This is a genomic window from Sphingomonas sp. KR3-1 (assembly GCF_040049295.1).
In the GTDB taxonomy this organism is placed as follows: domain Bacteria; phylum Pseudomonadota; class Alphaproteobacteria; order Sphingomonadales; family Sphingomonadaceae; genus Sphingomonas.
Map to the genome: position 1 here is coordinate 1,059,266 of NZ_JBDZDQ010000001.1, position 223,123 is coordinate 1,282,388.

A 223,123-nucleotide genomic window follows, 5' to 3' on the forward strand; every position below is an offset into this window, starting at 1 on the left:
GACACGGTGACGGGCGGCGCGCCCTGCTGGGGCGGCTGCGCCCCGCCACCGCCGCAGCCGGCGAGAGCAAGCGCGGCTGCGAGAGCCGGGATAAGCAGCTGGCGGTTCTTCGAGTGCATGTTCGATCCCTAAATCCGTGCCCCTGGCCGGACATCCTCCGCGGCGTCGTTGCTTGAAACGAACGACTTCCGATTTGGCCCCGCTAGGCCGCTTCCGGGAACTTGTCAACGACGGGTGACATATGTCCACATCGGTTGACTATGTTCACCGCCGTGTTAGGGAAATTGCCCATGATCCCACCGGTTCCGTCGCGGCACCGCAACGCCGTTGCGACGCGCCAGGCCATCTTGGCCTCGGCCCGCCGGCATTTCGCGCGCGAGAATTACGAGAATGTCGGCCTGCGCGAGATCGCGGGCGATGCCGGCGTCGACCCGGCGCTGGTCAGCCGCTATTTCGGCAGCAAGGAAGCCTTGTTCCGGGAGACGCTGCGCGACGACGACAAGGACATCATGGACGGTGCGACGCGCGACAATCTCGCCGCGCATTTCGCCCAGCTCTTCCTCGACAAGGGCGACGTGCCGCAGGACGAGCGCGACATCCATATCGAGCGCATCCTGACGCTGCTCCACTCGATCGGCTCGCCCAAGGCCGGGCAGATCATCCGCGAGACGATCGACGCCGACATCCTCGGCCCCGTCGCGCGCGAGATCGGCGGCGCGGATGCCGACATGCGCGCCGCCATGGCCTTTGCCGTGCTGATGGGCATGGGCATCATGCACAACACGCTCGCCGTCGATCCCAGCACGTGCAGCGACGCGGAAAGCGCGCGTTTCGAGAAGCGCCTCACCCGCATCTTCGCCGCCGCGCTGGACCCGCACGAAGACGGATGACCGCGCCGCCGGTCCGCAAGATCATCCATGTCGACATGGATGCCTTCTACGCGTCGGTGGAGCAGCGCGACGATCCCGCGCTGAAGGGCAGGCCAGTCGCGGTCGGCTATGCCGCGGCGCGCGGCGTGGTCGCGGCGGCGAGCTATGAGGCGCGCAAGTTCGGGGTGCGCTCCGCCTTGCCTTCGGTCACCGCGATGCGGCGCTGCCCTGAGCTCGTCTTCGTCAAGCCGCGGTTCGAGGTCTATCGCGCGGTCTCGAAGCAGATTCACGCGATCTTCGCCGACTACACCCCGATCATCCAGCCGCTCTCGCTCGACGAGGCCTATCTCGACGTCACCGCGAACCTGCGCGGGATCGAGACCGCCTGGGCCACCGCCAAGGAGATCCGGGCGCGCATCCTCGCGGAGACCGGGCTCACCGCCTCGGCCGGCATCTCGTACAACAAGTTCCTCGCCAAGCTCGCCTCGGACCAGCGCAAGCCCAACGGCCAGTTCGCGGTGACGCCCGACATGGGTGCCGCCTGGGTCGAGACGCTGCCGGTCAAGCGCTTCCACGGCGTCGGCCCGGTGACGGCGAAGAAGATGGAGGGCCTCGGCATCGAGACCGGCGCCGATCTGCGTGCCAAGCCGATCGAATTCCTCCGCGCCCATTTCGGCAGCTCGGCCGACTGGTATTACGCGATCGCCCGTGGCGAGGACGACCGCCCGGTCGATGCCGAGCGCATCCGCAAGTCCTCGGGCTCGGAGACCACCTTCGACCGCGACCTGACCGAGCCGGCCGAGATCGAGGCCGGCGTGCTCGAGATGGCCGAGGAAGTCTGGACCTGGTGCGAAAAGGCGCAGGAATTCGGCCGCACCGTCACGGTGAAGATCAAATATGGCGACTTCCAGATCATCACCCGAAGCCGCAGCCTCACCGCCGGGCTGGTGGACCGCCGCGAGGCGCTGCACGAGATGAGCCTGTCGCTGATCCGCTCGGTGCTGCCGACGCCCAAGGGGATAAGGCTGGTCGGAGTGACGGTGTCGAACTTCGAGGAGCGGCTGGGGGAGGAATTGCCGTTCTAGAAAAGACGGGAGCGTCCCGCCACGGCGGAACGCTCCCGAACGGGATTTACCGCACCGAGAGCTCGGTGAGGATCACGTCGCTGCCATTGGAGACATCGACCACCAGCTTGAAAGCTTCCGCTTCTGCCGGCGCCACGAACGGCAGCATGAGCGGCTGCCAGCTGGACCCGAACTCGCTTTCCGGCCCCGCGAAGACGTCGATCGAATCGAACGAACTGCTCTCGCCGAAGCGGAAGAATTCGACGCGAATGACGATCACCGCGGCGCTGTTTCCGGCCTTGATGAAGCCCCGGAGCAGGTTGAGGCTGTCGCGCTTGATCGATGCTGCCGCCGATCGCGCCAGCACTTCGCCGAAGCCGCTGCCGCCGGTGAGGCGAAGCGCGGAGCCGATGGCAAGACCGTCCACGCTCGGCAGGTCGCTCGCCTCCCGGCCGAACTGGCTGCCCGACCCGCTCACCGTGAAGCTCCAGCCGCCGCCGCTGCCGGAACTGGTCTGCGGATAGCTCGCCACGGTCCGTCCGCAACGGTCGATCCTGCCGGCCAACAGGTCGGCGCCGTCGTCAAGCAGCCAGGTGTCGACCGTCTCGCCTTCCGAATCCACGGTCCGCATCCGGCAGTTGCGGAAATGCGCCTGCACGCCGCGCACCAGCGGCACATAGCTCGCGCCCGAAAAGGCCACCGGCACTTCGACAAGGTCGCAATTGTCGAAGTCGCAGACGAACGACGGGTTCGGCTGATGGTCGCCCGCCGGCCCGTCCACCGCCGTCACCATCGAATCCGCCCCGCTTTGCGCATGATGGGTATAGGGGAACAGGATCGGACTGTTCGCGATCGAGAAGCCGCCGCGGGCATCCGGCCCGACCTCGAGATAGGCGCGGCTGGCGGTGTTGATGCCGTTGTTCGAAATCGCATCGAGGTGCAGATGCCCGTTGGTATCGACATAGCTCGGCACCGTCGTTTCGATCACCGCGCCGAGGATCGCGAGACGGCCGGCATGGACAGCGGCGAGGAACCCACCGCCCCCGCCCTGGACATGTTCGATCGTGCCGCCAATCAGCGTCAGTTCCGAACCCGGATCGGTCACTGCCACGGCATAGGTCTGGCTGGTATCATAGCCGGACCAGTCGTCGCTTTCGCTGTGGATGCGGCCGCCCAGCACCGTCACCTTGCCGTTCGGCTGGCGCATGTTGAGGCCCTTGGGGCAATAGACGATGCGCGGATTGGTATAGACCAGCTCGGAAAGCGGGGCGTTGATCGCCTCGTCGTCCGGCCGCGTCGCCGTCTGGCCGTAAATCTCTCCCTGGCTTGGCAGCGCGCCGATGCACAGGCCGAGATCGAAGCCGTGGATCATCAGGTCGTTGACGTCGAGATAGCCGGGATAGTGCTGGTCCTCGCCGCGCGGGTCGCCCGGCAACGCATTGGTGTAGTGATGGACGCCGGCCTCGTAATTGCCACGCGACTCGTTGGCACAGACCACCTTCATGCCATTGTACCAGCCGAGGCCGCCACGTAGATCGACACAGCTCGCCAGCGTCGTCGTGGACAGGCCGTAAAGGATCGAATGGGCGAACTCGTGATTGGCGCCCTCGACGTCGAACCGGATCTGGGTGACGCCATATCCGCCATAGGGCCAGCGCGTCTGGTACCTTCCGGTCAGGCCGCCACCGCCCAGGGCGCCCAGCACCGAATTCAGTGCAGCGGTGTCGTCCGAGCCGGTACCCGTCGCGCCGAACCATTTGACGCTGAGGCAGGAATTCTCATCCCGCGACCAGCGCCCCGCGCCGCCTTCGTCGGCCTCGAAGACGGTGCCGCCATCTTCGGTCGTCGTCGCGGCCGAATCCCAGCCGAACAAACCGCCACGCTCCGGCGCCAGCACCAGCGCGGCATCGCCGTCCGCTAGCGAGGCCTTGGTCAGGGCCTGCATGGCCCCGATCGTTTCCACCGTGAATACGCTCATACATGTTCTCCCAAATCCTCATTCCGCCGACTCGGCGACAATGAGAACATTTGGAGAACATTCGAAATCCTACATTGCAAGCGCGATCAGTTTCCCGGCCGATACACCCGCTCGACATGCCCCTTGAGATCCTCGGGGTAGAAATACACCGGCCGCAGATCGCCCGCCGCATAGCGCCCGGCCTGGTCGGCGAAGTGCTTCGCGTCCGGATGCCCGCTCTCGCCGCCGGCGGTGACCGCCCAGGCCTTCACCTTCGGCCCGAACTCCACCATCGCGACGAAGCTGTTGCCGCTGGTGCCGTAGTATCGCCGGGTCCCCGGCCAGCGCTTGGCGCCGAACGAGGCGAGCGAGCCCCATTGCGCCGAAGTGAAGGGCACCGCGATGCTCGGCTTGGCGTCGTCGAACTTCTGGACGATCCCGCCGTCGTTGCGCTGGAAGCGGTTGATCTCGCCCCAGGGCACCTGCCAGCTGCCGAAGTCCTGGGTGAGCCGGTCGATCGCTGAGGCAAGCGCGTCGATCCGCTGCGCGTCGCTGGCCCGCTCGGCCATATAGTCCCATACCGACAGCCCGGCATCCTTGGCCGGCTGGGCCGAAGGCGCCCAGAGCGCCTCGCCCCAGAACACCGCCAGCGACGTCGCGGTCGACTCCGCGCCCCAGCGGCGGTCCCAGCCCCTGAGCAGCGCCACCGGTTCGGCAAGCTTCGCCTTGCGCGCATCGCCTTCGGGCAGCTCCTCCCAAGTGCGCACCAAACCGGGCAGCAGCCGGTCGAAGGCGGGCAGGAAGCTGTCATAGGCCGCCTGCCGCAACGTCTCGGGCGTGAAGTCGGCGCGCGCGTTAAGCACCTTGAGCGCATGGATCCCGCGCGGGCTCTCGCCGGCTTGGTCGAAATAGCGGGGGAAGTCCGCCGCCTTGGGGCTGTCGGCGCCCGCCGCGGTCCAGGGCCAGTTGTTCGAATTGAACGCCCAGCCATTTTTCGGGTTCACCGCCTGGGGCAGGCTGGCGAGGCTGTGCAGCCCCTTCCAGTCAGTCGCCGGATCGCTGCCGTCCACGGGCTTGCGATAATCGAAGCGATCGTCGCGCACCGGCATGAACTGCGGCATCAGGAACGCGATCTCGCCCCTCGAGTCCGCGAACAGCGTGTTGTTAGAGCTGTTGGCCTTGAGCTCCGCCACCTTGAGGAAGCTCGCATAGTCGTGCGTCTTGGTGCGGAGAAAACTCTGCTGCAGTGCCTCGACCGGCTTGTTCATCAGCGCGACCGCGATCCACTTCCCGTCCGCTACGCGCACGATCGGGCCGTGATGCGTCGCATAGGTGCGGAAGCTGCGCTGTGCCTGGCTGCCATCCGCCGCGCGATAGGAGAGCGTGATCGGCCTGACCGTCACCGGCCGCGTCTCGCTGCCATAATGATAGCCGAAGACCGTGCCCTGCACGTTGCTGACGATGTCTTCCGCGAACTCGTCGACATTGTCGACGCCGCTCGAGGTGTGCATCCAGCCCGCCTGGGCGTTGAAGCCCTGGTAGATGAAGAACTGCCCCCAGGTCGCCGCGCCATAGGCGTCGAGCCCCTCGCCGCTCGTCACTTGCTGCTCGGCGCGGAAGAAGAAGCTGGTGTGCGGGTTGATCAGCAGCAGCGCATGGCCGTCACGGGTGTGGCTGGGGGCGATCGCGATGCCGTTCGAGCCCTTGGGCTCCTTGAAGACCAGACCCTTCTCGGCCTCGGTCATCGCCAGCTTCTGCTTGCCGTAGAACGCCTCGAGCTGGCTGAGCGGCACCCGCTCGATGTCGCCGCCGATGCTGCCTTCGGAGAAGCTCAGCGCCATCCACGGCTCGAACCGGGTGAGCACCCGCGGCTTTACCTCCGGATGCGTGGCGAGATAATAGTTCAGCCCGTCCGCCCAGGCGTCCATCAGCGTGCGCAGCCAGGCCGGGCTCTTCGCATAGTCGGCCTTCAGCACCTCGGGATCGACGAACAGCCGCTGGCGAAGATCCTGCCAGATCGCGCCCTCGCCCTCCGCCTCGGCAAGCCGGCCCAGACTCACCAGATAGTTGGTCTCGACGCGGTTGAAGTCGTCCTCTGCCTGGGCATAGATCATCCCGAACACCGCATCGGCATCGGTCGCGCCCCGGATATGCGCCACGCCCCAGTCGTCGCGCGTGATCGTCACCCGCGCCGCTTCCGCCTTCCACCGGGCAGCGTCGGGTTGCGCATGGGCGCCGGCAACGAGCGAGGGGGAGGCGAGCAGCGCGGCGGCGAGGAGCAGGCGAGTCATGCCCGCATCCTATCCGCAGTTTGGCTCAGTCCGGAATCGTTTCGATACCGAGTATCTCGATCGCCTGCGGCCTTCCGCCGAAATCGACCTTCTCGCCTTCCTCCGCGCCGATCAGCGCCTGGGCGAGCGGCGCCTGGAAGGCGAGCCGGTCCGCCGAAGGATCCGCCTCGTCATGGCCGACCAGGTCGATCACCCGCTCCCTGCCGTTCATGCGGATGCGCACGCGCGATCCGATGCCGACGACGCCGTCCTCGGGCACCGGCGCGATCTGCGCAGTGGTACGGCGGGTGTTCCAGTAGCGCAGCTCGCGCTTGAGGACTTCGCGCGGCTCGTCCTCGCCCTCGGCGGCGACCGCGGCCTCGAGTTCGACGACCTTCGCCTCGATCAGCGCCAGCCCGCGCCGCGTGACCAGATTGGCCCCGGCCGGCAACGGCAGCTCGAACTTGGGTTCCTTGTGTTCCTCGTCACTCTCGCGACGGAAGGCGACGCTCATTGTCCGGGCAGTTCCTGGATGCTCGACGAGACCTTCCAAAGATCGAGCGCGCCATCGGTTGCATGCCGATCGATCTCGGCCAGCTCCGCGGCGCTGAAATCGAGATTGTTCACCGCGTCCAGCGAGTTGTCGAGCTGCTCGACGGTGCGCGCGCCGATAAGCGCCGAGGTGACGCGCGGATCGCGCAGCACCCAGGCGATCGCCATCTGCGCCAGCGTCTGCCCGCGCGTCTGCGCGATCGCGTGGAGCGCGCGGATGCGTGCGATATTCTCGTCCGACAGCAGCCCTTGGTTCAGCGAGCCGCCCTTGGCGGCGCGCGCATCCCCGGGCACGCCGCCCAGATATTTGTTGGTCAGCATGCCCTGCGCCAGTGGCGAGAAGGCGATGCAGCCGGTGCCGAGCTCGCCCAGCGTGTCGAGCAGCTCGCCCTCCACCCAGCGGTTGAGCATCGAATAGCTCGGCTGGTGGATCAGTAGCGGCACCTTGTGCTCGGCCAGGATCGCGGCGGCCTGCCGCGTCAGCTCAGGCGAATAGCTGGAGATGCCGACATAGAGCGCCTTGCCTTGGCGGTGGAGCTGCGCGAGCGCGCCCATCGTCTCTTCGAGCGGAGTCCTGGGGTCGACGCGGTGCGAATAGAAGATGTCGACATAGTCGAGCCCCATACGCCTGAGGCTCTGGTCGCACGAGGCGACCAGATACTTTTTCGATCCGCCGACATCGCCATACGGGCCCGGCCACATGTCCCAGCCGGCCTTGGTCGAGATCACCAGCTCGTCGCGGTGCTGCGCGAAGTCGCTCGCCAGCACGCGGCCGAAATTCTCCTCGGCCGAGCCATAGGGCGGGCCGTAATTGTTCGCGAGGTCGAAGTGCGTCACGCCGCGGTCGAATGCCCGGCGCAGCATCGCGCGACCGGTCTCGAACACGTCCTCGCCGCCGAAATTCTGCCACAGCCCCAGCGAGATCGCCGGCAGGTCGAGTCCCGAGCGGGCGCAGCGGCGATAGGGCATGCGCCCGTCATAGCGGGCGGGGTCGGCGTGCCAGGGTCTGGGGATCGGCATTTGTCTCTCCTTGGGGGAGCCCTGCGCTCTATCGCGCGCCGGCGCCCGCGTCACCCTGGGAAGCGCACGGGCGATCGCCACCAGAACGGTTCCACTTGATTGACAGTCGTTACGGCCGATGAGACTTTCGAGGCAATGACTTTGGTAAGCATCGCCTTGCTGGCTAAATGGTCCATTCTCGGCTGGTTCGCCGCGCTGTTGTTACTTGTAGCTTACAGGATCATGACAGATAAAATCGTGATCGACTGCATTACCTGCAACCCCGGTAGCCGCAGCTTCAGCTTCCACCGGGGGCAATTGTTACTCATCACGATCTGCTTTGCAGCCATCTATGTGCTGATCGCGCTGAGCCAGCCCGTGGGCAAGGGGTTGCCGGACATTCCGACACCACTCCTCGCCGCACTGCTGGGCAGCCATATCGCATTCATCGGAGGGAAGCTGCTGAGCCGATAGAAACCGGGGGGAAGAGCCATGATAACTGGGTTCTGGGGATATATTTCGGCGGGCGTGGCCATCACCATCATGGTGTTGATCGCCGGCTTCGCGATCAAGATTCTGTGGGATCTCTTTAAAGGCAAAATCGATCTTGCCTATCTTCTGTCAGAGCCTGCCGATCCCCATGCGCAAATGACCGCGCAGGCGCTGGGCCAGAAGCCCGAGCCGCCTGAAAAACCCAAGGCGAGCATGGCGCGCCTTCAGCTGCTGATCTTCACCTTCGTGATCGCCGGCATCTATCTCGTGCTCTGCCTCGAATCGGGCAGCTTCGTGGAAATTCCCGAGCATGCCCTGTGGTTGCTCGGCATCAGCGGTGGCACCTACGCGGCCTCGAAGACGATCAAGGCGGCCGGCGACAGCAAGAGCGCGGATGCCGCGATCGAGGTGTCGAAGAATATCGGCACGACCGGCACGACCACGACCGTCACCTCCAATCCGAACACCACCACAAATCCAAGCACCACCACCGATCCGAATACCACCACCGGAACGCAGGACTGATCGATGGGCAAGGGACGCAGTGCCACGCTCTTTCTGGGCGCGGCCGCTCCGCTGGTGATCACAGCCGCAAGCGGAATCTCCACGTCGAAACCCTCGGCACCGCCGCCATCGAAGCGGATTGTCGTCGCGCAACCGACAGTGCCACCAACGGGCGCGAGCGTTCCGATGGTTAGCGACATGGACCTGAAGACCTGCCTTCAGCGCTATGCCATCGACCTGCCCTTCGTCCGCGGCGACGATGCCGCGACGACCCAGCGGATCGTCTGCCGGCGTGGCTATATCCTCTCCTACAACAGCGCCACCCACAGCCCGGACTGGGTGATGGAGCGCCTCTCCGCCGCCGAGCTGCGCGGCCCGGCCAAGCGCAAGGACAATTTCAAGGAAGACCCGCTGCTCGGCACGGTCGATGCGGACGACACCGACTATGTCCCCCGCCTCTACGACCGCGGCCACCAAGCCCCTGCGGCGGACGCCGCGTTCGACCAGAACGTCAACGACCAGAGCTTCTTCTTCTCCAACATGTCGCCCCAGGTCGGCATCGGCTTCAACCGCGGCATCTGGCGCGTGCTCGAGGACACGGTCCGCGGCTGGGTGCTGTGCGGTGGGCATGACGAGCTCTACGTCATCACCGGCCCGATCTACGAGAACCCCAAGGGCGTGATCGGCCATGACAAGGTCGTCGTGCCCGGCAGCTTCTACAAGATCGTCTACGATCCCAAGGCAGTGCGCGTCGTCGGCTTCGTGCTGCCCAACGTCAAGATCGGCTCGCGCTTCGACAATCCGCAGCAATATGTGAAGTCGATCGCCGACATCGAGACCGACACGGGCATCGACTTCTTCAAGAGCTGGCCGCTGCGCCAGCAACAACTCCTCGAGACCGGGCCGGGCACCGCCTGGGGCCGGGCGGAGAAATGCGACGGCGCAGCGGGGGCGGACTGAGCCAGGCCGTCACCCCGGCGAAAGCCGGGACCTCAGGCGATGGCGGCTCGCGGCATGCGATCCCGGCTTTCGCCGGCATGACGACTATATCGTCAGACCGTGAAGCTCTCGCCGCAGCCGCAGCTGCCCTTGGCATTGGGGTTCTGGAAGGTGAAGCCGGCGGTGAAGTCGTCCTCGACCCAGTCCATCGTCGAGCCGATCAGGTACAGAATCGAGCTGCCGTCGACATAGAAAGTGCCACCCGGCGTCTCGATCTTCTCGTCGAACGGCTTGGCCTCGGTGACGTAGTCGACCGAATAGGCCAGCCCCGAACAGCCGCGCCGCGGCGTCGACAGCTTGACTCCCACCGCGTCCGCGGGCGCCTTGGCCATCAGATCGGCGATGCGCTGCTCGGCGGCCGGCGTCAGGATCAGCGCGGCGGGGCGAATGCGGGTCGTGGCGTTCATCACAGCATCCCCAGTTCGAGCTTGGCCTCGTCGCTCATCTTCTGCGGGTCCCAGGGCGGATCCCAGACGAGATTGACTTCGGCATGGCCGATCCCCGGCACCGAGCCGACGCGCAGCTCGACTTCGCCGGGCATCGATTCCGCCACCGGACAATGCGGCGTGGTCAGCGTCATCTGCACCGCGGCATGGCCGTCGGCGGTGATGTCGACGCCGTAGATCAGGCCGAGATCGTAGATGTTCACCGGGATCTCGGGATCGTAGATCTCCTTGAGCGCGGTGATCACTGCCTCATAGAGCTCGCCGCCCGGCTCGGTGCCCGACAGCGCCTGCGGCTTTTGCGAGAGGAAACCCGAGAGATAGTCGCGCTTGCGCTCGAACGTCTCCGCCACCCCTTCAACCGCATCATCGACGCGCGCCTTGGGCGGGGCCGCCACGGCCTCCACTTCCTCGACTTCAATCTTACGCTCTTCGTTCATCCGAAGATCCTTGTGACCCGTTCTATTCCAGCGACCAGCGCAGCGATGTCGTCCGCGCCATTGTACACCCCGAAGCTCGCCCGCGCCGTCGCCGGCACGCCGAGCGCGTCCATCAGCGGCTGGGCGCAGTGGTGCCCGGCGCGGATCGCGACATTGCCTTCATCCAATATGGTGGCGACGTCGTGCGGGTGCACCCCCTCCACCGCGAAACTGACGATGCCGGCGCTGTCGGCGGGGCCGAACAGCCGGACCGAATTGAGCTGCGTCAGCGCCTCGCGTGCCTGGGTGACCAAGGCCGCCTCATGCGCGTGGATGCGCTCGAGCCCGATGCCGTCGACATAATCGATCGCCGCATGCAGTGCGACCACGCCGACGATGTGCGGCGTCCCCGCCTCGAACCGGCCCGGAGGCGGCGCAAAGGTGGTCTTCGCAAAGGTCACCCGGTCGATCATCGAGCCGCCGCCCTGATAGGGCGGCATCGCGTCGAGCAATTCGTAGCGGCCCCAGAGCACGCCGATCCCGGTCGGCCCGTAGAGCTTGTGCCCCGACATCACATAGAAGTCGCAGCCGATCTCGGCGACGTCGACGGGCATGCGCGGCACCGCCTGGCAGCCGTCGAGCAGGATCTTGGCGCCGACATTGTGCGCCAGCTCGGTCGCGCGCTTGGCGTCGAGCACCGAGCCGAGCACGTTCGAGACATGCGCAAGCGCGACCAGCTTGTGCCGCTCGGTGAGCATTGCCGCCATCGCGTCGAGGTCGATGCGCTGGTCGGCGGTGAGCGGCACCACGTCGATCTCGGCGCCGACCTTCTCCGCGATCATCTGCCAGGGCACGATGTTCGAATGATGCTCGAGCGTCGAGAGCAGGATGCGGTCGCCGGCCTTGAGCTGGGTCCCGGCCCAGCACTGCGCAACCAGGTTGATCCCCTCGGTCGCGCCGCGGACGAACACGACTTCCGCTTCCTTGCCGCCGAGGAACCGCGCCACCCGCTTGCGCGCCGCCTCATAGGCGAGCGTCATGTCGGCCGAGCGCTGGTACACGCCGCGATGCACGGTGGCATAGGTCTCGCCATAGGCGCGGTTGATCGCGTCGAGCACCGGCTGCGGCTTCTGCGAGGTCGCCGCGGTGTCGAGATAATGCCAGCCGGCCGGGATCGCCGGGAAATCGGCGAGCAGGTCGAGCGGACGGGTGTCGATTGCCACGCTCATCGCGCCACCTCCGCACGGCCAAAGTGAAGGGAGTCGTGGCAAATCATTTCACTTTGCCCGAGCCGCGCCCTGTTTGCGGAAGCGGGTGCGTGCAAGGGCGCTAAAAAGAACATATGCGGAACATTTGGGGTGCCGCCGTGCTTTTGCAAGAGGCTCATAGCGCAGTGTCCAGCCAGGCTTCGGCATCCGCCGCGAACGCTTCGCGCACCGCGTCCTCGCCGATCCGGGCGAGCGCATCGCCGACAAAGGCGCGGGTGAGCAGTGCCTGGGCGCGGGCGCGGTCGATGCCGCGGCTCTCCAGGTAGAAGAGCGCCATCTTGTCGAGCTCGCCCACCGTCGCGCCGTGCGCGCACTTCACGTCGTCGGCGAAGATCTCGAGCTCGGGCTTCAGGTTCACCGTCGCGCTGCGCTGGAGCAGCAGCCCGCGCAGTGACTGCTCGCCATCGGTCTGCTGCGCGCCGCGCGCCACTTCGACGCGGGCGGCGAGGCTGGCCACCGACTTGTCCGCCGCCACCGCCCGCCAGATCTGCCGCGAGGTGCCTTCGAGCGCGTCGTGGCGCACCGCGACCGCGGCTTCCTGGCGCTGCGTTCCGCTGGTGAGCAGCGCGCCGCCCATCTCGGCGAACCCGCCCTTGCCGTTGACCAGCAGCGAACCGTCGATCCGGCTGCCCATGCCGCCGGCGCCGAGGAAGATCGAGACCAGGCTCGCCGCCTCGCCCACTTCGGCCTCGTCGCGCAGCGAGACGAACCCCTCCGACTGGAGCAGCCGCACCGAGCGCATCAGCCGCGCGCCACGCTCGAGGCACAGGATCGTCAGCCGGTTCGCCCAGCCGCTGCCCGCATAGGTCTCGACCACGCTCGCCACCGCATCCTCGGCCAGCATCAACCGGGCGGGCACATGGCTCTCGCCGCCGGTGCCGAGATGGACGACCTGCACGGTCAGCGCGGCATGTTCCTTGCCCAGGTGCAGCGACCAGCCCTCGCCATCGGTGAGGCTGCCGAGCGGGTGATCGGTGGTCGCGACCTGCTGGGTGATCTGCACCGGGCCGGGGCGCGAATGCGCGGGCTCGAAGCGACCATCGACGAACAGCAGCCGCGGCCCCTCGATATCGAGGAACAGCGACGCGGCATCGATGCCGGTCTCGTGCTGCGGCGCCTCGGCCGCGGCCTTGAGCGCGCCCATATCGGCCCAGCGCCATTCCTCCTGGCGCGCGGTGGGGAGTGCGAGCAGCGTCACTGGCCGGCCCTTCGTGCGGCGACGCGCTTGTCGGCGAGCTCGCCGATCATCGCCTCGCGCTTCGCCATTACGCAGGCGCCGAGCGCCTTGTTGAGTTCCGCGGTCTTCGCCGCGCGGTCCGCGTCGCTAACGCCCTTGGCGCGGGTCGCTTCGAAGCCGGGCAGGAATTCCGGCCAGCATTGCTCCATCGCGGTGCAGCCGATCCGATCGATCTCGGCATCGCCGGTCGATTGCTTGATCTTGCAGCTGGCGCCGTTCCTGCCGAAATCGACCTTGGCACGCCACGTCTTGAGCTTCTGGCCGATCACGGTGATTTCCTCGCCCGTCTCGGGATTGGGCACCGTCTGCGCGGAGAGCGCGAGGCTGAGCAACAGCATCACTGTCCCGCCCTCCAGTTGCGCTTGAAGTCGGCGAGCAGCGCGGGCTTGCGCTTGTCGATGCAGGCTTTCACCGCGGCGGAATCGCGCGCGCCCTGGCGGACGCAGGCAGTGGCCGTGCGGCAGAGCTGTCCGTCGAGCTTGGCATAGCCGCTCGACTCGCTGAGCGCGCAGCCGAGCTTGCCGTCGGCGCCCTTGCTGACCGTCGCCGAGATCGCCGCGAGCTTGCGCCCGACAACCTCGATGTTGATCTCGTCCTGCGGCGCTTCCTGGAGCATGAGGAGCAGGGAAAGGATCACGCCGCCACGGCTCCATAGCCTTCGCGCTCGAGCTGCAGCGCCAGCTCCGGGCCGCCGGTGCGCGTGATCCGGCCCGCCTCGAGCACATGGACGAAATCGGGCTGCACATAGTCGAGCAGCCGCTGGTAGTGGGTGATCAGCAGCACGGCCTTGTCGGGCGCGCGCATGATCCGGTTGATCCCCTCGCCCACCGCCTTGAGCGCATCGATGTCGAGCCCGGAATCGGTCTCGTCGAGGATCGCGAGCTTGGGGCCGATGATCCCCATCTGGACCATCTCGTTGCGCTTCTTCTCGCCGCCCGAAAAGCCGACATTGACCGGGCGCTTGAGCATCTCGACGTCCATGCCCAGCGCATCGGCCTGGGCACGCGCGAGCTTGAGGAACTCGCCGCCCGAGAGCGGCGTCTCGCCCCGCGCACGGCGCTGGCTGTTGAGCGCCTCGCGCAGGAAATGCAGGTTGGAGATGCCGGGAATCTCGACCGGGTACTGGAAGCCGAGGAACAGCCCCGCCGCGGCGCGCTCGTGCGGCGCCAGCGCGAGCAGGTCCTCGCCGTCGAACTCGACGGTGCCGCCGGTCGGCTCATAGCCGGGGCGGCCGCCCAGCGTGTAGCCGAGCGTCGACTTGCCGGCGCCGTTCGGCCCCATGATCGCGTGGATCTCGCCCGCGTTCACGCCGAGGCTGAGCCCCTTGAGGATTTCCTTGCCGTCGATTTCGGCGCGGAGGTCGGTGATCTTCAACATCTTGGTCGTCATTCCTTGGGCGCGAAAATGGGGCCCTTGTCCGTATCGTCGCGGTGCTGGTCGTTGCCGGTGGTGAAGCGCACCACCGGACCGTCCGAAGCCGGGTTGCTGGGCGGCGCGATCTTCTTGACGCGCTGGCGCTCGGTCTCGCGGCTTTCCTCGCTATTCTCGTTCGGCCCGACGATGCTGGCGGACAGCACCGGCTTGGGCTGGACCAGCTTGGGCAGATCGAAGAGCGCCGGCTTGCCCGCTGCAGGCGCCACCGGCGCGGGCGCGCCGATCGTCGCAGCGGCGTCGAGCACGGTCATCTCGGTGCAGTCGGTCACTTCGTCGGCGGTCTTGGCATAGCAGACCGGCGTCGACTGGCAGGCATTGGTGTCGCGCCGCTGGCTGCCGCTCGAGATCATCACCCGGCAATTGCGCAGCTTGCCGTCCGCACCCTTGTCGAACAGCATCGTGGTGCGCCCGAAGGTGGCGCGCACGACGATGTTCGCCTCGTCGTCCGCCGGCGTGCCGACTGCCTGGGTGGCGGGCACGGTCTGGGCGAGCAGGAGAAGGGCGGTCAGCATCACCACCACAAGGCCTTATATGCGATGAAGAGCGACAGGATCATCGGCAGCGCGACGCCGAGCAGGAACTGGAAATAGGCGCCCGGATCCTGGTCTCGCGTGATCACGGCGCCCCAGTGCCAGGCTTTTCGCGTGGCAAGCGACCAGGCGATCAGCCCGGCCTCAAACAACGAGAAAAGCAGCCAGGGAACCGCGTTGATCACCCGACCGAACCTTCCAGCGAGATCCCCAGCAGCTTCTGCGCTTCCACCGCGAACTCCATCGGCAGCTGCTGCAGCACTTCCTTGGCGAAGCCGTTGACGATCAGCGCCACCGCGGCTTCCTGGTCGAGTCCGCGCTGCATCGCGTAGAACATCTGGTCCTCGCTGATCTTGGAGGTCGTCGCCTCATGCTCGATCTGCGCGCTGGGGTTCTTCACTTCGATGTAGGGCACGGTGTGCGCGCCGCACTGGTCGCCGAGCAGAAGCGAATCGCATTGGGTGAAGTTGCGGACATTCTCCGCCGCCGCGTTCACGAGGACACGCCCGCGGTACGTGTTGTTCGAGCGCCCGGCCGAAATGCCCTTGGAGACGATCGTCGAGCGGGTGTTCTTGCCGATGTGCAGCATCTTGGTGCCGGTATCGGCCTGCTGCATGCCGTTGGTGACCGCGACCGAATAGAATTCGCCGACCGAGCCGTCGCCCTGCAGGATGCAGCTCGGATATTTCCAGGTGATCGCGCTGCCGGTCTCGACCTGGGTCCAGCTCACCTTCGAATTCTTGCCGGCGCACAGCGCGCGCTTGGTGACGAAGTTGAAGATGCCCCCGACGCCATTCTCGTCGCCGGGATACCAGTTCTGCACGGTCGAATATTTGATCTCGGCATCGTCGAGCGCGACCAGCTCGACCACCGCGGCGTGGAGCTGGTTCTCGTCGCGCATCGGCGCGGTGCAGCCCTCGAGATACGAGACATAGGCACCCTTGTCGGCGACGATCAGCGTGCGCTCGAACTGGCCGGTATTCTCGGCATTGATGCGGAAATAGGTGCTCAGCTCCATCGGGCAGCGCACGCCCTCGGGAATGTAGACGAAGGTGCCGTCGCTGAAGACCGCCGCGTTCAGCGCCGAATAGAAATTGTCGCGCACCGGCACGACCTTGCCGAGCCACTTCTTCACCAGCTCGGGATATTCGCGGATCGCCTCGCTGATCGAGCGGAAGATGACGCCCGCCTCTTCCAGCTCCTTGCGGAAGGTGGTGGCGACCGAGACGCTGTCGAACACCGCATCGACCGCGATCTTGCGCGCGCCCTCGACGCCGGCGAGCACCTTCTGCTCCTCGATCGGGATGCCGAGCTTCTCGTACGTCCGCCGGATCTCGGGATCGAGATCGTCGAGGCTGTTGATCGTCTTCCTCTGCTTGGGCTCGGCGTAGTAATACGCGTCCTGATAGTCGATGTGCGGGATGCTCAGCTTCGCCCACTCCGGCAAAGTCATCTCCTGCCACATGCGGAACGCCTTCAGCCGCCAGTCGAGCATCCACTCGGGCTCGCCCTTCTTGGCCGAGATGTAGCGGACCGTGTCCTCGCTCAATCCCTTGGGCGCGAACTCCTGCTCGACGTTCGAGGCGAAGCCCCATTCATATTTCTTGTTGGCGGCTGCGAGCGCCTCGGCATTCTTGGTGGCCATCAGGCAATCTCACTCACATTTGCGCTCAGACTGGCGAGCGAAACGCCCGCAAGCGCGCCCTTTACCGCGCCGTTCACGACATTCCAGTGCGGCTTCACCCGGCAGGTCTCCTCGACGCAGCAATCATGCTTGCCGCCGTCGACACAGGCGGTGAGCGCGATCGGCCCCTCGACTGCCTCGACGATGTCGGCGAGCGTGATCGCCGCCGCCGGACGCGCCAGGCGGAAGCCGCCACCGGTGCCGCGCGCGCTTTCGAGCAGCCCGGCCGACGAGAGCTTGCTCACCAGCTTCTGCACCGTGGGGAGCGGCAGCCCGGTCTCCTCGGCAAGCGTGGTCGCGTTGAGCCGGCACGTCGCGCCGCAATGGCGCGCCGCGGCGGACATCATCACGACCGCATAGTCGGCAAGGCTCGAAAGGCGCATCAATTCCTTCGCTGGCCCTCCGCGCAAAAGCGCCGCGGACCCAATCGGACAAATCTGTTCCGATTGGGCAGATGGGCTCAACGGCGGCGAAGGTCAACCGATTCGGGAATCACGTCGGGCAGGAAATGGAAGGTCTCGTTGTCGAGCGTCACCGCCAGCACCGGATCGATCCCCGCGCGCAGCGAGGTCGGGGTGTGGCCGGTGAACTGCTTGATCTCGTTGATCATGTGCGACTGGTCGGAGAAGGGCTCGACCACCTCGTCGACACTCGCGCCCTGATAGATGCGCATCGCCGCGCCGATCGCACGGAACTTGCGCTTCAGATGCGCCGGGCTGCCGGCGAAATAGTCCTTGCACAGCCGCTGGACCTGGCGCTCGCCGATATTCGAGCTCTTGCGGATGCGCACATAGAGATCGTCGATCGTCGGATCGTTGGTCGCCGCCCATTCGCGCACCGCGCGCAGGAAGACGAGATGCGCGGTCGGCACCGGCTTCACCTCGAGCTGGCGCATCTTGAGCAGCGGCTCGATCGCCGCGACCATCTCGTCGAGCGTCTCCATCTTGTGGAGCTGCTGCCAGAGCAGCCCGGCCTGCTCGCAGAACAGCTTCTCGCCATCGACGATATGGTCGGCGACCTTATAGGCCGGCAGCCCGATCAGCGCCTTCCAGCCGATCGCGCGCAGCGACACGCCGAAGCAGTGGAACGGGCCGCGGATGCGATACTGGGCCGCGGCGGTGCCCGGGCCGTTGATCATCACGCGCCGCGTCTTCTCGGCGTGGCCGTCGGGGAAGATCACCTCGCCCTCGCCCTTGATGACGAAGCGCAGCTGGCCGAGATCGACGCGCTCGATCCCTTCGATCGCGTCGGCATCGTGGCGATAGAGATAATAGGATTCCACGTGCGGAATCAGCGCGCCCTCCGCCTTGCGGAAGTCGATCTGCGGCCCCGGATCGCGGTCGATCTCTTCGGCCGGCTGCGCCGGTTTCATATTGGTTGCGCCCCGCATGTTCTGCCCCGTTGATCCGAGTTGTTCCTCTCCTCGGATTCCTGTTCTGAGCGCAAATATACCGGATGGTCGCCAAATAGAAAAGTGGCCCGGTCAGCCGAAGCCAACCGGGCCAAAAGGAAAGGGTTCCCCCATAGAGCGGAAACCCCTCGGGTCGCAGTTCCCGTCTAGCCGGGGGCCGGGGGACGGTATTGGAAGGAATCGACATACGCAGCTTTACGGAGGCAAAATCCGATGCGAAGGCCATGCCCATGGCCTATACCTTCCGCTCCGCGCTGTTCTCGCTCGACGCCGAACGGGCGCACCGCGCCGCGATCCGCGCGCTCGCGATCTGGGGATCGCTCGGCAGCGTTTTTAGCTCCGATATGGTTGAATCGCCCATCCAATTGGGAGGATTGACCTTTCCCAACCGAATCGGGCTCGCCGCCGGGCTCGACAAGGATGCCGAGGCGATTCCCGGCCTGTTCGCGCTGGGCTTCGGCGCGGTCGAGGTCGGCACGCTCACCCCGCGCCCGCAACCGGGCAACCCGAGCCCGCGGCTGTTCCGCCTGGTCGAGGACGAGGCGGTGATCAACCGCATGGGCTTCAACAATGGCGGGATCGACGCCGCGCTTGCCCGCATCGCAAAGCTCGGGCCGCGCAAGGGCCTGCTCGGCATCAATGTCGGCGCCAACAAGGACAGCACCGACCGCGTCGCGGACTATGCGCTCGGCGTCGGCAAGGCGGCGGGCCATGCCGATTACATCACGATCAACGTCAGCTCGCCCAACACGCCGGGCCTGCGCGACCTGCAGAGCCGCCCGGCACTCGACGAGCTGCTCGCCGCCGCCGACGCCGCGCGCGCCGGCACACCGATTTTCCTCAAGGTCGCGCCCGATCTCGATCGCGCGGGGCTGGAAGGCGCGATCCGGGCGGCGCTCGACAACCGCATCGACGCGCTGATCGTCTCCAACACCACGATCTCGCGCCCGCCGCTCCGCTCGCCGCATGCCGGCGAGGCTGGCGGCCTGTCGGGCAAGCCGCTCACCGAACTGGCCCGCGAGAAGCTGATCGAGGCGGCGGAGATCGCCGCGGGCGCGCTGCCGCTGATCTCGGCGGGCGGGATCGACGGCCCGGACGAAGCCAGGCGCCGCATCGATGCCGGCGCCACGCTGGTCCAGGTCTATTCGGCGCTGGTCTACAAGGGCCCGGGCCTCCCCCGCGCGATCGCAAAGGCACTGGCAAGGTAAGGCCCTCTCCCATCTCCCCACTCGTCATCCCCCGCGCAGGCGGGGATGACGAAGAATGGGGTCGGGTGCCGGAGGAACCCCATACCAGCGCGGCATAGCCCCCATGCCCCTCCCCGCTTGTTGACCGGCGCGCCTGCCGCTACGGCTGGGGCCATGAAGAAGCTGTTCCTGCTGCTCGCGTTCCTGTTCACTCCGATCTTCGCCCAGGCCCAGGGCGTGGTGAGCGCCGCCGATCCGCGCGCCGCGGCCGCCGGAACCGAGATGCTGCGTGCCGGCGGCAGCGCCACCGATGCGGCGATCGCGACGATGCTCGCATTGAACGTCGTCGAGCCGCAGAGCTCGGGCATCGGCGGCGGCAGCTTCATCCTCCAGTACAATGCCAGGACCAACCGGATCACCACGGTCGACGGGCGCGAGGCGGCGCCGATGGCGGCAACCGACCGCTGGTTCTTCGATCTCGAGGGCAAGCCGCTCAGCCACGCGGCCGCGGTGCCCGGTGGGCGCAGCGTCGGCGTGCCGGGCGCGCTGCGGGCGATGGCGCTGGCGCACAAGCGCGGCGGCAAGCTGCCCTGGGCGCGGCTGTTCGCCCCGGCGATCCGGCTCGCCAGCCAGGGCTTCGACGTGTCTCCCCGGCTCAACAACGCGCTCATCCAGTTCAGCGGCCATGTCGATCCCGCCTATCGCGCGCTCTATTCCACGCCCGACGGCAAGCCGCTCGCGGTCGGCACCCACGTGACCAATCCCGAGCAGGCCGCGCTGCTCCGCCGCGTGGCAAAGCTCGGCCCCGACAGCTTCTATGTCGGCCCGCAGGCGCAGAAGCTGGTCGCCGCGGTCAACGGCGCCGCGCGCAACCCGTCGAAGATGACCACCGGCGATCTCGCCGCCTATGCCGCCAAGGACCGCCCGGTGCTGTGCGGCAGCTATCGCGGCTACAAGATCTGCTCGATGGGCCCGCCCTCCTCGGGCGGCGTCACCGTGCTGATGATCCTGGCACAGCTCGAGCGCTTCGACATGGCGAAGCTCGGCAAGGACAACCCCGTCGCGTGGCACCTTTTCGCCGAGAGCTCGCGCCTCGCCTATGCCGATCGCGACCTCTATGTCGGCGATCCGGACTATGTGAAGGTGCCGCTGGCCGGCCTGCTCGACCGCACCTATCTCGCCAGCCGCTCGGCGCTGATCAGCCCCGACAGCACGATGCCCAAGGTCGCCGCCGGCACTCCCGTAGGCGCCCCGGCCCGCGTCCGCGCGCAGAGCCAGGAAGTCCACGGCACCACCTCGCTCTCGGTGGTCGATACCGCGGGCAACATCGCCCAGGTCACCACCACGGTGGAGAGCCCGTTCGGCTCGGGCCTCGCCGTCGACGGCACGATCCTCAACAACGAGCTCACCGATTTCGACATCATGCCCGAGAAGGACGGCTGGCTCGCCGCCAACCGCGTGGAAGGCGGCAAGCGCCCGCGCAGCTCGATGGCACCGACGATCGTCTATGGCCCGGACGGCAAGGTCCGCATCGCGATCGGCGCGGCGGGCGGCTCGACGATCATCGCCCAGGTGGCGAAGGCGCTGGTCGGCGTGATCGACTGGAAGCTCTCGGCGCAGGACGCGATCGGCCTGGGGCTGCTCTACGCGCCCGGCCAGGTGGCGGTGGCCGAGAAGGGAACGCAGCTCGATGCGATGATCCCGGCGCTGCTGGGGCTGGGTGAAAAGGTCCAGTCCGCCCCGCTCGGCCTCAAGGCGAATGCCGTCGAGCGCGTGAAGGGCCGCTGGACCGGCGGCGCCGATCCGCGCAGCGAAGGCGTGGTAATGGACCAACAGGGCCGGACGACCGTTATCAAGCGCGTGGGCGCGCAGCCGAACCGGCCGTCGGAATAAGCGGGACGCTCCAAAAGGGGCGCCCGGACTAGGAGTGGGAATGCGCAAGCTCGAACGGTTCGACAATCTCGTGCAGATGTTCTTTGCACGCGCCAGGGAGAAGGGCGATGCGCCCTTCCTGTGGCACAAGGCGGACGGCAAGTGGCAGCCGACCAGCTGGGCGGAAACCGCGCGCCAGGTGGCGAGCCTGTCCGCCGCGCTCACCGCGCTCGGGCTGAAGCGCGGCGACCGGGTGATGCTCGTCTCCGAGAACCGCCCCGAATTCTGCATCAGCGACCTGGCGATCATGGCCGCCGGCTGCGTGACCGTGCCGACCTACACCACCAATACCGAGCGCGATCACCAGCATATCATCGAGAATTCGGGCGCCTGCGCGATCATCGTCTCGAACACCAAGCTGGCCAAGACCCTGCTCCCCGCCGCGATCCGCGCCTCCACCGCGCGGATGATCATCGGGCTCGAGGAGCTGCGCGTCGCCCAGCAGGGCAGCCTGGAATTCCATGACTGGAAGGCGCTGATCGAGAAGCACGACACCGATCCGCGCGGCGTCTCGTGCAACTATCGGCGCGAGGACCTGGCCTGCATCATCTACACCAGCGGCACCGGCGGAAGCCCGCGCGGCGTGATGCAGCATCACGGCGCGATCCTGAGCAACGTCGAGGGCTGCTGCACCGTCATCTCGGAAGATTTCGGCTGGGAGGACGAAGTGTTCCTCAGCTTCCTGCCGCTCAGCCACGCCTATGAGCATACCGGCGGCCAGTTCTTCCCGATCGCGCTCGGCGCCGAGATCTATTATTCCGAAGGCCTCGAAAAGCTCGCCTCGAACATCGAGGAAGTCCGCCCGACGCTGATGGTCGTCGTCCCCCGCCTGTTCGAGGTGCTGCGCACGCGCATCGTCAAGCAGGTCGAGAAGCAGGGCAATTTCGCCAATTTCCTGCTCGACAAGGCCGTGGCGATCGGCGGGCGCAAGGCTGCGGGCAAGTCGGGGCTGGGCGACCTGCCGATGAACCTGTTCCTCGGCGCCACGCTGCGCCCCAAGCTCGCCAAGCGTTTCGGCGGGCGGATCAAGGCGATGGTCTCGGGCGGCGCGCCGCTCAATCCGGAAGTCGGCATCTTCTTCCAGAGCCTCGGCCTCACTTTCTTGCAGGGATACGGCCAGACCGAGGCCGCCCCGGTGATCTCGTGCAACCGGCCCAAGGCCGGGCTCAAGATGGACACGGTCGGCCCGCCTCTGGACGGCGTCGAGGTCCGCATCGCCGAGGACGGCGAGATCCTGGTGCGCGGCGAGCTCGTCATGCACGGCTATTGGCGCAACGAGGAAGAGACCAAGCGCGTCCTCAAGAATGGCTGGCTGCACACCGGCGACATCGGCCTGATCGACGCCAAGGGCCGCATCCAGATCACCGATCGCAAGAAGGATATCATCGTCAACGACAAGGGCGACAATGTCGCGCCGCAAAAGGTCGAGGGCATGCTGACGCTGCAGCCCGAGATCGTCCAGGCGATGATCGCCGGCGACAAGAAGCCGTACATGTCCGCGGTGATCGTCCCCGATCCCGAATGGACCGCCGAATGGTGCGCGCACACCGCCACCAAATGCGACTTCCGCGAGCTGGCGCACGACCCCGACTACAAGGCGGCGTTGGCGCATGCGGTGGAGCGGGTGAACAAGGACCTCTCGGTGATCGAGCGCGTCCGCAAGTTCATCGTCGCCGACGAGCCCTTCACGATCGAGAACGAGCAGCTCACCCCCAGCCTCAAGATCCGCCGCCACGTGCTGAAGGGCGTGTACGGCGAGCGGCTGGACGGGCTGTATCGCGCATAAAAAACGCCCCTCCCGCGAGGGGGAGGGGCTGAAAAAAGCCTACTTCTTCTCCGGCACCACCTTCAGCGCCCAGTCCTTGTCCGGGCGGAGATACTTCATCGCCAGCCCCTGCACGTCGGCCGGGCTGACGCGCGAATAGTCCGCCGCCAGCGTCTCGACCGCGGCGATCCGCGCCGGATCGTAGGTGCCGCCCTCGACCAGGCGCATCCAGAACATGTTGCCCGAGGACATGCGCAGGATCTGCTGCTTGAGCGGCGTCAGCGCGCGGTTGAGCTCGTCGGCGTCAACCGGCTTGGCGACCAGGTCGGCGGCGATCTTGCGGGCAAGGTCGAAGAAGAAGTCGACCTTGTCGGGCGGCACCAGGCCGAGCGCGATGATCTTGCCGCCCGCCGGCAGGCCGAGCGGCCACTGGCTCGCCACCTGCGGCGAATAGCTCACGCCCGCCTGGCTGCGCAGCTGGTCGAGCAGCCGGTCGCGGAAGATCGCGGCGAGCACCTCGAGCTTGCGGCTCTCGCTGATCCCGCCATTGGCGGTGCCGCCGCCGGTCGGCCAGGCGATCACCGCCGCGGCCTGGTTGGGCTGGCCCTTATGGGTGAGCGTCACCGGCGTGGCGACATGCGCGGGGAACTCGACCGGGGCGAGCGGCGCCGTGCTCGCCAGGCGCGGCTTGAGCGCGCCGAAAGTCGCGGCGACCGCCTTGATCGTCGCCTCGGTATCCATGTCGCCGAACACTTCGACTTCGATCGGGCCGCCCGCAAGCAGCGGCTCCCAGAACTTGCGGAAGCTCGCCGGGGTGGTCGCGCGGATCGTGTCCTCGCTCGGCAGGCCCCAGCGCGGATCGCCATTGTGCGCGAGCCGCTCGAGATCGCGGTTGAGCACCTGGTCGGGCGAGGAGGACAGGCCGGCATAGCCCGACAGCGTCGCCACCTTGGCGCGGGTCACCGGATTGGGATCCCAGCCCGGCGCCGCGAGCTTGACCGCGAACAGCTTGAGCTGGTCGAGCAGGTCTTCCTTGGTGGTCTGCGCCTTGAGCGTGAAGGCATCGTCGCCGATGTCGAAATCGGCGCCGATCTGGCGGCGGCCGGTGAGCGCGTCGAGCTCCTCCTGGCCATATTTGCCGACGCCGCTGGCCACCAGCGCGCCTTCGCCCGCCCAGGCCGGGGTCTGGGCCTTGTTGGACAGCCCCGAAAGCCCGCGGCCGAAGCGCACATTGACATAGACCTTGCCGGTCTCGGACGGATCCTGGCGCAGCAGCAGCGTCACGCCATTGGCGAAGGCGAGCTTCTCGATGCCGGTGCCGGGCAGGATCTGCTCGCGGCTCGCCACCTTGCCGGCAAGGCCGAGCTTGGGCAGCGCATCGAAGCTGACATTGCCGACCAGCTTGCGCTTGGCATTGGCGGCGACATTCGCCTCCAGCGCCGAGGCGACCTTGGTCATGATCGCCGGATCGGGCGCGTGCAAATTGACGAGCGCGCGGGTCGCCGTGCCTTCGAACACCTTCTTCGACGAGGCGAGCACCGTGGCGGGGGTGAACATCTTGCCGTCCACCGCGCCCTTGAAGATCGCGTAGGAGAATTCGGGCGTCGTCACCGTCTCGTGGATGTCGACCGCCTCGGCCAGGTCATCGGCGAGCTTGGCGCCCGCGTCGACCGGCGCGGTGTTGATCCGCTGCTTCATCGAGGATTCGATCTCGGCGACCTCGCGGTCGATCTCGGCCTGGGTCGGCGGCGTCGCCTGCGCGTCGGCGATCACCGCGCGCACGTCGCGCAGTGCCGCTTCCCAGTCGTCGCCCACGGGCAGCACCTGCACCGTGGTGATATTGGCCGAACGGCCGATGTCGGAAAGGTCCGCGCCCGCCGCGATGAACGTCCCGCCGGTGCGCGCGCGCGTCTCCAGCCGGCGATTGATGATGCGGATCGCGACGAGGTCGATCATCCGCTTCTGGTTGAAGATCACCGTGTCGCCATCGACCGTCCAGGGGCGGACGATCGCCATCGTCGTCATCACCGGCAGCGCCGATTCGACGATGCTGGCGGCGACCGGCTTGCCTTCCACCGGCTTGCCGAAATCGGGCGTCGGCACGGCCGGGCCGGTGCCCTTCCAGTCGGAGAAATACTTGACGACCATCTGTTCGAGCAGCGCCGGATCGACGTCGCCGCTGACGATGACGGTCGCGCGCTCGGGGCGATACCAGCGGTCGTGGAAGGCCTGGACCGTCGCGGGCGTCGCGCCGGTCAGCGTCTCGACCGTGCCGATCGGCTCGCGCTGGGCGAGCGGCTGGCCGGCGAACATCAGGTCGAGCATCGCGTCCTGCAGCCGCACGCGGGGCCCGGGCTGCTCGCGCTGCTCGGCCATCACCACCGGCCGCTCGGAATCGAGGATCTTCTGGGTGATCTCGGGACCGGACATCATGCCCGCCAGGATCTTGAAGCTCTCGTCGAGCCCGGCCGGCGTCGCCATCGGCAGGTCGAGCTGATAGGTCGTCGCAGTGAAGGTGGTGCTGGCGTTCGAGTCCGAGCCGAAGGTCACGCCGAGGCGCTGCCAGATCCGCTTCGATTCGCCGTCCGGCACATAGACCGAGCCGCGGAACGAAAGATGCTCGAGCATGTGCGCGAAGCCGCGCTCGCTGTCGGTCTCCATCAGCGAGCCGACGTCCATCCGCACGCGCACCGAGACCTGGCCCGGCGGCACGCCGTTCTTGCGCACCGCATAGCGCAGGCCATTGGGAAGCCGCCCGAATTTCCACGCATCGTCATGGACGAGGTCGCTCTTCTCGTAGAGCCACGGGTCCTTGGCGGTCTGCACCGGCCGGCCGACCGTCTGCGTGTCGGGGACGTTCGGGGGATTGGTGTTGACCGTCTGGGCCTGCGCCACCGGCGCGAGGGTTGCGAAAGCGACGAGGGCAAGCGGAGCGCGCAGGAAGAAATGCATAGGTCGTCCATCTAGGGGCGAAGCGGCGGGCATGCCAGCGCGAACCTTTCCGCCACATGTACGGCTCGGCACACTTTCTCCTTCTCCCTTGTGGGAGAAGGAAGGGGTCCGCTCGCGAAGCGAGGGGGAAGGATGGGGGGACGTGAGTCTCACTCCCCCTCGCCCTTCCGCCGACTGCGTCGGCTCCCTCCCTCTCCCACAAGGGGAGAGGGAGAAATCGCCGCGACATTACCCACCCGTCACGAACCCGCCCTTTTGCGCCGCGGCAGGGCCATGATCTCGACCAATCCCGCAGCTAGTCAAAGGGCGCGCGGGCGCAGACTCGCCGAAACAGGGGCAAACTAACCAAGAAGGTCTGGTGTAGTGAAGGTCGAGCCGAGCGCTGGGGGCAGCGCAATGTGGCGGGACTCGGGCGAAGTCGATGCCGCGCAAGCACGGGAAATGATTCCCGATCTGACGGTCATGTCCGGTGCAGTGATGCCCGACATGCCGCTGCGCGCCGACCGGCATCGCCCCTTCCTGATCAAATATGGCAAGCATCTGCGCGGCGCGCTCGACCGGTTCATCGCGCGCTTCTCGCTCGTCTCCACCGATCCCGTGCTCGACGTGCGCGACTTTGCCTGGACCGAGGCGCTGCGCGCCAACTGGCAGGCGATCCGCGCCGAGGCGATCGCCGCCGCGTTCGAGCCGCACCTGGCGCCTTCGCTCGCGCTGATCTCGCCCGATCACCGCGCCATCGCGCCGGCGAACAAGTGGCGCAGCTTCTTCCTCTATGGCTATGGCTATCTGGTGCAGGAGAATCTCGATCGCTGCCCGGTAACCACCCGACTGGTCGAGGCAATCCCGGGGCTCAACAGCGCCTTCTTCTCGATCCTCGCGCCCGGCACGCACATCCCGGCGCACCGCGGCGTCACCAAGGGGCTGATCACCTGCCACCTTGGCCTGATCGTGCCGCGCGATGGCGATGCGCGCATGCGGATCGACGATCGCGTGCTGCGCTGGGCCGAGGGCGAGACGCTGGTGTTCGACGACACCTATGACCACGAGGTGTGGAACGACACCAGCGGCACGCGGGTCGTCCTGCTCATCCAGTTCCGCCGGCCGCTGCGCCAGCCGGGCCGCTGGTTCGTCGACAGGTTCCTTGCCTGGATCCGCGGCTCGGCATTCGTGCAGGATGCGCGGACGAACCTGATTCGGTGGAACGGGGTGGTCAATACGACCAATTGATTTGCGGGCGCGGCGGGCCCACATGCCGGCCCGAAGGAGCTGCCGAACATGGCTAGTGATCGCGCCAAGGCCTGGACCGAGTTTCGCCGGATGATCGTCTGGATCGCGCTTGCCGGCGTGGTGATGGTCGCGGGCTCGCTCTGGTATCTCTCGCTCTACGACGCGCTCTACCCCTCCGCGATCCTCGCGACGATCGGCGGCGTGTTCCTGTCCACCCTGCTCGGCTGCGGCCTGTTCGCCGCCGCCTTCTTCAGCGACAAGAGCGGCCACGACCAGAATGTGACCAACGCGACCACGCACGAGGCGGAGGACTGAGTTCAGTCCGTCACCCTGGCGGCGGAACCGCCCCTACCCCATCGGAAACCTTTCGTTTCCCCCTTCCAGCTTGATCCGCACCGCCCGAGCGCCCAAATGGCGGTCATGTTGATCGAGACCGAAGCCACGCCCAATCCGGCCACCCTCAAGTTTCTGCCGGGCCGCACCGTGATGGACGCGGGCACGCGCGACTTCGCGAGCCCCGAAGAGGCCGAGGCCTCGCCGCTCGCCACCGCGCTGTTCACCCTGGGCGACGTGACCGGCGTGTTCTTCGGTCGCGACTTCATTTCCGTGACGATCGCGCCCGGTGCCGAGTGGCGCGACGCCAAGCCCGATGTGCTCGGCATCCTGCTCGATCATTTCGCCGCGAACATGCCGCTGTTCTTCGCGCCCTCGGCCGGCTTCAGCGTTCCCGCCGAGAGCCAGGACTTCGGCGACAATCCCGAAGACGCCGAGATCATCGAGCAGATCAAGGAACTGATCGAGACGCGCGTGCGCCCCGCGGTCGCCAATGACGGCGGCGACATCGTCTATCGCGGCTTCGATGCCGGCAAGGTCTATCTCCAGATGCAGGGCGCCTGCGCGGGCTGCCCGAGCTCGACCGCGACGCTCAAGAACGGCATCGAGCAGCTGCTCAAGCATTACGTACCCGAAGTCACCGAAGTCCGGGCCGTCTGAGCCCAATCGCCTACGAAAGGACTGAATAATGGCCACTCCGCTCGATGACGCGGCGCTGGATACGATCTTCCGTACCGCGCGCTCGTATAACGGCTACACCGATGCCCCGGTGACCGAAGCCGACATCCGCAACATCTACGAGCTGCTGAAGTGGGGCCCGACCTCGGCGAACAACCAGGCCGCGCGCTTCGTCTGGCTGACCAGCGACGAGTCCAAGGAAAAGCTCGCCGCGCTCGCCAGCAGCACCAATGCCGACAAGATCCGCAAGGCGCCCGCCACCGTGATCATCGGCATGGACCTGGCCTTCAACGAACAGCTCCCCTGGCTCTTTCCGCACGCGCCGACCGCCAAGGACTGGTTCCCGAGCGAGGAGATCCGCTACACCCACGCCTTCCGCAACTCGTCGCTCCAGGGCGCGTACTTGCTGATCGCCGCCCGTGCGCTCGGCTTCGATACCGGCCCGATGTCGGGTTTCGACAACGCCAAGGTTGACGAAGCGTTCTTTGCGGACCAGCCCAATGTGAAGTCCAACTTCATCGCAACGCTGGGACATGGCGACCCCTCCACCATCTTCGATCGGCTCCCGCGTCCTGAATTCGAGCAGTTCAATCGCGTCCTCTGATCTTACCCTAGTCATCGAGACCGCGACCGCCGCCTGCTCGGTCGCGCTGCTCGCCGGGACCGAGGTGATCGGCGCCGCCCATGAAGTCGTGGGCCGCGGCCATGCCGAGCGCCTCGTGCCGATGATCGCGTCGCTGCCCGGCGAAGGCCGGGCGGCGCGCATCCTCGTCGATGTCGGCCCGGGCAGCTTCACCGGGGTGCGCGTCGGCCTTGCCGCTGCGCTCGGCCTGTCGATCGGCTGGGGCGTGCCCGTCCAGGGCTATTCCTCGCTCGCGCTGATCGCCGCGGCCGGCTTCGCCGCCGATCCGGGTAGCCCCCGGCTTGCCGTCGTCCTCGAAGGCGGGCACGGTGAGGTGTTCATGCAGGCGTTTCATTCCCAGCCGCTCGGCGAAGACGGGCCGTTCCGCTCGCTCGCCCCCGCCGCCGCGCTCGCCGCGCTCGAGGGCCGGCCGGCGATTGGCAGCGGCGTCCGCCACCTCGCCGCGCTCTCGACGACGCTCGACCTGCGCGAGACGCTGCCCAATGCCGCCGATGCGCGGCTGCTCGCCGCCGGCTTCACCGCGCTCCCCGCCCGCCCGGTCTACGGCCGCGCGCCCGATGCCAAGACGCTCGCCGAGCGGGGCCTGGCATGAGCGGCACGCTCCACCTGGTCGAGCTGCGCGAAGGCGGCGCGCAGGACCTCGCCAGCGTCAACACGATCATGCTCGACGCGTTCGACGCCAAGTACGGCGAGGCGTGGACCAGCGCCCAGTGCCTGGGGATGCTCTCGCTCCCGGGAGTCTGGCTGGTGATCGCCAGCGTCGACGGACAGGATGCGGGCTTCGCGCTCGCCCGCGTCGTCGCCGACGAGACCGAGCTGCTCCTCCTCGCCACTCGTCCGGCCGCGCGCCGCCGCGGCGTCGCCGGCGCGCTGCTCCGCGCGGTCATCGACGAAGCACGCGGCCGCGGCGTCGTCCGCGTGCACCTGGAGGTACGCTCAGGAAACGATGCGGTACGGCTCTACCGTCGTGAAGGCTTCGAAAAGGTCGGCGAGCGGCGGGAATATTATCGTGGACGTAGCGGACAGTTGTTTGACGCGCATACCTATGCGCGCAACATCGACTGACACTTACGAATAATTGCAAGGATTGGTCTTGCGTTCGATCCGAAATGGTCCGATAGGGTCTTGCGAGGGCACATTCTATAGTAGCCATTAAAGGGTCGAAAGGAAAAAGATGGAAACGCGAACCGAGATCGATGAAACGCTGGTAACGCTGACGGCGGATATTGTTGCAGCACATGTCAGCAATAATAGCGTGTCGGTTTCCGACCTTGCGACTCTCATCCAGAACGTCCACGGCGCCCTTTCGGGTCTTGGCCGTGCGGTCGCGGAGCCCGAAGTCAAGCAGGAGCCGGCGGTTTCGGTGCGTGCTTCGGTGAAGCCCGACTACATCGTTTGCCTGGAAGACGGCAAGAAGCTCAAGATGCTCAAGCGCCACCTGATGACGCACTATCAGATGACCCCCGAGCAGTACCGCGCCAAGTGGAACCTGCCGGCCGACTATCCGATGGTCGCCCCGAACTATGCCGAGCAGCGCCGCACCCTGGCGAAGAAGATCGGCCTGGGCACCAAGCGCCGCAAGCGCTGAGCCGCGCAACAAGACGAAACATGAAAGGTCGGCCCGGACAGCTCCGGGCCGGCCTTTTGCGTTTCGGCATCTTTTATCTTGCGCGCGTTGACGTTACATCGCGGCCATGGGCCGTAAGATCGATCTCGAAGCGCTGTGCCACGAAAAGGGCCTGCGCATCACTGAACAGCGCAAGGTGATTGCGCGCGTCCTCTCCGACGCCGAGGACCATCCCGACGTGGAAAAGGTCTATGAGCGCGCCTCGGCGATCGATCCGGGCATCTCGATCGCCACGGTCTACCGCACCGTGCGCCTGTTCGAGGAGGCCGGCATCCTCGATCGCCACGATTTCGGCGACGGCCGCGCCCGCTACGAGCCCGCGCCCGAGGCGCATCACGATCACCTGATCAACGTCGAGACCGGCGAAGTCATCGAGTTCGTCGATCCCGAGCTCGAGCTGCTCCAGAAGCAGATCGCCGAGCGGCTGGGCTTCCGCCTGGTCGACCACCGGATGGAGCTCTACGGCGTCACGCTCGACCGCAAGAGCTGAGGTGGCGCCCGCGGGCGAGACCCGGGCCGAGCGCGCGGCCCGTCGCCGCGAGGAGGCGACCCGGGGCATCGAGGCGCCGCTGAGCCTGCGCGGCAAATGCCGGCTCACCGCCCGCGTCGCGCTGCTCGTCCTCGCGCTGCTACTCTTCGTGCCGCTTCACTATCTCTTCCGCCTGTTCCGCCTGCCCTCGCCCTGGCCGCGCCATTTCCTCGCCAGCGCCGCGCGGATCTGCGGCGCCCGCGTCCGCCGCGTCGGCACGCACCTGAAGCGCGACGTCTTCTACATCTCCAACCATCTCAGCTGGATCGACATTCTCGCGCTCGGCGGGGCGAGCGGCACCGCCTTCATCGCCAAGGCCGAGATCGAGAGCGCGCCGGTGGTCGGCTGGCTCGCCGGGCTCAACCGCACCGTCTATGTGAAGCGCGAGAACCGCCTCGGCGTCGCCGAGCAGATCAACGAGCTGCGCGATGCGCTGGCCGAGACCTGGGCGGTCACCATCTTCCCCGAAGGCACCACCACCGACGGCAAGTCGCTGCTCCCGTTCAAGACGCCGATGCTGCGCGTGCTCGAGCCGCCGCCGCCCGGGGTGATGGTCCAGCCGGTGATGCTCGATTACGGCGCCGCCGCCGATGACATCGCCTGGATCGGCCAGGAGCGCGGGCTGAGCAACGCCAAGCGCATCCTCAGCCGCAAGGGCAGCTTCCGCCTCGACGTGCATTTCCTCGAGCCCTTCCACCCGCGCGACTTCCCCGGCCGCAAGGTGATCGCCGCGGAGAGCCGCCGGCGGATCGAGGAAGCGCTGCTCCAGGTCCTCGGCGCGCCGCTGCGCCCATTCCGCTTCGCGGAAGAGGCGATCGGCTACAAGCCTAAGCCTGCAGAGTAATTCCTCTCCCGGAGGGAGAGGGGGACCGCCGCCGAAGGCGGTGGTGGAGAGGGCTCGCCGCAGGCGATATCGTCCGTGGCAGGGGCCCCTCCACCAGCTTCGCTGGTCCCCCTCCCCCTCCGGGGGAGGAATGTGTATAGCCCCGCCCAATGAACGCCCCGAAAAACCCCAGGACCTTCCACGTCAAGTCGTTCGGCTGCCAGATGAACGTCTATGACGGCGAGCGCATGGCCGAGCTGATGGCCGCGCAGGGCATGACCGCCGCCGCCGAAGGCGAGGCCGCCGATCTCGTCGTGCTCAACACCTGCCACATCCGCGAAAAGGCGACCGAGAAGGTCTATTCGGACATTGGCCGCCTTCGGAAGGATGCCCGCCTGGCCGATCGCACCGAGCCGATGATCGCCGTCGCCGGCTGCGTCGCCCAGGCCGAGGGTGCCGAGATCGTCCGCCGCGCCAAGGTGGACGTGGTCGTCGGCCCGCAGGCCTATCACAACCTGCCCGAGCTGGTCGCCAAGGCCGCCAGCGGCCAGTCGACGCTCGACACCGACATGCCGGCGCTGAGCAAGTTCGGTGCGCTGCCCAGCCGCCGCCGGGTCGGGCCCAGCGCCTTCCTCACCGTGCAGGAGGGTTGCGACAAGTTCTGCACCTATTGCGTGGTGCCCTATACCCGCGGCGCGGAGATCAGCCGGCCCTTCGCCGATCTGGTCGACGAGGCCAAGGCACTGGTCGACGCCGGCGCGCGCGAGATCACCTTGCTCGGCCAGAACGTCAACGCCTGGGACGACGATGCCGGCACCGGGCTGCACGGCCTGATCCACGCGCTCGACCGGATCGAGGGGCTCACCCGCATCCGCTACACCACCAGCCACCCCAACGACATGCGCGAGGGCCTGATCCGCGCGCATGCCGAGGTCGAGAAGCTGATGCCCTTCCTGCACCTGCCCGTGCAGGCCGGCAGCGACCGCATCCTCAAGGCGATGAACCGCAGCCACACGCGCGACAGCTATCTGAAGATCCTCGACCGCGTTCGCGCCGCGCGGCCGGACATCGCGCTGTCGGGCGACTTCATCGTCGGCTTCCCCGGCGAGAGCGAGGCGGAGTTCGCGGAGACGCTCAGCCTGGTCGACGCGGTCGGCTATGCGCAGTGCTTCAGCTTCAAATACTCGCCCCGCCCCGGCACGCCCGCCGCGGAGATGCGCGACCAGTTCATCGCGCCCGAGATACTGGACGAGCGCCTCCAGCGCCTCCAGGCCGCGCTCAACCGCGACCAGCTCGCCTTCAACCAGGCAAGCATCGGCAAGACCTGCGCGGTGCTGATCGAGCGCCAGGGCAAGCTCCCCGGCCAGATGCTCGGCAAGTCGCCCTGGCTCCAGTCGGTGTACCTGAACACCGATGCGAAGATCGGCGACATGGTCGAGGTCGAGATCACCAGCGGCTACGGCAATTCGCTGACCGGCGTGGAGAAGGTACGCGCGGCGGCTTGAGCAACCGCGCGAGCTTGGGGCGTACTGACATTCAGCAATTTCCGTTCCCCGGCGAAAGCCGGGGCCCAGGGTTTCTCTGCCGTATCGCTCCGTTACCTTGGGCCCCGGCCTTCGCAGGGGATCAGCTTAGGAAACAGCGTCGCGCAAGGTCGATACAGGCTAGCGCGCCAGGTAGCCGCCATCGACCGGATAATAGGTCCCGGTCATGAAGCTCGCCTTGTCGGAGAGCAGGAAGCTGGTCAGCGCCGCGACTTCCTCTGGCGTGCCCAGCCGGTTGAGCAGATGCTTCCCGGCAAGGCTGGCGATCGCCTCGGGCGTCATGCTCGCCGCGATCGCCGGCGTGTGGATGAAGCCCGGGCCGACCGCATTCACGCGCACGCCCTGCTCGGCATAGTCGATCGCTGCGGCCTTGGTGAGGCCGAGCAGCGCGTGCTTGGCGGTGACGTAGATGCCCGAACCGCCCCAGCCGACCGCGCCGAGGATCGAGGCCATGTTGACGATCGATCCGCCCCCCGCCGCGACGATCGCGGGAATCTGGTATTTGAGGCAGAAGAAGACGCTGTTGAGGTCGACGTCGATCACCCGGCGCCAGTCCTCGAGCGTGATGTCCGCCACCGGCGCCGAGGGTCCGCCGATCCCGGCATTGTTCACCGCCAGATGCAGCGCGCCGAACTCTGACACCGCGAAGTCGACCATCGCCTTCACTGCCTCGGGATCGGCGACGTCGAGCTGGAACGCGCGCGCGCCTTCGCCCAGCGCCTCGGCGGTCGCGACGGCATGCGCACCGTCGAAATCGGCGACCACCACCCGCGCCCCGCGCTCCGCAAGGTCCCGCGCCACCGCCGCGCCGATACCCGACGCCGCGCCTGTCACGATCGCGACCTTGCCTTCAAAATCCTGCATCATCTTCTTCCTTGCTTGTCGATCCCCAGGTGCTTCCGGAAACGCCCGAGGCGGCGGCAGGGACGCCGTTCCGCCCGGGAAACACAGGGTTTCCAACCGCATGCGACGTCAGACGGCGAACGGCAAAGGCATGCTTGGCTCCTCATTCGAGGGAATGACGAGAATAGTGGATTGTCCGCCGATCCAAGGAAACGATATGGTTTCCTTGAGACAGGGGAGAGTCGTCATGACGAAGTCGCGCAGCGTGATCATGGGGGCCGCGCTCCTGCTTGCGGGATGCGGCGGCGCCCCCGCGGGCGGCAATGGCAGCACGGCAACCGCGCCGGGCGCAACCGGTGCGATCGCCTCCGCCTTCGACGCCGCCAATGCCTGCGCGATCCTCCCGAAGGAAAAGGTCGCGCAAGTCACCGGCCTCGCCGTCACCGATGCGGCGCTGAGCCGGGTCAATCCCGCCACCGCGGGCACCGCCAGCTTCTCGCAATGCACCTACAGCCTCGCCGGCGGGGGCAGCATCGACTTCTTCGCCCGTCAGTCCCCGATCGACGACAACACGCCCGACGCGATCCAGCGGACGCGCCAGAGCGTCGGTGCCAACCCCGTCGACGTCCCCGGCCTCGGCACCGCGGCCTTCTCGGTCGAGGCGATGCACCAGCTCCACGTCTTCATCGGCGGCGACAAATACATCTACTTCATGTCGATGCACCCGCCCGCGGGCAAGCCGATCGGCGCGGTCGAGCAGGCGCTGGCGAGGGCCGTGATCGGCTGACCAGCGACTCGAATCGCCGCCCCCGCGACTCATTCCGCCGTGTTAACGATTCCCCGCAACACCCGGGTAAGCTTCGCAAATCTAGCACCTCTTGTTCCAGCCCCGTCCGTCCGGCCGGGTGACAATGAGAACAAGGGGACCGCATCCGCATGCGCTTTTACCTGGCGACCCGCTTCCTGTTTCCCCGTCACTTCCACCTGCGCATCTTCGCCGTCTGCTTCGCCGCGGTCCATCTGCCCCTCCTCGCCTTCCTCGCCAGCCAGGCCGTGCTCGGCGAGTGGGAATGGGCGGTGTTCGCCCCGCTGCTGCTCGCCACGCTCGCCGGCACGCTCTTCGCGATCTATGCGCTCGGCGCGCTCCTCGCCCCGATCCGCCAGGCCTCGTCGATGCTGCGCCAGGTCCAGGATGGCAAAGCGGTGAGCGACATCCCCGCCGGCGGCCGCGACCTGGCCGGCGAGCTGCTTGACAGTGTCGGGCTCGCCGCGATCGCCACCAACACCCGGATCGGCCAGCTGCGCGACGCGGCCGAGCGCGATCCGCTCACCGGCCTGCGCAACCGGCGCGGCTTCCTCGACGCCGCCGCGCACCTGCGCGACAGCACGCGGGCGACGCTCGCGCTGGTCGACATCGACCACTTCAAGCGCGTCAACGACATCTTCGGCCATGACGAGGGCGATCTCGTCCTCCAGGAATTCGCGCACCGGGTGAGCGAGACGATGCGCCGCTCGGACCTGGTCGCGCGCTGGGGCGGCGAGGAGTTCGTCATCCTGATCCCCGGCATGGGCCCGCGCGAGGCGCACGCGCTGGTCAGCCGACTGCGCACCGCGCTGCACGCCGAGCCGATCGGCCCCGACCCCGAGGAGCCGGTCACCTTCTCCTGCGGCCTCGCCTTCCTGCGCGGGCCCGATCAGATCGCGGCCGCGATGCAGCGCGCCGACAAGGCGCTCTACACCGCCAAGCGCGGTGGCCGCGACCGGATCGAGCTCGCCGAATCGGGGATGCTCGACGCTTGAGGCCGGCCCGGCGTTGCGCGCGGGACACGGCGGCGCGCCGACATGCATCGCTGCATCTTTCCCCCTGTCAAAGTTGGAAATCCTCTGCCACTCTTCCCACATCGCATGCGACAGGGAACCGCCCGCATCGTCTTCGCTTTGACACGCAGCGCCGCTAGGCGCCCTGGCAGGTCAGCGCCCGCGCGCACGCGTGGGACATTCAAGAGATTCAACATTTTCCAGCGTGAAGGAGCAGCATGAGCCGCAAGCCTGTCCCCGCCCAGTCCGGTGATCGCTCCCGCGCCGAGGTGACCTTCGACAAGCCCCAGCTCCTGCCCCAGCTCTTCGGCGAGTTCGACAGCAACCTGTTGGCGCTGGAGGAACGGCTGGGCGTCTATATCCATGCCCGCGGCCAGCGCGTGCAGATCGAGGGCGCGGCGGAAGCCGTCGCCCATGCCCGCGAAGTGCTGCAGGAGCTCCACGCCCGCGTCATCCGCGGCGAGGAAGTCGATACCGGGCTGATCGACGCGGTGATCGCGATGTCGAGCGAGCCGATGCTCACCGGCATCGTCAAGGCGGACAATGGCAATGCCCCCGCCTCGATCATGATCCGCACGCGCAAGAAGACGATCGTGCCGCGCTCGGTGGCGCAGACGCATTACATGCGCGAGCTCGTCTCGAACGACATGATCTTCGCATTGGGGCCGGCGGGCACCGGCAAGACCTATCTCGCCGTCGCCCAGGCCGTGGCGCAGCTGATCACCGGCAGCGTCCAGCGCCTCGTCCTCTCCCGTCCCGCGGTCGAGGCCGGCGAGCGGCTGGGCTTCCTGCCCGGCGACATGAAGGAGAAGGTCGATCCCTATCTCCGCCCGATCTACGACGCCTTGTACGACTGCCTGCCCGCCGAGCAGGTCGAGCGGCGGATCGCCAGCGGCGAGATCGAGATCGCCCCGATCGCCTTCATGCGCGGCCGCACCCTGGCCGAGGCGTTCGTCATCCTCGACGAGGCGCAGAACACCACGCCGGCGCAGATGAAGATGTTCCTCACCCGCTTCGGCCAGGGCAGCCGGATGGTGATCTGCGGCGATCCCAACCAGGTCGACCTGCCCGGCGGCCCGCCCGCCTCGGGCTTGAACGACGCGGTCCGCCGGCTCGAGGGCGTCGAAGGCATCGCCTTCTCGCGCTTCACCGCCGCCGATGTCGTCCGCCACCCGATCGTCGGCCGGATCGTCGACGCCTATGAGGGGCCGAATGCTTGACGTCGCCGCCCTCGTCGAATCTCCCTGGCCCGACGCCGACTGGGAAGCCCTCGCCAATCGCGCCGCCGAGACCGCGCTCCAGCAGACGCCGTACCTGGAGTGGCTCACCCACCCCGCGGCCATCGAAGTCGCGGTGCGCTTCACTTCGGATGCCGAGGTCCATGTCCTCAACCGTCAGTATCGCGACAAGGACAAGCCGACCAACGTGCTCTCCTTCCCGATGATCCAGCCCGATCTGATGGAGGCGGTGACCGAGAATAGCGACGATGGCGAGGTGCTGTTGGGCGATATCGTCCTGGCGCACGGCATCTGCGCGGCCGAGGCGCTCGAGCGCCAGGTCAGCGTCGAAGATCACGCCACGCACCTGATTGTCCACGGCGTGCTGCATTTGCTAGGCTATGACCATATGGACGATGCCGAAGCCGAGGCGATGGAGGAAATGGAGCGCGCCGCGCTCGCCAGCCTCGGCCTGCACGACCCCTATCTGATACGCGAGGATTGAACACCGAACATGCCCGAGGGCCCTAGTAGCAACGGCAACGGAGACAGCCACGAAGGTGGCGGAATATGGCGCGGCATCCGCACCCTGTTGTTCGGTGACGACCAGGAAGAAACGCTGCGCGACCGGCTCGAAGACGCGATCGACGAGCATGAGGAAGATGGCGGCAAGTCGCCGGTGGGCGATCTCGCCCCGATCGAGCGGCAGATGCTGCGCAACCTGCTCCATTTCGGCGAGCGCGATGCCGGCGATGTCGGCGTGCCGCGCGCGGACATCATCGCGGTCGAGGAGAAGACCAGCTTCGCCGACCTGGTGAAGCTGTTCGAGGAAGCCGGCCACAGCCGCCTCCCCGTCTTCCGCGAGGAGCTCGATACGATCATCGGCATGGTCCACATCAAGGACGTGTTCAACATCCTGGCGAGCGGCGCGCCGCACCCCGCCGACCTGTCCGCGCTGATCCGCCAGCCGCTCTACGTGCCCCAGTCGATGGGCGCGCTCGACCTGCTCGCCCAGATGCGCCTGCGCCGCACCCATCTCGCCATGGTGCTCGACGAATATTCGGGCACCGAGGGGCTGATCACGATCGAGGACCTGATCGAGGAGATCGTCGGCGAGATCGAGGACGAGCATGACGAGGCGCCGACCGCGCTGCTCGTGCCGATCGACGGCGGCGGCTGGGATGCCGATGCCCGCGCCGAGCTCGAGGACGTCGCCGAGACGGTCGACCCGCGCCTCGGCGAAGTCGATGGCGATGTCGACACGCTGGGCGGCCTCGCCTTCGTGCTCGCGGGCCATGTCCCCGAAGCGGGCGAGTGCCTCGAGCATGACAGCGGCTGGAAGCTCGAGATCGTCGAGGCCGATCCCAAGCGCGTCACCCGGCTGCGGCTCCATCCCCCGGTGGAGAAGGCGCTGGCGGAGGAATAACCCCTTCAATTCCTTCCCGAGCTAGCTCGGGAAGGGGGACCATTCGCGCAGCGATAGGGTGGAGGGGCCGCCGCAACGCGGCGGTAGCCCGCGGCGCCCCTCCACCACCGCCTTCGGCGGCTGTCCCCCCAACAAGCCGGGGAAGGAATTCGGCGCTTGACAATAATAACCAAATAGGTTACAAGCCTCGCCATCCTTCGTACCAGGCCAGCACGAAGGATCGGAAGGCCGATGCCGCACGTAGCGACATCGGAGGATCGGCGCGGAGCCGTTCGGCAGGTAAGTCGAAGCTTCGCCGCATAATATTCGCCGTAGAGCCCCTGCTTTATGCACCCCTCACTTCTCGTAGCTGAAACAGAGGGGAGGCACGCCGCGGCATCAGAGTCTCGACGCGACATATTTATCTCGAATGCCAGTACCGATCGTCGTCGAGCCCGAGCGCCAGAGAAGAGAACGCGCCGGTCCTTTCCTTCTGTCCCGGGGTGCAAAAGCATGCCGGGCTGTCGGCGCATCCGCCGCCTGACAACCATATGTCGCAAATATCACTCAGTCGATCAGTGACCGTCAACTAATCCATTTCCTCGATTGCATCGGGAGTGGCATCCCCTGGCCACACATCCAGCAAGGAGATCGGGAGATGGACGCGAAGACAGGATCGATCGACGGCGGCGGTTGTCCAATGCATGGCGCCGGCGGCGTGCGCGCGTTGCTCGGCCGCACCAACAAGGACTGGTGGCCCGAGATGCTCGCCACCGAGATCCTCAATCCCAACGGCCCTTCCAACCCGATGGGCAGTGATTTCGACTATGCCGAAGCCTTCAAGCAGCTCGATTACCAGGCGCTCAAGGCGGATCTCACTGCGCTGATGACCGACAGCCAGCCCTGGTGGCCGGCCGATTACGGGCATTACGGCCCCTTCTTCATCCGCATGGCCTGGCACGCCGCCGGCACCTATCGCACCGCCGATGGCCGCGGCGGCGCCAATAGCGGGCAGCAGCGCTTCGCCCCGCTCGACAGCTGGCCCGACAACGGCAATCTCGACAAGGCGCGCCGCCTGTTGTGGCCGATCAAGCAGAAATACGGCAAGCACATCAGCTGGGCCGACCTGTTCATCCTCACCGGCAATGTCGCGATCGAGAGCATGGGCGGGCCGGTGTTCGGCTTCGGTGGCGGCCGCCCCGACGTCTATGAGCCCGAGCGCGACATCTATTGGGGCTCGGAAGACAAATGGGTCAACCAGGGCGTCCAGACCCGCATCGCCCCCGAGCATGGCATGCACGAGCTCGAGGGCCCGCTCGCCGCAATCCAGATGGGCCTGATCTACGTCAATCCCGAGGGGCCGGGCGGCAACCCGCATGACGATGCCGGCATGGCGCGCGACATGAAGGAGACCTTCAAGCGCATGGCGATGAACGCCGAGGAGATCGTCGCGCTCACCGCTGGCGGCCACACCTTCGGCAAGGCGCATGGCAATGGCGACGCCTCGCTGCTCGGCGCCGCGCCGGCCGGCGGCGACCTCGTCGCGCAGGGCTTTGGCTGGGTCAGCGGCCATGAGAGCGGCGGCATCGGCGAGCATACCGTCACCAGCGGCATCGAGGGCGCCTGGACCAACACGCCGCGCGAGTGGAGCGAGAACTTCTTCCGCCTGCTGCTCGACTATGACTATGAGCTGGTGAAGTCGCCCGCGGGCGCCAACCAGTGGCAGCCGATCAACCAGAAGGAAGAGGACAAGGCGCCGGCGGCCTGGGACCCCAACCTCCGTGTCCCGACGATGATGACCACCGCCGACATGGCGCTCAAGCGCGATCCCGAATTCCGCGCGATCAGCGAGAAGTTCCGGACCGACCATGAAGCGTTCAAGGACGCCTTTGCCCGCGCCTGGTTCAAGCTGACCCACCGCGACATGGGCCCCAAGGTCCGCTATCTCGGACCGGAAGTCCCCACCGAAGACCTGATCTGGCAGGACCCGATCCCTGCCGGCACCACGCCCTCGGACGCCGATGTCGCGGCGGTGAAGGCCAAGATCGCCGACAGCGGCCTTAGCGTCAGCCAGCTGGTCAAGGCCGCCTGGGCCTCGGCCAGCACCTTCCGCAAGTCGGACTTCCGCGGCGGTGCCAACGGCGCGCGCGTCGCGCTGGCCCCGCAGAAGGACTGGGAGGTCAACGAACCCGCGACCCTCGCCAAGGTGATCGACACGCTGAACGGGTTGCGCGGCAGCATGTCGCTCGCCGATGCCATCGTGCTCGGTGGCGTGGTCGGCCTCGAAAAGGCGATCAAGGACGCGGGGGCCAGCGTCGCGGTACCCTTCACCGGCGGCCGCGGCGACGCGACGGCGGAGCAGACCGACGCCGAAAGCTTCGCGGTGATGGAGCCCGAGGCAGATGCCTTCCGCAACTATGTCGGCAAGAAGAAGCTGGCGGTGAAGGTCGAGGAGATGATGCTCGACCGCGCCTCGCTGCTCGGCCTCTCGGTGCCCGAGATGACCGTGCTGATCGGCGGGCTGCGCGTGCTCGGCGCCAATCACGGCGAGCGCGGTCACGGCCATTTCACCAAGCGCCCCGGCCAGCTGACCAACGACTTCTTCGTCAACCTCTACGACATGACCAATGTCTGGGCGGCGGCCGGCGAAGGCGACGACGAGTATATTGCGACCGACCGCAAGGAAGGTCACGAGAAGTGGCACGCGACCCGCGCCGACCTGATCTTCGGCTCGAATTCGGAGCTCCGCGCGGTCGGCGAAGTCTATGCCGAGAACGGCAATGAGGAGAAGTTCGTCAAGGACTTCGTCGTCGCCTGGACCAAGGTGATGAACGCCGACCGCTTCGACCTGAAGTGACCGTCTAAATTCCTCCCCAAGCTCGTCTCGGGGAGGGGGACCGCCGCCGAAGGTGGTGGGGGAGGGGCCGGCGCAACGCGCCGGTGCCCGGCGCACACCCCTCCAGCGGAGGCCCCCTCCCCCAGACAAGCTGGGGAGGAATTAGTTGGCTTCCCCCTTCCCGCCCCCTATCCTCCGCCCATGCTCAAGCGGATCCTAATCATCCTCGCCCTCATCGCCGTGGCGCTCATCGCGCTGTTCTTCTGGGCGACCCAGCCCGACAAGGCGAAGCTCTCCGAACAGGCCGTCACCGGCGTGGTCCCCCAACTGGGCGAGGCGCGCTACCAGGATATCCCGACGATCCGCATCGCCACGCCGAAGGGCTGGGCGAACGGCGCCAAGCCGACCGCGGCGGCGGGGCTGGTCGTCGCGCCCTTCGCCGACAAGCTCGATCACCCGCGCTGGCTCTATCGCCTGCCCAATGGCGACGTGCTCGTCGCCGAGAGCAACTCGCCCCCGCGCGAGGGCGGCGGCATCACCGGCTGGATCATGGGCATCATGATGAAGCGCGCCGGCGCCGACGTGCCCTCGGCCAACCGCATCACGCTGCTGCGCGACAGCAATGGCGACGGCGTGGTCGACCAGCGCGCGCCCTTCCTCACCGGGCTGAACTCGCCGAGCGGCATGGCGCTGGTCGGCGACTGGCTCTACGTCGCCAATACCGACGCGCTCGTCCGCTTCCCCTACAAGGCCGGCGACACCAGCATCACCGCCAAGCCGGAGAAGATCATCGACCTGGCTGGCGGCGGCAATCACTGGGCGCGCAACATCCTCGCCTCGCCCGACCGCAAGCGCCTCTATGTCGCGGTCGGCTCCTCGTCGAACATCGCCGAGAACGGGCTCGACAAGGAAGGCGACATCTACAACGCCACCTCGCCGTTCGAGGTCGCCAAGCAGCTCGACGCCGCCAAGCGCACCCGCGCCGCGATCCTCGAGGTGATCCCGGAGACCAAGGCGTCGCGCGTCTATGCCTGGGGCATCCGCAATCCCAACGGCATGGGCTTCGAGCCGCATACCGGCAATCTCTGGGCGGTGGTCAACGAGCGCGACATGCTCGGCTCGGACATGCCGCCCGACTATCTCACCCAAGTCGATTTCGGCGCCTTCTATGGCTGGCCGTGGAATTACTGGGGCGGCTATATCGACAAGCGCGTGACGCCCGAGCGGCCGGACCTGCGCGAATATACCAAGCGCCCCGATTATGCGCTCGGGCCGCACACCGCGCCGCTCGGCCTCGCCTTCGCCGCCGATGCCAAGCTCGGCGCGCAGTTCGCCAATGGCGCCTTTGTCGCGCTGCACGGATCGTGGAACCGCGAGCCGCCCTCGGGCTACAAGCTCGTCTTCGTGCCGTTCGGCGACAATGGCTATCCGCTCAAGGGCGCCAAGCCGATCGACCTGCTCACCGGCTTCCTCGCCAAGGACGGCAAGACGGTGAACGGCCGCCCGGTCGGCGTGATCACCGACGCCAAGGGCGCGCTGCTGGTCGCGGACGATGTCGGCAACATGATCTGGCGCGTCAGCGCGCCGGGCGCGGGGCCGATTGCCGGGGCGCCGGCTAAATAACCCTCTTCCGCTTTTGCGGGAGAGGGTGGCCGCGCGAAGCGCAGGCCGGGTGAGGGCCTGTACGAGAGGCAGATGCCCGCCTCACCTTACTGCCCCTCACCCTTCCGCCGACTATGTCGGCTCCCTCCCTCTCCCGCAAAGCGGGAGAGGGAATTCAAGCCGTCGGGATCTGCTGGCTGATGCAGTGGAAGCTACCGCCACCGGTCAGGATATGGTCGGCGCGCTGGCCGACGATCTCGCGGCCCGGGAAGAGCCGGGCCAGCGCGTCGATCGCCGCCTGGTCGTTCTCCTGCCCATAGAGCGGCAGCACCACCGCGGCATTGCCGATATAGAAGTTCATGTAGCTCGCCGGGATGATCTCCTCGTCGTCGTTGAGCACGCGGCCCGGCGACGGGAAGCGCACCACGTCGACGCCGAACGCCTCGGCGCGGCGGGCGGCATCCTGGTAGATGCGCCAATTGGGGTCGTTCTCGGCCGCCTCGGGGATCAGCAGCCGGTTCTCGCCGATGAAGCGGGCAAGGTTGTCGACATGACCGTCAGTATGGTCGTTGAGCAGCCCGTCGCCGAGCCACAGCACCTGGGTGTAGCCCAGGTCGCGGCGCAGCAGCTCCTCGACATCGTCCTTGCTGAGCTGCGGGTTGCGGTTGCGGTTGAGCAGGCATTGCTCGGTGGTGACGACCAGGCCGGTGCCGTCGCCGTCGATCGCGCCGCCCTCGAGGATCCAGCCATGCTCCTCGACCTTGAAGCGCGCGCGCTCGGCGAGGCGCAGGCCGACATCGTCGTCGCCGGGCAGGTCGTATTTGCCGCCCCAGCCGTTGAAGCGGAAGTCGTGCGCCAGCTTGTCGCCACCGATGATCGCGGCGGTGTCGCGCAGCCAGATGTCGCCGAAGCGCTCGACGACGATCCTGGCGGTGTTGCCGACGAGCAGCTTGGCGGCGGCGGCCGCCTCGTCATCGGCGGCGACCAGGATCACCTTCTCGCCGCGGCCATCGGCATGCACTGCCTTGGCGAAGGCGGCGACTTCGATGCGGGCGGAGGGAAGATCGTCCTGCCAGAGCTCCGGATGGCTGGGGAAGCCGATCCAGACGGCGTCGTGCGGCGCCCATTCGGGCTTGGGGGGCGGAATCATCGTCATTCCGCCCCTTTATAACCGTTCACTGGCCGGCGCGAGACTTGTCGCGGACCGCGCGGAATTCGGCCGTGGGATACCAGTTCGGCCAGATGCCGCTGTCGGCGAGCTGGCGGCCAAGGCGGTAGTAGATGGTGAGATCGGAGACCGCGCCGCTCCAGTCCCAGTTGGCGTCATATTCGTCCTGGGGCTTGTGATAGCGGTTCTGGACATAGTCCTCGGCCGCCTTCTTGCCCGCCTCCGTGCCGCCGTTGACCAGGTCGTCGCCGCTGTCGCCATAGAGCATCGGCACGCCAAGCTTGGCGAAGCTGAAATGGTCCGAGCGGTAATAGCTGCCCGCCTCGGGACGCTGCTCGGGGACGATCACCCGCCCCTCGGCCGCGACATAGGGCTTCACCAGATCCTCCAGCTCGGACTTGCCAGCGCCGGTGATCACGAAATCCTTCGTCTTTCCAATGACGTTGAGCGAATCCATGTTCACCCCGCCCACCGTCTTGGCGAGCGGATAGACCGGGTTCTCGGCATAATATTTGGAGCCCAGCAGCCCCGATTCCTCGGCGGTGACCGCCAGGAAGACGACGCTGCGCCTGGCCGGGCCCGCCTTGGCGTGCGCTTCCGCCAGCGCGACCAGCCCGCCGATGCCCGAGGCATTGTCGACCGCGCCGTTGCAGATGTCGTCGCCCTTGACCGCGTCGCAGCGGCCGAGATGGTCCCAGTGCGCCGAATAGAGCACGACCTCGTCGGGCTTCTGCGTGCCCGGCAGGATGCCGACGACATTCTTCGAGGCCTGGTGCCTGATCGAAACATCCCAGCTGATAGAGGCCTTTACGCCGAGCGGGACGGCCTTGAAGCCCTTCTGCCGGGCAGCGGCGGAGAGCGCGTCGAAGTCCTGGCCGGCGGCGGCGAAGAGCGCCTTCGCCTTGTCGAGCTGCATCCAGCCGATCGCCTGGCTCTGGTCCAGATGGTCGCCCGGCGTGTCCTGCTCGAGCTGCGGCCCGGTCCAGCTCGACTGGACCACGCCCCAGCCATAGGCGGCCGGGAAGGTGTCGTGGACGATGATCGCGGTCGCGGCGCCCTGGCGCGCCGCCTCCTCGAACTTGTAGGTCCAGCGGCCATAGTAGGTCATCGCCCGGCCCTCGAATAAGCCTTTTGCTTCAGGGGTTTGATAGTCGGGGTCGTTGACCAGGATGACCACCGTCTTGCCCTTGACGTCGAGCCCGGCATAGTCGTTCCAGCCGCGCTCGGGGGCGTTGATGCCATAGCCGACAAAGACCACGTCGCTGTCCTTGATCGCGACCTTGGGGACCACCCGGTAGGTGGCGATGACCATGTCCTTGCGATAGTCGAGCGAGACCGGGGCCTTGCCGCCCGAGAAGACCAGCGGCGCGACATTGTTCGCGGTGAGCTCGACCAGCGGCACGTCCTGAGTCCACTTGCCCTTGTTGCCCGGCTTTAGCCCGGCCTTTTCAAAGCGCTGGACGATATAGGCGATCGTCTTGTCCTCGGCCGGGGTGGTCGGGGCGCGGCCCTCATAGGCGTCGGAGGAGATCTCCTGGGTGACCGCCTTCATCGTCTCGGCGGAGATGGTCTGGGCATGGGCCGCGGTACTGGCGAGCAGCAGGGCGGCGGTGAGCAGGTGGCGCATGGGATCCCCTTCCGGAACGATTATGCCGCGATGTTGGCCGGAGTTGCACCCGATCGCAATGCGCGGCACTATGGTAGCGATAACAAATGGGAGGAATCCGTGCGCTTGTGGACGCTTTGGGCGCCGATATTGGCGCTTGCCCTGCCCGCCGCCGCGCAGCAGCAGGATTACACCGCCGCCAATGCCGACCGCCAGGCGATGCTCGACACGCTGGGAATCACGCAAATCCGCCCCGGCGCCGACGGCTTCGACCCCAAGGCGCCCAATGCGGTGAACTATGACGAGGCCAAAGCGGGCACGCCCGAACTTCCGCGTCTGATGCGCTTCAAGGACGGCCGCGCCGTCCGGAACAGCAAGGGCTGGGACCGGCGGCACCGCGAGATCGCCGAAATGTTCGACCGCGAGATCTATGGCCGCGTGCCGCTAACTGCCCCGAAAATAAGCTGGAATCTGGTGAAGACCGAAAAGGCGGTCGAGGGCGGGATTCCGGTGACCAAGGCCTGGCTCGAGGGCAAGGCGAACAATTCGGCCTGGCCGCAAGCTTCGGCGACCATATTACTCAGATACACGCTGCCAGAGAGCGACCGGCGCGTGCCGGTGATGCTCAGCTTCGGCTTCCCCGAGGGATTCAAATTCCCCGGACCGCCCCGCCCCGCCGATCCCGGCCCGCCCTATACCGAACAGCTGCTCAAGCGCGGCTGGGGCTATGCGACCGTGGTGGCGAACTCGATCCAGGCGGACAATGGCGGCGAACTCAAGACCGGGGTGATCGGCATCGCGCTCAGGGGTAAGCGGCGCGGCCCCGAGGACTGGGGCGTGCTGCGCGCCTGGGCCTGGGGCGCGAGCCGGGCGCGCGAAGCACTCGCTTCGAACGCCGATGTTGATGCGCGCCGGATCGGCATCGAGGGCCTGTCGCGCTACGGCAAGGCGGCACTGGTGACGATGGCCTATGATCCAAAGTTCGCGATCGGCTTCATCGGCTCGTCGGGCGCGGGCGGGGCGGCGCTCTATCGCCGCAATTTCGGCGAGCGGATGGGCAACCTGGCCGCCGGCGGCGAATATCACTGGTTCGCCGGCAATTTCCTGAAGTACGCCGGGCCGAAGACCGAGTTCGACCTGCCGATCGACGCGCACATGCTGATCGCGCTCTCGGCCCCGCGCCCGCTGTTCATCGGCGCCGGCACGGTCGACACCGGCGATGGCTGGGTCGATCCCAAGGGCAGCTTCCTGGCGGCGGTGGCAGCATCGCCGGCCTGGACGATCACCGGCCGCAAGGGACTGAGCGCAACCGACTTCCCGCCCGCGCTGACCCCGGTGACCGGCGGCGACTTGGCCTTCCGCCAGCATCGCGGCGGGCACAACAACCGCGACAACTGGCCGAGCTTCATCGACTTCGCTGTGCGCGAGCTCGGAAACTGAAGTCATCCCCGCGCGGGCGTAGGACGGAGCCGAGAGCGGGGCTGCCGAAGCTCCGGATCGCCCGCACGGGGATGACGGTGCGCAGTGGCGGGGGGATCTACCCGCTCACCGCGCGCAAAATCTCCGCCGCCTGGGCCGCCACCGCCAGGCTGTGGTTCGAGGCATCCTCGAGCCGATCGAGCGCCGCTTGCTGGAGCTCGACCAGCGCCGGGATCAACGCGTCGCGGCGGGCCTCGGCCGCGCGGATTTGCGGCAGGAAGCGGCGCTCGACCTTCTTGAGCTGGGCGAGATCGCCGACGCTTTCGACATGCACGATCAGATCGGCATCGCCGTCAAAGCAGGTGGCTGAATCGATCGCGCGCTGGGCATCGCGGTAGCGCTGGCGCAGCGCATGCACTTCCGCCTCCGCGGCGACGAAGCGATCGAGCGGCGCCGCGACGAGCAGCGGCTCGAAGACCTGGGGCATGTTCGGCGGCCAATCGAGCGGATAATCCTGCACCGGGTCGGGCGCGAAGCTCGTGCTGCCGACGCCCCAGCCGGTGACCGGATGCGGCGAGATATCGGTGAGCAGCCCCGAAGGCGCCTGCCACACCGCATGATGCCAGCCGAACAGCATCACGCCCGGAATCTCGACGAGCATCCAGCCGAAGCGGCAAGTGCCGCCCTGCGCGCGCACCTGATCGCGGACGTTCCAGTAGCAGCGGCCGTTGCGGCTCGCCGGCAAGGGATAGCGCGGGACACCAATGGCACCTGCGGCATCGAGACGGCCAAGCAACGATTTTACTGCTGGATGATCGAGACGCACGTCTCGATGGACAAGAGGCAATGCTTAGTCCCCCCGGACCTTCACACGGCAACACGACTCGGCCCCAGCCCCAATCCTGTTCCGTTCAGTTCAAATGCACGCCGCGTTCGTTCCGGAGCACATCCCGGCGAACGACTTTATTACCCACGCTGCGACCCGAGGGTTTTCTTGCGGAAATGTTACGGAAACATCGGCACTTTTGCCAGACGTCTTGACCCGAATTCGGGGACTTTCCGCCAATTCGGGTAGATTATTCGGATTCGGTGCGATCGGCCAGCGCCGCGGACGCCGCTATGGGTCAGCGACCGGCGCGCCTTGCCACGGGCTTGCTTCATCGTGGCGCGCGCCTGCCCCCGAAGCGGTGATTTCAGCGGATTGCCAAAACAGGTCAGCCGTTTAGGCTCGGCTTCGTAACAAGTGGGGGATTCATGAAAACCATCGTTCGCGGCGCCTTGCTCGCCGCCGTTGCCATGCCGGCGCTCGCGTATGCCCAGAGCGACGACGCCAAGCGCTTCGGTGCGCGCGAATATGTCCAGCAGATCAGCCTGTCGCCGGACGGCAAGCGCGTGGCGATGGTGGAGCCGATCAACGGGCGCGGCGCGGCGCTGGTGATCGCCGACCTCGCCAGCGGCGATACCAAGACCGTGCTGCGCGGCACCGGCAGCCCCGACCAGCTGCAGAGTTGCCACTGGGCGAGCAACACGCGGATCATCTGCAGCGTCTACATGATCCAGCAGCTCGACCAGAAAGTGGCGTTCACGCGGATGGTGACGCTCAACAGCGACGGCTCCGACCTGAAGGTGCTGAGCGAGCCGCCGAGCGACAAGGCACTCGGCATGGACCAGTCGGGCGGCGACGTGATCGACTGGGGCCCCGACGGATCGGACGGCTCGGTGCTGATGACCAAGCTCTACATCCCCGAATATTCGACCGGCACACACGCCGCGAGCAACAAGGAAGGCGTGGGCATCGACCTGGTCGACACGACCACGCTGAAGCACAAGCAGGTTGAGCCCAATCGCCGCGGCGCCTCCGACTTCATCAGCGACGGGCACGGCAATGTGCGGGTGATGGGCGTCCAGAATCTCGACAATAACGGCAACCAGTCGAACCGCATCTCGTACAGCTACCGCACGCCCGACAGCCGCGAATGGAAGAAGCTGGGCGACCTGATCTACAATGCCGATGGCAGCGAGACCGGGTTCAACCCCTATGCCGTCGATCGTGACGCCAACGTCGTCTATGGCTTCGACGGGCAGGACGGCCACCGCGCGCTCTACAGCATCTCGCTGGACGGCAACCTGACCCGCAAGCTGGTGATGGGCAATCCGAAGATCGATGTCGACGGGCTGGCGCGGATCGGGCGGCAACGGCGCGTGGTGGGCGTGAGCTATGCCACCGAGAAGCGCGTGACCGACTTCTTCGATCCCGAGCTGGCCAAGCTGCGCAACGCGCTGGGCAAGGCGCTGCCCGGCAAGCCGCTGGTGACCTTCATCGATGCCAGCGTTGACGAGAGCAAGCTGCTCATGTTCGCCGGCGGCGACAATGATGCCGGCACCTATTATCTCTACGACAAGGGCACCAAGCAGCTCGCCGAAGTGATGCCTTCGCGCCCGCAGCTCGACAAGGTGAAGCTCGCCACCGTGCAGCCGGTCACCTTCCCGGCGGTCGACGGCACCCCGATCCCCGGCTATCTGACGCTGCCGGCGGGGAGCGACGGCAAGAACCTGCCCGCGATCGTGATGCCGCATGGCGGACCGGCGTCGCGCGACGAATGGGGCTTCGACTGGCTGGCGCAATTCTATGCGGCCCGCGGCTTCGCGGTGCTCCAGCCCAATTATCGCGGCTCGACCGGCTATGGCGACGCCTGGTACCAGCGCAACGGCTTCCAGTCGTGGCGCGTCGCAATCAGCGACGTCAACGATGGCGGGCGCTGGCTGGAGAAGCAGGGCATCGCCGCGCCGGGCAAGCTGGCGATCGTCGGCTGGTCCTATGGCGGCTATGCAGCGCTGCAGAGCTCGGTGCTCGATTCCGACCTGTTCAAGGCGATCGTGGCGATCGCGCCGGTGACCGACCTGGACATGCTGCGCGGCGAAGCGCGCGGCTTCACCAATTACGACAATGTCGACGCGTTCATCGGCCATGGCCCGCATGTCAGCGAAGGCTCGCCGCTGCAGAACATCGGGAAGATCAAGGCGCCGGTGCTGCTGTTCCACGGCGACCAGGATCTGAATGTGGGCGTGAGCGAATCGCGCGCCATGTCGAACAAGCTGAAGGGCGCGGGCAAGCAGGTGGAATATGTCGAGTTCAAGGGGCTCGACCACCAGCTCGAGGACGATCAGGTGCGCGCGCAGATGCTCGACAAGAGCGACGGCTTCCTGCGCAAGGCGCTGGGGCTGGCGGCGAAGCCATAGGCGGCAGCTGCTCCCCTCCCTGAAAGGGAGGGGTCGGGGGGTGGGTTGCGACCCCGGCGAAAGCCGGGGGCGCCCATCCAGCCGGCTCGTGAAACAGAAAAGCCCGGGCATCGAGCCCGGCCTTTTCCAACCCACCCCTAGCCCCTCCCTTGCAGGGAGGGGAATGCGAGAAAGAAAAAGGGCGGCCCCGAAGGACCGCCCTCTTTCTGTCTGGATCGGCGTCGCGGCAAAGCCGCGCCGTCGGTCGGCGCTTGAGCGCCGCCGGCCGAGCCGCTGATATGTAGCCGGATTTAGCTTGCGCTAAATCCTGGCATCAGCGGCTGTAGAACTCGACGACCAGGTTCGGCTCCATCTTCACCGGGTACGGCACCTCGTCGAGGGTCGGCACGCGGGTGAAGGTGATCTTCGAGGCGCCTTCCGGCGACACGTAATCGGGGATGTCGCGCTCGGCGAGGCTCTGGGCTTCCATGACCAGCGCCATTTCCTGCGCCTTCTGGCGGAGCGACACGGTCTGGCCCGGCTTGATGCGGCGCGAACCGATGTTGCACTTCTCGCCATCGACCAGAACGTGGCCGTGGTTGACCAGCTGGCGGGCCGCGAAGATCGTCGGCGCGAACTTGGCGCGGTAGACGATCATGTCGAGGCGCTGCTCGAGCAGGCCGATCAGGTTCTGCGAGGTGTCACCCTTCATCTTCGAAGCGTCCTCATAGGCGCGCTTGAACTGCTTCTCGGTGACGTCGCCGTAATAGCCCTTGAGCTTCTGCTTGGCGCGCAGCTGGATGCCGAAGTCCGACATCTTGCCCTTGCGGCGCTGGCCGTGCTGGCCGGGGCCGTATTCGCGCTTGTTCACCGGGGACTTGGGACGGCCCCAGATGTTCTCGCCCATGCGGCGGTCAAGCTTGTACTTTGCGCTGGAACGCTTCGACATTGTAATTCCTTGCAATCGCTAACAACGTTTTTCCCGGTATCCGCCTGCTGGTCTCGCTAGGGAGGACAGGGCCACCGCTTCACCGGGGTGCGGGGCCATTGCGAAGGCGCGCGGTTAGCGGCGGGCGCTGCAGGAGTCAAGCTGGACAGCGCCCGGTTGCCCCGCCAAGGAGCGGGCATGCAAGAGATACTCGATCCCGAAGCCTGCACGACCATGGTGGAAGTCCGCGCCGGCGTCGACGCGGTGGACGCGGCGCTGGTCGCGCTGCTCAAGCGCCGCTTCGGCTATATGGACGCCGCCGCCCGCATCAAGCCCGAGCGCGGCCAGGTGCGCGACGAGGCGCGCAAGGCGGCGGTGATCGCCAATGCCCGCGCCCATGCCCGCACCGCCGGCATCCCCGAGGATGCGGTGGGCGAGCTATGGGAGGGGCTGGTCGAGGCGTCGATCGCGTACGAACTGGTCAAGTTCGACGCGCGCTGAGCCTTACTGGCTGCGGCCGCCGTCGTTGTTGCGGCTGACCGCGGCGGTGTTGCTGTCGATCGTCTTCCACTCGGCCAGGGTATGGCACACCTTGGGCGTGTTCAGCCGGCTGCCGGTCGAGCCTTCGCGGCGGCAGACCTGGCGGTTGGGGTCGTTCTTGTCCTTCTTGCCGTCCTTGGCCGGGGCGGCCTGGTCGGGTGCCGGGGCGGCTTGCTGGGCGAGGACGGGAGTCGAGAGCGCGAGCAGCGCGAACAGGGGTACGAAACGCATCTTGTGATCTCCGAAAAAACGGGGTGCGCCCGGCGGACGGCCGGGCAGTCAGGACGAAGCGGAGCGGTCCGCCTCAGCGTTGCCCGGGCGAGTGGCCCGAATTGCCGGCGGCCTGCCGGAACTCGCGCTGATCCTTCTCCGCGGCATTGTCCCATTCGGCCTTGGTATGGCATTCCTTGCGGCCGCCCAGGATGCTGCCGGTGGTGGCAACGCTGCGGCAGACCATGCGGTTGGGATCGTTCTTGCCCGGCTTGGCGGTCTGCGGCGCCGGCGCAGGGGTTTCCTGGGCGAAGGCGGGCACGGACAGCGCGAACAGGGCAAGCACGGGAACGAAACGCATCGAGGAACCCCCACGGAACGACGGATGCCGCATGGATAGCCGCGCGCCGCGAGCGCGGAAAGAAGAAAGTGTGTTGCTGATATATGTCAGCTGATGCGGTGGCGCTTGCGGCCCTCGAGCGCGGAGAGCACGCCGCGCAGGGTGCGCAGCTCTTGGCTCGACCAGCCCGCCTTGGTGAGCACGGTGCGTAGCGTCCGCCGGGTGGAGGGCACGCGATCGGGCGGGAAATAATAGCCCGAATCCTCGAGCATCGCGTCCAATTGGCCGATCAGCCCGTCGAGCTCGTCCTGCGGCGCCGGCGGGGCGAGCTCCTCCTGGGTCGGCTGGGACAGCGCCATGCCTCCCTCGGCCACGCTCGGGACATGCTTCGACCATTCATAGGCGACGAGGATCACCGCCTGGGCGAGGTTCAGCGAGCCGAACTCGGGGTTGATCGGCACGGTTACGATCGTGCGGGCGAGCGCGACGTCGTCGGTCTCGAGCCCCGAGCGCTCGGGGCCGAACAGGATCGCCGAACGGCCCTCCTCGGCATGGATGTCGCGCGAGGCCTGCTCGGGCGTGACGACGGGCTTGGTGATGCCGCGCTTGCGCACCGTGGTGGCATAGACATGCGCGCAGTCCGCCACCGCATCGGCGACGCTCTCAAAGACCTGGGCCTTCTCCAGCACGATGTCGGCGCCCGAGGCGGCGGGGCCGGCGCTGGGATTGGGCCAGCCGTCGCGCGGGGCGACGAGGCGCAGCTCGACCAGCCCGAAATTGAGCATCGCGCGCGCGGCCTTGCCGATATTCTCGCCGAGCTGCGGACGGACGAGGACGATGACGGGGGGCTTACTCACCCTTGCCGACCTCGCTGACATTGCCGGCGAATTCCTCAAAGTCCTTGGCCTCGCGGAAATCCTTATAGACCGAGGCGAAGCGGATATAGGCGACCGAATCGAGGCCCTTGAGGCCCTGCATCACCAGCTCGCCGATCTTCTGCGAGGGGATTTCGGTGTCGCCCAGCGTCTCCAATTGACGCTGGATGCCCGAGACCAGCTTCTCGATCTGGACGCCATTGACCGGGCGCTTGCGCGTCGCGACCGAGATCGAGCGGACCAGCTTGTCGCGATCGAACGGCTCGCGCTTGTCCTCGCTCTTGAGCACGGTGAGCTCGCGCAGCTGGATGCGCTCGAACGTGGTGAAGCGCGCGGCGCAGGCCTCGCACTGCCGTCGCCGGCGGATCGCCGCCCCGTCTTCGGTGGGGCGGCTGTCCTTTACCTGGCTGTCTTCATGTCCGCAGAAGGGGCAGCGCATTTAGCCTTCTCCCCTCTGGGGAGAGGGTTGGGAGAGGGGCAGAGAGGACGGAGCCCAGTTCAGGCCCCTCTCCCCGACCCTCTCCCCGGAGGGGAGAGGGAGATTAAGCATCAGAGCTCCGGGTAAATCGGGAAGCGCTCGCACAGCGCGCGGACGCGCTCGCGGACATTGGCCTCGACCTGGGCGTCGCCCTGCTCGCCATTCTTCTTGAGGCCGTCGAGCACGTCGGCGACCATGTTGCCGATCTCGCGGAACTCGGCAGGGCCGAAGCCGCGGGTGGTGCCCGCCGGCGAGCCGACGCGGATGCCGCTGGTCTTGACCGGGGGCAGCGGATCGTTGGGAATGCCGTTCTTGTTGCAGGTGATCGCCGCGCGCTCGAGCGCCTCGTCGGCGTCCTTGCCGGTGACGCCCAGCGGGGTGAGGTCGATCAGCGCGAGATGCGTGTCGGTGCCGCCCGAGACCACCGCCGCGCCGCGCTCCTTGAGCGTCGCCGCCAGGATCTTGGCGTTCTCGACGATCGCCGCCGCATAGCCCTTGAATTCGGGCTGGAGCGCCTCGCCGAACGCGACGGCCTTGGCGGCGATGACGTGCATCAGCGGGCCACCCTGGAGGCCCGGGAACACCGCCGAGTTGATCTTCTTGGCGATCGCCTCGTCATTGGTGAACACCGCGCCGCCACGGGGGCCGCGCAGCGTCTTGTGCGTGGTGGTGGTGACGACATGCGCGTGGCCGAACGGCGTCGGGTGGGCACCGCCGGCGACCAGGCCGGCGAAATGCGCCATGTCGACCATGAAGATCGCGCCGACTTCATCGGCGATCGCGCGGAACTTGGCGAAGTCGATCTGGCGCGGATAGGCCGAGCCGCCGGCGATGATCAGCTTGGGGCTATGCGCCTTGGCCTTGGCGAGGACATCGTCGAAGTCGATCAGGTGCGTTTCGGGGTCGACGCCGTACTGGACCGCGTTGAACCACTTGCCCGACATCGCGGCCTTGGCGCCGTGCGTCAGATGGCCGCCCGAATCGAGGCTGAGGCCCATGATCGTGTCACCCGGCTTCACGAGCGCGAGCATCACCGCGCCGTTGGCCTGCGCGCCCGAATGCGGCTGGACGTTGGCGAACTCGCAGCCGAACAGCTGCTTGGCGCGATCGATCGCCAGCTGCTCGACTTCGTCGGACGGATGGCAGCCCTGATAATAGCGCTTGCCGGGATAGCCCTCGGCGTACTTGTTGGTGAAGACCGAGCCCTGCGCCTGGAGCACCGCCTTGGATACGATGTTCTCGCTGGCGATCAGCTCGATCTGGTACTGCTCGCGCGTCAACTCGTGCTGGACGCCGGCGAAGACCGCGGGATCCGCCTCGGCAAGCGAGCGGGTGAAATAGCCATCGGGCTGGGCGCCAAGATTCACGGGGTTGGTGCTCATTCGGGGGCCCTTTCTGGATGGCTGAGCTTGTCGACCCGGCGCTGGTGGCGGTCGCCGAGAAACTCGGTTGCGAGAAACGTGGTGATGCAGGCCTTGGCCATCTCGATCCCGACGAGGCGGGCGCCGAGCGCGACGACATTCGCGTCGTTGTGCTGGCGCGCCAGGCTGGCCGAGAGCGGCTCGGAGACGAGCGCGCAGCGCACCGCGGGGTTGCGGTTGACCGCGATCGAGATGCCGATGCCCGAGCCGCACAGCGCGACGCCGCGCTCCGCCCTGCCCTCTTCGATCGCCTTGGCGAGGCGATAGCCGAAATCGGGATAGTCGACGCTCTCGGGCCCATTGGTGCCGAGATCGAGCACTTCGTGCCCTTCGTTACGCAACCATTCGGCGAGTTCTGCCTTCATGGCATAGGCCGCATGGTCCGAGGCGATTGCGATGGTGTGTGGCATATGCGCGCTCCCCTACGCCGCGAGGACGGTGCTGGCTAGACCGACTATTCGGAGAGAAACATGCGCAAGACGATTTTCGCCCTGCTTCCCGCCCTGGCCCTTGGCGTGGCCGCCTGCTCGCCGAGCGCCGAGAGCAATCTGAGCAATTCGATGGACCGGACCAGCGACTCGCTGGAGAATTCTATGAACGACATGGGCAACACGCTGGGCAACGCCGCGGACGATGCCGGCGACGCGCTCGACAACACCGCCAAGGATGTCGGCAACCGCGCCGAGCATGTCGGCAACGCGATCGACGAGGCGACCCGCTGATGCGCGCGCTCCTCCTGCTCGCCCCGGCGCTGATCCTCGCCGGCTGCAACGCCGCCGACAAGACTGCCGACGCCACCGCCAATGCGACCGAGATCGCGGGCAATGCCGCCGCGGCGGTGGGCGATTCGATCGCCAACGCGGTGAGCGAAGGCGCCAAGGACCTGAAGAAGGAAGTCGCCGGCAAGGCCGTGGACCGCGGCGACTGGGTCGGGCGCTGGAAGGGCGTGGAAGGCACCTATCTGAAGGTGTCGAAGGGCAAGGATGCCGGCACCTACAAGCTCGAGATGCAGTACACGCTCGACGACAAGGGCACTTTCGACGGCAAGGGCACGAACACCGGCATCGCCTTCACCCGCCCCGATGGCGACCACGTGCTGACGCCGAGCGACGGCGACGCGACGGGGCTGAAATGGCTCGCCGGCAAGAAGGACTGCCTGACGGTGAAGTCGGGCGAGGGCTATTGCCGGGACTAGGCTCTTCTCCCCTCCCTGCAAGCGAGGGTCGGGGCTGGGTTGCGACGCCGGCGAAGGCCGGGCGCCCAGCCAGCCGGTAGCCGAAAACAGAAAAGGCCGGGCATCGATGCCCGACCTTTTCTAACCCACCCCTAGCCCTTCCTTTGCAGGGAGGGGAATTTAGCGGGCCCGCAACCACCCCCGCGCCCTCGCCTCCGCGGCATAGGTGGCGCTGACCGGCACGCTGCCACCGCCGGCGAGCAGCAGGCGCCATTTGCGCCCTTCGCGCGCCGCCCCTTCCACCGCCGTGGCCGATACCCAGGCGCCGCGATGGACCTGCGCGCCGTCGATCCCGGCGACTTCCGCCAGCGCGTCGCCGAAGCGGTAATGGATCAGTTCGCTGCGGCCGTCGCGGCGGTGGACGCGGCAATAATGGTCCTCCGCCTCGATGGCGCTCAGGTCGCAGGCGGCGATGCGGGCGCGGGCGAGCAGGCCGGTCTCGGCGCGGACCGGGCGGAGACGGCGCAGCAGGGTCCAGGCGACCAGCGTGCAGACCGCGAAGATCGTCGCGCTGATCGCCACGGCGCGCGCCCAGACGTCGAGCGGCATCGCCGCCATCGCGACGCCGACGAGCCGGCCGCACAGCCAGATCTCGAGCGGCAGCGGCAGGTTGAGCGGGACCGTGCCGAGCAGCGCGACGCGCGGCCAGTCGCTCGGCTTGCGCACGCCCCAGGCAAAGAGCAGCTGCCATTTGAGCGCGTTCCAGCCCATCAGCAGCAGCCAGAAGGCGATGCGCTGGCCCAGCGGCAGCGCGCCGGTGTTGAACCCGCCGGTGACGGTCATCAGGGCGGCGGCGGCGAAGCAGGCGATCCACAGCAGCGGGAAGCCGGGGACCGGCCGATCGGGCAGTGCGCGTTTCGCGAAGGCCAAGGCGCGCTTCGCGAAACCGCGCTTGCCCGGGCGGCGGGCGGCAGGGCCTGTGCGGAGCGACCGGGCGGGCATGGCGGGGAGGCTGCCATGTAGAGCCCGGGATCACAACGGGAGTTCTGGATGCTGCGCATGACCAAAATGTACGTCACCCCCGCGAAAGCGGGGGCCCATCTCGTGCAGATGCCACGGGAAACACGGCGGTTGTGCGCGCGGATAGTCCAGGAGATGGGTCCCCGCTTTCGCGGGGATGACGTTCTGAGGCGGGCATGGCGTGCACTCGCCAGCGTCATCCTGCTGGCGTTTGCTGCTCCTTTAGTCGCCCACGCCCAAGCCGCCGACACCACCGCGCTCGCCGCGCAGGGCGAGGCGATGCACAAGCTCGACTGGATGCACGGCATCTGGCGCGGCGAGGCGCGTGTCCGCGCGGCGCAGGGCGAGCTGGTGGTCACGCATACCGAGCGCGCCGGCACGATGCTGGGCGGCACGGTGACCGTGGTCGAAGGCAAGTCCTATGGCGCGGACGGCACGGTGCCGTTCAATGCCTTTGCCGTGATCGCCTTCGATGCGCGGGCCGGGACGTACAGCATGCAGAGCTATGCCGGCGGCCGCGCGGGCAATTTCCCGATGACGGTCACCGACAGGGGCTATGCCTGGGAAATGCCGGCCGGGCCGGGCGCCAAGGTGCAATACAGCGCGACCTTCGACGGCACGACCTGGACGGAGACTGGCATTTTCGTTGCCGGCGGCCAGCCGCCCCGCCCCTTCTTCAAGATGGCCCTGAAGCGCATCGGCGACACCGACTGGCCGGCCGGCGGGGGCGTCACACGGGATTGATTTTGCAGCACTCCTGACCCAAGGGTGACGCCGGTTCGTCACAAAGGGGTAATAGGGCGTGGGCCATCGCCGCCGCCCGCCGGGCGTCCAGGAGTCACTGATGGGTACGATTACCAAGACGCCGAAGAATGTCGCAGTCCGCGGCGCGGTGCATCGCCACGAGCATCTCAGCAAGGAAGGGCTGCTCGAACGCGCCTTCACCTTCGCGTTCCGTGGCCTGGTCTATCCGCAGATCTGGGAAGACCCGGTGATCGACATGGAAGCGCTGCAACTGCAGAGCGACCACCATCTCGTCACGATCGCGTCGGGCGGCTGCAACGTCTTCTCGTACCTGACCGCGAACCCGGCACGGATCACCGCGGTCGACCTCAACCCGGCGCATATCGCGCTCAACAACCTCAAGAAGCAGGCGGCGCTGCGCCTCCCCGACTATGCGGCGTTCCACCGCTTCTTCGGCCAGGCCAACAAGGCGGAGAATGTCGAGGCCTACCGCGAATTCATCGCGCCGCATCTCGACACGCCGTATCGCGACTATTGGGAGCGCCGCGGGCTGAACGGCACGCGCCGCATCGATGCGTTCAAACACGGCTTCTACAAATATGGCCTGCTCGGCCGGCTGATCGGCTTCGTCCACTGGCTGGGCAACCGCTACGGCATCGACCCGCGCGAGATCCTCAAGGCGAAGAGCATCGAGGAGCAACGCGAGATCTTCGAGACGCGCTATGCGCCGTTCTTCGAGAAGAAGTTCCTGCGCTGGCTGGTCGACCAGCCCGCGGCCTTGTTCGGCTTCGGCATCCCGCCGGCGCAGTACGACCTGCTCAAGGTCGACGACCAGGCCGGGATCACCGGGGCGCTGCGCAGCCGCCTGCGCAAGCTGGCCTGCGACTTCGACCTCAAGGACAATTACTATGCCTGGCAGGCGTTCGGCCGCAGCTATGGCGAGGGTCCGGACGCGCCGCTGCCGCCCTATCTCGAGGCGAAGAACTGGGAGACGGTCCGCGCGCGCGCCGACCGCGTCGAGATCCGCCACACCAACTATGCCGATTATCTCGAATCGATGCCGGCCCAGTCGCTCGACCGCTACATCCTGCTCGACGCGCAGGACTGGATGACCGACGAGCAGCTCACCCGGATCTGGGGCGAGATCACCCGCACCGCCAAGCCGGGCGCGCGCGTGCTCTATCGCACCGCCGCGATCCCCGACGTGGTGAAGGGCCATATCCCCGAGGAGCTGATGTCCCAGTGGGAATATGAGGACCAGGCCAAGCTCGACGACTGGACGCGCCGCGACCGCTCCTCGGTCTATGGCGCGACGCACGTCTGGACGCTGAAGCCGCACGCATGAGCGCTGTAAATGGGGGCGCCGACCAGAAGGGGCTGATGGACGCGACCTATGCGCTCCATCGCCACTTCTACGACTTCACGCGGAAGTTCTACCTGCTCGGCCGCGATGCGCTGATCCGCGGGCTCAACCCGCCCAAGGGCGGCACGGTGCTCGAGGTGGGCTGCGGCACCGCGCGCAACCTGATCGTCGCGGCGAAGCGCTTCCCGGAGGCGCGCTTCTTCGGCTTCGACATCAGCGAGGCGATGCTGGAGACGGCGCGCGCCTCGGTGGAGAAGAACGGGCTTTCGGACAAGATCACGCTGGCGCAGGGCGATGCCGGGGCGTTCGACGTGACCACGTTGTTCGGGCTGGAAAAGCTCGACCGGGTGTTCATGAGCTACACGCTGTCGATGATCCCGCCCTGGGTGGAGGCGATCGAGCTGGGCGCGCAGGCGCTTGCCTCCGGCGGCAGCCTGCACATCGTCGATTTCGGGCAATATGAGCGGCTGCCGAAGTTCGCCAAGAAGCTCCACTTCAAGTCGCTCAACGACTTCCACGTCTATCCGCGCGCCGAACTGCCCGCGGTGCTCAAGCGCGTCGCCGGGGAGCAGGGGCTGCGGCTCGACTTCCGCTCCTCCCTGCGCGGTTACGTGTGGAGCGCGACGCTGACGCGGGACTGAGCGCATGTGGAAGCGCGTCCTGCTCTATGGCGCGCTGCTGGCGGCGGGGACGCTGCTGCTCGAATGGCTCGACTATCAGCGGCTGGTGCGATCGCGCACCGGCGACATCTATGGCTTCGTGATCGGCGCGGGGTTCCTGGCGCTGGGCATCTGGCTGGGCGCGCGCGTGTTCGCGCGGCCTCCGGTGCAAGCATTCGACGGCAACCCCGAGGCGGTGGCGACGCTGGGCATCTCCGCGCGCGAGCTGGAAGTGCTCGGCGAGATCCTGGCCGGGCGATCCAACCAGGAGATCGCGGACCGGCTGGGCGTATCGCTCAACACGGTGAAGACGCATGTCGCGCGGCTGCTCGACAAGCTGGGCGCGAAGCGGCGCGGCGATGCCGTGGCCCGGGCGCGGGAATTGGGGATCGTGCGCTAGCCATTTCACGCAAATCATCCTTTCGGGCGATTGCCGCATCGGCTTGCCGGCGGCTTCCTTCAGGCGCAACCTGAACCGAGGGGGACCTGAAATGCTTCGAACCATCCTGATCTACGGCGCGATCGGCGGGCTGATCGCCGGAGGCGCGATCTCGGTCGCCGTGCTGCTGCTCAACCAGCACTCGATGGCGTTCGGCTATCTGAGCATGCTGGTGGGGCTGACCACCATCTTCGTCGCGATCAAACGCCAGCGCGACGTGGCGCAGGGCGGCGTGATCCGCTTCTTCCCCGCGCTCGGCATGGGGCTGGCGATGAGCGTGGTGGCGGGCATCTTCTACGCGCTGGCCTGGGAAGCGGTGCTGCAGATGATCGGCGGGCCCGGCGCCTTTATCGACGGCTTCGCCAACGCGATGCTCAAGGGGCTGCACGGCGATGCGCTTGCCAGGATGAGCGCCGAGCTGGAGGGGATGCGGGCAAGCTATCGCGATCCGCTCCAGCGGCTGCCGATGACCTTCATGGAGATCTTCCCGGTGGCGGCGGCCGTGGCGCTGTTCTCCGCGGCGACGCTGTGCAACAGCCGCTTCCTGCCGGCGCGGACGGCAGAGGCCTGAGACTCGCTGCGCGCGCGGGCCTGTGATAGCTTCCCCGCCATGAACCAGCAGGTCCGCGTCTCGCCCGCCCGCGACTGGAAGGCGCCGTTCACCGCCGCCGAGTTCCTGCACATGCTCGAACTTGGCGCCTTCGAGGACATGCGCGCCGAGCTGGTCCGGGGGGAAATCGAAAAGATGATGCCGGCGGAATGGACGCATGGCGAGCTGACCATGCGAGTGGGCGCCCTGATCTTTCCGCTCGCCAAGACGACGGGCGCGCGCGTCGGCACCGACGTCGTCATCAAGATCGACGAGCTTACCGTGCGCGCGGTCGACGTCGTCGTGGTGCGGCCGGAGGCCTCGCCGCACAAAGTGCTGCACGGTGCCGAAGTGCTGTTCGCTGCGGAGATCGCCGAGACGACGCACAAGCGCGACCTGGGCGAGAAGCGCGAGGAATATGGCGCGGCCGGCATTCCAACCTATTGGGTGCTCGATAGCCTGAAGCAGGTCACGCATTGCTTCCAGCTCGATGCAAGCGGACGCGCCTATGGCGACGCCGAGATCGTGCCGTTCGGGCAGGCGATGGAAATCCCCGGCCTGCCGGGCACGATCACGATCGAGTGAAGGGCGTTACGCCGCCCGGCGCAGCTCCAGCCGGCCCCAGATCTCGACCAGCGCCGCGACCAGGTCGCGCATCATGCCCTCGTCGTGCGCAGGGCCCGGAGTGAAGCGCAGCCGCTCGGTGCCGCGGGGCACCGTCGGGTAGTTGATCGGCTGGACGTAGACACCGTACTCGGCGAGCAGGATGTCGCTGATCTTCTTGGCCTTGACCGGATCGCCGACCATCAGCGGCACGATGTGCGTGGTCGAGTTCATCACCGGCAGCCCGGCATCGGCCATCAGCGCCTTGAGCTTGGCGGCGGAGGCCTGCTGGCCTTCGCGCTCGACGGTCGAGCCCTTCAAGTGCTTCACGCTGGCGAGCGCACCGGCGACGAGCACGGGCGAGAGCGAAGTGGTGAAGATGAAGCCCGGCGCATAGCTGCGAATCACGTCGATGATCATCTGGTCGGCGGCGATATAGCCGCCCATCACGCCGAACGCCTTGCCGAGCGTGCCCTCGATGATCGTCAGCCGCTCCGCGACGCCGTCGCGCTCCGAGATGCCGCCGCCGCGCGGGCCATACATGCCGACGGCGTGGACCTCGTCGAGATAGGTCAGCGCATTGTACTTGTCGGCCAGGTCGCAGATCTCGGCGATCGGCGCGACATCGGCGTCCATCGAATAGACGCTCTCGAACGCGATCAGCTTGGGCGCCGCGGGATCGTCGGCCGCGAGCAGTTCCTCGAGGTGTGCGAGGTCATTGTGGCGGAAGACGCGCTTGTCGCAGCCCGAATTGCGGATGCCCGCGATCATCGAGGCGTGGTTCAGCTCGTCCGAATAGATGATGCAGCCGGGCAGGATCTTGCCGAGCGTGGCGAGCGTCGCCTCGTTCGAGACATAGCCCGAGGTGAAGAGCAGCGCACCGTCCTTGCCGTGCAGGTCGGCAAGCTCGTGTTCCAGCTCGATATGATAATGGGTGTTGCCGCCGATGTTGCGCGTGCCGCCCGAGCCGGCGCCGACATCGTGCAGCGCCTCTTCCATCGCCGCGATCACCTTGGGATGCTGGCCCATGGCGAGATAGTCGTTCGAGCACCACACGGTGATCGGCTTCGGGCCATTATGGCCGGCGAAGCAGCGCGCATTGGGGAACATGCCCTTGTTGCGCAGGATATCGATGAACACGCGGTAGCGGCCCTCGGCATGCAGCCGGTCGATCGCGGACGAGAAGACCCGGCTGTAGTCGACGGGCACAGGGCTGTCTGCACTGCTCATGCGGGGTTCCTATCGCCAAAGTTTGGCGATTTCCAGTTGGACATAATGCCTAATCGAATCGTGCGCGTACCCCTTTGCGCGAAAACAAAACTCAGTCGGCGCAAAATTGATGTGGATTGTCCCGAAGCGCGCCGGATGTGGTATCAAGGATGCATCGCGGGCGAGTCGGCTACCCAAGCAAGCCCGCGGCTGAGAGACCAGCGCTCCCGCTTGCAGATGGAGCACATCTTATGAGCGCCAGAGACCAGGAATATTTCGCCAAACGCGCCCAGCAGGAGCGCGAGAATGCCGAGCGCGCCGAGGACATGACTGCCCGCCGCGTCCATCAGGAAATGGCCGAGCGCTACTCCGCGCGACTGCGCGACATGACCATGAGCGTCCCCGCCGCCGCGCACGCCTGACCGGCTAGAGCGACTCGATTTCGACCAGCCCGTAGCGCGCCAAGGCAGGCGCCAGGGCATCGGTCCGCGCACTGCGCGCCGTGAACACCACTTTTCCCGACAACGCTGACGCCGAAGCAGGCCAGGACTGGCCTTCGGTGAGATACGCGACTCGCCGGGCGATGCCGGGGCCGCCATCGACGAAGCGGACCGGATGCGGCGCGGCGGCGGCAAGCTCCGCCTCGACCAGCGGGAAATGGGTGCAGGCATTGACGATCACGTCGATCCGCGCGCCGCCCGGCTGGTCGAACAGCCCGGCGAGCACTGCGCGCATCCGTTCCGGCAGCGGCGGCACCCCCTCGAGCGACGCTTCCGCGATCTCGACCAGTTCGGCCGAGCCGTGGCGCAGCACCGTGCAATCGCCGGCGAAGCGCGCCGCGAGATCGTCGACATAGGGCTGGCGCACCGTCGCCTCGGTGCCGAGCACGCCGATCACCCGCGTCTGGCTGCGCAGCGCGGCGGGCTTGATCGCCGGCACGGTGCCGACGATCGGCACGTCGAGCGCGGCGCGGACATGCTGGAGCGCGATCGTCGAGGCGGTGTTGCAGGCGATGACGATCAGCCGCGGATCATAGCGCTCCGCCAAGCGGCCGAGCAGCGCCGGCACGCGCGCGGCGATCTCGCCCTCGCTGCGCGTGCCATAGGGAAAGCCGGCCGAATCGGCGACATAGACGAGCGGCGCGTGCGGGAGCAGCGCCGCGGTGGGCGCGAGCACCGAGAGCCCCCCCATGCCGGAATCGAAGAACAATATGGGGCGGGAGTCGGTCATCCTGCGCGGGGCATGGCTCCGCCTCCGATGCGCGTCAACCGCCCCTGAGGTTGGGAAACGCCCCAAGGTTGGAGACTCGAATATTACCTTCGTCGCCCCGGCCTTGCGCCGGGGTCCCGCTGGCCCCGGTGGACGGAAGAAGCGGGATCCACGCGCAAGGCCGGGGTGACGCAAAATATATCAAAGGCTTGCAAGCGCGGTATCAGCTGCGCGGCTTCCAGTTGGCCGGGATGCCGGTGATCGCCACCCTGGCGCGGCCGGCGGCGATATATTCGTCGCGACTGACCTTGCCGTCGCCATTCCTGTCATTGTGCTCGAGATACATCGACTTCGCCAGCGCCACCGACACCTTCCGGAACGGCTGGTCGCCGATCTTGACGCGTGCCGAGGTGACCGGCAGCTCCCCTGCTTCGAGATAGCCCGACTTGTCGCGGTCCATGATGTCGAAGCTCTGGCCGAGAAAGGCCTCTGCCTGCTCGGGCGTTGCCGGCACCCAGGGCCCCTCGTAGCGCTTGCCCTTGTGCGCGGGCTCGGGCGTGTCCTGGGGTGCCGGGGCACCCCGCAGCGTCAGCGCCAGCACGGCCGCGATGATGATGCTCATTGCAATTCCTCCCATCCACCACCGGCGCCTGTCGCCGGGGGCGGGATCGGCTTGCGGCGGGGCAGCCGGCGCGGCGAGGTCCGCTGGCTGGGGTACCAGCGGCTGGGACTCGGCCAGCGCGAGCAGCCGCGCCGCCTGGAGCGAGGACGAGAGGCCTAGCTTGGTGCGCGCCATCTTGATGCGCTTCTCAACCGCGTGCGGCGAGACGCCGAGCTCCAGCGCCATTTCCTTGGCGGTCTGGGGCAGCAGGCGGCGGCGCAGGCATTCCTTTTCGTTGTCGGTCAGCCGGGCGATCGCCGCCCGCATCCGTTCATCCAGCACGCACGCACTCCCACCCGCTTTTGGCCCCCGCACAGGCGCGCAACGCTAGGGGAAAGCCCGATTTCCTCCAAGGTGGTGCGATTGGTACCCCATGCGTGTCATTGCGCCGTCCCCGGCATTGGCTATGGTGCCGGGGCGCAGGGGGAAGAATTGACGAACGACATTCCATGGCTGGCACCCGCAGGGGTCTTGCTGCTCGGCTATCTGCTGGGCTCGATCCCGTTCGGGCTGTTGCTGACGCGGATCACCGGCGCGGGCAATCTGCGCGAGATCGGATCGGGCAGCATCGGCGCGACCAATGTGCTGCGCACCGGCCGCAAGGGGCTGGCGGCGGCGACGCTGCTGCTCGACCTCGCCAAGGGCGCGGCGGCGGTGTGGATCGCCGGCGCGATCGTGCCGGGCGGCGGCGTGCTGGGCGCGATCGGCGCGTTCGTCGGCCATTGCTATCCGGTTTGGCTCCGGTTCAACGGCGGCAAGGGCGTGGCGACGCTGATGGGCGTGGTGCTGGCGCTCTACTGGCCGTCGGCGATCGTGTTCGCGGTCGTCTGGCTCGGGCTGCTGGCGGCGCTGCGCATCTCCTCGATGGCCGGCATGAGCGCGGCGATCAGCGCGCCGGTGAGCGCGGCGTTCTTCGGGCGGATCGAGCTGGTGCTGCCCCTGCTCGCGCTGACGATGATCGTGCTGTGGAAGCACCGCGCCAATATCGACCGGCTGCTGAACGGCACCGAGCCGCGCGTCGGGCAAAAAAGTGTCTGACACACGCGCGGCACGGCTTAGGCTGCTGCGCTCTGCCAATATCGGGCCCGTTAGCTATGCCCAGCTGATCGCCCGCTTCGGCAGCGCCGAGGCGGCGCTCGACGCGCTGCCGATGCTGGCGGCGCGCGGCGGCGGCCGGGCGCCGGCGATCGCCGACCCTGCGCGCGTGCAGCGCGAGATCGCCGCGGTGGAAAAGCTGGGCGCGCGCTACCTGTTCCTGGGCGATGCCGACTATCCGCCGCTGCTCGCCGAGCTGGAGAGCGCCCCACCGGCGCTGATCCTGCGCGGGCGGAGCGAGCTGCTCGGTCGCGCGACGGTGGCGATCGTCGGCGCGCGCAATGCCTCGGCGGCGGCGTGCCGCTTCGCCCGGCAGATCGCGCTGGGGCTGGGCGAGGCGGGCGTGACGGTGGTCTCCGGGCTGGCGCGCGGGATCGACACGGCGGCGCATGTCGGCTCGATCGGGAGCGGCACCGTCGGCGTGATCGCCAGCGGGATCGACATCGCCTTCCCGCCGGAGAATCGCGACCTGCAGGAGCGGGTGGCGAACGAGGGCCTGTTGCTCGCCGAGCAGCCGCCGGGCACCGAGCCGCTGGCGCGTTTCTTTCCCTCGCGCAACCGGATCATCGCCGGGCTGGCGCTGGGCACGGTGGTGGTCGAGGCGGCGCCGCGATCGGGCAGCCTGATCACCGCGCGGATCGCCAACGAGGCGGGACGCGACGTGATGGCCGTCCCCGGATCGCCGATGGATCCGCGCGCGCAGGGCTGCAACCTGCTGATCCGCGAGGGCGCGACTTTGGTCCAGGGCGTGGACGACATCCTCGAGATGATCCGCCCGATCGACCCGCGCGCGGTGCGCACGCCGGCGAGCGGCTGGCGGGGCCCGCCGCCCGAGGATGCGAGCGATGGCGACCGCGCGGCGGTGACCGGGTTGCTCGGGCCGGTGCCGGTGAGCGTCGACGAGCTGATTCGCCAATCGGGGCTGGCCCCCGCCGTGGTGCAGACCGTGCTGCTCGAGCTCGAGCTTGCCGGCCGGCTGGAGCGGCATGCAGGGGGACGGGCTAGCCTGTCGGGATAAGGGGAACGATGGAGCGGAATGCGGAAGAGCGGGCCAGCTGGAGCGCTAGCCCGCCATCCCAACGCCGTGTTCGAATCCTTGCCTAGCGCGCCGCGACACCCAGGGCGTCGCCGAGCGCGGCACGGCGCAGCGCTTCATTGTCCTTTCGCGCGACGGGAGAACTGGCGAAGCAGGTGTCAAAGGTGGGCGCGAGGCGCTTGGCCGCGGCGTCCGCCTCGGGCGTGCCGCGTCGGGCGGTGACATAGGAGAGGCTCGTGTCGCGATCCTTCGCGGCGACGCACTTGCCAACATCGCCCCAGCGGGCGATCTCTCCGGCGACACGCACACTGAACGTGCGCGGCGGCGGCGTGCCGATGTCACTCCCGGGAGGAGCGCTGTAAAAGGAGCGCAGGTTGGGCGCAGTTCCGCCGGGGCCGTAGTTCGCCACGGGGCTGGACTGCGCAAATGCCGGAGCAGCCCCCGCAACAAGCATTACCAGCCCGCCGAAAATCAATCCCTTGCGATACATCGCCGATCCTTTCCGATACTTGCACGCCAAAATATCCGCCAAAGGCTGTTCTGTGGCAAGCCCTCGGACCAACATCGAACCGAAGCGGATCGTTCCGCCACCCGCGACCAGCGCCGTCTCCCCGAAGCACAGCCGGGGCTGGCAAGTTTCGCTCCCGTTCCTACATCGCGGCGACAACCCCTCCCCAGGAGCTCCGACATGGCCGATGCCCAAGATCCAGCCAACAACCAGCCCGCCGGCTATGTGCCCCCCAAGGTGTGGGTATGGGAGCAGGGCAATGGCGGGCAATTCGCCAATATCAACCGGCCGGTCTCGGGCGCGACGCACGACAAGGCGCTGCCGGTGGGCGAGCATCCGCTGCAGCTCTATTCGCTCGGCACGCCCAACGGCCAGAAGGTGACGATCCTGCTCGAGGAGCTGCTCGCCGCCGGCCATGCGGGCGCCGAATATGACGCCTGGAAGATCAATATCGGCGAAGGCGAGCAATTCGGCAGCGGCTTTGTCGAGATCAACCCCAACTCGAAGATCCCGGCGCTGGTCGACCGCTCGGCCGATCCCGCGATCAGCGTGTTCGAGAGCGGCGCGATCCTGGTCTATCTCGCCGAGAAGTTCGGCGCGTTCCTGCCGACCGAGCCGGCGGCGCGGGCGCGGACGATGAGCTGGCTGATGTGGCAGATGGGATCGGCGCCGTTCCTGGGCGGCGGCTTCGGCCATTTCTTCGCCTATGCGCCGTTCAAGATCGAGTACGCGATCAACCGCTATGCGATGGAAGTGAAGCGCCAGCTGCACGTGCTCGACAAGCACCTGGCGAAGAACCGCTACATGGCCGGCGAGGAATACACGATCGCCGACATGGCGATCTGGCCCTGGTATGGCGGCGTGGCGCGCGGGGATGCCTATGCCGGCGCCGCCGAGTTCCTGAACGTGACCGAGTATACCCACTTCACCCGCTGGGCCGAGGAAGTGGGCAGCCGCGAACCCGTCCAGCGCGGGCGGCTGGTCAATCGCGGCTCGGGGCCGGAGGAATTCCGCCTCGCCGAGCGGCACTCGGCCGCCGATATCGACGCGGTCCGCGCGAAGATGCAGGGCTGACGACTCTTATCCTGTTCCCCGGCGAAAGCCGGGGAACAGGTTGCGTGTGCTAGCTAACGGCCCGGCAGATATTCGACGCGGGCGGTGCCCGAGGCCCAGACGGGCAGGTATAGCCCCTGCCCGGCTGCCTTGAGCGAACCCGTACGCACCTGGCCGATCTCGGCGTGGATGACGAAGTCTCCGGCGCGCTTCTGGACGATGGCGCGCTGGACCTTGCCGAGCAGCTTGTCGAAATCATGCGTGAAGTTCTGGGTGAGCGAGTCGGCGAGCACCTCGCCGACCGCCGGCGCCTGGACGAGGCGGACGAGCAGGTCGCCGGCCAGCCGGTCGGTCTCGCCCGAGACGGTCAGCCCCTCGAAATGGACGCGCTGCGAGCCAGGGGCGTTGACCGGAACCGCGGTGAGCCAGACCAGCCCATGCGTCTCCGCCCCGCCGCTTTGCGGGCGCGCCGTGATCGTCAGGCCGACGGCGATCCGGCCGCCGGTAGTCCCATAGCCGGTGATCTTGTCGAACTGCGCGACAACGGGGCCGATGCCGGGCACCTCGAACGGCCGCTTCGAGCGCTTGGCGAGCGCCTTTTGCAGCACCGGCTCGAGCTGGGCATAATCGGCGATGACGGGCAGGAAGAATTCGAGGCGGGAGCCATGCGCGTCATGCCCGAGCGGCGGCAGCTGCGTCGGCGCGGGATCGGCCGGGCGCGGGCCGACAAAAGTCTCGGTCAGCGCGGTGAGGCCGAGGCGCAGGCGCAGGCGGTTCCCGGCCAGCGCATAGCCGCCATAGTTGAGCTTCTGTGGCGTGATCCGCATCCAGACCGGCGGATTCTCCTGGTTGAGCTGGAGCGAGGTGAAGCTCTGACGCCATGCATCGGCCACCCGGGCGCGGATGTTGAGCTTGGCGATCTCCTGCGGCAGGCGGCGCTCGAGATCGCGGACGACGGGCGCGAGCTTCTCGTCGGCCTTGTCGGTGAAGGTGATGCGCTTGCCCAGGAAGTCGATGCCGGGCGCGGTCGTCCAGCTATAGGCAAGGCGCACGGTCGCGCGGGGCTGCCAGTTGTCGGTCATCGACAGGCGGATGCGAGCGTGGACCATCGCCGAGCCGGTCGCCGTTTCGCCCTTGAGGAAGCCGCCGACGTTGCGCGCGGCGATGTTGGCGCGGATCGGCACGTCGGCGACGATCTCCTCGCCCTGCCCGCGCAGGCGGATGGCGGAGCGCGTGACGGTGCCGACGACGGTGCAGCCGAGATCGGGCGACACCTTGATCCTGGCCTTGAACAGCTTGACCCGCTGGGCCGGCACGCATTTGTCGACCTGCTGGTCGATCGACCAGAGCGCGCGCGGCACGGCCTGTTCGAGCGCGTGGCTGAGAACCGAGACATTGACGTCGAGCGGCACGTCGATCGCGGAGAGCTGGTGCGGCACTTCGACCGCGTCGGTCGCGCGCGGCGGCGGCTCGGCCTTGGTGCCGCCGACGAGGAACAGCATCGCCGCGACGCCGCCGGCGAGCACCGCCAGCAGCCCGCCGATGATCCAGAGCCGCAGCCGGCGAAAGGCGCTGCGCGGCATGGGCTTGTCCTCGGGCAATATCCTGCTCCCCTAAGCCGTTGACCCGTGATACCCGCGAAACGACCCCCAGGTTCCGAACAGGGTTCAAGATCAACCGGCTTGACGCCCGCCGCAGTCCCTCCCCACCTTACACGCGTACACGTGAGGATCGCTTACCCCCCATGCAGCTCGTCATCGTAGAATCGCCGGCAAAGGCGAAGACCATCGAGAAATATCTCGGCAAGGACTATCGGGTCCTCGCCTCCTACGGCCATGTCCGCGACTTGCCGGCGCGCGACGGCTCCGTCGATCCCGACGAGGGGTTCGCAATGGAGTGGGAGACCTATGCGGATAAGTCGAAGCAGCTGAAGGCCATCGCCGACGAGGCGAAAAAGGCCGACCGACTGATCCTCGCGACCGACCCTGATCGCGAAGGCGAGGCGATCAGCTGGCACGTGCAGGAGGTCCTGCGCAACAAGAAGGCGCTGCCCAAGGAAGTGGAGCGCGTCACCTTCAACGCGATCACCAAGCCTGCGGTGCTGACCGCGATGGCGCATCCGCGCGAGCTCGATACCGACCTGATCGACGCCTATCGCGCCCGTCGCGCGCTCGATTACCTGGTGGGCTTCACGCTGTCGCCGGTGCTGTGGCGCAAGCTGCCGGGCGCCAAGTCGGCCGGCCGCGTCCAGTCGGTGGCGCTGCGCATCCTCGTCGACCGCGAGCGCGAGATCGAAAGCTTCAAGGCGCAGGAATATTGGTCGGTCACCGCCGACATGGAGCAGGACGGCACGCCGTTCCAGGCGCGGCTGGTCAAGTACAAGGGCGACAAGCTCGACCGGCTGTCGATCGGCGACGGCAAGACCGCCGAGGCGGCCAAGAACGCGGTCGAGGAAGGCCGCTTCACCGTGGTCTCGGTCGAGACCAAGCCGGCGATGCGCAACCCCGCCGCGCCCTTCACCACCTCGACGCTACAGCAGGAGGCCGCGCGCAAGCTGGGCTTCTCGGCCAGCCACACCATGCGGATCGCGCAAGGTTTGTACGAAGATGGCGCGATCACCTATATGCGTACCGACGGCGTCCAGATGGACCCGGGCGCGATCCAGGAGGCCCGCAAGGCCGTCGCGACGCGCTATGACGGCAGCTATGTGCCCGACAAGCCGCGCGTCTACACCGCCAAGGCCAAGAACGCCCAGGAAGCGCACGAGGCGATCCGCCCGACCGATTTCAGCAAGGACAAGGCGGGCAGCGGCGACCATGGCCGGCTCTACGAGCTGATTTGGAAGCGCGCGCTGGCCAGCCAGATGGCGAGCGCCCGGATGGAGCGCACGACGATCGACCTGGAGGACGCGACCAGCCAGTACGGGCTGCGCGCCACCGGCCAGGTGGTGATCTTCCCCGGCTATCTCGCGCTCTACGAGGAAGGCCGCGACGACGAGGGCGACGAGGATTCGCGCCGCCTGCCGCGGATGAGCGAGGGCGCGACCCCGGCCAAGAAGGCGGTCAACGCCGAGCAGCACTTCACCCAGCCGCCGCCGCGCTTCAGCGAAGCCTCGCTGGTCAAGCGGATGGAGGAGCTCGGCATCGGCCGACCGTCGACCTATGCTTCGGTCATCCAGGTGCTCAAGGATCGCGCCTATGTCCGCCTCGAGAAGAACCGCTTCTTCGCCGAGGAGAGCGGGCGGTTGCTGACGGCGTTCCTCGAGCGTTTCTTCCAGAAATACGTCAACTACGACTTCACCGCCGAACTGGAGGAGGAGCTGGACGACGTGTCGGGCGGCCGCGCCCAGTGGCAGGCGGTGCTCGAGGCGTTCTGGAAGGACTTCAAGCCGCGCACCGCCGACGTGATGGAGCAGAAGCCTTCGGACATCACCGCGGCGCTCGACGAGTTCCTTGCACCCTATCTCTTCCCCGAAAAGGCGGACGGCAGCGATCCGCGCCTATGCCCCAATTGCGGCAACGGGCGGCTGGCGTTGCGCGGCGGCAAGTTCGGCGCGTTCATCGCCTGCTCCAACTATCCCGAATGCAAATACACCCGCCGCTTCGCCCAGCCGGGCGGCGAGGACGGGGCGGACAGCGGGCCGGAAGTGCTTGGCAACGATCCCGACACCGGGCTGCCGGTCGAGCGCAAGTCGGGCCGGTTCGGGCCGTACATCCAGCTTGGCGAAGGCAAGGAAGCGGCACGCGCCTCGATCCCCAAGGACGTCGAGCTCGATCTGGAGCTCGCGCTCAAGCTGCTCAAGCTGCCGCGCGTGATCGGCGACCACCCGGAGACCGGCAATCCGATCACCGCCTCGATCGGCCGCTATGGCCCGTATCTGGCGCATGACGGCAAATATGCGCGGCTGCAGGGGACGATGGAAGTCTTCGAGACCGGCATGAACGCCGCGGTGGTCAAGCTGGCCGAGGCGGCGGCGAACAGCGGGCGCCCTGCCCGCGGGGCGTCGCGCGAGCCGCTCAAGGTCCTCGGCAAGCATCCGCGCACCGAAGCCGAGATCAAGCTGATGGACGGGCGCTACGGCGCGTACGTGACCGACGGCGAGACCAATGCGACGCTGCCCAAGTCGATCGACAAGGACCAGCTGACGCTCGAGGAAGCCGCCCAGCTGATCGACGCGCGCGCGGCGGCGGGTCCGGCCAAGGGCAAGGGCAAGAAGAAGGCGCCGGCCAAGAAGGCTGCCGCGAAGAAGCCGGCGGCGAAAAAGGCGCCGGCGAAGAAGGCTGCGGCATCCAAGTGAACCGTTCCCCGGCGAAAGCCGGGGCCCAGGGCGACGAGCGATACGGCAGAGAGACCCTGCCCCCCGGCTTCCGCCAGGGATCAGGTCAGCCAGTCGCGAGTCAGGCCGCGCGCACTTCGAAGCCGCGGAGCCACGCGCGGGCGGCCTTCTGGGCTTCGATGATCTCGCGCGCGGTCATGTCCTCGGCGATTTCCGCGCGGCATTCCTGCGCACGGCTGTCACCCGTCACCGCGGCGATGTTGAACCATTTATGGGCCTCGATCAGATCGACGCCGACGCCGTCCGCGCCGCTCGAATAGACCATACCCAGATCATAACACGCGTTGGCATCGCCGCGGGCCGCATCGCGCAGCCGGCTTTCGATCAGGAAACGCGCACTCTTCAGGCTGCTGCCCATGTCGGTCACCCCTATCCCACACCCATTCGTGGTGGCTTGGGGTTTGGCACCCGAATTCGAAACAAATGGTTAACAGCGTTAACCGTATTTGTTCAGGTCCGGAGTTACGCGGGTAGCGCGATGTTATCGATGAGCCGGGTGCCGCCGATCCGGGCGGCGGCGAGCAGGCGCATCGGCCGGCCGGGCTGCGGATCGCCCAGGCTCTCGGCATCGGCGAGCGCGACATAATCGACGTCGAAGCCGGCGGCGGTGAGCGTCTCGCGTGCCTGGGCGAGTGCCTCCTGCGCGTCGCCCCCCTCCCCGATCGCCTTCGCCACCGCACCGAGCGCGCGCGGCAGGGCGACGGCCCTGGCGCGGTCCTCGGGCATCAGGAAGGCGTTGCGCGAGGAGAGCGCGAGGCCGTCGTCATCGCGCTGGGTGAGCACGGACTGGACGTCCACCGCGAGGTTGAGATCCACGGTCATGCGGCGGATCACCGCGAGCTGCTGCCAGTCCTTCTCGCCGAAAAAGGCAAGGTCGGGCTGGACCTGGTTGAACAGCTTGGCGACGACGGTGGCGACGCCGTCGAAATGGCCGGGGCGGTGCGCGCCCTCGAGCACTTCGCTGACGCCCGAGACCGAGACGTTGGTCGCGAAGCCCTCGGGATACATCACCTCGACCGGGGGCAGCCACAGCAGGTCCACGCCGGCGCCGGCGAGCAGGCGCGAATCCGCGGCCTCCTTGCGGGGATATTTGGCGAGGTCCTCGTTCGGGCCGAACTGCTTCGGGTTGACGAAGATCGAGACGACCACGCGGTCCGCGGCGCGCCTGGCCGCGTCTACCAGCGCCATATGCCCGTCATGCAGCGCCCCCATGGTGGGGACGAGGGCGACGCGCTCGCCGGCCTGGCGCCAGGCGGCAATCGCCTCGCGAAGGGCTTCGAGCTGACGGACTGTTTGCACGCGTTAACACTTTCGATAAGACGGAAGCGCGGCCTTCTATGGGGGGGAGGCGGTTCGATCAATAAAGGATGTTGGTACGTTGAGCGAAGGATCGAAGCGGTTGCACGTCCTCGTGTTCGCGAACGAGAAGGGTGGCACGGGGAAGTCCACCACTGCCGTTCATACCGCGATTGCGCTGGCATCGAAGGGAGCGCGCGTCGCGTGCTTCGACCTGGACCACCGCCAGCGGACGATGGGGCGGTATCTCGACAACCGCGCCGCGACGTCGAAGCGGATGGGCCGCGAGCTGCCGATGCCGGTCTATGACACGCATGACGGCGAGAGCATGGCCTATTTCTCCGAGGCGCTCGACAAGCTGGGCGAAGGCGCCGACTTCCTGGTGATCGACACGCCGGGCCGCGACGACAAGTTCGCGCGGATCGCGGTGACCAATGCCGACACGCTGGTCACGCCGATGAACGACAGCTTCGTCGACTTCGACCTGATCGGCCAGGTCGATCCCGACACGTTCAAGGTGGTGCGCCCCAGCTTCTATTCCGAGCTGATCTGGGAATCGCGCAAGCGCCGCGCCAAGGCGGACGGCGAGACGATCGACTGGGTCGTCCTGCGCAACCGCATGCAGCACATCGAGGCGCGCAACATGAAGCGCGTGTCGGAGGCGATCGACCAGCTTTCCAAGCGCGTCGGCTTCCGCGTGATCTCGGGGCTCTCCGAGCGCGTGATCTACCGCGAGCTGTTCCCCCAGGGGCTGACCATGCTCGACAGCCGCGAGTTCGGCGAGATGGGGCTGGCGCATGTCGCGGCGCGCCAGGAGCTGCGCGAGATGATGGCCGGGCTGGCGCTGCCCGAAGTCACCATGCCGCTGTTCGCCTGATGGCGAAGCTGATCATCGCCTGCCTGGTGCTCTACGCGCTCTATTCGCTCGTGCTGAAGCCCAAGCCCAAGGGACCGCGCATGCCCGAGGAGGAAGCGCGCGCGATCCTCGGCGTCGACGCCGGCGCCGGCGAGGAGGCGATCCGATCGGCGCATCGCCGGCTGATCTCTGCGGTCCACCCGGACAAGGGCGGATCGGCCGAGCTCGCGCGCCGGATCAACGCGGCGCGCGATACGCTGCTGCGCTGATCAGAAGGGCCCGCCGACCGTCGAGAGCATCTGCTGCTGGCGATTGAGCTTGTCGGCCTTGGCACGCAGATAGGCGAGGTGTTCGCCGCTGAGCGTGCCGCCATCGGCCTTGCGCAGGCGCAGCGCTTCGCGGGTGAGCGCCGCGCGATCGTCCTGCAGCTTGCGCAGCGCGAAATGCGGATAGGTCGACGACATGGGCGTATCGACGAAGCTGGGATTGGGCGGCAGGTCCGACGCGGACTGGGCCTGGGCGGCGCCGGCGAGCAGGAGACCGGCCGAGAGCAAGGCGGCGGCAAGCGGCTTCATCATCATGCTTCTCCTCACGGGCGGGCAGCTTCCCACCGCGATGTGACTGCCGGATTTCCTCGTTTTCAGCGCGGTTTTGCGCCCGCATTGCAACTTCCGCGCGCGTGGTGGATTAGGCGGGCAGCATTTCCCCGGGAGGCATCATGACGCACATCTTCAACCCCACTTCGCTGCGCGAGTACGACATTCGCGGGATCGTGGGGGAGACCCTCGGCCCCGATGACGCACGCGCGATCGGCCGCGGCTTCGCAACGCTGCTGCGCCGCGTCGGCGGCACTCGCGTCGCCGTGGGCCGCGACGGTCGCCTCTCCTCGCCGATGCTCGAGGAAGCGCTGATCGACGGGCTTACCCGCTCGGGCGTCGATGTCGTGCGCACCGGCATGGGCCCCACCCCGATGCTATATTATGCCGAGGCCACGCTGGAGGTGGATGGCGGCATCCAGATAACCGGCAGCCACAATCCCGGCCATTACAACGGCTTCAAGATGGTGTTTCAGCACAGCAGCTTCTTCGGCGAGCGGATCCAGGAGCTCGGCAAGATGGCGGCCGAAGGCGACTGGGAGGAAGCCGAGACGCCGGGCAGCGTGACCGAAGCCGATGTCGAGGACCTCTATGTCAGCCGACTGATCGCGGGCTATGCCGGCGGCGCCTATCGCATCGGATGGGATACGGGCAATGGCGCCGCCGGCCCGGTGGTCGAGAAGCTGGTGAAGCTGCTCCCTGGAGAGCATCATACGCTGTTCACCGAAGTGGACGGCAATTTCCCCAACCATCATCCCGATCCTACCGAGGAAAAGAACCTCGCCGATCTCAAGGCGCTCGTCGCGGAGAAGCAGCTCGATTTCGGACTTGCCTTCGACGGCGACGGCGACCGGCTGGGCGCGATCGACGGGCAGGGCCGCGTGGTTTGGGGCGATCAGCTTCTGTCCATTCTGGCTGAACCTGTGCTGCGCGTGGAGCCCGGCGCGACGATCATCGCCGACGTGAAGGCCAGCCAGATGCTGTTCGACCGAGTCGCGGAGCTCGGCGGCAAGCCGCTGATGTGGAAGACCGGGCACAGCCTGGTGAAGACCAAGATGAAGGAAACCCATGCGCCGCTCGCCGGCGAGATGAGCGGCCACATCTTCTTCGCCCAGGACTATTATGGCTTCGACGACGCGCAATATGCCGCAATCCGGCTGATCCAGGCGATCCATGTGATCGGCAAGTCGCTGACCCAGCTCAAGGACGAGATGCCCAAGCTGGTCAACACGCCCGAGATGCGCTTCCAGGTCGACGAGAGCCGCAAGTTCGCGGTGGTCGACGAAGTGCTCGACCGGCTCGAGGCCGAGGGCGCCGACGTCAACCGCACCGACGGCGCGCGGGTGAACACCCCCGACGGCTGGTGGCTGCTGCGCGCCTCGAACACGCAGGACGTGCTGGTGGCGCGCGCCGAGGCCAAGGACCAGGCCGGGCTCGACCGGCTGCTCGCGATGATCGACGACCAGCTCGCCAAGAGCGGGCTGAAGCGCGGCGAGCAGGCGGCGCACTAGGTCTTCCTTCTCCCCTTGTGGGAGAAGGAAGGGGCCCGCGCCGGAGGCGTGGGAAGGATGAGGGGGAATGTATCGGCCTACGACTCCCCCTCACCCTTCCGCCGACTTCGTCGGCTCCCTCCCTCTCCCACAAGGGAGAGGGAGAAATTGACTCGCAATTCTGCGCTTCTGCCCCCACATGCGCGGTCATGGCGTCATCCCACCCGCCCATCATCCGCGTCATCGACCTCGAGACCACCGGCGACAAGCCGCCCGCGCATGCCGTGGTCGAGATCGGCTGGCAGGACGTCGCGCTCGGCAAGGACGGGCGCTGGGAGCTCCATGGCGAGGGCGGCAACCGGATGGTCAATCCCGGCCGGCCGATCCCGCCACTGACCATGGCGATCCACCATATCCGCGACGAGGACGTCGCCGACGCGCCCTGGTGGCACGACGTCGCGCGGCCGATCCTCGACCCCTGGCCGCGCCGCGTCGCGCTGGCCGCGCACCGGGCGACCTTCGAGGAGCAATATTGCACGCCCTCGCTGACCCGCGGCGCCGACTGGATCTGCACCTGGAAGTGCGCGCTACGGCTGTGGCCCGACAGCGGCGGCTTCTCGAACCAGTTCCTGCGCTACTGGCGCAAGCCCGAAGGGCTGGTGCATGAGCGCGGCCTGCCCGCGCACCGCGCCTTCCCCGATGCCTATGTGACCGCGCATCATCTGCGCGATATGCTCAACGAAGCGAGCGTGGCGCAGCTGGTCGAATGGTCGAAGGCGCCCGGGCTGCTGCCGCGCGTTCGCTACGGCCCCGATCGCGGCAAGGAATGGAGCGAGATCGACGACGATTCGCTGGCGGTGTTCCTGAACGACCGCGACGAGGACGTGCGCTTCACCGCGCAGACCGAGCTGGCGCGGCGCCGCGGCGGCGGCCCGGTGGGGCGCGACGCACCGACGCAGAATTTGCTGTTTTAAACCCTTCTCCCTTTGGGAGAAGGGAGAGGCCCGCCGCCGAAGGCGGTGGGAAGGATGAAGGTGAGCGCCCTCGAAGCAATTCAGCCCTTGGCGAGGCCACCCTCACCCAACCCTCTCCCAGAGGAAGAGGGCTTTAAGGCCTACCGCTTCCCCGCGATCAGCCAGCGCACGCCTTCGAGCACGATGCCGTAGACCAGGTGCGACGCCGCGCCATAGGCGTGCTGGGCGAGCGGAGTGTCTTCCGGACCCGGCGCGAGCCCGGCGGCGGGCACCGCGGCCTCGTCGAGCAGCGCGCTGGTGGCGATGCCATAGGCACTGCCGAAGCCGGCGCTGGCCTCCGGCTTGTACTCGGTGATCACCCCGTAGATGCCGCCGAGCACCGCGCCGGTGATGTAATGGACCGCCTGGCCCGCCTGCTCGCGATACGGCTCGGGCACCGGCGCGTCGATCAGCGCCTTGCTCGCCACATCGGCGGCCTTCACCGTGGCGGGATCCCCGTCCTTGCCCTCCTCGGGCAGCAGCTTTTCGGCCTGGTGCTGGAAGGCAGCCATCGCCGCCGAGGCGATGAGCCCCGCGGCGACGCCGGCGAGCAGACCGAGAAGGGGACGAGGCTTTGCCATCAATATCTCCGGAAGCAGGGACGGGCTTCGACGCGCCCTCCCTGCCCGGCTCAACCGGTCACATCAATATTGGATGCGCTCTGCCTTGAGATTGTGCTTGGCGAGCTGCGCCTGGACGCTGTCGCTGCCGGCCAGGTGCCCGGCGCCGACCGCGATGAACACCGTGCCCGGCTTGGCCATGCGCGCGGTGATCCAGTCGGCCCAGCGGGCATTGCGATCGGTGAGCAGCAGCTTGCCGACCTCGGGCGTCTTGCGCATCTCCTCGTTCAGCGTCTTGCCGAGCGTATCGGGATCGCCGGCGCTCCACTGCTCGACCATCTTGTCGAGCAGCGGGCCGATATTGTCGAATTCCTTGACCGTGCTGGCGAGAAACTTGACCTGCACGTCCGCCGGCATCGTGTCGAAAAAGCCGATCTGCTGGTCGAAGGTCTCGAGGCCCTCGATCTTCTTGTTCGCAGCCTTGGCGGCGGCGGTGATCGTCATCTCGGCGCCGCTGTCGGGCGCGTAGCCGAGCTTGGCGAGCGGCGCCGTGCTCAGCGTCATCGCGGCGAACCAGGGCTCGAAGCGGTCGAGCGCGGTGGCGGGCATGCCGAGGCTGGTGAGCGCGGCGGCATAGGACTGGCGGGCATCCGCGGGCAGCTTGGCGGTAAGCGCCGGATCGGTCGCCGGCGCGACCGCGGCCTTCATCACCACGCCCTGCATCGTGGCTGGATCGGGCATGACCATCTCGAGCACCACGGTGTCGCTCTTGTCGAACGCGGCCTTCACCGCCTCGTCGAACCAGCTGAGGCCGGGCTTGAGCACATGGACGGTGCCGAACAGATAGATGGTGGTGTCGCTGTCCTTGACCACCCAGATCGCCGGATCGGCATCCTTGGTGACCGCTGCGGCGGGCGCGGGCGCCGCCTGGGCATAGGCGAGCGCAGGCAGCGAGACGAGCGCGGTGAACCCCGCAAGGGCAGTGATCAGCTTCTTCTTCAACATGGCGAAAGCCCTCCAGTTTCGCGGCCGATCAGGGCCGGAGCTTCTTCCAGAAATAGGCGACGGACATCACGACCATTGTCGCGATGAAGAGAATCTCATGGTCGGGCTCGCGGACGACCGCGCCCTTCCAGAGGAAATACCAATTGGCATAGGCGATGATGTAGAAATTGAGCGCGATCGTGCCGGCGACATAATTGTCGCGCCGCTCGACCTCGTCGACGCTGCGCAGGAAATACCAGGTGCCGCCACCGACACCGAAGGTGAGAAGGACCGCAATCGCGATCGCCACCGCCGCGGGCAGCATCCCGCTGTTATGCTGCATCACGACGAGCGCCGCGCCGGTCAGGCCGCCGAGCAACATGAAGCCGGCCATCAGCGCCCAGAAGCGGTTGTTGCGCGCCTTCTCGGCGCGTTCGCCCGGCCCCTCAGTCATCCCCACCTCCCGAACCGTCATCGGAAAATATCTCCTCGATGGGCATGCCGAACAGGCGCGCGATCTTGAAGGCGAGCGGCAGCGACGGATCGTACTTGCCCGTCTCGATCGCGTTGACCGCCTGGCGCGACACGCCGAGCCGGCCGCCAAGCTCCGCCTGGCTCCAGTCGCGTTCGGCGCGCAGCACTTTCAGCCGGTTTCGCATCGCGTGCTTGGCATGTCCCCAGGACCTTACACTCTGTCAGGTACACCTTACATAGCGAGTCGCGGCAGATTGTCAACAAGACCTGACAGTTTGTCAGGTGTGGTTAACTGGCGGCAAGCGCCTTGAGCGGCGTGGCGGTATCGGCCAGCGCGGCGGGATCGAGGGCCAGGTCCTCGACCACCAACTTGCGGCCCTGGACATAGTCCTTGACCGCATTGACGCAGTCGAGCGCGATCACCCGGCCTTCGCGCAGATAGAGCAGCGAGAAGCTGCGCGTGGCGGGATCGCCGCGCACCACCAGCTGGTCATGACCGGTGGAGAGGCCAACGGTCTGGAGCTTGAGGTCATACTGGTTCGACCAGAACCAGGGGACGGCGTCATAGCCTGCCTCGACCCCGCAGATCGTCTTCGCCGCGACGGTGGCCTGGTCGTTGGCGTTCTGGACCGATTCGAGGCGGATCGCCGCATCGGCAGCGTAGCGGTTCGCGTGGAGCGCGCAGTCGCCGATCGCGAAGACGTCGGCGAGGCTGGTGCGGCACTGGTCGTCGACCAGCACGCCGTTGCCGCCGGCAGCCCCCGCGTCGAGCAACGGCGCCACCGCGGGGAGGATGCCGATGCCGACGATCGCCATCTGCGCAGGGATCACCTCGCCATCCGCCAGGCGGACGCCGGTGACCTTGTCGGAGCCTTCGATCGCCTCGACCTGGACGCCGAGGCGGATTTCGACACCGTGGGCGCGGTGCTCGGCCTCGAAGAAGCGCGACAGCGGCTCGCCGGCGACGCGAGCGAGGACGCGGTCCTGCGCCTCGAGCACGGTGACCTGCTTGCCGAGCTTGGCGAGCACGGCCGCCGCCTCGAGCCCGATATAGCCGCCGCCGATCACCGCGACGCGCGCCACGCCGTCCAGCTCGCGCATCATCTGGTCGACATCGGCGCGGGTGCGCACGGTATGAATGCCCGCGAGGTGGTGACCGTCGCACGACAGGCGGCGCGGCTTGCCGCCGGCGGCCCAGATCAGCTGGCCGTAGCCGATCGCCTCGCCATTGGCGGTGACATGGTGCGCAACCGGATCGACCGCGGTAACGGTGCGGCCCGGCAGCATCGTCACCTGGCGCTCCTCCCAGAAGGCGGCATTGCGGATCAGCAGCCGCTCGAACGGCTTCTCGCCCGAGAGATATTCCTTGGAGAGCGGCGGGCGCTCATAGGGCAGCTCGGGCTCGTCGCCGAGCAGCACGATCGTCCCTTCGAACTTGTTCTGGCGCAGCGCGATCGCCGCCTGGGCGCCGCCATGGCCGGCACCGACGATCAGGACGTCGTAGCGGCTCATGCCTTCAGCCTCTCCGCATGCCAGGCGACGTGATCGCCGAGAAAGGTCGAGACGAAATAATAGCTGTGGTCATAGCCCGGCTGGAGCCGCTGGGTGAGCGCTATCCCCGCCTTGGCGCAGGCGGTAGCTAGGAGGTCGGGGCGGAGTTCCTTGTCGAGGAACGGATCATTGGTTCCGGTGTCGACGAGCAACTCGGGGATGCGCGCGCCGTCCTCGATCAGCGCGACGGCGTCGTATTGGCGCCAGGCCGGGCCCTGCTTGCCGAGATAGCCGGCGAGCGCCTTCTGGCCCCAAGGCACCTGGCTCGGCGCGACGATCGGCGAGAAGGCCGAGACCGAGCGGAAGCGCTCCGGGTTGCGCAGGCCGATGGTGAGCGCGCCGTGGCCACCCATCGAATGGCCGGTGATGCTCTGGCGGGCCAGGTCGGCGGGGAACTCGGCGGCGACCAAAGCGGGCAGCTCGGTCTCGAGGTACGACCGCATCCGGAAATGCGTCGACCAGGGCTCCTGGGTGGCGTCGAGATAGAAGCCGGCGCCCTGGCCGAAATCATAGGCCTCGTCATCGGGCACGCTGGGGCCGCGCGGCGAGGTGTCGGGCGCGACCAGGATCACGCCGTGCTCGGCGCATGCCTGGCGATACTCGCCCTTCTCGGTGACATTGGCGTGGGTGCAGGTGAGGCCGGAGAGATACCAGAGCACCGGCAGCGTCGCGCCGGGTTCATGCTCGGGGACGAAGACCGAGAAGGTCATCTCGGTGCCGGTGACGGCGGAGGCGTGGCGATAGACGCCCTGCACGCCGCCATGCGCCTTGTTCGAGGAGAGGAGTTCCATGGCGGGTCCTTCAGCGGAAGACGATGGTGCGGTTGCCGTTGAGGAAGACGCGGCGCGCCCCCACCCATTGCACGGCGCGGGCCAGCACCTGCGCCTCGATGTCGCGACCGATGCGGATCATGTCGTCGACCGAGGCCCGATGATCGACGCGCTCGACCGCCTGCTCGATGATCGGCCCTTCATCGAGATCGCTGGTAACGAAATGCGCGGTGGCGCCGATCAGCTTGACGCCGCGCTCGTGCGCGCGGTGATAAGGCCGTGCGCCCTTGAAGCCGGGCAGGAAGCTGTGATGGATGTTGATGCACCTGCCCGCCAGCCGATCGGCGAGCGCAGGCGACAGGATCTGCATGTAGCGCGCGAGGATCAGATAATCGGCGCCGGCGCGATCGAATGCGGCGAGGAGCGCGTCCTCCTGTGCCTGCTTCCCCTCGGGCAGCAGCGTGAAGGGCAGGCCGTGCCATTCGGTGAGGTCGCGCAGCGTCTCGTGATTCGAGACGACGCCGGCAATCTCGACACCGAGATGATCGGTCTTCCAGCGATGCAGCAAATCGTTGAGGCAATGCGAGCCCGTGGACACCGCGATCAGGATGCGCGGACGAACTGCCGCCTCGGCCATCGCCCAGGTTAGCCCGAAGCGCTCCGCCACCGGGGCGAAGTCGGCGCGGAGCTGCGCGGTCTCGAAGGAAGCGCCTGCCGCCTTGAACTCGACCCGCATGAAAAATCGGCCCGCCTCGAGATCGGCATATTGCTGGCTGTCGAGGATGAATCCGTCGCGCGCGGCGAGGAAGCCGCTGACCGCCGCAACGATGCCCGGCCTGTCCTCGCAATCGAGCGTCAGGATCCAGGCCGGCGCGGTCACGCGTCCACCACCGGCTTCTGCGGCGAGCCTTCGCCGAGATTGTTGGTGCCGCCCGGTTCGATATTGAGCATCCGGACCTCGCCGTGGCGGGCAACCGGGCGATGCTCGACGCCGCGCGGGACGACATAGAGCTCGCCCGGACCGAGCGTGACGGTGCGGTCGCGCAGCTCGATGTCGAGTATGCCGTCGAGCACCAGGAAGAAGTCGTCAGTGTCTTCATGCACGTGCCAGACGAACTCGCCCTCCACCTTCACGATGCGCACGTCGTTGCCGTTGTAGCTGGCGACTAGGCGGGGCGCCCAATGCTCGCTGAAGGTGGCGAACTTCTCCGCCAGGTTGACGGCGTCGCTCATGCCGGCACGCGCCACATCGCGCAGAGCTTGTTGCCGTCGGAATCGCGCAGATAGGCGAGATAGACCGAGCCGAGCGAACCGCCGTCGCGCACCCCGGGCCGGGCCTCGATCGCGGTGCCGCCATGCGCCAGGCCGGCCGCGTGGAATGCCGCCGCCTGCTCGGCCGAGCCGCACTTGAAGCCGATCGTCGCGCCATTGGCGCAGGTGGCGGGCTCACCGTCGATCGGCTCGCTGATGCCGAAAGAGCTGCCGTCGTGTCGGTAGAACAGCCGGACCTGGCCGGTGGCGTTGACGTGGCGGAAGGGCTCGCCGGCGCCGAGCACGCCGAGCACCGCATCGTAGAACGCCTTGGAGCGCTCGATATCGTTGCTGCCGACCATCACATGGCTGAACATCTCAGTAGACCACCACGCTGCGGATGCTCTCGCCGGCATGCATCAGGTCGAAGCCCTTGTTGATCTCGTCGAGCGTCAGCACGTGCGTGATCATCGGGTCGATCTCGATCTTGCCGTTCATGTACCAGTCGACGATCTTGGGCACGTCGGTACGGCCCTTGGCGCCGCCGAATGCAGTGCCGCGCCAGTTGCGCCCGGTGACGAGCTGGAACGGGCGCGTGCTGATCTCCTTGCCCGCCTCGGCCACGCCGATGATGATGCTGGTGCCCCAGCCGCGGTGGCAGGCCTCGAGCGCGGTGCGCATAACCTCGGTGTTGCCGGTGCAATCGAAGGTATAGTCGGCGCCGCCATCGGTGAGTGCGAGGATCTCGGCGATGGTCTGCTCGCGCGACTTGCCGCGGCCGTCGATGAAGTCGGTCATGCCGAAGCGGCGGCCCCATTCCTCGCGGTCCGGGTTGATGTCGACGCCGATGATCTTGTTGGCGCCGGCCATCTTGGCGCCCTGGAGCACGTTGAGACCGATGCCGCCCAGCCCGAACACGACGATGTTGTCGCCGACCTGGACCTTGGCGGTGTTGACCACCGCGCCGACGCCGGTGGTGACGCCGCAGCCGATATAGCAGCTGGTCTGGAACGGCGCGTCCTCGCGGATCTTCGCCACGGCGATTTCGGGCAGCACGGTGAAGTTCGAGAAGGTCGAGCAGCCCATGTAATGGAAGATCGTCTGCCCCTTGTAGCTGAACCGCGACGTGCCGTCCGGCATCAGCCCCTTGCCCTGGGTGGCGCGGATCGCGGTGCACAAATTGGTCTTGCCGCTGAGGCACGACTTACACTGGCGGCATTCGGGGGTGTAGAGCGGGATGACATGGTCGCCCGGCTTCACGCTGGTGACGCCCGGGCCGACCTCGCGGACCACGCCAGCGCCTTCATGACCGAGCACGCTCGGGAAGATGCCTTCCGAATCGAAGCCGTCGAGCGTGTAGGCATCGGTGTGGCAGATACCGGTCGCCATGATCTCGACCAGCACTTCGCCGGCCTTGGGGCCTTCGAGGTCGAGCTCGACGATCTCGAGCGGCTGCTTCGCTTCGAAGGCGACGGCGGCGCGGGTCTTCATGGTGCTTGCTCCTTGTTCGCCGGCGTGATCGTGGAAACGCCGCCGAGTTGCAAGGCATCAAGCCATCAGCGCAGGCGCCGATCCGCGGGGCGATGGAGCGTGAGGAAGACGCCTCCCCACCAGGCGATGCCGGCAAGGGCAGCGAATTCGAGGAACAGGCGCGAGAAGCCCGAGGCGAAGGCGAGCCCCGCAAAGACGAGCCCCGCGAGCTGCACCCAGGCGGGCAGGCTCCCCGCCGCCCGCGCCTCGCGCACGGTCAAGCTCGCCCAGAGCGCGACGCCGGCATGGCCGAGCAGCGTCAACATGGCGACAAGATCGCCGCGCGGCGAGACTCGGCCCTGGCCGAGCAAGGCAGCCGCCTCGATGGAGAAATGCGACGCGACGGCCAGGCACAGGACCCCGGCGACGCCGGCGACGAGCGCCAGCTTCCGCCCCGGGCGGGACGGTCCGATCGGAGCAGCAAGCGTGAGCATCGCGAGCAGCAGCGCGCCAGCGAACACGCTGCGAACGATCTCGCCGGCGAGCAGCAGGCCCCAATAGGCCTGGGCGCTGACGAACGTGCCCCTTGCGATCGCCGCGAACGGATCGGCGGCGCCGGCCAGATCGTGCGCGAGGTCGCCGAGTATGATCAGCGCGACGGTGAGCAGCAGGCTGAGCAGCGCCGCCACCGTGCCGAAAGGTCTTCCGCTCTCGCCGATGAAGGATCGCTGCACGGGGGTGAATCCTTTGTGTATTGCTCAAATAATACACTAGATATCCCGGCCCGACAAGCATGGTTGCGCGTCCCATCCTGCAGTTCCCCGGCGAAAGCCGCGGCTCATGGTCAAAAGGGATACGGCATAGAAACCCTGGCCTCCGGCTTTCGCCGGGGAGCAAGACTGGCCTATGGGCGCAGCGTGATGGATTGTTTCGAAGCCCAGCGCCGCGACCTCGCCGATCTTGCTGCCCGCTCGCGCGCCCGCCGGCTGGCGGTGCGAACCGGCCGCGATTTCGCCTCCAACGACTATCTCGCGCTGGCCGGCGATCCCGCGCTGGCGGCGGCGGTACGCGCCGCGATCGACGCGGGGGTGCCGATCGGGTCGGGCGGGTCGCGGCTGCTGCGCGGCAACCACGCGGCGCACGAGCGACTGGAGGCAGCGGCGGCGCGCTTCTTCGGCGCCGAGAGCGCGCTCTATTTCTCGACCGGCTATGCGGCCAATGCCGCGCTGCTTTCCACCCTGCCCCAGCGCGGCGACCTGATCGTCCATGACGCGCTCGTCCATGCCAGCGCACACGAGGGCATTCGGCTGGGCCGCGCCGAGGCGCGGGCGGCAGCGCACAACGACCCCGATGCGTTCGAGGACGTCATCGCCGCGTGGCGCGCAGCGAGCGGCACGGGCCGCGTGTGGATCGCCGTGGAGAGCCTCTATTCGATGGACGGCGACCGCGCGCCGCTGGACGCGCTGGCGGCGATCGCCGATCGGCACGACGCAGTGCTGATCGTCGACGAGGCGCATGCCACCGGCGTGTTCGGCCCGGAAGGGCGCGGACTGGCCGCGGGGCTGGCGGGACGCGAGAACCTGATCACGCTGCACACCTGCGGCAAGGCACTGGGCTGCGAAGGTGCGCTGCTCTGCGGCCCTGCGGTGGTGCGCGATTTCCTGGTCAATCGCGGTCGCGCCTTCATCTTCTCGACCGCGCCCTCGCCGCTGATGGCGGCGGCGGTGGAGGCTGCACTCGGGCTGATCACCGCGCCGGGCCGGCGCGAGCGGCTGCACGCACTGATCGCCCAGGCCGAGGCGCTGCTCGCGCCGGCGGGCGTGCAGGCGACGGGCTCGCAGATCGTGCCGCTGGTGCTCGGCGAGGACGCGCGGACAATGGCGGTGGCCGCGGCATTGCAGGATCGCGGCTTCGACGTGCGCGGCATCCGCCCGCCAACCGTGCCCGTGGGTACCTCCCGTCTGCGCATCTCGCTGACGCTCAACGTGACCGAGGGCGATGTCGCCGCGCTCGCCGATGCGCTGGGGAGCCTCGCATGAGGATCGTCGTCACCGGGACCGACACCGATATTGGCAAGACCGTGTTCGCCGCCGGCCTCGCCGGGGCGCTGGGCGCGAGCTACTGGAAGCCGATCCAGAGCGGGCTGGATGGCGGCAGCGATGCCGAACGGGTGGCGGCGCTGTCGGGCGCGGCGGTGCTGTCCGAGGCCTATCGGCTGACCACCCCCTGCTCGCCGCACCGCGCCGCCGAGATCGATGGCGTGACGATCGACCCCGACCGGTTGATGCCGCCGCCGATCGACCCCTTCGTGGTCGATCCGCTGGTGATCGAGGGTGCCGGCGGCGCGCTGGTGCCGGTGACGCGCGAACTGCTCTACGCCGACCTGTTCGCGCGCTGGCGCTTCCCGACCGTGCTGGTCGCGCGGACCAGCCTGGGCACGATCAACCACAGCCTGCTCTCGATCGAGGCGCTGCGCGCGCGCAGCGTCCCGATCCTCGGCATCGCGTTTGTCGGCGAGGCCAACGAGGACAGCGAGGCGACCATCGCCGCCATCGGCAAGGTCCGCCGATTGGGGCGGCTGCCGATCCTCGACCCGCTCGACCGCGCCACGCTTTCCGCTGCCTTCGCCAAGGCCTTCGACATCACGGACTTCGCTGCATGACCTCGCCCGTCTGGCACCCCTTCACCCAGCATGGCCTGGGCGAGCCGATCCCCGAGGTCGTGCGCACCGAGGGCGCGGCGCTGCACGCGCGCGACGGGCGGCGCTTCGTCGATGCGATCTCGTCCTGGTGGGTGACGACGCACGGCCATTGCCACCCGCGGATCATGTCGGCGATCGCCGAGCAGGCCGCGCAGATGGACCAGATCATCTTCGCCGGCTGGACGCATGAGCCGGCCGAGACGCTGGCGCGCGAACTGGTGCGGATCATGCCGGACGAACTCCGCCACGTCTTCTATTCGGACAGCGGCTCGACCAGCGTCGAAGTGGCGCTCAAGATGGCGCTCGGCTTCTGGGACAATCGCGGCGAGCCCCGCCACCGCATCGTGGTGATGGAGCATGGCTATCATGGCGACACGATCGGCGGCATGTCGGTCGGCGCGCGCGGGGTGTTCAACCGGCCCTACCAGCCGCTGCTGTTCGACGTGGCGACGATCCCCTTCCCCGAGCCCGGCCGGAGCCAGGCGACGCTCGACGCGCTCGAGGCGCAGTGCCGCGCGAAGCCCGCCGCATTGCTGGTCGAGCCGCTGGCGCTGGGCGCGGGCGGCATGAAATTCTATTCGGCCAGCCTGCTCGCCGAGATGCGCAAGATCTGCGCGGCGCACGGCGTGCTGTTCATTGCCGACGAAGTGATGACCGGCTGGGGGCGCACCGGCACGCTGCTCGCCTGCGAGCGGGCGGGCGTGGTGCCCGATATTCTCTGCCTGTCCAAGGGCCTGACCGGCGGCGCGGTGCCACTCGCGGTGACGATGGCGACGGCGCCGATCTTCGACGCGCACCGCTCCGACGACCGCGCGCGGATGTTCTTCCACTCGTCGAGCTACACCGCCAACCCGATCGCCTGCGCTGCCGCCAACGCCAATCTGGCGATCTGGCGCGAGGAACCGGTGCTCGACCGCATCGCCGATCTCGGCGACCGCCAGCAAGACCGGCTCGACCGGCTCGCCGCCCACCCGCTGATCCGCAACCCGCGCCGGCTCGGCACGGTCGTCGCCGCGGAAATGGGGGCGAGCGAATCGGTCTATCTCAATGCAATGGGCCCGCGGCTGAAGGCCTTCGCGCACGAACGCGGCGTGCTGCTGCGGCCGCTGGGCAACACGCTGTACGTGATGCCGCCCTATTGCATCGAGGATGCGGATCTAGATGCAGTCTACGCTGCGATCACCGACTTCCTGGAGCGGGAGCCCCGCATGGGGGATTTGTTCGCGATCTAGAAGCGAATGGTGCTGCCGGTGAGGATTGAACTCACGACCTCAGCCTTACCAAGGATGCGCTCTACCACTGAGCTACGGCAGCACTCGCTCGAACGGTCCGGCAGCGCCGGGTCCCAAGCGGGAGGCGCCTATGTGCTTGGGTAGGACCGATTGTCAACCCGCGGGGAAGCGGTTTATCGCAGGAATATGAGCGATGCGGAAAAACAGGCCCGGCTGGCCGAGGCGCTGCGGGCCAATCTGAGGAAGCGCAAGGCGCAGGCCCGCGAGCAGGCCGCGCCCCCCGAATCAGCCCCGGTTCAGAGCGATCCGAACCAGAGCGAGACGCCCTGAGCCGTATCATAGGCGTTGCGCACGATGGCGTGCGGCCCCTGAAGGTACATCGCCATGGCGACCGCGCCGGCCATGAACCACATCACCCGAGAGCTGCGCACTTCGCTTCTAACCATTTCAACTCGTCCCCGCCCATCTGCGGTCCCAAAATCCGCAGAACTTCAGCATGATAGCCATTAAGCCAGGCGCGTTCCTGCTCGGTTAGCAGAGATGGTAAAATTAGCGTTCGCTCAATCGGCGCGAAGGTCAGCGTCTCGAAGCCGAGCATTTGTTGTTCCGCACCCGAAATCAAATGCTTGGTGACCAGCACCAGGTTCTCGATCCGGATGCCGAATTCCTGCGCTTTATAGTAACCGGGCTCGTTCGACAGGAACATGCCCTCGCGCAGCGGCTCGAGGCTCTGGCCGCCGGGATAATAAGGCTGAGCGATGCGCTGCGGCCCCTCGTGCACCGACAGATACGAACCGACGCCGTGGCCGGTGCCATGGCCATAGTCGAGGCCGACTTCCCAGAGCGGGCGGCGCGCGAAGCTGTCGAGCTGGGCGCCGGTGGTGCCGTCGGGGAAGATCGCGGTGGCGATGGCGATATGGCCCTTGAGGACGCGGGTGAAGCGGTCCTTCATCTCCTCCGAGGCCTCGCCCACCGGCATCACGCGGGTCACGTCGGTGGTGCCGTCCGCGTACTGGCCGCCCGAATCGACCAGATAGAGCTGGCCGACCTCGATCGGCAGGCTCGATTCGTCGGTGACCTTGTAGTGCGGGATCGCGCCGTTGGGGCCGGTGGCGGAGATGGTGTCGAAGCTCAGATCCTTGAGCACGCCGGTCTGGTCGCGGAACTCGCGCAGCTTGTCGGCGGCGGACATCTCGGTGAGGCCGCCCTGGGGTGCGGTCTCCTCGAACCACTTCAGGAAGCGGCTGAGCGCGGCGCCGTCGCGGGCCTGCGCGGCCTTCTGCCCGGCGATCTCGGCGGGGTTCTTGATCGCCTTGGCGAGGATCACCGGATCGCGCAGCGCGAGCACCTTGGCGCCGCCAGCATCGAGCGCGTCGAAGATCGCCGAGACCGCGCTGCCCGGATCGGCAGCGACGCGCTTGCCGGCAAAGCCCTGGAGCGCCGGGGCGAAGGCAGTGCGGTCATGGATGCGGATGGCGTTGCCGAGATGCTGGCGGACTTCGTCGGTCACCTTTTCGGGCGCGACGAAGAAATCGGCAGTGCCATCGGCGTTGACCACCGCATAGGCGAGCGCGACCGGCGTGTGCGACACGTCGGTGCCGCGGATATTGAACGCCCAGGCGATCGAATCGAGCGCGGAGAGCACGACCGCGTCGGCCTTGCGCTCGGCCAGCCAGTCGGCGATCTCGGCGCGCTTGGCGGGGGAGGATTTGCCGGCGAGATCGTCGGCCTGCACCGCAAGCGTCGCGGCGCTCGGTGCGGGCTTGTCGGGCCAGACCGCATCGATCGGGTTGGTGTTCACCGCGACCAGCTCGGCGCCCTTCTCGGCCAGCGCCTTGCGCGCTTCCTCGACCCAGGCGCGGGTGTGCAGCCAGGGATCATAGCCGATGCGGCCGCCGTCGGGCGCGTGCGTGCCGAGCCAAGAGGCGACGCTGGTCGCCGGCACGCCGACATATTCCCAGTCGTCGCCCGAGACCTGCTGGCGGACCTGGATGGTGTAGCGCCCATCGGTGAAGATCGCCGCTTCCTGCGGCAGCACCACCGCGGTACCGGCCGAGCCCTGGAAGCCGGTGAGCCAGGCAAGGCGCTGGGCATAGGCGCCGACATATTCGGACATATGCTCATCGGTGAGCGGCACGACGAACCCGTCGAGTCGGTCGCGCTTCAGCTGCTCGCGAAGGGCGCGGAGACGGTCGGCATAGCTGGACATGGTCGATCCTCAAGACTGCTTGGGAGGCGGCGGCAGGCGCGCGCCTCATCCGATCCCAGCCCTATAGACCCGGTGATGGGGCGAGGGACAGGGGGTGCCTTTCGCCGCGCCACGAACTAGGCTCGACCACGATCGACAGGGGGAAATATCATGCGCATCGCCATTCCGATTGCCGCACTCACGCTGGTCGCCGCCGCGCCCGCCGCCGACGCGCCGGTGCTGAACATCGCCCGCGGCCAGACCGTCACCGTGCAGATCGCAGGCAGCGGCTTTACTGCGGCCGCCCCGATCCAGGCCGAGGTCGCGCCGTTCGAAGCTGCCGCGGTCAACACGCTGTGGCAGACCGGAAAGTACAAGGTCGGCTCGGTCGGTACCGGTGCAGGCCATGACGGCGTGCCCGAGACTCCGCCGATCGCCCCCGACCGGATCAAGCTCAAGATGGTCGAATATCCCGCCGGGCAGACGATGCTCGCGGTGGAGAACGGCTATGCGCAGAGCTTCGTCTACCGCGCGGTCATGCACCGCGGCGGCGGCGCGCAGCCGACGACGGTGTGCCTGGTCATGCCCGGCAAGCGCACGATGGAACATTGGCCATTCAAGATCGACCGGCTCGAATTGCGCGATCTCCATCTGGTCGACTGGAAACGCGGCGACGCGATGCCGTGCCAATGAGCTTTCCGTTCCCCCGCGCCGACCTGCCGACGCCCGCGCTGCTGCTCGACGTGGCGGCGATGGACCGCAATATCGCGGCGATGGCGGCGTTCGCGAAGGCGCGCGGCCTGGCGCTCCGCCCGCATGCCAAGACGCACAAGAGCGCCGAAATCGCGCTGCGGCAGGTCGCTGCGGGCGCGGCGGGGATATGCTGCGCCAAGCTGGGCGAGGCCGAGGCGCTGGCGGCGTGCGGAGTGGGCGACATCCACCTGACCTCGCCGGTGGTGACGCCCGGCGGGATCGCGCGGTTGAAGGCTCTGGCGGGCATGATCCGGCTGTCGGTGGTGGCGGACCATCCCGCGCCTGTGGCGGCGCTGGCGGGCAGCGGCGTGCGCGTGTTCGTCGATGTCGATCCGGGCGTGCACCGCACCGGGGTGACCTCGCCCGAGGCCGCTGTGGCACTGGCACGGGCGATTGCCGCGGCGGGGCTGACGCTGGGCGGCGTGCAATTCTATTGCGGCTCCGAACAGCACATCGCGACGCTTGCGGACCGCCGCGCGGCGATTACGGGCAAGACCGCGTATCTGCGCACCGTGCTGGCAGCGCTGGCGGCGGCCGGGATCGATGTTCCGGTGGTGACGGGCGCGGGCACCGGCACCTTTGCGATCGATGCCGAACTGGGCGTGCTGAGCGAGCTGCAGGTGGGCAGCTACATCTTCCTCGACCGCGAATATCGCGATTGCGAACTGGCCGGGCCAAGCTTCGAACAGGCGCTGTGGGTGGATTCCACCGTGATCAGCGCGAACACGCCCGGCATGGTGACGATCGATGCGGGATTGAAGTCTTTCGCCACCGATGCCGGGGTGCCCATTACCGCGTCAGGCACCGCGCGCTTCGCCTTCATGGGCGACGAGCAGGGTGCGCTGATCGGCGAGCAGCTGCCGGGCCTGGCGGACCGCGTGACGCTGGTTCCGCCGCACTGCGACCCGACCGTGAATCTCTATGATTGCTATTGGCTGGTGGAGGGCGACGCGATCACCGGCAGCTGGCCGGTGACCGCGCGCGGACGCTCTACCTAGCGGCGGACGTAGTAGCAGCGGTGCTTCGCGCTCACGCTGCGATCGATCGCCCGGCCGCCGAGTGCGCCGCCGACACCACCGACCGCGGCGCCAAGCAGGCCGTGGCCGATGATCGCGGGGCCGGCGAGCACGCCGACCGCCGCACCGCCGATCAGGCCGGCATTACCGGGCGAGTGGCGGCACTTCTTGTAATAGGCCCGCGACTTGTAGCTCTTGCCCTTGTAGTGGCTCTGCGCCTGCGCCGCCGGAATCTCGAACGCGACGGGCATGGCCAGCGAGAGAGCGGCAACCGCCGCAATCATCTTACGCATGACTGTTTCCCTTCCTTGAATGCAACACGGGTTAAACCTGCATCCCCCGACAGGGTTGCATGAACCTAAAACAACATCGCGTTCATGGGATCGTTCGGCGGGCACCGGGCATTTGATCGACATGCAGCGAGCCGGCATCTCGACTCCGCGTGAGCGGCTGGGCGGCGCGATCGGCGCGCTAGCCATGGTGGCGCTGGTCCTCTGGATACTGATCAGCGGGCTGGTACCGTCGCTGCGCATCGGCGAGGTGCCGGCACTCCGGCTGCTCGACTTCTCCGTGCCGCTACCCCCGCCGCCCGAACCCGAGACGCCGCCCGCCCCCAAGCCCAAGGCGCCGAAACAGGAGGGCAAGGCGTCGCCCCCCAACAAGGTATCGCGCGCCAGCGAAGTGGTAGCGCCGCTGCCCGCCCCCGTCCCGCCGCCGCTGCCCGCCGCGCCCAAGCCGGCGCAGGGCAGCGACAACAGCTCGGGCAATGCGCCGGTCGCCGGGCCGGGTACGGGCTCGGGCGGGATTGGCGACGGCACCGGCAGTGGCGGGCGCGGCAATGGCGCGGGCGGCGGCGGCGGCACCGCGCTGCGGCTGCTCAAGGGCGACATCACCGGGCGCGACTATCCCAAGGCGGCGGCGGAGGCCGGCGCGCAGGGCACGGTGGCGATGCGCTTCACCGTGGGCGTCGATGGGCGGGTGAGCGATTGCCGGGTGACGCGCTCGAGCGGCAATGCCGAGCTCGACGAGACCACCTGCCGGCTGATCCTCAAGCGCTTCCGCTATGCGCCAAGCCGCGACGCCAATGGCAAACCCTATCCGGACACGGTGACCGGCGAGCAGGAATGGCAGCTCTACGATCGGCCGGATCGCTAGCGCGCGAGCTTCTCGACCAGGAAATCGACGAACGCGCGCACCCGCGCCGGGCGCGTGCTGCCGCCGACGAACACCGCGTGGATATCCTCGCGGTCGCCGGGATTGAACGGCTCGAGCAGCGCGACGAGGCGCCCGGCGGCGAGATGATCGACCACGTTGAAGCTGCCGACCCGGGCGATCCCGGCGCCGGCGACTGCGAGCTGCACCAGCGTCTCGCCATTGTTCGCCTCGATATTGCCGCCGACCGGCAGCGCATAGTCGCGCCCGTCGCGACGGAAGGGCCAGACCGGCTCGGCACGGCGGAAGTTGAAGTTGAGGCAATTGTGCGCGTGGAGGTCCTCGGGGACCTGGGGCGCGCCCATCCGGGTGAGATAGAAGGGCGCCGCAACGATAGTGCGCCCGGTCTCGCCGATCTTGCGCGCGGTGAGCGGGCTGTCCGCCAGCGGGCCGAAGCGGATCGCGACATCGGCGCGGCCGCCGGCGACGTCCTCGAGCATGTCGCTCAGGCTGATGTCGACGAGGATGCCGGGATAGCGCGCGACGAACTCGCCAAGCAGCGGCACCACCGCGAGCCGGCCATGGGCGAGCGCGGCGCTCACCCTGAGCCGCCCGCGCGGCGCAGCCTGGTCCGCCAACTCGCCCTCGACCTCGGCGATGTCGGCCAGGATGCGCTGCGCGGCGTGGAGATAGGCGTCGCCCTCCGGCGTGAGCACGAGCCGGCGTGTGGTGCGGGTGATCAGCCGGACGCCGAGCCGCGCCTCGATCCGGGCAAGCGCGCGGCTGACGGCGGAGGGCGTGAGGTCGAGCCGGCGCGCGGCAGCGGAGAGGCTGCCTTCGCGCACCGCCGTCACGAAGATCTCCATCTCGCCGGATCGATCCGCCAGGGTACGACTCATTCGTGATTCCAGTGCACAGATGCTTCCCCGATCGGGTATCTACTCGAACGCGGCCGGACAGTACATTTACGCTGTCGCACAAATCGGAGCCTGCCGCATGAGTCCCCGCCCTGCCCTGTTCGCGCTTGCCATCGGTGCCTTTGGCATCGGCGTCACCGAATTCACCCCGATGGGCCTGCTGCCCGTGATCGCCGGCGACCTGGGCGTGACGATCCCCATCGCCGGGCTGCTGGTCAGCGCCTATGCGATCGGCGTGCTGATCGGCGCGCCGCTGATGACGCTCACCACCGGCCGCGTCCCGCGCCGCACACTGCTGATCGCGCTCGCCGCGATCTTCACGCTCGGCAACCTGCTGGCCGCGGTATCGGGCAGCTATGCGATGCTGATGGCGGCGCGGATCGTGACCTCGTTCAACCACGGCGCCTTTTTCGGCGTCGGATCGGTGGTCGCCGCGAGCCTGGTCGCGCCCGAGCGGCGGGCCGGGGCGATCGCCACCATGTTCATGGGGCTGACCATCGCGACGATCGGCGGCGTGCCGCTCGCCACCTGGGCGGGCGAGGCATTCGGCTGGCGCGCGGTGTTCGCGGGCATCGCCGGGATCGGCGTGGTGACGATGATTGCGCTGCGGTTGTTCGTACCCGCGCTGCCGGGCCAGGCCGATGCGGACATGGGCGCCGAGCTGCGCGTGCTCGCCCGCCCGCCGGTGCTGTTCGCGCTGGCGCTGACCATGATCGGGTTCAGCGCGATGTTCACCGTCTTCACCTATATCGCGCCGATCCTGCGCGAGGCATCGCACGCCTCGACCTTCTGGGTGACGACGGCGCTGGTGCTGTTCGGCGTCGGGCTGACGGCAGGCAACTGGCTGGGCGGCCGCTATGCCGACAAGTCGGTGGAGGCCGCGCTGATCACGATGATGGCGGCGCTGGCGGTGCTGCTGGTGGCGTTCGCCTTCGGCATGGCCTCGCTGCCGCTCGCAATGATCCTGCTGCCGCTCTGGGGCGCGGCGAGCTTCGCGCTGGTGCCGCCGCTGCAGATGCGGGTGATGGATGCGGCGCATGATGCACCCAACCTGGCCTCGGCGATGAACATCGGCGCGTTCAACCTGGGCAACGCGATCGGCGCGGCGCTGGGCGGCGAAGTGATCCGCGAGGGGCTGGGCTATCCGGCGGTGTCGCTCGCCGGCGCGGCGATGGCGCTCGCCGGGCTGGCGATGGTGCTGGTGCCGCGGCTGGCCCGCAGGCGCGCCGCGCTCGCCTAATCCGCTTGCGCCGGCGCGCACGATTCGGAAAGGTGGGTCTTTCGCAAAGGGGGCTTTGCCATGATCCGAACCGTAATTTCCGCCACTACCCTCGCCGCAGCGCCATTCGCCGCCCAGGCACAGACCAGCGGCAGCTGGGAAGTGCAGGTCGAGCCGACCGAATGCTCGCTCGTTCGAAACCAGCAGGGCGCGGCACCCGGCCTGCTCGCGGTGCGCACCGTGCCGGGCACCGACGAGATCGTTGTGCTGGTGAGCGGCAAGGACGTCCCAAGCCGCGCCCGCGATGCGCGCTTCCCGGCCAGGCTGACCTTCGACGACAGCAAGCCGATCGAGATCAAGGCCGCCGCGATGGGCAAGCTGGCGAGCGGGCCGGCGTTCCTGCTCACCGGATTCAAGCCGGACATGCTCGATGGCTTCGCCGCCGCGCACCGGGTGAACGTCGGCACCGAATCGAGCAGCTTCATCGCCTTCGACGTTCCCCAGGCCCGCGCCGCGATCGGCGCGCTGCGCAAATGCGTCAACGACCTCCTGGTCGACTGGGGCGCCGATCCGGCCCAGTTCGCGCCCGGCGGCACGCCGCCCGTCGCACTCAAGCCGCGCGAAGCCTGGCTCAGCCGGGCGCAGCTGATGGACGTGGTTGGCACCACCGCGGACGAGCAGATCGACGATCTCTTCCGCGTCACCGTCGCCGCCGACGGCACGATCGCGAGCTGCAAGCGCGAAGAGGCCAAGGCCAATGCGAAGACCGAGAAGCTCGGCTGCGCGCCGGTGGCCGGACAGAAGCTGTTCACCCCGGCGAAGAACGCGGCGGGCGCACCGGTGACAGGCGCCGCGGCGTTCCGGATCCGGCTGGTCCAGCAGGCCAAGACCGAGCGCGGGACGACGCGCTAGGCATTGGGGTTCGACAGGCGGGCGGGCTGGGCTAAGGAACGGGGATGACCGATCTTTCCAAGCCCCCCGTCGCCGCCACCCGTCCCCACAGCTTCACCGCGCATGGCGTGACGATCGAGGACCCCTGGGCCTGGCTCAAGGATCCCGCCTATCCCACCGTCACCGACAAGGACGTGCTGTCCTATCTCGAGGAGGAGAACCGCTTCTTCGAAGCCGTGATGGAGCCGCTCAAGCCGCTCTCGAGCGCGCTGTTCAAGGAGATGCGCGGGCGGATCAAGGAAGACGAATCGTCGGTGCCGCAAAAGGACGGCGAGTGGCTCTACTGGACCGATTACGAGACCGGCGGCGAATATCCGCGCTGGTGGCGCAAGCCGGTGGCGGGCGGCGAGGATGTGCTGATCCTCGACGAGCCGACGCTGGCCGAGGGCAAGGAATATTTCCGGCTCGGCGCCTTTTCCGTGAGCCCCGACGGCAGACTGCTCGCCTATGCGGTGGACGACAACGGCTCGGAGCGGTTCGAGGTTCGGGTGAAGGACCTGGCGAGCGGCGAACTGCTGCCCGACACGATCCCCGGCATGCTCTCCGAGATCGTCTGGACGTCCGACTCGAAGGGCTTCCTCTACGGCCTGGCGAACGAGAATTGGCGGACCGACAATGCCCGCTGGCACAAGCTCGGCGAGCCGATCGAACAGGACATCGAGCTCTTCAAGGAAGCCGATGAGGGCTACCGCGTCGGCGTCGGCGAGACCCAGTCGCGCAACTATCTGCTGCTATCGACCGGCGACCATGTGACGAGCGAAGTCTATCTGCTCGATCCTGCCGATCCCTCGAAGCCGATGGTCTGCGTGAGCCCGCGCAAGCCGGGCCGCGAATATGATGTCGACGAGCATGACGGCACGCTGTTCATCCACACCAACGACATCGACCCGCAATTCCGGCTGGTGACCGCCCCGGTCGACAATCCCGGCGACTGGATCGAGCGGATCGCGCCGTCGAAGCATTTCTACATGACCGGGGTGACCTGCTTCGCCGATTTCTTCATCGTCGAGGGCCGCGAGGACGGGCTCGACCAGATCGAGCTCCACCGCTACGCTCCAGGCACTCCGCCGACCCGGCTGGCCTTTCCCGAGGCGAGCTATGTCGCCGGGCTGGGCGACAATCCCGAATATGCAGTCGACACGCTGCGGCTCGGCTATGAGTCGATGGTCACGCCGGGCACGGTCTACGATTACGACGTCGCCAGCGGCGCGCTGACCACGCTCAAGGTGCAGGAGATCCCGTCGGGCTATGACGGGAGCAAGTACCGCACCGAGCGGCTCAAGATCGCGGCCCGCGACGGCACCGAGGTGCCGGTATCGGTGGTCTATCCCAAGGACTTCCCCAAGGACGGCACCGGCAAGCTCTATCTCTACGCCTATGGCGCCTATGGCTACGCCATCCCACCGGGCTTCTCGACCAGCCGCATGTCGTTCCTCGACCGCGGCATGGCCTTCGCCATCGCCCATATCCGCGGCGGCGACGATCTGGGCCAGCAATGGTATCTCGACGGCAAGCTCACCAAGCGGACCAACACGTTCAACGACTTTGTCGACGTCGCCAAGGGGCTGATCGACAAGGGCTTCACCCACAAGGGCGGCATCGCGATCGCTGGGCGCTCGGCGGGCGGCGAGCTGATGGGCGCGGTGGTCAACTCCGATCCCGAGCTGTGGGGCGCGGTGGTCGCCGACGTGCCCTTTGTCGACGTGCTCAACACCATGCTCGACGAGAGCCTGCCGCTCACCCCGGGCGAATGGCCCGAATGGGGCAATCCGGTGGAGGACGCCGCGGCCTTCGAGCTGATCCGCTCCTATTCGCCGTACGACAACGTCACCGCGCAAGCCTATCCGCCGCTGTTCATCTCGGGCGGGCTCAACGATCCGCGCGTCACCTATTGGGAGCCGGCGAAGTGGGCGGCCAAGCTCCGCGCGACCAAGACCGATGCCAACATCCTCGTCCTCAAGACCAATATGGGCGCCGGGCACGGCGGCAAGTCGGGCCGCTGGGAGAGCCTGAAGGAAGCCGCCGACGAGATGGCGTTCGTCCTCTGGCAATTGGGAGTGACCGCATGAGCCTGATCCTTGCCCTCGCCCTGCTCGCCGCGCCCGACCCGACGCCGGAGGCGCTGGCGCTCGGCCGGCGGCTCGCCGAGACGGGCACCTTCTCCACGCTGATCCCGGGCGTCATCGCCGACGAGCGGGAGAAGCTGGTCGCCAAGTTCCCCGAGCTCAGCGACGCCGACAAGGCGCTGCTGCGCGCCACCGCCGACGAGACCGGCAAGGCGCAGACCGACAGGCTGATGGACGCGATCGGCCGCGGCTATGCCGCGACGCTCTCGATCGAGGACCTCCGCGCGCTGGTCGCGTTCAACGAGAGCCCTGCCGCGCAGCGCTGGCGCGCCGCGACGCCCGCGGCGATGATGGGCGCGATGGAATCGGTGGGCGACCCCGACTTCCAGGAGAATGCCCGCAAGGCCTTCTGCAAGAAGACCGGCAAGGCCTGCGCGCCGCGCTAGCGCTATCTCCCGCCCTTCGCCCCTGCCGCCCGTATCACCAACCGCGTCTCGCGGTGGCATTGGTGGCAGAAGGCGAAATCGAACGTCTCGCTGAGTATCCAGGCCTGGGAACTGACGTCCCATTCGGCCCAGGCATCGCGGGTGACGGCAATGCCGCCACAACGTTCGCATGCATGTTCGACCCGAGGAGCTTCGCCTTCTGCCACGCCGGCAGGATAGTCGATCGACGCTCCGTTTTGGCGGCGACTATGTCCGTTATGGACAAGGTTCGCCGGCCATTGCCGCCGCCCGCCGCGAGGCCTAGCCTGTGCGCCTCCGACCAAGGGAGAAGACCCATGCGCACTTCCACGCTCGCACTCGGCGCCGCCACGGCGCTGTTCCTCACTCTCGCCGCCACCGCCCCGGGCAGCCGCGCCGTCGCCGCCGACCCAACTGCGGACGTGATCGCCGGGCGCCAGGCGGCGTTCCGCCTGTCCGGCGCGCTGTCCGGCCAGATCAAGGCTGGCGTCGACCGCGGCGACGATCCCAAGACGCTCGCCTTCGCCGCCCGCGCGCTCGCCGGCTGGGCCAAGGCGATCCCCGGCATGTTCCCCGCCGGCAGCAGCGCCGCCAATTCGGGCGCGCTGCCCAGCGTCTGGTCCGACCGCGCCGGCTTCGAGGCCAAGGCGGCCGCCTATGCCGCCGCCGCCACCAAGCTGGCCGACCTCGCCAAGGCCGGCGACAAGCCGGGCTTCGCCGCGCAGTTCGCCGTGGTCGGCGGCACCTGCAAGGCGTGCCACGACGCCTATCGCAAGCCCGACCAGCACTGAGGCGGGGCACATCGCAGGGCCGTCCCAGAACGGTTCAGCCCTGCGAAAGCCCGGCTTCGCGATTCTACTAACCGGTGTTAACCCTAATTGCCTGTGCGCCGCCTCCCGGAGCAAGGGGGGACGGTCCGGGGAGTATTGCCGATGCACGACTGCATGAAACGCCGCCTGCTCTACGCTGCCAGCCAGGCCTATCAGCCCAGCATGCTCGTTCAGGGCCGCAATGTCGGCTGGATCGAGGCGCCGTTCGTTGTGCGCCGCGAGACCGCGCTCGGCCATCGCCAGATCGACCAGGCGCTGGTCGGCCGCACGCCCGAAGGCGTGGTCGTAGCGTTCCGCGGCTCGCTCCCTCCCTTCTTCGGCGCCGCGCAGGACGGCTGGGACGTCGTGCTCGACTGGCTGAACGACAGCTTCTCGCTGTGCATCGAGGACTCGCATTATGGCGGCGGCGTCCATTTCGGCTTTGCCGAATCGACGCGGCGGCTGTGGAGCGACGCGGGCTCCGGCCCCGGCGTGCGCACCGCCATCCAGGCGATGCTCGACCAGAGCCTCTTGGACCGCAAGGCGCGGCGCCACATCTTCGTGACCGGCCACTCCAAGGGCGGCGCGCTCGCCAACCTGGCCGCGATGCGCGCGGCGCGCGTCGGCGAATGGAGCGACGTGCCGCTGAGCGTGGCGACGATCGCCGCGGCCCGCGCCGGCAATGCCGACTTCGCCGCCACCTATGACCGCAGCCGCATCGCCTGCCTGCGCTACGAGATGCCAGGCGACGTGGTGCCGCACCTGCCGCTGAGCCCGAGCACGCCGGGCTGGGCACGCAAGATCGCCAAGCAGGTCTTCCCCAAGCTCGCGCTCGCCGACTATCGCCCGGTGGGGCTGCTGGTGACCCCGCCGCCGGCGCTCAAAAGCGGGCACCAGGCCTGGGCCGGCTCGCGCCGCCCGGTGAAGCGCCTGCTCGACCGGCGCGGCACCGGCCTCGAGGCGCTGGCCCCGGCGATCCTGACCGCGCATGCGATCTGCCCGGGCAGCGGCTATGACCGGCTGATCTGCGACGGCGAGCGCCTGTGCGATCACGGCGAGGACCGGGCGCGCAAGCGGGCCTGAGGGGTCGCTGGGCAGTTCGAAGAAGAAGAACGGTTCACGCGGAGACGCGGAGGCGCGAAGAGGCAGTGCCCGCCGCGCCAGCGACCCTCTCTCTTCGACCTTCTCGAACAAGCATGGCCGCTAAAGCGGCGGACTAGATTGCCGCGCGTCCAATCCCTCCGCGTCTCCGCGCCTCCGCGTGAACCAATTTCCTTCTTGTCCGCCTTCGCGGGTTGGCGCGGAAAGTCACGAAAGTCGCGACACCCAACGCGCGAGGCGCCTCAGACCTCGTCCATGTCGTCGAGCGGATCGATCGGATCCTCGGGCGGCGTGGCTTCGTAATGGCGCATCCGCAGCGGATCGACCGGCTCTTCATTGTCCGCCAGCTTGGCCAGCGCATTGGCATAGCGGCGCTCGGCGCCGCTCGCGGGCGAGCGCGAATCCTTCGTCTTGGGTTTGAACCATTCCGCGCGCAGGTGCTGGAGCAGGAACATCAGCAGCTTGTCCGAAGGCTGGCGGCTCTCGGCGACCAGCACGCCATCCTTCCACAGCTCGCGGATTGTGCCGCGCGTCGCCCGCTCGAAGGCAAGCGAGGCCAGCCGCGTCACCGAGACGAGCAGCGCCTCGTCCCAGGCATCGGCGAAGGAATAGGCGTCCGCCCGCGCGCGCAACCGATAGGCCGAGCGCGGCGATACCTCGGCGACCTTGCAGGCATCGGAGATGCTGCCGGTCTCGGACAATGCGGTGAGGAAGAGGCGCTGGCGATCGGCGGTCCAGCCATCGTGGCGGTGGCGGAGGGCAACTGGGGTGTAATCGGCAAGCGAATCGGCCGCTTCGTACTGGATCGGTTGGTGTTCCATGACAGTGACTCCTTTCCGGTTGGAAGAGAGTCGAATTAGATAACCATATTGGTTCGTGTAGGACAGCAGGAATTTTGATTCGCGCGACGGCGTGACGAAGACGAAAGAAGTGGGTTCGCGCGGAGGCGCGGAGATTGTGCTTGTAGCCAGGGCGAGCGCCGCATCGGCGGCAGCGATGTGGAAGGGTCGAGGAAGGGAGGGCCGCTGACGCGGCGAACCTCTCTGCGCCTCTGCGCCTCTGCGCGAACAAAAGCTTCTTCGCCATGTCTCCGCGTGAACAACAGGCGAAGCATGGCGCGGGCGACGCCTGGACACCGCCCGCGCGGGCGGGATTATTCCAGCGGCATATCAACGCAGATCAGCTTGCCGAGCACATAGAAGCAGCCCGGCGGCAGCGGATCGTCGAACGCCAGGGCAACCGAGGGCGCGAGCGCCGACAGCGCGAACAGGGCGGCGACTGCGATCTTCTTCTTCATGGGTGCACTCCTCCTAGTGGTGGAGGGGGCAGGCTATCCGAAGCGTCGGGATATTGCCGGGACTATTGGCACCGAATTGGCGGCGGCGCGGCCGGAGCCGCGCCGCCTTCCGACGGCTTAGAAGTGCGCGATCACGCCGGCCATCGGGCGGATGCTCTTGGCGCTGTTGAAGGTGTTGATCTCCATGCGCAGGCGCACGCCGCTATTGCCGGTGATGCCGCCCAGGCCGATGTCCTTGGGCCCGACCTCGACGCCGGCGCCATAGGTCATCGCGTGATAGTCGCGGCTGTTGTTGCCGAGCGCGTCGAAATTGACCCACTGATAACCGACCTTGCCATAGATCATGCCGCTCTCGCCCGCGCGCAGGCCGAAGCGGCCGGCGGCGCCGTACTCCCAGTCGATATCGCCCTTGAAGCCCTTCACGACATTGCCCTCGGCGCCGACGAAAACGGGACCGAGCGGCACGTTGAAGCCGGCGACGGCCGAGACCAGCCCGCCATCGAAGGCGCGGCCGTTGTTCGAGGGCGGGATGCCGGCGTTGGACTGCTCGTCGAAGCGCTCATAGCCGCCCATGATGCCGACATAGGGCTCGAAGCCGAATGCCTTGGTGCCGTCGGGCGCGGTTTCGGTGACCGTGGTGGTCGTGGCGGTGTCGGTATCCTGGGCCTGGGCAGCGGGGACGGCAAAGGGCAGCGCGGCGAACGCCGCGGCGGCGAGAAGGGTACGCATGTTGGGGGAATTCCTCGTGACTTACTTCAAAACACTCGCCCCGCCGAAGGCACTCCAGATACGCGGAGGCTGGCGGCGGGGCTTGGGTGAAATGCACGGGGAGTCAGGTGGTTGCACTGCAACATGGATTGGGGTGCGGGTGTGGCCGTGGGGACACGGTTAGGTTGAGCAATTGACAAACACGAAGGAGAGGCGACCTCTGACACCGCCTCCCCCGTGTAAGACATCACGCGTAACGGATCAGCTTCCAGTTCACGGCATGCCCGTGATAAGGAGGCATCACATTATGCACCGCGATTGGAGCGGTGCCGTAAGGCGACAATTGCGCCTGCCAAACCCCGCTCTCGGGGCAATGCTGTCCGGTATGCGCGATGGTGCCAATAGGCCAACGGGTCTTAGTAACCATGGTTCTTACTCCTAGCGGCATTGCAAAAAGTGCGCTTCGGAGCGTATGACCCTTGTGTCGGTCGCAGGGCACACGTCCTCGACCCAGATGGAGGATGCCGCAAACGTCCCCCATCCAGGAGGGCGGGCTGCTTGCAAGGCAGACCCGCCCTTCGCGATTCTGCACATACGCCCCACCTGCCTCCCCGGTCAACCCCTTCCCGACATTAGCCCTTAAAATAGCCCCGTTGCGCGAGGCTAAGACGCGGAGAGCCAGGGCACCAACAGCCTTGCGAGAGCACGTTGAGCGGCAGGCGTTTTGACGAGCGTTTTGACGAGCGTTTTGACGAGCGTTTTGACGAGCGTTTTGACGAGCGTTTTGACGAGCGTTTTGACGAGCGTTTTGACGAGCGTTTTGACGAGCGTTTTGGATCAGCTTCCGTGAGGATTTTCTACGCAGCATTCAAAGCAAGTTTCTTGATGCGTTTCGCATTAAACTTCGGTAGAAAGTTTACAGCAAACTTGCGGAGTTAGTTTAATGGCTGGATTAAGTGCCAAAGAGAGAAGCCGCAGCCCACGATTTCCGAGCTATCCGTTGAGTGAGGCGGTTTCATATGCTGAGCGCATTTACGAGGGAGTCCATCGCAGCGCCGTTGATGCCTCCACCGCATTCCAACTCATGGGATTTCGTGGACGTAGTGGCGCGAGCGCGACCGCACTCGGCGCAATTCGCCAGTTCGGCCTTATTGAGGGAATTGGCGAAAATACACGCATCAGCGATTTGGCGCTGCGGATACTTGAGCCCTCGTCGAGCTTAGAACGTGCTGAAGCTTTGAAAATTGCAGCTCAAGAACCCGACGTTTTCAGACTCATTCTCGAGCGCTTTGACGGGAGAGTGCCTCCTGCCGATGAGCCAGTGCGCGCGTTTTTGATACGCGACCTAGGATTTTCAAAAGGTGGCGCCGAGGATTGCCTAACATCGCTGCGAAAAACGGTGGACTATGTGAATTCGTTAGCAGGTGCGAATTTGCCCGCTACAATTCCTATTGAGGCGGGAACTGATAATCCCGTAGAAAATCAAGACAATTTGAATTCGAACCGGCCGAAAAAAAGCGCTGCGCCTGAGAATAATCGCACTTATCGAATTCCGCTGACGCGAGAATGCGAAGTGGAGCTAGAATTTCAAGGCGAAGTGACCGAGCGCGCGGTTAGCCGCCTCATTTTGCATATCGAACTGATGAAAGAAATCTGGACGGAAGAGCAATAGAACTCTCCGCCCAGATTCATAAGAAAGCTCCCAGGCCGGGGGTCGCGTTACTCCGCCGCAATCCCCGCCTTCGAGAACATGTCCGGCCCGCCTTCGCCGGCATCCTCGTTCGCGACCGGCGTGGCCTTGGCCTTCTGGCGCTTGTCGAACGAATCCCACACTTCGTTCCAGGCGCCGCGGGTGGCGGCCTTGGAATATTCCGTCGCGCGGGTCTCGAAGAAGTTGGCGTGCTCGACGCCGTTGAGCAGCGGGGCGAGCCAGGGGAGCGGGTGCTCCTCGATCATGTAGATCGGCTTGAAGCCGAGCTGACCCAGGCGCCAGTCCGCGATGTAGCGGACATATTTCTTGATCTCCTTGGGCGTCATGCCGTTGACCGGGCCCATCTCGAACACCAGGTCGATGAACGCGTCCTCGATGCGCACCGTCTTCTGGCACATGTCGAGAATGTCGTCGCGGACCTGCGGGGTGAGGCAGTTGCGCTCCTTGCAGAAGGCGTGGAACATCTTGATGATGCCCTCGCAGTGCAGGCTCTCGTCGCGCACCGACCAGCTGACGATCTGGCCCATGCCCTTCATCTTGTTGAAGCGTGGGAAGTTCATCAGCATCGCGAAGCTGGCGAAGAGCTGCAGCCCCTCGGTGAAGCCGCCGAACATGGCGAGCGTCTTGGCGATGTCCTCGTCGGTGTCGACGCCGAAGGTGCTCAGATAGTCATGCTTGTCCTTCATCTCCTTGTACTGGAGGAAGGCGGCATATTCGGTCTCGGGCATGCCGATCGTGTCGAGCAGGTGCGAATAGGCGGCGATGTGGACCGTCTCCATGTTGGAGAAGGCGGTCAGCATCATCTTGATCTCGGTCGGCTTGAATACGCGGCCATATTTCTCGTGGTAGCAATCCTGCACCTCGACGTCGGCCTGGGTGAAGAAGCGGAAGATCTGGGTGAGCAGGTTGCGCTCGTGATCGGTGAGCTTCTGCGCCCAGTCGCGGCAATCCTCGCCGAGCGGCACTTCCTCCGGCAGCCAGTGGATCTGCTGCTGGCGCTTCCAGAACTCGAACGCCCAGGGATATTCGAACGGCTTGTAGGTCTTGCGGGCTTCGAGAAGCGGCATTGGGGTTACTCCGGGCTGAACTTAGAACGTGATGGGGGTGATGCCGTTGACCGGGCCGAACAGGCCGAAGGTCAGGGCAGCGAAGAAGAGCCACATCGCCGGCGCGGCGATGAACATGGTGCGGGCGAAACGGCGGACGGCGGCGGGGTCGGCGCCGCCGGGAAGCGGCGGGGCGCCGACGTCGCTCTCGGCAGCCCGGGCCCTGCGCAGGAACCAGGCCGCGATGGCGAGGTCGCCCGCGAGGACGAGCGTGATGATGCCGAGGAGCACCGCGCCGCTCATGCCGCGCCTCCCGCGGGCGGAAGCAGGCCGGCAAGATCGGCGATCGCCAGGATCGCGACGAACACCATGCCCATTATGCCGACGATCCGGTACATCGCGATGGTGAAGCCGTCGGGCTCGGCGGGATTGACGCCGATGCGGCGCCACATCCGCATGTGCGAGCCCGCGATGCGCTCCGGCACGATCGCGCAGGCCGCCGTCAGGGCGAACGCCACGACGAGAGCCAGGCCCATGACGCCGCTCATGCCGCCCCTCCCGCCAGCGTGAATGCCGTAGCGAAGCCGCCGAGGAACAGGCCGAGCGCGGCGAGCATCATGCCGGCGATGCGCAGGGCATAGCTCGTCGCCTCCGCCTCGGGCAGGCCGAGCGCACGGCGGGCCAGCGCGGGCTGCACCAAAGTGGTGAGCCCGGCGGCGCCCGCGACACCGGCGATGCCGGCCATCAAGGCGAGGCTGCGCGTCATTCGTGGTCGATCACCCGGGCGTCGCGGCGGACGACGCGGTCGCGGTAGACGATCTTGGTCACCTTGGTGCCGCGGTTGGCGCCGACGCCGAACACGCAGATGCCGAGGAAATAGCCGAAATCATACCAGCCGCCATTGTTGGGCACGGCATAGACCGAAACCTCGGGCACGATCAGCCGGAGGAACCAGGCGACCGGGAAGATGAAGCCGTGCCACAGCCCGAGCAGGAAGCCGGGCGCCCCGGGCTGGATCGTCCCGGGCACGCGCGTCGCGCAGGCGGCGAGGAGCAGGAACGCGCCGAGCGCGAGGAGGCGGGCGGGTGTACGAATGGACATCATGCAATCCCCCGAACGGGTGAGTGACAGGCAGTGCGAGCCGCTGCATCGTTTCGCCGCCGCGCGCGTTGAGCGTGCGAACCAACCCCCGAAGGAGAACCGCGATGACGGATCTGAGCGCAATCAAGGAACATATGGAAGTGATCGGCGCGGACGGCGTGCATGTCGGCACCGTTGACCATGTCGAGGGCGACCGCATCAAGCTGACCAAGAAGGACTCGGGCGCCGAGGTCGAGGAAGGCACCGGCAGCCATGCCGGGCATCACCACTATATCTCGACCGGCCTCGTCGCCGGCGTGGAAGGCGACCAGGTCCGCCTGAGCGCCAATGCCGATGTGGCGGTGCAGATCTTCGAAGAAGAAGCCTGAACTCAAATCCCCCTCTCCCTCTGGGAGAGGGGGAAGCCGCGAAGCGGCGCGGGGTGAGGGTGACCGCGACGAGCCCTGCGGCCGGCGCCCCTCACCCTTCCTTTGCCGACGCAATGGGCCCCTTCCCTCTCCCCAAGGGAGAGGGAGATTTGGCTCAGAACACCGTCGATATTCTCCAGCACGTCGTTGTTCCAGAACCGCAGCACCCGATAGCCTTCACGCTCGATGAAGCGCGTGCGACGCGCGTCATATTCGGCTGCCTCCGCATGCTGGCCGCCATCCACTTCGATCACCAGGCGCTCGGCGAAGCAGAGCAAATCCACGCGATACCCGCCTATCGGCGCCTGAAACCGCCACTTGCACTCGGGGAAGGCCTCGCGGAGCGCGCGAAGCAGCCTCTTCTCGGCATCCGTGACGTTCCGGCGCAGCTCGCGGAGCTGCGGCACGGTACCCGACGGTTGATCCTGATAGAGGCGCACTCGCCCTCACCCTTCCGCCGCCTTTGGCGGCTCCCTCCCTCTCCCAGAGGGAGAGGGAACTAGCTCACTGGCACGCCAGGCATTCGTCATAGTCGGTCGACTCGCCCAGGTTGAACTGCGGCTTGTCGATCGTGTTGTCGGCCTCGACGCCGCCCGCGAAGCCGGCGCGCTGCACGCTCTTCGAGCGCAGATAGTAGAGCGACTTGATGCCGAGCTCCCAGGCGCGGAAGTGGAGCATCAGCAGGTCCCACTTCTCGACATCGGCCGGGATGAACAGGTTCAGCGACTGGGCCTGGTCGATATAGGGGGTGCGGTCGCCGGCGAGCTCGAGCAGCCAGCGCTGGTCGATCTCGAAGCTCGTCTTGTAGACGTCCTTTTCCTCGGGCGAGAGGAAGTCGAGATGCTGGACCGAGCCGCCCTGCTCGAGGATCGAGTTCCACACCGCGTCCGAGTTCTTGCTCTTCTCGCTGAGCAGCTTCTCGAGATACGGATTCTTGACCGAGAACGAGCCCGACAGCGTCTTGTGGGTGTAGATGTTCGCCGGGATCGGCTCGATGCACGCGCTGGTGCCGCCGCAGATGATCGAGATCGACGCGGTCGGCGCGATCGCCATCTTGCAGCTGAACCGCTCCATCACGCCCATGTCGGCCGCGTCCGGGCACGGACCGCGCTCGATCGCGAGCTGCATCGAGGCTTCGTCGACCTGCGTCTTGATGTGCTTGAACATCCGCATGTTCCAGCTCTTCGCCATCGCGCCCTCGAACGGGATGCCCCGCGCCTGGAGGAAGCTGTGGAAGCCCATCACGCCGAGGCCGACGCTGCGCTCGCGCGCCGCCGAATAGGCCGCCCGCTCCATGCCGGGCTCGGCACGGTCGATATAGTCCTGCAGCACGTTGTCGAGGAAGCGCATCACGTCCTCGATCAGCGTCTTCTCGCCCTTCCACTCGTCCCAGGTCTCGAGGTTGAGCGAGCTGAGGCAGCAGACCGCGGTGCGCTCGTTGCCGAGATGGTCCTTGCCCGTCGGCAGGGTGATTTCCGAGCAGAGGTTCGAGGTCGAGACCTTGAGGCCCAGATCGCGGTGATGCTTGGGCATGTTCGAATTCACGTGATCGGCGAACACGATGTACGGCTCGCCGGTGGCGAGGCGGGTCTCGACCAGCTTCTGGAACAGCGCACGGGCATCGACGCGGGCGCGCTCGGACTGGTCCTTGGGCGAGCGCAGCACCCATTCCTCGCCGTTGCGCACCGCTTCCATGAACGCATCGGGGATCAGCACGCCGTGGTGCAGGTTGAGCGCCTTGCGGTTGAAGTCGCCCGAGGGCTTGCGGATCTCGAGGAACTCCTCGATCTCCGGGTGCGAGATGTCGAGATAGCAGGCAGCCGAACCGCGGCGCAGCGAGCCCTGCGAGATCGCCAGCGTCAGGCTGTCCATCACGCGGACGAACGGGATGATGCCCGAGGTCTTGCCGTTGAGGCCGACCGGCTCGCCGATGCCGCGGACATTGCCCCAATAGGTGCCGATGCCGCCGCCGCGCGAAGCGAGCCAGACATTCTCGTTCCAGGTGTCGACGATGCCGTTCAGGCTGTCCGGCACCGAATTGAGGAAGCAGCTGATCGGCAGGCCGCGGCCGGTGCCGCCGTTCGACAGAACGGGGGTGGCGGGCATGAACCACAGCTTCGAAATATAGTCGTAGATGCGCTGGGCGTGCGCCTGGTCGTCGGCATAGGCCGAGGCGACGCGGACGAACAGGTCCTGGAAGGATTCGCCCGGCAGCAGATAGCGGTCGCGCAGCGTCTCCTTGCCGAACTCCGTCAGCAGCGCGTCGCGCGAATGATCGACCTCGACCACATAGGCCTGCGGCGTCACGGCCTTGCTGTCATTCTTCTTGCGCACCTTGGGCGCGGCCTTCTCGGCGACATCGGTAGCCACCTTGGCGGCGGCGGGAGCTTCGGCGACGGTATCGTTCACGCTGTTTTCCGTGTCCCTGAATTCCATGACTCTCACCCCTGGCAAAGCATACTGGCCGGCCTACAGGCACGGCGCGGATTTTCGACTCAAGGGGCTGCCGATCCATAGCATCGGCAGAGCCGAGCGCGAAGAACAAAACATGTCCATCGCACTCAGTCTCAGGCGCGAGTCGACCTGTTCCGCATATGGGTATGCGGCAGCGAGTCCACCAGTGCTTGAGCTTGCCCCTCAGTGCAACCACAACAGATTGTGCCAAACCGAGTCCGGGGGCAAGAGTGGAAATGGTTAATATCCACAACGCTTCGTCGCGCAAATGACTCGCTTCACAGCAGTTGCGCAGGTGCTGCAATGCCGCGACGCACGGACTTCCCTAGGGTTCTGGAAAGGCAAGGGAACGAACGCGGAACGTTAAATTTTTTCGTGTGAAGGAATCATGACAACCACAAGGGCTTGTGGTCGAAGCCTGAAACCCGTCGCACATGGCGGATTTGACCGGGCGCCGTTACGAGGACACATGACTTCAGGCGAATCCCGGCTTCACGTTGTCTTCAGCCGCTCCGCGCGGGGCAGTCTCGAGCAGGCATTCGCAATGGCGGGGCGCCCCGACATCGCGGTGGCACCCCATGACGATTTCAGCTTCGGCCCGATCGCTTCGGCTGACGCAGAGACACGCGATCAATGGGTTGAGGAGGCGCTGGGCTATCCCGGCTGGGGCGAGGTGTTCCAGGACAGCCTGCCGGTGCTTGCAGCATCGGCCGAAGCGAGCGCACCGCCGATCGTGTGGATTTCGCCCGATAGCACGCAGAGCGTGGCGGGCTTTCTGTGGTGGCTGTCGCATCAGGGCGACCGGGACTGCCTGGTGGTCGACGTGCGGCACCTGCACGGGCTGCACGCCGGGGAACTGCGCGGCTATCTGGACAAGGCACAGCCCCTTCCCGCGGCACGGCGCGCGCAATGCCTGGCCGCCTGGGCGCGGCTCCGGGCGGAAGACGCGCCGCTGCGGGTGCTGGGCGCGCAGGGACTGGTATCGGCGCCGCTCGACCATTTCGACGCGACTCTGCTGAACCATGCGACGCCGGAATGGCGGACGATGGCATCCATCGTCGGCACCGTACTTCGCGAGTTCCACGATGCCGGCGTGCACCAGGTGGGCGATCTCGTGCTCGGCGCACGTCTCGCCGACCTGGCCGAGGCGGGCGTGCTGGAATGGCGGGGCGAACTTGACCACATGACCGGATGCGAGGTGCGGCAGCCCGTGGCTGGACGGTGAAATTTCACTTCGGCCACTCCCCGGTTTTCGTCGGGAACTGATTTGCGTTGCCGACGACTTCCCGCACCTTCCCTGCTGCACCCACTCCAAAGAGCAGTTGCACTTAACGCAACCGAGCGTTGCCGATTGCGCGATATTCAACCAAGGTTGTGCGGGTCTACAGGCCAGCCCTTCGGCGGATCGTTCTGCCGCAAGCGGAATTATGTCGATATGGCAACGAACGGGGCAGTGACGGACGAGCGGGCGGCGTGGCAGCCGGCCCCGCACGAACGCTCGCCGATGCCCGGCTCGCCGCCCACCCCCTGGCATCCGCCGGCGCGGCGCATCGCCTATTTCAGCGTGGCGGTGCTGGTGATCCTGTCGGGCTCGCTCGGCAACGCGATCGTCACCGCCAACCTGACCAGCCTGCAGGGATCGCTGGGGCTCTATTCGGCCGAGATCCAGTGGCTGCCGACCGTCTATGTGATGACCAATGTCTGCGCCAACCTGGTGCTGATCAAGTTCCGCCAGCAGTTCGGCATCCGCCTGTTCACCCAGATCTTCCTGGCGACCTTCGCGATCACCACCGGCGCGCATCTGTTCGTCCACAGCTTCGCCACCGCGGTGGCGGTGCGCGCGATCAGCGGGATCGCCGCGGCGGCGTGCAGTACGGTGGGGCTGCTCTACATGATCCAGGCCTGGACGCCCGAGCATCGGCTGAAGGGGCTGGTGGTGGCGATCTCGCTCTCACAGATCGCCGTCCCCCTCGCCCGCCTCTTCCCGAGCGAGGCGTTCGAGCCCGATCGCTGGCAGACCATGTACCTGTTCGAGCTGGGCCTGGCGCTGTTCTGCCTGGCCGGCGTGCGCCTGCTGGTGCTGCCCCCGGTCGAGCGGCTCAAGGCGTTCGAGCCGCTCGACTTCGTGACCTTTCCGATCTTCGCCACCGGCATGGCGCTGCTCTGCGCAGTGCTCGGGCTGGGGCGGACCCTGTGGTGGTTCGAGGCGCCGTGGATCGCGCCGGCGCTGATCGGCGCGATCGTGCTGCTGCCGATCGCCTGGCTGATCGAGCACCACCGGGCGCGCCCGCTGCTCAACACGCGCTGGCTGGGCAGCCGCGACATCATCCGCTTCGCGCTGGTCTCGATCCTGGTCCGCGTGGTGCTGTCGGAGCAGACGATCGGCGCATCGGGGCTGCTCAGCGTGGTCGGCATGGGCAACGACCAGATGCGCATGCTCTATCTGGTGGTGCTGCTGGCGACGCTGGCGGGGATCGCGATCGGCGCGCTGACCATCGATCCCAATTTCCTCGGCGGGCCGATCCTGGTCGCGCTTGCGCTGATCGCGCTGGGGGCGTGGCTCGATTCGGATTCGACCAACCTGATCCGCCCGCACGACATGTATTTCAGCCAGGCGCTGCTCGGCTTCGCCAGCGCGCTGTTCATCGGCCCGGCGATGCTGATCGGGCTGACCCGCGCGCTGCGCGAGGGGCCGACGCATTTCGTCAGCTTCTCGGCGCTGTTCGGCATCACCCAGAATCTGGGCGGGCTGTTCGGGTCGGCGATGCTCGGCACCTTCCAGGTGATCCGCGAGCGGGCGCACAGCAACGCTATCGTCGCGGGGCTGACCAATGACGACCCGCTGGTGACGCAGCGCATCCAGCAATATGCCGGCGCCTATGGCAAGGTGCTGGTCGATCCGGGCCTGCGCCAGGCCGAGGGCGCCTCGCTGCTCTCGCAGACGGTGACGCGCGAGGCGAACATCCTGGCCTATAACGATACGTTCCTGCTGATCGCGGCGATCGCGGCAGGCACGATCCTGTGGGTCTTCATCCCCATCCTGCGGATCCGGCGCCAGAACCTGGCGCGCGCGGCCGCCGAGCAACAAGCAGCAGGAGCACAGAATGGCTGAGCCGGAAGCCCCGGTGATCGAAGCGGCACCCGGGACCCAGGCGGTCGCGGCGCGCAGCGAAGGCGGCGACCCGCCGCCGATGCCGGAGGTCACCGCGCGGCGCTGGGTGCCGCCCAAGCTCTCCTGGGTCGCGATCCTGATCGCGGCGCTGCTGATCGTTGCGGGCGTGACCGCGGTGCTGATGGCGTGGCGCGCCGGGCCTTTTGCCGGCCATGTCGAATCGACCGAGAACGCCTATGTCCGCGGCCAGGTGACGGTGATCAGCCCGCAGGTGAGCGGATATCTGACGCAGGTGCCGGTGCAGGACTTCGCCAGCGTCAAGGCCGGCGACGTGCTCGCCCGGATCGACGACCGCATCTATCGCCAGCGGGTCGACCAGGCCCGGGCGAACGTCGCCAGCGCGCAGGCGGCGCTCGCCAACAACCCGCAACAGGCGGCGTCGAAGACCGCGACCTATGGCTCGCAGACCGCGGCGGTGGGCTCGGCACAGGCGCAGCTAACCAAGGCGCAGGCCGATTTCGCGCGGATCGATGCGCTCGCCAAGCAGGGCTTCGTGACCAGGCGCGACCGGGATGCCGCGCTGGCGACGCTGCAGACCGCGCAGGCGGCGGTGGCGCAGGCCCAGGCGGCGCGGACGGTGGCGAGCGAGGACATCCAGAGCGTGCGCGTCAACAAAGGCGGGCTGGTCGCCTCGGTCGATGCGGCGCAGGCGGCGCTCCACCTCGCCGAGATCGACCTGGCCAACACAGTGATCCGCGCGCCGGTCAACGGGCAATTGGGCGAGATCGGCGGGCGCCAGGGGCAATATGTCACCGCCGGCACTCAGCTGATGGCGCTGGTGCCGCAGACTTTGTGGGTCACCGCCGCCTTCAAGGAAGCGCAGACCGCGCGGATCCGGCCGGGGCAGCGCGCGAGCTTCAAGGTCGACGCGCTGGGCGGGGCGAAGCTCACCGGCATCGTCGAACAGCTGGCGCCGGCGGCGGGATCGGAGTTCGCGGTGATCCGCAGCGACAACGCCACGGGCAATTTCGTCAAGATCCCGCAGCGGATCGCGGTGCGGATCCGCATCGATCCGAACCAGGAAGCGGCGGCGCGGCTGCGGCCGGGCATGTCGGTCGAGGCGAGCGTGGAGGTCGGGGACTGATGCTGTACCTGGCGGTCAAGGCCGCGCTTTCGGGCGTGATCATCGCCATCGCCTCGGAGCTTGCGAAGCGCTATCCGGGCCTCGGCGCGCTGGTGGCGTCGCTGCCGCTGGTCTCGGTGCTCGGCATGCTCTGGCTTTGGCACGACAAGCCCGATGCCGCGAACATGGCGGCGCATGCCGAGGCGACCTTCTGGTACGTCCTGCCCTCGCTGCCGATGTTCCTCGTCATCCCCGCCCTGATGCGCAGCGGGATGCATTTCTGGCTGGCGCTGGCGCTCGGCTGCGCACTGACCGTCGCGCTTTACCTGCTCATGACCTGGTCGGCCCCGCGGTTCGGCTTGCGGCTCTAGGCGCGCACGCTAGGCTGGCGCCGCAACGGGATTCGGGGACGGCACATGCGGACGGGACTGACGGCGCTGGCAGTGGCATTGGCGGCGGCATCGCCCGCCTGGGCGCAGGATGCGGCAGCGCCCGCAGGCGTGGCGCCCGGGGCGAACAAGCCCGACGACATCGTGATCCAGGAGGCGCCGGTCGCCTCGATCGCGATCGGGGAGAAGTCGATCGACGATCTGCGCGCGATGCTCGCCGCCGGTACCCAGACCAGCAGCGGACTGGTCGATGCCTATGTCGCCCGGATCGACATGCTCGATCGCAGCGGCCCGACGCTGCGCGCGGTGATCGTCACCGCGCCGGCCAAGGACCTGCGCGCCGACGCGCGCGACAGCGATGCGCGGCGCAAGGCCGGCAAGAGCCTCGGCCCGCTCGACGGCATCCCGGTGCTGATCAAGGACAATATCGAGACGCAGAACATGCCGACCACCGCGGGCAGCCTGGCGCTCGCCAACAACGATACCGGCCGCGACGCGCCGCTGGTGGCGAAGCTGCGCGCGCAGGGCGCGATCATCCTCGGCAAGACCAACCTCAGCGAATGGGCGAACATCCGCTCGAACAACTCGATGAGCGGGTGGAGCGCGGTCGGCGGGCTGGTGAAGAACCCCTATGCGCTCGATCGCTCGGCCTGCGGATCGTCGAGCGGCTCCGGCGCGGCGGTGGCGGCGAGCCTGGCGGCGGTCGCGGTCGGCACCGAGACCGACGGCTCGGTGGTGTGCCCGGCCTCGATGAACGGGCTGGTCGGGTTGAAGCCCACCGTGGGGCTGGTCAGCCGCTCGGGCGTGGTGCCGATCAGTCACAGCCAGGACACGCCGGGGCCGATGGCGCGCTCGGTCAAGGATGCGGCGATCCTGTTCGGCGCGATGATCGGCAGCGACCCCGCCGATCCGGCCACCAAGGACGCCGACAAGCACCGCAAGGACTATGCCGCGGGGCTCAGCGCCGATGCGCTCAAGGGCATGAAGATCGGCTATTGGAAGCCCGAAATGGCCGACGACCTGGCCGCGCGCTTCGACAAGGCGCTCGACGAGCTGCGCGCGGCGGGTGCCGAACTGGTCGAGGTCAAGGTGCCGGAGATGAAGGGTCTGGGCGAGGCGGAGAGCCTGGTGCTCCACACCGAGCTCAAGGCCGACATGGCGACCTATCTCGCCACCACGCCGGCCAGCGTGACGACCCGGACGCTCGCCGACCTGATCGCCTTCAACGCGGCGCACAAGGACAGCGAAATGCCGTTCTTCGGGCAGGAGACCTTCGTCAAGTCGGACACGACCAAGGGGCTCGACGATCCGGAGTACAGGGCGGCGCGCGAGAAGTCGCAGCGCATGGCCGGCCCGGAGGGGATCGACGCGATGCTGAAGGCGGGCGGCGTGCAGATCCTGGTCACCCCCACCTATGGCACGCCCTGGCTGAGCGATCCGGCGCATGGCGACCAGTTCCAGGGCCCTTCGGCGAGCGAGCTGCCCGCGGTCTCGGGCTATCCGCACCTCACCGTGCCGATGGGGCTGGTGAACGGGCTGCCGGCGGGGCTGTCGTTCATCGGCACGGCCTATTCGGAAGGCCTGCTGCTGAACGCGGGCTATGCCTATGAACAGGCGACTCACGCGCGGGTGGCGCCCAAATACCTGGCGACGATCCCCGCCGACCTGGGCCCGCGCAAGCCCTAGAATCGGCGGGCGAGGCGCGCCTGCCAGAGCAGGATCAACGGCACCACGCCAAGCTCGATGCCGAGCGCAGCCTGGTGCTGCCAACTCGGCACGCCCGCCACGACGAGCGCGAGCAGCCGTGCCAGCCCGCCAGTGATCGGCAGCACCGATATCAGCCGCAGCCGCGCGCCGTTGCGCTCGATCCCGGCCACGCAGCTGGCGAACAGCGCGACCATCGCCAGCAACAGGCCGGAGAGGTAGCGGAAATGGCTGTCGAGCGTGATGCCGGTGGCGGTTCGGTCGAAGCCTTCGGGCCCGCGGACGATGCCGATCAGCGCGCCCGAGAGCGGCACCAGCAGCACCAGCAGCATGACGATCTGGAGCAGCCGCTTCTCCGCGGCGGGACTCACGGCTTCTCGCCGAGCTCGAGCAGCTCCTGGCGGACATGGATCGCCTCGAGCGACATGCGCACCTCGACCAGGAAATAGATCAGCCCGGCCATCAGCAGCAGCATCGAGACGATGAACGCCCCCGCCACCCACAGCCCGACATGGAGGTTGAGCAGCCGCGCGACGAACATCAGCGCGACGACGCAGCAGATCGACAGGCCGCTGGCGGTGCACAGGAAGATCGCGTTGTTGATCACCGAGATCCGGCGATCGATGATGCGCAGCTCCCAGACGTGGCGATCATGCTCAGGCCCGGTCGAGCGCGGGTGGAGCTGCTCGATGCTCCGCGCCCGATCGACGATGCGCGCCAGCCGCCCGACGATGACGTTCAGGAACGCGCCGATGCCGGCCAGCAGGAACACCGGGGCGATCGCCGCCTGGATGGTTTCCGAGACTGTGGAGAGATAGGGACCTTCCATGCGCGGTACGTTATGACTGCGTAACCGATCGGAGTGAAGCCCATGATGACGTTCGAGACCGACATGGATGCCGGGGTGATCGAATTCACCGTCGACGGCGAAGTGTCGCGCGCCGAATATGATGCCGCCGCCGCGGAAATGGACGCGCTGATCGCGCGGCACGGCAAGCTCAATGCCGTGGCGGTCGTGCGCAATTTCGCTGGGATGGAGCTCGCCGCCTGGTGGAAGGACATCAGCTGGGGCGCGAGCCACATCACCAGGATCGGCCGCATCGCGCTGGTCACCGATATCGGCTGGATCCTCATGGCGGCGAAGACCACAAGCTGGATGATGCCCGGCGCGCAGAAGAGCTTCACGCCCGAGGAACTGGAACAGGCGCGGGCCTGGGCCCGCGGCGCCTGATTGCTTTACCGTCCCTCCCGACTTCGCGGGGATGACGGGCCAGAGGCCTCATCACGGCTTGGTAACGGGTAGCGCGCTAAGACCCTCGCCATGTCGAAGCCGATGCTGCTCGAGGAATTCACGCGCCTGCCGCCGGCGCTCACCGTCGATTGCGTCGACGGGCTGGCGGGGGCGATCGACGCGGTGGCGGCGCACGCGGCGCCGTCGCACCGCTTCCTGCGCTATGGCTGGTTCGCCGCCGCGCTGCGCGCCTATGGCGGCCATGCCCGCACGATCACGGTGGCGCGCGAGGGCGAGCCCGTCGCCGCGCTGCCGATCATCGCCTCGGGCCCGGCCTGGGCGAGGCTGGTCTCGGTGCCTGGCTGCTACTGGCCGTTCCGCAGCTTCCCCATCCGCGAGGATGCCGGCGTCGAGGCCGTCGAGGCGCTGCTGCCCCGGCTCGCCCGCGAGGCGCGCGCGCTGCGCGTCGGTCCGGTCTATGACGGCGATCCGGGGCTCGAGCTTCTCAAGGAAGCCGCCCGCGCCAAGGGCTGGGCAGTGCTCGACCGCTTCGTGGCGGACAGCTTCGCGCTCGATATCGCCGCCGCCCGCAGCGAAGGCCCCTGGCCGCGCAACTCGACGCTCAAGAAGAATCGCTTCCACGAGAAGCATCTCGGCAGCCATGGCGAACTCGACTGGCGCTTCGTCCACGGCGCCGATTGGACCGACGCGGCGTTCGACGCGCTCGCGGGAATCGAAGAGAAAAGCTGGATTGCGGCCAGGACCGACGGCTCCGACGCCAAGTTCACCGCGCGCGGCCATGGCGGCTTCTGGCGCGCGGCGGCCGAAGATCCGGTGATCGCCGGGATGATGTGGGCCGCGCTGCTCCGCATCGACGGCGCGCCCGCGGCCTTCTCGTTCGACCTGAACGCCGGCGCGCTCAAATACGCAGTCGCCAACAGCTACGATCCGCGCTTCGCCAAGCATTCGCCGGGCAAGCTGCTCTATTACCGCAACCTCGTCCGCGGACTTGAGGACGGCATCGCCAGCGTCGACTGGGGCGCCGGCGACAGCGGCTACAAGCAGGTGATCGGCGCTGCGAAGGGCCCGGCGATTCGCGACTGGCTGTTCATCCGGCCGGGAATCGACGCGCTGGCCGGCAAGCTGCTGCGCACGGCATGGAAGAGCAGCGGCCGCGCCGAGACGGGCTCAGCGGCAGCGGAAGCGCACCGCGTCGTCGATGCTCAGGGCAGTGACGGTGACGGCGAACAGCGTGAAGGCAGCGGCGACTAGATAGAGGAACATCGGGACCCTCCGGGGTTGGAACCGAGCCTGCGCTGCGCCTCCGGACATTCCCATGCTTTGACGAACGTCAAAACCGCGTAATAGGGGGGTATGCTGGCTGCCCAGACCTGCTCCGACTGCGCCGTGCGCGACAGCGCGCTTTGCGCCAGCCTCAACGACAAGGAACTCGGCGCGCTCAACGCGCTCGGCCAGCATCGCCACCTCCAGCGCGGCCAGGCGCTGATATGGGCGGGCGAGGAAAGCCTGGTGTGCGCCAACCTGATCTCCGGCGTGCTCAAGCTGAGCGCGACCACGCCCGATGGCCGCGAGCAGGTCGTCGGCCTGCTCTACCCCGCCGATTTCGTCGGCCGCCCCTGGGCGGAGCTGGCCGACTTCACCGTGACCGCGCTGGGCGATGCCGAGCTCTGCGTCTTCCCGCGCCAGCCCTTCGAGCGCGTGCTCGAGGATCATGCGAAGATGGAGCGGCTGCTCCTCCAGCGCACGATGGCGGCGCTCGACGAGGCGCGCGCGCGGATGCTCACCCTCGCCCGGCTGTCGGCGCGCGAGAAGGTCGCCGGGCTGCTGCTCGACCTTGCCGACCGCGCCCAGGGCTGCCGCGCCACCGCACTCGGCCCGGTGACCTTCGACCTGCCGCTCACCCGCGGCGAGATGGCCGAAGTACTGGGACTGACGATCGAGACGGTCAGCCGCCAGCTCACCAAGCTCAAGACCGAGGGCGCGATCAACCTGATGGGCGCACGCGGGATCACGCTACGGGACCGCGCGAAGCTCGAGGCGGCGTAATTCTTCATTCCCCCCTCCCTGTGTCGGGGAGGAATTGTTCGGAACCCTTCCCGCCCCACCGCGTCCAACCGGACGTGAAGATCGCCACCTACAACGTCAACGGCATCAACGGCCGCCTGCCCGTCCTGCTGCGCTGGCTCGAAGCAGCGCGGCCCGATGCGGTGTGCCTGCAGGAGCTGAAGGCGCCGCAGGAGAAATTCCCCGAAGGCGCGATCCGCGACGCCGGCTATGGCGCGGTGTGGCATGGGCAGAAGAGCTGGAACGGCGTCGCGATCCTGGCGCGGGGCTGCGATCCGGTGGAGACGCATCGCGGGCTGCCCGGCGATCCCGAGGATGTGCAGAGCCGCTATATCGAGGCGGCGGTGAACGGCGTGCTGATCGGCGGGCTGTACCTGCCCAACGGCAATCCGAAGCCCGGGCCGAAGTTCGACTACAAGCTCAAATGGATGGCGCGGTTCGCGCTGCGCGCCGCCGCGCTGGTCGGGCTCGACGAGGCGGTGGTGCTGGCGGGCGACTATAATGTGATGCCGACCGATCTCGACGTCTACAAACCCGAGCGCTGGGTCGACGACGCGCTGTTCGCCCCCGAGGCGCGTGCGGCGTATTTCAAGCTGCTCGACCAGGGCTGGACCGATGCGCTGCGCCACCTCCACCCCGGCGAGACGATCTACACCTTCTGGGACTATTTCCGGAACGCCTATGCGCGGAACGCCGGCCTCAGGATCGACCATCTGCTGCTCAACGCGCCGGCGGCGAAGCGGCTGAAGGCGGCGGAGGTCGACCGCGAGGTGCGCGGCTGGGAGAAGACCAGCGACCATGCGCCGGTATGGGTGGAGCTTTCCGAGTAATTCCTTTCCGGCGAAGGCCGGGGCCCAGACTAAACAGTGCGCGGCGAAGACGCGCCAGGGCGCGTGACTTTCAAGGCTGGGCCCCGGCCTTCGCCGGGGAAAGAAGAGGGATGGCTAACCGGCGATCGTCCGCAGCGCCGCAACCAGCCGATCGACCTCCTCCATCGTCGTCGCCAGTGCCGGCGTCACCCGCACGCAGCTGCCCGAAGCCAGCCCGTCACGGTGGACGGTGAAGATGCCGTGCGCTTCCAGCAGCCGCTTCGCCAGCGCGACATTGGCTTCGTGGCTGGTCTGCCCCTTCAGCCGGAACGAGGTGATCGCGCCGTAGCTGCCGGGCTCGTCGGGCACGAGGATCTCGACGCCGGGCATCGCGCGCGCCGGGCCGACCCAGCGGTCGCGCAATGCCCGCAGCCGGGCCTGCTTGGCGGCGAGGCCGATGCTCTCCTGGAAGTCGAGCGCCGCCGGCACCGCGAGCTGCGCGGCATAGTCGGGAGTGCCGGTATGCACGCGCGAGCGAATATCCTGCGGATCGGCGCCGGGCTCGGCGGGGTCGACGTCGATATCCGCGAGCTGCCCGTCGCGGATCACGACCGCGCCGACACCGAGCGGCGCGCCGATCCATTTGTGCAAGTTGATGCCGATGAACGCCGCCTCGAGATCGGGCAGGCGATAGTCGATCTGGCCGACGCCGTGCGCGGCATCGACGATGACGTCGATATCGTAGAGCTTCGCCATCGCCGCGATCTCGGCGACCGGCAGCACCAGGCCGGTGCGGTGGCTGACCTGGGTGAGCAGCGCCATGCGCAGGTTCGGATGCGCCTGGAGGGCGCGGGCATAGGCGTCGATCACTGCCTGATGCGTCGCAGGGAGCGGCATCGCGATCCGGATCACCTCCACCCCGCGCCGGGCCTTGAGCGACTCCATGCAGGCCTGCATTGAATCATAGTCAGATCGGCGTAAAGCACCGCGTCGCCGGGGCGCAGCTTGTTGTAGCCGAGGATCAGCGCGCGCATCGCCTCGGTGGCGTTGCGGGTGAAGGCGAGTTCGCCGGTGGCGACGCCCAGTGTCGCGGCGACGCGGGCGCGGATCGCTTCGATCTCGCCGGGCATCTCGCGCCTTGCATAGAAGCTGGTGTCGCGGTTCACCCGCTCGACATGGGCGCGATAGGCGGCGAGCACCGGCTTCGCCATCATCCCCCAATTGCCATGCTCGAGCTGCACGGTCTTGCGGGTGACGTCATACTGGGCGGCGATCTTCGCCCAATCGTCTTCGGAGGCGGTGGCAAGGGCGGGGGCGACGGGGATCGCGGCGGCGGCGCCGAGCAACGTCCTGCGGTCCATCATGCCCCTCCCTTCAGACTCTCAGATAACGGAAATACCAGACCTCATGGCCCAGCCGCCGCGCCTTGCGCTCGTAGCGCGTCTCCGGCCAGTCGTCGGGGCGGGTGAGGAAATCCTGCGCGGTCTTCGCCTGCCATTCGAAGTCGCGGCGCTGGTTCATGATCATCATCGCCCAGCGGACATAGACCGGATGATCGGTGCCGAGACGGAACTCGCAGCCCGGCTTCAGCTTGGCGGCGATGATGTCCATCGGGCCGTGATTGACCATGCGCCGCTTGGCGTGGCGCGCCTTGCGCCAGGGATCGGGGTGAAGGAGGTAGAGTCGGTCGAGACTGGCATCGGGCAGCCGCTCGAGCACCTCCAGCGCGTCGCCCATGTGCAGGCGGACATTGGTCAGCTCGCCGTCGCGGATATGGCCGAGCGCGCCGACCACGCCGTTGAGGAAGGGCTCGCAGCCGATGAAGCCGGTATCGGGGCGCGCCGCGGCCTGGCCGGCGAGATGCTCGCCCGCGCCGAAGCCGATCTCGAATTCTAGGGGGCGCTCGTCACCGAAGAGGATCTGCGAATCGAGCGGGCCCGATTCGGGGACGCTCACCTCGGGCAGCAATGCTTCGACGAGCTCGGACTGGCCCTGGCGGAGCTTGTGGCCCTGGCGGCGGCCATAGAGGCGGCGGATGGAAACGGGATCGGACACGGGGGCCTGTTAGCGCCCTCGGCGATCAGAACAAGGCTTAGAGTGCCTGGGCGAGCGCCGCAGAGGCTGCGGGGCGGCTGGTGGCGGCGCGCTGGTGCGCGGCGAGGCGGCGGTGCTGGGGGACATTGATGCGCGGCTCGCGGCGGGCGATGTGCGCGGGCGGCAGCGGGTGCGCCAGTGCCGGCGCGATCCAGTCGCCCTGCATGTGACGAATGCCCATCGTGCCGAGCATCGCGAGATCCTCGCGGCGGACGATGCCGTTGGCGATCAGCGTCACGTCCATGTTGCGGGCCAGGCGCAGCACGCCCTCGACGATCACCCGGCGCGAGCTGCTGTCGGAGATGTTGCGGACCAGCCCCGAGTCGAGCTTGACGAAGCGCGGGGTGAAGCGGCCGAGCAGGCGGACGGCGAGCGGGCCGACGGCGAAGCTGTCGAACGCGATGGCGATGCCGCGCTCGACACAGGCCTGGGCAAGCCCGGCGACGCGGGCGAGATCGCCGCGCTCGTCGGCATTGATCTCGACGACGATGCGGTCGAGCGCGACGCGGTGCTCGATCGCGGTGCGAAAGAGGTGCGCAAGCAGCGGCTCGGGCGCGCCGCCGGCGGCGCCGACGGGGATGGCGAGCAGCGCCTCGCCGTCGAGCAGCCCGGCATTGACCGCCCCGGCGATCGCGCCGCTGATCCGCGCCATTTCGAGCGCGGGACGCTCTGCCGGCGCCAGCGCCGCGGCGATCTGCGAGAAGCTGCGGCCCTGCGCGGTGGCGACTGCCTGCCAGGCGAACGGCATGCCGGTGGCGGTGGCGATCATCGGCTGGAAGGCGAGGGTCAGGCCAGGAGCGTTCGAAGCGGCGTCGGGGTGCATGGGGCTTCCTTTCTGTGCCCCTTTAAAGATGGTTAACGATACCAACTCCATTCCGTGCGACGCCGAAGGGGGTTTGCCCCATCGGGGAATCTACCAGTCCGCGCCGGCATGATTCCGCTTGCCCCGCGGATTCCCGCGAGTCGCGCGGGGTGGTCTCGGAACGCTATCGAAACGAGCTGGAAATATCGCGCCGGTGCCGGCTTGCCAGGGCGGCGCTTTTCGGCCGAGCGCGCCGCGAATCGCTGGCCGGGCATTGCCCCGGGCCAGCGAATCAAGCGGCGTTGCGCATGGCCGCCTGGGGCAGCACCCCGGTGGCGGGCACGCCGACATAGCTGCCCTGGACCAGCGGCACGCCGAACGCGCGGATGCGTTCATACACCGGCTCGTTGTCGACGCCCGCGGCGACGATGCGCAGGCCCAGCGCCTGCATCCGGCGCACCAGATCCTCGATCGCGATGCGGCGCGACCAGCTCGAGGCGATGCTGGTGACCAGCTCGGGCTCGATCGTCACGGCGTGCGGCGCAAACTTGCCGCAGGCGGCGAGGCCGGATTCATTGGGACCGATGCCGTGGAAGGCGACGACCGGGCCGAGCTTGCCGAAGACATGCATGATGTCGGCAAGCTGCGAATTGGTGATCGCCTGGTAATGGTGGAGCGTGAACACCAGCCGCTCGGCGACGATGCCATATTGGCGCGCAGTGAGCAGCGCGGGCGCGATATGCTCGGCCGGGTCACCGATCGCGGGCGCGCTCAGCGGGATCGCGAGGCGGCCGCCCGAATTGGCGAAGCCGGCGGTCGCGGCCCAGCGGATCGCGGCGACGGCGCAGCGGCGATCGACGTCGCAGCGCTGCTCGGCGGAAAGCTGGTCGAACTCGTGCGCTGCCGGCTGGTTGTCGCGCAACACCATCGCCTCATAGGCGTGGATCCGCCCACCGGCGATCTGCGCGATCGGCTGGAACGCAATCCCGAGCCCCGCACCCGAAGCCGGCGTCGCCGCCGTTTCCGGAACTGTCATCCTATTCTGAGACTCCACCGACTCGCCTCCTTTCCGTGTCATCCTAAGTGAAGAATTGCAGTTGATCAGTGCTTTATAGGATGCCCCGTGCGAATACGTAGGAGGACTCCACGTAAGGAGAGCGAATTCACCGCCGGCGCGCGCGCCCGGCCTGTGGAAAAGCCGTTACGATCGCGCGCCCGCGATCGGCGCTGCCGATACGAAAAGCCCCGCGCCGGAAGGTCCGGCGCGGGGCGCTTTCATCGTCTCGCCGAAGCGAAGGATCAGGCCAGAGCGGCCTTCAGATCCTCGACCAGGTCGGTCTTCTCCCAGGGGAAGAAGTCGCCCTCGGGCTTGCGGCCGAAATGGCCATACGCCGCGGTCTTGCTGTAGATCGGCTTGTTGAGCTGCAGATGCGTGCGGATGCCGCGCGGGGTCAGGCCGCCCAGCTTCTCGATCTTGGCGATCGCTTCCTCGATCTTGTCGTCGCCCACCGTGCCGGTGCCGTGCGTGTCGACATAGAGCGACAGCGGCTTCGACACGCCGATCGCATAGGCCAGCTGGATCGTCACGCGCTGGGCGAGGCCGGCGGCGACGATGTTCTTGGCGAGGTAGCGGGTGATGTACGCTGCCGAGCGATCGACCTTGGTCGGGTCCTTGCCCGAGAAGGCGCCGCCGCCGTGCGGAGCCGCACCGCCGTACGTGTCGACGATGATCTTGCGGCCGGTGACGCCTGCGTCGCCGTCGGGGCCACCGATCTCGAACGAGCCGGTGGGGTTGATGTGGTAGACGGTCTCGTCCGAAAGCAGCGCCGCCGGAAGAATGTCGGCAACGACCTTCTTCACATAGGCATGGAGCTCGGCTTCTTTCTCGCCCGCGTCATAGCCCTTGCCATGCTGGGTCGAGACGACGATCGCGGTCGCGGCGACGGGCTTGCTGCCCTCGTAGCGCAGCGTGACCTGGCTCTTGGCGTCCGGCTCGAGGAACGGCGCGGCGCCCGAATGGCGATCGGCGGCCATGCGCTCGAGGATCTTGTGGCTGTAGTAGAGCGTCGCCGGCATCAGGTCGGGCGTGTCGTCGGCGGCATAGCCGAACATGATGCCCTGGTCGCCCGCGCCCTCGTCCTTGTTGCCCGAGGCGTCGACGCCCTGGGCGATGTGGGCGGACTGCGGGTGCAGGTTGTTCTCGAAGCGGAAGGTCTTCCAGTGGAAGCCGTCCTGCTCATAGCCGATGCGCTTGACGGTATCGCGGACGGTCTGCTCGACTTCGTCCTGCACGCCCGGGGCCCAGTTGCCTTCGGTGTCCATGATGCCCTTGCCGCGGATCTCGCCGGCGAGGACGACCAGCTGCGTGGTGGTCAGCGTCTCGCAGGCGATGCGGGCTTCGGGATCCTTCGAGAGGAACAGATCGACGATGGCGTCGGAAATCTGGTCGGCGACCTTGTCGGGATGGCCTTCCGAGACCGATTCGGACGTGAAGAGATAGTTGGAACGCATGGTTTTCCTCAAACAATGGGAGGAAAGCGCGGCCGTTGCCATGCCATATAAAGCTTTCCTTATATGCCGCCCTAGCGGGCCCAGCGGCGGAAGGCAATTGCCAAGACTACGGAGGCAAGTGCCGCGAGCAGCGCCAGCCAGTTGCCAGCCCGCGCGAACAGCGTCGGCGGCAACGGCGCGGGCAGCGGCGCCTCGACCGCGCCCTCCTGCCCCGCCGGCACGATGCCGATCAGCGCGCCATGCGCGTCGATGATCGCCGAGATGCCGGTGGGCGTGGCACGCAGGATCGGCAGCCCCTCCTCGATCGCGCGGAGCCGCGCCTGCGCCAGATGCTGCACCGGGCCCCAGCTGCCGAACCAGGCATCGTTCGAAGGATTGAACAGGAAGTCCGGCCGATGCGCCTTGTCGACGATCTGGCCGGAGAAGATGATCTCGTAGCAGATCGCCACGCCCGCCTTGCCGAAGCCTTGCACTTCCAGCGTGCGCGGGCCGGGGCCGGGCAGGAAGTCGATCTCGCCCATCACCAGCCGCGCCAGCCCGAGCGGTGCCAGGATCGTCCGCATCGGCAGATATTCGCCGTACGGCACCAGATGCCCCTTGTCGTAGCGCTCGCCGAGCATGCCCGCAGGATCGACCGTCCACACCGAATTGCCGGCGCCCTTCAGCGTCTCGCCCTCGAAGAACAGCGCATTGCCGCCGATCATCGCGCGGTCACCCGGGCCGAGCAGCCCGCCGATCCGCCCGCGCACCCAGCGCGGATCGCCGTCGCGGTAATATTGGCGCGGATAGCCGTCCTCGACGAAATAGTTGACCATGCCCTCGGGCCACACCACCAGCCGCTTCACCGCGCCTGGCTGGCCGCTCCATTCGGCGAGCTTGGCGAGGACGCGGGCGGGATAGTCGGGCGCATCGACCCCGTCCTGGCCGATATTGGGCTGGACGACGCGGACATGCGGGCGCGCCGGGTCCTCGACCGGACGGCCCGGGTTGAGCGCGACGCCGGCGACGAGCAGCAGCGCCGCAGTGGCGAGCGGCACGCGATATTGGTGCTGGCTGGCGAGATAGAGCGCGCCGGCCACGAACAGCGTGAGCCCCGACAGCGCATAGGTGCCGAGGAAGGCGGCGAGCTGGGCGATCGGCGTCGGCACCCAGATCACTCCCATCGGGTTCCACGGATAGCCGGTGAACAGCGTCGCGCGCAGATATTCGCTGCCGATCCAGGCGGCCGAGGCGGCGAGGACGAAGGCGATGTCCGGCTCGTTCCACCGCGCCTTGACGATGCGGGCGAAGCGCCAGGCCAGGCCCATCGCGATCGCCGGGTAGATCGCCAGGTAGATCGCGACCAGCACCACGGCGAAATAGCCGAGCACCGGCGGCATCTTGTCCTGATAGTCGAAGGCGTGCTGGATCCAGTTGTTGCCCAGCGTGAAATGGCCCAGGCCGAACAGCCAGCCGCGCAACAGCACCGATTTGAGGCGGGGCGCGTGCCAGGCCAGGTGCAGCAGCACCGCCAGGCAGGCCAGGGTCACCGGCCACCAGTCGAGCGGGGCGAATCCGGTGGCGGAGAGGAAGCCGGCGGCGAGCGCGACGAGCAAGGGGCGGGACAGCATCGCGTGCGTGCTTAACCGATCCGTGCGCGCTTCCAAACTCCCCTCGTCACCCCGGCCTTGTGCCGGGGCCCACGGTGCCGACTATCATGCCCTCGAGCCCCTTGTCCGGTACGCGCCTCCCGGTGGGGCCCGGCACAAGGCCGGGGTAACGGATAAGCGAGAGCGGGCGGGTAGCGAATCCCGCCCGCCCGCATTACATGGCCGCGCATGACCGAGATCACCGTCGCCGCCCTGCAGCTCGCCTTTTCCGACAATATCGACGCGAACATCGCGAACGTGTCGCGGCTCGTCCGCGAGGCGGCGTCGCGCGGTGCGCAGGTCGTGCTGCCGCCCGAATTGTTCGAAGGCGAATATTTCTGCCGGGTCGAGGACGAGGGCCTGTTCGCCAACGCCGCGCCCACCGCCGAGCACAAGTCGGTGCGCGCGATGCAGGAGCTGGCGCGCGAGCTGAAGATCCATATCCCGACCAGCTTCTTCGAGCTCGACGGCCATCATTATTACAACAGCCTCGCGATGATCGATCCGGACGGCAAGATCGCCGGCGTCTATCGCAAGAGCCACATCCCCGATGGCCCGGGCTATGAGGAGAAATTCTATTTCCGCCCCGGCAACACCGGCTTCAAGGTGTGGAACGGGCCGGACAAGGCGACGCTCGGCGTCGGCGTGTGCTGGGATCAATGGTATCCCGAGACCGCCCGCGCGATGATGCTGATGGGCGCCGACATCCTGTTCTACCCCACTGCGATCGGCAGCGAGCCGCATGACGACAGCCTCGATACCGCGCGCCTCTGGCGCCGGGCGATGGTGGGGCATGCGGTGTCGAACGTCGTGCCGGTGGTCGCCGCCAACCGCGTCGGCACCGAGCATGGCCAGACCTTCTACGGCACCAGCTTCATCACCGACGAGCGCGGCGACATCCGCGCCGAGCTCGGCCGCGAGGAAGAGGGCGTGATCACCGCCACGCTCGACCTCACCCTCGCCAAGCGCCACCGCGCCGCCTTCGGCTTCTTCCGCGACCGCCGGCCCGAGCTGTACGGGCGGCTGGTGCAGGATATCTGAGGCTACACCTTCGAGTAGCTTGCAGGCGCGGGCTGGCGGGGCGCATCCTCGCTGCCTGATGCAGGAGCGACTCGATGGACGATCCCGACCTTCCCGAGGACAGCAAGCTCACCCGCTCGAAGCAGCAATGGGCGGCGCAGGGCAAGTTCCTGACCGGCGTGCACACGCGGCCCGAGGAAGAGCGGCTGCCGCCCGGCCAGCATCTCACTGCGAAATGGCCCGTCCTCGATCTCGGCCGCCAGCCCGACATCGCCCGCGAGCGCTGGCAGCTGGAAGTGACCGGCATGGTCGCGCGGCCGCTGACGCTCGACTGGGCCAGGCTTATGGCACTGCCGCAGACGCGCCTGCGGAGCGACATCCACTGCGTCACCAGCTGGTCGCGCTACGACAATGACTGGCAGGGCGTGCTCACGCGCGACCTGCTTGCCGCGGTCGAGCCGCGCGACGAGGCGCAGGCAGTGATGCTGCACGGCTATGACGGCTATACCACCAACGTGCTGCTCTCCGACTTCGCGGTGGCCGATGCGATCGTCGCGCATGGCTGGGCGGGCAAGCCGCTGGCGCGCGATCATGGCGGCCCGGCGCGGCTGGTGATCCCGCACCTCTATTTCTGGAAGAGCGCCAAGTGGATCCGCAAGATCGAGCTGATTGGCGCGGACAAGCCCGGCTTCTGGGAAGTCAACGGCTATCACATGCGCGGCGACCCCTGGGCCGAGCAGCGCTACCGCGATTCCTGACGGCTCAGCGCTGGATCGTGCCGATGTCGCTGGCCGACTTGATCGGCTTGTCGCAGCCATCCTCTGTGCGGACCACGCCGAGATACTGGCCGGCGAGCGGCTCCTGGCCGAGATTGCGGATGCGCACCGGCTGGTCGCGCTGCACGGCGAGGTCGGCGCGGGCGTTCTGGCAGGCGGTGGCCGGCCTGGCCGGCAGCGCCAGGTGCGAGCGTATCTTGGCGAGGTCGTTCTCGCCGGCATGGGCGGCGGCGGGAAGCAGGGCAAGGGCGAGCACGACGAACCGCATGGAACACTCCTTCACTGGTCCGCCGCGCATAGCATGGCGCGTTCGACTTCTCTATGTCTGCGCCCCATGCACATCACCGGAAGCTGCCACTGCGGTGCGATCCGCTACGAGGCCGAGGCGGATCCCGCCCGCACCGCGCTCTGCCATTGCAACGATTGCCAGCAGTTGAGCGGCGCGCCGTGGCGGGCATCGGTGCGCGTCGATGCGGCGGACTTCCGCGTGTCCGGCGAACCCAGGGTCTATGTGAAGGCCGCCGAGAGCGGCACAAGGCGCGGCCAGGCCTTTTGCGGCGAATGCGGCTCGGGCCTCTACGCCTTCACCGTCGATGATCCGCAGGTTTATGCGGTCCGCCTCGGCGGCGTCGACCAGCGCGCCGCGCTGCCGCCGCGCAGCCAGATCTGGTGCGACGCCGCGCTCCCCTGGGCGAGCGACATCAGCGCGCTTCCGGCGTCGCCAAGGCAATAGCCCGCGCCACTACCGCCTCGAGCATCTCGGGCGTCAGCCGGCCGGTATTCTGGTTGTAGCGCGAGCAGTGATAGCTATCGACCAGCCATTGGCCGCAGTGCATGCGATGCTCGGCGCCGTGCGCGAAGCGGTGCTTGGGGAGCTTGCCGCCCATCGCCTTGACCGCCGACTGGTGCGCGATCTGGCCGAGCGCGAGCACTACCGGCGCCTTGAGCTCGGCGGCGAGGAACGGGCGGCAGGCGTGGATCTCGGCCGGCTCGGGCTTGTTCTCGGGCGGCAGGCAGCGCACCGCGTTGAGGATCACCACGCCCCTGGGCTCGCCGCCCTCGGCCAGCCCGAACTTCTCGAGCGTCGCGAACAGCAGCTCGCCCGAGGCATCGCCGGTAAAGGCGCGGCCGGTGCGATTGGCGCCGTGCTTGCCGGGCGCGAGCCCGACGATCGCGATTGGCGCACCAAGGTCGCCGAGCGCCGGCACCGGCGCGTTCCACCAGTCGGGCTGCTCGACGCGCAACTGGGTGCGCAGCGCGACGAGGCGCGGGCAGAGGGGGCAATCGCGGCTTGGCTCGGGCATCCGTGCGCGATAGGCGCGGGAGCGTGCCGAGGACAAGCTATGCCATCGCGATCGGATCGAACCGCCGGGGCCGCCACGGCAGCCCCACGCGCGAAGTGCGGGCGGCGATTCGCGCGCTGGGCGGCGTTACTGTCGCCTCGCCGATCCTCCACACGCCGCCGCTGGGCCCCTCCCGGCGCCGCTTCGCCAACGCCGTCGCGCTGATCCACAGCGACGAGGCGCCCCCCGCGCTGTTGCGGCGGCTCAAGGCGATCGAGCGCCGCTTCGGGCGGCGGCGCGGCCAGCATTGGGGGGCGCGGGTGATCGACCTTGATATCGTGCTGTGGTCGGGCGGCAGCTGGGGCGAGGCGAGTCTCACCGTGCCCCACCGCCTGTTCCGCGCCCGCGACTTCGTGCTGGCGCCGCTGGTGCAGGTGGCACCGGATTGGCGCGATCCGGTGTCCGGCCACAGCGTCCGACAGCTCTACGCCCGGTTGACCCGCCGATTGCCCACATCTAGGGGCAGGGCCGGTGTGGGTCCGTAGCTCAGTTGGTAGAGCAAGCGACTTTTAATCGAGAGGTCCCGGGTTCGAATCCCGGCGGACCCACCACCGCTTCCGCCCTCTCGCGCGCTACCAGGCGGGCTGCGTCGCATAGAAGCGCTTCCAGAAGGCGATCTTCGCCGGATCCGCGACCGGGATCGGGCCGAAATGCGCGCCCAGCTCCATCACGCGCGGCAGCTTGGGATCGTAGCGCGGCCATTCCGGCAGCCCGGGGCCGTTGGGATCGCCATTCTTGATGATGTTCGCCCAATAGGACGATATCGTCGCGGCGATCGCGCGATCCTGCGCTGTCCAGGGCCGGTCGACCGCGTCGACGCTGTCGAACGCATAGACGATCTCCGAGCCGTGATAGGCGCCGCGCATGTCGTGGTCGGGGCCCGGCGGGGCGTGGGTCCAGAAATAGGTGTAGACCGGCTTGTCGCTGCCCTGCGTCCACAGCGTGCCCCACAGCCAGGTCGAGATGCGCGAATTGTCGCGCGCTGCGGCGTTGTTCTGGAGCGCGGCCTGCTGGTCGTCCTTCGCCGGATAGAGCTTGAGGAAATCGTCCGCCAGCGGCCCGAACTTGCGCCTGGCCAGCGCGACATAGGCCGATAGCGTCACGGCGACGTCGGGCATGCCGGCGCGTGGCGGATCGGTGCGCACGCGCAGCGCGGCAAAGGCGGTCTCGGGCACCGCGCCGGTCTCGTCGTGATTGTTGCCGGCGACCACCGTCACCTGGTTCTGCGTGCGCTTCGCATAGGTGTCGTTATACCCATAAGGCAGCACCCAGCCGTCGACGACGGGGCGGAAGATCGGCGGCTTGCCGGCGCTGCCGGTCTCGACCGCCTCGTCGACCGCGCGGCTGCCCTCGATCAGCTTTTCCCAGGGCATGGCGCGCAGCTCGGCCAGGCTGGTGCCGCCATGCTCGGCGCCGTAGCGCATGCCGGCCTGCTCGGCGGCGGCGAGCGGGCGCCAGGAGACCGAGAGGTAGCGCAGCTCGGTATCGCGCGGATAACGGGCGTGGCTCTCCTCGATGCCGGCGCGGAACAGGCCCTTGGCGAGCGGCGACATCGCAAGGAAGCCGACCGAGCCGGCACCGGCGGATTGCCCGCCGATCGTCACCTGCGCAGGGTCGCCGCCAAACGCCGCGATGTTGCGCTGGACCCATTGCAGCGCGGCGATGTCGTCGAGCAGGCCGTAATTGCCCGAGGCGTTATGGCCCGATTCCCTGCTGAGCTCGGGGGTGGCGAGAAAGCCGAGCACGCCGACGCGGTAGTTGAAGGTCACCACCACCACGCCCTTCTTCGCCAGCGCCTCGCCGTCGAATTCGGGGCTGGCGCCGGTGCCGCCGATGAAGCCGCCGCCATAGATCCAGACATAGACCGGGCGCTTCTCGGCACTGCCCGGCCGGGCGCCGGTCCAGAGGTTGAGCGTCAGGCAATCCTCGCTCTGCGGCAGGCCGCGCGCCATCTCGCCGCCGGGCTGCGGACAGGCCGGGCCGAACCTGCTCGCATCGCGGGTGCCGGTCCAGGCGACCGGCGCCCGCGGGGCGCGCCAGCGTAGCGCGCCGACGGGCGGCGCGGCATAGGGAATGCCCTTGAACACGCGGATCGCGGGATCGCGGCCGGTGGTGCCGGCGAGCAGCCCGGTCTCGACGCGGACCGGATCGGCATCGGCGGGCTTTGCGGCATAGCCGACCAGCTCGCCCGCCGCGAGGACATGGCCGCGCAGCGATGCCTGGAGCGTCGTGATGTCGGCCGCCTCTTCCGGGGCCAGTACCCGGTCGAGCGCGAAGACCTGGGCGTGATAGGCGTGCCGGCTGGCGTCATGCGTGTGCGGGCCGGCATAGGAGGAGGCCGGGCCGTGGACATTGGCGCCGTACGCCGCGCCAGCGGGCAGCGCGGCGAGGCCGGCGGGGAGGCTCAGCGTCGTGGCGGGCAAGTTGTAGGCGAGGAGATGCACGCTGGTGCCCGCCTCCGCCCCGCCCAGCTCGCCCTGCAGCACCACGACATAGGAGCGGGTGCCCCTGGGCCCCGCGGTCCAGCTCAGGCCCGGAAAGGCGTTGTCGCCATATTGGGTGTTGGCGCGCGGGATGTCAGCGCCCGCCGCAAAGGACGGGCTGGTCACCGCCAGCGACGCCGGCGCCGGGCCGAGCGCGGCGAGCAGCAGCTGGCGGGCATGGCCGATGCTGGTCAGCATCGTCTGCGCGTGGACCGTGGGCGCGAGGACAGCGAGGTTCGCGATGCAGGCGAGCAGGCGTGCGGACTTCATTCTATTCTCCCGCTCAGCGCGTGAAGCGGCCCGGCTTGGCGAGCCAGGCGTCGATCGTGTCGTAGGTGGTCTTCTGCGTGTCGCCATATGCGCCCGGCTTGGGCTCGCACTTGGTGCAGGTGGTGTAGCCGTGCGTCGCGCCCTCGATGAAGGCGATCGACTTGTCCTTGCTCGCGGCGCGGCCATAGATTTCCTCGGCGGCGAGATATTCCCAATGGCCGGTCATGCCGAGCACGAGCAAAGGCGCGGAGACGCCCTGCACATTGCCCGGCGGGCTGGCATAGGTGGAGGTCCAGTCCACGCCGTGCACACCCTGTTCGTCATAGCCGAAATCGGGGCCGGTCCGGATCGCGTAGTTGTTGAGATAGTTGCGCACCGTCGTCTTGAGCGCGCCCTTGATCAGCGAGGGCGACGGGCTGCGGACATTCTCGGGCACGCGCACCGTCGGAACGATGCCGGTGGTCACGCTGCCGTCCGCATGGATCAGCGGCCAGGGCTTGGCGGTATGCGCGAGCAGGCCGACATCCTGCGAGAACAGCTTGTTGTTGCTGCCGAACAGCACCGCGCCGGGCACGACGAAGGGCGCGTCATCGGCGTAAGGCCCCTGCCCCACCTCGATCTTGGCGAGCAGCGCCTGCGCCTTGGCGAGCAGCCGGTTGTTGCGCGCGCCTTCGGCCTTGAGGAACCTGGTCACGAACGCCGCCGGATAGCGCGAGCCGGTCGGCGCAAAGCCGTTCGCCGCATTGTACATGTCGAGCGCGGGATCGAGCGCGATGCCGCTGGCTTCATCCGTGATCGCCGGATCGATGCTGAACAGCGTCATCGCCGCCAGCCCCCAGTTGGAATCGACCAGCATCAGCCCGTCGGCGGCGGGCAGCCCGGCCAGGCTGTCCGGGCATTTCCAGATCTTCTCGGGCGCCTGGCACGCCTTCACCCCGCGCTCGGCGATATATTGATAGGCGCTCATGATCGTGCCGCCGCCGCTATGGCCGAGCAGCACGACCCGTGTGATCCCCGGCTGGCTGCGCAGCCAGGAAACGCCCGCCTTGATCTCGAGCAGCACCTGGTCGAGCACGCCGTCGTTCGACACGCCCGACTTGCTGGTGCTGTTGTTGGCGCACAGCACCCGGTAGCCGCGCTTCGCCAGCTCGGTGCAGCCCGGGAAGCCCAGATAGTCCGCCGAGGAGTGCATGATGAACACCGCGGTGCCGGCCCTGGGCCCGATCACCGCCGGCTCGTACAGCACGCCGGGCACGCCGTTCGCCAGATGGACGAAGCGGGTGCGCGGCGCCGACGCGTCCTGCTGCGCCTGGGCCGGTATCGGCGCCAGCCCGGCCAGGGCTAGCGCCAGGAGCGCCGCGAACATCTTCCTCATGCGCACGCTCCTACGCGACACCCCTCAGCCCTTGATACGGAAGCCGACCATGAAGGCGCGGCCCGTGGGGTCGTCCGAGAATTCGTAGGACGCGCCCGCCGAGGTGGTGCCGCTGTAATAGCCACTGAGCGGCGGCTTGGCGTTGAACAGGTTGGTCACGCTCACATAGAAGGCGCTGTCGCTGACCTTCCAGGCGCCGCCGGTGTTGAAGGTCAGCGTGAGGTTGGTCGTCGCGAAGCCCGGCACATATTCATAGCCGTCCTTGAACACCTGACTCGCCACGCCGCTGCGGCGGTACGCGTTGCGATAATGCTCGAACAGGTCGATCGTGAAATTGTCGGTCGGCTTGAAGTTGAGGAAGCCGGCGACCTGCACGCTCGGGCTCGGCATCAGGCCGTTGAGGCCCCAGCCGGCGCCGCCCTGGTCGATCGTCGCGATGCCGGGCTGGCGATAGTAGATATGCGGCTGATAGTTGATCATCGCGCGCAGCCCGAGCGGCCGGCCGCCGATCTGCGTGGCGTAGTCGAGCTCGCCGTCCCAGCCATAGGTCTTCACCTCGGCAATGTTGTAGGGCTGGATCAGATAGGCGGTGGCGTTGCCCGCGCCGTCGCGCCGGATCAGCGAGCAATAGACCGAGGTGCCGCCGCTCGCGACGCAGCCCTGCTGGATCGCGGCGTTGAAGCCCTGGATCACCGAGATCGCGTTGCTCACCGTGGTGTTGTAGTAATCGACGGTGAGCGTCAGCCCGCGGATGAAGCTCGGCTTGAGCACGATACCGGCGGTGTAGGTCTTGCCGACTTCGGCGGTCAGGCTCGCATTGCCGAGGTTGATCGACGGCAGATAGGCAGTGACGTTCGGCGTCTTGGTCGTGTCGGTATAATTGCCATAGACCGTCGTGGTCGGCTGGAAGAGATCGTACAGCGTTGGTGCGCGGATATCACGCGACACCGTGGCGCGCAGCTTGATCCCGTCATCGACCGCCCAGACGCCGCCGACCTTCCAGGTCACATAGTCGCCGCTGGTGCTGTAGTCGGTATAGCGCGCCGCGCCGTTGAGGCTCAGCGACTTGGCGAAGGGCACGTTGGCGAGCAGCGGCACTTCGACTTCGATCGCGGCCTCGCGGACGCTCTGCGAGACATTGCCGCTCGACGGGAAGGTCGTCGGGTAGAGGATCGTCGTGCCCTGGGTGCAATTGTAGCGGATGCCGGTGCAGTCGGCGAGCGCGGTCGGCAGCACGGTGCTGGCGGCGTTGAAGCGCTGGTTGCGCCATTCGCCCGACAGCGCGACGCTGACCGGGCCCGCCCAGGTGTTGAACAGGCTGCCGCTGATCGAGACGTCGGCCGAGTCCTGGATCGTGTGGGTGGTGAAGGTCGCGCTGCCCAGCACATAGTCCAGCGCCGCCTGGTTGGCCGAGGCCGAGCCGAACAGGTTGAGCGGCACGCAGCTGCCATAGGTGGTCGGGTTGGCGATCGAGGCCTGGCAGACGGTGTTGCTGCCGACCGTCACTGCGTCGAGCGCGGCGGCCAGGCGCTGGCTGTTCGGCAGGTTGTCGACCTTGGTCTCGAGCTCGGAGAAGCCGTGGGTGTAGGTGGCGTTCCACTTGAAGCTGCCGAGGTCGCCCTCGATGCCGAAATTGCCGTAATATTGCTTGGTGTCCGACGATGCCTCGATGCGCGGCGCGGCCGAGAGGATCTCGTTCATCGTGAAGGTCGTCGAACCGGCCAGCGCAGTCTTCGCCGCGGTGCTCAGGAACGCGTTGGTGTTGCTGAAGACCAGGCCGGTGAGCTGGTTCCAGCCGGTGTACGACGTGTTGCGCTTCAGGTTCGCCGCGCCCTGGACGTAGAAGTGGATCGAGTCGGTCAGGTCATAGTCGAAGCGGCCGAACACCTGGGTGCCGTGCGAGGGCGAGGACATCGAGCCGTTCTGATAGGCGCCGTCGCCGCCGACCTGGCAGCAGCTCGAACCCGTCGCGCTGCCGGCGACGAAGGGCACGATCGCGCCGCTGTCGCTGAACCGGTTGCCGCGCTGGGCGCCGTTGGTGATGTAGCCGCCGAACGTGTAGGTCGCGAGGCGGACATTGGTCGCCAGATAATAGGGGCTGGCGGTGGTGCCGGCGCCCTGCATCGCGGCAAGGTTGTTCCAGCTGCGATCGCCGACGCGGTTGAGGATGCCGTCATATTCGCGGTGCTGGACACTGCCCTCGAAATGGCCGCGCTCGCCGACCTTGAAGCCGAACGCCGCGCCGACGTCGCGCGTCGCAGCATCGCCTTCCTGCGAGATGCCCGCCTCGGCATGCGCGCGGAAGCCGTCGAACTTGCGGTTGAGCACATAGTTGACCACGCCCGACACCGCGTCCGAGCCATAGACCGCCGAGACGCCGCCGGTGACCACGTCGACGCGGTTGATCAGCTCCTGCGGGATCAGGTCGACGTCGACGGTGGAGTTGTAGAGCGTCGGCGGGATGCGGTGGCCGTCGAACAGCACCAGCGTGCGATAGGCGCCGAGGTTGCGCAGGTTGAGCACGTTCGCCGCGCCGTTGCCGCCCTGCACGCCGGTAGCGTTCGAGCCCGGGTTGCTGAACTGGTTGCGCGAGCCGGAGAAGACCGGGAGGTTGTTGAGCGCGTCCGAGATCGTGCCCGCGGGCGCCGCGGCGGAAAGCATCTCGGTCGACACGGTGGTCAGCGGGATCGGGCTGGCCGAGCCGTTGGTGAGGATGCGCGAGCCAGTGACGACGATCTGGCCGTCCTGGGCCTCCGCCTTGTCCGCCGGGGCGGCCGGTGCCGTATCCTGCGCCGGCGCTTCCTGGGCGAACGCCGCAAGAGGAACCGTCAGCAAGCTGCCGCTGGCGAGCAGGCGGAGTAGTGCCGAACGTGCCTTCATTTCCCGATATCCTCCCGAGGTCCGAGAGCGCGCCGGCTGTCTTGCCGGTCTATCTCTCGTTGTCGGGCCGGGATGTAGCAACCGAGGGCCGACGGCGCGTTATTCGTTTGGGCGTCGCTGGAATAAGAATTCCGCTTGGCCGATTCAGGCGACCAGCGCCGCCGTAGTCTCGTCGAACAGCTCGTCGACCGCGATCCGGCGCGGGATGATCTTCTGCTCGAGCGCCCAGTCGATCGCCAGCTGGATGCCCTTGCGGTTCGCCTCCAGCCCGATCGGCGGATAGACCGCGGGCACGCCGCCCGCGGTCGCCGCCCGGCTCTCGACCAGCATCCGGAATATCTCGCGCACCACGTCGGGCCGCTCGCGCGACAGGCGCTCGTGCACCACGAACATGTGGTTGATGCACACCACGCCCTCGCGGGCATACCAGTCCTTCGCCGCCTCGAACGGGTTCGGCACGAGGTATTCCACCCGCGGATCCTTGGGCAGGTCGACGCCCTGCAGCGTCGCCGCCAGCTCGCCGTCGAGCATCATCTGGCCGATGTCCGAACCCTTGGGCAGCTGCTCGACATTGGCCGGGTCGCTATATTCGAGCAGATGCCCCTCGCCGACCTTGCACCAGGTCACCTTGTCGAGATCGACGCCGTACTCGTGCTGCAGGATGCCGCGGATCCACAGCCCGGTGGTCTGCGCATAGCTGCGCACGCCGACGCGCCTGCCCTCGATGTCCTTGGGATCGAGATGCCCGAAGTCGCGGTTGAACCCCGCGCAATGATGCTGAAAGCGGCCATTGACCGGGATCGGCAGCGCCACCCAGGGCTTGCCGTAGATCTTGGCCTGCAGCAGCGTGACGATCGCCAGCTCGCCGCAATCATAGGCGCCCTCGCGCAGCATCGCCTTGAACCCGTTATGCGCCTGGGGCGGCCCGCAGAAATCGAGCTCGACGAGATCGGAGGAAACGCGCCCCTCGCGCAGCGCCGTGGTGACCGGATAGTCGGCCAGGTTGGTCTTCAGCTTCAGCACGTCGCCCCTCACTTCAGCAGCACTTCGATCAGCATCGGCCCATCCGCGCGAACCGAGTCCGTCAGTGCCTTGTGGAAATCCTCCGCGGTGGTGACGCGCTTGCTCGGCACGCCCATGCTGGTGCCCATCGCGACCCAGTCGATCCGCGGATTGTCGATATCGATCATCGCCATCGCCTGCGGCCCGATCTCGGTGCCGGCGCCCATGTTGGCGTATTCGGCCTTGAGGATCGCGTACTGGTGGTTGGCGTAGATGATCGTGGTGACCGGCAGCTGCTCGCGCGCCTGCGTCCAGAGCGACTGGATCGTGTACATCGCGCTGCCGTCGCCGACCATGCAGAAGGTCCGCCGGTCCGGGCAGGCCATCGCCGCGCCGGTGGCGACGGGCGTGCCATAGCCGATCGAGCCGCCCATATTGTTGATCAGGTCGTGCGGCAGCGCGCCCATCGTCAGCCCCATCGACTCGCGCCCGGTGGTGAGCGATTCATCGACGACGATGCAGTTCTCCGGGATCGCCGCGGCAATCGCATGCGCGATGCTGATCGGGTTCAAGGCGCCCTGCGGCACCGGCGTCTCGATCCGCTGCTGGAGCAGCGGCGCGGTGTCCTTCAGCCCGAGCGCGTCGATCAGCATCTCGAAGGCCAGCTCGCTGTCCTCATCGGCATCGACCAGGCCGTGCACCAAGGTCCCCGGCGCCTTGAGCAGGCTCGGCTTGTCCGGATAGGCGAAGAAGGCGACCGGTTCCCGGGTCTCCGCCGTGATCAGGTGCTTGAAGTCCTTGAGGAAGGCGCTGCCCGGCGCAACCGCATAGGGAATCCGCTCGATCGGCACGCGCCCGACGCCGCGCTCGATCCGCGCGGTGAAGAACTGGCTGCCGAGCCGGCACCCGGTGCCCGCGGCGATCCGCCCCGCCAGCTCGAGCGCGCGCCCGCGCGTGGCCTTGTTGGCAAGGATCAGCAGCGCCGACGCGCCCGAGCGCAGCACCTTGGCGACCTCCTCGATCCGCGCCTGGTCTGGCGCGCGGCGGCCCGGCGGCGGCGCAGCGGGAAGCAGGCGCTGGCCGGCATCCTGCCAGGCGGTGTCGCCGGGCAGGATCAGCGTGGCGATCTGGCCGGGATGCTCGTTCGCCTTGGCAACCGCGGTGGCCGCATCCCAGGCGATGGAACGCGCGGACTCGGCGCGGCGCACCCAGTGGCTGAGCGGGCGGGCCAGCCCCTCGATGTCCGACGTCAGCGGCGGATCGTACTTCAGGTGCGACGCCGAATGCTCGCCGACGATATTGACCATGCCGACGCTGGCGCGCTTGGCATTGTGGATATTGGCGAGGCCGTTCGCCAGGCCCGGCCCCAGGTGCAGCAGCGTAGAGGCCGGCTTGTCCTTCATCCGGTACCAGCCATCCGCCGCGCCGGTGCACACGCCCTCGAACAGGCAGAGCACGCTCTTCATCCGCGGATTCTCGAGCGCGGCGAGGAAGTGCATCTCGGAGGTGCCGGGGTTGGCGAAGCACACTTCGACGCCCTGGTCGGCAAGCGTGTTCACCAGCGCTTCGGCGCCGTTCATTGGGGGTCCCGCTGTCATGAAGCGGGCGTGCCACTTCCGAAGGGAAACGGCGCAATCGGAATGGGAAAGCGGGCGATAAGTTCGGCCCTAACTATAAGCCCCTCCCCCAAGGGGGAGGGGCTAGAAGGCTCAATACCCCGCCAGCTCGCGCCCCTGTCCCACAACCCCATAGCTGCGCGTCGGCGCGGACATCAAAAACCGATACCCCTCGCCGATCAGCCGCTCGACATTCTTGGCATTGGTGTGCGGGTTGCCGACCACCACGTCGTGCTTCTTGCAGATCTCGACGATACGGTTCATCGCGCCCATCACTTCGGGATGCTCATACTGGCGCGGATAGCCGAGCGCCTGGCTGAGATCCCCCTCGCCGATCAGCACCAGCCCGATCCCCGGCACGTTCGCCAGGATATCGTCGAGATTCTCGATCGCCTCGGGGCTCTCGCACATCATGCCGACCAGCAGCTCGCCCTGCGGCGCCAGCGGCCACACGTCCGCCCGGGCATAATATTCGGGCATAGACAGCCCCCAGTAGCGCGAGGCCGTCGCCGGCCCGTCGCCGCGCACGCCCTTGGGCTCGTACAGCGCCGCGCCGGTCGGCTTCGCATAGCGGCACGAAGCGACCATGTTGTACGCTTGCGCCACCGTCGAGACGTGCGGGGTGATCACGCCATAGACGCCGCGATCGAGCACCTGCTTGGCCTGGAACTGGTTCATCTCGGCGCCATTGGCCGGGATGCGCGCGATTGGCGTCACCGACGGCGCGACCGAGCCGGTCTCGGCAATCTTCTTGCGGTTGAGCATGTACTGGAGCGCGTCGCCCAATCCGCCCACATCGTACGGGTTGTGCTCCATCTCGAAGACCACGCCGTCATAGGGCGCGTCGGTCAGCTCCTGCGCGCTGAGCTTGTCGACCTTGGCGAAGCAGGTGAAGGCCGGCTTGCCCGCTTCGAATGCGCGAATGATTCCGTTGAGGCGTTCCGCCGCCATTATGCCGCTTCCTTCTTCTTCGCTGCGGTGACCGCCGGGTCCCAGTACATGAAGCCCATCCCCTCGCCCGTGCCCGCGGGCGTGCGCCAGCAGGGGATGTAATCGACCAGGGTCATCTCGGCGCCGGTATGCTGAAGCGCCATCATCACGATCGAGTAGATCTTCACCTCGCTGGTGCCCGACTGGTAATAGCCGTTCGGGATCGCCGCGAGCCCGTCATAGTCGTAGCTGGCCAGCATCCCCATCACGTTGCGGTCGAACGCCTCGTCATTGACGAAGTGCGACAGCCCTCCGCTTGCGATCACCGCCACGCGCACATCCTCGGGCCAGGCCGCGATCGCGTCGCGCAGCACCCGGCCGAACTGGATGCACCGCGCCATCGAAGGCTGGGTCGGCGGGTAGAACAGGTTGAACAGCACAGGCACATGGCGCGGCACATCGTCGCCCATGATCTGGTGATATACGAAGCTATAGGCGTGCGGGACGACCGGATAGTCGGGCGCATAGCCCTGGCGTTGCTCCATCCACACATTCTGCGGCCAGGCCTGCAGGTCGTTGAGGTCGAAGCCCTCGCGCTGGAAGGCGTTGATCAGATAGGTCGCCAGCTCGGGATAGGCTTGGTGCACGACATGAAGGTCGGGCGCATAGACGCTGCGCTGGGGCGGGCCGTTATGCACGTTCGCGCCGGTGTAGATCGTGATCGACGGCGACTGGTCGGGCCAGATCTCCTTCTGGTCCTTGCCCAGCACGATCACGACGTCGGGCGCAGCGCGCTTGTACGCCTCGGCCATCTCGTCGAGCGCGGCGCGGCAGCGCCCCGCCCGCTCGGTCCGCTCTTCAAGCGTCAGGAACGGCTCGAACGCCGCTTCGCGCTCGGCCTCGAGCTCGGGATAGGTCCAGGTGCGGTTCCGGAACCACAGCTCGGGGTTGTTGCGGTCGCGCTCGCCGTTCTTCAGCCAGTCCTCCGGCGCCTGGCCCAGCATGCCGCTGTGCGGCACGCACATTCCGAATACGATCTCAGCCACCGCTCTACTCCACAGTTTCGTTCACGCGCGGCGCCCATTGCGGCCGCAGCAGGATCCAGCACGCCAGCGCGCCGATCAGCAGGAACACGAAGATCACCAGCATCGGCAGCTCGTAATTGCCGCTCACGTGCAGCAGCCAGCCGGACAGGCTCGCCGCCACGCCGCCGGCCAGGCTCGTCGCTACCTGCTGCACGCCGGTCACCAGCCCGATCGCCGGCTTGGGGATCAGGGTCAGGCGGCACAAAGCCAGATTGTTGGCGGTGGCGAGGCCGAGGAACGACAGCGAGAACACGTTCCAGAACAGCGCCCAGCCCAGCGAGCTCGCCTGCGCGCCGAGCAGCACGGTGCACGCGCCGATGAACCCGGCGATGACGAACGCCTTGCGGACGAACACCGGGTTGCCGCCGCGCGCGATCAGCCGGTCCGCGGTCCAGCCCGCGATCACCGCGACGATCGCGATCCCGGCGAAGCTGAAGAAGGTGTAGAGCCCCGATCGCTCCAGGCTCAGCCCGCGCTGCTCGACCAGATAGGCCGGCATCCAGGTCATGCAGTAGAAGGTGAAATAGCCGTAGCAGAAGTTGACGATCATCGCCCCCCACACGACCGGGCTCTTGAGGATGCTCGCGAAGGTGACCGACGCGGCCGCCTTGCGCGCCGCCGCCTTGGCCTCGCCGCCCCTGGGCAGGTCGTTCTTCACCGTCAGCATCCACGGCACCAGCCAGAGCAGGCCCACCGCGCCGGTGAGGATGAACATCAGCCGCCAGTCGTAATTGACGATCAGCCACGAGGCGACCGGCGCGCCGATCGCGGGACCGAACTTGTTGCCCATCGTGAAGATGCCGACCGCGGTGCCGCTCTGGCCCTCGTGGAAATTGTTGCGGATCCAGCGATAGCTCGCCGGCATCACGATCGCCTCCGCCGCGCCAACGATCACGCGCATCAGGATCAGCGCCATCAGCGTGCTGACCAGCCCGGTCACTGCCGTTGCGATGCACCAGAGCGCGAAGCAGATCGTATAGGGCGTCTTCACCCCGTAGCGGTCGACCAGCCAGCCCATCGGCACCTGCACCAGCCCATAGGACCAGAAGAACATCGCGCCGATCATGCCGCGATCGGTGTCCGACAGCTTGAAATGCGCCTTGAACGGCGGGTCGGCCATCGCCGAGGAGATGCTGGTCCGGTCGAGAAAGGCGATCAGCACGCCGATCGCCAGCAGCACGAGCACCGACCAGCGCATCACCACGCTCAGCGCCACGGGCGATGCCGCCGATGCTGGCGCGGATGCCGAGGGGGGTGTCTCGGCGGGGGTAATCGTCTGGGCCATCATACTCTCCTGTGCCGGCACGCCTGCGGTCTCACGCCGCTGCGGTCTTCGCGCCGATGTCACGCAATTGGGGATACAGTTTCTGCGCGGTCCGCGCGAAGACCCATTCGCGGTCCTCGGCCGAAAGGCTGGCGAGCCGCGCCTCGGCGGTGGCCCTGATCTCGGCCAGCGTGCCCGGCGAGGTCGGATAGTTCGAGCCCCAGGCCAGCCGCTCGGCGCCGAATATCTCGACCAGCCTGGGGAATAGCGTCTCCGGGCTGGCCGCACCCTTTTGGCTGTCCGCCATGATCCGCGGGGTCAGTTTCAGGTGGATATTCGGGATCGGCGCCAGGTCGAACAGGCTCTGCGCGGCCGCATAGGGCGGGCCATCCGTGACATCCGGACGCCCGAGATGGTCCAGGATGACTGGCACGCCGGGGAAGCGCCTTGCCAGCGCCGCCACGGCGGGAAGGCCGACCGGACCGGTCTGGATGCACATGGTCAATCCGAGCGTGCGGAGCAGCTCCCACCCAGCATAGGCGCGCGGATCGTCCAGTTCGGAGGGGTCGAACTCCTTGGTCGAGCCCCCGGTGAACACCCGCAACCCGGCCAGTCCGGCCCCAACCCAGCGACGGATGGTGTCCGCCGCATCGGCCGCCAGCATGTCGACCGAGCCGACCGCGATCAGCCGGTCGGGATAGGCGTTGCAGGCATCGACGACATAGCGGTTGTCGAAGCCATAGGTGGTCGAGCTGTGCACCACCGCCGCCTTGGCCACCCCCGCCGCATCCATCTGCGCGATCAGCGTCTCGACGGTGGAGGGCCGCTCCTGCGACCAGTCCGATCGCTTGCCAAACAGCGGCGCCGGCGGATAGCGGCCCTCGTCGTCCGAAATGACGTGCGGATGGATATCGATAAACTGGGGCATGCCCACTCCCGGAATGCACTTTTCTCTGCCGAGAGTGATCGGCCCAATCGGGATGCCGGAACAGTTGAAGCTGCGTGGCAGGCCATAAGTTTCGGGGTGGATCTCCCCCTTCTTTAGCCCTCTCCCGCTTTCGCGGGAGAGGTGTGATTTTGCGTCAGAGCCCCCGCGACTTCAGCAGCTTATCCAGCCCCGGGTACACACGCCGCGCATTGCCCTCGAATATCTTGGCCTTGTCCTCGGCGCTGAGCGGCAGCGCATCGACATAGCGCTTGGTGTCGTCGAAATACTCGCCGGTGTTCGGATCGCGCCCGCGCACCGCGCCGATCATCTCGGAGCCGAACAGCACATTGTCCGCCGGGATCACCTTGGTCAGCAGCTCGACGCCGGGCAGGTGATAGACGCAGGTATCGAAGAAGATGTTGTCGAGCAGCCCTTCGAGCGGGCGGTCGCGCATCTCGAGGCTCATCCCGCGATAGCGCCCCCAATGGTAGGGCACCGCGCCGCCACCATGCGGAATCACCAGCCGCAGCGTCGGGAAGTCCTTGAACAGGTCCGACTGGAGGATCTGCATGAATACCGACGTGTCGGCATTGATATAGTGCGCGCCGGTGCCGTGGAAATTGGGATTACACGACGCCGCAACGTGCACCATGCCCGGCACGTCGAGCGCGCACATCGCCTCGAACAGCGGATACCATTCCCTGTCGGTGAACGGCTTGCCGGTCCAGTAGCCGCCGGTCGGATCCGGGTTCACGTTGACGCCGACGAACCCCATCTCGACGATGCGCCTGAGCTCGGGGATCGAGTTCGCCGGCGACACGCCCGGCGACTGGGGCAGCATGCCCACCGGCACGAAATTGCCCGGGTACATCTCGGTCACCCGCTTCACCAGGTCGTTCGAGATCGCCGCCCATTCAAGGCTGGTCCGCTCGTTGCCGAGGTGATGGCTCATCAGCCCCGCGATCGGCGAGAACAGCGTCAGGTCGCTGCCGCGCTCCTGCTGGAGCCGGAGCTGCCCGCCTTCGATCCCCTCGCGGATCTCGTCGTCGCTGACATGCGCCTCGGCCAGGCTCGGCGCATTGGCGGGATCGTTGGCGGCGGCCACCTGGCGCTCGCGAAACGCGCGGAAGCTCTTGGGGACGGTGGTGAAATGCCCGTGGCAATCGATGATCATGATCAGGCGTCCTGGCGCGCGGGAGCTTTGGCGGGATCGACGAACAGCTCGTCCATCGACATTCGGCGCGGCGTCAGCCCCTGCTCGAACGCGGTCTTCTCCAGCGCCTCGATCGTCGGCCGGTTCGCCTCGATCCCGTAGGGCAGCGGATCTGCGCCGACGATCTTCTGGAGCTTGCGATACTTGTCCGCCCCCGCACCGGTCGCCTCGCCCGAATTCAGCTTGGCGAGCCATTCGTCCTTGGCCCGGGTGAAGGCATCGTTGAGCGAGCGCGCGATCCAGGGATGCTCGGCCAGGACCTGGTCCTTCACCACGATCGTGCCGTGCATCGGATAGACGCCGGTGCGCGCATAATAGTCGGCCTCGGCGGCTTCTGCATTGGGCAGCAGGTCGGGATAGTTGGCCTCGACTTCCTGCCAGCCGCCCGTCGGCGCGCCGGTGCGGCCGATGCCCGCCGCGGCCTCGACCCCGGCATCGAGCTCGCCGTTGGCGATCATCTCGGCGAGCGAGGTGCCAGCCGGCGCATGGATCACGTTAGAGGGCAGCTGGAGCTGGGTCACATGCTCCTCGTCGTCCACCACCCAGGTGACCTTCGAATTGTCGAGGCCGTACTCGTCGATGAACACTTGGCGGATCCACACGCCGGTGGTCACCGAATAGGCGCGCACGCCGACGCGCTTGCCCTCCAGGTCCTTGGGCGCCTTGATGCCGGCCTCGGGCCGCACGAGCATGCCCGAATGGTGGAAGCGCCGCACCACGAAGATCGGCAGCGCCACGAACGGCGCGCCATAGGCGCGGGCGATGATATAGGTGGTCGGCGCAAGCTCGCAGACGTCGAACTCGACGTCGCGGACCATCCGGCGGAACGCGCCGATCTGCGGCTTCACCGTGACGATCTCGGCCTCGACGCCTTCGATCTCGATGCTGCCGTCGCGGATCGCCGAGGTGTGCGGATGCTCCGCGATCGCCATTTTCAGATGTACCTTGCCCGCCACGCTCACCTCTCCTGGGAAACTGTCGGCACGCATGCCGGTTCGCCGCCAGAAGCCGCACATCGCCGGGCAAGGTCAACGCAGCCGGAGCAATTCTTGGGGTGGCGGGACCATTTCCTATCGCCGCTCGCCGATAGATTCGCGGCGCATGGGTATAAGTTTCGCGCCGAATGTTGCGATAAGTTGCAAGGTGCGGCGGAGATTTTACCGCGCCGCAGCACGCGACTTCCAGCCACCACGGCGTACATCGATCGCAAGAAACTTCTTTATATGATACAGCATCTTATGTGAATCACCCCTCGCAAGTCGACCGACTGTTCGCCAGCGGCGATGCACATAAAATGCCGCAACTGCCCCAAGTCGGCGATAAGAAACGCGCCCGCCCGGGCCATTTCTAAGCGATCGGAAACGCGATAAGAACGGCGTTCGGGAGAGGACCGCAATGACAGACATGGACCCGGGATCGCGCGCCGAATCGCTCAGCTTTCGGCAATTGAAGCTCTTCGAGAGCGTCGGCCGGCTGAACAGCGTCCGCCGCGCGTCGGAGGAGTGCAACCTGTCGCAGCCCGCCGTCACCCAGGCGCTCGCCAAGCTCGAGCATCAGGTCGGCGTCACGCTGCTCGAGCGCCGTGCCAGTGGCTCCTATCTCAACGAGCTGGGCGACATCTTCCACCGCCGCGTCACCCGCGTATTCGCGCAGATCGAGCAGGCGCTGGTCGAGCTCGCCGTGCCCGGCGGGCGGGACGGCGCCGCGGTGATCGCACGCCGCATCTCCAAGAGCCAGGCGCGCAGCCTGATCGCGATCGTCGAAACCGGCTCGTTCGCCCAGGCCGCCGAGGCGCTGGGCCTTAGCCAGGCCTCGCTCCAGCGCGCCGCGCGCGACCTGGAGGGCAACCTGCGCAAGTCGCTCTATTACCGCACCGCGGCGGGGGTGATGGTCACCCCCGCCGGGGTCGAGTTCGGCCGCAAGATCAAGCTCGCCACCCAGGAAATCGAGTGGGGCATCAAGGAGATCGACGCGGCGCTCGGCAATGCCAACAGCCAGATCGCGATCGGCGCGATGCCGTTCGGCGGCTCGGTGCTGCTCGCCTCGGTGCTCGACGAGTTCGTCACTGCGCACCCGCGCGCCGACGTGAAGATCGTCAACGAAAGCGCGCCCGAGATGCTCAAGAGCCTGCGCGCCGGCAATGTCGATTTCGTCATCGGCCTGGTCCAGGAAACCGTCGCCGAGGATCTGACCAACCAGGCGCTCGCCAAGACACCCTACACGATCGTCGCCCGGCGCGGCCACAAGCTTGCCCGCAAGGGCAAGGTGACCGTCGACGACCTGCTCCAGTACGAGTGGGTGGTCGGCACCCCGGGTGCCGCGCGCCGGGCCTGTTTCGAGCGGCTGTTCGCCGGCGGCCCCGGTCCCAAGGCCTCGATCGCCACCTGCTCGCTGCCGGTGATCCGCCATTTGCTCGCGCGCAGCGAGCGGCTGACGCTGGTCACCTCTTACGAGCTCAAGCATGAGGACGATGCGCTCGTTCCGATCGATTTCGGCGAAATCGAGCCGGCGCCGTCGATCGGCATCACCATGCGCGCCGACTGGCTGCCGACCCGGCTCCACCTCGACTTCATCGAGCTGCTTCGCCGCCACATGGCGGAAGTCGGCATCGTCCCGCTCAAAAAGGCCAGCTGAGATCCGATGTCCTTCCCGCTCACGCGCCGCCGCTTCGCCGGAGCGGCGCTCCTGACCGCCGCCCTGCCTGCCGCCGCCAGGCCGGCAAAGCGCGGCGGGCTCGTCCATATCGGCACCCAGGGCCAGGCGATCCTCGCCGCCCGTTTCGACGCGAACAAGCTCAGCCTGATCGGCCCCGTGGCAGAGGTCGCCCGCCCGACCTGGGTGGTCGCCCATCCGAGCAAGCCGCTGCTCTACGCGGTGAGCGAGACCGGCAATGACGGCAAGAGCCAGGGCAAGATCTTCGGCTTCGCGGTCAGCCCGGCCGGTGCGCTGCATCCGCTCGCCAGCCCGGATTCGGGCGGCAGCGGCCCGACCCATCTGACGCTCGATCCCGCCAGCAACACGCTGTTCGCCGCGCATTACGGTTCGGGCCATGTCGCGACGCTCCCCGTTGACGCAGCCGGCGCGCCCGGCGCCGTCGCCTCGGTCCAGCAGGATATCGGCGCCGGCCCGAGTCCGCGCCAGAAGAGCGCGCACGCGCATGGCTCGGCACTCGATCCCTCGGGAACGGTGCTCGCGGTCGCCGATCTCGGTGCCGACCGCGTCTTCCTCTATCGTTTCGATCGCAAGACCCGCGCGTTGGCGCCCAATCCGGCGACACTCGAAATCCCCGCCGGCCACGGTCCGCGCCACCTCGCCTTCGACCTCCAAGGAAAGTTCCTGTTTCTTATCAGTGAATTGGTTCCGGAACTTCGCGTCTATCGCTGGGATGCCGCGCGCAGCACCGCCACGCTGGTCGAGACCCGCTCCACCCTCGCCGCCCCGCTGGAAAAGGCGAGCGGCGCCGAGCTCCGCGTGAGCGATGATGGTCACTTTGTCTATGTCTCGAACCGGGTCGAGGACAGCATCGCCGGCTATGCGATCGATCGCGCCACGGGCAAGCTGCGCGAAGTCACCCGCGTGAAGACCGAGAAGACGCCGTGGAGCTTCAGCCTCGCCCCCGATGGCCGCTGGCTGCTCGCCGCGAACCAGGGCGCCGGCACGATCACCGTCCATGCCCGCGATCCGAAGACCGGCGTGATCGCCCCCGCCAGCCAGTCGGTGACCGTCGAGAAGCCGACCAGCATCGCCTTCTTCTAGCGCTTCACCTCGAAGCTCTTCGCCGTCCGCAGCGCCGGGAACCAGTGCGCCCAGAGCAAGGTGATGCCGATCGCTCCGATCCCGCCCGCCACCACCGCGGCGACGGGCCCGATCAGCGCGGCGAGGAAGCCCGATTCGGCCTCGCCCAGCTCGTTCGAGGCGGAGACGAACAGCGTGGAGACCGCGCCCACGCGCCCGCGCATCGCGTTGGGCGTGTAGAGCTGGATCAGCGTCTGGCGGACATAGACCGAGAGCATGTCGGCGGCGCCCAGCACGCCCAGGCAGGCGAGCGACAGCGGCATCCAGCGCGACAGCCCGAAGCCGATCGTCGCCGCGCCGAAGATCGCCACCGCGCCGAGCATCTTCATGCCGACATGCTGCTTGAGCGGCCGCCACGAGAACCACAGCGCGATCGCCATCGCGCCCACCGCCGGCGCCGCGCGCATGTGCCCAAGGCCCGCCGAGCCGGCGTGCAGGATGTCGCGCGCGAAGATCGGCAGCATCGCGGTCGCGCCGCCAAGCAGCACCGCGAACAGGTCGAGCGAGATCGCGCCGAGCACCAGCTTGTTGTCGCGGACATAGGCTAGCCCTTCGACCATCTGGCGCCACGGATTGCGCGATCCGTCGAGCATCGTCCGCGCGATCGGGCGGATCAGCATCAGGCAGATCAACGCCACCGCGTAGCCGACCGCGCTGGTGAGATAGGGCAGCGGCGCCCAGGCCGCGTAGAGATAGCCGCCCAGCGCCGGCCCGGCGATCCCGCCCACGCGGTTGCCGATTGCGTTGGTCGCGATCGCGCGCGGCAGCACCTCGGGCGGCACCAGGTTGGGCGCGAGCGCATTGAGCGCGGGCATCGAGAAGGCGCGGCTGATCCCGAGCAGCACCGCCACTGCAAACAGGGGGGCGAGCGAGCGCCCGTCGCTCAGCGTCGCCCAGGCGAGCAATCCCGCGCAGACCAGCTGCAGCACCAGGCAGAGCCGCCCGATCAGTCGCCGGTCGATCCGGTCCGCGGTCCAGCCGGTGACCAGCGTCAGCGCGAAGATCGGCAGGAACTGCGCCAGCCCGATCAGCCCGAGCTGCAGCGCCGCCGCCTTGGTCCCCATAGTCAGCCGAGCGATGTCATAGACTTGCCAGCCGATCACCACGACCATCGCGTTCTGCGCCAGGTTGGCGCAGAGCCGCCCGATCCAGAACAGGCGATAGTCGCGATAGGCGAAGGGTTGCTTGGGCTGGTACATCCCATCCGCCTAACGCCCCGGGGCCCAGCGCGACACATTAAAAGCGCCGCACCACCGAACGGAACGCCATTCCGATCGGCCCGCCGGCGGGATCGATATGCGGAGGCCTTCCACTTCGCCCTAGCCTGGCCGCATGCGCGAGAACCAGATCACCGGCGCCGAGGCCGCCGTCCGCATGCTGCAGCTCCACGGCGTGCAGCACATCTTCGGGCTGTGCGGCGATACCAGCCTTCCCTTCTACGACGCGCTCGCGCGGCTCGATCACGGCATCGAGCATGTCCTGACGCGCGACGAACGCCACGCCGCCTATATGGCCGACGCCTATGCCCGCGTTACGGGGCGCGTCGGCATCTGCGAGGGGCCGAGCGGCGGCGGCGCGACCTATATCCTGCCCGGCGTGATCGAGGCGAACGAGAGCTCGGTCGCGCTGATCTCGATCACCTCCGACGTGCCCGTCACGGCGCGCGGCCGCTACCCGCTGACCGCGCTCGATCAGAAGGCGCTGTTCGCCCCGCTGACCAAGTGGAACGGCGTCGCCGATCATGTCACGCATATTCCCAACCTGTTCCGTACCGCCTTTCGGGCCGCCAGCACCGGACGGCCGGGCGCCGCGCATATCGGCCTGCCCTATGACCTGCAGAAGCAGGGCCTCGATGCCAGCCATGTCTGGGCGCAGCGCGAGCATGGCAGCTTCCCCGCCTATCGTACCGCGCCCGATCCCGCGCTGGTCGCCGCCGCAGCCGAGGTGCTGCTACGGGCGAAGCGTCCGGTGCTGGTCTGCGGCGGCGGCACGATCCTGTCGGGCGCCTGTACCGAGCTGGTCCGCCTCGCCGAACTGCTCGACGCCCCCGTCGCCTCGACAGTCAGCGGCCATGGCACGATCCCCGACAATCACCCGCTGGCGATCGGCGTGGTCGGCGCCAATGGCGGCACCGATGAGACGCGCGAGGCGCTCTCCCAGGCTGACACGGTCGCGTTCATCGGCTGCCGCGCCGGCTCGACCACCACCGAGCATGGCAGTGTGCCCGGCCCGGGCGTGCCGATCGTCCATATCGACATCGACCCGATGGTCGTCGGCGCCAATTATCCGGTCGAGGCCGGGCTGGTCGGCGACGCGCTGCATTGCCTGCGCGCGCTGATCGCCGAGATCGAGCGCCGCATCACCAGCCCGCGGACCACCGACGCCGCCCAGCGGATCGCCGGCCTGCGCGCCGCCAAGCGCGAGCGCTTCGAGGTACTTGCCCATTCGAATGCGCGGCCGATCCGCCCCGAGCGCGTGCTCGCCGCGGTCCAGAAGGCGCTGCCGGCGGACGGGATCATCGTCGCCGATCCGGGCACGCCCTGCCCCTATTTCTCCGGCTATTTCGATTTCGACAGCACCGGGCGCCACTTCATCACCAACCGGGCGCACGGCGCGCTCGGCTTCTCGCTCCCTGCCGCGGTCGGGGCTGCCTATGGCCGGCCTGGTGCCAAGGTCGTCGCCGCGATGGGCGACGGCAGCTTCGGCTTCGCGGTCGGCGAGCTCGAGACGATCGTGCGCAAGAATCTGCCGATCACGCTGATCGTGTTCAGCAATTCCTCCTATGGCTGGATCAAGGCCAGCCAGAAGGACGGCTATGGCAGCCGCTTCTTCTCGGTCGACTTCAACCGCTCCGACCATGCCCGCATCGCCGAGGCCTTCGGGCTCAAGGCCTGGCGAGTCGAGGACCCCGCCGAGCTCGACGCCGTGATCGCCGCCGCGATCCGGCATGACCGGCCGAGCCTCGTCGATGTTATCAGCCAGCCGCTGGAGGAGTCCGCGGTGCCGGTGAGCAAGTGGATGGGATAAACTCCTTCTCCCCTTGTAGGAAAAGAAGGGGCCCCCTTGCGCAGCGAGTAGGAAGGGTGAGGGGGACTAAGGGCTCACTTCCCCTCACCCTTCCGCCGACCATGTCGGCTCCCTCCCTCTCCCACAAGGGGAGAGGGAGACGGAACAGGAACGGCGCGCCCGCCGGGCGCGCCGCGCAGTTCAGAGGAACCTCGTCAGAAACTGAATCCCAGCGTCACGCCGTAAGTCCGCGGCGCGTTGCTGGTGCCGTTGTCGCCGCTGTTGGTGGCGCCGAGCTGGCTCCAATAGTGGGTGTCGGTCAGGTTCTTGCCCCACACGCGGATCGACCAGTTGTCGCCCGGCATCTTCCAGGTCAGCGAGGCGTCGAGCAGGCTGTAATTGCCCTGGAACACGCGCTCGTCGGTCGTGCCGACATAGCCGTCGTTGTAATAATAGTTGCCGGCGATCGTGAAGGTGCCCGCGCTCGTCGTCGGGAGGTCGATCGACCCGCCGACGCTGGCGGTGAACTCGGGCGTGTTCTGCAGCTTGTTGCCCGAGGCGTCGCCGCGCAGCAGGCAGTTGCCGCCGAGCTGGGCGAACGGGCTGCCGAACGTGCCGAGGCAGCTCTGCCCGCTCGGGATCACGAAGCCCGCCGGCAGCGGGAACGGCACCGAGATGATCGCATTGGTGAAGTCGGTATAGCGGGCATGCGTGTAGTTCAGGCCGCCGAACAGCTTGACGTTGCGGCTCAGCTGCCAGGTCACGTCCGCGTCGATGCCGTAGATGTGGGCGCCGTCGGCATTGTAGATGCTGTTGGCGCCCGAGATCACCTGCTGCACCTGGATGTTCTTCTCGTCGTAATAGTAACCCGCGACGTTCAGGCGCACGTGCCGGTCGAACAGGTCGGACTTGATGCCGACTTCATAGGCGTCGACCACGTCCGGCTGGAGCAGGATGATCGGCGAGACCTGGGCGATATAGGTGCCGCTGCGGAAGCCCCGATTGTAGCTCGCATAGGCGAGCAGCTCGGGCGAGAAGCGGTGATCGAGCGAGGCGCGCCAGGTCAGCTTGTTGAAGGTGTGCTCGTCGCTCGATGTCGTTACCGTGCGCACATTGGTCGCGCCGACAAACGAGATCGCCTGGGCCGAAAGCGAGCGCTCGTCGCTGGTGTAGCGGACGCCGGCGGTCAGGTTGGTGCTCTGCCCGAAGCTGTAGGTGCCCTCGGCAAAGCCCGAGAAGCTGTCGAGCTTCACATTGTTGATGTTGTCGGTGTAGCCGTTGCCGCCGAAGGTGAGCAGGCCGGTGGTGCGGCCGCGGCTGCTGCCGGCGCTGTCGTGCATGTAGAAGCCGCCCAGCACCCATTTGAAGGGGCCGGTGCCGCTCGACACCAGGTTGACCTCCTGGGTGAACTGCTTGTCGTACTGGACGTTGTCGATCACCAGCCGGCGCGCGGTGGTGCCGTCGGGGTCGAAATAATAGGTGAAGTCCGACTTGCGGTAGCCGGTCATGCTCTTCAGCGTGAAGCCGCCGAAATCATGGCTGATCGTCAGCCCGGTGCCCCATTGCCGCGTCGTCATCTTTGGATCGATGTCCGAATAGATGTCGCGATCGGGATCGCCGCCCGCCGCGAGGATCTGCGCCGGCACGTTCTGGCCCAGTGCGTTCAGCCCGAAATTGCGGAATGCCGGCTCGCTCGCATAGCGGCCATTGAAGTCGCCGGTGAGCAGCACCGAGGTATCGGCATCGGGCTGGAACAGCAGCTTGGCGCGGCCCGCCCAGGTGCGGCCGGCCTGGATGTCCTTGCCGGTGAAGACGTTCTTGCCGAAGCCGTTGCCGCGATCCTCGACCTGGGCCGAGATGCTCGCCGCCAGCGTGTCGGTGATGCCGCCGGTCAGGAACAGGCCGCCGTTCAGCGTGGCATAGTTGCCGAAGCCGATCTGGCCCTTGGCCTGCGTCTCGAAGCTCGGCGCCTTGGTGGTGATCTGGATCAGGCCGCCCGTGGCGTTGCGACCGAACAGCGTGCCCTGCGGCCCCTTGAGCACTGCCACCTGGTCGGTGTCGAACAGCGACTGGAGCACGCCGAACGACGCACCATAGTAGAAGCCGTCGACATAGACGGCGACGGGGTTCTCGATGCCCGGGCCCTGGCCGGTGGCGCCGACGCCGCGGATACGCGGCAGGCCGATGCCGCCGGTCGCGGTGGTCACGTTGAGCGCGGGCACGCTGGCCTTGAGGTCCATCGTGTCGGCGGTGCCCGCGGCGCTCAGCTGGTCGCTGTTCAGTGCCGTGATCGCGATCGGCACGTTCTGCGCGCTTTCCTGGCGCTTCTGGGCAGTGACGACGATGTCGACCAGGCCGCCGTCAGAAGTCTGCGCGGCGGCATCGGGCGGCGGCGGAGTCGTGCTGGCGTCCTGCGCCCAGGCCGGCATGATCCAAGTGGCGGCGCTGGCGAGCAACGCACCCCGCACCAATCCCCGCACCACGCGATTGCGACAGCTCATACTCTTCCTCCCCAATGCACCGGTCTCGCCGGCGTTTTCCGCACTGGTCGCACCGTCCATGCGCATGGACCGCGCCAGTTTATTTGCGTCAGGAGCGATGACTACTTCGGCGGCGCGGCTTTCCTCCGATCAGAATCCCGCAGCCACCGATAGTTTTAGGTATAAATCAGTGCCTGGCAGGCAGATAGAGCGGCATGGAATCTTCCCATTTGCTGTCGGTGACCATGCGCTTGGCCGATCCATCGCGGTTCATGATGTAGATCTGGCCATATTGCTGGAAGGTCTGGTCATAGAGCGCGGCCTCGTCGCGGAAGCCGTGCTGCGATCCGCTCCACATGATCCGGTTGTCCGCCGTCCACACCGCATGGCCGTCGCTCGATCCGTGCGTGGTGGCGCGGAACAGGTTCGAGCCGTCCGGGCTGATCGTGTAGATGTCGAAATTGCCGTCCTCGGTGCGCTTGCGCGTGAAGACGATGCTCTTCCCGTCGGGCGACCAGCCGGGAAGGTTGTCATAGCCCTGGGTCAGCACGCGGGTCTGGCGCGTCTCTAGGTCGAGGATGCGCAGGCCCTTCTCGTCATCGCTCCAGAGGCGATAGACGATCTCCTTGCCGTCGCCCGAATAGCTCGGGAAGCCGCAATGCTGCTTGCCATCGGTCAGCTGCTCGGCGCCGGTGCCATCCGCCCGCACGCGCCACACCGCCGCATTGGCCTTGTCGCGCAGGAAGAACCACGCCCCCAGCCCGAAGCTGATCCACGCGCCATCGGGCGACCAGGCCGGCTGGAACGCGCCCGCAAGCCCCTGCTTGACAAGGGTTGGATCGAGCCCGCGCCCTTCGATGTCGAACACCTTGCGCTTCTCGCTGCCGTCCGGCCGCATCACCATGATCGAAGCGTTGCCAGTCTGCTTGTCGGTATAGACGATCCAGCCCTGCCTGGAGAGCTGCGGGAACACGTCGGTCTCGCGATAGTCCCAGTCCTTTTCCCAGCTGTAGAGCTGCTTCCAAACCGGCCGAGCGGGACGGAACTGGACCTTCTCGTAGATGACCTGCTTGCCGTCGTCGGACCAATGCGGCGAGCGGATGAACGCCTGCTTCACTGCCGGGCGGTCGCTCGTATAGGCCAGCCCCTCGTTGGGGCCGTACTTCACCAGATAGCCGATCTCGGAATTGCTGATGAATTGCGGTTGGAGCTTCAGTTCATTGTCGGCCTGATGCTCGACGCGCTCGCCGCTGGCGACATCGACCGAGACGATCCTGGTCGGGGTCTTGCCGACATAGTTGGGGCGGCGCGCGCCCCAAGTCGCTTCGACCGTCATCTCGTAGAACACGATTCGGCGGCCATCGGGCGACCATTTCGGCGAGCCGAGGCAATAGCCGGGCTTGGCCGCGACCTTGCGGAAGCCCTTGCCGTCCACGCCGATCACATAGATCGACAGCTCCTGCGTATGCTCCCAGCCATGCCCGGCGTCATGGCCCGTCCACGCGGTGTTGCGGTCGCTCGAAAAGGCGATGCACTTGCCGTCGGGCGACCAGGCAGGGCGGTAATAGCAATCGGGCTTGCCGTCCTCGCCGCGCACGTCCTTGGTACCGGTGAGCTGCCGGGTGCGCCCGGTCTTCAGGTCCATCAGCCAGATATTGGCGCGGTAGCCATTGCGCGTGGAGACGAAGGCAAGCGTCCTGCCATCGGGCGAGAGCACGCCGGCATCATCCACTGGCGCACCGGTGACCAGCGGCTGGATCAGCTTGCCGTCAGCAGTGGCGCGGAACAGGTCCGACTGGCCGTCGCCGTTGCGCTCGGACGTGAAGACGAAGCCGCCGCCAGCTGCAAAGCTGCCATTATATTCGAAGCGCGTATCGGCAAGCAGCTTGCGCTCGTTCGAGCCGTCGAGCCCGGCGATATAGAGCTCGGAGACCGACGGCGCGATGCGGTTCATCAGCATCACGCCCTTCTTGCCCGGCGCCGGCGCGGTCCATTCCTCTGCCAGGGCCGAGCGTGCAGCGAGCGCGGTGCCGGGCAGCGCCCACAGGAAATCACGACGATGCATCAAACTCTCCCGCTCGCCCCAGATTCTCGCGCAGGGCATGCTGGCAGTTTCGCGCGCGCCACCACGCGGTCCAATCATAAAACCGCTCGCCCTGATCATTTCTCGCCGCCCCGCAGGGCTGGGACGCGACAACGGGCGGGCGGCAACTGCTAGCGGAGAATCCAGGCTTAGCTGCTCACGTCGCCGAAGCGACGTCGCGTCCGAGCACTTCGCGCGCCTTGGCGGCCAGCGTGGCATAAGTGAACGGCTTGGATATGAGGTCGACGCCCGCCTCCAGCCGATCGTTCCGCATGATCGCGTCGCGCGTATAGCCCGACGCGAACAGGACCTTGAGCGCGGGATGGATCGCGCGCGCGGCGTCCGCGAGCTCCTCGCCGGACATGTTCGGCATCACGACGTCGGTCAGCAGCAGGTCGATCGAGAAATCGTCGCGCTCGAGCAGGCGGATCGCGGAGTGGCCGTCATGCGCCTCCACCACGCGGTAGCCCAGCTCGCGCAGGATCCCGACGGTATAGGCGCGGACCTCGTCGTCGTCCTCCACCACGAGCACGGTCTCCGAGCCGCCTTCGGCTTCCGCAGGTGGTTCGAGCGTCTCGCCCTGGCTCGCAGCCTGCCTGGATTCGCGACCGAGGAACAGGCGGACAATGGTGCCTTCGCCTTCCTTCGAGTCGATTTCGACATAGCCGCCCGATTGCTTGGCGAAGCCATAGACCATCGACAGCCCCAGGCCGGTGCCCTTGCCGACTTCCTTGGTGGTGAAGAACGGATCGAACACCTTCGCCACCGTCTCCGGCGACATGCCGCATCCGCTGTCCCTCACCGCGATCGCGACATATTCGCCCGGAAGCACGCCTTCCGGCGCGGTGACGTCATCCAGGCGGGTATTGGCTGCGCTGATCGTGAGCGTGCCACCGCCCGGCATCGCATCACGCGCATTCACCGCCAGGTTGAGGATCGCGTTCTCCAGCTGGTGCGGATCGGCCTCGACCGGCCAGAGATCATCATCGGTGACGATCTGCACCGCGACCGCCTCCGAGATCGAGCGGGTGAGCAGGTCCGACATGCCGGCCAGTAGCCGCCCGACATCGACCGTCTTGGGATCGAGCGGCTGGCGGCGCGAGAAGGCGAGCAGCCGCTGGGTGAGCGACGCCGCGCGCTCCGCGCCCTTCAGCGCATTCTCGAGCGAACGACGGGCGCGCGGATCGCCGCCGGTGTCGAAGCGGCGAATCACCGTGTCGATATTGCCGATGATGATCGTCAGCAGATTGTTGAAATCATGCGCGATGCCGCCGGTGAGCTGGCCGACCGCTTCCATCTTCTGCGCCTGGCGGAGCGCGTCTTCGGCCTCGCGCCGCTCCGCGACTTCCTGCTCGACGCGCATCTCCAGCGTGTCGTTGAGCTCGCGCAGGCGCGCCTCCTGCTCCTTGGCATCGGTCACGTCGTAGATCACGCCCACCAGCCGGAAGCCCGAGCCTTCGCGCACGATCTCGCCGCGCCGCGCGATCCAGCGCTGGGCGCCATCGTCGCTGCGGGTGATGCAGAACACCCCGTCGAGCGTTTCGGGGATCGTGCCGTGGCTCGGCTGCGGGATCAGCGGCGGATCGTCCGCATCGACGACGCCGTTGATCGTGCGCACCGGGAGCACCGAGGCCGGGTAGAGGCCGAGCAGCTCGCAGAATTCGGACGAGACCGTCGCCGTCGCAAAGCCGTCGATATATTCGAAGGTGCCGATCCCGCCGGCCGACTGGGCGATGCGCAGCCGCTCCTCGGTGCGCTTGCGCTCGGTGACGTCGACGAGAAGCCCAGTGAAGCGCACCGGATTGTCGTCCGCGTCGAAATGATTCTGCCCGCGGCCGTGCATCCACAGCGTTGCGCCGTCGGCCGAGACGACGCGGAATTCCTTGGAGAAGAGCTCGGCACCTCCCAATATGCCGGCAACGGCGATGCGCATCCGCGCCCGGTCGGCCGGATGGATCGCGCGAAAGAAGGTCTCGGTCGGCACGCCCGCAAGCGCCTGTTCGGGATCGAGGCCATAAAGCTCGGCGAAGCGCGCATCGGCGTGGAGCCGATCCTCGACGATATCCCAGTCCCAGGTGCCGCTGGCCCCGGCGGCGGCGAGTATCGAGCGCATCCGCCCAGCGTCGCCCGGGTCGACGCTCTCAGCCATCGGTGCCGACGACGCGGGCGATGAACTCATCGAGCAGTTCCTTGAGCACCTCGAGCGATGGGATGTCCATGATCATCGCGATATAGCCGCGGATGTCGCGCTTGCGCACGGCGAAGTCGATATAGAGGAACAGCACCAGCCCCTCCTCCCCGTCCTCGTCGATCTCGAACAGCGTGTTGCCGTTGCCGCGCAGCACTTCGGGGATGGTCATCGTCAGCGAGCGCTTGAGCATGTTCGCCATCGTCGCGAGGCAGGAATTGAGGATGACGTTGCCGGTCTCGGTCAACGCCTCATGCTCCATGTCGACCACTTCCTGCGCGGTCAGCTCGTCTCCGGTTACGGCGCGGACCAGCTCCAGGCTGTTGCTCTCGGGGAAGATCAACAGCGCGCGGCCCGAGAAAGGCCCGCTGAAATCCTGGCGCACCGCGACCAGTTCGGCCGCCTCGCGCTCGCTGATCAGCCGCGCTGCCCGGCGCTGGCTGACCACGTCGATCGACGGGACGGACAGCGTCACCTGGTCGCCGATCATCTTGCGCAGGCTCGATGCAGCGCGGCTCACGCCGATATTGACGATCTCGGTCAGTGCATCGCGCTCGAGTTCGGCGAGCGCCACGCTCTCGGGGATCATGCCTTGGTCGATCGCAGGCGGAGCGCCGCGCCCGACAGGAACCCTTCGAGACTGTCGGTCGTGACCGGCTTGGCGACGAATGCCGCACCGACTTCGCGTGCGCGGGCGACGATCTCGTCCTGGATATTGGCTGTGATGATGGCGAGCGGCATGTCGGGACGGAGAGCGCGCAGCTCGGTCGCGAGTTCCAGCCCGTCCTTCTCGGTCATGTTGAAATCGATCAGCGCGACGTCGACTTCGTGCGCACCGACGATCTCCAGCGCCTCGGCGGCGCTGCCGGCCTCGACCTTCTTCCATTCGGGCTGGAGCTCGGCCAGCGCCTTGCCCGCGACGATGCGCGCGAGCTTGCTGTCGTCAACGATCAATACGGTAACGGGCATTCGCGTCTCCAAAGTGCCACTGGGGCAGGTGTGCTTTCCCAAGGAGGTCCGCGACGGGGACAAGCATAGCGGCGCGGCACCGCTTTGTCATTGCAGCAGGTTAACGACATGGACGGGCAGGACACTATTGTTCGCGACGCCGCGGATCGGCGGGCGGGCGGCAAGAAGCAGCTGAACGACGGCGAGATGCAGGCGCTGCGCCCCGGCCAGATCGACACTGCGTTCCGGCCCTTCGTGCAGCGCGACGAGCAATGCCTCGGCATCCTCGGCCAGGCAGCGGCCGGTGAGGTGGATCACCTCCGCCTCCACGCGCACGCTCATGCCGCGAGCGCCGGCAGGTCGAGGACGAGCAACACGCTGCCGTCGCCGAGCAAGGTCGATCCGGTGACGCCCGGCACGCCGGCGAGGATGCCGCTCGACGGGCGGACGAGCGTGTCGATCCGCTCGGCAAAGCCGTCGACGCGCAGCGCCACCCGCTCGCCGCCGGTGCGGGTGACGAGCAGCTTGGCGGTCGCGGCGGGCCGGTCGGCACTGCCGAGCAGGCTCGCCAGGCTGAGCACCGGCACGGTGCGGCCCCGCAGCACGCAGGCCGATCCGCCGCCGATCGGCATCAGCGCATTGCTGTCGATGCGGACGGTCTCGACGATCTGGTCGAGCGCGACGCCGTAGCGATCGGCGCCGACTTCGACGACGAGCAGGCGGGTGGTGAGCGCATTGGCCGGCAGGCGCAGGCGGAAGCGCGTACCCTTGCCCGGCTCGCTGGCGATGTCGATCGTGCCGCGCAGCCGCTCGACCGCGGCCTGGACCGCGTCCATGCCGACGCCGCGGCCGGAGACTTCGGTCACTTGCGCAGCCGTCGAGAAGCCGGGCGCGAAGATCAGCCGCAGCGCCGCCGCGTCGGAGAGCTGCGCCGCGGCCTCCTCGCCGAGCAGCCCGCGCGCGACGGCTGCAGCGCGAATGCGATCGGGATCGATACCGGCGCCGTCATCCTCCAGCGTGACGAGGATCGCATCGCCGTCGCGGCTGGCGGACAGCGTGACTCGGCCCTGCGCGGGCTTGCCGGCGGCCTTGCGTGTCGCAGCATCCTCCAAGCCATGATCGATGGCGTTGCGGACCAGATGGAGCAGCGGCTCGAACAGGCCGTCGGCGATCTGCTTGTCGACTTCCAGCCCCTCGCCCGACACGATGAAGTCGAGCGGCTTGCCGAGGCCGGCGGCGATCTCGCGCGCGAGCCGCGGCAGGCGGCGCAGCGTGGGGGCGAGCGGCACCAGCCGCACCGCGCTGACGCTGCGATGGAGATCACCGGCAACCCGCTCGATATCGGCCTGCACCGCGCGGATGCTCGCAGCGAGCGCGCGATCGATGGCGTCGGCCTGCGCAACCAGCGGCGCGAAGGCGTTGACGGCCACAACAAGCTCGCCCAACCCGTCCGCCAGCGCATCGACGCGCGCGGCGTCGACGCGCAACGTCGTGGCGGCGCGGGTGCCGGTCTCGGCGGCTTCGGTTTCCGCCTGCGCGGCCGGATCGATCCGGTGAATCGCGATCTGATCCGGCATCATCCGGAACGCGGCGCGCACCGCCTCGGCCGGCGCGGCGCTCACGCCTTCGAGCACCGAGAAGCAGGCGAAGGGCTCGAGCGCATCGACCGTGGGCCAGGCCCCGTCCGCCGGCAGAACCGCCAGCGCCAGCAGCTCGGGCACGTCGCCCGCCACCGCCAGCGGGTCCTCGCCGCGGAAGAAGCAATCGGCGTCGGGCGTATAGCGGAACGCAATCAGCGCCGCGTCCGCCGCCTCGATCACTGCCCGTTCGCGCGCGCCGAGCAGGGCGAGCCATCCGGGAACCTCTTCCGCTGCGGCAACGGGCGCGGTGTCGGAATGGCCGGGCAGCCGCGCCATCGCCGCGGCGGCGACCTGTTCGGCATCCGGCGACAGCGCGCCTGCCTGTTCGATCTCGTCGATCCAGTGATCGACTGCGTCGAGGCAGGCGATCAACCCGGCGACCGCGCCGGCATCGAGTGCCCCGCCCTTGCGTGCGCGCTCGAGCACTTCCTCGGCGGCGTGGAGCACACGCTCGGCCGGGCCCATCGGGAAGATGCCGACCGAGCCCTTGAGCGTGTGGATCGCACGGAAGGCGCTGTCGATCGCCGCCGCATTGCCGGGATCGCGCGCGAGCACGTCGAAATCGGCCGCGGCCTGCGCGACAAGGTCGCGCCCTTCGATCAGGAATTGCTCGAGCAGCTCGTCCATCAGGGCTTACGATAGACGATTGCGTCCTCAAGGCGAGCCATGACGAACTTGTCGCTGATCCGCGTCATCGACTCGCTATGGCCGAGGCCGAGGAAGCCGCCGGGATTGAGGCTTTCGTAGAGGTTCTGCGCCGCCTGCGCGCGCGAGGCATCGTCGAAATAGATCAGCAGGTTGCGGCACAGGATCACGTCGAACTTGCCCAGCCCGACCAGCGTCGCGCGGTCAACGATGTTGGCGGAGACGAAGCGCACCGATTCGCGCAGATCGTCGATGATCTTGCGGCGATGGCCGCGCTCGGGCTCGAAATAGCGCTCGACCACCGCCGGCGGCAGCCTGGCCAGCGAACGCGCGGCATAGCGCCCGTCGCGTGCCTGATCGAGCGCATGCGTATCGATGTCGGAGCCGACGATCTCGATATTATAGGCATCGACCAGCGGCCAGTTCTCGAGCAGCCAGATCGCGATCGAATAGCCTTCCTCGCCGGTGGAGCAGGGCATCGACCAGATCCGCACCAGGTCGCCGGGTCGCCGGTTGCGGATGAGCTCGGGCAGGATCTCGCGGCTGAGCGCGGCGAGCTGGTGATCCTCGCGGTAGAAATAGGTCTCGTTGATCGTGAAGGCGTTGATCAGCGTCTCGCGCTCGGCAAGGTCGCCCGAGACCAGGGCGAGATAGGCGCGCGCATCCGGCATGCCGGTCTTCGCCATGCGATCGTCGATGCGGCGCTCGATATAATAGCGCTTGCTCGCGCCGAAGGTCATGCCGGTCCAGCGATAGAGCATCTCGCCGACGCGCTCCATCTCATCCTGCGAGAGGCTTGGTTTCGGACCGGTATGATGCAGCGTGGATTCGGTCACCGGGCAAAGAGCGCCGTCAGCTCGGCCGCGATGCGATCGAGCGGGGCGACAATCGATGCGCCGTCGGCCGCGACCAGCGCGCCGGGCATGCCCCAGACGATGGCGGTGTCGGCGGATTCGGCGATGGTGCAGCCGCCCGCGGCCTTCAATTCGGTCATCGCCCTGGCTCCATCCGCCCCCATCCCCGTCATCAACACGCCGACAAGGCTTTCGGGTGCGGCCAATTCCATCGCACTTGCGACGAGGCGATCGACGCTGGGGTGCCAGAACAGCGCCGGATCGCTGGGCGCGGCGGTGGCGCAGAGCGCGCCGCCGCGGCGGGTGATCAGCAGATCGGCATCGCCTCGGCCGATATAGGCATGGCCGGGAAGCAGCGGCGTCGTCTTGACGACCTCGCTCACCTCCAGCGCACAGAGCCGGTCGAGCCGGCGGGCGAGCGGTCCCGTGAAACTCGCCGGCATGTGCTGCGCGACGACGATCGGCCACGGGAAGTCGGACGCGAGCTTGCCGAGCAGCGCATCGAGCGCCGGCGGTCCGCCGGTCGAGCAGCCGACCAGCACCAAGCCGTCGCCCGCCAACGCGCCTTGCGGCGGCGCCAGGCGCTTGGTCGGCCGTGCCCTGGCCGGCGCCTTGCGTATTCCGGCACCACTGGCGCGCGCGCGCATCCGCTCGCGCAGCCGGGCGGCGCGCGAGATGCGAGCCGCGGAAGCCTGGCGCACCTTTTCGACCAGCTCCGGCGCGACTGCGTCGATCTCGAGCGATACTGCGCCGCGCGGCTTGGCAATGAAGTCGACCGCGCCGAGCGCCATCGCCTCGAGCGTCTCGTCGGCGCCCTCCGCCGTCAGCGAGGAGACCATGACTACCGGGCAGGGCCGGATCAGCATGATCTGGTCGAGGCAGGCGAGGCCGTCCATGTCGGGCATGTGGATATCAAGCGTCACTACGTCCGGCGCGAAATCGACCAGTTTCTCGAGCGCTTCGGTGCCGTTTCGCGCGATTTCGACGTCGAAATCGCCGGCGGCGGTGAAGATCTCGACGAGCAGCCGGCGCATCAGCGCGGAGTCATCGACGACGAGCAGCTTGATCACGGCGCCCCGGTCACGCCTTTCCCGGCGATGCCCCGCAGCAGGTCCTGTTCGGCGCGGTCGAGCAATTCGCGCGGCGAGACGATCAGCACGATCCGCTCCTCCCCGGCGAGATTGGCGACCCGGTCGAACACGCGGGTCTCTTCATTGCCGAGGTCGGGCGCCGGGCGCAGCGCATCGGCCGCGACGCGCAGGACATCGGACACCGCGTCGACGACGAATCCCGCGCTCAGATCGCCGATGCGGACGATCACCACCCGGCGCTTGCGGCCCGTCGCGGCACCCGCACCGAAGCGCGCGGCCTGGTCGATCACCGGGATCACCTGCCCGCGCAGGTTCATCACGCCCTGCACGAATGCCGGCGCCTTGGGCAGGCGGGTGAGCTTGGCCGGCAGCAGCGCGACTTCCTCGACCGCGCCGATCGGCAGGCCGAACTCCTCCTCGCCGATGCGGAACAGCAGGAATTGCTCGAAGGCCTGCGCAGCTCCGGTCTCGCCCATGTCGTGCTGCTCCCCACTCCCCTGAACCAAGCGCGCGGTGATATCGTCGCGCAGCAGCTGGTCCGCGGCAAGCACCGACACCAGCCGCTTGCCGCCGTCGAGCCGGCAGATCGCCTGGATCCGCGCCTCGGCCCCGCCGCGCGCGAGCACCTGGGGCACCGGATCGACGTCCTCCTCGGCGACGCGCAGGATCGAGCGCATCGCATCGACCACCAGCCCGACCCGGTTGGCGCCGATCCGCACGACCAGTATCCGCGCCCGGGCACCGTCATCGGCGCCGGGCAGCGCCAGCAGCGCGCGCAGCGACAGAAGCGGCAGCAGCGCGCCGCGCACCGCCGTGCTGCCGACCACCGCGGCATCGGCATGCGGCATGCGCGCGATCTCGTCCGGCAGGCGCAGCACTTCCTCGACCACGGCGAGGGGGAAGGCGAATTCCTGGTTGCCGACCGCGAAGATCACCAGCGGCAGCGTTTCGGCCGTTATCTCGGCCTCGCGCTCCTCGACCAGCCCGGCGCCGCGGCTCGTGCGCGCACCCCCGCCCGGCATGCTGCGCGCGACCAAGCCGGCGATGTCGAGCGTGCGGACCGACGCCTCGGCCGCCCGATCGAGGTCGATCATCTGCGCGACCTCGTCGACCGCGAGGCCGACCACCTCGCCATCCTCGACGATCACCACGCGCCGTTCGCCGCCCGAGGGCTGGTCGACCAGCCTTGCCAGCGACAGCACCGGCACCACCGCGCCGCGGATATTGGCCAGCCCAAGCAGTGCCGGCGGGGCGTGCGGCACCCGCGCCAGCCGCGGCAGCCGCGCCACTTCGCGCACCAGCGCCGCCGACACGCCGAAGCGCTGCCCGTCCACGCCAAGCGTCAGCAACTGACTGCCGGCGGCGGCCCGCGCCATGCTCAGCCGGCCTTGGTGGCGAGCGCGGTCGCGATCGATGCGATTTCCTCGATCGCCGCGGCAAGCGATTCGGCACCCTGCGCCTGCTGGCGCGCCGCCGCGCCGGCTTCACGCACCGCCGCGCTGGCGATCTCGGCCGCCTCGGCGATCTGGTTGGTGCCGCTGCGCACCTCGCGCACCGAGCGCAGGATATCCTGCGAACCCGCGAGGATCAGCGCGTTCGACGCCTGTGCGGCTTCGAGCTCGCCCGTGATCGCGGTGAAGCGCTCGACCACGGCGCGGTTGCGGCCGATCTCGACTTCCGCCGCGCCGATCACCTGCTCGAGGTCGCGGCGGACGATGCCGACCTGGTCCTGCATCGCCCGGACGATGTCCTTCGCCCGTTCGGCGCTGAGCGAGGCATCGCGCGAGAGCTTGCGGATGTCGCCCGCCACCGTCGCGAAGCCGCGGCCAGCCTCGCCGGCCCGCGTCGCCTCCACCGAGCCGCTGACCGCGAGCATGTTGGTCTGCACCGACACGAGCGCGAGCCCGTCGGTGATCTTCTCGATCCGCCGCCCCGTCTCGTTCAGCGTCGAGAGCAGCAGCGTGACTTCGCGGACCTCGGCCAGGCTCGCCTCGACGCCGCGGGCCAGCCGGTCGACCTTGCGCTGGCTGTCCCCGGCCTGGTCGACGATCGCGCCGATCCGCTCGGACGCGGTGGTGGCGCGCGCCTGGGAGAGCTCGGACGAGGCCTCGATCTGCGCCATCGCGGCATTGGCTTCCTGCGTCGCGCCCGCCTGGATCTGCGTGCCGCGTGCGATCTGCTCGAGCGCGACCTGGATCTGGACCGAGGCGCCCGACATTTCCTGCACCGTGGCGGAGAGCTCCTCCGCGGCCGCCGCGACCTGCTCGACCGCGGTCTGGTCGCTCTCGTCCTCGCGCAGGCTCTGGATCATCGCGCCCAGCGCCTCGGCGGTCTGCTGGCTCTCCTCGAGCGACGCGCTCTGCTGCTCGATCGCCTGCTGCGCCTCGGCAGCGGCGGCGGACTGTTCCTCCGCGGCGCTGGCGACCTGCTCGGCGCCCTTCTCGGCCTCGCGCGCAGCGGCTTCGGCCTCGGCGGAGGCACCGACGATCTCCTGGGCGCCGGCGCCCAGCGCCGCCAGTTCGTCGCGCGCGGTCTTGAGCTGGACGACGACGTCGCGGCCCAGCTGGGCCTCGCTGGTCGCCAGCTCCGATGCGGCGCGCACGCGTTCCGCGATCGCCTTCACGTCGGCGGCGACGCGGGTCGCGAGCTGCTGGATGTCGCCGGCGCTCGCCTCGGACGTCTCCGCCAGCGCGCGCACCTCGTCGGCCACCACCGCGAAGCCCGTCCCGGCCTCGCCGGCGCGCGCCGCCTCGATCGTGGCGTTGAGCGCGAGCAGGCTGGTCTGGTCGGAGACATCGGCCACGCTCTGGCCGATCTCGCCGATGCTGGCCGCGACCGCTTCGAGCGAATTGATCACTTCGACCGTGGCGAGCTGGCGCTGCGCATTGAGCTCGATCGCGACGACCGATCCGTCGATCTGCGCGCTGACCTCGGCAAAGGCACCCTGCACGATATCCGCCTGGCGCCGCGCACCCTCGGCCCCCTCGCGCGCTTCGCGGAAATTGCGGTTGAGCGCGGCGATCAGGCCGAGCGATTCCTGCGAGGCGCCCGCCGCTTCTTCCGCACCGCTGGAGATACGGTCCATCGACCGCTGCAGCTCGCTCGCCGCGGCCGAGGCCTGGCCGATGCCGCTGGCGAGCTCCTGGGTTGCCTGGTCGATCCGCTCGAGCGCGTTCACCGGACGCTTCGCAGCGACGCGCGCGCGCCGTGCGGGCGCCGGCGTGTCGGCTTCGGCCGCCGCAGCGGCGCCTGACTTGGCTCGAGACCCCAACGCGGACTTCTTCACAAGGGCCATGCAAGATCTCGTAGAATAGGATCGGGACGCATGGCTTAGGGCAAGCCGCCCCCCTTAGCCAGCTTGTAGCTGGGCCGCTTCGATCCGATCGACCGCGATGCGAGGCCAGCCCGACAAAGAAGATTGATCCGGATTAAGTTTCTGGAAAACCAAGCGATCTCGGCTCTTGCAATCGATTCGCAAGCGGAACTGCCGACGTTCCCCGCGATTGATACGGCAAACCCAAACCCCGGAGACAGGTCATGGCAGAATTCACCGACGCGATCGCGCTGCTCAAGGCCGATCACCGCAAGGTCGAGAAGCTGTTCGAGCAATATGAGGCTGCCAGCGGTGCGGCGGCGAAGAAGAAGCTCTCCCACCAGATCTGCGTGGAGCTCAAGATCCACACGACGCTGGAAGAGGAGATTTTCTACCCGGCCTATCGCGGCAAGATCGAGGACGACATCCTCGACGAAGCCTATGTCGAGCATGACGGCGCCAAGATACTGATCAACGATATCGAGGCGGGCAGCCCCGAGGACGATTTCTACGATGCCAAGGTGCATGTGCTCTCCGAGGAGATCACGCACCACGTGCACGAAGAGGAAATGCCGTCCGAGGGCATGTTCGCCGAGTGCCGCAAGGTGGAAGAGGTCGACCTGGTGGCGATGCGCGATGCGATGCTCGCCCGCAAGGAGGAGCTGCTGGCGCAGGAGGAAAGCGAAGGCCTGCCGCCCGCTGCACCCCGGGCCGTCAAGCTCGTCGCTGCCTGATCCAGGCAGGACCTATGCTCGCACCCACCGATCCCGCGGATCGATTGCAACAACTCGAAGCATGCCGGCTGCGCAAGATGGCGCGGTCGGCACATGCCTTTGTTCGCGGCAGCACCGCGCAATTCTACAAATGGCTGGCACTCGCCGATATCGCGCGCGACATTCCCAAGGGGCCGCCGGTGTGGATTTGCGGGGATTGCCATGTCGGCAATCTCGGCCCGGTTGCCAACGCCGAGGGCGCGGTCGACATCCAGATCCGCGACCTCGACCAGACCGTGATCGGCAATCCCGCGCACGACCTCATCCGGCTGGCGCTGTCGCTCGCCTCGGCCGCGCGCGGTTCCGACCTGCCCGGCGTGGCGACGGCGCGGATCGTCGAGGCGATGATCGACGGCTATGTCCGCGCGCTCGACCAGCGCAGCGAACTCGATGAATCGCTCCAGCCCGAATTGGTGCGCGCGGCCCGCAAGCGCGCGCTCGGCCGGCGCTGGCGCCATCTCGCCCGTGAACGCATCGCGGACACACGCCCGCATATTCCGCTCGGCAAGCGCTTCTGGGCGTTGAGCGCCGACGAGCGCCAGGCGATCGAGTCCGTCTTCGCGCAAGGCGACATCGCCGCGCTGCTGGCGCGCGGGGAGGATGCTGCCAGGGGCGTGCGGCTGCTCGATGCAGCCTATTGGGTCAAGGGCTGCAGCTCGCTCGGTGCCGGGCGTTACGCGGCGCTGGTCGCGATCGAAGGCGCCAAGGGCAGGGAAGCGACCGCACTCGTCGATTTCAAGCAAGCGGTGCCTGCGCTCGCCCCGGTGGCCCGCGGGGCGCGCATGCCGCGCGATCCGGCCGAGCGCGTCGTCGCCGGCGCATCGGCGCTCTCGCCGTTCCTGGGCGAGCGGATGGCCGCGGTGCGCCTGCTCGGCAAACCCTTCGTCCTGCGCGAGCTGCGCCCGCAGGACCTCAAGATCGAGATCGACCAGTTCACCCGGCCCGAAGCGCTCCGCGCCGCGCACTATCTGGCCTTCGTGCTGGGCCGTGCCCATGCCGCGCAGATGGACGATTCCGCCCGGAAGCAATGGGCCGGCGAGCTGCGCGACGCCTCGTTCGGCAGCCTCGACGCGCCGCCCTGGCTGTGGCGCAGCGTCGTCAAGCTGATGGGCCGCCACGAAGCCGCCTATCTCGAACATTGCCGGCTCTATGCCGTCACCGCACGCTGACGATATTCTGACTTTGGAGACTGATATGGCGAAGGATTCGTTCGGCGGTTGGTGGGAAACCAACTGGGCGCTGTGGCAGCTCGGCATGGAAGCGAGCGCAGTGGTGGCGATGCGCAGCGCCAAGCTCGCCGCCGGCGGGAGCCCGGCGCTTGCGGAGGCGAACCGCATGATCGCCGAAAAGGCACAGGCGGCATTCGAAGTGCAAATGGGGCTGATGACCGGCCGCTTCGGATCGCCGGACACGGCAACGCGCCGCATCGTGCGGCACTATACCACCAAGGTCCGCGCCAATCGCCGCCGGCTCGGCGGCAGCTAAGGGGGCAATCAGGTCAGCTCGGCGGCCTCGCGCAACCGCCGCGCATAGGCTTCCGCGAGTTGCAGATGCGCATGCGCGATCGAGGGATCGCCGGCGCGGTCGGCAATCTCGCGCTCCTCGCGTTCGCGCCGGGTAAAATAGGCCCTGTCCTCGTCGGTCATGCAGTGCCTCGCCGGCGCCGGGTCTCCCACCCCTTCTTGGCGGCAGCGGAGCGATCCGCGGCGCTCTGGCTGGAGCCACCCTTCTGCCCGCCCTTGCGAGCGCTCGCATGGCTCTCCGCCTTGCCGCGGCCGGAGCCCGATTTCTTGCCGCCGCCGGACTCCTTGTTCACCGTCGCCCAGGCACGGCGCTCCGCTTCTTTCCTGGGCGTGCCGCGATCCTCATAGCCTTGCTCGATATGCTCGGCCTTGCGCTTCTGCCTGTCGGTATATTTGCCTTTGTCACCCTGGGGCATGGCAAGCTCTCCCGAACCGAAATCGACGGGCGAAAAACCGCTGTGAGCGCCCCTCGGTTCCCGCCCGGTGCGCGGACTAACCTGCGTTAATCCCCGGCTTTTTCCGCGGCTCGCCAGGCTCGGTTTCGGATCGGATTTTCGGCGATGCAGCCGCGGCGTTACGCGGAAACGGACCGAACGTTGATGGACAGGTGCCGGTGTCGGTGTTGATCTCCCTGTCGGGCGCGGCGGGGGGCCGCGACGGGGAACTGGCATGTCGGAGAACGATGCCGCGACGCGCCGCTTTCGCGCGTTCATCAGCTATAGCCATGCCGATGCCGCGGCCGCGCGCCGCCTGCATCGCGCGCTCGAGCAATATCGGGTGCCGAGGCGCCTGGTCGGCCAGGCGACGCCGCAGGGCCCGGTGCCGCGCCGGCTCGCGCCGATCTTCCGCGACCGCGAGGAACTGGCCGCCGCCGCCGATCTGGGCGCGCATATCCGCGACGCGCTGGCCGCTTCGGACGCGCTGGTGGTGCTGTGCTCGCCCACGGCACGCGTCTCGCCCTGGGTGGAGCGCGAGGTCGCATTGTTCCGCGCGCAATCGCCCGATCGCCCCGTGCTCGCGGCGCTGCTCGACGGCGAGCCGGCCCAGGCCTTTCCCGATTCGATGCGAGTCGATCGCGGCGCGGTCTGCGAGCCGATCGCCGCCGATTTCCGGCCCCGCGGCGACGGACCGCGTCTCGCCCGGCTGAAGCTGATCGCCGGGCTGACCGGGCTCGACCTCGATGCGCTGATCCAGCGCGACGCCCAGCGCCGGCTTCGCCGCGTGATGGCCGTCACGCTCGCCGCGTCGATCGCCGCGCTAGGGATGGCGGCGCTGCTCGTCATCGCCGTCCAGGCGCGAGCGGAAGCGGAACGGCAACACGCCAAGGCGGAAGGACTAGTCGAATTCATGCTGACCGACCTGCGCAGGGAATTGAAGAAGGTCGGCCGGCTCGACGTGATGGAGGCAGCCAATCGCCGCGCCATCGCCTATTATGGCGATGCGACCGCGCTCGCGGCGCTGCCGGACGACAGCCTCGAGCGGCGCGCCCGCCTGATGCACGCGCTAGGGGAGGACGCCCAGACCAGCGGCGACCAGGCCCGCGCGCTGATCTGGTTCCGCGACGCCGACGCCGCGACCCGCACCGCGCTGGCACGGCGCCCGCGCGATCCCAAGGCGATCCTCGCGCAAGCCCAGAGCGACTATTGGATCGGCAGCGTCTACCGGGCGCGCAAGGAATGGCCGCAGGCAGAGATCCAGTATCGCCGCTATGCCGCCGGTGCCGCGCGGCTGATCGCCCTCGATCCAGCCAACCCCGACTACATGATGGAGATGGGGTGGAGCGCCCAGGACCTCGGCGTCGTCGCCCAGGGTCGGCGCGATCCCGCCGCCGAGCCGCTGCTTCGCGCGGGCGTGGCCTGGATCAGCCGAGCCGGACAAAAGCGGCCGGGGGATTTCGAGATACAGAGCGCGTTGGCGAACGCCTATGCCGACCTTGCCGACAGCTATTATGAGCGCCGGCTATGGCGACAGGCGCTCGCCATCCGGTGGCGCCAATATCGCATCGACCAGCAGATCGTCGATGCCGATCCCAGCGACGCCGGGAAGATCTACACGCTCGCCACCGCCGAACGATCGGTCGGCAGGGTCTCGCTACGGGCAGGGGACGCCGCCACCGCCGCGACGATGACGCGCAGCGCCTATGCCCGCTCGCAATGGCTGGTCGCGCATGATCCGAAGAATTCCGAATGGAGCGCATTCGACACAAGGGTTGCGTGCGACCTGCTCGACATCGCGCCCGCCGCCCAAGGCCCGACCCTGACAGAACTGCGGCGGCGCATCGCCGCGGCGGTCGCTCGCTTCAGAAGCCAGGGCAACCCGGTCCTGGCCGATATTCCGTTGTGCGTACAGCGCGTGGCAGCCGCGCCCGCTGCCGAATGAGACGAAGGAAAGTTCGATGGGCTATATCGATACTCTGATCGACGATCTGATCACAGACCCCAAAGCCAAGGCCAACGCCGTGCAGAATGCCGACATGTATCTCGGCAAACCCAACAAGAACCCCCTTTATGATGAGATACCCAAGTGTGTTTACTTTTACTTTGCGAGCCTCGACGAGAACAATGCACTGAAGGCCGATCACTATTTTTATTCCAACGGCCCAATCAAAGACCCAGCCAAATGGGAAGCCATCGAAGACGGCGCGATCGAGCAAATTATCACCGATTTGGCCCGGAACGCTGCCAAGCCGAATGGCATGGACAATGTTGAGCTCCTCAAGGAGCGAAATTTTCAGAATATTATATGGAGGCGCGTTAGCTATATCGCGATCGTGATCGATGAGGTTACCTGGGCATTGCATAGGAGAACCCTCAATCAAGGGGCGGTTGCGGTTAATCCGAAGAAATCCAGCAAGAGCAGCAACGCCTGCTTCTACGACGCAGACGATTTTATCGTCGACACATCCGAAGAGCAGGACCGAAGCGCAGAGCGCACAGCTGTTTATTTTATAAACCATATGGTTCGCCAAGATGAATTTGGGAATTTAAGTATCGAAAACGACAAGACGAAATATGATTTCGACTTCTATTTCGACGTCGCCTTCGATGATGCCGCAACCCCGCGGGCCATCATGATCCTCGATCCCAGCGGCACCAACCAGGGCCCGCCGGAGCAGCCCTGATCCATGACCATTGCCTCGCTCACGAGAATTTCCGCCCTTGCCAGGCTCGGTGCCATCGACCGAGCCTGGCAATTGTTCGAAACCGAAGGTCATGCCGCGCGGCAGGACGACCCAGCTGCGCTCGCGCTCAAAGGGCGGCTGCTCAAGGATCGGGCGTGGCACGCGCAAGGCTCCGAGCGGCTCGCGCTGCTGGCGCAGGCGGAGCAGGCCTATGCCGCGGCGGACGCGCTGGCGCCGGCGCCTTATCTGCTGATCAACGTCGCAGCGTTGGCGACGCTTGCCGGCGCCCCCGATCGCGGTGCCGCGATCGCTGGCGACGTGCTGGCGCGGCTGGCGCATGACGTCGCCGAAACGCCCTATTATATCGCCGCGACCAAGGCCGAGGCGCTGCTGCTGCGCGGCGATCGCGACGGCGCCGAACAGGCGCTGGCGCACGCCGCGCGCCTGCTGCCCGCCGGGTGGGAGGAACGCGCCGGCACCCTGCGCCAGTTCGCGCGGATCCTCGATACCACCGGCCAGGACAGTGGCTGGCTCGGCCGGTTTCGCGCGCCTGCCAGCCTGCATTATGCCGGCCATCTCGGCATCGCCCCGCCCGGCGCCGATAGCCTGCGCGCCGAGATCGCGCGGGTCATCGCCGAGCGCCGAGTCGGATTCGCGTTCGGCGCGCTCGCCGCAGGTGCCGACCTGCTGGCCGCCGAAGCCGCGCTGGCGGCCGGCGCGGCGCTGCATATCGTCCTGCCCTGCCCGCCCGATGCCTTCGCCCGGCAATCGGTGGCGCCCTATGGCGCGGAGTGGATGCCGCGCTACCAGGCCTGCCTGGCCGCCGCGGCGAGCCTGCGGATCGTGGCGAACACCGCACGTTGCTTCGACCCGCTGCCGACGGCGCTGGCCGCCGAAGTTGCGATGGGTGCCGCACTGCTCCACGCCGATCGCCTGGCCGCAGACGCGCTCCAGCTGGTGGTGATCGACGAGGGACCCGCCCCGTTCGGCAGCGGCGCCGGCACCGCGCGCGACGCGGCGGTCTGGCCGCGACGCCCCGACACCGACCAGGTCGTGCTGCGCTGGCCGCGCGACGCCGCGGTGCCGCCCTCCGCCGGCAAGGTCGAGACGCCGGAGCACCGCGCGCTGATGGCGCTGGTGCTGGTCGCGCCGGGCTGCGAGATCACCAGCGACGATGCGCTGGACGACTGGATCGACCAGGTCCGCGCCCGGCTGGACCCTGGCCCCGCGCAGCACGTGCAGGCGCATGGCAACGCCCTGCTGCTCGGCTTCGGCGACATTGCCGAGGCGGCGCGCTTTGCCCTAGCCGTCGCCGAGCGCACGTCCGGCCAGCGGCCGACCCGCGTTGCCGGCACCTATGGCCTGGTCCGCGACGTTGCGGGAGCGCTGGCCGGGTCGGCCGTGGCGACCGCGGAAGCCGTGGCCGCGATCTGCCCGCCCTGGACTGCGACGGTGGACGACGTGTTCGCGGACGCGCTGACGCTGCACGCGGGCCAGATATCGAGCATCCCGCTCGGCGACTATGGCGGCGCGTCCGGCCCTTCGCTGCCGCTTTTCGCACTGGTCACCGGTTCGCGCTAATAGACCAACTCTTCCAGCCGGTGCGGCGCGACGATCTCGAGCGCCTCCGCCGAGCGCGTGATGATGCCCGATCGCTCGAGCGCGTTGATCGCCCGCGACACGGTCTCGCGGGTCGATTGCACCGCCAGCGCCAGTTCGGAGAGCACCGGCGCCGGGCGGATGCAGCGCCCATCGGCCAGCCGCGCCAGGCGCAGCAACTCGCCATGCACGCGGCCCGCTGCAGACAGCGTCGCCCCAGCGATCATCCGCCGCGTCGTCTCGTCGAGCCGCCCGGACAGCGTGCGCACCACGGCCTGCGCCACGCAGTGGTGGCGTTCCATCAGCATCAGGAAATCGATCGCGCGAAAGCGTCCGGCCTCGACCGGGCCGACCGCGACGACCTGCACGCCCTCGGCGGCGGCGGGCAGGCCGATCGGCTCGCCGAACAGATCGCCCGGCAGCAGCCGATGCAGCAGCACGAGATGCCCGGCCGCCGAATAGAGCACGGCATGCGCCTCGCCGATGAGTATCAGCCAGGCGTCGCTGCCGGTCTCGCCGACCGCCAGCACGACCTGGCGCGGGCTGCGACGGACGATCGCCAGCCGTGCGGCAATGTCGCTCGCCGTTCCGGCATCGCAGCGAAACGCCGCCACCACCACCGCCATGTGGCGGCTGTCGGGCGCGGCGGAGGTGCGATCGCTTTCGGGCATGACGGCCAGCCTGCGCCGAAGCGCCGGTTCGCACAATAACCCGGTCGAGCGCCAGCCGGTGGCCGCGCAGCTACCCGTGCAGGTTGAGCAGCGAATCCATCAGCCCGTCCTCGGCGCTGGAGCAGACGCCCAGGATCACCGCCTCGTCGCACCCGTCGCCGGTCACATAGCCGTGCCCCATGTTCGAATCGATGTAGATCGATTCGCCCGCTTCGAGCGGCACGGGATCGTAGAATTCGGTGTGGACGACGATCCGCCCGCTGACGACGAAGATATATTCCTCGCCCGAATGGTGGACGAGGTCGCCGAACTCCTCGGCCGTCTTGGCGCGCACCTTGGTGATCACCGGGATCATCCGCTTCCGGCGCAGCTCGGTGCAGAGATAATAATAGTCGTAGTTCGCGGTGTTCACCCGCACCGCGCGATCGAGATCGCCGATGCTGCGCCGCGCGGTCACCTGCGTCTCCGGCGCCGAATCGGTCTCGGCGAACAGCTCGGACATGCGGATGTTGAGCCGCTGGCTGAGCTGCAGCAGCTTGTCATAGGTCAGCGTCAGCCGGTCATGCTCGACCTTGGACAGAGTCGACACCGGGATGCCGCTCTTCAGGCTCATCTCCTTGAGCGTCCAGCCGTTCCGGGCGCGCAGCGCCTTGAGCAGCGTGCCCAGCGTCGGATGCTCGGGCTTCAGCCGCGTCGCCATGCCGCACCTCGGTTTGACATTTTTCCGAATAGGATCATCATGTCTCAATCAGGCGTATTAGTTTACATTTCGCAGCCTAGCCGCAGATGCACACCGGCGCAATCGACATGCCGGGGTCCTGGGCGGGGGAACAGGAAAGGACGCGCTAATGTGGAAACGTTCGCTCGCGGCGCTCACGGCAGGATTGCTGGGGCTCGCGATAGGGGTGCCGAGCTTCAGCCAGGCGCCCGCACCGCTCACGCCGGTACCGCAGGCCCATCCGGCCGCCGCGCCGGCGAGCGGCCAGGTCGCGGCCGATCTCACCAAGGCGGATGCCGACGCCTGGCTCGACGGCTACATGCCCTATGCGCTCGCCCGCGGCGATGTCGCCGGCGCAGTGGTGGTGATCGTCAAGGACGGCCAGGTCGTCACTGAGCGTGGCTTCGGCTATTCGGACGTGGCAAAGCGCAAGCCGGTCGATCCGGCAACTACGCTGTTCCGCCCCGGCTCGACGTCGAAGCTCTATACCTGGACCGCGGTGATGCAGCTGGTCGAGGCCGGCAAGCTGAACCTCGACGCCGACGTCAACCAGTATCTCGATTTCAAGATCCCGCCCTATCAGGGCAAACCGATCACGCTGCGCAACATCATGACGCACACGGCGGGCTTCGAGGAGATCATCAAGGGCCTGCTGACCTTCGACAAGCCGGTGCCCAGCCTGGGCGACGTGCTCAAGCACCGGATCCCCGCGCGGATCTATGCGCCGGGCAGCACCCCGGCCTATTCGAACTACGCCACCGCGCTGGCCGGCTATATCGTCGAGCGCGTCTCGGGCATGCCGTTCGACGACTATATCGAGAAGAACATCTTTGCCCGGCTCGGCATGCAATATGCCAGCTTCCGCCAGCCGCTGCCCGATCGCCTCAAGCCGTTCATGTCGCAGGGCTATGAGCTGGGTTCCGGCCCGGCCAAGGGCTATGAGCAGATCGGCATGGCCCCCGCCGGCGCCTCCGCGATCAGCGGCGGCGACATGGCGAAGTTCATGATCGCGCATCTCAACGACGGCGGCCCGCTGCTCAAGCCCGAGACAGCGAAGCTGATGCACGCGCCGCAGCCGAGCGCGATCCCGGCGATCAACACGATGGCGCTCGGCTTCTACGAGCAGCGCATCAACGGCCATCGCGCGATCGCGCATGGCGGCGACACGGTCTATTTCCACAGCGACCTGTGGATCTTCCCGGAAGAGAAGATCGGCCTCTACATCTCGATGAACAGCAGCGGCAAGGACGGGGTCACCCGCGTGCTGCGCGGCTCGCTGTTCGACGCGTTCGCCGATCGCTACCTGCCCGATCCGAACCAGGCGCCGCCCAAGGAGCTGCCGACCGCCAAGGAGCATGCCAAGCTGCTCGTCGGCAGCTGGACCAACAGCCGCCGGATCGACTCGACCTTCGCCAAGATCATCAACCTGCTCGGCGATACCAAGGTGAGCCTCGACGCCGATGGCCGCCCGGTGATCCCGGCGCTGACCAGCCCCGGCGGCGCCCCGCGCAAGCTGATCGAAGTCGCGCCCTTCGTCTGGCAGGATGCCTATGGCCATGAGCGGCTCGCCGCGCAGGTGATCGACGGCAAGGTCGCGCGCTGGAGCTTCGGCGAAGTCTCGCCCTTCATGATCTGGTACCGCACGCCCGCGTCGCTCGACTCGGCGTGGCTGGTCCCGGCGCTGCTGTTCGGCGTGGGCATGGTGTTGCTGACGGCGCTGTCCTGGCCGGTCGGCTGGATCGCACGGCGCCGCTACGGCGCGCAGCTTGCCCTGCAGGGCGAGGCGCGGCGGACCTACCGCGTGCTGCGCGGCTTCGCCTGGCTAGTGCTGGCGGTGCTGGCGCTGTGGGGCGTCGTCATCACCGGGCTCGAGGATTTCGAGAGCCATGGCAAGACCGACTGGCTGATCCTGCTCGTCCAGTTCGTCGGCACGCTCGCCTTTTTCGGGATGTTCGGCCTGTCGATCTGGAACGCCTGGCTGACCTGGCGCGACAAGCGCGGCTGGTTCGCCAAGGCGTGGAGCCTGCTGCTCGTCCTCGGGGTGTTCTTCATCCTGTGGGTGGCGCTGGCCTTCAACCTGGTCTCGTTCGGGACCGAGTTCTGAGTAGATGGTGATGCGCCGTTCGCTCGACATCGCCGTGGAACGGCTTCCGTTTGCGAAGCCGTTCCGCATCTCCGGCCATGTCTTCACCGAGTCTCCGGTGGTGGTCGTCACGCTGCGTGACGGCCTCCACACGGGGCGCGGCGAGGCGAGCGGCGTCTATTATCTGGGCGACGACGACGCGGCGATGACCGCGGCGCTGGCGACGGTCGCCGACGGGCTGCGCGGAGGGATGAACCGAGCGGAGCTGCACCAGGCGCTCCCGCCCGGCGGCGCGCGCAACGCGGCGGACTGCGCGCTGTGGGAGCTCGATGCCAAGCGCGAGGGCGTGCCGGTGTGGAAGCTCGCGGGGCTCCCCGAGCCCAGGCCGCTGCTGACAACCTTTACCTTGGGTGCCGACGATCCCGCCGTGATGGCCGAGGGCGCGCGCGGCTACGCCAATGCACGCGCGCTCAAACTGAAGCTCACCGGCGATCTCGACCTCGACATCGCCCGGGTGCGCGCGGTCCGCGCCGAGCGGCCGGAATGCTGGATCGGCGTCGACGCCAATCAGGGGTTCGAGATCGGGGAGCTCGAGCCGCTGATCGCCGCGCTGGTCGATTGCGGCATCGCGCTGCTCGAGCAGCCGCTGGCGCGCGGGCGCGAGGCGGATCTCGATGGGTTCAAGTCGCCGATCCCGATCGCCGCCGACGAGAGCGCGCTGACGCTCGCAGATGTCGACGGACTGGTCGGTCGGTTCGACACCGTCAACATCAAGCTCGACAAATGCGGCGGGCTTACCGAGGCGATCGCCATCGCGCGGCGGGCGCGCACGCTTGGGCTCGACGTGATGGTCGGCAATATGGTCGGATCGAGCTGGGCGATGGCGCCGGCCTGGCTGCTCGGCCAGCTCTGCGACGTGGTCGATCTCGACGGCCCGACCTTCCTCGCCACCGACCGGGTGCCGGGCATCGTCTACCGCGACGGCATGATCGATTGCCCCGAGGCAGTCTGGGGTCAGCGTGCCCTTTCGGCCACGCCTGCAACTTAATTGTCAAATTGGATTGACTCTTCTCTGATCAGGATAATAGCATCCTGATCAGGCAAGTAGCCATCGTCCACGAGGTGGACGCCATCGAAGTCCCGAGGGGGAGACCGACGATGACGCGCATGACCAACCGAGCCAAATTGCTGATTACCGTCGCGGCGGGCACGCTGATGCCCTGCGCAGCCTTCGCGCAGGACGCCGCGCCCGCCGCGCATTCCGACGACGAGATCGTCGTCACCGCGCAGAAGCGCGAGCAGAAGCTTCTCGACGTGCCGGTTTCGATCAGCGTCGTCAGCGGCGAGGAACTGAAGGAACAGGGTGCCGCCTCGCTCACCGACTATGCGGGCTATGTGCCGGGACTGCAGGTGACGACCACCGGCACGCCGGGCCAGACCACGATCACGCTGCGCGGCATCGCGCCGCTCACCGCCAGCCAGACCGTCGGCATCTATCTCGACGATGCGCCGGTGGGATCGAGCGCGATCTACAATCGCGGCGGGCAATTCTCGCTCGACCTGCTGCCCTATGACATCGAGCGCATCGAAGTGCTGCGCGGGCCGCAGGGCACGCTCTACGGCGCAAGCTCGATCGGCGGCCTGCTCAAATATGTGACGGTCTCGCCCAGCACGACCAAGTTCAGCGTGCGCGGCGGGGTCGAGGGCTTCGGGATCAACGGGGCGGGGCAGCTCGGCTGGGCCGGCCAGACGATGTTCAACGCGCCGCTGGTCGAAGGCAAGCTCGGCGTCACCGGCAGCTTCGCCTGGCGCAAGACGCCGGGATTCGTGAACAGCGTCAACAACGCGAGCCTGCGCGACCAGAATGACTATGAGCAGGTCGGCGGCCGCGCCGCCCTGCTGTGGCAGGCGAGCGACCGCTTCACCGCGCGGCTGACCGCGATCTACCAGGACCTCGATTCGAACGGCAACGGGCTCTACGCCGCCGATCTGACCGGCAAGCGGCTCGGCGACGGCATGTCGTACAACAACTATGTCGGCGAGGCCTTCAAGACCGAGCTGCAATATTATGCCGCGACGCTCGACTATGATTTCGGCGGCGTGACCGCGACCTCCACCACCACGCACAGCACCACCCACGCGACCCAGCTCCAGGACGCCACCTATGCGTTCGGCGTGCTGTTCCCGCTGCTCACCGGTGGCGCGATCGCACCGGGGGTCACCCCGTTCGAGATCAAGCTCGGCCTGCGCAAATGGACCGAGGAAGTGCGGCTGGCCTCGGCGAGCGGCGGTCGCTTCGAATGGCTGGTCGGCGGCTTCTACACCGACGAGAAAAGCTCCAACTCGCAGCTCGTCCGCTCGTACGACATGGCGGGCAACGTCATTCCCGCGCTGGATCCGCTCGCCACGGTCGGCCTGCCGGCGACCTACAAGGAATATGCCGTCTTCGGCAACGCGACGCTGCGCTTCGGCAAGCGCTTCGAAGTGACCGGCGGGGTGCGCTGGGCCCGCAACGACCAGACCTTCCGCCAGATCAGCTCGGGCGCGATCGTGCCCCAGGCGAACGATCCCGGCAAATCTTCGGAGGAGGTGGTCACCTGGAGCGTCAGCCCGCAGGTCCATCTGAACAAGGACGCGATGCTCTATGCCCGCGTCGCCACCGGCTATCGCCCGGGCGGCCCCAACGTCATCGTTCCCAACGTGCCGCCGAGCGTCGGCTCGGACACGCTCACCAACTATGAGGCGGGCTTCAAGGCGGACCTCGCCGGGCATGCCGTCTCGATCGACATCGCCGCCTTCTACATGGACTGGAACGACATCCAGGTGACGCGCGCATTCGGCGGCGTCTCCGGCCAGGCCAATGGCGGCCGCGCGCGCAGCCAGGGCGTCGAGGGCACGCTGGAGATGCGCCCGACGCCCGGCCTGACGCTCGGGCTGACCGCCTCCTACACCGATGCCAAGCTCAGTGAGGACGTGCCCGAGATCAGCGGCGCGGACGGCGACCAGCTGCCCGGCGTGCCCAAATTCAGCGGCTCGGCGCGGCTCGACTATCATGCAGGGTTCGGCGACCGGCTGTCGGGCGATTTCGGCATCGGCGTGCGCCATGCGAGCAGCCGGCTGTCGCTGGTCGAGAGCGATCCGCTGACGGCGCGGGCAACGCCCTATACTGCGGTCGATCTCAACGCGGCGCTAAACATCGGCGAGCATTGGAAGCTGCGCGCCTATGCCCGCAATCTCCTCGACGACAAGGGCGAGCTGCAGCGCTCGACGCTGACCGACGGGCTCAACCAGCCGAGCTTCCTCGCGATCACGCCGCTCCAGCCGCGCACGATCGGCGTCGCTTTCGATCTCTCGTTCTGACCTCGGAAGGCGCGCAAATGAATGCCCCCTTCGCCGCGCGCAGCACCGCCCTGGTGCTGCCGCAGCCCTACCTCCTCTTCCTCGGCGACACGACCGAGCCGGGCTATGCCAAGACCGCGTTCGGGCTGCGCGACTGGGCCGGGGACAAGTGCGTCGGCGAGTTCGCGCTGGCCGGCGCCACCGTCGCCACCGGCCTGCCGCGGCTGACGCCTGCGGAAGCGGCGGCGCAGGGTGCACGCGGGCTGGTGATCGGCGTCGCCAATCCGGGAGGCGTTATCCCGCCTTCCTGGCGCCAGTCGCTGGTCGAGGCGCTCGAGGCGGGGCTCGACATCGTCTCGGGCATGCATGTGCGGCTGGGCGATATCCCTGAATTGGCCGAGACCGCCGCGCTGCTCGGGCGCCGGTTGATCGACATCCGCGTGCCCCCGGCCGAGATCCCGGTCGCCACAGGGCGCAAGCGCAGCGGCAAGCGGCTGCTCACCGTTGGCACCGATTGCGCGCTCGGCAAGAAATACACCGCGCTGGCGCTCGCCCGCGGCTTCGAGGCGCGCGGGCTCGACACCAGCTTCCGCGCCACCGGCCAGACCGGGATCATGATCGCCGGCGGCGGCATGCCGATGGACGCGGTGGTCTCCGATTTCGAGGCGGGCGCGGCGGAGATGCTGTCGCCCGATGCCGACCCCGCGCATTGGGACGTGATCGAGGGCCAGGGCTCGCTCGCGCACCCGGCCTATGCCGCGGTGTCGCTCGGCCTGCTCCATGGCAGCCAGCCGGACGTCTTCGTCGTATGCCACGAGCCGGGGCGCACTGCGATGCTCGGCACCGCGGGCTACACGGTGGCGAGCATCGAGGAGATCATCGACCTCACCATTGCGCTCGGCCGGCGGACCAATCCGGACATCCGCTGCGGCGGGGTGAGCTTCAACACCTCGGCACTCAGCGAAACCGAGGCAGCGGAGGTGATCGCGAGCGAGAGCAAACGCCTCGACCTGCCCGTCGCCGATCCGGTGCGCGGCGGGCCGGCCTTCGATGCGCTGATCGCGAGCTGCCTCGCATGAGCGCACCGGCGACAGGATCGAGCTGGTTCCAGCGCTTCCTGTTGCCGGGTTTCGCGATGAAGGCCGTCATCATCGGCGGCGGCTATGCGACCGGACGCGAGCTGGCCGAGTATTTCCTCCCCGCCGGCCCGTGGGGCGGGCTGGCCGGCATGTTGCTGGCGATGCTGATCTGGAGCGCGGTCGCCGCGGTCACCTTCGCCTATGCCCGCACCGTCGGCGCGCTCGACTATCGCGCCTTCTTCGCCGACCTGCTCGGCCCAGCCTGGATCGCATTCGAGGGCGCCTATCTGCTCTTCGTCGTGCTGATCCTCGCCGTGTTCGGGGCGAGCGCCGGCGCGATCGGCGCGGCGATGTTCGGCTGGCCGAGCTTCGTCGGGGCGCTGCTCCTCGCGCTCGCCATCCTCGCCGCGGTCGCGCTAGGCAACAAGGCGGTGGAGGGCGTGTTCAAGTACGTCTCGATCCTGCTCTACGCCGTCTATGCGCTGTTCCTGGCGCTGAGCCTGTGGCGCTTCGGAGACCGCATCGGCGCGGGCTTCGCCACACCGGTGCCCTGGGGCAACTGGGCCGGCGGCGGGATCACCTATGCCAGCTACAACATCATCGGTGCGGTGGTGATCCTGCCGGTGCTGCGCCATTTGACCAGCACGCGCGACGCGGTGGTCGCCGGCCTGGTCGCCGGTCCGCTGGCGATGACGCCGGCGATCCTGTTCTTCACCTGCATGATTGCCTTCTACCCCGGCATCGGCGCCGAGACGCTGCCGTCGGACTTCCTGCTCCGCCAGCTGGACGTGCCGCTGTTCCACTGGGCCTTCCAGTTGATGATCTTCGCCGCGCTGCTCGAAAGCGGTGCCGGCGCCGTCCATGCGATCAACGAGCGCGTGGCGGGGGTGGTGCGCCGGCGCCGCGGCGTGGAGCTGAAGCCCCGCTCCCGCGCCGCGATTGCCGGCGCATTGCTGCTCGTCTGCATGTTCGTTGCCGACCGGATCGGGCTGATCGCGCTGATCGCCAGCGGCTACCGGCTGCTCGCCTATCTCTTCCTCGCCGTGTTCGTGCTGCCGCTGATGACGATCGGGCTGTTCCGGTTGCTGCGGCGCCCCGCCAAAACCCAGGAGCTCCCCGCATGAAGCTGCGCATTCTGCTCGCCCTGCCCCTGCTCGCGCTCGCTACGCCGGCGCTGGCCGATCCGCCGGGTGGGCTCGACGCCAAGGTGGAGGCACTGCGCAAGGCGAGCGGCGCGCCCGGCATCGCCGTCGCCATCGTCGAGCACGGCAAGACCACGCTCGCCAAGGGCTGGGGCTATCGCAGGCTCGGCGACCCCGCCAAGGTCGATGCCGACACGATCTTCCAGACTGGTTCGACCGGCAAGGCGTTCACCGCCGCAGCACTCGCGATCCTGGTCGACCAGGGCAAGCTCGGCTGGGACGACAAGGTGATCGACCACATGCCCTATTTCCGCATGTACGATCCTTGGGTGACGCGCGAGATGACGGTGCGCGACCTGCTCGTCCACCATTCGGGGCTGGGCCTGGGCGCCGGCGACCTGCTGTTCGTGCCCCGGGGCAGCCTGTCGCGCAAGGAAACGGTCAAGCGGCTCGCCTATATCAAGCCCGCGACCAGCTTCCGCTCCAGCTACGCGTATGACAACATCCTCTACATGGTCGCCGGCCAGCTGATCGAGGAAGTGAGCGGCAGGAGCTGGGAAGACTTCATGACCAGTGAGGTCCTGAAGCATGGTGGCATGAACACCGCGACCGCCACCTATGAGGCGCGCTGGGCGACGGCCGATCGCGCCTTCCCGCACGCCCGGATCGGCGGCGCGGTGCGCGGCGACGGGCCCAATTCGGTGCTCGACGAGCATGAGGAGCTGGGCCGCGCGGCGATGCCGGCGGGCGGGCTCGCGCTCAGCGCCAACGACCTGGCGCAGTGGCTCAAGATCCAACTCGGCCATGGCAAGCTGCCGGGCGGCGGCCAGCTGTTCAGCGAGGCGCAGGCGGCGGAGATGTGGAAGGGCGTCACCGTCCAGCCGCTCACCCCCTATCCGGGCAGCCTCGCGCCGCTGACCCCGAAGTTCAGCACCTATGCGCTCGGCTGGGAGGTCGAGGACTACAAGGGCGCGCGGATCATCTCGCATGGCGGCGGCGTGTTCGGATCGATCACCCATGTGATCCTGCTGCCCGACCAGGATGTCGGCATCGCGGTGGTGGTCAATTCGGAAGACGTGGCGCTGCTGCGCGGCGTCGCGCACATGCTGGTCGACCATTATCTCGGCATTCCCGACCAGGACTGGTTCAAGCGCTTCGGCGAGTTCATGACGACCCGCGTCGAAGGGGGCAAGGCGGCGCTGGCGAGCGTGAAGGCTGCGCCGGCGAAGGTCGGCCCGTCGCTTCCGCTCGATCGCTATGCGGGCCTGTACCGCGACGCCTGGTACGGCGACGTCGCGGTGACGCAGGCACCCGACGGGCTGCGCATCGACTTCAAGACCACGCCGCGCATGGCCGGCAAGCTGGTCCATTACCAATATGACACCTTCGTCACCCGCTTTGACGACAAGGCGATCGAGCCGGCCTACGTGACCTTCGCGCTCGATGCCGATGGCAAGGTGGCGCGGGTTTCGCTGAAGCCGGAAAGCCTGATCGCCGACTTCAGCTATGACTATCGCGATCTCGATCTGCGGCCTGTGGAAGACAAGAAATGACCAAGCGCCTCGCGTTCCTCGCCCTGCTCCTCTCCGGCTGCGCGGCAGCGCCCGTCGCCACGGCGCCCGCGCAAAAGGCGCACAAGGACTTCCTCGTCCTCGACACGCATCTCGACACGCCGCTTCACTTCGCCCGCGCAGGTTGGAGCTTCGCCGGGCATCACGATCCGGCGACCGACCTCGTCCAGGTCGACATGGAGCGGATGGAGGCGGGCGCGCTCGATGGCGGCTTCTTCGCGATCTACACCGAGCAGGGGCCGCTCACGTCCAAGGGCTATGCCGATGCGCTCGCCTATGCGCGCGGGCGATCCGACCTGATCGATTCCACCCTGGCGAAATTTCCCGACAAGATCGGCCCGGCGCGCACGCCCGACGACGCGCTGCGGCTGACCCGCGACGGCAAGCTGGTCGCGTTCAAGAGCATGGAGAACAGCTACGAGCTCGGCGAGGACCTGTCGCTGTTCAAGGAATTCTACGATCGCGGCGTGCGGCTGGCCGGGCCGGTGCACGCGCTCAACAACCAGTTCGCCGACAGCTCGGGCGACAAGCCCAGATGGCACGGGCTCTCCTCCCTCGGGCGCAAATGGGTGGCGGAGGCCAACCGGCTTGGCATCGCGATCGACGCGAGCCACTCGTCGGACGACACGTTCGACCAGATGCTGGAACTGTCGAAGACCCCGCTGCTCCTCTCGCACTCGAGCGGGCGCTGGGCGTTCGACCATCCGCGCAACCTCGACGACGGCCGCATCCGCAAGCTCGCGGCCAAGGGCGGGGCGATCTGCGTCAGCACGATCTTCCTGTCGAACATGGACATGACGCCCGAGCGCGCGGCGCTGTTCACGAAGTACGAGCATATCGCCGACCTCTCGCCCGCCGACCAGGCCGACCTCGCCCGCAAGTGGCGCGCGCTCGACAAGACCCAGCCGATGTGGGGCGCCGCCGATTTCGAGCGCTACATGGCGATGGTGCTGCACGTGATCAAAGTCGCCGGGGTCGATCATGTCTGCTTCGGCGCGGACTGGGACGGCGGCGGCGGGCTGCCCGGGATCGCGGACATCTCGGCGCTGCCCAAGGTCACCGATCGTCTGCGCAAGGCCGGCTATTCGGACGCGGACCTGGACAAGATGTGGAGCGGCAACATCCTGCGCGTCGTCGGCGCGGCGCAGCGCTACGCCGCGAGCCAGCACTAGGGGATCGGCAGCGCCGTCGTCGCCTTGACCTGGCTCAGCGCGACGGTGGAGTTGATCTCCTGGATGCCGGGCAGCTTCGAGAGCTTGGTGAAGAAGAAGCGTTCATAGGCTTCGATGTCGGCGGCGACGATGCGCAGCATGAAGTCGAACACGCCCATCAGCACATAGGCCTCTAGCACCTCGGGGAAGGAGCGGATCGCCGCGGCGAACTCGTCGAGGTTCGCGCGGCCGTGCGCGTTGAGCTTAATCTGCGCGAAGATGTGCGCGTTCAGCCCGACCTTCTGCCGATCGACCAGCGCCACCCGCCGGGTGATGATACCTTCCTTCTCCATGCGGTCCACCCGCCGCCAGCAGGGCGAGCTCGACAGCCCGACCATCTCGCCGAGCTTCGCCGTCGGCATGCTGGCGTCCTCCTGCAGCACCTGCAGGATCTTGCGTTCGAAGGGGTCGAGATTGGCAGGCAAAATCATTCTCCATTTCGCCGAATACGGGTCAGATCTTGCCAATCCAGCCACCACTCACGCGAACAAGGCCAGTTTATCCCGCGGAACCGTGGAAGAGTCACCCTGCAAATTCAGGAGCCCTACCATGGTCGACGCCGTCTATGATTCGTCCACCCCGCCGGAGAGCGTGCATCGCATCCATGACGAGGATGCGGGGCTGGACGGCGTGATCGTGCTGCACTCGACCCGGCGCGGACCGGCGGCGGGCGGGTGCCGGCTGTGGCGCTATGCCGATCGCGCCGCGATGGCCGGCGACGCGATGCGCCTCGCCGAGGGCATGACTTACAAGAACGCGATGGCCGGGCTGCCGCTCGGCGGCGGCAAGGCAGTGCTCAACCTGCCCCAGGGGCCGTTCGACCGGCGCAAGTTCTTCGCCGCGTTCGGCCGCGCCGTCGCCAAGCTCGACGGCGGCTATGTCACCGCCGAGGATGTCGGCACAGGCGTCGCGGACATGGAAGCGGTGCGCGGCGAGACCCGCCACGTCGCCGGACTGCCCCCGCAGGGCGGCCGCCCCGGCGGCGATCCCTCGCCTTGGACCGCGCGCGGGGTGTTCCTGGCGATGGAGGAAGCCGCCCGCCGTCAGCTCGGCAGCGAATTGAAGGGCATGCGCGTCGCGGTGCAGGGCCTCGGCCATGTCGGCTCGGCGCTGTGCGGCATGCTCCACCAGGCCGGCGCCCGGCTGATCGTCGCCGAGCCGCGCCCCGGCGTCGCCGCCGAGATCGCCGTGCGCTACGACGCCGAGATCATGGGCCGCGACGCGATCCTCGACGCGCGCTGCGCGATCTTCGTCCCCTGTGCGCTGGGCGGCGTGCTCGATGCCGAGGCGGTGCGCCGGCTGCGCGCGCGGATCGTCTGCGGCGCAGCGAACAACGTCCTCGCCACGCCCGAGGATGGCGACCGGCTCGCCGATCGCGGCATCCTCTATGCGCCCGACTATGTCGTGAACGCCGGCGGGATCATCAGCGTCGCCGGCGAATATCTCGGCTGGGACGCAGTGGAAGTGCAGGCGCGCGTCGAGGCAAGCGGCGAGCGACTGGCCGCCGTGCTCAACCACGCCGCGCGCGAAGGCCTGGCGCCCCACCGCGCCGCCGATGCGCTCGCCCGCGCCCGGATCGGCGCGCCGGCCGCGGCCAGGATGCGCGAAGCCGCCTGAGGCCATGCGCGTCGAGATCGTCGCCGAGCCGAGCGCAGCTTTGCTGTGCCGGCTGATCGGCCTTGCCGCCCAGCTCGACCTGGCTGCGCCCGACATGACGGTGCGCAACGAGGCCGATGCGATGCTCGTTTCGCTGGAGCTGCACGGCGTGGAGAGGCAGATGGGCGCGATTCTCGCCGAGAAGATGCGGCGCTGTATCGGCGTCGCAACGCTGGCAGTGGCGCCCTAGCCCGGCACCCGCACGGTGAAGCAGCTGCCCTTGCCCTGGCCTTCGCTGCATACCGCGATCGTACCTTGGTGCAGCGCGACGAGCTGGCGGACCAGCGCCAGCCCGACGCCGAGGCCGCCCGCGGCGCGGTCGCGGTGATCCTCGACCTGCTCGAAGAGGCGGAAGATCCGCGACTGCATCTCGGGCGCGATACCGACGCCATTGTCCGCCACTTCGATCTCGACCCATCCGTCCGCCGCCCGCGCCCGCAGCGTCACCGCGCCGCCCGCCGGCGTGTATTTCGCGGCGTTGTTGAGCAGGTTCGACACGATCTGGGCGAGCCGCGTGTGATCGGCGTCGATCCAGATCGGCGCCTCGGGGATATCGGCGGTGAAGCGGTGCGCGGCGGCTTCGAGATTGGGAGTGCTCGCCTCGATCGCCGAGCGCAGCACCGTCGCCAGCTCGATCCGCTCCTTTTGCAGCGAGATCTTGCCCTCGCTGATCCGCGAAATGTCGAGCAGGTCCTCGACCAACCGGGCAAGGTGGAAGAGCTGGCGCTCCATCTGCTCGCGGATCGGCTCGGCCTGGTCGGTGCCTGCGCGCTTCTTGAGCATATGCAGGCCCGCGCCCAGCGCGGCGAGCGGGTTGCGCAGTTCGTGCCCCAGCACCGCGAGGAACTCGTCCTTGCGCCGGTCCGCCTCGCGCAGCGCCAGCGACGCCGCCTCGAGCGCGTCGCGCTGCTCGGCGAGCTGGCGGCGCTGACGGTAGAGATCGAAGAAGATCCGCGCCTTGCTGCGCAGCACATCGGCTTCGATCGGCTTCTGGATGAAGTCGACTGCGCCGGCCTCATAACCGCGGAAGCGGCGCTGGTTGTCCGCGCTGCCCGCGGTGACGAAGATGATCGGAATATGGTTGGTGCGCTCGTTGCCGCGCATGAATTCGGCGAGCTCGAAGCCGTTCATGCCAGGCATCTGCACATCGAGCAGCGCCAGCGCGACGTCGTGGACCAGCAGTTCGAGCGCTTCCTCGCCCGATCGCGCCTTCAGCAGCACGACGTCGTCGCGTCGCAGCAGCACTTCGAGCGAAAGCAGGTTCTCCTCGAGATCGTCGACGAGCAGGATATGGACCGGTGCGCTGCTCATGCCGCGCATTCCTTCACGAGATGGTCCGCGATCGCGGCGAGCGTCATCACCCGTGCCGTGGGACATGCCGCCACAGCGGCGAGCGGCATCGCCTCGGCATAAGCTTCGGCGGGTTCCTGGATGAGCGCCGTGCCGCCGGCTTCGACGATCGCCTTGAGCCCGAGCGCACCGTCCGAATTGGCGCCGGAAAGCACCACGCCGACCAGCGCCTCGCCATAGACATCCGCCGCGCTCTCGAACAGCACGTCGATCGCCGGGCGCGAATGGAGCACGGGCTCGTCGCTCGACAGCGCCACCGTCTCGCCCTTCTCGACGAGCAGGTGATAGTCGGACGGCGCGAAATAGATGGTGCCGGGCAGGATCGCTTCCTTGTCCTCGGCCTCGCGCGTCGCCAGCCGGCACTTGGCCTCGAACAGCGGCGCCAGGATGTTGCGTCGCTCGGGCGGGACATGGACGACCACCAGCACGGGCAGCGGGAAGCTTTCCGGCAACTCGGGCAGGATCATCGACAGCGCCTCGATCGCCCCGGCCGAGGCGCCGATCACCACTGCGCGGGCGAGCGTGCCGCTCATCCGTCGCGCCTCTGGTAGATCTTTTCCGCGCGGACGAAGTCGCTGAACGCGCCCGAATGCTCGGAGAAGCGCAGGCTTTCCTTCGAGCCGAGGCCGAGGAAGCCGCCGCGCGGCAACGCATCCTTGAACAGCCCGATCGCGCGGTCCTGCAGCTCGCGGTTGAAATAGATCAGCACGTTGCGGCACGAGATCAGGTGCATCTCGGCGAACACCGCATCGGTAACCAGGCTGTGGTCCGAGAAGACGACCCGGTCCCTTAGCGAGCGGTCGAACACCGCCTTGCCGTAAGCGGTGGTGTAATAGTCCGAGAGCGAGGACTTGCCGCCCGAGGCGCGGTGGTTCTCGGTGAAGGTGCGGATCCGGTCGAGCGAATAGATGCCCTGCGCAGCGGCGTCGAGCGCTTCCTGGCTGATGTCGGTGGCATAGAACAGCGTGCGCTCCTCCAGCCCCTCCTCGCGGAACAGGATGACGAAGGAGTAGAGCTCCTCGCCCGCGCTGCACCCGGCGACCCACAGCTTGAGCGAGGGATAGGTGCGCAGCAGCGGCACCACCTTCTCGCGGATCGCGCGGAAATAATCGGGGTCGCGAAACATCTCGCTGACCTGGACGGTCAGGTAGCCAAGCAGCCGCGGCAGCATCGCCTCGTCGTGCAGCAGCGCGTCCTGCATCGCCGAGAAGGTCTTGAAGCCCAGCTGCTCGCGCGCCTGGCGCAGGCGGCGCTTGATCGAGGCCTCGGCATATTCGCGGAAGTCGTAATGGAAGCGCCGGTACAGCGCTTCCAGCAGCAGCCGGATCTCGATGTCCTCGGTCTTTTCCGACATGGGACTAGCGCGGCATCCAGACGCGGACGAGGCTGAGCAGCTTGTCCACGTCCAGCGGCTTGGCCATGTAGTCGCTGGCGCCGGCATCGATGCAACGCTGCTGGTCGTCGGGCATCGCCTTGGCGGTGAGCGTGATGATCGGCAGCTTCTTCCAGCGCGGGTCCTTGCGGATCGCGCGCGTGGCGGTGAGGCCGTCCATCACCGGCATCATCACGTCCATCAGCACCAGGTCGATCGGGCGCTCGGCATCCGCCTTTTCCAGCGCCTCGATCGCTTCCTTGCCGTTGCGCGCGATCTCGATCTGGGCGCCGCGCGGCTCGAGGATGTTGGTGAGCGAATAGACGTTGCGGACATCGTCCTCGACGACGAGGATCCGCCGGCCTTCCATCACCGTGTCGCGGCCGCGCGCCTGCTGGATCATCTGCTGCTGCTCGGGCGGCAGGTCGGTGACCACCTGGTGGAGGAACAGCGAGACTTCGTCGAGAAGGCGTTCCGGAGAACGCGCGCCCTTGATGATGATCGAGTCCGAATAGCGGCGCAGGCGCTGCTCGTCGTCGGGGCTCAGGTCATGGCCGGTATAGACGATCACCGGCGGGAAGCCGTGATCGCCCTCCTCGCGCAGCGTCTCGAGCAGCGCGAAGCCCGACGCGTCGGGCAGCGTCAGGTCGAGCACCATGCAGTCGAACGTCTCCTCGCGCAGCTTCGCCATGCACTCGGCCGCGGTGCCGACGCCGACGGTCTCGACATCGCCCGAGGCGAGCAGGCGCTTCACCGCGTCGAGCTGCACGGGATCGTCCTCGACGATCAGCACGCGGCGCACCGTGCGGGAAAGCTTGTCGGCGAGCCCGGCCAGCACATTGGCGAGCTCCTCGCGCTTCACCGGCTTTACCAGGTAGCCGATCGCGCCGAGCGACAGCGCGGTCTGGCTGTGATCGTGCGCCGAGACGACGTGCACCGGGATGTGCCGCGTCGCCACGTCTTCCTTGAGCCGGTCGAGCACGGCAAGTCCCGACTGATCGGGCAGGCCGACGTCGAGCACCACCGCGCTCGGGCGATGCTCGCGGGCGAGCGACAGCGCTTCCTCGGCCGTCGAGGCGACGAGGCACTGGAACGCCATCTCATGCGCCAGATCGCGCACGATGCTGGCGAAGTTCGCATCATCCTCGACGACGAGCAGGATGCGGCCGGTCGCCAGCGTGTCGCGATCGTCATCGACGCGGCGGCGCGACACGGCGGGCTTCTTCTTGCCCGGCGCCGGTGCCGGCGCCGCCGCGGCGGCGCGCGGCGCGGCGCCTTCGAGCAGGGGCTCGGAGCGGCTGCCGACCAGCGCGGCGTCATAGACCAGCGGCACGGTGAGGGTGAAGCGGCTGCCCTCGCCCGGGGTGCTGCTGAGCGCGATGGTGCCGCCGAGCAGCCGCGCCAGTTCGCGCGAGATCGACAGGCCAAGTCCGGTGCCGCCGAACTTGCGGCTGATCGTGCCGTCGGCCTGGCGGAAGGCCTCGAAGATGTCGCGCTGCTGCTCCGGCGCGATGCCGATGCCGGTATCGATCACCGACAGCGCGATCCGGTCGCCCTCGACACGGTCGAGCACCAGCCGCACACCGCCCGCCTCGGTGAACTTGAAGGCGTTGGAGAGCAGGTTCTTGAGGATCTGCTCGAGCCGCTGGCGATCGGTCTCGATGCTCGCTGGGCACTCCTTCGCCACCTCGATCGCGAAGTCGAGCCCGCGCTCCTTCGCCACCGGATCGAAGAGCAGGTGCATGTCGCGCTGGAAGCGGTCGAGCGACATCGTGTCGGGCGCGATCTGGATGTGCCCCGCCTCGATCTTGGAGAGATCGAGGATGTCGTTGATCAGCGAGAGCAGGTCGTTGCCCGACGCCTCGATCGTCTGCGCGAACTTGACCTGCTCGTCGGACAGGTTGCCGCCCGGATTGTCGCCGAGCAGCTTGGAAAGGATCAGCAGCGAGTTGAGCGGCGTGCGCAGCTCGTGGCTCATGTTCGCGAGGAAATCGGACTTGTACTGGCTGGCCTGCTCGAGCTCGCTGGCCTTGGCCTCGACGCTGGCATTGGAGCGGCTGAGCTCGTCGCGCTGGTGCTCGAGTGCCTGGGCCTGCTCCTCTAGCTGCGAGTTGGTCTGCTCGAGCTCGACCTGCTGCTGCTCGAGCCGGACCTGCGATTCCTTGAGCGCGCGGCCCTGCTCCTCGAGCTCCTCGTTGGAGACCTTGAGCTCCTCGCTCTGGACCTGCAACTCCTCGGACTGGCGCTGGGTCTCCTCGAGCAGGTCCTTGAGCTCGCCGCGCATCCGCGCCGAGCGCAGCGCGACGCCGATCGACGGCGCGGCGTTCTTGAGAAACTCGACGATCTGCGCATCCACCGACTGGAGGAAGCCGATCTCGATGACGCCCTGCACCGCGGCATCGGCGGTCGCCGGCACGATCGCCAGGTGGCGCGGCTTGTCGCGGCCATAGGCGGAGCCGATCGTCAGATAGCCCTCGGGCACGTCGCTGAGCAGCGCCATTTCCTGGTCGCTCGCCGCCTGGCCGAGCAGCCCCTCGCCGAGCGCGAACCGCTCGACGATCTTCGCGTCGCCCGGCACTCCGCGCGCCGCGACCCGGCGATACTGGCCGCCATTGTCGGCGAACACGGCGCCGCCCTGCGCACCGAGATAGCGCGCCGCGAAGCCGAGGACGTTGCTGCCCAGCTCGTCCATCGTCTGCTCGCCGAGCATCGCGCGGGCCAGCTCGGCCTGGCCGGTCTGCTGCCATTGCTGCTGGTCGCGGGCGGCCGCGGCGCGGCGCAGGAGCAGCCCGACGATCAGGGTCAGCACGATGCCGACGACGCCGGAGAGCAGCCCGCTCACCCAGGCGGTCTGGTAGGCGGCCTCCATCTCGTCGACGCGGATCTGGCGCAGCCGCGCCTCTTCCTGCTGGACCTGGTCGAGCGTCGCGCGAATTCCGTCCATTTCGACCTTGCCGCGGTCGGTGACGACGATCGCCAGTGCCGCTGCGCCGTTCGAGGCGCGGCGCAGGTCGACGGTCTGCTTGAGCTCGGCGAGCTTGGCATCGACGTGGCGGCGCAGCGTGACGAGCCGGGCCTGCTGGCCCTCATTGTCCGCGGTCAGGGTGCGCAGTTCCTCGAGCGCCGGCCCGGTCCGCGCGACCGCATCGTTATAGGGCGCGAGATACTGGTCGCGGCCGGTGAGCAGATAGCCGCGCTGGCCGGTCTCGGCGTCCTGCAGGGTCGAGAACAGCGCGTCGATCGAGACGATCACGTCGTGCGAGTGCTGGATCTTGCGGCTGTCCTCGCGCAGCACATTGACGTTCATCAGCGCGATCGCGCCGCTCAGCACGAAGAACAGGATCACCAGCCCGAGGCCGACGCCCATCCCCAGGTTGATCCCGGACTTGGGCGCAGCGGAAGTGCGTGCCACGGAAAGCGAATCCATCTCGAGCCCGGCCTTTGTTGATTGGTGCCGTTCGCGTATCGAGTTTCCGGAGCAAGATCAAAGGCATTCGGGGCGGCCCGCTACCCCGCGATCACCCGCTCGACGAGCTGCTGGAACACCCGCGCGGTCGCCGCGACATTGGCGGCCGACACGCAGCGCGCATCGTCGCTCGCGACATGGTGGTGGCGGTGCAGGCCGAAGACCGCGGCGACATTCCGGTAGCCCGCCGCCAGGATCTCTGTCTGCTCGCCGGCCGAAAGCAGGTCGCTCGAATAGGGCGCCTCGAGTCCTACCTGCCCGGCGAACAGCGTGCGCGCCAGCGGCAGCAGCGCCGGGGTGACCGAGAGGAAGCGCTGGGTGTCGATGCTCGGCAGCACCTGGCCGGTCAGGTCGTGCCATTCCTGCGACGCGACATTGGCGCCGAGATGGAGCCAGAAATGCGTGTCCTCGGGCTTGGGCGCCGTCGCCTTGAGCGCCTCGGCCGCGCCGAGATTCTCATATTCATGGCCGCTGTTGCAGATGAAGGCGAGGTTGTGCTGGGTTACCGCCTTGCTCGCCCAGCGCGCCAGCCACAGCCACGCCGCAATGCCGCCGCCGCGCTCGCCGGCGCAGCCATACCAGCCCGAGCGCGGCGTGGAGACCGCGAGCCACGTCTTCTTGCCGCGATCGAGCCGGCCGATGAAGTTCGACGCGGGGCGGCGCCCGCCCTCGCCGGTCACCACCAAAGTCGCCGTCTCGCCGCGGATCGTCGCCGCCAGGAATGGCCCGGCATCCGCCGGCGCGAGCAGCGCCACCGGGCCGGCGAACATCGGCTTGCGGCCATCGGCGTTGAGCGCGATCACCTTGCCCGTCGGCCCGTTGGTGATCACCACCACCGCCCGGGCGCCCGCCGCAAAGGCCGCCGCGATCGGCTCGCGCACCGGCTTGACCATCGCGGTAGACCAGCGCGCATAGGGCAGGTCGAGCAGCGCCACCGCGCCGGCGAGCGAACCCGCCGCACGGCCCGCACCATCGATGCGGACCAGCGGACCGGTCACGCCGTCCGCTCCGGTCGGCACCACCACCGGCTGCGGCCAGACCGCCGCCCTGGCACCGCCGCACGAGAGCTCGCAGCGCTGGGGGATGAAATAGGGAGTAGAGACCGGCTGCTGCTCGACCTTGAAGCCGAGCGCCGCGATCTCCGAGGCGAGCCAGGCGCCACAGCCATTGTCGCCCGCGCCGCCGGCCTGCTTGCTGCCGAAGCCGATATAGCGCTCAAGATCGCCGGCCACCTTCGCGGCCAGGTCCTCGGGCGCCTTGGCCAGCGCCGCGCCTGCCGGCAGCGCTGCGCTGCGCGCCAGGAATCCCCGCCTGCTAGCTCCGAGCATTTCGCCTTCTCCCAAGCAACAACACGCAGACCAGCGATATCACGCAGGTCACGCAGAGATAGATCGAGATCGAAAGGCTGGTGTCGTAGCGTGCGAGCAGCGCCGTCGCGATGATCGGGGCAAAGCCGCCGCCCGCCACCGTGCCGATCTGATAGCCGAGCGAGGCGCCCGAATAGCGCACTTCCTTGGGGAAGAGCTCGGCGAACAGCGCGGCCTGCGGCCCGTACATCATGCTGACGAAAATCAGCGCCACCGTGATCGCCACCGTCACCGCGACCGGCGAGCCGCTCTCGATCAGCGGGAACACCGCAAAGGCCCAGACGCCCGAGAGGATCGCCCCGAACACGAAGATGCCCTTGCGCCCGAAATGATCGGACAGCGCGCCGCACAGGATCAGCGCCGGCATCATCGCCAGGCTGCCGATCATCACCGCGGTGAGCAACGTCTCGCGCGGGATACCGACCGTCGCGGTGCCATAGGCCACCGCATAGGTGATCGCGATGTAGAAGCAGACATTGTTGGCGATGAACGCGCCACCGGCGAGCAGCACCTGGCCGCCATGCTCGCGCAGCACCGTCCAGATCGGCGAGCGCGGCGCCTCCTCGCGCGCCGGCGCAGGCCCCTCGGGCTCGGCCACGGTCCGGTGCATGACCAGCCCGACTCCGATCAGCGTGACGCTGAGCAGGAAGCCGATCCGCCAGCCCCAGGCATTGAAGCTCGCCGAATCGATCAGCGCGCTGGTGATCAGGAACACGGTATTGGCGAGCACCACGCCGAGCGGCACGCCGATCTGGACGAAGCTGCTGTAGAAGCCCTGCCGGTTGGCCGGCGCGCTCTCTATCGCCATCAGCGCCGCCCCGCCCCATTGCCCGCCAACCGCGAGTCCCTGGACGAAGCGCAATATCACCAGCAGCAGCGGCGCCAGGCTGCCCGCGATCGCGTAGCTCGGGAGCAGGCCGATCAGCGTCGTCGCCGCGCCCATGATGAACATGGCGGTGACCAGCGCGCGCTTGCGGCCGTGCAGGTCACCGAAATGGCCGAACAGCATGCCGCCGATCGGCCGCGCGATGAAGCCGACCGCAAAGGTGCTGAACGCCGCGATCTGCGCGATGAAGGGCGGCAGGTCGGCCGGGAAGAACAGCTTGGGGAAGACCAGGGCGGCCGCCGTGCCGTAGATGAAGAAGTCATACCATTCGATCGCCGCGCCGGCCGAGGCCATCGCCGCGATGCGCATGCTGGGCTTGCCCTTGGGCGATGATTGCGTTGCCAAGACGGGCCTCCCGATGGTGCCGAGAATAAAGAGCTGCCGGCTTCGCGAAAGAAGAAGCGAAGCCGGCAGAAAGTCAGGCGGAGATGGATCCCGCCCCGGATTTTACCAGCGGGTGGAAACGCTGACGCCGATCGTCCGCGGCTTGTTGTAGCGCACCGACAGCGGATAGCCCGCCTGCATGAACTTGAGCACCTGGATCTGGGTGTCGGTCAGGTTGCGCGCGAACACCGCGACCTGGACCTTGCCGACATTCAGGCCCGCCTGGGCGCCGAAGATGTCGAAATCGGTCATCGGGATCGCCGGGGTCGATGCGGTCACCGTATCCTGGATGCCGCCGCGCTGGCCCTGATAGTTGAAGTTGACGAAGATGCTTTCCTTCTCCGTCAGAGGGTGGCGGTAATTGACCGAGGCCGACATCGTCCAGTCGGGGATCTGCGCCACCGAGCTGTCGAGCGTCGGCAGACCGGTCACACCGGCCGGCACCTTGATGAAGTGCGCGCGCTGGGTGGCTGCGTTCAGCCCCAGCGAGAACATGCCGCCGGCCAGCTTCCAGCGCCCGTCGAGCGCGGCCTCGAGCCCTTTGGCCTCGATCGTGCCGCCATTGACGTTGAACTGCTGCCCGGCCTGGAGGCAGGCATTGGTGACCGTGCAGCCGTCGTTGATGCTGGTGATCGCGTCCTTGGTGCGCGACAGATAGGCCGAGAGCCGCAGGAAGACGCCCTTGGTCACCGTCGACTTCACGCCGGCTTCATAGCCGACCGTGGTCTCGTTGTCGTAGGTGTACATGAACGGGTTGGGCGCATTGGCGTTGAACGAGCCGTTGTTGACGCCGCCCGCGCGGTAGCCGGTGCCGATCTTGGCATAGAGCAGCGTGTGCGTGTCTCCCGGGAGCTTGTAGCTCGCCGTCGCCGTGAACGCCGGCTGCTCCTTCTTGAACACGAAGGTGGTCGGCAGGCGCGTATAGGTCGTGGTGTAGAGCGCGTAGATATATTGCGACGCGGTCTTGTAGTCGTGCGAGATGCGCGCCTCGCCGGTCAGCGACAGGTCGCCGAGCTGATAGGTCAGCGACGCATAGGCCGCGAGCGAGTAGATGCGCTGCGCGGTGTTGCTGTCGGTGCCGTAGATGCCCGCCGGTATCGCCGGGCAGGCGGTCGAGGTCGGCAGCGGCTTGAGGCAGACCCGGTCGGTCGGCGTGCCGGTGCAGACGCTCTGCGTCACCAGCGTGAAGGCGCAGGGCGAGCTGTTGATCGCCAGGCGGTAATCGTCCTTCTGGTACAGCCCTTCGGCGCCGACGATCCAGTTCAGCTTGCCGCCATCCGCCGTGCCGGTGAGGTGGAGGTCCTGGTAGAGCGTGCGATCGACGACGTTGGTGTGGACCTGGGTGAACGGATAGATGCCGAGCTCGCCCTTCTGGCGCATCGTCTGCAGCGTCGCGAAGTCGATCGCGGCGCCGTAGAACTGGCTCGAGCGCCAGCGCGTCGCCATCGTCGTCGATTCGAGCTTGGCCCAGCCGAAGTCGTAGCTGGCGTTCAGCATCACCCGGCCGACCTTCTGGTTCAGCCCGTCCTTGCCGTCGTGCGGCAGCACGTAGCGCGACTGGTAATAGCCGAGCGGCACCGCGGTGTTGGTGCCCGGCGCGATCACCAGGCTGTTGACGAAGCTCGGCAGGCTCAGGTCCTGCCCGTCGACGAGCAGGTTCACGTCGAGATTGCCCGAGCGATAGCGCAGCTGGGCGCGGCCGTTCCAGCCATGCGTGCTGTCGTAATAGCGGTCGTGGTTGGGATCGTAGTAGAAGCCGCGGCCCTGGGCGTAGATCTCGCCGCCCACGCGCAGCGCCAACTTGTCGCTCAGCGGCTCGTTGACCACCGCGGCGAAGCGGTTCTGGTTCAGCCCGAAACTGAACGTGTCGCGCACATAGCCCGAGCTTTGGAACTTGGGCTTGGCGAGGACGATGTTGACCACGCCGAATTCGGAGTTGCGCCCGTAGAGCGCGCCCTGCGGGCCCTCGAGCGATTCCACCCGCTCGACGTCGAAATAGTCGAGCGTCTTGAAGTTGCGGCCGCCGAGCGTCGAGCTGCCGACATAGGCGCCGTTGACGAACAGGCCGACGCCCGAATCCGCGCCGGTGGCGCGCGCCGTGCCCGATCCGCGGATCGAGACTTCGGCGAGGTTCTCGCTGGCGACATCGTTGAAGCGCACGCCCGGCACGGTGTTGAGGAGGTCGCCCGAGCCGGCGACCGGGCCCTTCGCGTCGAGCTGGTCGCCGGTAACGGCGTTGATCGTGCCCGGCACGTCGCGGATGCTCTCCTCGCGGCGGCGCGCAGTGACGAGAATGTCGTCCTGGCTCTGCCTGGCGGCCGGAGAGTCCTGGGTTTCCTGAGCGGCGGGCGCCGCCTGGGCGCTGTCGCCGGCGGCGGTGCTCTGCGCCAGAGCCGGCGTGGCGACCACGAGCGCAAGGGTTGCCGTAGTGGCAAGAAAATCTCGCATGCATCCTCCCATGGCGCGCATTTTTGCGGCGCCTGCCTTTTCATCGGTCCAATGCGAGCCCGAGTCAACAGATTGTACGACAATCTTTGTTTGATAGTCCGACAAATCTCTTGCTCCGTCCGGCGGCGCGCAATAGAAATGCGCTTGCGGAATGGGCAAGCACCCGAAGGGCGCAACCAATCCGCGAGAGGGCAAGCCTTTGACGGACCACATGGAATCACCAGCCGGCAGGGAGTCGACCGACGCAGCGGAAGCGCGTTCGGTGGCGAGCGCCGACGACTTGGCCCATGTGCTGCGCCTGCGAATCCAGCGCAGCGAGCTTGCGCCCGACGAATGGCTGCGCGAGGTGCGGCTCTGCGCCGAGTTCGGAGTCGGCCGCTCGATCGTCCGCCGTGCGCTGCGCACGCTCGCCGATGACGGACTGATCGAGATCGAGGAGAATCGCGGCGCGCGCGTCTCCGCCACAACCGTGGAGGAAGTTTTCGACCTCTACGAGGTGCGCGCCGCGCTCTATGGCCTGGCGGCACGCTTCGCCTGCCTGCGCGGCTCGGATGCCGCGATCCGCCGCATGCTCGTCAACATCGACCGGATGCTGAGCGACGCGGCGGCGGGTGTGCCCGGCGAGCAGATCATCGAGATCAGCGAGGCGATCTTCAGCGAGATGGCCCAATCGGCCAGCCTCGACGCGCAGAAGATGATCGAGGCGGTGCGCCGCAAGACGCGCTTCCACTTCTCCTATGTCGCGCTCGCGATCAACGCGAACACGCCCGGTCCCTATGAATATTGGCGCCGGGTGCGCGCCGCGCTGGTCGAGCGCGACGCCGACAAGGCGAGCCAGGCGGCCCGCGACATCCTCTATTTCATGCAGGGCGAAGTCGCGCGGATCATGCTCGCGCGCGGCCCGCGCGTTCGCGAGGACGCGCCGCTGCCCTCCCCTGCCGTCCCGATAAAGCGCCGCGCGAGCGCCAATACCAACAGGAGATGAGAATGCACGGTCGATCGCACCTGAAGGCCCTCATGGTTGCAGCGGCGCTCGCCGCCGTGGCGACTGCGCCCGCAGCCCCCGCCCGGAACGGCCCCGCAGCGCCGGCCGCTATCGCCGGCGACGCGGCGATGACCAGCCTGCTCGATTATCTGCGCAACCAGAACAGCACCGGCTTCCTGGTGATCCAGAACGGCAAGATCCTGGTCGAGAAGAACTTCCCCGCGCCCGAGGGCGATCCGCAATTCCCGCTCTTCGTCTATGGCAAGACCGGCGACGGCGCGCTGCTCGAGGATGTCGCCTCGCAGCAGAAAAGCTTCGTCTCGGTGCTGGTCGGCGTCGCGATCGACAAGGGGCTGCTCGATGTCGAGAAGCCGGTCTCCGACTATATCGGCGCCGGCTGGTCCAAGGCGTCGCCCGAGCAGGAGGCGAAGATCCGCGTGATCGACGTGCTCCACATGGCGTCGGGCCTGAACGAGAAGTTCGGCTTCGAGGCGCCGTCGGGCACCAAGTTCTTCTACAACACGCCGGTCTACGCGATCACCAAGCGCGTGGTCGCCGCCGCCGCCAAGCAGCCGCTCGAGACGATCACCCGCGACTGGCTGACCGCGCCGGCGGGCATGGCCAACACCGCATGGCGCAAGCGCCCCGCCGCGCTCGCCAGCATCGGCAATGATACCGGCCTGGTCACCACTCCGCGCGACACCGCGCTGTTCGGGCTGATGATCCTCAACAACGGCGTGTCGAACGACGGCAAGCGGGTGATCTCCGAAGCCAGCCTCAAGCTGATGTTCGAGCGCTCGCCGACGAACCCGGCCTATGGCCGGCTCTGGTGGCTGAACGGCGGCGACTACATGATGGGCGCGCTGGGCAACCGCAAGGAAGGCCCGCTGGTCGCCGCCGCGCCGGCGGACATGGTCGCCGCGCTCGGCGCGTTCAACCGCCGCCTCTATGTGGTGCCGAGCAGGAAGCTCGTCGTGGTGCGCACCGGCGCGACGGCGCCCGACAAGGATTTCGATCAGCAGCTCTGGCTGCGGCTGAACAAGGTGATCGGCTGAAGCCGGCCCGAACCACGACATATCGGAGGGAATGATGGGAATAGCGCACCGCTTCGCGGCGCTTGGGCTGGCGCTTGCCGGCACCGCCGCCGTCAATGGGGCCGAGGCCCAGTCGATCGTCAAGGCACCCGCGGGCAGCGTCCGCGGCGTCCAGGCCGACGGGCAGAAGGTGTTCAAGGGCATTCCCTATGCGCTGCCGCCGGTCGGTGAGCGGCGCTGGAAGCCGCCGGTCGCCGTCCCCGCCTGGGCCGGCGTGCACGACGCGACGGCGTTCGGCCCCGCCTGCCAGCAGCCGCCCGCGCCGCCGAGCAGCATCTATGCCGAGACCTATCCGGCGATGAGCGAGGACTGCCTGTCGCTCAACATCTGGGCGCCCGCCGGCGCGAAGAAGGCGCCGGTGTTCGTGTGGATCCATGGCGGCAACCTGGTGCGCGGCTCGTCGCAGCAGGCGATGTTCGCCGGCGACAACCTCGCCCGGCGCGGCGTCATCGTCGTCTCGATCAACTATCGGCTCGGCGTGTTCGGCTATTTCGCGCACCCCGGCCTCAGCGCGGAATCGCCTGACGGCACCTCGGGCAATTACGGCGTGATGGACCAGATCGCCGCGCTGCGCTGGGTCAGGGCAAACATCGCGGCGTTCGGCGGCGACGCCGGCAACGTGACGATCGCCGGCGAGTCCGCCGGCGGCCTCGCCATCCTCCACCTCCTCGCCGCGCCCCAGGCGCGCGGGCTGTTCAGCAAGGCGATCGTCCAGAGCGCCGCGCTGATGAACATCCCCGACCTCAAGGAGATGAAGCACGGCGTGCCCTCGGCCGAGGCGCTGGGCGTGCACTATGCCGGCGCGATCGGCGCCAAGACCGTTGCCGAGCTGCGCGCGATCCCCGGCCCCGATCTCGCCGCGCTGGCGGCCAAGGCCGGCTTCGCCTCGACCGCGATCGTCGACGGCAAGGTCCTGCCCCGCCAGCTGATCGAGACGTTCGAGCGCGGCGAGCAGGCGCATGTCCCGCTGATGACCGGCTTCACCGCCGGCGAGATCAGCACGATGAAGTCGATCCTGCCCGGCCTGCCCGAGGCATCGACCTTCACGCCCGCCAGCTACGAAGCGAAGATCCGCGCCAGTTACGGCGAGTTCGCCGACACCTTCCTGCGGCTCTACCCGTCGAGCGACATCGGCAAGTCGATGCTCGCCGCCGCGCGCGACGGCTTCTTCGCCTGGAACTCGCAGCGGCTGGTGCGCGATCAGGCCAAGGCCGGCCAGCCGACCTATCTCTATTATTTCGACCATGGCTATCCGGCGGCAGACGCGGCCGGCATCCACGCCTTCCACGCGTCCGAAGTGCCCTACATGTTCGGCACGATCGACCGCGTCACCAGCCTGTGGCCGGCGATCCCGCAGACCGAGGCGGAGCGCAGCCTTTCCGATGCGATGGTCGGCTATTGGGCGAGCTTCGCGCGCTCCGGCACGCCCAGCGCCGCGGGCCAACCCGCCTGGGCACCCCATAACCGGGACGCCGCCTACATGCTCTTCTCCGACAAGCCGCACGCCGCGGCCAACCTCAAGCCCGAGGAATATGCGCTGAACGACGAGATCATCTGCCGCCGCCGCGCCGCGGGCAACATCCCCTGGAACTGGAACATGGGCGTGATCTCGCCGCCGCTGCCGCCCGCCGTGGAGACCTGCAAGTGATCGATGGCTCCATGCAGGATTTCCCGCTGACGCTCGATCGGATCGTCGATCACGCAGCGAAATGGCATCCCGAAGTCGAAGTGGCGACCGGCGGCGAAGGCGGCGCGATCGCCCGCACGACCTATGCCGAGCTGCGCACCCGCTCGCACGCGGTCTCGCGCCTGCTCGCCGATCTCGGCACCCGTACCGGGGACCGCGTCGCCACGCTGGCGTGGAACAGCCAGGCGCATGTCGAGAGCTGGTATGCGATCATGGGCATGGGCGCGGTCTGCCACACGCTCAACCCGCGCCTCACCGCCCCGCAGCTCGCCTGGATGCTCGCACAGTCGGGCGCGCGTTTCCTGATCGTCAGCGCCGACCTGATGGTGCTGGCGCTCAAGATCCTCGACGATGCGCCGGGCATCGAGCGCGTGTTCGTGATCGATGGCGAGGTCTCGCCGAAGAGCTACGGCACCGCCCGGATCGCGCCGCTCGAGCCGCTGATTGCCGAAGGCAATAGCGACTTCGCCTGGGGCGATTTCGACGAGAAGGCGCCGAGCGGCCTGTGCTTCACCTCGGGCTCGACCGGCGCGCCCAAGGGCGTGACCTACACGCACCGCTCCAGCTTCATGCACACGCTGCGGCTGCTCCAGGCCGACGTATCGGGCATCACCAGCCGCGACGTCGTCATGCCCGTCGTGCCGATGTTCCATGCCAATGCCTGGGGCCTGCCCTTCGCGGTGCCGGCGGCCGGCGCCAAGCTCGTCCTGCCCGGCCGCCATCTCGACGGCGCCAGCCTCGCCCGGCTGATCGCGGCGGAGGGTGTGACGATCGCGGTGGGCGTGCCCACCGTGTGGCTCGGCCTGTGCGATCATCTCGACGCAACCGGCACCACCCTCCCGTCGCTAGAGCGGATCATCGTCGGCGGCGCGCCGATGCCGCCCGCGCTGATGGAGCGGATCGAAGGCCAGCTCGGCATTCCCGTCCAGACCAGCTGGGGCATGACCGAGCTGTCGCCGGTCGGCACCTTCGGCGTGCTCAGCAACCCGGACCGCGATGCGCTGATCTCGGGCCGCCCCGCGCTCGGCATGGACCTGCTGCTGATGGACGAGAGCGGCGTGCCGCTGCCCGAGCAGCGCGATGTCGAGGGCCGGCTGCACGTGCGCGGCGCCGCGGTGATCGATCGCTATTTCGGCCAGGAGCGCAGCGCGACCACCGCGGACGGCTGGTTCGACACCGGCGACCTCGCCAGGATCGACCGCGCCGGCAACCTGATGATCACCGGCCGCGCCAAGGACCTGATCAAGTCGGGCGGCGAGTGGATCAATCCGGCCGAGATCGAAGCGGTGGTCAGCGCGCTGCCGCAAGTCTCGCTTGCCGCGGTGATCGGTCGCAGCGACATCAAATGGGGCGAGCGACCGCTGCTCCTCGTCGAGCTGCGCGAGGACCAGGAGATCAGCGACCAGGAGCTGCTCGGTGCGCTGCGCGGCCAGGTCGCCTCCTGGTGGATCCCCGACACGGTGGTCCGCGTCGCCGCGATGCCGCGCGGATCGACGGGGAAGATCGACAAGCTGCAGCTACGGGCGGCGTATAGCGGGGCATAAAATCCTCCCTCGCGAAGCGGGGGAGGAGGACCAGCCGAAGGCTGGTGGAGGGGGCATGGCCGCGAGCGAAGAAGATGGCGAGCGGGTTTCCCCCTCCACCACCGGCTTCGCCGGCGGTCCCCTTCCCCCGGAGCTGTGCTCCGAGGGAGGAATCTTTCAAACCCGCTCCACCACCAGCGCGATACCCTGGCCGCCGCCGATGCACATCGTCGCCAGGCCGTAGCGCCCGCCGATCCGCGCCAGCTCGTGGACCAGCTTGGTAGCGATGATCGCGCCGGTCGCGCCGACCGGATGGCCGAGCGAAATGCCGCTGCCATTGGGGTTCACCTTGGCAGGATCGAAGCCGAGCTGGTCCGACACGGCGCATGCCTGCGCCGCGAACGCCTCGTTCGATTCGATCACGTCCATGTCCGCCACCGACAGTCCCGCGCGCGCCAGCGCCGCGCGGGTGGCGGGCACCGGGCCCATGCCCATGAAGTTGGGGTCGACGCCGGCATGGCCATAGGCGACGATCCGCGCCATCGGCGTCAGCCCGTGCACGGCAATCGCCGCCTCGGTCGCCAGCACCAGCGCCGCGGCGCCGTCGTTGATCCCCGAGGCGTTGCCCGCGGTCACCGTGCCGTCCGCCTTGAAGATCGTGCGCAGCTTGGCGAGATCGGCGGCATTGGCGTCGGCGCGGACATGCTCGTCGACCGCGAACACCTTGGTCGCGCGTCCGGCCTTGACCTCGATCGGCACGATCTGCCCCTCGAACCGCCCCTCGGCGATCGCGCGGGCGGCGCGGGCATGGCTCTCGGCGGCATAGGCGTCCTGGCGCGCGCGATCGATGCCGTGGCGCTCGGCGACATTCTCCGCGGTCACGCCCATCAGCCCGCCGCCGAACGGATCGGTCAGCGCGCCGTTCAATCCGTCGACCACCGTCGCGTCGCCCATCTTCTGCCCCCAGCGCGTGGCGGGGGAATAATAGGGCGCGCGGCTCATCACTTCGGCGCCGCCGGCCAGCGCGATCTCGGCATCGCCGAGCATCAGCATCTGCGCGGCGGAGACCACGGCCTGCAGCCCCGAGCCGCACAGCCGGTTGACCGTCATCGCGGGCACGTCCTTGGGAATGCCTGCCTCGATCGCCGCGACGCGCGCCAGATAGGCGTCGCGCGGCGCGGTCGGGATCACCTGGCCGAACACGACATGGCCGACGGCATCGGGGGCAAGTCCTGCCGCCTCGAGTACGGCGCGCGTCACGGTGGCGCCCAGGCTGCCGGGTGTCTCGTCCTTCAGCGCGCCACCAAAGGTGCCGATCGCGGTGCGCCGCGCGGCGGCGATATAGACATTCTGGGTCATGCGTTCACCTTGTCGGCGCGGGCGGCCATTTCGTACTGATATTGCTGCTCGCCGCGCGCGGGGATCATCTCGCCTTCACGCGCACCGACCGCGTCGATCCGATCGAGCAGCGCATCCGCCACGCCCGCGCCGTCGCCCAGGAACAGCCCGCGGGTCATCGTCACATGCGCCTGCTCGAAGCTGCCCGCACCGGCGAGCAGGATCGCGCGGCTCGGCGCGTCCTCGGCGGCGAGCGCGACGATCGCCGGGCTCACCAGCGAGGCGTCGAGCCCCGCCAGCATCTCTTCGGAATAGAGCCCGTTGGTCATCCCCGTCGCCGCGCTCGGCGCCAGGCAGTTGACCCGGATGCCATAGCGCTCGCCTTCGATCGCGAGCGTCTGCATCAGCCCGACCAGCGCCATCTTGGCGGCGCCGTAGTTCGCCTGGCCGAAATTGCCGTAGAGGCCCGAGGACGAGGTGGTGAAAACGATCCGCCCGTAATTCTGCGCGCGCATCGTGTCCCACACTGCCTTGGTGCAGTTGACCGATCCCATCAGGTGCACGTCGAGCACCAGGCGGAAATCGTCGAGGTCCATCTTGGCGAAGCTCCTGTCGCGCAGGATGCCGGCATTGTTGATCAGTATGTCGATTCGGCCCCAGCGGGCGAGCGTTTCCTCGCACATCGCCTGCACGCCGGCATAGTCGGTGACGCTCACTGCCGCCGCCAGCGCCTCGCCGCCCGCCGCCGCGATCTGCGCGACGACGGCCTGGGCCGCCTCGCCGTTCATGTCCGCGACGACCACCTTGGCGCCGCGCGCCGCCAGCGCGATCGCATGCGCCGCGCCCAGCCCGCCGCCGGCACCGGTGACGATCGCCACCCGGGTCGAGAGATCGATCCCCATCTTGATTCCTTTCAGAGATTGGCCGCGTCGAGCGACGCGAAATTACGGTCCGTGCGCGCCAGCTCGACGAGCAGCGGCGCGGGCGTCCAGGCCCAGCCGTTGCGGCCCGCCGCGAACTGCGCGATCCGCTCGAGCACCTGCGTCAGCCCGATCTGGTCGGCGAAGTACATCGGCCCGCCGCGCTCGCCGGGGAAGCCGTAGCCGTCGAGATAGACGACATCGACATCGACCGGGCGATAGGCGATGCCCTCGCCCAGGATCTTCGCGCCTTCATTGATCAAAGCATAGATGCAGCGCTCGACGATCTCCGCATCGCTGATCGCTCGCCGTTCGATGCCGAGCCGCGCGGACTCCGCCAGGATCAGCGCGTCGATCTCGGGATCGGGCTCGGCGGTGCGCCCGTCGGGATAGCGATAAAAGCCGGCCCCGGTCTTCTGTCCGAAGCGGCCAAGCTCGCAGACGAGATCGGGGATCTTCGAATAGGGCCGGTCGGGCTGCTCCAGCGCGCGGCGCTTGCGGATGCTCCAGCCGATGTCCTGCCCGGCCAGGTCCATCACCGCGACCGGGCCCATCGCCATGCCCCAGCGCTTGAGCGCGCCGTCGAGCTGCGCCGGCAGCGCGCCTTCCTCGAGCAGGAACCAGGCCTGGCGCAGATATTCCTCGAACATGCGGTTGCCGACGAAACCGTCGCACACGCCCACCGCGACCGCGCTCTTGCCGATCGCCTTGCCGAACGCCATCGCCGTCGCCAGCGTCTCGGGCGAGGTCTTCGCGCCGCGCACCACTTCGAGCAGCTTCATCACGTTTGCGGGCGAGAAGAAGTGCAGCCCCACCACGCGCTCGGGCGTGGCGGTGAACGCCGCGATCGCATCGAGATCGAGCGTCGAGGTGTTGCTCGCCAGGATCGCGTCCGGCCGCGCGACGCGCTCCATGCCGGTGAACACCTGGCGCTTGACGTCCATGTCCTCGAACACCGCCTCGATCAGCAGGTCTGCGTCCGCGGCGGCATCGATGTCCGCCGCGCCGGTCAGCGCGCCGACCCGCGCGTCGGCCGTCGCCGCGTCGATCCGCCCCTTCTCGACATCGCGCAGGATCGTCTTGGCGATGCTCGCCCGCGCCTTGTCGAGCGCGTCGGCGCGCGGCTCGACCAGCGTCACCTTGATCCCGGCATTGAGCAGGGAGAGCGCGATGCCCGTCCCCATCAGCCCGCCGCCGATCACCGCGACCGTGCCGATCCTGCGCGGCTTCACCTCGCCGAGGCCGGGCACGCGCGCGGCAATGCGCCGGCCGAAGAATGCGTGCCGCAGCCCGCGCGATTCGGCCGAGCCGAGCAGCTCGCTGAACAGCTCGGCCTCGACCTTCAGCCCGCCGGCAAAGTCGTGCGTGCCTATCGCCTCGACACAGGCGACGATCCGCCGCGCCGCCAGCGAGCGGGGCCTGGCCGCCGCCAGCGCCTCGGCAAGGTCCGCCGGGACCGGCATCTCGCCCGTGCGGCGCACCGGCGCGCCGCCCTGAAGCAGCGCGATCGCCGCCGCCTCGGCATCGCCGGTCACCAGCCCGTCGACGATCCCGGCGTCGCGCGCCTGCGCCGCGGTGAGGATCCGCCCGCTCAGCATCAGCTCGAGCCCGGCCTTGGCGCCGACCAGCCGCGGCAGCCGCTGCGTGCCGCCGCCGCCCGGCAGCACGCCCAGCGTCACTTCGGTCAGCCCGATCTTCGCGCCCTCGGACGCGACACGGTGGTGGCAGGCGAGCGCCAGCTCGAGCCCGCCGCCCAGGCAGGCGCCGTTGATCGCTGCCGCAACCGGCTTGTCCGAGCGCTCGATCGCCTCGATCATCGCGCGATTGGCATCGATTTTCGACGGATCACCATCGAATTCGGTGATCTGCGCTCCCGCGCTGAAGATCCTCGCTCCGCCACTCACGACAATTCCCGCCACCCCGGGATCCGCGACCAGCCCGGCAAAGGCATTGGCGATCACGCCGACGCCGTGCACCGACTGGGTGTTCACCGGCGGATTGGAGAAACGCAGCACCGCGACTGCCCCGCGCCGCTCGACCTCGACTTGCAAAGCTTCCCTCCCATTGGCAGCGTTGAGCGAGCCGGGTATCAAATGTTGGTTTGTTGGACAAAGGGATTTTGATGGCATTCGCAAAGCTCACGATCGCGCGTGCCTATCAGGCAGTGCAGCAGGCACTGGAGGAGGCGATCGTCAGCGGTGCGCTGGCGCCGGGCGAGCCGCTGCCGACCGAGACCGAACTGGCCGAGAAGTTCGGGGTGACGCGCCACACGGTGCGCGAGGGGATGCGCGCGCTCGAGCAGAGCGGGCTGGTCAAGCGCGATGCCGGGCGCCGGCTCCACGTCACTCGCCCCAAACACGATGCGCTCGCCTCGCAATCCTCGCGCGCGCTGGTGATGCAGCAGGTCTCGTTCGGCGAGATCTGGGAAGTGGCGATGCAGCTCGAACTGCTGGCGATGGACCTGCTCGAGGGCCGCATCGACGACGATCTGGTCGAGAAGCTGGAGGCCAATGTCGCGGCGATGGCCGCCGCGCTCGATGCCGGCGCGCCGATCAGCGACCTCGATGTCGAGTTCCACGCGCTGCTCGCGCACGCCACGCAGAACCGCGTGCTGCTGCTGTCGCGCGAGCCGGTGTCGCTGCTCTTCTATCCCTCGCTCGACCGGCTGTTCACCCACCCCAAGACCAGGGACCATTCGCCCTGGCGCATCCTGGAGGCGCATCGCGAGATCGTCGCCGGGCTGCGCGCGCGCGACCTCGACCGGGCGAAGCTGTGGATGAAACGGCACATGGCCGATTTCCGCCGGGGCTATGAACTCGCGGAGCTGCCGCTCGACGCGCCGATCGGCCCGGCATAGGCCCGCGCACCGAAGCGCGCGGGCCGGGCAGGATTACTGGGCCGCTTCGTCGGCGTCGATCACACCGTTCTTGTTGGCATCGGCGCGGTCGAACTTGGCGAGGTCCTCGGCGGCCAGCTCGGCGGCGCTGACAGTGCCGTCGCCGTCGGTGTCGAGGCGCTTGAGCCGGCGATCGACCTTGGCCTGGTCCATCGTCTCGCCGCGCTTCTCCGCCGCCTTGGTCATGAACGCCAGCAGCTCGGCCGGGCTCGCCTTGCCGTTGCCGTCGGCGTCGAGGTTCTTGAACTTCTTGGCCGACGCCGCCTGCGCCTCGGCGCGGGTCTGGCCCGCCTTCTGCGCCATCGCCTGGCCCGAGATCAGCAGCGCGCCGGCAACCACGGCAAGTTTCAACATCTTCATGATTCGTCTCTCCTTGGGTCTATGATCTTGATCAGAAACGGAAACCGGCGCTAGCCCGCGCGCTCACATTCGATCCGCCCTCGCCCGTCTCGCCGCGCAGGCCAAGGCCCAGCACGAAACGGCCGACATTGGTGGAGGCATCGAGCCGTCCCGCCGCTACGGTCTTGCCGAACTGCGCGCCGTTCGCGGTGAAGCCGTTGCCGGTATCGACGAACTTGAACCAGCGCACCGCCTCGGGGTCGTCGAGATAGGTGCGCCCTCCGACATCGCCGGTGAGCGTCACGCCGCCCAGCAGCACGGTGCCGCGCACGCCGTAGCTCGCCAGGCTGGTCGTGGTCCGCGCCTTGCCCGCAACCAGCGCCGCCGCGCCGCCCCATTCCTGGACACGGTCGAAGGTCGCCGAATTGACGCTCATCCCGGCATAGGGACCAACGCGCGTGCCGCCGCCCAGCTTGGCGAACCAGGCCAGCTCGCCAAACGCAGTATAGCTGTGCCCGTCGCCGGCTGCGGCCAGCTGGTTGGAGAGCCCGCCGAACGCAACCCGGCGCTCGGTGGAAATCGTGTTCGCCGAATAGCCGACACCGCCGGCGAAGCGCAGCCCGCCCAGCGTGTAGCCGAGATAGGCGAAGGCCGAATTGCTCACCAGCTTGCCCTGGCTCGCCCGCGCATCGAGGCTGATCTTGTTCTTCGCATAGCGATAGGAGACGCCGTAGCGCAGATTGTCGCCGGTCATCTCGATGCCGCCCGAGATCGTCTGGCGGTCCGATTCGAAGCCGGCCAGCCCGTCCTGCGCGCCTGCCTTGAGCTGGCCGACATCGCCGGCGATCCACGCGGTGCGCTTCTGCCCGCGCGGACCGTCGATCCGGCCGATCAGCTCGCGGCCGGCGTCATGGCCGTCGCGCGAGGCCACGGTCATGCCCGCGGTGAACACTTCGCCCGAAAGCTGGTCGAAGGCACTGCGCGCATCCGCCGCGTTGAGCCCGATCACTGCGTCGAACACCCCGCCTGAGCTCGCCTTGCCCACGGCGGCGGCCACCGCGATCTGGTTCGGCGTCTGCGCGACCGAGGCCAGGCTGACATCGTTGCGCAGCAGGCGCAGCTGCACGGTGCTGGCGTTGTACACCAGGCTCGGCGTCAGGAAGGCGAGGTCGGTCACCACGCCGGCGAAGGTGCCGGTCACCGCCGATCCGGTCAGGATCGTATAGCTGGTCAGCGGCAGGAAGTTGGTCGCACCGCCGGTCAGCACCGAGACGGTGCCGCCATTGATCGTCACCGCGCCGGTCGCGATGATCTGGTCCGAAAGCCCGGTCGGCGAGACCTCGACCATATAGGTCGAGCCCGCCGCGAAGGTCAGGCTGCCGGCGACGTTGAGCGTGCCGATCGAATTGCCCGGCGCGACGACGCCGCTGACGCTCAGCGAGCCGGTCTTGCCCGATCCGCCCAGCCGCCCGTTCGCGCCGATCGTCAGCGTGCCCGCCAGCGACCCGTTCACCACCAGCATGCCCTCGTTGATCGTGGTCGAGCCGGTATAGGTGTTGGCGCCGTTCAGCGTCAGCGTGCCGCTGCCCGCCTTGATCAACCGGCCGGTGCCCGAGAGCACGCCCGAATAGGCAGTGGCGCCGGTGCCGCTGACGGTCAGGATCGCGCTGCCCAGCGCGATATTGCCGTCGCCGGCCAGCCCGCCCACGGTGGTGGCGAAGTTCGCCAGGTTCACCGCGCCCGGCGCAGTCACCGTCAGCGTGCCGGTGCCGAACGCATTGGCGATGCCCGCGGTCAGCGTGCCGCCGTTCACAAGCGTGCCGCCGCTATAGGTGTTGGCGGCGGAGAGCGTCAGCGTGCCGGTGCCGGTCTTCACCAGGCTGCCGGTGCCGCTGATCACGCCGGTATAGGCGGTGTTGGTGGTGCCGCCCGCGGTGAGCGCGCCGCTGCCGAGCAGGATCCGTCCCGCACCGGTCAGCGCTCCGACCACCGCGCGGCTGCCGTTGATGTCGAGCGTCGCGCCGCTCGCCACGTTCAGCGCGCCGCCGCCGGTGATCGTGCCGCCGTCGAGCCTGAGCGTGCCGGCATTGACCGCGGTCGCGCCGGCATAGCTGTTCGCGCCCGCAAGCGTGAAGGTGCCGCTGCCCGCCTTGGTCAGCCCGCCGCTGCCGCTGATCGCGCCCGAGAAGCGCGTGTCGCTGTTGCCGCCGCCGGTGGTCAGGCTGCCGCCCGAAAGCGTCACCGCGCCTTCGCCCGCCAGGCTGGCGACCGTCTGCGAGGCGGCGAGATCGAGCGTCGCGCCTGCCGCCACCGTCACCACCGTGCCCGCCGGCAGCGCCCCGCCGACGCCGGCGCGCAGCGTGCCGCCGGCCACCGTGGTGGCGCCGGCATAGCTGTTGACGCCGCCCAGGATCAGCGTGCCGCTGTCGAGCTTGTTGATCCCGCCGGTGCCGCCGATCGCGGCGCTGATCGTCGCGCTCACGCTCGGGTCGACGCGGATATTGGTCTGCGCGTCCGCCAGGCTCAGGCTGCCGGTGCCCGCGGCGATCACATAGCCGTTGGTCATGAACTGCATGCCGGTCACGCTGATCGCGCCGTCGACCGTCACGGTGCCGGCCGTGCTCTGGAACACGGCGAAGCGCCCGCCCCAGCTGTCGTTCGTGGTGCCGTCCGCGCCGGTCCAGTTGGTGCGCGTGCTGGTCCAGCTGCCCGAACCGCCGTTGACCGTGCCATTGGCGGTCGTGCCGGCGCCGTCCCAGAACTGAATCTCGGGGACGATATTGTCATAGACCAGGTTGACCTGGCTGCCGACCGAGGTCTGCACGTTGATGTGCGGCGCGTTCGATCCCGCCGGCAGCGTGCCGATCGCCAGGCCATTGTCGGTGAGCGTGCCGGTATAGTCGATCAGGCGATAGACGCCGACGCCGAAGCCGCCGAGATCGGTGACGTTGAGCGTGCCGTCGAGCACCAGGTTGCCATTGACCTGGATATGGTCGCTCGCGCCCGCCACGTTCGGCGCGCCCAGCCCCATGTCGAGCACCGAGCCAGAGGAGAGGACGAGCCCGCCGGTGGTGATGCTGCCCGCCGCGGCGCCGCCGGCGGCGAGATGCGCGCCGTCGGCGATCGTCACCACGCCTGCCGCGCTGCCCGTGCCGGTCAGCGTCGCGCCGCCCGCCACGGTAACCGCGCCGGCGACGCTGCCGTCGAGCTGCAGCGTGCCGCTGCTCACCTGGGTGAGCCCGGCATAGCCGTTGACGCCGCCCAAGATCATCGTGCCGGTGCCGGTCTTGGTCAGCCCGCCATTGCCGCTGAGCACCCCGCTGAAGCCGTCATTGGCGTTGAGGCCGCCCGTGGTCAGGGTGCCGCCGAGCAGCACATTGCCCGCGCCGTTCAGCCCGCCGACGGCCTGGTCCGCGCGGATGTCCAGCGTCGCGCCCGATGCGACCGAGACGTTGGTCGTCACCGGCAGCGCGCCGCCGTTCAGCGCGACCAGCGTGCCGCCCTGGATGTTGGTCGCGCCGGCATAGCTGTTCGCGCCCGCCAGGATCAGCGTGCCCGCGTCGTTCTTGAGCAAACCGCCGCTGCCGGCGATGTTGGCGCTGATCGTCGCGGTCAGGCCCGGATCGACGCGGATATTGGTCAGCGCGGTATTCGTGGTCAGCGTGCCGCTGCCATGGGCGATCTCGTAGCCGTCGGTCATGAACTGCGCGCCCGAGAACAGGATCGCGTCGTCCACCGTAACCACGCCGGCCGCGCCCCCGAACACGCCGAACGCGCCGGCCCAGCCGCTATTGTTGGTCGCCGCCGCGTCGGTCCAGTTGGGGAAGGCATTGGTCCAGCTGCCGCTGCCGCCCTGCGCGACGCCGTCGCCCGAATTGTCGGTGCCGTCCCAGAACTGGATCGTGGTCGCCGCCGGCGTGCCATAGACCAGGTTCACCTGCGTCGCGACCGAGGTCTGGATCGTCATCAGGCTGCCGTTCGCCCCCGCGGGCACGCCGCCGATCAGCAGGCCGTTGTCGGTGAGCCCGCCGGTATAGTTGATCAGCCGGTAGACGCCCTCGCCGAAGCCGCCGGCATCGGCGATGTTCAGCGTGCCGTCGAGCACCAGGTCGCCATTGACCTGGATGCGGTCGCCGGTGCCGGGGGCGGCCAGCTCGTAGTTGAGCACCGATCCGCCCGACAGGATCAGCCCGCCGGTGGTCAGCGTGCCGACGCCGCCATTGCCCGGCGCGATCGTCGCGCCCGAGGCGTCGAGCACGCCGTTGATCCGGCCCGCGCCGCCCAGGCTGGTGCCCGCCGCCATCGTGACATTGCCCGACCAGCGGCCGGAAAGCGCGACGCCGCCGCCATTGACCGCGAGCAGTCCGGTCGCGCTGTTCTGGCCCGACAGCGTCAGCGTGCCGCTGCCGACCTTGGTGAGACCGCCCATATAGGCGACCACGCCCGAGAAGGTCGTGTCGCCGCCCAGCCCGCCGGTGGTGAGCGTTGCCCCCGCGGTGCGGCCGGTGTCCACCGTGCCGCTGCCCGAGAGGTTGCCGATCACCTGGTTGTAGCCGATCTGGGTGCTGCTGCCTGCGGTGTCGACGCCGTTCAGGTCGAGCGTGCCGCCGCTGCCCAGGATCACCGCCGAATTGGCCGAGAAGCTGTTGTCGAGCAGGCCTGTGCGCAGCATGCCGCCGTTGATCACCGTATCGCCCGAATAGCTGTTCGCCGTGGTCAGCGTCAGGTTGCCGGTGTTGACCAGCTGCAGCCCGCCGGTGCCGCTGATCGCGCCGCTCGTCTGCAGGTTGCGCGTGCGGTTGTAGATCAGCGTGCCGTTGTTGACGACCGCGCCCGCCACCGAGCCGCCATTGCTGGCGTCGAGATCGTCGAAGCGCAGCGTCGCGCCCGCCGCGATCGTGGTGCCGTTGCGCGGCGCCTGGCTGTTGACGATGCCCCAGGTGCCGCCCAGCACGTTGAGCGTATCGACGCCGCTGGTGCTCACCAGCACCTGCGAGCCTGTCCCGGTCAGGTTGAGGATATCGGTCGAGTTGGTGTTGCCCGGCATCGAGATGGTGCCGTTGATCACCGCGCCGGTCTCGATGGTCAGCGTGTTGACCGTGCCCGCGACCGGGGACCCGCCGAACGCGACCGCATTGCCGCTGGCATTGCTGCCGGTGCCCGCCGAAGTCGTGCTGCCGGCGGCCAGCGTCACGCTGTTGAGCGTGCTGGTCGCGCTCAGGTTGATGCGGATGCCCTCGCGGGTCAGCGTCGAGGCCGGCAGGCCGCCGTCCGCGCCGCTGATCGTGCCGCGGTTGATGATCGTGGTGTTGCCCGCACCGATGATTCCATAGACGCCGGTGATGACGCCGGTCACCTCGTTGGTGAGGACCAGCGTGCCGTTGGCGCGCACGCCCTCGCCCTGCGTGGCGGAGGTCGCGCCGGTGCCGAGGTTGGTGACCACCACCGCGCCGGTGCCGGTGATGCTGCCCGCATTGACGATCGTCGAGGCGCCCGAGGTCAGCACGCCCTGGTTGCCGGTGATCGAGCCGCCGGCACGGTTGTTGAGGATCAGGCTCGCGCCCGGAATCGTCATCTCGACGCCCTGCGCCGCCTGGCCCAGCCCGGCGGTGTTGGTCGCGCCGGTGCTGATGATCGTGCCCGAATTGTTGATCGTCACCACGCCGGTGTCGGCGGCGGTCGCGGTGATCTGGATGGCGTCGTTGCCGCCGCGGATCAGGCCGGTGTTGTTGATCGTGATCGTGCGCAGCCAGGCGGCGGGCGGCGTGGCGGTGTCGCCGGTGCCGCTGATCGCGCGGCCGTTGGTCGCCGAGTTGGGCACACCCTCGATCGTGCCGTCATTGGTGATGACGATGCCGGTGCCGGTGCTGGCGCCGTTGATCGTCACCGCGCGGTTGCCCGCGACCTGGATCGTGCCGCCGGCCGCGACCGTCAGCGTGTCGTCGGCGTCCATGTTGGTGTTGCCGGTCTTGGTCGTCCCGGCGGCAACGGTGGTGTTCTGCGCATGCGCCACCGTGGGCAGCACCGCGAAGCAGGCCGAGAGGAGCAGGCGCGTGCGCAGGCTGCGGCTACGGATCGAAAAGGTCATGAATCTTCCTCCCCAAAGGCGGCGCGTCCGGCCGCATTGGCTTCGCCATTTGTCTGGCTGCTTGTGATTTTGGTGGAGCCCGCGCCGCGGCACGCGCTCCGCCGCCCCCGGGCGGCGTCGTATCGGCGCTAGGCCGGCGTCCGCATCTTCGCTTGCACTCCCATCGCATCCTCTCTGCAGGTTCCGGCTTTTCCCGGTCCAGGCGGACCGGTTGCGGAATTGTGGTGGATAAGGCCTGATCCCCGGTCCGGAGTCAATAGAATGGTTAGTCCAGAAATAAGATACTGGTCCGGTCCAGTTTCAGGCAGTTTTGCAATCCGGAGGTTTGCGCCGGAACCGTAGGCAGCCGGCATCGTCCCGCGCGGCTCGGATCGATGCCCCACAGGCAAGCCCGCACGGCCCCGCGCAGCAGCGCGCCGCGCGTGGTCAGGCCATTTTCCGACGCTCGGTTCGCGCGCTATCCGGCTGCTAGGGCCCCGACCGCACAGGCGTCGCATATCTGGCCATGGTCACTCTCTCCCCGCACCGGGCATCTTGTTGTCAGATGTCTTGGTTACCAGTGTCATGCCAATAGTGCGCAGTTTCAGCGCGGAGTCAAGTATTGGTCAGGCCACATGCGCCGCACAGGCGCGCGCCCATCGCGCCGCGGCCCGCGCGGCGATCCGGGTTCTGCGCCTCGACGGAAAGGCCGTTCAGCTCAGCTGGGCGCTGATCAGGAAGCGGTTGCGGCTTGCCTCGGCCTTGCGGCGCAGCTCGAGGATCTCGCGCTCCTCCGATGCCTTGAGCATCGCCTCTAGCAGCCGGCTGAAATGCTTGCGCATCGCCGTGCGCGCCGCGACCGAATCGCGCTGCTTGAGCGCTTCGAGCACCGCGGCATGCTCGTCGTGCCGCGTGTCCTCGTCCTTGTGGCAGACCGAGGCGTGGAGCGCGCAGATCTCGGGGATCTCGGTGCGCATCCGCCACAATGTATTGATCACGAACATGATCGCCTGGTTGCCCGAGGCGGAGGCGATCGTCAGGTGGAAGGCGCGGTCCGCCTCGGTGGCGGCGGTGCTGCCCTCCTCGGCCTCGGACATCGCGGCGACCAGCGCCTCCAGCACTTCGATCTGCTCGTCGCTGATCGTCGGCGCCGCCAGCGCCGCGGCTTCGGACTCGAACAGCGAGCGCGCCTCGGTCAGCTCGAACGCGCTCACCACCGGCAGCGCGCCGGCGGCCTGCTCGCCCCGGTCGCAGACATAGACGCCCGATCCGGTCTTGATCCGCACCAGCCCCTGCGCCTGCAACGCGATCTCGGCCTCGCGGATCGTCACCCGGCTCACGCCCAGCCGCTCCGCCATCTCGCGCTCGCCGGGCAACCGCGAGCCGGGAGGGAAAGTGCCCTCCGCGATCATCGCCGCGATACGCTCGGCGATATCCTGGAAGAGACGGCGTTCAGCCATAAAGGGCCCTCGGTTTACTTGGTCTGGTCACCTGCAATGCCCCAGACCGCGCCTGTTTGGAATAGGCAATTGGTCCGCACCGGCGCCGCCGCCCTGCTCAGCGCAGGCGCAAGCGGAAGCTCAGGAAATATTGCGGGCCATAATATTCCACGTTCCGGGTGCTGCCGACCACCGGCATGTACTCGACGCGCGGCTCGTTGAAGAGATTGAGCGCCTGGAAGCGGATATCTGCCTGCTTGTTGAGCTTGTAGCTGATGTTCGCATCGAAGGTATTGTTGCCCTCGACATAGCGCAGCTGCGTATTGTCGGTGGTGAACGCCTGATAGTAGCGCGAGCGGTAGCGATAGATGCCCTGCAGCGCGATCGGCCCGATCTCGTAGAATGCCTGGGCCGAGAAGACGTGCTTCGAATAGCCGCTCAGCCCCGCCGCCGGGATCAGCCCGGGCACCACGTCGCCGGTCGCGCTGTCGATGATGTCGCCGTAGCGGATGTCCTGCGTCTTGTAGTTCGACCAGGCATAGTTGTAGCTCAGCTTCACGCCCAGCCCGTCGAGCGGATGCGGCAGCCAGGTGAACTGGTTCGAGGCGGTCAGCTCGAGGCCGTACAGATCGGTCTTGTCGCTGCTGTTGGTCGTCTGGGTGACCGGCACCAGATAGTCCTGGCCGCCGATCGTGAAGGCCTCGTCGGTGGTGATCGGAATCTTCCCGCCGGTGAACTTCTTGTAATAGACCGTCGCTGCGAACAGCGTGTCCTTGTTGGCATAATATTCGAACGCCAGGTCGCCGTTCCACGACATGGTCGGCTTCAGCCGCGGGCTGCCGGTGGCGATGATCGAGCCGATCGCATCCTCCACCGTCGGGAAGCCCTGGCCCGGCACATCCTCGGTCGCCAGCGTGATGTCCCGCCCGGCGCCCAGCGCGCTCGGCGCCGGCCGCGACATCGCGCGGTAGATGCCAGTGCGAATGCGCATCTTCGGCGACAGGTCGAAGATCGCGTTGATGCTCGGCAGCCAGCGCATCGTGCTCGAGGTGATTTCGGTGGCCGTGTAGTTGGTCGCATCGGCCTCGAGGCGGATGCCGCCGCCGGCGACCGGGATCACGTTGAGCGCGGCGCGAAGCCCGCGCGAGGTCACCTGGGTGTGCACGCCGCGCACGCCGAAATTGCCGCGCACGCCCAGCCCGCCCAGGATGTCGCCCGAGAAGCTGGCCATCGCATAGCCGGCCCAGGTCTGTTCGGTGACGTCCGAATTGTCGACCGAGCGCAGGTCGCCGGTGTTGCCCGGATCCTCGGTGCCCAGATAGTTGCGGAACTGGCAGAGCACGTCGAAGGTCGCGAAGCTGCCGATGCTCGGGCTCGGCGCGTCGGCCAGGAAGTTGCGCTGAGCGAAAGGCGTGCGGCACGCCAGGTTGACCGCGCGGTCCACCGCCAGGCTGTCCTGGGTGAGGATCTTGTCGTTGCTGTAGCCGAAGAACTTGCGCTGCGCCCAGCGCCCGCCGACCTCGATCCGCTGGATGAAGCCGCCGAGCTTGTAGCTCGCGTCGAACCGGCCCGAATAGATCTCGTCGTCGCGGCCGTCCTGCGAGCGGGTGAACTGCGCGTCGTCGCTGAACGCGGTATAGTCGCTCGGGTTGAAGCGGCTGTCATAGGTGAAGACCGGCAGGAAGCTCTGCGTGAAGTCGACATGATAGGGGATGCGCTGGTTGTTGATCGCCGTGCGCACGCCGTAGATGTCGAACGGATCGGTGCGCAGGCGCGAGGTGCGGGTGATGTCCAGGCGCTTGGTGTGCGAATAGCCGAAGTCCGCGGTCACCGTCAGGCGGTCGCTCGGCTTCCACTCGACATTGCCGCCGAAGCCCAGATATTTCTCGTCGCGCTGGAACAGCGCCGACTGGACCTGCATCGTCGCCGAGCCATCGGCCGAGAGCAGCTGGTGGTTGTCGCCGATCACGACATTATGGAGGTTGTAGCGGCCCTCGGCGGTGCCGAAGTCGTGGCGTTCCTCGCTATATTGGCGCCGCGAATATTGCAGGTCGAGATTGACGTCGATCGTCGGGCTCGGCTGCCACTGGAGCGCACCGAACACCGCGTTGCGCAGGTCCGAGGTGATCATCTGGCGATAGAGGTATGAGTTGGACGCGTGGTAGAAGGGCGTGCCCGAATTGCCCTGCTGGCGCGTCACTTCGGTGCAGTTGGTGGTCGAGACCACGGCGGCATTGCAGGTGAACCAGGTCGAGCTGGTGTAGAAGCGCTCGACCGGATCGCTCACGTCGTTGCGCTGATAGCCGATCGAGACGCCGATCTTGCCGAGGTCGCCGGCGTCGAACTGGTCAATATAGCTGAGCGTGGCGCGGTAGCCATAGGGGCTCTGGCCGTCGATCCGGTCCTGATAGGGATTGTAGTTGCCCTTGATCTCGGCCTGGATCTGGCGGCGCTTGTAGTCGAGCGGCTTGCGCGTCTCGAGCATGATCGAGCCGGCGACGCCGCCTTCGATCAGGTTCGCCTGCTGCGTCTTGTAGATCTTGATCGCGTTGAACAGCTCGGACGGGAACTGGCCGAAATTCACGGCGCGGTCGCCCGAGCCGTTGGTCGCCTCGCGCCCGTTGAGCGTGGTCAGGCTCAGGCCCGAGCCCAGGCCGCGGATCGAGACTTCGGTCGGGCCGTAATTGGCGCGGTCGATCGTGGCTCCGGTGATCGTCGCGATCACTTCGCCGACCGACTGGCCGGGCAGCTCGCCGATCTCCTTGGACGAGACCGCATCGACGATCGCATCGGCATCGCGCTTGGACTGGATCGAGCTCTGGATCGTCTCGCGGATCGCGGTGACGACGATCTGGTCTTCCTGGCTCTGCTCGGGCGCGGCGGCCTCGGGAGTCTCCGCCTGGGGCGGCGTGCTGTCCTGCGCGAAGGCCGGCGCAGCGGTCAGCGCCGCGAAGAGCGAAGCCCCTGCCAGCAGCGCAAACCGGGCACGCGCGCGCGGACGGATGGAGACCCTAGCCATTCAAATCCTCCCCAATTCTATGTTTTATACCAATTCTAGGTACCAGCGGTCCGGATGATGTCAATGCTATCTTGATACCAATTCTCCAATCCGCTTAGTGCGGCGCCAGAAAACGGGACAGGAGGATTGGATGGCAGGGGAACGGGCGAGTAGCGGACCAGTGCGAATCATCGGCTTCGGCGAAGTGATGACCCGGCTCGCGACCCAGGGTCGCATCCAGCTCCCGCAGGCAGCGGCGCTCGATCTCCATGTCGGCGGTGCGGAGGCCAATGTGATCGCGGCGCTGGCGGCGCTCGGCCACGCTGCCGGGCTGGTCTCGGCGATCCCTGCCAATCCGCTCGGCGACGGCGCCTGGCGCGCGCTCAGCGCCGCAGGCGTCGACCTGCGCCGCAGCCGGCGCGCGCCTGGCCGCCAGGGCCTCTATTTCCTCGCGCCCGGCGGGTCGCTGCGCGCCTCCGAGATCCTCTACGATCGCGCCGGCAGCGCCTTCGCCGTGTTCGACTGGTCGGGCTTCGACTGGTCCGCGGCGTTCGAGGGCGCCGAGTGGCTCCATGTCTCGGGCATCACCCCGGCGCTCGGCCCCAGCCTGGCGCGCGCCACCCAGGCCGCGATGCGCGCGGCGCGGGCGCTTGGCCTGCGCATCTCGTTCGACGGCAATTACCGCCCGGCGCTGTGGGAGAGCTGGGACAGCGATCCGCGCGGCATCCTCTCCGGGCTGGTCCGCGAAGCCGATCTGTTCTTCGCCAACCACCGCGACATGGCGCTGTTGCTCGGCCAGCCCTTTTCGGGCGACGGCGAGGCGCGGCGGCGCGAGGCGGCGCTGGCCGGGTTCGCCGCCTTTCCCAACCTCCAATGGATCGCGTCCACTGCGCGCCATGTCGAGACCAGCGACTGCCACCGCCTGGCGGCGCGCATCGACACCCCCGCCACCGGCTTCCAAACGCCCGAGATCGTGATGCCCGGCATCGTCGACCGGATCGGCGGCGGCGACGCCTTTGCCGCGGGCGTGCTCCACGGCCTGCTCGAAGGCGAGGCGCCCGAGCGCGCCGCCGCGCTCGGCCTGGCGCTCGCCTGCCTCAAGCACAGCGTCCCCGGCGACATGGCGCTGTTCACTCGCGCCGACGTCGAGGGCTTCTCGGGCGCAGGCACGGATGTGAAGCGCTGATTTGGCCTCCCACCCCGGCCGTCACCCCGGCCTTGCGCCGGGATGACAGAAGGAGAGCAGCTCAGAACCATCCCCAGATCGGGTTGGCCGGGTCCGCCAGCAGCTTCACCGTCAACGCGGCGGACATGATCACCAGCAGCGGCCGCACGCCCTTGCCGCCGAAGCGGATCGCCAGCCGCGCGCCGATCTGGTTGCCGCAGATGTTCGCCGCCGCCATCGCCACCGCCAGTCCCCACAGCATGTGCCCGCCCAGGATCATCGCGAGCAGCCCGGCCAGGTTGGTCGCGAGGTTGAGGAACTTGGTGGTGCCGATCGCGCGCACCAGCCCCAGCCCGGCGAGCGCGACCAGCACGGTGGTGAGGAACGATCCGGTGCCGGGGCCGAAAAACCCGTCATAGAAGCCTATGGCGGTGACGATCGCAGTCAGTGCCGCCGGCCCGATCCGCGCGTGCCGGTCCGCCTCGCTCATCCTGGGCGCGAGCAGGAAATAGCAGCCCATCAGGATCAGCAGCACCGGCACGAAGGCGGCAAGGAAGCTGGGGTCGAGATGCTGGACCGCAGTCGCTCCCGCCGCCGC

At 67.8% G+C, this 223,123-nt stretch carries 216 protein-coding genes and 2 tRNA genes (2 of these 218 cut by a window edge); 99 read left to right on the forward strand and 119 right to left on the reverse strand.

Annotated features, from left to right (window positions below; all coding sequences use genetic code 11):
• Window positions 1-119 carry the beginning of an efflux RND transporter periplasmic adaptor subunit gene (locus ABLE38_RS05245; RefSeq protein ID WP_348973101.1) on the reverse strand. 1,069 nt of this gene lie to the left of the window's left edge, so the window shows 119 of its 1,188 coding nt (coding positions 1-119); its start codon is at window positions 117-119; its stop codon lies off the left edge, out of view.
• 171 nt (window positions 120-290) lie between these two features.
• Here ABLE38_RS05245 and ABLE38_RS05250 point away from each other — a divergent pair, with 171 nt between their 5' ends.
• Together ABLE38_RS05250 and dinB are read left to right on the forward strand one after the other, a co-directional pair.
• Window positions 291-890 carry a helix-turn-helix domain-containing protein gene (locus ABLE38_RS05250; RefSeq protein ID WP_348973102.1) on the forward strand — a complete coding sequence of 200 codons (600 nt, stop codon included), beginning with the start codon at window positions 291-293 and terminating at the stop codon, window positions 888-890.
• Window positions 887-1,954 carry a DNA polymerase IV gene (gene dinB, locus ABLE38_RS05255; RefSeq protein WP_348973103.1) on the forward strand — a complete coding sequence of 356 codons (1,068 nt, stop codon included), beginning with the start codon at window positions 887-889 and terminating at the stop codon, window positions 1,952-1,954. The genes ABLE38_RS05250 and dinB overlap by 4 nt, the downstream gene beginning before the upstream one ends.
• Window positions 1,955-2,000: 46 nt before the next feature.
• On the opposite strand, the gene ABLE38_RS05260 is transcribed toward dinB, so the two are convergent.
• From ABLE38_RS05260 to mgrA, 4 genes are all read right to left on the reverse strand, one after another.
• Window positions 2,001-3,911, reverse strand: a complete 1,911-nt coding sequence (locus ABLE38_RS05260; protein WP_348973104.1) for a hypothetical protein — start codon at window positions 3,909-3,911, stop codon at window positions 2,001-2,003.
• A gap of 86 nt (window positions 3,912-3,997) precedes the next feature.
• Complete coding sequence (locus ABLE38_RS05265) at window positions 3,998-6,181, reverse strand: penicillin acylase family protein (RefSeq protein WP_348973105.1); 2,184 nt, start codon at window positions 6,179-6,181, stop codon at window positions 3,998-4,000.
• A 25-nt stretch (window positions 6,182-6,206) separates the two neighbouring features.
• Complete coding sequence (locus ABLE38_RS05270) at window positions 6,207-6,674, reverse strand: GreA/GreB family elongation factor (RefSeq protein ID WP_348973106.1); 468 nt, start codon at window positions 6,672-6,674, stop codon at window positions 6,207-6,209.
• Window positions 6,671-7,732, reverse strand: a complete 1,062-nt coding sequence (gene mgrA / locus ABLE38_RS05275; protein ID WP_348973107.1) for an L-glyceraldehyde 3-phosphate reductase — start codon at window positions 7,730-7,732, stop codon at window positions 6,671-6,673. The genes ABLE38_RS05270 and mgrA overlap by 4 nt, the downstream gene beginning before the upstream one ends.
• 135 nt (window positions 7,733-7,867) lie before the next feature.
• Here mgrA and ABLE38_RS05280 point away from each other — a divergent pair, with 135 nt between their 5' ends.
• The 3 genes from ABLE38_RS05280 to ABLE38_RS05290 all read left to right on the forward strand — a co-directional run bounded on the left by ABLE38_RS05280 (window position 7,868) and on the right by ABLE38_RS05290 (window position 9,667).
• The gene (locus ABLE38_RS05280; RefSeq protein WP_348973108.1) at window positions 7,868-8,185 is read left to right on the forward strand and encodes a hypothetical protein; all 318 of its coding nucleotides are present in this window, start codon (window positions 7,868-7,870) and stop codon (window positions 8,183-8,185) included.
• Window positions 8,186-8,239: 54 nt separating this feature from the next.
• Entirely contained in the window at window positions 8,240-8,728 is a 489-nt protein-coding gene (locus ABLE38_RS05285; RefSeq protein WP_348973109.1) for a hypothetical protein, read from the forward strand.
• A gap of 165 nt (window positions 8,729-8,893) precedes the next feature.
• Window positions 8,894-9,667, forward strand: coding sequence for a DNA/RNA non-specific endonuclease (locus ABLE38_RS05290; protein ID WP_348973110.1), 774 nt, complete (start codon window positions 8,894-8,896; stop codon window positions 9,665-9,667).
• A 92-nt stretch (window positions 9,668-9,759) separates the two neighbouring features.
• Here the strand turns inward: ABLE38_RS05290 and ABLE38_RS05295 are convergent, their stop codons facing one another.
• From ABLE38_RS05295 to ABLE38_RS05350, 12 genes are all read right to left on the reverse strand, one after another.
• Window positions 9,760-10,113 (reverse strand): iron-sulfur cluster assembly accessory protein, encoded by a 354-nt coding sequence (locus tag ABLE38_RS05295; RefSeq protein WP_348973111.1) that lies wholly within the window; start codon window positions 10,111-10,113, stop codon window positions 9,760-9,762.
• The gene (locus tag ABLE38_RS05300) at window positions 10,113-10,589 is read right to left on the reverse strand and encodes an SUF system Fe-S cluster assembly protein (protein WP_348973112.1); all 477 of its coding nucleotides are present in this window, start codon (window positions 10,587-10,589) and stop codon (window positions 10,113-10,115) included. Before ABLE38_RS05300 ends, ABLE38_RS05295 begins: the two co-directional genes overlap by 1 nt.
• On the reverse strand, window positions 10,586-11,797 hold the full coding sequence (locus ABLE38_RS05305) for a cysteine desulfurase (protein WP_348973113.1): 1,212 nt from the start codon (window positions 11,795-11,797) through the stop codon (window positions 10,586-10,588). Before ABLE38_RS05305 ends, ABLE38_RS05300 begins: the two co-directional genes overlap by 4 nt.
• A gap of 154 nt (window positions 11,798-11,951) precedes the next feature.
• Window positions 11,952-13,034 (reverse strand): SufD family Fe-S cluster assembly protein, encoded by a 1,083-nt coding sequence (locus ABLE38_RS05310; protein WP_348973114.1) that lies wholly within the window; start codon window positions 13,032-13,034, stop codon window positions 11,952-11,954.
• Entirely contained in the window at window positions 13,031-13,411 is a 381-nt protein-coding gene (locus tag ABLE38_RS05315) for a hypothetical protein (protein WP_348973115.1), read from the reverse strand. Before ABLE38_RS05315 ends, ABLE38_RS05310 begins: the two co-directional genes overlap by 4 nt.
• Window positions 13,411-13,710, reverse strand: a complete 300-nt coding sequence (locus tag ABLE38_RS05320) for a hypothetical protein (protein WP_348973116.1) — start codon at window positions 13,708-13,710, stop codon at window positions 13,411-13,413. Before ABLE38_RS05320 ends, ABLE38_RS05315 begins: the two co-directional genes overlap by 1 nt.
• Window positions 13,707-14,450 carry a Fe-S cluster assembly ATPase SufC gene (gene sufC, locus ABLE38_RS05325; RefSeq protein ID WP_348973117.1) on the reverse strand — a complete coding sequence of 248 codons (744 nt, stop codon included), beginning with the start codon at window positions 14,448-14,450 and terminating at the stop codon, window positions 13,707-13,709. The genes ABLE38_RS05320 and sufC overlap by 4 nt, the downstream gene beginning before the upstream one ends.
• Before the next feature lie 8 nt (window positions 14,451-14,458).
• Window positions 14,459-15,019 carry a hypothetical protein gene (locus ABLE38_RS05330; RefSeq protein ID WP_348973118.1) on the reverse strand — a complete coding sequence of 187 codons (561 nt, stop codon included), beginning with the start codon at window positions 15,017-15,019 and terminating at the stop codon, window positions 14,459-14,461.
• Window positions 15,019-15,222 (reverse strand): hypothetical protein, encoded by a 204-nt coding sequence (locus ABLE38_RS05335; protein WP_348973119.1) that lies wholly within the window; start codon window positions 15,220-15,222, stop codon window positions 15,019-15,021. Before ABLE38_RS05335 ends, ABLE38_RS05330 begins: the two co-directional genes overlap by 1 nt.
• Entirely contained in the window at window positions 15,219-16,682 is a 1,464-nt protein-coding gene (gene sufB, locus ABLE38_RS05340; RefSeq protein ID WP_348973120.1) for a Fe-S cluster assembly protein SufB, read from the reverse strand. Before sufB ends, ABLE38_RS05335 begins: the two co-directional genes overlap by 4 nt.
• Window positions 16,682-17,104, reverse strand: a complete 423-nt coding sequence (locus ABLE38_RS05345; protein ID WP_348973121.1) for an SUF system Fe-S cluster assembly regulator — start codon at window positions 17,102-17,104, stop codon at window positions 16,682-16,684. Before ABLE38_RS05345 ends, sufB begins: the two co-directional genes overlap by 1 nt.
• A gap of 77 nt (window positions 17,105-17,181) precedes the next feature.
• A complete protein-coding gene (locus tag ABLE38_RS05350; protein ID WP_348973122.1) occupies window positions 17,182-18,093 on the reverse strand; it encodes a helix-turn-helix domain-containing protein in 912 nt (303 codons plus the stop codon).
• Between the two features lie 269 nt (window positions 18,094-18,362).
• Here ABLE38_RS05350 and ABLE38_RS05355 point away from each other — a divergent pair, with 269 nt between their 5' ends.
• The 3 genes from ABLE38_RS05355 (at window position 18,363) to ABLE38_RS05365 (ending at window position 23,037) form a co-directional block, all read left to right on the forward strand.
• On the forward strand, window positions 18,363-19,340 hold the full coding sequence (locus ABLE38_RS05355; RefSeq protein ID WP_348973123.1) for a quinone-dependent dihydroorotate dehydrogenase: 978 nt from the start codon (window positions 18,363-18,365) through the stop codon (window positions 19,338-19,340).
• A gap of 153 nt (window positions 19,341-19,493) precedes the next feature.
• Window positions 19,494-21,212, forward strand: a complete 1,719-nt coding sequence (gene ggt, locus ABLE38_RS05360; protein ID WP_348973124.1) for a gamma-glutamyltransferase — start codon at window positions 19,494-19,496, stop codon at window positions 21,210-21,212.
• 40 nt (window positions 21,213-21,252) lie between these two features.
• Window positions 21,253-23,037: an AMP-dependent synthetase/ligase gene (locus ABLE38_RS05365; RefSeq protein WP_348973125.1), complete on the forward strand. Its 1,785-nt coding sequence runs from the start codon at window positions 21,253-21,255 to the stop codon at window positions 23,035-23,037.
• A gap of 39 nt (window positions 23,038-23,076) precedes the next feature.
• On the opposite strand, the gene ABLE38_RS05370 is transcribed toward ABLE38_RS05365, so the two are convergent.
• A complete protein-coding gene (locus ABLE38_RS05370; RefSeq protein ID WP_348973126.1) occupies window positions 23,077-25,968 on the reverse strand; it encodes an insulinase family protein in 2,892 nt (963 codons plus the stop codon).
• Between the two features lie 396 nt (window positions 25,969-26,364).
• Between ABLE38_RS05370 and ABLE38_RS05375 the strand changes: the two genes are divergently transcribed.
• The 10 genes from ABLE38_RS05375 to miaB all read left to right on the forward strand — a co-directional run bounded on the left by ABLE38_RS05375 (window position 26,365) and on the right by miaB (window position 33,333).
• Window positions 26,365-27,195 carry an aspartyl/asparaginyl beta-hydroxylase domain-containing protein gene (locus tag ABLE38_RS05375; protein WP_348973127.1) on the forward strand — a complete coding sequence of 277 codons (831 nt, stop codon included), beginning with the start codon at window positions 26,365-26,367 and terminating at the stop codon, window positions 27,193-27,195.
• Between the two features lie 48 nt (window positions 27,196-27,243).
• Window positions 27,244-27,510, forward strand: a complete 267-nt coding sequence (locus ABLE38_RS05380) for a hypothetical protein (protein ID WP_348973128.1) — start codon at window positions 27,244-27,246, stop codon at window positions 27,508-27,510.
• Between the two features lie 105 nt (window positions 27,511-27,615).
• Window positions 27,616-28,188 carry a NifU family protein gene (locus tag ABLE38_RS05385; RefSeq protein WP_348973129.1) on the forward strand — a complete coding sequence of 191 codons (573 nt, stop codon included), beginning with the start codon at window positions 27,616-27,618 and terminating at the stop codon, window positions 28,186-28,188.
• 28 nt (window positions 28,189-28,216) lie between these two features.
• A complete protein-coding gene (locus ABLE38_RS05390; protein ID WP_348973130.1) occupies window positions 28,217-28,810 on the forward strand; it encodes a malonic semialdehyde reductase in 594 nt (197 codons plus the stop codon).
• Window positions 28,797-29,441 carry a tRNA (adenosine(37)-N6)-threonylcarbamoyltransferase complex dimerization subunit type 1 TsaB gene (gene tsaB, locus ABLE38_RS05395; RefSeq protein WP_348974451.1) on the forward strand — a complete coding sequence of 215 codons (645 nt, stop codon included), beginning with the start codon at window positions 28,797-28,799 and terminating at the stop codon, window positions 29,439-29,441. Before ABLE38_RS05390 ends, tsaB begins: the two co-directional genes overlap by 14 nt.
• Window positions 29,438-29,914, forward strand: a complete 477-nt coding sequence (locus tag ABLE38_RS05400; protein ID WP_348973131.1) for a GNAT family N-acetyltransferase — start codon at window positions 29,438-29,440, stop codon at window positions 29,912-29,914. The genes tsaB and ABLE38_RS05400 overlap by 4 nt, the downstream gene beginning before the upstream one ends.
• A 109-nt stretch (window positions 29,915-30,023) precedes the next feature.
• Window positions 30,024-30,437: a MucR family transcriptional regulator gene (locus ABLE38_RS05405; protein WP_348973132.1), complete on the forward strand. Its 414-nt coding sequence runs from the start codon at window positions 30,024-30,026 to the stop codon at window positions 30,435-30,437.
• 106 nt (window positions 30,438-30,543) lie between these two features.
• Entirely contained in the window at window positions 30,544-30,966 is a 423-nt protein-coding gene (locus ABLE38_RS05410; RefSeq protein ID WP_348973133.1) for a Fur family transcriptional regulator, read from the forward strand.
• A 67-nt stretch (window positions 30,967-31,033) separates the two neighbouring features.
• On the forward strand, window positions 31,034-31,849 hold the full coding sequence (locus ABLE38_RS05415; RefSeq protein WP_348974452.1) for a lysophospholipid acyltransferase family protein: 816 nt from the start codon (window positions 31,034-31,036) through the stop codon (window positions 31,847-31,849).
• Window positions 31,850-31,998: 149 nt separating this feature from the next.
• The gene (gene miaB, locus ABLE38_RS05420; protein ID WP_348973134.1) at window positions 31,999-33,333 is read left to right on the forward strand and encodes a tRNA (N6-isopentenyl adenosine(37)-C2)-methylthiotransferase MiaB; all 1,335 of its coding nucleotides are present in this window, start codon (window positions 31,999-32,001) and stop codon (window positions 33,331-33,333) included.
• 159 nt (window positions 33,334-33,492) lie between these two features.
• On the opposite strand, the gene ABLE38_RS05425 is transcribed toward miaB, so the two are convergent.
• Window positions 33,493-34,239, reverse strand: a complete 747-nt coding sequence (locus ABLE38_RS05425) for an SDR family NAD(P)-dependent oxidoreductase (RefSeq protein WP_348973135.1) — start codon at window positions 34,237-34,239, stop codon at window positions 33,493-33,495.
• A gap of 223 nt (window positions 34,240-34,462) precedes the next feature.
• Here ABLE38_RS05425 and ABLE38_RS05430 point away from each other — a divergent pair, with 223 nt between their 5' ends.
• The 7 genes from ABLE38_RS05430 (at window position 34,463) to ABLE38_RS05460 (ending at window position 43,114) form a co-directional block, all read left to right on the forward strand.
• Window positions 34,463-35,002, forward strand: coding sequence for a hypothetical protein (locus tag ABLE38_RS05430; protein ID WP_348973136.1), 540 nt, complete (start codon window positions 34,463-34,465; stop codon window positions 35,000-35,002).
• Window positions 35,003-35,151: 149 nt separating this feature from the next.
• Window positions 35,152-36,015 carry a GGDEF domain-containing protein gene (locus tag ABLE38_RS05435; RefSeq protein ID WP_348973137.1) on the forward strand — a complete coding sequence of 288 codons (864 nt, stop codon included), beginning with the start codon at window positions 35,152-35,154 and terminating at the stop codon, window positions 36,013-36,015.
• Window positions 36,016-36,251: 236 nt separating this feature from the next.
• The gene (locus ABLE38_RS05440; RefSeq protein WP_348973138.1) at window positions 36,252-37,253 is read left to right on the forward strand and encodes a PhoH family protein; all 1,002 of its coding nucleotides are present in this window, start codon (window positions 36,252-36,254) and stop codon (window positions 37,251-37,253) included.
• Window positions 37,246-37,755, forward strand: coding sequence for an rRNA maturation RNase YbeY (gene ybeY / locus ABLE38_RS05445; protein WP_348973139.1), 510 nt, complete (start codon window positions 37,246-37,248; stop codon window positions 37,753-37,755). Before ABLE38_RS05440 ends, ybeY begins: the two co-directional genes overlap by 8 nt.
• 9 nt (window positions 37,756-37,764) lie before the next feature.
• Window positions 37,765-38,676 (forward strand): hemolysin family protein, encoded by a 912-nt coding sequence (locus ABLE38_RS05450; protein ID WP_348973140.1) that lies wholly within the window; start codon window positions 37,765-37,767, stop codon window positions 38,674-38,676.
• A 637-nt stretch (window positions 38,677-39,313) separates the two neighbouring features.
• Entirely contained in the window at window positions 39,314-41,512 is a 2,199-nt protein-coding gene (katG, locus tag ABLE38_RS05455; protein WP_348973141.1) for a catalase/peroxidase HPI, read from the forward strand.
• A 180-nt stretch (window positions 41,513-41,692) separates the two neighbouring features.
• Complete coding sequence (locus ABLE38_RS05460; protein ID WP_348973142.1) at window positions 41,693-43,114, forward strand: sorbosone dehydrogenase family protein; 1,422 nt, start codon at window positions 41,693-41,695, stop codon at window positions 43,112-43,114.
• Between the two features lie 154 nt (window positions 43,115-43,268).
• Here ABLE38_RS05460 and ABLE38_RS05465 read toward each other — a convergent pair whose 3' ends face one another.
• Window positions 43,269-44,249, reverse strand: coding sequence for an agmatine deiminase family protein (locus tag ABLE38_RS05465; protein ID WP_348973143.1), 981 nt, complete (start codon window positions 44,247-44,249; stop codon window positions 43,269-43,271).
• Between the two features lie 19 nt (window positions 44,250-44,268).
• Window positions 44,269-45,888, reverse strand: coding sequence for a M28 family metallopeptidase (locus ABLE38_RS05470; RefSeq protein WP_348973144.1), 1,620 nt, complete (start codon window positions 45,886-45,888; stop codon window positions 44,269-44,271).
• Window positions 45,889-45,993: 105 nt separating this feature from the next.
• On the opposite strand from ABLE38_RS05470, the gene ABLE38_RS05475 reads away from it, so the two are divergent.
• Window positions 45,994-47,307, forward strand: a complete 1,314-nt coding sequence (locus tag ABLE38_RS05475) for a hypothetical protein (protein ID WP_348973145.1) — start codon at window positions 45,994-45,996, stop codon at window positions 47,305-47,307.
• A 97-nt stretch (window positions 47,308-47,404) separates the two neighbouring features.
• Here the strand turns inward: ABLE38_RS05475 and ABLE38_RS05480 are convergent, their stop codons facing one another.
• Window positions 47,405-48,031 carry a hypothetical protein gene (locus ABLE38_RS05480; protein ID WP_348973146.1) on the reverse strand — a complete coding sequence of 209 codons (627 nt, stop codon included), beginning with the start codon at window positions 48,029-48,031 and terminating at the stop codon, window positions 47,405-47,407.
• A 509-nt stretch (window positions 48,032-48,540) separates the two neighbouring features.
• Between ABLE38_RS05480 and ABLE38_RS05485 the strand changes: the two genes are divergently transcribed.
• Window positions 48,541-50,526: a S9 family peptidase gene (locus ABLE38_RS05485; protein WP_348973147.1), complete on the forward strand. Its 1,986-nt coding sequence runs from the start codon at window positions 48,541-48,543 to the stop codon at window positions 50,524-50,526.
• A 313-nt stretch (window positions 50,527-50,839) separates the two neighbouring features.
• On the opposite strand, the gene rpsD is transcribed toward ABLE38_RS05485, so the two are convergent.
• A complete protein-coding gene (gene rpsD, locus ABLE38_RS05490) occupies window positions 50,840-51,454 on the reverse strand; it encodes a 30S ribosomal protein S4 (protein WP_348973148.1) in 615 nt (204 codons plus the stop codon).
• Between the two features lie 177 nt (window positions 51,455-51,631).
• Here rpsD and ABLE38_RS05495 point away from each other — a divergent pair, with 177 nt between their 5' ends.
• A complete protein-coding gene (locus ABLE38_RS05495; protein WP_348973149.1) occupies window positions 51,632-51,934 on the forward strand; it encodes a chorismate mutase in 303 nt (100 codons plus the stop codon).
• A gap of 3 nt (window positions 51,935-51,937) precedes the next feature.
• On the opposite strand, the gene ABLE38_RS05500 is transcribed toward ABLE38_RS05495, so the two are convergent.
• The 6 genes from ABLE38_RS05500 to rpiB all read right to left on the reverse strand — a co-directional run bounded on the left by ABLE38_RS05500 (window position 51,938) and on the right by rpiB (window position 55,707).
• The gene (locus tag ABLE38_RS05500; protein WP_348973150.1) at window positions 51,938-52,204 is read right to left on the reverse strand and encodes a hypothetical protein; all 267 of its coding nucleotides are present in this window, start codon (window positions 52,202-52,204) and stop codon (window positions 51,938-51,940) included.
• Window positions 52,205-52,277: 73 nt separating this feature from the next.
• The gene (locus ABLE38_RS05505) at window positions 52,278-52,544 is read right to left on the reverse strand and encodes a hypothetical protein (protein WP_348973151.1); all 267 of its coding nucleotides are present in this window, start codon (window positions 52,542-52,544) and stop codon (window positions 52,278-52,280) included.
• Window positions 52,545-52,630: 86 nt separating this feature from the next.
• Complete coding sequence (locus tag ABLE38_RS05510) at window positions 52,631-53,401, reverse strand: RNA methyltransferase (protein WP_348973152.1); 771 nt, start codon at window positions 53,399-53,401, stop codon at window positions 52,631-52,633.
• Window positions 53,373-53,837 carry a transcriptional regulator NrdR gene (gene nrdR / locus ABLE38_RS05515; RefSeq protein ID WP_348973153.1) on the reverse strand — a complete coding sequence of 155 codons (465 nt, stop codon included), beginning with the start codon at window positions 53,835-53,837 and terminating at the stop codon, window positions 53,373-53,375. The genes ABLE38_RS05510 and nrdR overlap by 29 nt, the downstream gene beginning before the upstream one ends.
• Window positions 53,838-53,947: 110 nt before the next feature.
• The gene (glyA, locus tag ABLE38_RS05520) at window positions 53,948-55,258 is read right to left on the reverse strand and encodes a serine hydroxymethyltransferase (RefSeq protein ID WP_348973154.1); all 1,311 of its coding nucleotides are present in this window, start codon (window positions 55,256-55,258) and stop codon (window positions 53,948-53,950) included.
• Entirely contained in the window at window positions 55,255-55,707 is a 453-nt protein-coding gene (rpiB, locus tag ABLE38_RS05525; protein WP_348973155.1) for a ribose 5-phosphate isomerase B, read from the reverse strand. Before rpiB ends, glyA begins: the two co-directional genes overlap by 4 nt.
• Before the next feature lie 60 nt (window positions 55,708-55,767).
• On the opposite strand from rpiB, the gene ABLE38_RS05530 reads away from it, so the two are divergent.
• Both ABLE38_RS05530 and ABLE38_RS05535 read left to right on the forward strand, forming a co-directional pair.
• Window positions 55,768-56,019 (forward strand): hypothetical protein, encoded by a 252-nt coding sequence (locus ABLE38_RS05530; protein ID WP_348973156.1) that lies wholly within the window; start codon window positions 55,768-55,770, stop codon window positions 56,017-56,019.
• Window positions 56,019-56,492, forward strand: a complete 474-nt coding sequence (locus tag ABLE38_RS05535; protein ID WP_348973157.1) for a hypothetical protein — start codon at window positions 56,019-56,021, stop codon at window positions 56,490-56,492. The genes ABLE38_RS05530 and ABLE38_RS05535 overlap by 1 nt, the downstream gene beginning before the upstream one ends.
• Window positions 56,493-56,651: 159 nt before the next feature.
• Here ABLE38_RS05535 and ABLE38_RS05540 read toward each other — a convergent pair whose 3' ends face one another.
• Complete coding sequence (locus tag ABLE38_RS05540) at window positions 56,652-57,401, reverse strand: LytTR family DNA-binding domain-containing protein (RefSeq protein WP_348973158.1); 750 nt, start codon at window positions 57,399-57,401, stop codon at window positions 56,652-56,654.
• A 225-nt stretch (window positions 57,402-57,626) separates the two neighbouring features.
• On the opposite strand from ABLE38_RS05540, the gene ABLE38_RS05545 reads away from it, so the two are divergent.
• The 6 genes from ABLE38_RS05545 (at window position 57,627) to ABLE38_RS05570 (ending at window position 61,870) form a co-directional block, all read left to right on the forward strand.
• The gene (locus ABLE38_RS05545; RefSeq protein ID WP_348973159.1) at window positions 57,627-58,235 is read left to right on the forward strand and encodes a DUF1579 domain-containing protein; all 609 of its coding nucleotides are present in this window, start codon (window positions 57,627-57,629) and stop codon (window positions 58,233-58,235) included.
• Window positions 58,236-58,335: 100 nt separating this feature from the next.
• Window positions 58,336-59,580 (forward strand): DUF3419 family protein, encoded by a 1,245-nt coding sequence (locus ABLE38_RS05550; protein ID WP_348973160.1) that lies wholly within the window; start codon window positions 58,336-58,338, stop codon window positions 59,578-59,580.
• Window positions 59,577-60,239: a class I SAM-dependent methyltransferase gene (locus ABLE38_RS05555; RefSeq protein ID WP_348973161.1), complete on the forward strand. Its 663-nt coding sequence runs from the start codon at window positions 59,577-59,579 to the stop codon at window positions 60,237-60,239. Before ABLE38_RS05550 ends, ABLE38_RS05555 begins: the two co-directional genes overlap by 4 nt.
• 4 nt (window positions 60,240-60,243) lie before the next feature.
• Window positions 60,244-60,657, forward strand: coding sequence for a LuxR C-terminal-related transcriptional regulator (locus ABLE38_RS05560; RefSeq protein WP_348973162.1), 414 nt, complete (start codon window positions 60,244-60,246; stop codon window positions 60,655-60,657).
• 91 nt (window positions 60,658-60,748) lie between these two features.
• Entirely contained in the window at window positions 60,749-61,267 is a 519-nt protein-coding gene (locus tag ABLE38_RS05565; protein ID WP_348973163.1) for a DUF4199 domain-containing protein, read from the forward strand.
• Window positions 61,268-61,306: 39 nt separating this feature from the next.
• On the forward strand, window positions 61,307-61,870 hold the full coding sequence (locus tag ABLE38_RS05570; RefSeq protein WP_348973164.1) for a Uma2 family endonuclease: 564 nt from the start codon (window positions 61,307-61,309) through the stop codon (window positions 61,868-61,870).
• Between the two features lie 6 nt (window positions 61,871-61,876).
• Here ABLE38_RS05570 and hemA read toward each other — a convergent pair whose 3' ends face one another.
• Window positions 61,877-63,118: a 5-aminolevulinate synthase gene (gene hemA / locus ABLE38_RS05575; protein ID WP_348973165.1), complete on the reverse strand. Its 1,242-nt coding sequence runs from the start codon at window positions 63,116-63,118 to the stop codon at window positions 61,877-61,879.
• A 230-nt stretch (window positions 63,119-63,348) separates the two neighbouring features.
• On the opposite strand from hemA, the gene ABLE38_RS05580 reads away from it, so the two are divergent.
• The gene (locus ABLE38_RS05580; RefSeq protein WP_348973166.1) at window positions 63,349-63,519 is read left to right on the forward strand and encodes a hypothetical protein; all 171 of its coding nucleotides are present in this window, start codon (window positions 63,349-63,351) and stop codon (window positions 63,517-63,519) included.
• Between the two features lie 4 nt (window positions 63,520-63,523).
• Here the strand turns inward: ABLE38_RS05580 and murI are convergent, their stop codons facing one another.
• Both murI and ABLE38_RS05590 read right to left on the reverse strand, forming a co-directional pair.
• A complete protein-coding gene (gene murI, locus ABLE38_RS05585) occupies window positions 63,524-64,327 on the reverse strand; it encodes a glutamate racemase (protein WP_348973167.1) in 804 nt (267 codons plus the stop codon).
• Between the two features lie 202 nt (window positions 64,328-64,529).
• A complete protein-coding gene (locus ABLE38_RS05590; protein ID WP_348973168.1) occupies window positions 64,530-65,249 on the reverse strand; it encodes an EF-hand domain-containing protein in 720 nt (239 codons plus the stop codon).
• Window positions 65,250-65,399: 150 nt separating this feature from the next.
• On the opposite strand from ABLE38_RS05590, the gene plsY reads away from it, so the two are divergent.
• Together plsY and dprA are read left to right on the forward strand one after the other, a co-directional pair.
• Complete coding sequence (plsY, locus tag ABLE38_RS05595) at window positions 65,400-66,005, forward strand: glycerol-3-phosphate 1-O-acyltransferase PlsY (RefSeq protein WP_348973169.1); 606 nt, start codon at window positions 65,400-65,402, stop codon at window positions 66,003-66,005.
• Complete coding sequence (gene dprA / locus ABLE38_RS05600) at window positions 65,998-67,080, forward strand: DNA-processing protein DprA (protein WP_348973170.1); 1,083 nt, start codon at window positions 65,998-66,000, stop codon at window positions 67,078-67,080. Before plsY ends, dprA begins: the two co-directional genes overlap by 8 nt.
• A gap of 82 nt (window positions 67,081-67,162) precedes the next feature.
• Here dprA and ABLE38_RS05605 read toward each other — a convergent pair whose 3' ends face one another.
• Window positions 67,163-67,588: a hypothetical protein gene (locus ABLE38_RS05605; protein WP_348973171.1), complete on the reverse strand. Its 426-nt coding sequence runs from the start codon at window positions 67,586-67,588 to the stop codon at window positions 67,163-67,165.
• A gap of 198 nt (window positions 67,589-67,786) precedes the next feature.
• Between ABLE38_RS05605 and yghU the strand changes: the two genes are divergently transcribed.
• Window positions 67,787-68,680 carry a glutathione-dependent disulfide-bond oxidoreductase gene (yghU, locus tag ABLE38_RS05610; RefSeq protein ID WP_348973172.1) on the forward strand — a complete coding sequence of 298 codons (894 nt, stop codon included), beginning with the start codon at window positions 67,787-67,789 and terminating at the stop codon, window positions 68,678-68,680.
• A gap of 53 nt (window positions 68,681-68,733) precedes the next feature.
• On the opposite strand, the gene ABLE38_RS05615 is transcribed toward yghU, so the two are convergent.
• The gene (locus tag ABLE38_RS05615; protein ID WP_348973173.1) at window positions 68,734-70,260 is read right to left on the reverse strand and encodes a DUF4403 family protein; all 1,527 of its coding nucleotides are present in this window, start codon (window positions 70,258-70,260) and stop codon (window positions 68,734-68,736) included.
• Window positions 70,261-70,403: 143 nt separating this feature from the next.
• On the opposite strand from ABLE38_RS05615, the gene topA reads away from it, so the two are divergent.
• Window positions 70,404-72,956 carry a type I DNA topoisomerase gene (gene topA / locus ABLE38_RS05620; protein ID WP_348973174.1) on the forward strand — a complete coding sequence of 851 codons (2,553 nt, stop codon included), beginning with the start codon at window positions 70,404-70,406 and terminating at the stop codon, window positions 72,954-72,956.
• Between the two features lie 100 nt (window positions 72,957-73,056).
• Here the strand turns inward: topA and ABLE38_RS05625 are convergent, their stop codons facing one another.
• Together ABLE38_RS05625 and panC are read right to left on the reverse strand one after the other, a co-directional pair.
• On the reverse strand, window positions 73,057-73,353 hold the full coding sequence (locus tag ABLE38_RS05625) for a sel1 repeat family protein (protein ID WP_137864493.1): 297 nt from the start codon (window positions 73,351-73,353) through the stop codon (window positions 73,057-73,059).
• Between the two features lie 104 nt (window positions 73,354-73,457).
• Window positions 73,458-74,294, reverse strand: coding sequence for a pantoate--beta-alanine ligase (panC, locus tag ABLE38_RS05630; RefSeq protein ID WP_348973175.1), 837 nt, complete (start codon window positions 74,292-74,294; stop codon window positions 73,458-73,460).
• A 79-nt stretch (window positions 74,295-74,373) separates the two neighbouring features.
• Here panC and ABLE38_RS05635 point away from each other — a divergent pair, with 79 nt between their 5' ends.
• A complete protein-coding gene (locus ABLE38_RS05635) occupies window positions 74,374-75,168 on the forward strand; it encodes a division plane positioning ATPase MipZ (RefSeq protein WP_348973176.1) in 795 nt (264 codons plus the stop codon).
• Window positions 75,168-75,416: a DnaJ domain-containing protein gene (locus ABLE38_RS05640; protein ID WP_348973177.1), complete on the forward strand. Its 249-nt coding sequence runs from the start codon at window positions 75,168-75,170 to the stop codon at window positions 75,414-75,416. Before ABLE38_RS05635 ends, ABLE38_RS05640 begins: the two co-directional genes overlap by 1 nt.
• Here the strand turns inward: ABLE38_RS05640 and ABLE38_RS05645 are convergent, their stop codons facing one another.
• Window positions 75,417-75,725: a hypothetical protein gene (locus tag ABLE38_RS05645; protein WP_348973178.1), complete on the reverse strand. Its 309-nt coding sequence runs from the start codon at window positions 75,723-75,725 to the stop codon at window positions 75,417-75,419. It lies immediately after the preceding gene.
• 140 nt (window positions 75,726-75,865) lie between these two features.
• On the opposite strand from ABLE38_RS05645, the gene ABLE38_RS05650 reads away from it, so the two are divergent.
• Together ABLE38_RS05650 and ABLE38_RS05655 are read left to right on the forward strand one after the other, a co-directional pair.
• Entirely contained in the window at window positions 75,866-77,254 is a 1,389-nt protein-coding gene (locus ABLE38_RS05650) for a phosphomannomutase/phosphoglucomutase (protein WP_348973179.1), read from the forward strand.
• Window positions 77,255-77,442: 188 nt separating this feature from the next.
• The gene (locus tag ABLE38_RS05655) at window positions 77,443-78,207 is read left to right on the forward strand and encodes an exonuclease domain-containing protein (protein ID WP_348973180.1); all 765 of its coding nucleotides are present in this window, start codon (window positions 77,443-77,445) and stop codon (window positions 78,205-78,207) included.
• A gap of 140 nt (window positions 78,208-78,347) precedes the next feature.
• Here the strand turns inward: ABLE38_RS05655 and ABLE38_RS05660 are convergent, their stop codons facing one another.
• From ABLE38_RS05660 to ABLE38_RS05710, 11 genes are all read right to left on the reverse strand, one after another.
• The gene (locus ABLE38_RS05660) at window positions 78,348-78,827 is read right to left on the reverse strand and encodes a DUF1440 domain-containing protein (RefSeq protein ID WP_348973181.1); all 480 of its coding nucleotides are present in this window, start codon (window positions 78,825-78,827) and stop codon (window positions 78,348-78,350) included.
• A gap of 63 nt (window positions 78,828-78,890) precedes the next feature.
• Window positions 78,891-79,811 (reverse strand): TraB/GumN family protein, encoded by a 921-nt coding sequence (locus ABLE38_RS05665; RefSeq protein WP_348973182.1) that lies wholly within the window; start codon window positions 79,809-79,811, stop codon window positions 78,891-78,893.
• Window positions 79,812-79,839: 28 nt separating this feature from the next.
• On the reverse strand, window positions 79,840-80,244 hold the full coding sequence (locus ABLE38_RS05670) for a hypothetical protein (RefSeq protein ID WP_348973183.1): 405 nt from the start codon (window positions 80,242-80,244) through the stop codon (window positions 79,840-79,842).
• Window positions 80,237-80,449: a helix-turn-helix transcriptional regulator gene (locus ABLE38_RS05675; protein WP_348973184.1), complete on the reverse strand. Its 213-nt coding sequence runs from the start codon at window positions 80,447-80,449 to the stop codon at window positions 80,237-80,239. The genes ABLE38_RS05670 and ABLE38_RS05675 overlap by 8 nt, the downstream gene beginning before the upstream one ends.
• A 103-nt stretch (window positions 80,450-80,552) precedes the next feature.
• Window positions 80,553-81,776, reverse strand: a complete 1,224-nt coding sequence (locus ABLE38_RS05680) for an FAD-dependent oxidoreductase (RefSeq protein WP_348973185.1) — start codon at window positions 81,774-81,776, stop codon at window positions 80,553-80,555.
• Window positions 81,773-82,606, reverse strand: coding sequence for an S-formylglutathione hydrolase (fghA, locus tag ABLE38_RS05685; protein ID WP_348973186.1), 834 nt, complete (start codon window positions 82,604-82,606; stop codon window positions 81,773-81,775). Before fghA ends, ABLE38_RS05680 begins: the two co-directional genes overlap by 4 nt.
• A 10-nt stretch (window positions 82,607-82,616) precedes the next feature.
• Window positions 82,617-83,465, reverse strand: coding sequence for a formyltetrahydrofolate deformylase (gene purU, locus ABLE38_RS05690; RefSeq protein WP_348973187.1), 849 nt, complete (start codon window positions 83,463-83,465; stop codon window positions 82,617-82,619).
• Window positions 83,462-83,818 carry a cupin domain-containing protein gene (locus ABLE38_RS05695; protein ID WP_348973188.1) on the reverse strand — a complete coding sequence of 119 codons (357 nt, stop codon included), beginning with the start codon at window positions 83,816-83,818 and terminating at the stop codon, window positions 83,462-83,464. Before ABLE38_RS05695 ends, purU begins: the two co-directional genes overlap by 4 nt.
• Entirely contained in the window at window positions 83,815-84,213 is a 399-nt protein-coding gene (locus tag ABLE38_RS05700; RefSeq protein ID WP_348973189.1) for a VOC family protein, read from the reverse strand. The genes ABLE38_RS05695 and ABLE38_RS05700 overlap by 4 nt, the downstream gene beginning before the upstream one ends.
• Before the next feature lies 1 nt (window position 84,214).
• Window positions 84,215-85,327, reverse strand: coding sequence for an S-(hydroxymethyl)glutathione dehydrogenase/class III alcohol dehydrogenase (locus ABLE38_RS05705; RefSeq protein ID WP_348973190.1), 1,113 nt, complete (start codon window positions 85,325-85,327; stop codon window positions 84,215-84,217).
• 65 nt (window positions 85,328-85,392) lie between these two features.
• Window positions 85,393-86,040: a hypothetical protein gene (locus ABLE38_RS05710; protein WP_348973191.1), complete on the reverse strand. Its 648-nt coding sequence runs from the start codon at window positions 86,038-86,040 to the stop codon at window positions 85,393-85,395.
• A 186-nt stretch (window positions 86,041-86,226) separates the two neighbouring features.
• Here ABLE38_RS05710 and ABLE38_RS05715 point away from each other — a divergent pair, with 186 nt between their 5' ends.
• From ABLE38_RS05715 to ABLE38_RS05725, 3 genes are read left to right on the forward strand one after another with little or no spacing between them, the layout of a single operon-like run.
• The gene (locus ABLE38_RS05715) at window positions 86,227-87,345 is read left to right on the forward strand and encodes an 8-amino-7-oxononanoate synthase (RefSeq protein WP_348973192.1); all 1,119 of its coding nucleotides are present in this window, start codon (window positions 86,227-86,229) and stop codon (window positions 87,343-87,345) included.
• Window positions 87,342-87,968: a dethiobiotin synthase gene (gene bioD / locus ABLE38_RS05720; RefSeq protein WP_348973193.1), complete on the forward strand. Its 627-nt coding sequence runs from the start codon at window positions 87,342-87,344 to the stop codon at window positions 87,966-87,968. Before ABLE38_RS05715 ends, bioD begins: the two co-directional genes overlap by 4 nt.
• Window positions 87,965-89,239, forward strand: coding sequence for an adenosylmethionine--8-amino-7-oxononanoate transaminase (locus ABLE38_RS05725; protein WP_348973194.1), 1,275 nt, complete (start codon window positions 87,965-87,967; stop codon window positions 89,237-89,239). The genes bioD and ABLE38_RS05725 overlap by 4 nt, the downstream gene beginning before the upstream one ends.
• Before the next feature lie 7 nt (window positions 89,240-89,246).
• On the opposite strand, the gene ABLE38_RS05730 is transcribed toward ABLE38_RS05725, so the two are convergent.
• Window positions 89,247-89,321 (reverse strand) — tRNA-Thr (locus tag ABLE38_RS05730).
• Window positions 89,322-89,425: 104 nt separating this feature from the next.
• On the opposite strand from ABLE38_RS05730, the gene ABLE38_RS05735 reads away from it, so the two are divergent.
• A complete protein-coding gene (locus ABLE38_RS05735; protein ID WP_348973195.1) occupies window positions 89,426-89,569 on the forward strand; it encodes a hypothetical protein in 144 nt (47 codons plus the stop codon).
• Here the strand turns inward: ABLE38_RS05735 and ABLE38_RS05740 are convergent.
• Together ABLE38_RS05740 and ABLE38_RS05745 are read right to left on the reverse strand one after the other, a co-directional pair.
• Window positions 89,536-89,685, reverse strand: a complete 150-nt coding sequence (locus ABLE38_RS05740; RefSeq protein ID WP_348973196.1) for a hypothetical protein — start codon at window positions 89,683-89,685, stop codon at window positions 89,536-89,538. The two genes, ABLE38_RS05735 and ABLE38_RS05740, sit on opposite strands and share 34 nt — an antisense overlap.
• Window positions 89,652-91,448 carry an aminopeptidase P family protein gene (locus ABLE38_RS05745; protein ID WP_348973197.1) on the reverse strand — a complete coding sequence of 599 codons (1,797 nt, stop codon included), beginning with the start codon at window positions 91,446-91,448 and terminating at the stop codon, window positions 89,652-89,654. Before ABLE38_RS05745 ends, ABLE38_RS05740 begins: the two co-directional genes overlap by 34 nt.
• A 150-nt stretch (window positions 91,449-91,598) precedes the next feature.
• Between ABLE38_RS05745 and ABLE38_RS05750 the strand changes: the two genes are divergently transcribed.
• Window positions 91,599-92,120, forward strand: a complete 522-nt coding sequence (locus ABLE38_RS05750; RefSeq protein ID WP_348973198.1) for a hypothetical protein — start codon at window positions 91,599-91,601, stop codon at window positions 92,118-92,120.
• Window positions 92,117-93,178 carry an alanine racemase gene (locus ABLE38_RS05755; protein WP_348973199.1) on the forward strand — a complete coding sequence of 354 codons (1,062 nt, stop codon included), beginning with the start codon at window positions 92,117-92,119 and terminating at the stop codon, window positions 93,176-93,178. The genes ABLE38_RS05750 and ABLE38_RS05755 overlap by 4 nt, the downstream gene beginning before the upstream one ends.
• Here ABLE38_RS05755 and ABLE38_RS05760 read toward each other — a convergent pair.
• Window positions 93,175-93,489 carry a hypothetical protein gene (locus ABLE38_RS05760; protein WP_348973200.1) on the reverse strand — a complete coding sequence of 105 codons (315 nt, stop codon included), beginning with the start codon at window positions 93,487-93,489 and terminating at the stop codon, window positions 93,175-93,177. The two genes, ABLE38_RS05755 and ABLE38_RS05760, sit on opposite strands and share 4 nt — an antisense overlap.
• 121 nt (window positions 93,490-93,610) lie before the next feature.
• On the opposite strand from ABLE38_RS05760, the gene ABLE38_RS05765 reads away from it, so the two are divergent.
• On the forward strand, window positions 93,611-94,351 hold the full coding sequence (locus ABLE38_RS05765; protein ID WP_348973201.1) for an energy transducer TonB: 741 nt from the start codon (window positions 93,611-93,613) through the stop codon (window positions 94,349-94,351).
• Here the strand turns inward: ABLE38_RS05765 and ABLE38_RS05770 are convergent.
• The gene (locus ABLE38_RS05770; protein ID WP_348973202.1) at window positions 94,348-95,247 is read right to left on the reverse strand and encodes a LysR family transcriptional regulator; all 900 of its coding nucleotides are present in this window, start codon (window positions 95,245-95,247) and stop codon (window positions 94,348-94,350) included. The two genes, ABLE38_RS05765 and ABLE38_RS05770, sit on opposite strands and share 4 nt — an antisense overlap.
• A 97-nt stretch (window positions 95,248-95,344) precedes the next feature.
• On the opposite strand from ABLE38_RS05770, the gene ABLE38_RS05775 reads away from it, so the two are divergent.
• From ABLE38_RS05775 to ABLE38_RS05800, 6 genes are all read left to right on the forward strand, one after another.
• Window positions 95,345-96,505 (forward strand): MFS transporter, encoded by a 1,161-nt coding sequence (locus tag ABLE38_RS05775; protein ID WP_348973203.1) that lies wholly within the window; start codon window positions 95,345-95,347, stop codon window positions 96,503-96,505.
• 60 nt (window positions 96,506-96,565) lie between these two features.
• The gene (locus ABLE38_RS05780) at window positions 96,566-97,396 is read left to right on the forward strand and encodes a hypothetical protein (protein ID WP_348973204.1); all 831 of its coding nucleotides are present in this window, start codon (window positions 96,566-96,568) and stop codon (window positions 97,394-97,396) included.
• Window positions 97,397-97,440: 44 nt separating this feature from the next.
• Window positions 97,441-99,504, forward strand: a complete 2,064-nt coding sequence (locus ABLE38_RS05785; protein WP_348973205.1) for a S9 family peptidase — start codon at window positions 97,441-97,443, stop codon at window positions 99,502-99,504.
• A complete protein-coding gene (locus ABLE38_RS05790; RefSeq protein WP_348973206.1) occupies window positions 99,501-99,947 on the forward strand; it encodes a DUF2059 domain-containing protein in 447 nt (148 codons plus the stop codon). Before ABLE38_RS05785 ends, ABLE38_RS05790 begins: the two co-directional genes overlap by 4 nt.
• 335 nt (window positions 99,948-100,282) lie before the next feature.
• Window positions 100,283-100,756 carry a cytochrome c gene (locus tag ABLE38_RS05795; RefSeq protein ID WP_348973207.1) on the forward strand — a complete coding sequence of 158 codons (474 nt, stop codon included), beginning with the start codon at window positions 100,283-100,285 and terminating at the stop codon, window positions 100,754-100,756.
• 153 nt (window positions 100,757-100,909) lie between these two features.
• The gene (locus tag ABLE38_RS05800) at window positions 100,910-101,857 is read left to right on the forward strand and encodes a lipase family protein (protein ID WP_348973208.1); all 948 of its coding nucleotides are present in this window, start codon (window positions 100,910-100,912) and stop codon (window positions 101,855-101,857) included.
• Between the two features lie 260 nt (window positions 101,858-102,117).
• Here the strand turns inward: ABLE38_RS05800 and ABLE38_RS05805 are convergent, their stop codons facing one another.
• The 4 genes from ABLE38_RS05805 to ABLE38_RS05820 all read right to left on the reverse strand — a co-directional run bounded on the left by ABLE38_RS05805 (window position 102,118) and on the right by ABLE38_RS05820 (window position 104,307).
• A complete protein-coding gene (locus ABLE38_RS05805) occupies window positions 102,118-102,696 on the reverse strand; it encodes a hypothetical protein (RefSeq protein WP_348973209.1) in 579 nt (192 codons plus the stop codon).
• Window positions 102,697-103,028: 332 nt separating this feature from the next.
• Entirely contained in the window at window positions 103,029-103,172 is a 144-nt protein-coding gene (locus ABLE38_RS05810; RefSeq protein WP_348973210.1) for a hypothetical protein, read from the reverse strand.
• A 117-nt stretch (window positions 103,173-103,289) separates the two neighbouring features.
• Complete coding sequence (locus ABLE38_RS05815) at window positions 103,290-103,901, reverse strand: opacity protein (RefSeq protein WP_348973211.1); 612 nt, start codon at window positions 103,899-103,901, stop codon at window positions 103,290-103,292.
• Between the two features lie 226 nt (window positions 103,902-104,127).
• Window positions 104,128-104,307 (reverse strand): hypothetical protein, encoded by a 180-nt coding sequence (locus tag ABLE38_RS05820; protein ID WP_348973212.1) that lies wholly within the window; start codon window positions 104,305-104,307, stop codon window positions 104,128-104,130.
• Between the two features lie 281 nt (window positions 104,308-104,588).
• Here ABLE38_RS05820 and ABLE38_RS05825 point away from each other — a divergent pair, with 281 nt between their 5' ends.
• Entirely contained in the window at window positions 104,589-104,819 is a 231-nt protein-coding gene (locus ABLE38_RS05825; protein WP_348973213.1) for a hypothetical protein, read from the forward strand.
• A 4-nt stretch (window positions 104,820-104,823) separates the two neighbouring features.
• Window positions 104,824-105,552, forward strand: coding sequence for a hypothetical protein (locus tag ABLE38_RS05830; protein ID WP_348973214.1), 729 nt, complete (start codon window positions 104,824-104,826; stop codon window positions 105,550-105,552).
• A gap of 47 nt (window positions 105,553-105,599) precedes the next feature.
• On the opposite strand, the gene ABLE38_RS05835 is transcribed toward ABLE38_RS05830, so the two are convergent.
• From ABLE38_RS05835 to ABLE38_RS05855, 5 genes are read right to left on the reverse strand one after another with little or no spacing between them, the layout of a single operon-like run.
• Window positions 105,600-106,658, reverse strand: coding sequence for a ribonucleotide-diphosphate reductase subunit beta (locus tag ABLE38_RS05835; RefSeq protein WP_348973215.1), 1,059 nt, complete (start codon window positions 106,656-106,658; stop codon window positions 105,600-105,602).
• A gap of 21 nt (window positions 106,659-106,679) precedes the next feature.
• Window positions 106,680-106,940 (reverse strand): hypothetical protein, encoded by a 261-nt coding sequence (locus tag ABLE38_RS05840; RefSeq protein WP_348973216.1) that lies wholly within the window; start codon window positions 106,938-106,940, stop codon window positions 106,680-106,682.
• Entirely contained in the window at window positions 106,937-107,185 is a 249-nt protein-coding gene (locus ABLE38_RS05845; protein ID WP_348973217.1) for a hypothetical protein, read from the reverse strand. Before ABLE38_RS05845 ends, ABLE38_RS05840 begins: the two co-directional genes overlap by 4 nt.
• A complete protein-coding gene (locus ABLE38_RS05850; RefSeq protein ID WP_348973218.1) occupies window positions 107,182-107,403 on the reverse strand; it encodes a hypothetical protein in 222 nt (73 codons plus the stop codon). Before ABLE38_RS05850 ends, ABLE38_RS05845 begins: the two co-directional genes overlap by 4 nt.
• Window positions 107,400-107,738, reverse strand: a complete 339-nt coding sequence (locus ABLE38_RS05855; RefSeq protein ID WP_348973219.1) for a hypothetical protein — start codon at window positions 107,736-107,738, stop codon at window positions 107,400-107,402. The genes ABLE38_RS05850 and ABLE38_RS05855 overlap by 4 nt, the downstream gene beginning before the upstream one ends.
• Window positions 107,739-107,842: 104 nt before the next feature.
• Here ABLE38_RS05855 and ABLE38_RS05860 point away from each other — a divergent pair, with 104 nt between their 5' ends.
• A complete protein-coding gene (locus ABLE38_RS05860) occupies window positions 107,843-108,106 on the forward strand; it encodes a DUF2171 domain-containing protein (protein ID WP_348973220.1) in 264 nt (87 codons plus the stop codon).
• Between the two features lie 2 nt (window positions 108,107-108,108).
• On the opposite strand, the gene ABLE38_RS05865 is transcribed toward ABLE38_RS05860, so the two are convergent.
• The gene (locus ABLE38_RS05865; RefSeq protein WP_348973221.1) at window positions 108,109-108,585 is read right to left on the reverse strand and encodes a DUF559 domain-containing protein; all 477 of its coding nucleotides are present in this window, start codon (window positions 108,583-108,585) and stop codon (window positions 108,109-108,111) included.
• A 64-nt stretch (window positions 108,586-108,649) separates the two neighbouring features.
• Entirely contained in the window at window positions 108,650-110,581 is a 1,932-nt protein-coding gene (locus tag ABLE38_RS05870) for a ribonucleoside-diphosphate reductase subunit alpha (protein WP_348973222.1), read from the reverse strand.
• Between the two features lie 487 nt (window positions 110,582-111,068).
• On the opposite strand from ABLE38_RS05870, the gene ABLE38_RS05875 reads away from it, so the two are divergent.
• The 5 genes from ABLE38_RS05875 to ABLE38_RS05895 all read left to right on the forward strand — a co-directional run bounded on the left by ABLE38_RS05875 (window position 111,069) and on the right by ABLE38_RS05895 (window position 116,909).
• A complete protein-coding gene (locus tag ABLE38_RS05875) occupies window positions 111,069-111,824 on the forward strand; it encodes a DUF3658 domain-containing protein (RefSeq protein ID WP_348973223.1) in 756 nt (251 codons plus the stop codon).
• Window positions 111,825-112,034: 210 nt separating this feature from the next.
• Entirely contained in the window at window positions 112,035-113,711 is a 1,677-nt protein-coding gene (locus tag ABLE38_RS05880) for an MFS transporter (protein WP_348973224.1), read from the forward strand.
• Window positions 113,704-114,855: an HlyD family secretion protein gene (locus ABLE38_RS05885; RefSeq protein WP_348973225.1), complete on the forward strand. Its 1,152-nt coding sequence runs from the start codon at window positions 113,704-113,706 to the stop codon at window positions 114,853-114,855. The genes ABLE38_RS05880 and ABLE38_RS05885 overlap by 8 nt, the downstream gene beginning before the upstream one ends.
• Entirely contained in the window at window positions 114,855-115,205 is a 351-nt protein-coding gene (locus ABLE38_RS05890) for a DUF3147 family protein (RefSeq protein WP_348973226.1), read from the forward strand. The genes ABLE38_RS05885 and ABLE38_RS05890 overlap by 1 nt, the downstream gene beginning before the upstream one ends.
• Before the next feature lie 45 nt (window positions 115,206-115,250).
• The gene (locus ABLE38_RS05895) at window positions 115,251-116,909 is read left to right on the forward strand and encodes an amidase (RefSeq protein WP_348973227.1); all 1,659 of its coding nucleotides are present in this window, start codon (window positions 115,251-115,253) and stop codon (window positions 116,907-116,909) included.
• On the opposite strand, the gene ABLE38_RS05900 is transcribed toward ABLE38_RS05895, so the two are convergent.
• The gene (locus ABLE38_RS05900) at window positions 116,906-117,298 is read right to left on the reverse strand and encodes a DUF4345 domain-containing protein (protein WP_348973228.1); all 393 of its coding nucleotides are present in this window, start codon (window positions 117,296-117,298) and stop codon (window positions 116,906-116,908) included. The two genes, ABLE38_RS05895 and ABLE38_RS05900, sit on opposite strands and share 4 nt — an antisense overlap.
• Window positions 117,295-117,756, reverse strand: coding sequence for a DUF2721 domain-containing protein (locus tag ABLE38_RS05905; protein ID WP_348973229.1), 462 nt, complete (start codon window positions 117,754-117,756; stop codon window positions 117,295-117,297). The genes ABLE38_RS05900 and ABLE38_RS05905 overlap by 4 nt, the downstream gene beginning before the upstream one ends.
• A gap of 42 nt (window positions 117,757-117,798) precedes the next feature.
• Between ABLE38_RS05905 and ABLE38_RS05910 the strand changes: the two genes are divergently transcribed.
• The 4 genes from ABLE38_RS05910 to xth all read left to right on the forward strand — a co-directional run bounded on the left by ABLE38_RS05910 (window position 117,799) and on the right by xth (window position 121,073).
• Window positions 117,799-118,158 (forward strand): STAS/SEC14 domain-containing protein, encoded by a 360-nt coding sequence (locus ABLE38_RS05910; RefSeq protein WP_348973230.1) that lies wholly within the window; start codon window positions 117,799-117,801, stop codon window positions 118,156-118,158.
• A gap of 90 nt (window positions 118,159-118,248) precedes the next feature.
• Complete coding sequence (locus tag ABLE38_RS05915; protein ID WP_348973231.1) at window positions 118,249-119,430, forward strand: GNAT family N-acetyltransferase; 1,182 nt, start codon at window positions 118,249-118,251, stop codon at window positions 119,428-119,430.
• 102 nt (window positions 119,431-119,532) lie between these two features.
• Window positions 119,533-120,225, forward strand: a complete 693-nt coding sequence (locus tag ABLE38_RS05920) for a Crp/Fnr family transcriptional regulator (RefSeq protein ID WP_348973232.1) — start codon at window positions 119,533-119,535, stop codon at window positions 120,223-120,225.
• Between the two features lie 74 nt (window positions 120,226-120,299).
• Window positions 120,300-121,073 carry an exodeoxyribonuclease III gene (gene xth, locus ABLE38_RS05925; protein WP_348973233.1) on the forward strand — a complete coding sequence of 258 codons (774 nt, stop codon included), beginning with the start codon at window positions 120,300-120,302 and terminating at the stop codon, window positions 121,071-121,073.
• A gap of 114 nt (window positions 121,074-121,187) precedes the next feature.
• Here the strand turns inward: xth and ABLE38_RS05930 are convergent, their stop codons facing one another.
• From ABLE38_RS05930 to lnt, 7 genes are all read right to left on the reverse strand, one after another.
• Window positions 121,188-121,997, reverse strand: a complete 810-nt coding sequence (locus tag ABLE38_RS05930) for an aminotransferase class V-fold PLP-dependent enzyme (RefSeq protein ID WP_348973234.1) — start codon at window positions 121,995-121,997, stop codon at window positions 121,188-121,190.
• Window positions 121,961-122,413 carry an aminotransferase class V-fold PLP-dependent enzyme gene (locus ABLE38_RS05935; protein WP_348973235.1) on the reverse strand — a complete coding sequence of 151 codons (453 nt, stop codon included), beginning with the start codon at window positions 122,411-122,413 and terminating at the stop codon, window positions 121,961-121,963. The genes ABLE38_RS05930 and ABLE38_RS05935 overlap by 37 nt, the downstream gene beginning before the upstream one ends.
• A 13-nt stretch (window positions 122,414-122,426) precedes the next feature.
• A complete protein-coding gene (locus ABLE38_RS05940) occupies window positions 122,427-123,107 on the reverse strand; it encodes a tRNA (guanine(46)-N(7))-methyltransferase TrmB (RefSeq protein WP_348973236.1) in 681 nt (226 codons plus the stop codon).
• 37 nt (window positions 123,108-123,144) lie between these two features.
• Entirely contained in the window at window positions 123,145-123,969 is an 825-nt protein-coding gene (locus ABLE38_RS05945; RefSeq protein ID WP_348973237.1) for an EAL domain-containing protein, read from the reverse strand.
• Between the two features lie 271 nt (window positions 123,970-124,240).
• Window positions 124,241-124,984, reverse strand: coding sequence for an EAL domain-containing protein (locus ABLE38_RS05950; RefSeq protein ID WP_348973238.1), 744 nt, complete (start codon window positions 124,982-124,984; stop codon window positions 124,241-124,243).
• A gap of 263 nt (window positions 124,985-125,247) precedes the next feature.
• Entirely contained in the window at window positions 125,248-126,459 is a 1,212-nt protein-coding gene (gene metK, locus ABLE38_RS05955) for a methionine adenosyltransferase (RefSeq protein WP_348973239.1), read from the reverse strand.
• A gap of 71 nt (window positions 126,460-126,530) precedes the next feature.
• Window positions 126,531-128,069, reverse strand: coding sequence for an apolipoprotein N-acyltransferase (lnt, locus tag ABLE38_RS05960; protein ID WP_348973240.1), 1,539 nt, complete (start codon window positions 128,067-128,069; stop codon window positions 126,531-126,533).
• Window positions 128,070-128,276: 207 nt separating this feature from the next.
• Here lnt and aguB point away from each other — a divergent pair, with 207 nt between their 5' ends.
• Together aguB and ABLE38_RS05970 are read left to right on the forward strand one after the other, a co-directional pair.
• Window positions 128,277-129,128: an N-carbamoylputrescine amidase gene (gene aguB / locus ABLE38_RS05965; RefSeq protein WP_348973241.1), complete on the forward strand. Its 852-nt coding sequence runs from the start codon at window positions 128,277-128,279 to the stop codon at window positions 129,126-129,128.
• 74 nt (window positions 129,129-129,202) lie between these two features.
• Window positions 129,203-129,865, forward strand: a complete 663-nt coding sequence (locus tag ABLE38_RS05970) for a sulfite oxidase-like oxidoreductase (RefSeq protein ID WP_348973242.1) — start codon at window positions 129,203-129,205, stop codon at window positions 129,863-129,865.
• Window positions 129,866-129,869: 4 nt separating this feature from the next.
• Here the strand turns inward: ABLE38_RS05970 and ABLE38_RS05975 are convergent, their stop codons facing one another.
• Window positions 129,870-130,151: a hypothetical protein gene (locus ABLE38_RS05975; RefSeq protein WP_348973243.1), complete on the reverse strand. Its 282-nt coding sequence runs from the start codon at window positions 130,149-130,151 to the stop codon at window positions 129,870-129,872.
• A 66-nt stretch (window positions 130,152-130,217) separates the two neighbouring features.
• On the opposite strand from ABLE38_RS05975, the gene ABLE38_RS05980 reads away from it, so the two are divergent.
• A complete protein-coding gene (locus ABLE38_RS05980; RefSeq protein WP_348973244.1) occupies window positions 130,218-130,616 on the forward strand; it encodes a GFA family protein in 399 nt (132 codons plus the stop codon).
• Here ABLE38_RS05980 and ABLE38_RS05985 read toward each other — a convergent pair.
• Window positions 130,585-131,187: a uracil-DNA glycosylase gene (locus ABLE38_RS05985; protein ID WP_348973245.1), complete on the reverse strand. Its 603-nt coding sequence runs from the start codon at window positions 131,185-131,187 to the stop codon at window positions 130,585-130,587. The two genes, ABLE38_RS05980 and ABLE38_RS05985, sit on opposite strands and share 32 nt — an antisense overlap.
• A gap of 23 nt (window positions 131,188-131,210) precedes the next feature.
• Between ABLE38_RS05985 and folK the strand changes: the two genes are divergently transcribed.
• Window positions 131,211-131,711, forward strand: a complete 501-nt coding sequence (gene folK, locus ABLE38_RS05990; RefSeq protein ID WP_348973246.1) for a 2-amino-4-hydroxy-6-hydroxymethyldihydropteridine diphosphokinase — start codon at window positions 131,211-131,213, stop codon at window positions 131,709-131,711.
• Window positions 131,702-131,777 (forward strand) — tRNA-Lys (locus ABLE38_RS05995). The genes folK and ABLE38_RS05995 overlap by 10 nt, the downstream gene beginning before the upstream one ends.
• 21 nt (window positions 131,778-131,798) lie before the next feature.
• On the opposite strand, the gene ABLE38_RS06000 is transcribed toward ABLE38_RS05995, so the two are convergent.
• From ABLE38_RS06000 to ABLE38_RS06050, 11 genes are all read right to left on the reverse strand, one after another.
• On the reverse strand, window positions 131,799-133,979 hold the full coding sequence (locus ABLE38_RS06000; protein WP_348973247.1) for a carboxylesterase family protein: 2,181 nt from the start codon (window positions 133,977-133,979) through the stop codon (window positions 131,799-131,801).
• 13 nt (window positions 133,980-133,992) lie between these two features.
• Complete coding sequence (locus ABLE38_RS06005) at window positions 133,993-135,354, reverse strand: alpha/beta hydrolase (protein ID WP_348973248.1); 1,362 nt, start codon at window positions 135,352-135,354, stop codon at window positions 133,993-133,995.
• A 24-nt stretch (window positions 135,355-135,378) separates the two neighbouring features.
• Window positions 135,379-138,234: a TonB-dependent receptor gene (locus tag ABLE38_RS06010; RefSeq protein WP_348973249.1), complete on the reverse strand. Its 2,856-nt coding sequence runs from the start codon at window positions 138,232-138,234 to the stop codon at window positions 135,379-135,381.
• Window positions 138,235-138,378: 144 nt separating this feature from the next.
• Window positions 138,379-139,257, reverse strand: coding sequence for a phosphate ABC transporter substrate-binding protein (locus ABLE38_RS06015; RefSeq protein ID WP_348973250.1), 879 nt, complete (start codon window positions 139,255-139,257; stop codon window positions 138,379-138,381).
• An 8-nt stretch (window positions 139,258-139,265) separates the two neighbouring features.
• Window positions 139,266-140,816, reverse strand: coding sequence for an acetolactate synthase large subunit (locus ABLE38_RS06020; RefSeq protein ID WP_348973251.1), 1,551 nt, complete (start codon window positions 140,814-140,816; stop codon window positions 139,266-139,268).
• A gap of 129 nt (window positions 140,817-140,945) precedes the next feature.
• Complete coding sequence (locus tag ABLE38_RS06025; protein WP_348973252.1) at window positions 140,946-141,803, reverse strand: aldolase/citrate lyase family protein; 858 nt, start codon at window positions 141,801-141,803, stop codon at window positions 140,946-140,948.
• On the reverse strand, window positions 141,803-142,828 hold the full coding sequence (locus ABLE38_RS06030) for a protocatechuate 3,4-dioxygenase (RefSeq protein ID WP_348973253.1): 1,026 nt from the start codon (window positions 142,826-142,828) through the stop codon (window positions 141,803-141,805). The genes ABLE38_RS06025 and ABLE38_RS06030 overlap by 1 nt, the downstream gene beginning before the upstream one ends.
• A gap of 4 nt (window positions 142,829-142,832) precedes the next feature.
• Entirely contained in the window at window positions 142,833-144,152 is a 1,320-nt protein-coding gene (locus ABLE38_RS06035) for an MFS transporter (RefSeq protein WP_348973254.1), read from the reverse strand.
• Window positions 144,153-144,183: 31 nt separating this feature from the next.
• Window positions 144,184-145,059 carry an amidohydrolase family protein gene (locus ABLE38_RS06040; protein WP_348973255.1) on the reverse strand — a complete coding sequence of 292 codons (876 nt, stop codon included), beginning with the start codon at window positions 145,057-145,059 and terminating at the stop codon, window positions 144,184-144,186.
• Window positions 145,060-145,213: 154 nt separating this feature from the next.
• Window positions 145,214-146,233 carry an amidohydrolase family protein gene (locus tag ABLE38_RS06045; RefSeq protein WP_348973256.1) on the reverse strand — a complete coding sequence of 340 codons (1,020 nt, stop codon included), beginning with the start codon at window positions 146,231-146,233 and terminating at the stop codon, window positions 145,214-145,216.
• Between the two features lie 2 nt (window positions 146,234-146,235).
• Window positions 146,236-147,228, reverse strand: coding sequence for a PhnD/SsuA/transferrin family substrate-binding protein (locus tag ABLE38_RS06050; RefSeq protein WP_348973257.1), 993 nt, complete (start codon window positions 147,226-147,228; stop codon window positions 146,236-146,238).
• Window positions 147,229-147,667: 439 nt separating this feature from the next.
• Here ABLE38_RS06050 and ABLE38_RS06055 point away from each other — a divergent pair, with 439 nt between their 5' ends.
• Both ABLE38_RS06055 and ABLE38_RS06060 read left to right on the forward strand, forming a co-directional pair.
• Window positions 147,668-148,906, forward strand: coding sequence for a LysR family transcriptional regulator (locus tag ABLE38_RS06055; protein WP_348973258.1), 1,239 nt, complete (start codon window positions 147,668-147,670; stop codon window positions 148,904-148,906).
• A 6-nt stretch (window positions 148,907-148,912) separates the two neighbouring features.
• Entirely contained in the window at window positions 148,913-150,028 is a 1,116-nt protein-coding gene (locus tag ABLE38_RS06060; protein WP_348973259.1) for a lactonase family protein, read from the forward strand.
• Here ABLE38_RS06060 and ABLE38_RS06065 read toward each other — a convergent pair.
• Window positions 150,025-151,266 carry an MFS transporter gene (locus ABLE38_RS06065; protein WP_348973260.1) on the reverse strand — a complete coding sequence of 414 codons (1,242 nt, stop codon included), beginning with the start codon at window positions 151,264-151,266 and terminating at the stop codon, window positions 150,025-150,027. The two genes, ABLE38_RS06060 and ABLE38_RS06065, sit on opposite strands and share 4 nt — an antisense overlap.
• Window positions 151,267-151,399: 133 nt before the next feature.
• Here ABLE38_RS06065 and ABLE38_RS06070 point away from each other — a divergent pair, with 133 nt between their 5' ends.
• A complete protein-coding gene (locus ABLE38_RS06070) occupies window positions 151,400-153,094 on the forward strand; it encodes a thiamine pyrophosphate-binding protein (protein WP_348973261.1) in 1,695 nt (564 codons plus the stop codon).
• A gap of 194 nt (window positions 153,095-153,288) precedes the next feature.
• Here the strand turns inward: ABLE38_RS06070 and ABLE38_RS06075 are convergent, their stop codons facing one another.
• The 11 genes from ABLE38_RS06075 to ABLE38_RS06125 form a co-directional block, all read right to left on the reverse strand.
• On the reverse strand, window positions 153,289-155,574 hold the full coding sequence (locus ABLE38_RS06075) for a TonB-dependent receptor (RefSeq protein WP_348973262.1): 2,286 nt from the start codon (window positions 155,572-155,574) through the stop codon (window positions 153,289-153,291).
• A 166-nt stretch (window positions 155,575-155,740) separates the two neighbouring features.
• Window positions 155,741-157,618, reverse strand: a complete 1,878-nt coding sequence (locus ABLE38_RS06080) for a hypothetical protein (protein WP_348973263.1) — start codon at window positions 157,616-157,618, stop codon at window positions 155,741-155,743.
• Between the two features lie 175 nt (window positions 157,619-157,793).
• On the reverse strand, window positions 157,794-159,815 hold the full coding sequence (locus ABLE38_RS06085; protein WP_348973264.1) for an ATP-binding protein: 2,022 nt from the start codon (window positions 159,813-159,815) through the stop codon (window positions 157,794-157,796).
• Window positions 159,778-160,413, reverse strand: coding sequence for a chemotaxis protein CheX (locus ABLE38_RS06090; RefSeq protein ID WP_348973265.1), 636 nt, complete (start codon window positions 160,411-160,413; stop codon window positions 159,778-159,780). The genes ABLE38_RS06085 and ABLE38_RS06090 overlap by 38 nt, the downstream gene beginning before the upstream one ends.
• Window positions 160,410-160,793 carry a response regulator gene (locus tag ABLE38_RS06095; RefSeq protein WP_348973266.1) on the reverse strand — a complete coding sequence of 128 codons (384 nt, stop codon included), beginning with the start codon at window positions 160,791-160,793 and terminating at the stop codon, window positions 160,410-160,412. Before ABLE38_RS06095 ends, ABLE38_RS06090 begins: the two co-directional genes overlap by 4 nt.
• A gap of 87 nt (window positions 160,794-160,880) precedes the next feature.
• Window positions 160,881-161,114, reverse strand: coding sequence for a hypothetical protein (locus tag ABLE38_RS06100; protein ID WP_348973267.1), 234 nt, complete (start codon window positions 161,112-161,114; stop codon window positions 160,881-160,883).
• Complete coding sequence (locus tag ABLE38_RS06105) at window positions 161,111-163,039, reverse strand: chemotaxis protein CheA (RefSeq protein ID WP_348973268.1); 1,929 nt, start codon at window positions 163,037-163,039, stop codon at window positions 161,111-161,113. The genes ABLE38_RS06100 and ABLE38_RS06105 overlap by 4 nt, the downstream gene beginning before the upstream one ends.
• Window positions 163,039-163,893, reverse strand: a complete 855-nt coding sequence (locus tag ABLE38_RS06110; protein WP_348973269.1) for a protein-glutamate O-methyltransferase CheR — start codon at window positions 163,891-163,893, stop codon at window positions 163,039-163,041. Before ABLE38_RS06110 ends, ABLE38_RS06105 begins: the two co-directional genes overlap by 1 nt.
• A complete protein-coding gene (gene cheB / locus ABLE38_RS06115; protein WP_348973270.1) occupies window positions 163,890-164,981 on the reverse strand; it encodes a chemotaxis-specific protein-glutamate methyltransferase CheB in 1,092 nt (363 codons plus the stop codon). Before cheB ends, ABLE38_RS06110 begins: the two co-directional genes overlap by 4 nt.
• Window positions 164,978-166,378 carry a chemotaxis protein CheW gene (locus ABLE38_RS06120; RefSeq protein WP_348973271.1) on the reverse strand — a complete coding sequence of 467 codons (1,401 nt, stop codon included), beginning with the start codon at window positions 166,376-166,378 and terminating at the stop codon, window positions 164,978-164,980. The genes cheB and ABLE38_RS06120 overlap by 4 nt, the downstream gene beginning before the upstream one ends.
• A 2-nt stretch (window positions 166,379-166,380) precedes the next feature.
• A complete protein-coding gene (locus ABLE38_RS06125; protein WP_348973272.1) occupies window positions 166,381-168,297 on the reverse strand; it encodes a methyl-accepting chemotaxis protein in 1,917 nt (638 codons plus the stop codon).
• A gap of 242 nt (window positions 168,298-168,539) precedes the next feature.
• On the opposite strand from ABLE38_RS06125, the gene ABLE38_RS06130 reads away from it, so the two are divergent.
• From ABLE38_RS06130 to ABLE38_RS06140, 3 genes are read left to right on the forward strand one after another with little or no spacing between them, the layout of a single operon-like run.
• Complete coding sequence (locus ABLE38_RS06130) at window positions 168,540-169,049, forward strand: hemerythrin domain-containing protein (protein WP_348973273.1); 510 nt, start codon at window positions 168,540-168,542, stop codon at window positions 169,047-169,049.
• A 14-nt stretch (window positions 169,050-169,063) separates the two neighbouring features.
• On the forward strand, window positions 169,064-170,257 hold the full coding sequence (locus tag ABLE38_RS06135; RefSeq protein ID WP_348973274.1) for a DUF2252 family protein: 1,194 nt from the start codon (window positions 169,064-169,066) through the stop codon (window positions 170,255-170,257).
• A gap of 25 nt (window positions 170,258-170,282) precedes the next feature.
• On the forward strand, window positions 170,283-170,573 hold the full coding sequence (locus ABLE38_RS06140) for a hypothetical protein (protein WP_348973275.1): 291 nt from the start codon (window positions 170,283-170,285) through the stop codon (window positions 170,571-170,573).
• Window positions 170,574-170,581: 8 nt separating this feature from the next.
• Here ABLE38_RS06140 and ABLE38_RS06145 read toward each other — a convergent pair whose 3' ends face one another.
• Window positions 170,582-170,734 (reverse strand): hypothetical protein, encoded by a 153-nt coding sequence (locus ABLE38_RS06145; RefSeq protein WP_348973276.1) that lies wholly within the window; start codon window positions 170,732-170,734, stop codon window positions 170,582-170,584.
• Window positions 170,731-171,027 carry a plasmid stabilization protein gene (locus ABLE38_RS06150; RefSeq protein ID WP_348973277.1) on the reverse strand — a complete coding sequence of 99 codons (297 nt, stop codon included), beginning with the start codon at window positions 171,025-171,027 and terminating at the stop codon, window positions 170,731-170,733. The genes ABLE38_RS06145 and ABLE38_RS06150 overlap by 4 nt, the downstream gene beginning before the upstream one ends.
• A 253-nt stretch (window positions 171,028-171,280) precedes the next feature.
• Here ABLE38_RS06150 and ABLE38_RS06155 point away from each other — a divergent pair, with 253 nt between their 5' ends.
• The 3 genes from ABLE38_RS06155 to ABLE38_RS06165 are packed head-to-tail and all read left to right on the forward strand — an operon-like array spanning window position 171,281 to window position 175,313.
• Complete coding sequence (locus tag ABLE38_RS06155; RefSeq protein WP_348973278.1) at window positions 171,281-172,990, forward strand: TIR domain-containing protein; 1,710 nt, start codon at window positions 171,281-171,283, stop codon at window positions 172,988-172,990.
• 16 nt (window positions 172,991-173,006) lie between these two features.
• Window positions 173,007-173,732, forward strand: coding sequence for a hypothetical protein (locus tag ABLE38_RS06160; RefSeq protein ID WP_348973279.1), 726 nt, complete (start codon window positions 173,007-173,009; stop codon window positions 173,730-173,732).
• Between the two features lie 3 nt (window positions 173,733-173,735).
• Complete coding sequence (locus ABLE38_RS06165) at window positions 173,736-175,313, forward strand: tetratricopeptide repeat-containing protein (protein WP_348973280.1); 1,578 nt, start codon at window positions 173,736-173,738, stop codon at window positions 175,311-175,313.
• Here ABLE38_RS06165 and ABLE38_RS06170 read toward each other — a convergent pair.
• Together ABLE38_RS06170 and ABLE38_RS06175 are read right to left on the reverse strand one after the other, a co-directional pair.
• The gene (locus tag ABLE38_RS06170) at window positions 175,310-176,002 is read right to left on the reverse strand and encodes a Crp/Fnr family transcriptional regulator (protein ID WP_348973281.1); all 693 of its coding nucleotides are present in this window, start codon (window positions 176,000-176,002) and stop codon (window positions 175,310-175,312) included. The genes ABLE38_RS06165 and ABLE38_RS06170 overlap by 4 nt on opposite strands.
• 70 nt (window positions 176,003-176,072) lie before the next feature.
• Window positions 176,073-176,702, reverse strand: coding sequence for an XRE family transcriptional regulator (locus ABLE38_RS06175; RefSeq protein WP_348973282.1), 630 nt, complete (start codon window positions 176,700-176,702; stop codon window positions 176,073-176,075).
• A 148-nt stretch (window positions 176,703-176,850) separates the two neighbouring features.
• Between ABLE38_RS06175 and ABLE38_RS06180 the strand changes: the two genes are divergently transcribed.
• The 7 genes from ABLE38_RS06180 to ABLE38_RS06210 all read left to right on the forward strand — a co-directional run bounded on the left by ABLE38_RS06180 (window position 176,851) and on the right by ABLE38_RS06210 (window position 187,106).
• A complete protein-coding gene (locus tag ABLE38_RS06180) occupies window positions 176,851-178,824 on the forward strand; it encodes a serine hydrolase domain-containing protein (RefSeq protein WP_348973283.1) in 1,974 nt (657 codons plus the stop codon).
• Window positions 178,825-178,828: 4 nt separating this feature from the next.
• Complete coding sequence (locus ABLE38_RS06185) at window positions 178,829-179,851, forward strand: dipeptide epimerase (RefSeq protein WP_348973284.1); 1,023 nt, start codon at window positions 178,829-178,831, stop codon at window positions 179,849-179,851.
• A 110-nt stretch (window positions 179,852-179,961) separates the two neighbouring features.
• Complete coding sequence (locus ABLE38_RS06190; protein WP_348973285.1) at window positions 179,962-182,163, forward strand: TonB-dependent receptor; 2,202 nt, start codon at window positions 179,962-179,964, stop codon at window positions 182,161-182,163.
• Between the two features lie 17 nt (window positions 182,164-182,180).
• Entirely contained in the window at window positions 182,181-183,221 is a 1,041-nt protein-coding gene (locus tag ABLE38_RS06195; protein WP_348973286.1) for a DUF1611 domain-containing protein, read from the forward strand.
• A complete protein-coding gene (locus tag ABLE38_RS06200) occupies window positions 183,218-184,345 on the forward strand; it encodes a hypothetical protein (protein ID WP_348973287.1) in 1,128 nt (375 codons plus the stop codon). Before ABLE38_RS06195 ends, ABLE38_RS06200 begins: the two co-directional genes overlap by 4 nt.
• The gene (locus ABLE38_RS06205; protein WP_348973288.1) at window positions 184,342-185,916 is read left to right on the forward strand and encodes a serine hydrolase; all 1,575 of its coding nucleotides are present in this window, start codon (window positions 184,342-184,344) and stop codon (window positions 185,914-185,916) included. The genes ABLE38_RS06200 and ABLE38_RS06205 overlap by 4 nt, the downstream gene beginning before the upstream one ends.
• Window positions 185,913-187,106 (forward strand): dipeptidase, encoded by a 1,194-nt coding sequence (locus ABLE38_RS06210; protein ID WP_348973289.1) that lies wholly within the window; start codon window positions 185,913-185,915, stop codon window positions 187,104-187,106. Before ABLE38_RS06205 ends, ABLE38_RS06210 begins: the two co-directional genes overlap by 4 nt.
• On the opposite strand, the gene ABLE38_RS06215 is transcribed toward ABLE38_RS06210, so the two are convergent.
• Window positions 187,103-187,576 carry an Lrp/AsnC family transcriptional regulator gene (locus ABLE38_RS06215; RefSeq protein WP_348973290.1) on the reverse strand — a complete coding sequence of 158 codons (474 nt, stop codon included), beginning with the start codon at window positions 187,574-187,576 and terminating at the stop codon, window positions 187,103-187,105. The genes ABLE38_RS06210 and ABLE38_RS06215 overlap by 4 nt on opposite strands.
• A gap of 118 nt (window positions 187,577-187,694) precedes the next feature.
• Here ABLE38_RS06215 and ABLE38_RS06220 point away from each other — a divergent pair, with 118 nt between their 5' ends.
• Both ABLE38_RS06220 and ABLE38_RS06225 read left to right on the forward strand, forming a co-directional pair.
• On the forward strand, window positions 187,695-188,762 hold the full coding sequence (locus tag ABLE38_RS06220; RefSeq protein WP_348973291.1) for a Glu/Leu/Phe/Val dehydrogenase dimerization domain-containing protein: 1,068 nt from the start codon (window positions 187,695-187,697) through the stop codon (window positions 188,760-188,762).
• 4 nt (window positions 188,763-188,766) lie between these two features.
• Window positions 188,767-188,991, forward strand: a complete 225-nt coding sequence (locus ABLE38_RS06225; RefSeq protein ID WP_348973292.1) for a hypothetical protein — start codon at window positions 188,767-188,769, stop codon at window positions 188,989-188,991.
• Here the strand turns inward: ABLE38_RS06225 and ABLE38_RS06230 are convergent.
• The 7 genes from ABLE38_RS06230 to ABLE38_RS06260 all read right to left on the reverse strand — a co-directional run bounded on the left by ABLE38_RS06230 (window position 188,988) and on the right by ABLE38_RS06260 (window position 200,074).
• On the reverse strand, window positions 188,988-190,112 hold the full coding sequence (locus ABLE38_RS06230) for a hybrid sensor histidine kinase/response regulator (RefSeq protein ID WP_348973293.1): 1,125 nt from the start codon (window positions 190,110-190,112) through the stop codon (window positions 188,988-188,990). The genes ABLE38_RS06225 and ABLE38_RS06230 overlap by 4 nt on opposite strands.
• On the reverse strand, window positions 190,109-190,684 hold the full coding sequence (locus ABLE38_RS06235) for a chemotaxis protein CheB (protein WP_348973294.1): 576 nt from the start codon (window positions 190,682-190,684) through the stop codon (window positions 190,109-190,111). The genes ABLE38_RS06230 and ABLE38_RS06235 overlap by 4 nt, the downstream gene beginning before the upstream one ends.
• Window positions 190,681-191,505 (reverse strand): CheR family methyltransferase, encoded by an 825-nt coding sequence (locus ABLE38_RS06240; protein ID WP_348973295.1) that lies wholly within the window; start codon window positions 191,503-191,505, stop codon window positions 190,681-190,683. Before ABLE38_RS06240 ends, ABLE38_RS06235 begins: the two co-directional genes overlap by 4 nt.
• 4 nt (window positions 191,506-191,509) lie before the next feature.
• A complete protein-coding gene (locus ABLE38_RS06245; RefSeq protein WP_348974453.1) occupies window positions 191,510-194,890 on the reverse strand; it encodes a response regulator in 3,381 nt (1,126 codons plus the stop codon).
• 140 nt (window positions 194,891-195,030) lie between these two features.
• Window positions 195,031-196,317 (reverse strand): hypothetical protein, encoded by a 1,287-nt coding sequence (locus ABLE38_RS06250; RefSeq protein WP_348973296.1) that lies wholly within the window; start codon window positions 196,315-196,317, stop codon window positions 195,031-195,033.
• Window positions 196,304-197,587: an MFS transporter gene (locus ABLE38_RS06255; protein WP_348973297.1), complete on the reverse strand. Its 1,284-nt coding sequence runs from the start codon at window positions 197,585-197,587 to the stop codon at window positions 196,304-196,306. The genes ABLE38_RS06250 and ABLE38_RS06255 overlap by 14 nt, the downstream gene beginning before the upstream one ends.
• A 102-nt stretch (window positions 197,588-197,689) precedes the next feature.
• On the reverse strand, window positions 197,690-200,074 hold the full coding sequence (locus ABLE38_RS06260) for a TonB-dependent receptor (protein WP_348973298.1): 2,385 nt from the start codon (window positions 200,072-200,074) through the stop codon (window positions 197,690-197,692).
• A 211-nt stretch (window positions 200,075-200,285) separates the two neighbouring features.
• Here ABLE38_RS06260 and ABLE38_RS06265 point away from each other — a divergent pair, with 211 nt between their 5' ends.
• From ABLE38_RS06265 to ABLE38_RS06280, 4 genes are read left to right on the forward strand one after another with little or no spacing between them, the layout of a single operon-like run.
• A complete protein-coding gene (locus ABLE38_RS06265) occupies window positions 200,286-201,059 on the forward strand; it encodes a GntR family transcriptional regulator (protein WP_348973299.1) in 774 nt (257 codons plus the stop codon).
• Between the two features lie 2 nt (window positions 201,060-201,061).
• Window positions 201,062-202,114 carry a serine hydrolase gene (locus ABLE38_RS06270; RefSeq protein WP_348973300.1) on the forward strand — a complete coding sequence of 351 codons (1,053 nt, stop codon included), beginning with the start codon at window positions 201,062-201,064 and terminating at the stop codon, window positions 202,112-202,114.
• Window positions 202,115-202,145: 31 nt separating this feature from the next.
• On the forward strand, window positions 202,146-203,801 hold the full coding sequence (locus ABLE38_RS06275; RefSeq protein ID WP_348973301.1) for a carboxylesterase family protein: 1,656 nt from the start codon (window positions 202,146-202,148) through the stop codon (window positions 203,799-203,801).
• Window positions 203,798-205,384 carry an AMP-binding protein gene (locus ABLE38_RS06280; protein ID WP_348973302.1) on the forward strand — a complete coding sequence of 529 codons (1,587 nt, stop codon included), beginning with the start codon at window positions 203,798-203,800 and terminating at the stop codon, window positions 205,382-205,384. Before ABLE38_RS06275 ends, ABLE38_RS06280 begins: the two co-directional genes overlap by 4 nt.
• A gap of 156 nt (window positions 205,385-205,540) precedes the next feature.
• Here ABLE38_RS06280 and bktB read toward each other — a convergent pair whose 3' ends face one another.
• From bktB to ABLE38_RS06295, 3 genes are read right to left on the reverse strand one after another with little or no spacing between them, the layout of a single operon-like run.
• Window positions 205,541-206,722, reverse strand: a complete 1,182-nt coding sequence (bktB, locus tag ABLE38_RS06285; protein ID WP_348973303.1) for a beta-ketothiolase BktB — start codon at window positions 206,720-206,722, stop codon at window positions 205,541-205,543.
• Entirely contained in the window at window positions 206,719-207,603 is an 885-nt protein-coding gene (locus ABLE38_RS06290; protein ID WP_348973304.1) for an SDR family NAD(P)-dependent oxidoreductase, read from the reverse strand. The genes bktB and ABLE38_RS06290 overlap by 4 nt, the downstream gene beginning before the upstream one ends.
• Window positions 207,604-207,614: 11 nt before the next feature.
• The gene (locus tag ABLE38_RS06295) at window positions 207,615-209,672 is read right to left on the reverse strand and encodes a 3-hydroxyacyl-CoA dehydrogenase NAD-binding domain-containing protein (protein WP_348973305.1); all 2,058 of its coding nucleotides are present in this window, start codon (window positions 209,670-209,672) and stop codon (window positions 207,615-207,617) included.
• A 71-nt stretch (window positions 209,673-209,743) separates the two neighbouring features.
• Between ABLE38_RS06295 and ABLE38_RS06300 the strand changes: the two genes are divergently transcribed.
• Complete coding sequence (locus tag ABLE38_RS06300) at window positions 209,744-210,478, forward strand: GntR family transcriptional regulator (protein ID WP_348973306.1); 735 nt, start codon at window positions 209,744-209,746, stop codon at window positions 210,476-210,478.
• A 33-nt stretch (window positions 210,479-210,511) separates the two neighbouring features.
• Here the strand turns inward: ABLE38_RS06300 and ABLE38_RS06305 are convergent, their stop codons facing one another.
• From ABLE38_RS06305 to ABLE38_RS06320, 4 genes are all read right to left on the reverse strand, one after another.
• The gene (locus ABLE38_RS06305; protein WP_348973307.1) at window positions 210,512-210,877 is read right to left on the reverse strand and encodes an EF-hand domain-containing protein; all 366 of its coding nucleotides are present in this window, start codon (window positions 210,875-210,877) and stop codon (window positions 210,512-210,514) included.
• Between the two features lie 31 nt (window positions 210,878-210,908).
• On the reverse strand, window positions 210,909-216,944 hold the full coding sequence (locus ABLE38_RS06310; protein WP_348973308.1) for an autotransporter-associated beta strand repeat-containing protein: 6,036 nt from the start codon (window positions 216,942-216,944) through the stop codon (window positions 210,909-210,911).
• A 692-nt stretch (window positions 216,945-217,636) separates the two neighbouring features.
• Window positions 217,637-218,383, reverse strand: coding sequence for a FadR/GntR family transcriptional regulator (locus ABLE38_RS06315; RefSeq protein WP_348973309.1), 747 nt, complete (start codon window positions 218,381-218,383; stop codon window positions 217,637-217,639).
• Window positions 218,384-218,480: 97 nt separating this feature from the next.
• Window positions 218,481-221,381: a TonB-dependent receptor gene (locus tag ABLE38_RS06320; protein WP_348973310.1), complete on the reverse strand. Its 2,901-nt coding sequence runs from the start codon at window positions 221,379-221,381 to the stop codon at window positions 218,481-218,483.
• Between the two features lie 130 nt (window positions 221,382-221,511).
• On the opposite strand from ABLE38_RS06320, the gene ABLE38_RS06325 reads away from it, so the two are divergent.
• Window positions 221,512-222,546, forward strand: a complete 1,035-nt coding sequence (locus ABLE38_RS06325; protein ID WP_348973311.1) for a sugar kinase — start codon at window positions 221,512-221,514, stop codon at window positions 222,544-222,546.
• 61 nt (window positions 222,547-222,607) lie between these two features.
• On the opposite strand, the gene ABLE38_RS06330 is transcribed toward ABLE38_RS06325, so the two are convergent.
• Window positions 222,608-223,123: the 3' portion of a TSUP family transporter gene (locus tag ABLE38_RS06330; protein WP_348973312.1), read on the reverse strand. The gene runs 258 nt beyond the window's last position; the window shows 516 of its 774 coding nt (coding positions 259-774); its start codon lies beyond the right edge, outside the window; the stop codon is at window positions 222,608-222,610.

Coding starts and splice junctions, on each gene's coding strand:
- ABLE38_RS05895 (WP_348973227.1), top strand. CDS start 115,251: ATGCGGACGGGACTGACGGCGCTGGCAGTGGCATTGGCGGCGGCATCG.
- ABLE38_RS06040 (WP_348973255.1), bottom strand. CDS start 145,059: ATGCCCCAGTTTATCGATATCCATCCGCACGTCATTTCGGACGACGAG.
- ABLE38_RS06090 (WP_348973265.1), bottom strand. CDS start 160,413: ATGATCCCCGAGAGCGTGGCGCTCGCCGAACTCGAGCGCGATGCACTG.
- ABLE38_RS05450 (WP_348973140.1), top strand. CDS start 37,765: ATGCCCGAGGGCCCTAGTAGCAACGGCAACGGAGACAGCCACGAAGGT.
- ABLE38_RS05745 (WP_348973197.1), bottom strand. CDS start 91,448: ATGTCCAGCTATGCCGACCGTCTCCGCGCCCTTCGCGAGCAGCTGAAG.
- ABLE38_RS05880 (WP_348973224.1), top strand. CDS start 112,035: ATGGCAACGAACGGGGCAGTGACGGACGAGCGGGCGGCGTGGCAGCCG.
- ABLE38_RS05750 (WP_348973198.1), top strand. CDS start 91,599: ATGCGCATCGCCATTCCGATTGCCGCACTCACGCTGGTCGCCGCCGCG.
- ABLE38_RS06310 (WP_348973308.1), bottom strand. CDS start 216,944: ATGACCTTTTCGATCCGTAGCCGCAGCCTGCGCACGCGCCTGCTCCTC.
- ABLE38_RS06005 (WP_348973248.1), bottom strand. CDS start 135,354: ATGAGGAAGATGTTCGCGGCGCTCCTGGCGCTAGCCCTGGCCGGGCTG.
- ABLE38_RS06230 (WP_348973293.1), bottom strand. CDS start 190,112: ATGAGCAGCGCACCGGTCCATATCCTGCTCGTCGACGATCTCGAGGAG.
- ABLE38_RS05645 (WP_348973178.1), bottom strand. CDS start 75,725: ATGATGAAGCCGCTTGCCGCCGCCTTGCTCTCGGCCGGTCTCCTGCTC.
- ABLE38_RS05530 (WP_348973156.1), top strand. CDS start 55,768: ATGCGCAAGACGATTTTCGCCCTGCTTCCCGCCCTGGCCCTTGGCGTG.
- ABLE38_RS06125 (WP_348973272.1), bottom strand. CDS start 168,297: ATGGCCCTTGTGAAGAAGTCCGCGTTGGGGTCTCGAGCCAAGTCAGGC.
- ABLE38_RS06065 (WP_348973260.1), bottom strand. CDS start 151,266: ATGTACCAGCCCAAGCAACCCTTCGCCTATCGCGACTATCGCCTGTTC.
- ABLE38_RS05905 (WP_348973229.1), bottom strand. CDS start 117,756: ATGGAAGGTCCCTATCTCTCCACAGTCTCGGAAACCATCCAGGCGGCG.
- lnt (WP_348973240.1), bottom strand. CDS start 128,069: ATGCTGTCCCGCCCCTTGCTCGTCGCGCTCGCCGCCGGCTTCCTCTCC.
- ABLE38_RS06300 (WP_348973306.1), top strand. CDS start 209,744: ATGGCATTCGCAAAGCTCACGATCGCGCGTGCCTATCAGGCAGTGCAG.
- ABLE38_RS05920 (WP_348973232.1), top strand. CDS start 119,533: ATGCTGGCTGCCCAGACCTGCTCCGACTGCGCCGTGCGCGACAGCGCG.
- ABLE38_RS06260 (WP_348973298.1), bottom strand. CDS start 200,074: ATGCGAGATTTTCTTGCCACTACGGCAACCCTTGCGCTCGTGGTCGCC.
- ABLE38_RS06215 (WP_348973290.1), bottom strand. CDS start 187,576: ATGATTTTGCCTGCCAATCTCGACCCCTTCGAACGCAAGATCCTGCAG.
- ABLE38_RS05910 (WP_348973230.1), top strand. CDS start 117,799: ATGATGACGTTCGAGACCGACATGGATGCCGGGGTGATCGAATTCACC.
- ABLE38_RS05815 (WP_348973211.1), bottom strand. CDS start 103,901: ATGCGTACCCTTCTCGCCGCCGCGGCGTTCGCCGCGCTGCCCTTTGCC.
- ABLE38_RS05550 (WP_348973160.1), top strand. CDS start 58,336: ATGGGTACGATTACCAAGACGCCGAAGAATGTCGCAGTCCGCGGCGCG.
- ABLE38_RS06105 (WP_348973268.1), bottom strand. CDS start 163,039: ATGGACGAGCTGCTCGAGCAATTCCTGATCGAAGGGCGCGACCTTGTC.
- yghU (WP_348973172.1), top strand. CDS start 67,787: ATGGCCGATGCCCAAGATCCAGCCAACAACCAGCCCGCCGGCTATGTG.
- ABLE38_RS06240 (WP_348973295.1), bottom strand. CDS start 191,505: ATGTCGGAAAAGACCGAGGACATCGAGATCCGGCTGCTGCTGGAAGCG.
- ABLE38_RS05870 (WP_348973222.1), bottom strand. CDS start 110,581: ATGGAATTCAGGGACACGGAAAACAGCGTGAACGATACCGTCGCCGAA.
- ABLE38_RS06180 (WP_348973283.1), top strand. CDS start 176,851: ATGTGGAAACGTTCGCTCGCGGCGCTCACGGCAGGATTGCTGGGGCTC.
- ABLE38_RS06320 (WP_348973310.1), bottom strand. CDS start 221,381: ATGGCTAGGGTCTCCATCCGTCCGCGCGCGCGTGCCCGGTTTGCGCTG.
- glyA (WP_348973154.1), bottom strand. CDS start 55,258: ATGAGCACCAACCCCGTGAATCTTGGCGCCCAGCCCGATGGCTATTTC.
- ABLE38_RS06045 (WP_348973256.1), bottom strand. CDS start 146,233: ATGATCATCGATTGCCACGGGCATTTCACCACCGTCCCCAAGAGCTTC.
- ABLE38_RS06100 (WP_348973267.1), bottom strand. CDS start 161,114: ATGAGCGTGCGCGTGGAGGCGGAGGTGATCCACCTCACCGGCCGCTGC.
- ABLE38_RS05830 (WP_348973214.1), top strand. CDS start 104,824: ATGGCTGGATTAAGTGCCAAAGAGAGAAGCCGCAGCCCACGATTTCCG.
- ABLE38_RS05560 (WP_348973162.1), top strand. CDS start 60,244: ATGTGGAAGCGCGTCCTGCTCTATGGCGCGCTGCTGGCGGCGGGGACG.
- ABLE38_RS05695 (WP_348973188.1), bottom strand. CDS start 83,818: ATGAGCGACGCCGTCAACCTGGCGGAGAAGTTCGCCACCTTCAGCGAG.
- ABLE38_RS05570 (WP_348973164.1), top strand. CDS start 61,307: ATGAACCAGCAGGTCCGCGTCTCGCCCGCCCGCGACTGGAAGGCGCCG.
- ABLE38_RS06150 (WP_348973277.1), bottom strand. CDS start 171,027: ATGCCCCAGGGTGACAAAGGCAAATATACCGACAGGCAGAAGCGCAAG.
- nrdR (WP_348973153.1), bottom strand. CDS start 53,837: ATGCGCTGCCCCTTCTGCGGACATGAAGACAGCCAGGTAAAGGACAGC.
- ABLE38_RS06275 (WP_348973301.1), top strand. CDS start 202,146: ATGATGGGAATAGCGCACCGCTTCGCGGCGCTTGGGCTGGCGCTTGCC.
- ABLE38_RS05485 (WP_348973147.1), top strand. CDS start 48,541: ATGAAAACCATCGTTCGCGGCGCCTTGCTCGCCGCCGTTGCCATGCCG.
- ABLE38_RS05375 (WP_348973127.1), top strand. CDS start 26,365: ATGTGGCGGGACTCGGGCGAAGTCGATGCCGCGCAAGCACGGGAAATG.
- ABLE38_RS05405 (WP_348973132.1), top strand. CDS start 30,024: ATGGAAACGCGAACCGAGATCGATGAAACGCTGGTAACGCTGACGGCG.
- ABLE38_RS05435 (WP_348973137.1), top strand. CDS start 35,152: ATGCGCTTTTACCTGGCGACCCGCTTCCTGTTTCCCCGTCACTTCCAC.
- ABLE38_RS05365 (WP_348973125.1), top strand. CDS start 21,253: ATGCGCAAGCTCGAACGGTTCGACAATCTCGTGCAGATGTTCTTTGCA.
- ABLE38_RS05370 (WP_348973126.1), bottom strand. CDS start 25,968: ATGCATTTCTTCCTGCGCGCTCCGCTTGCCCTCGTCGCTTTCGCAACC.
- ABLE38_RS05680 (WP_348973185.1), bottom strand. CDS start 81,776: ATGAGCCGCTACGACGTCCTGATCGTCGGTGCCGGCCATGGCGGCGCC.
- ABLE38_RS05670 (WP_348973183.1), bottom strand. CDS start 80,244: ATGACTGAGGGGCCGGGCGAACGCGCCGAGAAGGCGCGCAACAACCGC.
- miaB (WP_348973134.1), top strand. CDS start 31,999: ATGAACGCCCCGAAAAACCCCAGGACCTTCCACGTCAAGTCGTTCGGC.
- rpiB (WP_348973155.1), bottom strand. CDS start 55,707: ATGCCACACACCATCGCAATCGCCTCGGACCATGCGGCCTATGCCATG.
- ABLE38_RS06020 (WP_348973251.1), bottom strand. CDS start 140,816: ATGAACGGCGCCGAAGCGCTGGTGAACACGCTTGCCGACCAGGGCGTC.
- ABLE38_RS05655 (WP_348973180.1), top strand. CDS start 77,443: ATGGCGTCATCCCACCCGCCCATCATCCGCGTCATCGACCTCGAGACC.
- metK (WP_348973239.1), bottom strand. CDS start 126,459: ATGCGTTCCAACTATCTCTTCACGTCCGAATCGGTCTCGGAAGGCCAT.
- ABLE38_RS05300 (WP_348973112.1), bottom strand. CDS start 10,589: ATGAACGAAGAGCGTAAGATTGAAGTCGAGGAAGTGGAGGCCGTGGCG.
- ABLE38_RS05280 (WP_348973108.1), top strand. CDS start 7,868: ATGACTTTGGTAAGCATCGCCTTGCTGGCTAAATGGTCCATTCTCGGC.
- ABLE38_RS06075 (WP_348973262.1), bottom strand. CDS start 155,574: ATGAGCTGTCGCAATCGCGTGGTGCGGGGATTGGTGCGGGGTGCGTTG.
- ABLE38_RS05860 (WP_348973220.1), top strand. CDS start 107,843: ATGACGGATCTGAGCGCAATCAAGGAACATATGGAAGTGATCGGCGCG.
- ABLE38_RS06055 (WP_348973258.1), top strand. CDS start 147,668: ATGACAGACATGGACCCGGGATCGCGCGCCGAATCGCTCAGCTTTCGG.
- ABLE38_RS05495 (WP_348973149.1), top strand. CDS start 51,632: ATGCAAGAGATACTCGATCCCGAAGCCTGCACGACCATGGTGGAAGTC.
- ABLE38_RS06220 (WP_348973291.1), top strand. CDS start 187,695: ATGGTCGACGCCGTCTATGATTCGTCCACCCCGCCGGAGAGCGTGCAT.
- ABLE38_RS05605 (WP_348973171.1), bottom strand. CDS start 67,588: ATGTATCGCAAGGGATTGATTTTCGGCGGGCTGGTAATGCTTGTTGCG.
- ABLE38_RS05785 (WP_348973205.1), top strand. CDS start 97,441: ATGACCGATCTTTCCAAGCCCCCCGTCGCCGCCACCCGTCCCCACAGC.
- ABLE38_RS05660 (WP_348973181.1), bottom strand. CDS start 78,827: ATGGCAAAGCCTCGTCCCCTTCTCGGTCTGCTCGCCGGCGTCGCCGCG.
- ABLE38_RS06120 (WP_348973271.1), bottom strand. CDS start 166,378: ATGGCGCGGGCCGCCGCCGGCAGTCAGTTGCTGACGCTTGGCGTGGAC.
- ABLE38_RS05835 (WP_348973215.1), bottom strand. CDS start 106,658: ATGCCGCTTCTCGAAGCCCGCAAGACCTACAAGCCGTTCGAATATCCC.
- ABLE38_RS05985 (WP_348973245.1), bottom strand. CDS start 131,187: ATGCCCGAGCCAAGCCGCGATTGCCCCCTCTGCCCGCGCCTCGTCGCG.
- ABLE38_RS06130 (WP_348973273.1), top strand. CDS start 168,540: ATGGCAGAATTCACCGACGCGATCGCGCTGCTCAAGGCCGATCACCGC.
- ABLE38_RS06025 (WP_348973252.1), bottom strand. CDS start 141,803: ATGGCGGCGGAACGCCTCAACGGAATCATTCGCGCATTCGAAGCGGGC.
- ABLE38_RS05930 (WP_348973234.1), bottom strand. CDS start 121,997: ATGGAGTCGCTCAAGGCCCGGCGCGGGGTGGAGGTGATCCGGATCGCG.
- ABLE38_RS05805 (WP_348973209.1), bottom strand. CDS start 102,696: ATGGAACACCAACCGATCCAGTACGAAGCGGCCGATTCGCTTGCCGAT.
- ABLE38_RS05800 (WP_348973208.1), top strand. CDS start 100,910: ATGAAACGCCGCCTGCTCTACGCTGCCAGCCAGGCCTATCAGCCCAGC.
- ABLE38_RS06010 (WP_348973249.1), bottom strand. CDS start 138,234: ATGAAGGCACGTTCGGCACTACTCCGCCTGCTCGCCAGCGGCAGCTTG.
- hemA (WP_348973165.1), bottom strand. CDS start 63,118: ATGAGCAGTGCAGACAGCCCTGTGCCCGTCGACTACAGCCGGGTCTTC.
- ABLE38_RS05470 (WP_348973144.1), bottom strand. CDS start 45,888: ATGCGCCACCTGCTCACCGCCGCCCTGCTGCTCGCCAGTACCGCGGCC.
- ABLE38_RS05790 (WP_348973206.1), top strand. CDS start 99,501: ATGAGCCTGATCCTTGCCCTCGCCCTGCTCGCCGCGCCCGACCCGACG.
- ABLE38_RS06195 (WP_348973286.1), top strand. CDS start 182,181: ATGAATGCCCCCTTCGCCGCGCGCAGCACCGCCCTGGTGCTGCCGCAG.
- ABLE38_RS06070 (WP_348973261.1), top strand. CDS start 151,400: ATGCGCGAGAACCAGATCACCGGCGCCGAGGCCGCCGTCCGCATGCTG.
- topA (WP_348973174.1), top strand. CDS start 70,404: ATGCAGCTCGTCATCGTAGAATCGCCGGCAAAGGCGAAGACCATCGAG.
- ABLE38_RS05780 (WP_348973204.1), top strand. CDS start 96,566: ATGATCCGAACCGTAATTTCCGCCACTACCCTCGCCGCAGCGCCATTC.
- ABLE38_RS05565 (WP_348973163.1), top strand. CDS start 60,749: ATGCTTCGAACCATCCTGATCTACGGCGCGATCGGCGGGCTGATCGCC.
- ABLE38_RS05425 (WP_348973135.1), bottom strand. CDS start 34,239: ATGATGCAGGATTTTGAAGGCAAGGTCGCGATCGTGACAGGCGCGGCG.
- ABLE38_RS05950 (WP_348973238.1), bottom strand. CDS start 124,984: ATGACAGTTCCGGAAACGGCGGCGACGCCGGCTTCGGGTGCGGGGCTC.
- ABLE38_RS06175 (WP_348973282.1), bottom strand. CDS start 176,702: ATGGCGACGCGGCTGAAGCCCGAGCATCCGACGCTGGGCACGCTGCTC.
- ABLE38_RS05625 (WP_137864493.1), bottom strand. CDS start 73,353: ATGGGCAGCAGCCTGAAGAGTGCGCGTTTCCTGATCGAAAGCCGGCTG.
- ggt (WP_348973124.1), top strand. CDS start 19,494: ATGAAGAAGCTGTTCCTGCTGCTCGCGTTCCTGTTCACTCCGATCTTC.
- ybeY (WP_348973139.1), top strand. CDS start 37,246: ATGCTTGACGTCGCCGCCCTCGTCGAATCTCCCTGGCCCGACGCCGAC.
- ABLE38_RS05755 (WP_348973199.1), top strand. CDS start 92,117: ATGAGCTTTCCGTTCCCCCGCGCCGACCTGCCGACGCCCGCGCTGCTG.
- ABLE38_RS06060 (WP_348973259.1), top strand. CDS start 148,913: ATGTCCTTCCCGCTCACGCGCCGCCGCTTCGCCGGAGCGGCGCTCCTG.
- ABLE38_RS05975 (WP_348973243.1), bottom strand. CDS start 130,151: ATGCGGTTCGTCGTGCTCGCCCTTGCCCTGCTTCCCGCCGCCGCCCAT.
- ABLE38_RS05430 (WP_348973136.1), top strand. CDS start 34,463: ATGACGAAGTCGCGCAGCGTGATCATGGGGGCCGCGCTCCTGCTTGCG.
- bioD (WP_348973193.1), top strand. CDS start 87,342: ATGAGGATCGTCGTCACCGGGACCGACACCGATATTGGCAAGACCGTG.
- ABLE38_RS05460 (WP_348973142.1), top strand. CDS start 41,693: ATGCTCAAGCGGATCCTAATCATCCTCGCCCTCATCGCCGTGGCGCTC.
- ABLE38_RS05400 (WP_348973131.1), top strand. CDS start 29,438: ATGAGCGGCACGCTCCACCTGGTCGAGCTGCGCGAAGGCGGCGCGCAG.
- ABLE38_RS05500 (WP_348973150.1), bottom strand. CDS start 52,204: ATGCGTTTCGTACCCCTGTTCGCGCTGCTCGCGCTCTCGACTCCCGTC.
- ABLE38_RS06035 (WP_348973254.1), bottom strand. CDS start 144,152: ATGGCCCAGACGATTACCCCCGCCGAGACACCCCCCTCGGCATCCGCG.
- ABLE38_RS05775 (WP_348973203.1), top strand. CDS start 95,345: ATGAGTCCCCGCCCTGCCCTGTTCGCGCTTGCCATCGGTGCCTTTGGC.
- ABLE38_RS05795 (WP_348973207.1), top strand. CDS start 100,283: ATGCGCACTTCCACGCTCGCACTCGGCGCCGCCACGGCGCTGTTCCTC.
- ABLE38_RS05270 (WP_348973106.1), bottom strand. CDS start 6,674: ATGAGCGTCGCCTTCCGTCGCGAGAGTGACGAGGAACACAAGGAACCC.
- ABLE38_RS05875 (WP_348973223.1), top strand. CDS start 111,069: ATGACTTCAGGCGAATCCCGGCTTCACGTTGTCTTCAGCCGCTCCGCG.
- ABLE38_RS06225 (WP_348973292.1), top strand. CDS start 188,767: ATGCGCGTCGAGATCGTCGCCGAGCCGAGCGCAGCTTTGCTGTGCCGG.
- ABLE38_RS05345 (WP_348973121.1), bottom strand. CDS start 17,104: ATGCGCCTTTCGAGCCTTGCCGACTATGCGGTCGTGATGATGTCCGCC.
- bktB (WP_348973303.1), bottom strand. CDS start 206,722: ATGACCCAGAATGTCTATATCGCCGCCGCGCGGCGCACCGCGATCGGC.
- ABLE38_RS06185 (WP_348973284.1), top strand. CDS start 178,829: ATGGTGATGCGCCGTTCGCTCGACATCGCCGTGGAACGGCTTCCGTTT.
- ABLE38_RS05410 (WP_348973133.1), top strand. CDS start 30,544: ATGGGCCGTAAGATCGATCTCGAAGCGCTGTGCCACGAAAAGGGCCTG.
- ABLE38_RS05760 (WP_348973200.1), bottom strand. CDS start 93,489: ATGCGTAAGATGATTGCGGCGGTTGCCGCTCTCTCGCTGGCCATGCCC.
- ABLE38_RS05855 (WP_348973219.1), bottom strand. CDS start 107,738: ATGTCCATTCGTACACCCGCCCGCCTCCTCGCGCTCGGCGCGTTCCTG.
- ABLE38_RS05725 (WP_348973194.1), top strand. CDS start 87,965: ATGACCTCGCCCGTCTGGCACCCCTTCACCCAGCATGGCCTGGGCGAG.
- ABLE38_RS05810 (WP_348973210.1), bottom strand. CDS start 103,172: ATGAAGAAGAAGATCGCAGTCGCCGCCCTGTTCGCGCTGTCGGCGCTC.
- ABLE38_RS06145 (WP_348973276.1), bottom strand. CDS start 170,734: ATGACCGACGAGGACAGGGCCTATTTTACCCGGCGCGAACGCGAGGAG.
- ABLE38_RS06265 (WP_348973299.1), top strand. CDS start 200,286: ATGGAATCACCAGCCGGCAGGGAGTCGACCGACGCAGCGGAAGCGCGT.
- ABLE38_RS05840 (WP_348973216.1), bottom strand. CDS start 106,940: ATGAGCGGCGCGGTGCTCCTCGGCATCATCACGCTCGTCCTCGCGGGC.
- ABLE38_RS05545 (WP_348973159.1), top strand. CDS start 57,627: ATGGGTCCCCGCTTTCGCGGGGATGACGTTCTGAGGCGGGCATGGCGT.
- ABLE38_RS05665 (WP_348973182.1), bottom strand. CDS start 79,811: ATGTTGAAGAAGAAGCTGATCACTGCCCTTGCGGGGTTCACCGCGCTC.
- ABLE38_RS05770 (WP_348973202.1), bottom strand. CDS start 95,247: ATGAGTCGTACCCTGGCGGATCGATCCGGCGAGATGGAGATCTTCGTG.
- ABLE38_RS05380 (WP_348973128.1), top strand. CDS start 27,244: ATGGCTAGTGATCGCGCCAAGGCCTGGACCGAGTTTCGCCGGATGATC.
- ABLE38_RS06160 (WP_348973279.1), top strand. CDS start 173,007: ATGGGCTATATCGATACTCTGATCGACGATCTGATCACAGACCCCAAA.
- ABLE38_RS05265 (WP_348973105.1), bottom strand. CDS start 6,181: ATGACTCGCCTGCTCCTCGCCGCCGCGCTGCTCGCCTCCCCCTCGCTC.
- ABLE38_RS06315 (WP_348973309.1), bottom strand. CDS start 218,383: ATGGCTGAACGCCGTCTCTTCCAGGATATCGCCGAGCGTATCGCGGCG.
- ABLE38_RS06165 (WP_348973280.1), top strand. CDS start 173,736: ATGACCATTGCCTCGCTCACGAGAATTTCCGCCCTTGCCAGGCTCGGT.
- ABLE38_RS06200 (WP_348973287.1), top strand. CDS start 183,218: ATGAGCGCACCGGCGACAGGATCGAGCTGGTTCCAGCGCTTCCTGTTG.
- ABLE38_RS05640 (WP_348973177.1), top strand. CDS start 75,168: ATGGCGAAGCTGATCATCGCCTGCCTGGTGCTCTACGCGCTCTATTCG.
- ABLE38_RS05385 (WP_348973129.1), top strand. CDS start 27,616: ATGTTGATCGAGACCGAAGCCACGCCCAATCCGGCCACCCTCAAGTTT.
- ABLE38_RS05555 (WP_348973161.1), top strand. CDS start 59,577: ATGAGCGCTGTAAATGGGGGCGCCGACCAGAAGGGGCTGATGGACGCG.
- ABLE38_RS05700 (WP_348973189.1), bottom strand. CDS start 84,213: ATGTTCAGCCATGTGATGGTCGGCAGCAACGATATCGAGCGCTCCAAG.
- ABLE38_RS05295 (WP_348973111.1), bottom strand. CDS start 10,113: ATGAACGCCACGACCCGCATTCGCCCCGCCGCGCTGATCCTGACGCCG.
- ABLE38_RS05765 (WP_348973201.1), top strand. CDS start 93,611: ATGCAGCGAGCCGGCATCTCGACTCCGCGTGAGCGGCTGGGCGGCGCG.
- ABLE38_RS06325 (WP_348973311.1), top strand. CDS start 221,512: ATGGCAGGGGAACGGGCGAGTAGCGGACCAGTGCGAATCATCGGCTTC.
- ABLE38_RS05505 (WP_348973151.1), bottom strand. CDS start 52,544: ATGCGTTTCGTTCCCGTGCTTGCCCTGTTCGCGCTGTCCGTGCCCGCC.
- ABLE38_RS05885 (WP_348973225.1), top strand. CDS start 113,704: ATGGCTGAGCCGGAAGCCCCGGTGATCGAAGCGGCACCCGGGACCCAG.
- ABLE38_RS06235 (WP_348973294.1), bottom strand. CDS start 190,684: ATGAGCGGCACGCTCGCCCGCGCAGTGGTGATCGGCGCCTCGGCCGGG.
- ABLE38_RS06245 (WP_348974453.1), bottom strand. CDS start 194,890: ATGGGCGTCGGCCTCGGGCTGGTGATCCTGTTCTTCGTGCTGAGCGGC.
- ABLE38_RS06095 (WP_348973266.1), bottom strand. CDS start 160,793: ATGCCCGTTACCGTATTGATCGTTGACGACAGCAAGCTCGCGCGCATC.
- ABLE38_RS06205 (WP_348973288.1), top strand. CDS start 184,342: ATGAAGCTGCGCATTCTGCTCGCCCTGCCCCTGCTCGCGCTCGCTACG.
- ABLE38_RS05350 (WP_348973122.1), bottom strand. CDS start 18,093: ATGAAACCGGCGCAGCCGGCCGAAGAGATCGACCGCGATCCGGGGCCG.
- ABLE38_RS05980 (WP_348973244.1), top strand. CDS start 130,218: ATGCACATCACCGGAAGCTGCCACTGCGGTGCGATCCGCTACGAGGCC.
- ABLE38_RS06135 (WP_348973274.1), top strand. CDS start 169,064: ATGCTCGCACCCACCGATCCCGCGGATCGATTGCAACAACTCGAAGCA.
- ABLE38_RS06000 (WP_348973247.1), bottom strand. CDS start 133,979: ATGAAGTCCGCACGCCTGCTCGCCTGCATCGCGAACCTCGCTGTCCTC.
- ABLE38_RS05330 (WP_348973118.1), bottom strand. CDS start 15,019: ATGCTGACCGCCCTTCTCCTGCTCGCCCAGACCGTGCCCGCCACCCAG.
- ABLE38_RS05740 (WP_348973196.1), bottom strand. CDS start 89,685: ATGGTTAGAAGCGAAGTGCGCAGCTCTCGGGTGATGTGGTTCATGGCC.
- ABLE38_RS05820 (WP_348973212.1), bottom strand. CDS start 104,307: ATGGTTACTAAGACCCGTTGGCCTATTGGCACCATCGCGCATACCGGA.
- ABLE38_RS05305 (WP_348973113.1), bottom strand. CDS start 11,797: ATGAGCGTGGCAATCGACACCCGTCCGCTCGACCTGCTCGCCGATTTC.
- ABLE38_RS05355 (WP_348973123.1), top strand. CDS start 18,363: ATGGCCTATACCTTCCGCTCCGCGCTGTTCTCGCTCGACGCCGAACGG.
- katG (WP_348973141.1), top strand. CDS start 39,314: ATGGACGCGAAGACAGGATCGATCGACGGCGGCGGTTGTCCAATGCAT.
- ABLE38_RS05315 (WP_348973115.1), bottom strand. CDS start 13,411: ATGCTGTTGCTCAGCCTCGCGCTCTCCGCGCAGACGGTGCCCAATCCC.
- ABLE38_RS05735 (WP_348973195.1), top strand. CDS start 89,426: ATGAGCGATGCGGAAAAACAGGCCCGGCTGGCCGAGGCGCTGCGGGCC.
- ABLE38_RS05915 (WP_348973231.1), top strand. CDS start 118,249: ATGTCGAAGCCGATGCTGCTCGAGGAATTCACGCGCCTGCCGCCGGCG.
- ABLE38_RS05580 (WP_348973166.1), top strand. CDS start 63,349: ATGAGCGCCAGAGACCAGGAATATTTCGCCAAACGCGCCCAGCAGGAG.
- murI (WP_348973167.1), bottom strand. CDS start 64,327: ATGACCGACTCCCGCCCCATATTGTTCTTCGATTCCGGCATGGGGGGG.
- mgrA (WP_348973107.1), bottom strand. CDS start 7,732: ATGCCGATCCCCAGACCCTGGCACGCCGACCCCGCCCGCTATGACGGG.
- ABLE38_RS05970 (WP_348973242.1), top strand. CDS start 129,203: ATGGACGATCCCGACCTTCCCGAGGACAGCAAGCTCACCCGCTCGAAG.
- ABLE38_RS05510 (WP_348973152.1), bottom strand. CDS start 53,401: ATGTCAGCGAGGTCGGCAAGGGTGAGTAAGCCCCCCGTCATCGTCCTC.
- ABLE38_RS06140 (WP_348973275.1), top strand. CDS start 170,283: ATGGCGAAGGATTCGTTCGGCGGTTGGTGGGAAACCAACTGGGCGCTG.
- ABLE38_RS06250 (WP_348973296.1), bottom strand. CDS start 196,317: ATGCTCGGAGCTAGCAGGCGGGGATTCCTGGCGCGCAGCGCAGCGCTG.
- ABLE38_RS06210 (WP_348973289.1), top strand. CDS start 185,913: ATGACCAAGCGCCTCGCGTTCCTCGCCCTGCTCCTCTCCGGCTGCGCG.
- rpsD (WP_348973148.1), bottom strand. CDS start 51,454: ATGTCGAAGCGTTCCAGCGCAAAGTACAAGCTTGACCGCCGCATGGGC.
- ABLE38_RS05845 (WP_348973217.1), bottom strand. CDS start 107,185: ATGAGCGGCGTCATGGGCCTGGCTCTCGTCGTGGCGTTCGCCCTGACG.
- ABLE38_RS05715 (WP_348973192.1), top strand. CDS start 86,227: ATGGATTGTTTCGAAGCCCAGCGCCGCGACCTCGCCGATCTTGCTGCC.
- ABLE38_RS05260 (WP_348973104.1), bottom strand. CDS start 3,911: ATGAGCGTATTCACGGTGGAAACGATCGGGGCCATGCAGGCCCTGACC.
- ABLE38_RS05705 (WP_348973190.1), bottom strand. CDS start 85,327: ATGAAGACCCGCGCCGCCGTCGCCTTCGAAGCGAAGCAGCCGCTCGAG.
- ABLE38_RS06170 (WP_348973281.1), bottom strand. CDS start 176,002: ATGCCCGAAAGCGATCGCACCTCCGCCGCGCCCGACAGCCGCCACATG.
- ABLE38_RS05850 (WP_348973218.1), bottom strand. CDS start 107,403: ATGACGCGCAGCCTCGCCTTGATGGCCGGCATCGCCGGTGTCGCGGGC.
- ABLE38_RS05440 (WP_348973138.1), top strand. CDS start 36,252: ATGAGCCGCAAGCCTGTCCCCGCCCAGTCCGGTGATCGCTCCCGCGCC.
- ABLE38_RS05675 (WP_348973184.1), bottom strand. CDS start 80,449: ATGCGAAACCGGCTGAAAGTGCTGCGCGCCGAACGCGACTGGAGCCAG.
- ABLE38_RS05535 (WP_348973157.1), top strand. CDS start 56,019: ATGCGCGCGCTCCTCCTGCTCGCCCCGGCGCTGATCCTCGCCGGCTGC.
- ABLE38_RS06305 (WP_348973307.1), bottom strand. CDS start 210,877: ATGAAGATGTTGAAACTTGCCGTGGTTGCCGGCGCGCTGCTGATCTCG.
- aguB (WP_348973241.1), top strand. CDS start 128,277: ATGACCGAGATCACCGTCGCCGCCCTGCAGCTCGCCTTTTCCGACAAT.
- ABLE38_RS06290 (WP_348973304.1), bottom strand. CDS start 207,603: ATGGGGATCGATCTCTCGACCCGGGTGGCGATCGTCACCGGTGCCGGC.
- sufC (WP_348973117.1), bottom strand. CDS start 14,450: ATGTTGAAGATCACCGACCTCCGCGCCGAAATCGACGGCAAGGAAATC.
- ABLE38_RS05935 (WP_348973235.1), bottom strand. CDS start 122,413: ATGGACCGCAGGACGTTGCTCGGCGCCGCCGCCGCGATCCCCGTCGCC.
- ABLE38_RS06270 (WP_348973300.1), top strand. CDS start 201,062: ATGCACGGTCGATCGCACCTGAAGGCCCTCATGGTTGCAGCGGCGCTC.
- ABLE38_RS05290 (WP_348973110.1), top strand. CDS start 8,894: ATGGTTAGCGACATGGACCTGAAGACCTGCCTTCAGCGCTATGCCATC.
- ABLE38_RS05945 (WP_348973237.1), bottom strand. CDS start 123,969: ATGCACCCCGACGCCGCTTCGAACGCTCCTGGCCTGACCCTCGCCTTC.
- ABLE38_RS05250 (WP_348973102.1), top strand. CDS start 291: ATGATCCCACCGGTTCCGTCGCGGCACCGCAACGCCGTTGCGACGCGC.
- ABLE38_RS05390 (WP_348973130.1), top strand. CDS start 28,217: ATGGCCACTCCGCTCGATGACGCGGCGCTGGATACGATCTTCCGTACC.
- ABLE38_RS05465 (WP_348973143.1), bottom strand. CDS start 44,249: ATGACGATGATTCCGCCCCCCAAGCCCGAATGGGCGCCGCACGACGCC.
- dinB (WP_348973103.1), top strand. CDS start 887: ATGACCGCGCCGCCGGTCCGCAAGATCATCCATGTCGACATGGATGCC.
- fghA (WP_348973186.1), bottom strand. CDS start 82,606: ATGGAACTCCTCTCCTCGAACAAGGCGCATGGCGGCGTGCAGGGCGTC.
- ABLE38_RS05890 (WP_348973226.1), top strand. CDS start 114,855: ATGCTGTACCTGGCGGTCAAGGCCGCGCTTTCGGGCGTGATCATCGCC.
- ABLE38_RS05650 (WP_348973179.1), top strand. CDS start 75,866: ATGACGCACATCTTCAACCCCACTTCGCTGCGCGAGTACGACATTCGC.
- ABLE38_RS06190 (WP_348973285.1), top strand. CDS start 179,962: ATGACGCGCATGACCAACCGAGCCAAATTGCTGATTACCGTCGCGGCG.
- ABLE38_RS06080 (WP_348973263.1), bottom strand. CDS start 157,618: ATGCATCGTCGTGATTTCCTGTGGGCGCTGCCCGGCACCGCGCTCGCT.
- ABLE38_RS06155 (WP_348973278.1), top strand. CDS start 171,281: ATGTCGGAGAACGATGCCGCGACGCGCCGCTTTCGCGCGTTCATCAGC.
- sufB (WP_348973120.1), bottom strand. CDS start 16,682: ATGGCCACCAAGAATGCCGAGGCGCTCGCAGCCGCCAACAAGAAATAT.
- ABLE38_RS06085 (WP_348973264.1), bottom strand. CDS start 159,815: ATGAGTTCATCGCCCGCGTCGTCGGCACCGATGGCTGAGAGCGTCGAC.